At 66.0% G+C, this 226674-nt stretch carries 212 protein-coding genes, 1 tRNA gene and 1 pseudogene (2 of these 214 only partly in view); 113 read left to right on the top strand and 101 right to left on the bottom strand.

The features are described 5' to 3' along the window. Window positions 1-562 carry the 5' portion of an MOSC domain-containing protein gene (locus EDF56_RS13960; RefSeq protein ID WP_132388346.1) on the bottom strand. The gene continues 119 nt to the left of window position 1, outside the view, so the window shows 562 of its 681 coding nt (coding positions 1-562); it begins with the start codon at window positions 560-562; the stop codon falls past the left edge of the window. Between the two features lie 191 nt (window positions 563-753). Here EDF56_RS13960 and EDF56_RS13955 point away from each other — a divergent pair, with 191 nt between their 5' ends. Further along, window positions 754-1449: a DUF4136 domain-containing protein gene (locus tag EDF56_RS13955; RefSeq protein WP_132388344.1), complete on the top strand. Its 696-nt coding sequence runs from the start codon at window positions 754-756 to the stop codon at window positions 1447-1449. A gap of 134 nt (window positions 1450-1583) precedes the next feature. After that, window positions 1584-1751 carry a hypothetical protein gene (locus EDF56_RS13950; RefSeq protein ID WP_243652589.1) on the top strand — a complete coding sequence of 56 codons (168 nt, stop codon included), beginning with the start codon at window positions 1584-1586 and terminating at the stop codon, window positions 1749-1751. Between the two features lie 292 nt (window positions 1752-2043). Here the strand turns inward: EDF56_RS13950 and dut are convergent, their stop codons facing one another. Genes dut through EDF56_RS13925 form a run of 5 tightly spaced genes read right to left on the bottom strand, consistent with a single transcriptional unit; the run spans window position 2044 to window position 7705 of the window. Further along, window positions 2044-2514, bottom strand: a complete 471-nt coding sequence (gene dut, locus EDF56_RS13945; protein ID WP_132388340.1) for a dUTP diphosphatase — start codon at window positions 2512-2514, stop codon at window positions 2044-2046. Then, window positions 2498-4159: a bifunctional phosphopantothenoylcysteine decarboxylase/phosphopantothenate synthase gene (locus EDF56_RS13940; RefSeq protein ID WP_132388338.1), complete on the bottom strand. Its 1662-nt coding sequence runs from the start codon at window positions 4157-4159 to the stop codon at window positions 2498-2500. The genes dut and EDF56_RS13940 overlap by 17 nt, the downstream gene beginning before the upstream one ends. 42 nt (window positions 4160-4201) lie before the next feature. Next, entirely contained in the window at window positions 4202-5383 is a 1182-nt protein-coding gene (locus tag EDF56_RS13935; RefSeq protein ID WP_243652588.1) for a hypothetical protein, read from the bottom strand. 11 nt (window positions 5384-5394) lie between these two features. Next, entirely contained in the window at window positions 5395-6963 is a 1569-nt protein-coding gene (gene ubiB, locus EDF56_RS13930) for a 2-polyprenylphenol 6-hydroxylase (protein WP_132388336.1), read from the bottom strand. Between the two features lie 10 nt (window positions 6964-6973). Further along, window positions 6974-7705, bottom strand: a complete 732-nt coding sequence (locus tag EDF56_RS13925) for a class I SAM-dependent methyltransferase (RefSeq protein WP_132388334.1) — start codon at window positions 7703-7705, stop codon at window positions 6974-6976. A gap of 220 nt (window positions 7706-7925) precedes the next feature. Here EDF56_RS13925 and EDF56_RS26380 point away from each other — a divergent pair, with 220 nt between their 5' ends. After that, window positions 7926-8363, top strand: coding sequence for an NINE protein (locus EDF56_RS26380; protein WP_132388332.1), 438 nt, complete (start codon window positions 7926-7928; stop codon window positions 8361-8363). A gap of 30 nt (window positions 8364-8393) precedes the next feature. Here the strand turns inward: EDF56_RS26380 and EDF56_RS13915 are convergent, their stop codons facing one another. Further along, window positions 8394-9311 (bottom strand): DMT family transporter, encoded by a 918-nt coding sequence (locus EDF56_RS13915; RefSeq protein ID WP_132388330.1) that lies wholly within the window; start codon window positions 9309-9311, stop codon window positions 8394-8396. Between the two features lie 109 nt (window positions 9312-9420). Between EDF56_RS13915 and mutM the strand changes: the two genes are divergently transcribed. The 6 genes from mutM (at window position 9421) to EDF56_RS13885 (ending at window position 15858) form a co-directional block, all read left to right on the top strand. Beyond that, a complete protein-coding gene (gene mutM, locus EDF56_RS13910; RefSeq protein WP_132388623.1) occupies window positions 9421-10233 on the top strand; it encodes a bifunctional DNA-formamidopyrimidine glycosylase/DNA-(apurinic or apyrimidinic site) lyase in 813 nt (270 codons plus the stop codon). Window positions 10234-10379: 146 nt separating this feature from the next. After that, on the top strand, window positions 10380-10640 hold the full coding sequence (rpsT, locus tag EDF56_RS13905) for a 30S ribosomal protein S20 (protein ID WP_132388328.1): 261 nt from the start codon (window positions 10380-10382) through the stop codon (window positions 10638-10640). A 997-nt stretch (window positions 10641-11637) separates the two neighbouring features. Continuing rightward, a complete protein-coding gene (dnaA, locus tag EDF56_RS13900) occupies window positions 11638-13071 on the top strand; it encodes a chromosomal replication initiator protein DnaA (RefSeq protein ID WP_132388621.1) in 1434 nt (477 codons plus the stop codon). A gap of 564 nt (window positions 13072-13635) precedes the next feature. Next, on the top strand, window positions 13636-14538 hold the full coding sequence (locus EDF56_RS13895; protein WP_132388326.1) for a GGDEF domain-containing protein: 903 nt from the start codon (window positions 13636-13638) through the stop codon (window positions 14536-14538). Between the two features lie 107 nt (window positions 14539-14645). Continuing rightward, window positions 14646-15053, top strand: coding sequence for a DUF983 domain-containing protein (locus EDF56_RS13890; protein ID WP_132388324.1), 408 nt, complete (start codon window positions 14646-14648; stop codon window positions 15051-15053). A gap of 7 nt (window positions 15054-15060) precedes the next feature. After that, complete coding sequence (locus tag EDF56_RS13885; protein WP_207904699.1) at window positions 15061-15858, top strand: HesA/MoeB/ThiF family protein; 798 nt, start codon at window positions 15061-15063, stop codon at window positions 15856-15858. Here the strand turns inward: EDF56_RS13885 and EDF56_RS13880 are convergent. Next, window positions 15837-16199, bottom strand: a complete 363-nt coding sequence (locus tag EDF56_RS13880; protein ID WP_243652587.1) for a GFA family protein — start codon at window positions 16197-16199, stop codon at window positions 15837-15839. The two genes, EDF56_RS13885 and EDF56_RS13880, sit on opposite strands and share 22 nt — an antisense overlap. Further along, window positions 16196-16897 carry an NAD-dependent deacylase gene (locus EDF56_RS13875; protein WP_132388322.1) on the bottom strand — a complete coding sequence of 234 codons (702 nt, stop codon included), beginning with the start codon at window positions 16895-16897 and terminating at the stop codon, window positions 16196-16198. Before EDF56_RS13875 ends, EDF56_RS13880 begins: the two co-directional genes overlap by 4 nt. A gap of 147 nt (window positions 16898-17044) precedes the next feature. Between EDF56_RS13875 and dapB the strand changes: the two genes are divergently transcribed. From dapB to EDF56_RS13860, 3 genes are read left to right on the top strand one after another with little or no spacing between them, the layout of a single operon-like run. After that, window positions 17045-17770, top strand: coding sequence for a 4-hydroxy-tetrahydrodipicolinate reductase (gene dapB, locus EDF56_RS13870; RefSeq protein WP_132388320.1), 726 nt, complete (start codon window positions 17045-17047; stop codon window positions 17768-17770). Further along, window positions 17767-18426, top strand: a complete 660-nt coding sequence (gene nth, locus EDF56_RS13865) for an endonuclease III (RefSeq protein ID WP_132388318.1) — start codon at window positions 17767-17769, stop codon at window positions 18424-18426. Before dapB ends, nth begins: the two co-directional genes overlap by 4 nt. A 14-nt stretch (window positions 18427-18440) precedes the next feature. Continuing rightward, window positions 18441-18830, top strand: a complete 390-nt coding sequence (locus EDF56_RS13860) for a hypothetical protein (protein ID WP_132388316.1) — start codon at window positions 18441-18443, stop codon at window positions 18828-18830. A gap of 147 nt (window positions 18831-18977) precedes the next feature. Here EDF56_RS13860 and EDF56_RS13855 read toward each other — a convergent pair whose 3' ends face one another. After that, window positions 18978-20297 carry a dicarboxylate/amino acid:cation symporter gene (locus EDF56_RS13855; protein ID WP_132388314.1) on the bottom strand — a complete coding sequence of 440 codons (1320 nt, stop codon included), beginning with the start codon at window positions 20295-20297 and terminating at the stop codon, window positions 18978-18980. 104 nt (window positions 20298-20401) lie between these two features. After that, on the bottom strand, window positions 20402-21547 hold the full coding sequence (dapE, locus tag EDF56_RS13850) for a succinyl-diaminopimelate desuccinylase (RefSeq protein WP_132388312.1): 1146 nt from the start codon (window positions 21545-21547) through the stop codon (window positions 20402-20404). 68 nt (window positions 21548-21615) lie between these two features. Between dapE and EDF56_RS13845 the strand changes: the two genes are divergently transcribed. After that, window positions 21616-22080 (top strand): cupin domain-containing protein, encoded by a 465-nt coding sequence (locus EDF56_RS13845; protein WP_132388310.1) that lies wholly within the window; start codon window positions 21616-21618, stop codon window positions 22078-22080. 172 nt (window positions 22081-22252) lie between these two features. On the opposite strand, the gene EDF56_RS13840 is transcribed toward EDF56_RS13845, so the two are convergent. From EDF56_RS13840 to EDF56_RS13800, 9 genes are all read right to left on the bottom strand, one after another. Next, the gene (locus EDF56_RS13840) at window positions 22253-22915 is read right to left on the bottom strand and encodes a glutathione S-transferase family protein (RefSeq protein WP_132388308.1); all 663 of its coding nucleotides are present in this window, start codon (window positions 22913-22915) and stop codon (window positions 22253-22255) included. Window positions 22916-23178: 263 nt separating this feature from the next. Further along, window positions 23179-24180: an inorganic phosphate transporter gene (locus EDF56_RS13835; protein WP_132388306.1), complete on the bottom strand. Its 1002-nt coding sequence runs from the start codon at window positions 24178-24180 to the stop codon at window positions 23179-23181. A gap of 12 nt (window positions 24181-24192) precedes the next feature. Then, window positions 24193-25329: a DUF47 family protein gene (locus tag EDF56_RS13830; RefSeq protein ID WP_132388304.1), complete on the bottom strand. Its 1137-nt coding sequence runs from the start codon at window positions 25327-25329 to the stop codon at window positions 24193-24195. A 491-nt stretch (window positions 25330-25820) separates the two neighbouring features. After that, window positions 25821-26468 (bottom strand): ribosome biogenesis GTP-binding protein YihA/YsxC, encoded by a 648-nt coding sequence (gene yihA / locus EDF56_RS13825; protein WP_132388302.1) that lies wholly within the window; start codon window positions 26466-26468, stop codon window positions 25821-25823. Window positions 26469-26472: 4 nt separating this feature from the next. Beyond that, on the bottom strand, window positions 26473-28242 hold the full coding sequence (yidC, locus tag EDF56_RS13820; RefSeq protein ID WP_132388300.1) for a membrane protein insertase YidC: 1770 nt from the start codon (window positions 28240-28242) through the stop codon (window positions 26473-26475). A gap of 58 nt (window positions 28243-28300) precedes the next feature. After that, window positions 28301-28528, bottom strand: a complete 228-nt coding sequence (gene yidD / locus EDF56_RS13815; protein WP_132388615.1) for a membrane protein insertion efficiency factor YidD — start codon at window positions 28526-28528, stop codon at window positions 28301-28303. A 14-nt stretch (window positions 28529-28542) separates the two neighbouring features. Next, window positions 28543-28989 (bottom strand): ribonuclease P protein component, encoded by a 447-nt coding sequence (gene rnpA / locus EDF56_RS13810; protein ID WP_132388298.1) that lies wholly within the window; start codon window positions 28987-28989, stop codon window positions 28543-28545. A gap of 179 nt (window positions 28990-29168) precedes the next feature. Further along, window positions 29169-29303, bottom strand: a complete 135-nt coding sequence (rpmH, locus tag EDF56_RS13805) for a 50S ribosomal protein L34 (RefSeq protein ID WP_039388288.1) — start codon at window positions 29301-29303, stop codon at window positions 29169-29171. 117 nt (window positions 29304-29420) lie between these two features. Continuing rightward, window positions 29421-30197, bottom strand: coding sequence for an alpha/beta hydrolase (locus EDF56_RS13800; protein ID WP_132388296.1), 777 nt, complete (start codon window positions 30195-30197; stop codon window positions 29421-29423). Between the two features lie 184 nt (window positions 30198-30381). Here EDF56_RS13800 and EDF56_RS13795 point away from each other — a divergent pair, with 184 nt between their 5' ends. From EDF56_RS13795 to EDF56_RS13785, 3 genes are all read left to right on the top strand, one after another. Then, window positions 30382-31902: a YifB family Mg chelatase-like AAA ATPase gene (locus EDF56_RS13795; RefSeq protein WP_132388294.1), complete on the top strand. Its 1521-nt coding sequence runs from the start codon at window positions 30382-30384 to the stop codon at window positions 31900-31902. 39 nt (window positions 31903-31941) lie between these two features. Continuing rightward, the gene (locus EDF56_RS13790) at window positions 31942-32325 is read left to right on the top strand and encodes an NUDIX domain-containing protein (RefSeq protein ID WP_132388292.1); all 384 of its coding nucleotides are present in this window, start codon (window positions 31942-31944) and stop codon (window positions 32323-32325) included. 328 nt (window positions 32326-32653) lie between these two features. Next, window positions 32654-33544: an EamA family transporter gene (locus EDF56_RS13785; RefSeq protein ID WP_132388613.1), complete on the top strand. Its 891-nt coding sequence runs from the start codon at window positions 32654-32656 to the stop codon at window positions 33542-33544. A 10-nt stretch (window positions 33545-33554) separates the two neighbouring features. Here the strand turns inward: EDF56_RS13785 and EDF56_RS13780 are convergent, their stop codons facing one another. Continuing rightward, window positions 33555-34310 carry an alpha/beta fold hydrolase gene (locus tag EDF56_RS13780; protein ID WP_243652586.1) on the bottom strand — a complete coding sequence of 252 codons (756 nt, stop codon included), beginning with the start codon at window positions 34308-34310 and terminating at the stop codon, window positions 33555-33557. A 28-nt stretch (window positions 34311-34338) separates the two neighbouring features. Then, window positions 34339-34920: a DUF3617 domain-containing protein gene (locus EDF56_RS13775; protein ID WP_132388290.1), complete on the bottom strand. Its 582-nt coding sequence runs from the start codon at window positions 34918-34920 to the stop codon at window positions 34339-34341. Window positions 34921-35029: 109 nt separating this feature from the next. Between EDF56_RS13775 and uvrB the strand changes: the two genes are divergently transcribed. The 6 genes from uvrB to EDF56_RS13745 all read left to right on the top strand — a co-directional run bounded on the left by uvrB (window position 35030) and on the right by EDF56_RS13745 (window position 43023). Then, on the top strand, window positions 35030-37216 hold the full coding sequence (gene uvrB / locus EDF56_RS13770) for an excinuclease ABC subunit UvrB (protein WP_132388289.1): 2187 nt from the start codon (window positions 35030-35032) through the stop codon (window positions 37214-37216). A gap of 80 nt (window positions 37217-37296) precedes the next feature. Beyond that, complete coding sequence (locus EDF56_RS13765) at window positions 37297-37578, top strand: type II toxin-antitoxin system HicA family toxin (protein WP_243652585.1); 282 nt, start codon at window positions 37297-37299, stop codon at window positions 37576-37578. After that, window positions 37578-37799: a type II toxin-antitoxin system HicB family antitoxin gene (locus tag EDF56_RS13760; RefSeq protein WP_132388285.1), complete on the top strand. Its 222-nt coding sequence runs from the start codon at window positions 37578-37580 to the stop codon at window positions 37797-37799. The genes EDF56_RS13765 and EDF56_RS13760 overlap by 1 nt, the downstream gene beginning before the upstream one ends. A gap of 296 nt (window positions 37800-38095) precedes the next feature. Then, the gene (locus EDF56_RS13755; protein WP_243652584.1) at window positions 38096-39169 is read left to right on the top strand and encodes a helix-turn-helix transcriptional regulator; all 1074 of its coding nucleotides are present in this window, start codon (window positions 38096-38098) and stop codon (window positions 39167-39169) included. Window positions 39170-39345: 176 nt separating this feature from the next. Beyond that, entirely contained in the window at window positions 39346-40830 is a 1485-nt protein-coding gene (locus EDF56_RS13750) for an acetyl-CoA hydrolase/transferase family protein (protein ID WP_243652583.1), read from the top strand. Window positions 40831-41517: 687 nt separating this feature from the next. Further along, complete coding sequence (locus EDF56_RS13745) at window positions 41518-43023, top strand: peptidase S10 (RefSeq protein WP_132388281.1); 1506 nt, start codon at window positions 41518-41520, stop codon at window positions 43021-43023. A gap of 76 nt (window positions 43024-43099) precedes the next feature. Here the strand turns inward: EDF56_RS13745 and EDF56_RS13740 are convergent, their stop codons facing one another. The 5 genes from EDF56_RS13740 to tsaD form a co-directional block, all read right to left on the bottom strand. Then, window positions 43100-43732, bottom strand: coding sequence for a hypothetical protein (locus EDF56_RS13740; RefSeq protein ID WP_207904708.1), 633 nt, complete (start codon window positions 43730-43732; stop codon window positions 43100-43102). A 163-nt stretch (window positions 43733-43895) separates the two neighbouring features. Further along, a complete protein-coding gene (locus EDF56_RS13735) occupies window positions 43896-44615 on the bottom strand; it encodes an OmpA family protein (RefSeq protein ID WP_132388277.1) in 720 nt (239 codons plus the stop codon). A 61-nt stretch (window positions 44616-44676) separates the two neighbouring features. Beyond that, the gene (locus EDF56_RS13730) at window positions 44677-46194 is read right to left on the bottom strand and encodes a lipopolysaccharide biosynthesis protein (RefSeq protein WP_132388607.1); all 1518 of its coding nucleotides are present in this window, start codon (window positions 46192-46194) and stop codon (window positions 44677-44679) included. Window positions 46195-46202: 8 nt separating this feature from the next. After that, the gene (locus EDF56_RS13725) at window positions 46203-47228 is read right to left on the bottom strand and encodes an NAD(P)H-dependent glycerol-3-phosphate dehydrogenase (RefSeq protein ID WP_132388275.1); all 1026 of its coding nucleotides are present in this window, start codon (window positions 47226-47228) and stop codon (window positions 46203-46205) included. Next, the gene (tsaD, locus tag EDF56_RS13720) at window positions 47225-48259 is read right to left on the bottom strand and encodes a tRNA (adenosine(37)-N6)-threonylcarbamoyltransferase complex transferase subunit TsaD (RefSeq protein ID WP_132388273.1); all 1035 of its coding nucleotides are present in this window, start codon (window positions 48257-48259) and stop codon (window positions 47225-47227) included. Before tsaD ends, EDF56_RS13725 begins: the two co-directional genes overlap by 4 nt. 61 nt (window positions 48260-48320) lie before the next feature. Between tsaD and hemC the strand changes: the two genes are divergently transcribed. The 3 genes from hemC to EDF56_RS13705 are packed head-to-tail and all read left to right on the top strand — an operon-like array spanning window position 48321 to window position 50924. Continuing rightward, entirely contained in the window at window positions 48321-49274 is a 954-nt protein-coding gene (hemC, locus tag EDF56_RS13715; protein WP_132388271.1) for a hydroxymethylbilane synthase, read from the top strand. An 8-nt stretch (window positions 49275-49282) separates the two neighbouring features. Further along, the gene (locus EDF56_RS13710) at window positions 49283-49978 is read left to right on the top strand and encodes a uroporphyrinogen-III synthase (protein ID WP_132388269.1); all 696 of its coding nucleotides are present in this window, start codon (window positions 49283-49285) and stop codon (window positions 49976-49978) included. Between the two features lie 19 nt (window positions 49979-49997). Next, window positions 49998-50924, top strand: a complete 927-nt coding sequence (locus EDF56_RS13705; RefSeq protein ID WP_132388267.1) for a hypothetical protein — start codon at window positions 49998-50000, stop codon at window positions 50922-50924. A gap of 209 nt (window positions 50925-51133) precedes the next feature. On the opposite strand, the gene EDF56_RS13700 is transcribed toward EDF56_RS13705, so the two are convergent. Both EDF56_RS13700 and EDF56_RS13695 read right to left on the bottom strand, forming a co-directional pair. Next, window positions 51134-52378 carry a UbiH/UbiF/VisC/COQ6 family ubiquinone biosynthesis hydroxylase gene (locus tag EDF56_RS13700; RefSeq protein ID WP_132388265.1) on the bottom strand — a complete coding sequence of 415 codons (1245 nt, stop codon included), beginning with the start codon at window positions 52376-52378 and terminating at the stop codon, window positions 51134-51136. Continuing rightward, entirely contained in the window at window positions 52375-54057 is a 1683-nt protein-coding gene (locus EDF56_RS13695) for an alkaline phosphatase family protein (RefSeq protein ID WP_132388263.1), read from the bottom strand. Before EDF56_RS13695 ends, EDF56_RS13700 begins: the two co-directional genes overlap by 4 nt. Before the next feature lie 107 nt (window positions 54058-54164). On the opposite strand from EDF56_RS13695, the gene EDF56_RS13690 reads away from it, so the two are divergent. Further along, window positions 54165-56249, top strand: a complete 2085-nt coding sequence (locus tag EDF56_RS13690; RefSeq protein ID WP_132388261.1) for a protein-disulfide reductase DsbD domain-containing protein — start codon at window positions 54165-54167, stop codon at window positions 56247-56249. A gap of 59 nt (window positions 56250-56308) precedes the next feature. Next, the gene (locus EDF56_RS25940) at window positions 56309-56464 is read left to right on the top strand and encodes a hypothetical protein (protein ID WP_165912187.1); all 156 of its coding nucleotides are present in this window, start codon (window positions 56309-56311) and stop codon (window positions 56462-56464) included. 46 nt (window positions 56465-56510) lie between these two features. Here the strand turns inward: EDF56_RS25940 and EDF56_RS13685 are convergent, their stop codons facing one another. The 10 genes from EDF56_RS13685 to EDF56_RS13640 form a co-directional block, all read right to left on the bottom strand. Then, complete coding sequence (locus tag EDF56_RS13685; protein WP_132388259.1) at window positions 56511-58565, bottom strand: discoidin domain-containing protein; 2055 nt, start codon at window positions 58563-58565, stop codon at window positions 56511-56513. Between the two features lie 163 nt (window positions 58566-58728). Continuing rightward, window positions 58729-61560 carry a TonB-dependent receptor gene (locus tag EDF56_RS13680; RefSeq protein ID WP_132388257.1) on the bottom strand — a complete coding sequence of 944 codons (2832 nt, stop codon included), beginning with the start codon at window positions 61558-61560 and terminating at the stop codon, window positions 58729-58731. 491 nt (window positions 61561-62051) lie between these two features. Continuing rightward, window positions 62052-63470 carry a glycoside hydrolase family 43 protein gene (locus EDF56_RS13675; protein ID WP_132388255.1) on the bottom strand — a complete coding sequence of 473 codons (1419 nt, stop codon included), beginning with the start codon at window positions 63468-63470 and terminating at the stop codon, window positions 62052-62054. Window positions 63471-63575: 105 nt separating this feature from the next. Further along, entirely contained in the window at window positions 63576-64592 is a 1017-nt protein-coding gene (locus EDF56_RS13670) for an arabinan endo-1,5-alpha-L-arabinosidase (protein ID WP_132388253.1), read from the bottom strand. Between the two features lie 2 nt (window positions 64593-64594). After that, window positions 64595-65227, bottom strand: a complete 633-nt coding sequence (locus EDF56_RS13665) for a 2-dehydro-3-deoxy-6-phosphogalactonate aldolase (RefSeq protein WP_132388251.1) — start codon at window positions 65225-65227, stop codon at window positions 64595-64597. Continuing rightward, window positions 65224-66108, bottom strand: a complete 885-nt coding sequence (locus EDF56_RS13660) for a 2-dehydro-3-deoxygalactonokinase (RefSeq protein WP_132388249.1) — start codon at window positions 66106-66108, stop codon at window positions 65224-65226. Before EDF56_RS13660 ends, EDF56_RS13665 begins: the two co-directional genes overlap by 4 nt. Further along, the gene (locus EDF56_RS13655; protein ID WP_132388247.1) at window positions 66105-67682 is read right to left on the bottom strand and encodes an alpha-L-arabinofuranosidase C-terminal domain-containing protein; all 1578 of its coding nucleotides are present in this window, start codon (window positions 67680-67682) and stop codon (window positions 66105-66107) included. The genes EDF56_RS13660 and EDF56_RS13655 overlap by 4 nt, the downstream gene beginning before the upstream one ends. A gap of 22 nt (window positions 67683-67704) precedes the next feature. After that, a complete protein-coding gene (locus tag EDF56_RS13650; RefSeq protein ID WP_132388245.1) occupies window positions 67705-68631 on the bottom strand; it encodes a Gfo/Idh/MocA family oxidoreductase in 927 nt (308 codons plus the stop codon). Between the two features lie 3 nt (window positions 68632-68634). Continuing rightward, on the bottom strand, window positions 68635-69639 hold the full coding sequence (gene araD1, locus EDF56_RS13645) for an AraD1 family protein (protein ID WP_132388243.1): 1005 nt from the start codon (window positions 69637-69639) through the stop codon (window positions 68635-68637). Window positions 69640-69718: 79 nt separating this feature from the next. Then, on the bottom strand, window positions 69719-71245 hold the full coding sequence (locus tag EDF56_RS13640) for an aldehyde dehydrogenase (NADP(+)) (RefSeq protein ID WP_132388241.1): 1527 nt from the start codon (window positions 71243-71245) through the stop codon (window positions 69719-69721). 112 nt (window positions 71246-71357) lie between these two features. Between EDF56_RS13640 and EDF56_RS13635 the strand changes: the two genes are divergently transcribed. Further along, window positions 71358-72128: a FadR/GntR family transcriptional regulator gene (locus EDF56_RS13635; RefSeq protein ID WP_243652582.1), complete on the top strand. Its 771-nt coding sequence runs from the start codon at window positions 71358-71360 to the stop codon at window positions 72126-72128. A 252-nt stretch (window positions 72129-72380) separates the two neighbouring features. Here the strand turns inward: EDF56_RS13635 and EDF56_RS13630 are convergent, their stop codons facing one another. Beyond that, window positions 72381-73697 carry a sugar MFS transporter gene (locus EDF56_RS13630; RefSeq protein WP_132388239.1) on the bottom strand — a complete coding sequence of 439 codons (1317 nt, stop codon included), beginning with the start codon at window positions 73695-73697 and terminating at the stop codon, window positions 72381-72383. Window positions 73698-73880: 183 nt separating this feature from the next. Here EDF56_RS13630 and EDF56_RS13625 point away from each other — a divergent pair, with 183 nt between their 5' ends. The 3 genes from EDF56_RS13625 to EDF56_RS13615 all read left to right on the top strand — a co-directional run bounded on the left by EDF56_RS13625 (window position 73881) and on the right by EDF56_RS13615 (window position 77943). After that, entirely contained in the window at window positions 73881-75023 is a 1143-nt protein-coding gene (locus EDF56_RS13625) for an aldose epimerase family protein (RefSeq protein WP_132388603.1), read from the top strand. 21 nt (window positions 75024-75044) lie between these two features. Beyond that, window positions 75045-76841, top strand: coding sequence for an IlvD/Edd family dehydratase (locus tag EDF56_RS13620; RefSeq protein ID WP_132388237.1), 1797 nt, complete (start codon window positions 75045-75047; stop codon window positions 76839-76841). A 235-nt stretch (window positions 76842-77076) separates the two neighbouring features. After that, window positions 77077-77943 carry an SMP-30/gluconolactonase/LRE family protein gene (locus tag EDF56_RS13615; RefSeq protein WP_132388235.1) on the top strand — a complete coding sequence of 289 codons (867 nt, stop codon included), beginning with the start codon at window positions 77077-77079 and terminating at the stop codon, window positions 77941-77943. 302 nt (window positions 77944-78245) lie between these two features. On the opposite strand, the gene EDF56_RS13610 is transcribed toward EDF56_RS13615, so the two are convergent. The 8 genes and pseudogenes from EDF56_RS13610 to EDF56_RS13575 all read right to left on the bottom strand — a co-directional run bounded on the left by EDF56_RS13610 (window position 78246) and on the right by EDF56_RS13575 (window position 84413). Then, window positions 78246-79025: a sigma-70 family RNA polymerase sigma factor gene (locus tag EDF56_RS13610; protein WP_132388233.1), complete on the bottom strand. Its 780-nt coding sequence runs from the start codon at window positions 79023-79025 to the stop codon at window positions 78246-78248. Then, a pseudogene (locus EDF56_RS13605) lies at window positions 79022-80849 on the bottom strand (flagellar biosynthesis protein FlhA). Before EDF56_RS13605 ends, EDF56_RS13610 begins: the two are co-directional and overlap by 4 nt. A 77-nt stretch (window positions 80850-80926) precedes the next feature. Continuing rightward, complete coding sequence (locus EDF56_RS13600; RefSeq protein WP_243652581.1) at window positions 80927-81832, bottom strand: lytic transglycosylase domain-containing protein; 906 nt, start codon at window positions 81830-81832, stop codon at window positions 80927-80929. Window positions 81833-81902: 70 nt separating this feature from the next. Then, window positions 81903-82055 carry a hypothetical protein gene (locus EDF56_RS26375; protein ID WP_243652580.1) on the bottom strand — a complete coding sequence of 51 codons (153 nt, stop codon included), beginning with the start codon at window positions 82053-82055 and terminating at the stop codon, window positions 81903-81905. Window positions 82056-82274: 219 nt separating this feature from the next. Further along, on the bottom strand, window positions 82275-82598 hold the full coding sequence (locus EDF56_RS13590) for a flagellar biosynthesis anti-sigma factor FlgM (RefSeq protein ID WP_132388231.1): 324 nt from the start codon (window positions 82596-82598) through the stop codon (window positions 82275-82277). A gap of 101 nt (window positions 82599-82699) precedes the next feature. Next, a complete protein-coding gene (locus EDF56_RS13585; RefSeq protein WP_132388229.1) occupies window positions 82700-83200 on the bottom strand; it encodes a flagella basal body P-ring formation protein FlgA in 501 nt (166 codons plus the stop codon). Further along, on the bottom strand, window positions 83197-83700 hold the full coding sequence (locus EDF56_RS13580; RefSeq protein ID WP_207904696.1) for a hypothetical protein: 504 nt from the start codon (window positions 83698-83700) through the stop codon (window positions 83197-83199). Before EDF56_RS13580 ends, EDF56_RS13585 begins: the two co-directional genes overlap by 4 nt. Further along, entirely contained in the window at window positions 83697-84413 is a 717-nt protein-coding gene (locus EDF56_RS13575; RefSeq protein WP_243652579.1) for a MotA/TolQ/ExbB proton channel family protein, read from the bottom strand. The genes EDF56_RS13580 and EDF56_RS13575 overlap by 4 nt, the downstream gene beginning before the upstream one ends. 196 nt (window positions 84414-84609) lie before the next feature. Between EDF56_RS13575 and flgB the strand changes: the two genes are divergently transcribed. The 13 genes from flgB (at window position 84610) to EDF56_RS13510 (ending at window position 94554) form a co-directional block, all read left to right on the top strand. After that, the gene (gene flgB / locus EDF56_RS13570) at window positions 84610-84957 is read left to right on the top strand and encodes a flagellar basal body rod protein FlgB (RefSeq protein WP_132388227.1); all 348 of its coding nucleotides are present in this window, start codon (window positions 84610-84612) and stop codon (window positions 84955-84957) included. A 2-nt stretch (window positions 84958-84959) separates the two neighbouring features. After that, a complete protein-coding gene (flgC, locus tag EDF56_RS13565) occupies window positions 84960-85373 on the top strand; it encodes a flagellar basal body rod protein FlgC (RefSeq protein WP_132388225.1) in 414 nt (137 codons plus the stop codon). Then, window positions 85370-85720 carry a flagellar hook capping FlgD N-terminal domain-containing protein gene (locus tag EDF56_RS13560; protein ID WP_132388223.1) on the top strand — a complete coding sequence of 117 codons (351 nt, stop codon included), beginning with the start codon at window positions 85370-85372 and terminating at the stop codon, window positions 85718-85720. The genes flgC and EDF56_RS13560 overlap by 4 nt, the downstream gene beginning before the upstream one ends. Before the next feature lie 25 nt (window positions 85721-85745). Continuing rightward, window positions 85746-86558 (top strand): flagellar hook-basal body complex protein, encoded by an 813-nt coding sequence (locus tag EDF56_RS13555; protein WP_132388221.1) that lies wholly within the window; start codon window positions 85746-85748, stop codon window positions 86556-86558. 15 nt (window positions 86559-86573) lie between these two features. After that, window positions 86574-87332: a flagellar basal body rod protein FlgF gene (gene flgF / locus EDF56_RS13550; protein WP_132388219.1), complete on the top strand. Its 759-nt coding sequence runs from the start codon at window positions 86574-86576 to the stop codon at window positions 87330-87332. Window positions 87333-87345: 13 nt separating this feature from the next. Continuing rightward, window positions 87346-88134 (top strand): flagellar basal-body rod protein FlgG, encoded by a 789-nt coding sequence (gene flgG / locus EDF56_RS13545; RefSeq protein WP_132388217.1) that lies wholly within the window; start codon window positions 87346-87348, stop codon window positions 88132-88134. Window positions 88135-88306: 172 nt separating this feature from the next. Continuing rightward, window positions 88307-89014 carry a flagellar basal body L-ring protein FlgH gene (locus EDF56_RS13540; protein WP_132388215.1) on the top strand — a complete coding sequence of 236 codons (708 nt, stop codon included), beginning with the start codon at window positions 88307-88309 and terminating at the stop codon, window positions 89012-89014. Between the two features lie 2 nt (window positions 89015-89016). Then, window positions 89017-90162 carry a flagellar basal body P-ring protein FlgI gene (locus EDF56_RS13535; protein ID WP_132388213.1) on the top strand — a complete coding sequence of 382 codons (1146 nt, stop codon included), beginning with the start codon at window positions 89017-89019 and terminating at the stop codon, window positions 90160-90162. After that, entirely contained in the window at window positions 90159-90497 is a 339-nt protein-coding gene (locus EDF56_RS13530) for a rod-binding protein (RefSeq protein WP_132388211.1), read from the top strand. The genes EDF56_RS13535 and EDF56_RS13530 overlap by 4 nt, the downstream gene beginning before the upstream one ends. 3 nt (window positions 90498-90500) lie before the next feature. Continuing rightward, a complete protein-coding gene (flgK, locus tag EDF56_RS13525; RefSeq protein WP_132388209.1) occupies window positions 90501-91838 on the top strand; it encodes a flagellar hook-associated protein FlgK in 1338 nt (445 codons plus the stop codon). Window positions 91839-91858: 20 nt separating this feature from the next. Next, window positions 91859-92782, top strand: a complete 924-nt coding sequence (locus tag EDF56_RS13520) for a flagellar biosynthesis protein FlgL (RefSeq protein ID WP_132388207.1) — start codon at window positions 91859-91861, stop codon at window positions 92780-92782. Between the two features lie 73 nt (window positions 92783-92855). After that, on the top strand, window positions 92856-93719 hold the full coding sequence (motA, locus tag EDF56_RS13515) for a flagellar motor stator protein MotA (protein WP_132388205.1): 864 nt from the start codon (window positions 92856-92858) through the stop codon (window positions 93717-93719). 1 nt (window position 93720) lies between these two features. Then, window positions 93721-94554 carry a flagellar motor protein MotB gene (locus EDF56_RS13510; RefSeq protein WP_132388203.1) on the top strand — a complete coding sequence of 278 codons (834 nt, stop codon included), beginning with the start codon at window positions 93721-93723 and terminating at the stop codon, window positions 94552-94554. A gap of 7 nt (window positions 94555-94561) precedes the next feature. Here EDF56_RS13510 and EDF56_RS13505 read toward each other — a convergent pair whose 3' ends face one another. Together EDF56_RS13505 and EDF56_RS13500 are read right to left on the bottom strand one after the other, a co-directional pair. Next, the gene (locus EDF56_RS13505; RefSeq protein WP_207904695.1) at window positions 94562-95623 is read right to left on the bottom strand and encodes a class I SAM-dependent methyltransferase; all 1062 of its coding nucleotides are present in this window, start codon (window positions 95621-95623) and stop codon (window positions 94562-94564) included. Between the two features lie 173 nt (window positions 95624-95796). After that, window positions 95797-96621 (bottom strand): flagellin, encoded by an 825-nt coding sequence (locus tag EDF56_RS13500; RefSeq protein ID WP_132388199.1) that lies wholly within the window; start codon window positions 96619-96621, stop codon window positions 95797-95799. Between the two features lie 261 nt (window positions 96622-96882). Between EDF56_RS13500 and EDF56_RS13495 the strand changes: the two genes are divergently transcribed. The 19 genes from EDF56_RS13495 to EDF56_RS13405 all read left to right on the top strand — a co-directional run bounded on the left by EDF56_RS13495 (window position 96883) and on the right by EDF56_RS13405 (window position 113360). Beyond that, window positions 96883-98193 (top strand): sigma 54-interacting transcriptional regulator, encoded by a 1311-nt coding sequence (locus tag EDF56_RS13495; protein ID WP_243652578.1) that lies wholly within the window; start codon window positions 96883-96885, stop codon window positions 98191-98193. Beyond that, window positions 98193-98576 (top strand): flagellar hook-basal body complex protein FliE, encoded by a 384-nt coding sequence (fliE, locus tag EDF56_RS13490; protein ID WP_207904694.1) that lies wholly within the window; start codon window positions 98193-98195, stop codon window positions 98574-98576. The genes EDF56_RS13495 and fliE overlap by 1 nt, the downstream gene beginning before the upstream one ends. Window positions 98577-98582: 6 nt before the next feature. Next, window positions 98583-100334 (top strand): flagellar basal-body MS-ring/collar protein FliF, encoded by a 1752-nt coding sequence (gene fliF / locus EDF56_RS13485; RefSeq protein WP_132388197.1) that lies wholly within the window; start codon window positions 98583-98585, stop codon window positions 100332-100334. Further along, a complete protein-coding gene (fliG, locus tag EDF56_RS13480; RefSeq protein ID WP_132388195.1) occupies window positions 100334-101341 on the top strand; it encodes a flagellar motor switch protein FliG in 1008 nt (335 codons plus the stop codon). The genes fliF and fliG overlap by 1 nt, the downstream gene beginning before the upstream one ends. Beyond that, window positions 101334-102002 carry a FliH/SctL family protein gene (locus tag EDF56_RS13475; protein WP_132388193.1) on the top strand — a complete coding sequence of 223 codons (669 nt, stop codon included), beginning with the start codon at window positions 101334-101336 and terminating at the stop codon, window positions 102000-102002. The genes fliG and EDF56_RS13475 overlap by 8 nt, the downstream gene beginning before the upstream one ends. After that, on the top strand, window positions 101963-103333 hold the full coding sequence (locus tag EDF56_RS13470) for a FliI/YscN family ATPase (RefSeq protein WP_132388191.1): 1371 nt from the start codon (window positions 101963-101965) through the stop codon (window positions 103331-103333). The genes EDF56_RS13475 and EDF56_RS13470 overlap by 40 nt, the downstream gene beginning before the upstream one ends. Window positions 103334-103336: 3 nt before the next feature. After that, on the top strand, window positions 103337-103762 hold the full coding sequence (locus EDF56_RS13465) for a hypothetical protein (protein ID WP_132388189.1): 426 nt from the start codon (window positions 103337-103339) through the stop codon (window positions 103760-103762). 34 nt (window positions 103763-103796) lie between these two features. Continuing rightward, a complete protein-coding gene (locus EDF56_RS13460) occupies window positions 103797-105284 on the top strand; it encodes a hypothetical protein (RefSeq protein ID WP_132388187.1) in 1488 nt (495 codons plus the stop codon). Window positions 105285-105311: 27 nt separating this feature from the next. After that, window positions 105312-105923 (top strand): flagellar basal body-associated FliL family protein, encoded by a 612-nt coding sequence (locus EDF56_RS13455; protein ID WP_347812985.1) that lies wholly within the window; start codon window positions 105312-105314, stop codon window positions 105921-105923. Window positions 105924-105931: 8 nt separating this feature from the next. Further along, window positions 105932-106855 (top strand): FliM/FliN family flagellar motor C-terminal domain-containing protein, encoded by a 924-nt coding sequence (locus EDF56_RS13450; RefSeq protein ID WP_243652577.1) that lies wholly within the window; start codon window positions 105932-105934, stop codon window positions 106853-106855. A 70-nt stretch (window positions 106856-106925) separates the two neighbouring features. After that, the gene (gene fliN / locus EDF56_RS13445; RefSeq protein ID WP_132388186.1) at window positions 106926-107246 is read left to right on the top strand and encodes a flagellar motor switch protein FliN; all 321 of its coding nucleotides are present in this window, start codon (window positions 106926-106928) and stop codon (window positions 107244-107246) included. Between the two features lie 6 nt (window positions 107247-107252). After that, entirely contained in the window at window positions 107253-107534 is a 282-nt protein-coding gene (locus EDF56_RS13440; RefSeq protein WP_132388184.1) for a flagellar biosynthetic protein FliO, read from the top strand. Further along, the gene (fliP, locus tag EDF56_RS13435; protein ID WP_132388182.1) at window positions 107531-108298 is read left to right on the top strand and encodes a flagellar type III secretion system pore protein FliP; all 768 of its coding nucleotides are present in this window, start codon (window positions 107531-107533) and stop codon (window positions 108296-108298) included. Before EDF56_RS13440 ends, fliP begins: the two co-directional genes overlap by 4 nt. A 4-nt stretch (window positions 108299-108302) precedes the next feature. Further along, window positions 108303-108593, top strand: a complete 291-nt coding sequence (locus EDF56_RS13430) for a flagellar biosynthetic protein FliQ (protein WP_132388180.1) — start codon at window positions 108303-108305, stop codon at window positions 108591-108593. Then, window positions 108590-109372, top strand: a complete 783-nt coding sequence (fliR, locus tag EDF56_RS13425; RefSeq protein WP_132388178.1) for a flagellar biosynthetic protein FliR — start codon at window positions 108590-108592, stop codon at window positions 109370-109372. Before EDF56_RS13430 ends, fliR begins: the two co-directional genes overlap by 4 nt. A gap of 9 nt (window positions 109373-109381) precedes the next feature. Continuing rightward, entirely contained in the window at window positions 109382-110518 is a 1137-nt protein-coding gene (locus EDF56_RS13420) for a flagellar type III secretion system protein FlhB (protein ID WP_132388176.1), read from the top strand. A gap of 240 nt (window positions 110519-110758) precedes the next feature. Beyond that, a complete protein-coding gene (gene fliD / locus EDF56_RS13415) occupies window positions 110759-112213 on the top strand; it encodes a flagellar filament capping protein FliD (protein ID WP_132388174.1) in 1455 nt (484 codons plus the stop codon). 1 nt (window position 112214) lies between these two features. After that, the gene (locus tag EDF56_RS13410; protein WP_132388172.1) at window positions 112215-112586 is read left to right on the top strand and encodes a flagellar protein FliS; all 372 of its coding nucleotides are present in this window, start codon (window positions 112215-112217) and stop codon (window positions 112584-112586) included. 171 nt (window positions 112587-112757) lie between these two features. After that, the gene (locus EDF56_RS13405) at window positions 112758-113360 is read left to right on the top strand and encodes a LuxR C-terminal-related transcriptional regulator (RefSeq protein WP_132388170.1); all 603 of its coding nucleotides are present in this window, start codon (window positions 112758-112760) and stop codon (window positions 113358-113360) included. Between the two features lie 286 nt (window positions 113361-113646). On the opposite strand, the gene EDF56_RS13400 is transcribed toward EDF56_RS13405, so the two are convergent. Beyond that, on the bottom strand, window positions 113647-114084 hold the full coding sequence (locus EDF56_RS13400; protein ID WP_243652576.1) for a hypothetical protein: 438 nt from the start codon (window positions 114082-114084) through the stop codon (window positions 113647-113649). Between the two features lie 197 nt (window positions 114085-114281). Continuing rightward, window positions 114282-114998, bottom strand: coding sequence for an alpha/beta hydrolase (locus EDF56_RS13395; protein WP_132388166.1), 717 nt, complete (start codon window positions 114996-114998; stop codon window positions 114282-114284). A gap of 85 nt (window positions 114999-115083) precedes the next feature. Between EDF56_RS13395 and EDF56_RS13390 the strand changes: the two genes are divergently transcribed. After that, the gene (locus EDF56_RS13390) at window positions 115084-115644 is read left to right on the top strand and encodes a TetR/AcrR family transcriptional regulator (protein WP_165912186.1); all 561 of its coding nucleotides are present in this window, start codon (window positions 115084-115086) and stop codon (window positions 115642-115644) included. Window positions 115645-115865: 221 nt separating this feature from the next. On the opposite strand, the gene EDF56_RS13385 is transcribed toward EDF56_RS13390, so the two are convergent. From EDF56_RS13385 to EDF56_RS13365, 5 genes are all read right to left on the bottom strand, one after another. Then, on the bottom strand, window positions 115866-116786 hold the full coding sequence (locus tag EDF56_RS13385; RefSeq protein WP_132388162.1) for an SDR family NAD(P)-dependent oxidoreductase: 921 nt from the start codon (window positions 116784-116786) through the stop codon (window positions 115866-115868). Window positions 116787-116835: 49 nt separating this feature from the next. Then, the gene (locus EDF56_RS13380; RefSeq protein ID WP_132388160.1) at window positions 116836-118044 is read right to left on the bottom strand and encodes a CoA transferase; all 1209 of its coding nucleotides are present in this window, start codon (window positions 118042-118044) and stop codon (window positions 116836-116838) included. Further along, entirely contained in the window at window positions 118041-119066 is a 1026-nt protein-coding gene (locus tag EDF56_RS13375) for an alpha/beta hydrolase (protein WP_132388158.1), read from the bottom strand. The genes EDF56_RS13380 and EDF56_RS13375 overlap by 4 nt, the downstream gene beginning before the upstream one ends. A 110-nt stretch (window positions 119067-119176) precedes the next feature. Next, window positions 119177-120313, bottom strand: coding sequence for a MaoC family dehydratase N-terminal domain-containing protein (locus tag EDF56_RS13370; protein WP_132388156.1), 1137 nt, complete (start codon window positions 120311-120313; stop codon window positions 119177-119179). A gap of 32 nt (window positions 120314-120345) precedes the next feature. Continuing rightward, the gene (locus EDF56_RS13365; protein ID WP_132388154.1) at window positions 120346-121923 is read right to left on the bottom strand and encodes an AMP-binding protein; all 1578 of its coding nucleotides are present in this window, start codon (window positions 121921-121923) and stop codon (window positions 120346-120348) included. Between the two features lie 130 nt (window positions 121924-122053). Here EDF56_RS13365 and EDF56_RS13360 point away from each other — a divergent pair, with 130 nt between their 5' ends. Further along, window positions 122054-122842 (top strand): helix-turn-helix domain-containing protein, encoded by a 789-nt coding sequence (locus tag EDF56_RS13360; protein WP_132388152.1) that lies wholly within the window; start codon window positions 122054-122056, stop codon window positions 122840-122842. 52 nt (window positions 122843-122894) lie between these two features. Here EDF56_RS13360 and EDF56_RS13355 read toward each other — a convergent pair whose 3' ends face one another. Then, entirely contained in the window at window positions 122895-123668 is a 774-nt protein-coding gene (locus EDF56_RS13355; protein ID WP_132388150.1) for a DUF4019 domain-containing protein, read from the bottom strand. A gap of 276 nt (window positions 123669-123944) precedes the next feature. Between EDF56_RS13355 and EDF56_RS13350 the strand changes: the two genes are divergently transcribed. Further along, entirely contained in the window at window positions 123945-125012 is a 1068-nt protein-coding gene (locus EDF56_RS13350; RefSeq protein WP_132388148.1) for a hypothetical protein, read from the top strand. Window positions 125013-125106: 94 nt separating this feature from the next. Here the strand turns inward: EDF56_RS13350 and EDF56_RS13345 are convergent, their stop codons facing one another. The 5 genes from EDF56_RS13345 to EDF56_RS13325 all read right to left on the bottom strand — a co-directional run bounded on the left by EDF56_RS13345 (window position 125107) and on the right by EDF56_RS13325 (window position 129894). After that, the gene (locus EDF56_RS13345; protein WP_132388146.1) at window positions 125107-125559 is read right to left on the bottom strand and encodes a MaoC family dehydratase; all 453 of its coding nucleotides are present in this window, start codon (window positions 125557-125559) and stop codon (window positions 125107-125109) included. A 67-nt stretch (window positions 125560-125626) separates the two neighbouring features. Continuing rightward, the gene (locus tag EDF56_RS13340; RefSeq protein ID WP_132388144.1) at window positions 125627-126025 is read right to left on the bottom strand and encodes a hypothetical protein; all 399 of its coding nucleotides are present in this window, start codon (window positions 126023-126025) and stop codon (window positions 125627-125629) included. 106 nt (window positions 126026-126131) lie between these two features. Further along, window positions 126132-127976 carry an acetyl/propionyl/methylcrotonyl-CoA carboxylase subunit alpha gene (locus EDF56_RS13335; protein WP_132388142.1) on the bottom strand — a complete coding sequence of 615 codons (1845 nt, stop codon included), beginning with the start codon at window positions 127974-127976 and terminating at the stop codon, window positions 126132-126134. After that, window positions 127973-128287 carry a DUF3088 family protein gene (locus EDF56_RS13330; RefSeq protein ID WP_132388140.1) on the bottom strand — a complete coding sequence of 105 codons (315 nt, stop codon included), beginning with the start codon at window positions 128285-128287 and terminating at the stop codon, window positions 127973-127975. Before EDF56_RS13330 ends, EDF56_RS13335 begins: the two co-directional genes overlap by 4 nt. A 5-nt stretch (window positions 128288-128292) precedes the next feature. Then, complete coding sequence (locus tag EDF56_RS13325) at window positions 128293-129894, bottom strand: carboxyl transferase domain-containing protein (protein ID WP_132388138.1); 1602 nt, start codon at window positions 129892-129894, stop codon at window positions 128293-128295. A 134-nt stretch (window positions 129895-130028) separates the two neighbouring features. Between EDF56_RS13325 and EDF56_RS13320 the strand changes: the two genes are divergently transcribed. Beyond that, window positions 130029-130883, top strand: a complete 855-nt coding sequence (locus tag EDF56_RS13320; RefSeq protein WP_132388136.1) for a LysR family transcriptional regulator — start codon at window positions 130029-130031, stop codon at window positions 130881-130883. A gap of 189 nt (window positions 130884-131072) precedes the next feature. Here the strand turns inward: EDF56_RS13320 and EDF56_RS13315 are convergent, their stop codons facing one another. From EDF56_RS13315 to EDF56_RS13300, 4 genes are all read right to left on the bottom strand, one after another. Then, window positions 131073-132071: an LLM class flavin-dependent oxidoreductase gene (locus tag EDF56_RS13315; protein WP_132388134.1), complete on the bottom strand. Its 999-nt coding sequence runs from the start codon at window positions 132069-132071 to the stop codon at window positions 131073-131075. A gap of 90 nt (window positions 132072-132161) precedes the next feature. Next, window positions 132162-135632, bottom strand: coding sequence for an indolepyruvate ferredoxin oxidoreductase family protein (locus EDF56_RS13310; protein WP_132388132.1), 3471 nt, complete (start codon window positions 135630-135632; stop codon window positions 132162-132164). Window positions 135633-135825: 193 nt separating this feature from the next. Beyond that, window positions 135826-136575, bottom strand: a complete 750-nt coding sequence (locus EDF56_RS13305) for an SDR family NAD(P)-dependent oxidoreductase (RefSeq protein ID WP_132388130.1) — start codon at window positions 136573-136575, stop codon at window positions 135826-135828. 327 nt (window positions 136576-136902) lie between these two features. Next, a complete protein-coding gene (locus tag EDF56_RS13300) occupies window positions 136903-138357 on the bottom strand; it encodes an NAD-dependent succinate-semialdehyde dehydrogenase (protein WP_132388128.1) in 1455 nt (484 codons plus the stop codon). A 163-nt stretch (window positions 138358-138520) separates the two neighbouring features. On the opposite strand from EDF56_RS13300, the gene EDF56_RS13295 reads away from it, so the two are divergent. Genes EDF56_RS13295 through EDF56_RS13275 form a run of 5 tightly spaced genes read left to right on the top strand, consistent with a single transcriptional unit; the run spans window position 138521 to window position 144264 of the window. Then, window positions 138521-140023, top strand: coding sequence for an aldehyde dehydrogenase family protein (locus EDF56_RS13295; protein ID WP_279389714.1), 1503 nt, complete (start codon window positions 138521-138523; stop codon window positions 140021-140023). A gap of 12 nt (window positions 140024-140035) precedes the next feature. Next, window positions 140036-140848 (top strand): SDR family oxidoreductase, encoded by an 813-nt coding sequence (locus tag EDF56_RS13290; RefSeq protein WP_132388126.1) that lies wholly within the window; start codon window positions 140036-140038, stop codon window positions 140846-140848. A 2-nt stretch (window positions 140849-140850) separates the two neighbouring features. Further along, window positions 140851-142173, top strand: a complete 1323-nt coding sequence (locus EDF56_RS13285; RefSeq protein WP_132388124.1) for a cytochrome P450 — start codon at window positions 140851-140853, stop codon at window positions 142171-142173. Beyond that, window positions 142170-143204, top strand: coding sequence for an NADP-dependent oxidoreductase (locus tag EDF56_RS13280; RefSeq protein ID WP_132388122.1), 1035 nt, complete (start codon window positions 142170-142172; stop codon window positions 143202-143204). The genes EDF56_RS13285 and EDF56_RS13280 overlap by 4 nt, the downstream gene beginning before the upstream one ends. Before the next feature lie 31 nt (window positions 143205-143235). Then, on the top strand, window positions 143236-144264 hold the full coding sequence (locus tag EDF56_RS13275; protein WP_243652574.1) for a DUF2889 domain-containing protein: 1029 nt from the start codon (window positions 143236-143238) through the stop codon (window positions 144262-144264). A 116-nt stretch (window positions 144265-144380) separates the two neighbouring features. Here EDF56_RS13275 and ppa read toward each other — a convergent pair whose 3' ends face one another. Both ppa and EDF56_RS13265 read right to left on the bottom strand, forming a co-directional pair. Further along, a complete protein-coding gene (gene ppa, locus EDF56_RS13270) occupies window positions 144381-144926 on the bottom strand; it encodes an inorganic diphosphatase (RefSeq protein WP_132388120.1) in 546 nt (181 codons plus the stop codon). A gap of 289 nt (window positions 144927-145215) precedes the next feature. Then, complete coding sequence (locus tag EDF56_RS13265) at window positions 145216-147171, bottom strand: M61 family metallopeptidase (RefSeq protein ID WP_132388118.1); 1956 nt, start codon at window positions 147169-147171, stop codon at window positions 145216-145218. A gap of 335 nt (window positions 147172-147506) precedes the next feature. Between EDF56_RS13265 and hisS the strand changes: the two genes are divergently transcribed. The 9 genes from hisS to EDF56_RS13220 all read left to right on the top strand — a co-directional run bounded on the left by hisS (window position 147507) and on the right by EDF56_RS13220 (window position 157867). Continuing rightward, a complete protein-coding gene (gene hisS / locus EDF56_RS13260; RefSeq protein WP_132388116.1) occupies window positions 147507-148763 on the top strand; it encodes a histidine--tRNA ligase in 1257 nt (418 codons plus the stop codon). Window positions 148764-148941: 178 nt separating this feature from the next. Then, a complete protein-coding gene (gene prfA / locus EDF56_RS13255; protein WP_132388114.1) occupies window positions 148942-150012 on the top strand; it encodes a peptide chain release factor 1 in 1071 nt (356 codons plus the stop codon). Between the two features lie 147 nt (window positions 150013-150159). Then, the gene (prmC, locus tag EDF56_RS13250; protein ID WP_132388112.1) at window positions 150160-151020 is read left to right on the top strand and encodes a peptide chain release factor N(5)-glutamine methyltransferase; all 861 of its coding nucleotides are present in this window, start codon (window positions 150160-150162) and stop codon (window positions 151018-151020) included. 238 nt (window positions 151021-151258) lie between these two features. Next, a complete protein-coding gene (locus EDF56_RS13245; protein WP_132388110.1) occupies window positions 151259-152212 on the top strand; it encodes a DUF4167 domain-containing protein in 954 nt (317 codons plus the stop codon). Window positions 152213-152442: 230 nt separating this feature from the next. Then, window positions 152443-154065 (top strand): apolipoprotein N-acyltransferase, encoded by a 1623-nt coding sequence (gene lnt, locus EDF56_RS13240; protein WP_243652603.1) that lies wholly within the window; start codon window positions 152443-152445, stop codon window positions 154063-154065. A 41-nt stretch (window positions 154066-154106) separates the two neighbouring features. After that, window positions 154107-155324, top strand: a complete 1218-nt coding sequence (gene metK / locus EDF56_RS13235) for a methionine adenosyltransferase (RefSeq protein ID WP_132388108.1) — start codon at window positions 154107-154109, stop codon at window positions 155322-155324. A gap of 136 nt (window positions 155325-155460) precedes the next feature. Next, on the top strand, window positions 155461-156591 hold the full coding sequence (ispG, locus tag EDF56_RS13230; RefSeq protein WP_132388106.1) for a flavodoxin-dependent (E)-4-hydroxy-3-methylbut-2-enyl-diphosphate synthase: 1131 nt from the start codon (window positions 155461-155463) through the stop codon (window positions 156589-156591). Next, the gene (locus EDF56_RS13225; RefSeq protein WP_132388104.1) at window positions 156588-157325 is read left to right on the top strand and encodes a hypothetical protein; all 738 of its coding nucleotides are present in this window, start codon (window positions 156588-156590) and stop codon (window positions 157323-157325) included. The genes ispG and EDF56_RS13225 overlap by 4 nt, the downstream gene beginning before the upstream one ends. Before the next feature lie 23 nt (window positions 157326-157348). Then, entirely contained in the window at window positions 157349-157867 is a 519-nt protein-coding gene (locus EDF56_RS13220; RefSeq protein ID WP_132388102.1) for a TIGR02281 family clan AA aspartic protease, read from the top strand. A 205-nt stretch (window positions 157868-158072) separates the two neighbouring features. Here the strand turns inward: EDF56_RS13220 and EDF56_RS13215 are convergent, their stop codons facing one another. The 3 genes from EDF56_RS13215 to rpoB all read right to left on the bottom strand — a co-directional run bounded on the left by EDF56_RS13215 (window position 158073) and on the right by rpoB (window position 168951). Further along, window positions 158073-160253, bottom strand: a complete 2181-nt coding sequence (locus EDF56_RS13215) for an EAL domain-containing protein (RefSeq protein ID WP_132388100.1) — start codon at window positions 160251-160253, stop codon at window positions 158073-158075. Window positions 160254-160407: 154 nt separating this feature from the next. Then, window positions 160408-164712 (bottom strand): DNA-directed RNA polymerase subunit beta', encoded by a 4305-nt coding sequence (rpoC, locus tag EDF56_RS13210; RefSeq protein ID WP_132388098.1) that lies wholly within the window; start codon window positions 164710-164712, stop codon window positions 160408-160410. 81 nt (window positions 164713-164793) lie between these two features. Next, window positions 164794-168951, bottom strand: a complete 4158-nt coding sequence (gene rpoB / locus EDF56_RS13205; RefSeq protein ID WP_132388096.1) for a DNA-directed RNA polymerase subunit beta — start codon at window positions 168949-168951, stop codon at window positions 164794-164796. On the opposite strand from rpoB, the gene EDF56_RS13200 reads away from it, so the two are divergent. The 8 genes from EDF56_RS13200 to EDF56_RS13165 all read left to right on the top strand — a co-directional run bounded on the left by EDF56_RS13200 (window position 168950) and on the right by EDF56_RS13165 (window position 174239). Next, a complete protein-coding gene (locus EDF56_RS13200) occupies window positions 168950-169342 on the top strand; it encodes a hypothetical protein (RefSeq protein ID WP_132388094.1) in 393 nt (130 codons plus the stop codon). The two genes, rpoB and EDF56_RS13200, sit on opposite strands and share 2 nt — an antisense overlap. Before the next feature lie 736 nt (window positions 169343-170078). Then, window positions 170079-170273 (top strand): hypothetical protein, encoded by a 195-nt coding sequence (locus EDF56_RS13195; RefSeq protein WP_132388092.1) that lies wholly within the window; start codon window positions 170079-170081, stop codon window positions 170271-170273. A 25-nt stretch (window positions 170274-170298) separates the two neighbouring features. Then, entirely contained in the window at window positions 170299-170847 is a 549-nt protein-coding gene (locus EDF56_RS13190; RefSeq protein WP_243652573.1) for a DUF2975 domain-containing protein, read from the top strand. Beyond that, window positions 170847-171089, top strand: a complete 243-nt coding sequence (locus EDF56_RS13185; protein ID WP_132388090.1) for a helix-turn-helix transcriptional regulator — start codon at window positions 170847-170849, stop codon at window positions 171087-171089. The genes EDF56_RS13190 and EDF56_RS13185 overlap by 1 nt, the downstream gene beginning before the upstream one ends. 354 nt (window positions 171090-171443) lie before the next feature. After that, a complete protein-coding gene (gene rplJ, locus EDF56_RS13180; RefSeq protein ID WP_132388088.1) occupies window positions 171444-171956 on the top strand; it encodes a 50S ribosomal protein L10 in 513 nt (170 codons plus the stop codon). A 123-nt stretch (window positions 171957-172079) separates the two neighbouring features. After that, entirely contained in the window at window positions 172080-172454 is a 375-nt protein-coding gene (gene rplL, locus EDF56_RS13175) for a 50S ribosomal protein L7/L12 (RefSeq protein WP_132388086.1), read from the top strand. Between the two features lie 144 nt (window positions 172455-172598). Continuing rightward, complete coding sequence (locus EDF56_RS13170; RefSeq protein WP_132388084.1) at window positions 172599-173546, top strand: bifunctional helix-turn-helix transcriptional regulator/GNAT family N-acetyltransferase; 948 nt, start codon at window positions 172599-172601, stop codon at window positions 173544-173546. Window positions 173547-173630: 84 nt separating this feature from the next. Next, window positions 173631-174239 (top strand): hypothetical protein, encoded by a 609-nt coding sequence (locus tag EDF56_RS13165; protein WP_132388082.1) that lies wholly within the window; start codon window positions 173631-173633, stop codon window positions 174237-174239. A gap of 108 nt (window positions 174240-174347) precedes the next feature. Here EDF56_RS13165 and EDF56_RS13160 read toward each other — a convergent pair whose 3' ends face one another. Next, window positions 174348-174800: a cytochrome C gene (locus EDF56_RS13160; protein WP_132388080.1), complete on the bottom strand. Its 453-nt coding sequence runs from the start codon at window positions 174798-174800 to the stop codon at window positions 174348-174350. Between the two features lie 134 nt (window positions 174801-174934). Between EDF56_RS13160 and EDF56_RS13155 the strand changes: the two genes are divergently transcribed. The 4 genes from EDF56_RS13155 to bla all read left to right on the top strand — a co-directional run bounded on the left by EDF56_RS13155 (window position 174935) and on the right by bla (window position 179779). Beyond that, window positions 174935-176314: an MATE family efflux transporter gene (locus tag EDF56_RS13155; RefSeq protein WP_132388078.1), complete on the top strand. Its 1380-nt coding sequence runs from the start codon at window positions 174935-174937 to the stop codon at window positions 176312-176314. A 165-nt stretch (window positions 176315-176479) separates the two neighbouring features. After that, window positions 176480-176767, top strand: coding sequence for a co-chaperone GroES (gene groES, locus EDF56_RS13150; protein ID WP_086492655.1), 288 nt, complete (start codon window positions 176480-176482; stop codon window positions 176765-176767). Between the two features lie 46 nt (window positions 176768-176813). Continuing rightward, complete coding sequence (groL, locus tag EDF56_RS13145; RefSeq protein WP_132388076.1) at window positions 176814-178457, top strand: chaperonin GroEL; 1644 nt, start codon at window positions 176814-176816, stop codon at window positions 178455-178457. 284 nt (window positions 178458-178741) lie between these two features. Continuing rightward, window positions 178742-179779, top strand: coding sequence for a class A beta-lactamase (bla, locus tag EDF56_RS13140; protein ID WP_132388074.1), 1038 nt, complete (start codon window positions 178742-178744; stop codon window positions 179777-179779). A 96-nt stretch (window positions 179780-179875) separates the two neighbouring features. On the opposite strand, the gene EDF56_RS13135 is transcribed toward bla, so the two are convergent. Continuing rightward, window positions 179876-180202 (bottom strand): hypothetical protein, encoded by a 327-nt coding sequence (locus EDF56_RS13135; protein ID WP_132388072.1) that lies wholly within the window; start codon window positions 180200-180202, stop codon window positions 179876-179878. 244 nt (window positions 180203-180446) lie between these two features. On the opposite strand from EDF56_RS13135, the gene polA reads away from it, so the two are divergent. Further along, window positions 180447-183287 (top strand): DNA polymerase I, encoded by a 2841-nt coding sequence (gene polA / locus EDF56_RS13130; protein WP_132388070.1) that lies wholly within the window; start codon window positions 180447-180449, stop codon window positions 183285-183287. 266 nt (window positions 183288-183553) lie between these two features. Beyond that, the gene (locus EDF56_RS13125; protein ID WP_132388068.1) at window positions 183554-184693 is read left to right on the top strand and encodes a mechanosensitive ion channel domain-containing protein; all 1140 of its coding nucleotides are present in this window, start codon (window positions 183554-183556) and stop codon (window positions 184691-184693) included. 3 nt (window positions 184694-184696) lie between these two features. On the opposite strand, the gene EDF56_RS13120 is transcribed toward EDF56_RS13125, so the two are convergent. Continuing rightward, window positions 184697-185665 (bottom strand): sensor domain-containing diguanylate cyclase, encoded by a 969-nt coding sequence (locus EDF56_RS13120; RefSeq protein ID WP_132388066.1) that lies wholly within the window; start codon window positions 185663-185665, stop codon window positions 184697-184699. A 168-nt stretch (window positions 185666-185833) separates the two neighbouring features. Here EDF56_RS13120 and EDF56_RS13115 point away from each other — a divergent pair, with 168 nt between their 5' ends. Further along, window positions 185834-186637, top strand: a complete 804-nt coding sequence (locus tag EDF56_RS13115; protein ID WP_132388065.1) for a glutaminyl-peptide cyclotransferase — start codon at window positions 185834-185836, stop codon at window positions 186635-186637. A gap of 278 nt (window positions 186638-186915) precedes the next feature. On the opposite strand, the gene EDF56_RS13110 is transcribed toward EDF56_RS13115, so the two are convergent. The 3 genes from EDF56_RS13110 to EDF56_RS13100 all read right to left on the bottom strand — a co-directional run bounded on the left by EDF56_RS13110 (window position 186916) and on the right by EDF56_RS13100 (window position 191936). Continuing rightward, window positions 186916-189228 (bottom strand): CDC48 family AAA ATPase, encoded by a 2313-nt coding sequence (locus tag EDF56_RS13110; protein ID WP_132388063.1) that lies wholly within the window; start codon window positions 189226-189228, stop codon window positions 186916-186918. Window positions 189229-189887: 659 nt separating this feature from the next. Continuing rightward, window positions 189888-190670 (bottom strand): universal stress protein, encoded by a 783-nt coding sequence (locus EDF56_RS13105; protein ID WP_132388061.1) that lies wholly within the window; start codon window positions 190668-190670, stop codon window positions 189888-189890. A gap of 384 nt (window positions 190671-191054) precedes the next feature. After that, on the bottom strand, window positions 191055-191936 hold the full coding sequence (locus tag EDF56_RS13100) for a LysR family transcriptional regulator (protein ID WP_132388059.1): 882 nt from the start codon (window positions 191934-191936) through the stop codon (window positions 191055-191057). Between the two features lie 86 nt (window positions 191937-192022). Between EDF56_RS13100 and EDF56_RS13095 the strand changes: the two genes are divergently transcribed. The 4 genes from EDF56_RS13095 to EDF56_RS13080 all read left to right on the top strand — a co-directional run bounded on the left by EDF56_RS13095 (window position 192023) and on the right by EDF56_RS13080 (window position 194800). Beyond that, window positions 192023-192730, top strand: coding sequence for a CoA transferase subunit A (locus EDF56_RS13095; RefSeq protein ID WP_132388057.1), 708 nt, complete (start codon window positions 192023-192025; stop codon window positions 192728-192730). Further along, window positions 192730-193365, top strand: a complete 636-nt coding sequence (locus EDF56_RS13090) for a CoA transferase subunit B (RefSeq protein ID WP_132388055.1) — start codon at window positions 192730-192732, stop codon at window positions 193363-193365. Before EDF56_RS13095 ends, EDF56_RS13090 begins: the two co-directional genes overlap by 1 nt. Window positions 193366-193387: 22 nt before the next feature. After that, window positions 193388-194077, top strand: a complete 690-nt coding sequence (locus EDF56_RS13085) for a glutathione S-transferase family protein (protein WP_132388053.1) — start codon at window positions 193388-193390, stop codon at window positions 194075-194077. 177 nt (window positions 194078-194254) lie between these two features. Beyond that, a complete protein-coding gene (locus tag EDF56_RS13080) occupies window positions 194255-194800 on the top strand; it encodes a glutathione peroxidase (RefSeq protein WP_132388051.1) in 546 nt (181 codons plus the stop codon). A gap of 61 nt (window positions 194801-194861) precedes the next feature. On the opposite strand, the gene EDF56_RS13075 is transcribed toward EDF56_RS13080, so the two are convergent. The 10 genes from EDF56_RS13075 to EDF56_RS13030 form a co-directional block, all read right to left on the bottom strand. Beyond that, window positions 194862-195713, bottom strand: coding sequence for a sulfurtransferase (locus EDF56_RS13075; RefSeq protein WP_132388049.1), 852 nt, complete (start codon window positions 195711-195713; stop codon window positions 194862-194864). Between the two features lie 8 nt (window positions 195714-195721). Continuing rightward, on the bottom strand, window positions 195722-196249 hold the full coding sequence (locus tag EDF56_RS13070; RefSeq protein ID WP_243652572.1) for a GNAT family N-acetyltransferase: 528 nt from the start codon (window positions 196247-196249) through the stop codon (window positions 195722-195724). Then, window positions 196249-196716 carry a GNAT family N-acetyltransferase gene (locus EDF56_RS13065; protein ID WP_132388047.1) on the bottom strand — a complete coding sequence of 156 codons (468 nt, stop codon included), beginning with the start codon at window positions 196714-196716 and terminating at the stop codon, window positions 196249-196251. The genes EDF56_RS13070 and EDF56_RS13065 overlap by 1 nt, the downstream gene beginning before the upstream one ends. After that, window positions 196713-197648 (bottom strand): RDD family protein, encoded by a 936-nt coding sequence (locus EDF56_RS13060; RefSeq protein WP_132388045.1) that lies wholly within the window; start codon window positions 197646-197648, stop codon window positions 196713-196715. The genes EDF56_RS13065 and EDF56_RS13060 overlap by 4 nt, the downstream gene beginning before the upstream one ends. Continuing rightward, the gene (locus tag EDF56_RS13055; protein ID WP_132388043.1) at window positions 197645-198682 is read right to left on the bottom strand and encodes a stage II sporulation protein M; all 1038 of its coding nucleotides are present in this window, start codon (window positions 198680-198682) and stop codon (window positions 197645-197647) included. Before EDF56_RS13055 ends, EDF56_RS13060 begins: the two co-directional genes overlap by 4 nt. Continuing rightward, window positions 198679-200007: a DUF58 domain-containing protein gene (locus EDF56_RS13050; protein ID WP_132388041.1), complete on the bottom strand. Its 1329-nt coding sequence runs from the start codon at window positions 200005-200007 to the stop codon at window positions 198679-198681. The genes EDF56_RS13055 and EDF56_RS13050 overlap by 4 nt, the downstream gene beginning before the upstream one ends. A gap of 4 nt (window positions 200008-200011) precedes the next feature. Further along, on the bottom strand, window positions 200012-200998 hold the full coding sequence (locus tag EDF56_RS13045) for a MoxR family ATPase (protein ID WP_132388039.1): 987 nt from the start codon (window positions 200996-200998) through the stop codon (window positions 200012-200014). Continuing rightward, the gene (locus EDF56_RS13040) at window positions 200995-202320 is read right to left on the bottom strand and encodes a DUF4350 domain-containing protein (RefSeq protein ID WP_132388037.1); all 1326 of its coding nucleotides are present in this window, start codon (window positions 202318-202320) and stop codon (window positions 200995-200997) included. The genes EDF56_RS13045 and EDF56_RS13040 overlap by 4 nt, the downstream gene beginning before the upstream one ends. After that, window positions 202317-202958: a hypothetical protein gene (locus EDF56_RS13035; RefSeq protein ID WP_132388035.1), complete on the bottom strand. Its 642-nt coding sequence runs from the start codon at window positions 202956-202958 to the stop codon at window positions 202317-202319. The genes EDF56_RS13040 and EDF56_RS13035 overlap by 4 nt, the downstream gene beginning before the upstream one ends. A 129-nt stretch (window positions 202959-203087) precedes the next feature. Then, window positions 203088-203981, bottom strand: a complete 894-nt coding sequence (locus tag EDF56_RS13030) for a prephenate dehydratase (RefSeq protein ID WP_132388579.1) — start codon at window positions 203979-203981, stop codon at window positions 203088-203090. Between the two features lie 121 nt (window positions 203982-204102). Here EDF56_RS13030 and EDF56_RS13025 point away from each other — a divergent pair, with 121 nt between their 5' ends. Continuing rightward, entirely contained in the window at window positions 204103-204756 is a 654-nt protein-coding gene (locus tag EDF56_RS13025; protein WP_132388033.1) for a cytochrome c family protein, read from the top strand. Between the two features lie 90 nt (window positions 204757-204846). Here EDF56_RS13025 and EDF56_RS13020 read toward each other — a convergent pair whose 3' ends face one another. From EDF56_RS13020 to EDF56_RS13010, 3 genes are read right to left on the bottom strand one after another with little or no spacing between them, the layout of a single operon-like run. Continuing rightward, window positions 204847-205395, bottom strand: a complete 549-nt coding sequence (locus EDF56_RS13020) for an alpha/beta hydrolase (protein ID WP_132388031.1) — start codon at window positions 205393-205395, stop codon at window positions 204847-204849. Further along, window positions 205392-206063, bottom strand: a complete 672-nt coding sequence (locus tag EDF56_RS13015; RefSeq protein WP_132388029.1) for an RlmE family RNA methyltransferase — start codon at window positions 206061-206063, stop codon at window positions 205392-205394. Before EDF56_RS13015 ends, EDF56_RS13020 begins: the two co-directional genes overlap by 4 nt. Next, entirely contained in the window at window positions 206060-207490 is a 1431-nt protein-coding gene (locus EDF56_RS13010; protein ID WP_132388027.1) for a Ppx/GppA phosphatase family protein, read from the bottom strand. The genes EDF56_RS13015 and EDF56_RS13010 overlap by 4 nt, the downstream gene beginning before the upstream one ends. A 143-nt stretch (window positions 207491-207633) precedes the next feature. Between EDF56_RS13010 and EDF56_RS13005 the strand changes: the two genes are divergently transcribed. Together EDF56_RS13005 and EDF56_RS13000 are read left to right on the top strand one after the other, a co-directional pair. Beyond that, window positions 207634-207707, top strand: a tRNA-Gln gene (locus EDF56_RS13005). A gap of 352 nt (window positions 207708-208059) precedes the next feature. After that, complete coding sequence (locus EDF56_RS13000) at window positions 208060-208650, top strand: carboxymuconolactone decarboxylase family protein (RefSeq protein ID WP_132388025.1); 591 nt, start codon at window positions 208060-208062, stop codon at window positions 208648-208650. A 9-nt stretch (window positions 208651-208659) separates the two neighbouring features. On the opposite strand, the gene EDF56_RS12995 is transcribed toward EDF56_RS13000, so the two are convergent. The 3 genes from EDF56_RS12995 to EDF56_RS12985 all read right to left on the bottom strand — a co-directional run bounded on the left by EDF56_RS12995 (window position 208660) and on the right by EDF56_RS12985 (window position 213226). Further along, the gene (locus EDF56_RS12995; RefSeq protein ID WP_132388023.1) at window positions 208660-209931 is read right to left on the bottom strand and encodes an MFS transporter; all 1272 of its coding nucleotides are present in this window, start codon (window positions 209929-209931) and stop codon (window positions 208660-208662) included. Between the two features lie 179 nt (window positions 209932-210110). Further along, window positions 210111-211187, bottom strand: a complete 1077-nt coding sequence (locus EDF56_RS12990) for a PLP-dependent cysteine synthase family protein (protein ID WP_132388021.1) — start codon at window positions 211185-211187, stop codon at window positions 210111-210113. Next, window positions 211184-213226 carry a M3 family metallopeptidase gene (locus EDF56_RS12985; RefSeq protein ID WP_132388019.1) on the bottom strand — a complete coding sequence of 681 codons (2043 nt, stop codon included), beginning with the start codon at window positions 213224-213226 and terminating at the stop codon, window positions 211184-211186. Before EDF56_RS12985 ends, EDF56_RS12990 begins: the two co-directional genes overlap by 4 nt. A gap of 163 nt (window positions 213227-213389) precedes the next feature. On the opposite strand from EDF56_RS12985, the gene EDF56_RS12980 reads away from it, so the two are divergent. Beyond that, window positions 213390-213737: a hypothetical protein gene (locus EDF56_RS12980; RefSeq protein ID WP_243652571.1), complete on the top strand. Its 348-nt coding sequence runs from the start codon at window positions 213390-213392 to the stop codon at window positions 213735-213737. Here EDF56_RS12980 and EDF56_RS12975 read toward each other — a convergent pair. Next, window positions 213730-214788: an LD-carboxypeptidase gene (locus EDF56_RS12975; protein WP_132388015.1), complete on the bottom strand. Its 1059-nt coding sequence runs from the start codon at window positions 214786-214788 to the stop codon at window positions 213730-213732. The two genes, EDF56_RS12980 and EDF56_RS12975, sit on opposite strands and share 8 nt — an antisense overlap. 97 nt (window positions 214789-214885) lie before the next feature. Between EDF56_RS12975 and EDF56_RS12970 the strand changes: the two genes are divergently transcribed. Both EDF56_RS12970 and EDF56_RS12965 read left to right on the top strand, forming a co-directional pair. Then, window positions 214886-215761, top strand: a complete 876-nt coding sequence (locus tag EDF56_RS12970; RefSeq protein ID WP_132388013.1) for a TIGR00730 family Rossman fold protein — start codon at window positions 214886-214888, stop codon at window positions 215759-215761. Window positions 215762-215772: 11 nt separating this feature from the next. Further along, window positions 215773-216291 (top strand): GNAT family protein, encoded by a 519-nt coding sequence (locus EDF56_RS12965; protein ID WP_132388011.1) that lies wholly within the window; start codon window positions 215773-215775, stop codon window positions 216289-216291. On the opposite strand, the gene thiD is transcribed toward EDF56_RS12965, so the two are convergent. Next, window positions 216276-217025, bottom strand: coding sequence for a bifunctional hydroxymethylpyrimidine kinase/phosphomethylpyrimidine kinase (gene thiD, locus EDF56_RS12960; protein WP_132388009.1), 750 nt, complete (start codon window positions 217023-217025; stop codon window positions 216276-216278). The two genes, EDF56_RS12965 and thiD, sit on opposite strands and share 16 nt — an antisense overlap. An 11-nt stretch (window positions 217026-217036) precedes the next feature. Between thiD and EDF56_RS12955 the strand changes: the two genes are divergently transcribed. Then, the gene (locus tag EDF56_RS12955) at window positions 217037-217234 is read left to right on the top strand and encodes a hypothetical protein (RefSeq protein WP_132388007.1); all 198 of its coding nucleotides are present in this window, start codon (window positions 217037-217039) and stop codon (window positions 217232-217234) included. A gap of 180 nt (window positions 217235-217414) precedes the next feature. Here EDF56_RS12955 and EDF56_RS12950 read toward each other — a convergent pair whose 3' ends face one another. Both EDF56_RS12950 and glmM read right to left on the bottom strand, forming a co-directional pair. Beyond that, window positions 217415-217639 (bottom strand): DUF1272 domain-containing protein, encoded by a 225-nt coding sequence (locus EDF56_RS12950; RefSeq protein ID WP_132388005.1) that lies wholly within the window; start codon window positions 217637-217639, stop codon window positions 217415-217417. A gap of 36 nt (window positions 217640-217675) precedes the next feature. Then, window positions 217676-219016: a phosphoglucosamine mutase gene (gene glmM, locus EDF56_RS12945; protein ID WP_132388003.1), complete on the bottom strand. Its 1341-nt coding sequence runs from the start codon at window positions 219014-219016 to the stop codon at window positions 217676-217678. Window positions 219017-219149: 133 nt separating this feature from the next. Between glmM and EDF56_RS12940 the strand changes: the two genes are divergently transcribed. Further along, window positions 219150-220439: a cation:dicarboxylase symporter family transporter gene (locus EDF56_RS12940; protein ID WP_132388001.1), complete on the top strand. Its 1290-nt coding sequence runs from the start codon at window positions 219150-219152 to the stop codon at window positions 220437-220439. A 188-nt stretch (window positions 220440-220627) separates the two neighbouring features. Here the strand turns inward: EDF56_RS12940 and EDF56_RS12935 are convergent, their stop codons facing one another. Continuing rightward, window positions 220628-221236 (bottom strand): HNH endonuclease, encoded by a 609-nt coding sequence (locus EDF56_RS12935; RefSeq protein ID WP_132387999.1) that lies wholly within the window; start codon window positions 221234-221236, stop codon window positions 220628-220630. Window positions 221237-221478: 242 nt separating this feature from the next. Between EDF56_RS12935 and gluQRS the strand changes: the two genes are divergently transcribed. The 5 genes from gluQRS (at window position 221479) to EDF56_RS12910 (ending at window position 224515) form a co-directional block, all read left to right on the top strand. Continuing rightward, window positions 221479-222339 carry a tRNA glutamyl-Q(34) synthetase GluQRS gene (gluQRS, locus tag EDF56_RS12930; protein WP_132387997.1) on the top strand — a complete coding sequence of 287 codons (861 nt, stop codon included), beginning with the start codon at window positions 221479-221481 and terminating at the stop codon, window positions 222337-222339. Then, window positions 222336-222569 (top strand): HIG1 domain-containing protein, encoded by a 234-nt coding sequence (locus EDF56_RS12925; protein WP_132387995.1) that lies wholly within the window; start codon window positions 222336-222338, stop codon window positions 222567-222569. Before gluQRS ends, EDF56_RS12925 begins: the two co-directional genes overlap by 4 nt. Window positions 222570-222619: 50 nt before the next feature. Further along, window positions 222620-223189, top strand: a complete 570-nt coding sequence (locus EDF56_RS12920; RefSeq protein WP_132387993.1) for a cob(I)yrinic acid a,c-diamide adenosyltransferase — start codon at window positions 222620-222622, stop codon at window positions 223187-223189. 39 nt (window positions 223190-223228) lie between these two features. Further along, a complete protein-coding gene (locus EDF56_RS12915) occupies window positions 223229-224098 on the top strand; it encodes a 3-hydroxyacyl-CoA dehydrogenase NAD-binding domain-containing protein (RefSeq protein WP_132387991.1) in 870 nt (289 codons plus the stop codon). A gap of 96 nt (window positions 224099-224194) precedes the next feature. Beyond that, a complete protein-coding gene (locus tag EDF56_RS12910; protein ID WP_132387989.1) occupies window positions 224195-224515 on the top strand; it encodes a hypothetical protein in 321 nt (106 codons plus the stop codon). Between the two features lie 184 nt (window positions 224516-224699). On the opposite strand, the gene EDF56_RS12905 is transcribed toward EDF56_RS12910, so the two are convergent. Both EDF56_RS12905 and mutS read right to left on the bottom strand, forming a co-directional pair. Continuing rightward, window positions 224700-224921, bottom strand: coding sequence for a hypothetical protein (locus tag EDF56_RS12905; protein ID WP_243652570.1), 222 nt, complete (start codon window positions 224919-224921; stop codon window positions 224700-224702). Window positions 224922-224944: 23 nt separating this feature from the next. After that, on the bottom strand, window positions 224945-226674 hold the 3' portion of the coding sequence (mutS, locus tag EDF56_RS12900; RefSeq protein WP_132388577.1) for a DNA mismatch repair protein MutS. 853 nt of this gene lie beyond the right edge of the window; the window shows 1730 of its 2583 coding nt (coding positions 854-2583); the start codon falls outside the window, past its right edge; the stop codon is at window positions 224945-224947.

Raw genomic sequence — 226674 nt, 5'->3', positions numbered from 1 at the left:
GGCCGAAGACGCGCTGCACGCTCCATTCCGGCCAGGGCCGCGCCACCAGTTCCATCGCGTCTCCGGCAGCGACCGCGCCTTCCTCCACGACGCGGTAGTACCAACCCGCCCGGCGCGATTTCACCACGCCCAGATTGACCGCCGCGCCGTCGAAGCGGTGGTCCAGCTTCCAGCAGGGCTGCCGCCCCTGGCTCACTTCGACCAGCGCGGTGCCAAGGCGCCAGCGGTCGCCGATGCAGACGGCTTCCTCGGTCAGCCCGTCGGTGGCGATATTCTCGCCGAATGCGCCATAGTCGGCCAGCAGCGGATGCGCACCGATCGCCTGACGCCAGAAGGCATAGTGATCGTGCGGATAGTGGTGGATCGCCTTGTCCGGCCCGCCGTGGACAGTGAGGTCGGCCTGCTCATCGCCCTCCAGCCCGAGGCGGCGGACGCGCACCGGTCCCTGCACCGGGTGCTTGCCGATCGCGCTCGGTTCGTCCAAGTCCCGGAAAGGATGGACCCGGCCGCACTGAATCGAGCGAATCGGTACGGAAAGCGGCGTTTCTGCACTGGCGATCATCCGACGAGAATCCTACATCCAACGAACAAGCTCAAGCCATGACCGGCGGCTGAACGCGATGAGCGATCCATCACGAACTTGCCACCATTCAACCGCTATTCAGGGCATTGATATTAGGGCAGGATCGCAAGGAATCGCGGGCCGCGCTTGGGAAGGGCGTCTCGGGCCTTCGGGTTCATGGAGTGAAACCAATGACAGACCATCCCGGATCGCAGTTCGGCAGGTTGAGAATGGCGGCCGTTGCCGTGCTTCTCATCGCGCTGGCCGCCTGCGCCACCCCCTTCAAGGCCGATGTTTCGCGCTTCCACCAGTCGCAGCTTCCGGCACCGCAGGGTCAGACTTTCGTCGTCGTCGCCGAAGACCCCCGACTCGCCGGTGGGCTTGAGTTCGCGACTTACGCCGGCCTCGTGCGCGACCGTCTGGCCCGTCTGGGCTACACCCCGGTCGACGATGCCGCCAAGGCAACGCTGATCGTCCACTTCGACTACGGCATCGACAATGGCCGCGAGCGCGTGCGCTCGACTCCGGGCATGGGTGCCTGGGGTCCGTGGTACGGTCCCGGCTGGGGGCCGCGTTGGGGCGGCGCCTGGGGTGGTGCCTGGGGCCCTCGCTGGGGCGGCGCCTGGGGCGGACCGTGGCGTATGGGCTGGTACGATCCGTTCTTTGACGGCGGCATCGATTCGTACACCGTCTTCACCAGCGGCATTTCGCTGAAGATCGACCGTGCAGCGGACAACCTGCGCCTGTTCGAAGGCCGTGCAGAGGCCGTTTCGACCTCGAACCGCCTGCAATACCTCGTCCCCAATCTGGTCGAGGCGATGTTCACCAACTTCCCGGGCAATTCGGGCGAGACCACCCGGATCTCGGTCGCCCCGGAACACAAGTGACCTGACAGGGAGGCTCCCCCCGCAAGGTGGGAGACACCGAGGAACGGGCTCGTCGCAAACGACGGGCCCGTTCTTGCTTTCAGGGTATGCTGCGGGGGGATCCCCCGATATAGCGGCCCGGAATGAACACCTTCATGGCCATCATGTCGCAGCTCTTCTGGGGGGTGACCATCGGAGCGCTGACATCGGCCTTCTCGCTGCTGGCCAAGGGGCTGGCGAGCATCGGCGTCATCGGCAGTCTGGGCTGGTACGGTTTCAAGCGCCACCGCGAACGGCGGGCGCGGATCGAGCGCGAGGACTGAGCGGCGCTTGCCTCACGGGTCGTTGCCTATTGCCCTGCCCATAACGGGCTGCGCCGTAACAGACTGCGGGCTTTGTCTGAGACAACCTCATCCACAAACACGTCGTCGCCCCCGCGAAGGCGGGGGCCCCGCTGCCTTTCTGCTATGCCGCGAGAAAAAGAAGCGGGATCCCCGCCTTCGCGGGGATGACGGGGTTTGGATAAGGAGGTCAGCCTACTGCCGAGGCGGCAGTCACAATCACAACGGAGCGGTGAGGCTTATGCTGCTCACCGTAGCTGTGGGCATTCGGCAATCAGTTCCCCAGCGCGACGACACCGCCGGTCGAACCGAAGCCCCCCTCGCCGCGCACGGTCTCGTCGAGTTCTTCCACCTGCAGCCATGTCCCGCGCGTGACGGGGGCCAGCACCAGCTGCGCCACCCGGTCGCCCCGGCGGACGTCGAAGGCATCGGCGCCGTGGTTGATCAGGATCACCTTCAGCTCACCGCGATAGTCGGAATCGATCGTGCCCGGCGCATTGGGCACCGAGATGCCGTGCTTGAGCGCAAGGCCCGAGCGCGGGCGGACCTGGATCTCGAAGCCCGGCGGGATCGCCATGGCCAGCCCGGTGGCGACCGCATGGCGCGCGCCGGGGGCCAATGTCACGTCCTCGGCCGAAACCACGTCCATGCCCGCCGCGCCGTCGGTCGCGTAGACCGGCAGCGGCAGGCCCTCGCCATGCGGCAGGACCTTGATGGGAACAGGGACGTTATCTGGGAAGTGCATCTGCGAACCTTTCGACGAGGAGGCGCGCGACCTCCTCCTTGGGCATTTCGGGAAGAGAGATCACATCGTCGCCCCGGACGATATGAACGGTATTAGCGTCCCCGCCCATGACATCGCCCGAAACGTCGTTGGCGATGATCCAGTCCGCGCCCTTGCGCTTGCGCTTTTCCTTGGCGTAGCGGATCACGTCCTCGGTCTCGGCAGCGAAGCCGATCAGCAGCGGCGGCCGGTCCGGCCGCGCGGCAACGCTGGCGAGAATGTCGGGGTTTTCGGTGAGCAGCAGCGCCGGCGGCGCCGAGCCGCGCTTCTTCAGCTTGTCCTTGGCGACGTTGATCGTTCGCCAGTCGGCCACGGCGGCCACCATCACGGCAATGTCGGCAGGCAGCGCGCTCTTGACCGCATCGGCCATCTGCTGCGCGCTTTCCACGTCCACGCGGTCCACGCCCGGCGGGGTTTCGAGGTGCACCGGCCCCGCCACCAGCGTGACCCGCGCGCCGGCCTTGGCGGCGGCACCGGCAATGGCAAAGCCCTGCTTGCCCGAGGAGCGATTGGCGATGTAGCGCACCGGGTCGATCGGCTCCCAAGTCGGGCCCGCCGTCACCAGCACGTGGCGGCCCGAGAGCGGCCCGTCGGTTGGCTTCTCGAAAGGCGCTTCCGGCACGGAGCCGAAAGGCTGCGGCGCAGCGCCGAAGGGCGAAATGACGTGGTTGATCGCGTCGGGATCGGTCGGCGGGGCAGAGCGCGCGCCGCCTTTCTTGACGACCAGCAGCCCCGCCGCCGGATCGGCGACCGCGCCGCCGTCGGACAGCGAATGGGGCGAAAGCGGGTCGGACGCGAGCCCGTCGTTGTCGGACGCGCCGAAGCTGATCGCCTTCTTGGCCTTTTGCAGGCCGCGGCTGATCATCGAACCGGTGAGGCCGCCCAGCCCGAAGCTGTCGGCCGCGCTGTCCGGCGCCGTGTCGTTATCGGCATCCTCGGCGGTCGGTTCCGGCTCAGGCGCGGCGAACTGCGGCTGCCAGGGGAAGGGATTGCGCAAGTCCAGCCCCACTTCGGGCTGCGGCAGCGTCGGCACAGTGCCGGGCAGCGGCGCCACTTCCACGGGGCCAAGGCCGAGCGCCCAGGCAATGCGCTGCCAGATCGCGATGGGATCGGGCAGGCGGCCGGGGCCGAATTCGCCGCAGGCCATGGTGCCTTCGTCCGGCTCCATCACATCGACGCCCACTTCGCGCAGGATCTGCACGTTGCGGACCGTGGCGGCGTGCTGCCACATGCGCACGTTCATCGCCGGGACGGCCATGACCGGCTTGTCGGTCGCCAGCATCATCGTGGTGGCCAGATCGTCGGCAATGCCCGAGGCCATCTTGGCCATGAGGTCCGCCGTCGCCGGGCAGACCACCACCAGATCGGCCTCACGGCTCAGCTGGATATGGCCCATCTCGACCTCGTTCTTGAGGTCCCAGAGCGAAGTGTAGACCGGCCGCTCAGACAGGGCCGCCAGCGCCATCGGGGTGACGAACTTGGCGCCGGATTCGGTCAGCACGCAGGTGACCTCGCCGCCTTCCTTGCGGATCTGGCGGACGAGTTCACAGGCCTTGTAGGCCGCGATACCGCCGCCGATGACGAGGAGAATACGGGGACCACTCATGGTCCCGGCTTGTGCAACAGCGTTCATAACGGTGCAATCTGTTTAGGGGATCTTTACCGGAGATTTGGCCAGCCTTTCGGCTGAAACAAGCCCTGCCGCCGAGACGAGGCCCACCAGCGCGCGCGGCGCGAAGGCTATCCCGGCGAACATCGCGGGGGCAATCATCGCCCCCCAATAGAAGTTGTCCCAACGGCCGGCGGCCATGAACAGCACCCCGTACCCGGCGGCGAGTAGGAAGGCGAAGACGCCCTCGGCGCGGTTCCAGCCGAGCCAGCCGAACGTCATCAGCACTACCGCCGGTCCCGCCAGCCAGTGCGGCAGCCAGCGCAAGTTGCTCGACTGGATCACGTTGGAGAGCCAGCCCGACAGTCCGCGCATGACCAGCCAGGGCGCGCTGTGCGGATCGGTGGGCTGCACTTGCTGCGAGATCAGCGCAAGGTGCCAGGCAAGACCCGCGAGAAACAGCGCGATCAGCGCGCTCCACGCCGCCGCCTCGCGCCAGTTGCGCTGCCACAGCGCGGTCGCGGCCAGAAGCGCGACGAAAGGCAGCGCATGCTCGCGGATCGCCAGCGCCAACGCGGCGGCGGCAAAAGCGGCGTGCCAGCGTCCGCCCTCGCCGCGCGTGCCGATCCGGTGGAGGCCCAGCGCCAGCACGATGAGCCCGCCTGACCAAAGCTCGTGCAGCGGGAAATAGTGCCGGTTGAGCGCCAGCGAGGCGCCGACGAAGACCAGCGCCGTCGCAATCCGGCGCAACCGGGGCGCGACTCCTGCCTCGCCCAGCTTGCGCCACCAGACGATGACGATGCCGACCATCAGCGCAACGGCGGCCAGGATCTGCCCCGTCTCGCCCAGCCATGCATTCAGGTAGGCCAGCGTCGGCAGGCGCACCGCGATGGCGGGGTTCACCGGATAGTCGCGCGAACGCTGTTCGGGGACGATGAAGTGGTAATAGTTCTCGCCCTTGCGAATGCGCGCGATGGCGACTTCGTAGAGCGCGATATCCTCGTCGTACGGCTTTTTCGCGGCGCCGGGAGCCGCGGCGGTCGAAACCGGCCCTTCGACCGGCCCCTGCCACGGCGAACGGCTGCCCGACTTGGCGACCGGCACCAGCGCCGAGGCGACCAGCAGCACGGCCAGAAACGCCAGCGCCAGCCGCGCCGCCCAGACCGGCCATGTCGCAAAGAACGTGGGCGCCGGGGGCGAAATCGTCCCAGCCGTTTTCATGCGGCCGGGGCTCAGTGCCCCAGCAGAGTCCAGTACGTCAGCGCCCATGCAGCGACACCCCCAAGGATTGCCGCCAGACCATAGCCTGCCCAGTGGTTACTTTGAGGTTTACGCTCGCCGCCCGGAGACCAGATCAGGTCGACATCCGGCAGCGGCGCCTGCTCGGGCGCGCCGCCCTTGGGCGGGAACTTCTCCTCGATCCGCCGCACCAGCGCGGGCAGGCGGAACAGCGTGCCGAGATCCTCACGCAGGCGGTCGGCGATCATCGCCTCGGGCCCGAGTTCGTCGCGCAGCCAGCTCTTCACGAAAGGCGCCGAAACGTCCCACATGTTGATGTCCGGATCGAGCGCCGTCGCCAGCCCCTCGACCATGACCATGGTCTTTTGCAGCAGCAGCAGGTGCGGCTGCACGGCCATGTCGAAATCCCGGGTGATCGCGAAGAGCCCGTCGAGCATCTGGCCGACTGACAGTTCCGAAACCGGCTTGCCGCGCATCGGCTCGCCCACCGCGCGCAGCGCCGTCGCGAACTCTTCCACGGTGTGGTAGCTCGGCACGTATTGCGCTTCGAAATGGATTTCGGCCACGCGGCGGTAATTGCCGGTGGTGAGACCGTAGAGAATCTCCGCCAGCCACAACCGCGCCTGCCGGTTGATCCGGCCCATGATGCCGAAATCGATGGCGACGATGGTGCCGTCCGCCTCCACGAACAGGTTGCCCTGGTGCATGTCGGCATGAAAGAAGCCCGACGAGATCGCCTGGGTCAGGAACGTGATGACCAGCTTGTGCGCCAGCCGCGGCAAGTCATGCCCGGCGGCGCGCAGACCGTCGAGATCGCCCATCTTGGTGGCGCCGATCCACTCGACGGTGAGGACCTGCCCATTGGTGCGATCCCATTCGATCGCGGGCACGCGGTAGCCGTGGATGCCCTTCATCGCATCGGAAAGCTCAGAGGCCGAGGCCGCCTCGCGCCGCAAGTCCAGCTCGCGCAGGGTCCAGCGCTTGAGATTGGCCACCACCGCGCGCGGGCGCAGGCGCGCGGCTTCGCCGCCCAGCGCTTCCAGATGCGCGGCGGCCCATTCGTAAGTCTCGACATCGTGCGCGAACTGCTCGCGGATGCCGGGACGCAGCACTTTGACCGCCACTTCGCGGCCATCGGGCGTGACCGCGCGGTGGACTTGCGCGATCGAGGCGGCACCCACCGGGGTTTCCTCGATCGAGGCGAAGAGCTTTTCGAGCGGCACGCCGAAGCTGCCCTCGATCGCGTGCCGGATCTCGGAAAAGGCGACCGGCGGCAGGCTGTCCTGCAAGGTCAGCAGGTTGTGCGCGGGGCCCTCACCCACGAGGTCGGGGCGCGTCGCCAGCGCCTGCCCCAGCTTGATCGCGGCCGGGCCGATCTCCTGGAAAGCCCCGGCATAATCGGGCTCCACCGGCTGGCGCGTACCGAACCGGGCGATCCGGCACAGGCGCTTGACCTGCGCGGGGGCATTGCGATCATTCTCGATCCCGCGCAGCGCTCCGTGGCGCGCGAGAACGCGCCCCCACTTGAGCAGGCGCAGGATATGCGTTGCAGAACCCGTCACGATCTGGATCTCAGACCTTCCAGCCCGAATGGATCGCTACGAGGCCGCCCATGATCGGTTCGACCTTGGTGTGGCGAAAGCCGGCCGCGCGGATCATCTTCTCGAATTCCGGCATCGGCGGGAAGCGGCGGATCGATTCGATCAGGTAGCGGTAGGATTCGGCATCGCCGGCGATGGCCTGGCCGATCTTCGGCACCAGATGATGCGAATAGGCGTCGTAGGCCTCCTTGAAGCCCGGCCATTCGGTGGTCGAGAATTCGAGGCAGAAGAAACGCCCGCCGAACTTGAGCACGCGGTGCGCCTCGGCCAGCGCCTTGTCGATATGGGTGACGTTGCGGATGCCGAAGGCAATCGTATAGGCATCGAAGTGGCGCGCGGGGAACGAGAGTTCCTCGGCATTCTGGCGCGACCAGACGAGGCCATCGATTCCGCGCTCCATCGCGCGCTCGATGCCGACGTCCAGCATGTCCTGATTGATGTCGGAGACAGTGACCGAGGCGCCGTGCGCGGCCATGCGGAAGGCGATGTCGCCCGTGCCGCCCGCCATGTCGAGGATCTGCTCGTCCTCGCGCGGCTTCACGCGGCGCACGAACTTGTCCTTCCACAGGCGATGCATGCCTGCCGACATGGCATCGTTCATCACGTCGTACTTGCGTGCGACGCTGGAGAAGACAGCGCCGACGCGCTCCTGCTTCTCCTCGGTGGCCACATCCTCGTAGCCGAAGGAAACCGTTTCGCTCATGGCGCCGCTTTAGGCGTAAATGCCGTTTGCGCAAAGGGTGATGCTGGCCAGTGAACGGATCCTTTGCCCAATATAGTTTGCGGCGCGGCGAAAATTGAAATTGCACGTTATTTCAATAATTTCACCGGTGCTTTAAGAGTTGCAATGGCAGTCCTCCCTATCATTTCCGCACGAAGAATCAGTCACGCCGGTTCGCAATCGGAAAAAAGGGGACAGAAGAATGGAAACGGAAACCCGCGAAGACGCACTCTCAACCCGCGAAGGATTGAGTGAAACGGCCACGACGGAATGTCCATTCTGTGCGGAAACGGTCAAGGCAACCGCCAAGAAATGCCGTCATTGCGGCGAAACTCTGGATATTGCCTTGCGCCGCGCCGAAGAGGCCCTGCGCGCCAGCGAAAGGCAGGGCAATGTCTATATGAACGCGGCCGTTTCCACCGGAGGATACAGCCGTCCGGTGAAGAGCAAGGGTGCTGCCATCGTGCTCGCCCTGCTCCTGGGCGGCCTTGGGGCGCACAAGTTCTATCTCAACCGAACGGGCTTGGGCATCCTGTACCTCGTCTTCTGCTGGACACTGATCCCGGGCTGCATCGCTTTCGTGGAAGCCATTGTCTACGCCTGCACCAGCGACGAAGCCTTTCACTACAAATACGGCTGATGCAGCCGCTTACGGCAGCGGGCGCGGCGTTCATGCCGTCGCGTTCGCCCGTACCCGCCGCAGGGCGAGCGCGGAAAGCACGATACCTGCCAGAATCAGCGCCATGCCCGCGAAATGGTAGGGCATGAGCCTCTCGCCCAGCAGCAGCGCCGAGAGCAGCGCGCCGAACAGCGGCATCAGCGTGATCGCCTGCCCGGCACGGGCCGCGCCAAGCTCGGCCGTCGCGCGGTTATAGATGAAGTAGGCAATCGCCGAAGGAAACAAGCCGACATAGGCGAAGGCCGCCAGCACATGCGGGCTCCAGCGCACGGCCTGCCCGCTCGCCGCCTCCAGTGCCGCCAGCGGCGCCATGCCGATGGCGCCAAGCGCGAAAGTCAGGAACAGGAAGACCACCGGCGACACCGGCGGCCGCTTGCGCAGCAACACCGTGTAAAATGACCATGCCGCCACCGCGCAGAAGATCAGGCTATCGCCCGGCCCGAAACGCAACTGCATCAGCGCCGCCGGATCGCCCTTGAAGACGATGGCCATGACCCCCAGCGTCGAGACGACGACGCCCAGCACATGCAATTTCCCGGGCCGCCCGCCGAACAGCACCCGATCCAGCACCGTCACGGCCGCGGGGATCGAGGCTTGCAGTAGCAGGGCATTGGCGGCGGTCGTGTAATGCAGCCCCTTGTAGAGAAAGCCGTTGAAGCAGACGACGCCGAGCACGCCCAGCACCACAATCCACCGCCAGCCCGTCAAAACCGCGCGCCACTCGCGTCGCAGCGGCGCCAGCGCGAAAGGCAGCAGGACCATCAGCGCCAGCAGCCAGCGCCCGAAAGCCAGCGTGAACGGCGGCACATCCGCGCGCACTGCCCGGCCGACGATCGAGTTGCCCGCCCACAGCAGCATGACGAGGCCGAGCATGGCAAAGGCGCGAAAGTTCGAAGGCTTTTCTTCCATGACAGGCACTTAGCGGCCCATTCTTGGGGTGGCGAGGCTCGTAACGTTCGGAATGCCGAACCGTCACTCGCTTTTCATGGCGCGCGCGAAGCCCTATCTCCTCCCCACGATGCCAGAACTTCCCGAAGTCGAAACCACCGTGCGCGGCCTTACCCGCTATCTCGAAGGCGAGCGGATCGCGCGGGTCACGCTCAACCGCGCCGACTTGCGCCGCCCGTTCCCGCCCGATCTGGTCCAAGTCCTGACCGGCGCGCGCGTGACGACAATGGGCCGCCGCGCCAAGTACGGCCTCATCCATACCGACCGCGACCAGACCATGGTGTTCCACCTCGGCATGTCCGGCCGTTGGCGAATCGAGCCCGAGAAACCGGAAAAGCACGACCACCTCGTGATCGAGACCGGATCGGGCCATGTCCTGGCGCTCAATGACGCACGGAGATTCGGTTCGGTGGATCTCGTGCCCACGGCCGGGCTCGATTCGTGGGGCGCCTTTGCCGCACTGGGGCCGGAACCGCTGGGCGAAGGGCTGACGGCCGCGCATCTCAAGACGCAGCTGGCCGGACGAATCGCCCCGATCAAGCAGATGCTGCTCGACCAGCAGGTCGTCGCCGGCCTCGGCAATATCTATGTCTGCGAAGCGCTGTTCCGCGCGCGGATCCGGCCCGACAAGGAAGCCGGCCGCGTCACCCTGCCCGCGCTGAACCGGCTGGTCCCGGCGATTCGCGATGTGCTGTCCGAATCGATCGCGGCGGGCGGATCGACGATTCGCGACTATGCGCAGCCCAATGGCGAACTGGGCTATTTCGCCACTTCCTGGCAGGTCTATGGACGTGAGGGCGAAGCTTGCCTATGCGGGGCCCCGGTAAGGCGCTTCGTCCAAGGTGGACGCAGTACCTTTTGGTGTCCGAAATGCCAGAAATAGGCGGTTTCGGGCGCCTCACGCGGGTTGACGGAATGGCGCTACACCGCTAAGGGGCGCGCTTTCCGGCGAGTCCGCTCGCCAAAAGCAGATTCGTTAGGCATTGGGCCGGCATCACCAGCGTGGGGCGGCCAGACAGAGGAAATTCGATGGCCAATACGCCGCAAGCCCGCAAGCGCATCCGTCGCAACGATCGCCGTGCGGAGATCAATACCAACCGCATCAGCCGCATCCGTACTTTCGTGAAGAAGGTCGAAGCTGCGATTGCCGGTGGCGATAAGAGCGCCGCTTCGGCCGCTCTCAAGGAAGCCCAGCCCGAGCTGGCGCGTGGCGTTGCCCGCGGCGTGCTTCACAAGAACACCGCAGCGCGCAAGTTCTCGCGCCTGACCAAGGCCGTCTCGGCTCTCTGAGCCCGGCCTGACAGTCCGGGCCCCGATTAATTCGGGTGGCCCGGGACTGCTGCTTCGGCCCAAGCTTCTGTCCGGACACCCCGCACATCTTGCGGGTAACGGGCGGAAGCTTGGGCCGAAGGCGTTTATGGCGTCCTCGTTCCTGCCGGCCACCCCTTGCGGCCGGCGCCGCGTGAATCGTGCAGCGCGCGCATCCACCGGCCGCCATTCCGCACAAAAGGACTGCACTCAGCGCTTGCGCCCAACGGGTGCTCCTGCCTAACGGGGCGTAGCAAATGCTCCCGGCGCGAATCGCGTACTGAGGGGCTAACCACAACATCCATCGGGTAGACAGGATCGGAACGCAGGGCCTCAAAACCCCGCGCACTGCTCCGCGCCCTTCACAATCCGCACGGAGACCCCATTTCCGAATCGGCACATTGCGTCGAATCGGTCCTTCCGCCTTTGCCGAGGGGACGGGTGTTCCTGAGTCGAATTCCGATTCGGCACACAGGAGCCTCACCTAGTACTTTCGGCCGAGTACGGAACAGGAACGAAATCGGGACCTCGACACCCGGCCCGAAGCCCCGCTTCGGACCCCGCGGAGGGGCCTGTGCAACGAAATGACGGAAACCTTACGATTCGCATGTGCGCATATGGGAACCGTTTGATTTCATTCATGAAAATTCTTTCATGACGGAAATTGGGCACTCCGAGACGAGTCAACAGGCATAATTTTTTTTATTTGGGGAGGATCGTATTGCACCGCGACCAAACCCGTTTCTAAAAGGGTCCTCGGCCGTTGCGGAACCGGCCGGGGAACATCAACAGCGACGAAGCACCCGCTGCAAACATGCGTTTGCGGTTGGGGATTTTTTTACGCCTGGTGGCGTGTCCTTTCCGGTTGCGCGCGGCCCATTCGGGGCAGCAGCCAACAAGGGGGGTTGGTTTTATGTCAGATACAGCAGGTCAAGGCGCTAACGGCGTGAGCAAGAAATCGAAGGCGGTAAAATTGGTGATGGAAGAGGATCAGGAAGCCGTGAATCTGGCGGCCGACTGGGCGGACATCAGCCAGGGCTTGCGCAAAGACCTCGGTCAGCAAGCGCACAGCCAGTGGATCAAGCCGATTCAGCCCGGCAATTATTGCAAGGAAACGGGAACGCTCGATCTCTATCTGCCCACCGAGTTCTCGGCGAACTGGGTGGCGGATCGTTTCGCGGACCGTCTCTCGCTGGCATGGAAGATCGCTCGTCCCGACGTGCGCCACGTGCGCATCCTCGTGCACCCGGGTCGTCGCCAGCTTCCCGAGCTGCGTCTGGGCGGTGGCGGCCGTCCGTCGAGCGCACCGGCCAATGATTCGGCGCAAGGTTCCGCCGATCCGATCTCGGTCGCACTGTCCGGCGAAGCTTTCGCCGCGCTGGGTCAGGGTCCTGCCGGCATCGATGCCTCGCAAACGTTCCAGACGTTCGTGACCGGCCAGTCCAACGTATTGGCCTGCAATGCCGCGCAGCGCATGTCGGCCACCGAATCGCCGCAGTTCTCGCCGCTTTACCTCAAGGCCGCCACCGGCCAGGGCAAGACGCACCTGCTGCACGCGATCGGCCACGCCTATCTCCAGCACCACCCGCATGCCCGGATCTTCTACTGCTCGGCAGAGCGCTTCATGGTCGAATTCGTCCAGGCGCTGCGCCAGAACCAGATGATCGAGTTCAAGTCGCGCCTGCGCGGCTTTGACCTGCTGCTGGTGGACGATATCCAGTTCATCATCGGCAAGGCATCGGCGCAGGAAGAACTGCTCTACACGATCGATGCGCTGCTTCAGGAAGGCAAGCGCCTGGTCTTCGCCGCCGACCGCGCGCCGCAGGCGCTCGACGGTGTCGAGCCGCGCCTGCTCTCGCGCCTGTCGATGGGCCTTGTCGCCGACATCCAGCCGGCCGACATCGAACTGCGCCGCTCGATCCTCGAAAACCGCCTGCACCGCTTCGCCTCGGTGGACGTGCCGTCGGACGTGATCGAGTTCCTTGCCCGCACCATCAACCGCAACGTGCGTGAACTGGTCGGCGGCCTGAACAAGCTGATCGCCTATGCCCAGCTCACGGGTCAGGCGGTTTCGCTCCAGCTGGCCGAGGAACAGCTTACCGACATCCTCTCGGCCAACCGCCGCCGCATCACGATCGACGAGATCCAGCGCACGGTCTGCCAGTTCTACCGGATCGACCGGACCGAGATGAGCTCCAAGCGCCGCGCCCGCGCGGTCGTGCGTCCGCGCCAGGTGGCGATGTATCTCGCCAAAGTGCTGACGCCGCGCTCGTATCCCGAGATCGGCCGCAAGTTCGGCGGGCGTGACCACTCGACGGTGATCCACGCGGTCCGCCTGATCGAGGAACTGCGCACGCGCGATGCCGACATGGACGGCGACGTCCGCTCGCTGCTGCGCCAGCTCGAATCCTGAGGGTTTCCCCGGGGGGCACCCCCGGGAACCCGCAGTACCATCCGCACGTTTTGCCTGCAGGGTCGCACCTTACCGCGCGTGGGAACCAGATCGGTTCCCACGCGCGGCGTCGTTTTGGGGTGGTGGAATGGTGCCGGGTGAGCCGCCATATTCGTACCCTCGTCGCCCTCGCGAAGGTGGGGCCCCCGCTTTTTCCTGACCTCTCGCCCCGCACAACAAAAGCGGGATCCCCGCCTTTGCGGGGATGACGGGTGTAAGTTGGCAGGTGTCATTCCCCCGGCCGCCATTCATCCTGAGCTAGTCGAGGATGGCAGTCTCGCGCCTTGCCCGCAGGGGCTTCGACAAGCTCAGCCTGAGCGGGATCGGGGGACTGGCGGGTTCCAGCGCATGAGGACGTTTCCCCTCCCACTCCGCTCATCCTGAGCTTGTCGAAGGATGTCAGCCCCACGCTTCCTCCGTCAAACCGACAATCCGCCCCTGTCGTAAAATCTTAACCATTAGATAAGGGTCTTCGCATAGCCTTCGTCATGACCGGGCTTCCCGGCTGCACGAGAGGGGCATGCGATGCGCTTCTACCGGGCTACATCCTTCCTGTTCCCGCGCCGCTACGAATGGCGCCTGCTGTTGGCGTGTCTGGCCGCCGTGCTGGTGCCCATGCTGGCCGTTGTGGCTTTCGCGGCAGCGACCGGACGGTGGGATCACGTGCTGCTGGCCGTCACATTCTGCGCCACCGTGCTGGGCGCCGCACTCGGACTGAGCGCCATCCATGCCCTTGTCACGCCGCTGCGCGAGGCCGTTGCCCTGCTCGCTGCCGCTCAGCGCGGTGAGCGGCTGGCGGGTATCCCGCGCGGCGGCAACGACACCGTTGGCCTGCTGCTCCAAAGCGTCGCCACGGCCGCCGCAACCGCCACGATCCGCGCCGGGCAACCGCTCGACGCAGCGCGGCGCGACCGGCTTACCGGGCTGCGCAATCGCCACGAATTCCTCGATTCGGCGGAGCGCGTGCTGGCCGGACAGGGCAATGCCGTGCTGGCCTTGATCGACATCGACCATTTCGCCTCGCTCTCCGGACGGTTCGGCCCCACCGCCGGCGACGCACTGCTGCGCGCGGTGGCCGGACGGATCGACGCCGGGATGCGCCGCACCGACCTTGTGGCCCGCTGGAGCGCCGAGGCCTTCGCTGTGATTCTGCCCGATACCCAGCTCGACGAAGCGCGGCTGGTGATGGAGCGGCTGCGCGCCAGCATCGCGCTGGACAGCGCGCTGGCCCGGACTCTGGCGCAGACTTTAGCCACCCCCGAACACGACGGGACGGAAGGCGAAGCCATTTCGGTCACCTTCTCCTGCGCCCTCGCCCCGCTGCGCAGCTTCGCGCAGCTTGGCGAGGCTACGCACCGCGCCGAATCGACATTGAGTGCCGCCCATAGCGTCGGCAGCAATCGGGTACGGATCGCCGGCAACGGCTAATCCGCACCCCCTTACCTGATGCGGGGGCGTCCCTCCCCACCCCCCACCGAACGCCCCCGCATCTTCGTTTTTGCGCTTTGCCCGCACGGCCCCGATGCTGTAGGCGCATGGCCATGACGCTTCCCGCCTCCTACTGGCAGGCCGCGCTGCGCGGCATACGCTGCCGCTGCCCGCGCTGCGGCGAGGGCCGGCTGTTCCGCAAGTGGCTGAAACCGCTGGAACGCTGCCCGGCCTGCATGGCCGATCTGACACCCCAGCGCGCGGACGACTTTCCCGCCTATATCGCGATGCTGGTGACCGGCCACCTGATGGCCCCACTGATCATCGCACTGTCCAGCGACTTCCAGTTGGGCCCGGCGGCGATCTTCGCGATCGTGGTCCCGGTGGCACTGGTGATGATGCTGGGCATGCTCCAGCCCGCCAAGGGCGCGGTGATCGCCACCCAGTGGTGGTTCGGCATGCATGGCTTCGTGAAGGAGCGGCTGCCGGCGACACCCGGAACCACACAGGAATGATGCAGCAATGACTTTGGCACCCGATCGCCTTGCGCGTTTCGCGCGGCATATCGTGCTTCCCGAAGTCGGCGGCACGGGCCAGGTCGCGCTGGCCGATGCGCATGTGGTGCTCGTCGGCTGCGGCGGGATCGGCAGCCCAGCTCTCCAGTATCTCGCCGCAGCCGGGATAGGACGGCTGACGCTGATTGACGACGACACGGTGGACGTCAGCAATCTGCAACGTCAGACGATTTATACGCCATCGGATATCGGCAAGCCTAAGGCGGAAGCGGCAGCCGAATGGGTGCGGCGCTTTGATATTGGCCTTGAGGTTGTGCCGCATGTAACGCGTCTCGGGGAAGACAACGCGGCAGAGATTCTCTTCGGCGCGAGCGTGGTACTTGACGGGTGTGACAACTTCGCGACTCGCCTGCGTGTGTCAGACAGCTGTATTAAACTGGGCATTCCCCTCACGAGCGCGGCGGTTGGTCGCTTTCAGGGGCAGGTCGCCAACTTCGCCGGGCACCTGCCGGACCATGCCTGCTACCGCTGCTTCGTGGGCGATGCCTTCGATGCGCAGGACTGCGATACCTGCGCGGCCGACGGCGTGCTGGGCGCGATGGTCGGCATGGTCGGCACGTTCGCGGCGATGCATGCCATGCGCGTGGTCATGGCCGGCCACGCCGCGCTGGGCGATCCGCAATATGGCACGCTGCATCTGATCGACGGCTTGGCGCCTTCGATGCGGCCGCTCAGGATCGCCAAGGATCCCGGCTGCCACGCCTGCGGGGTTCAGGCCCCCGTTCAAGCCGATCTGCCGTCGTAAGCATAGACGGACAGGCTCTCCAGCAATTCGGGCGCGAACAGGCGCATGTTCACGCCCATCCGGTCCCGCGCCGCGTCCACGGCGCTCCAGTGCGTGGTGCAGCCGCAGTGGGGGCAGTGCCAGAAAGTCCGCACCCGATCGCCCGTTTGATAGCCGCTGAGCGGGCCGTCGATCCGCACGTTCGACGGACTGTGATAGGACCACAGCGTCCCCAGTCGGCGGCACACCGAGCAATTGCAATCGCAGACTTCGCGCGGCGTCTCGGCCAGTTCCAGCGTGACCGCGCCGCAATGGCAACTGCCGCGATGGGCCATCGGATTTCGAGTGGCGTCCGCGGTCATGGCCTGAGAATCTCTTCCACCCATGCCGGAACCACTTCGGTTGCCGGGCCGTGCCGCGCCTCGTCGAACCAGCCGGTGCCCTGGCTGGGCTCCAGATTGAGTTCGAGCGTCGCCGCGCCAAGGTCGCGCGCATTGCGTACGAAGCCCGCCGCCGGATAGACCGCGCCCGAGGTGCCGATCGAGACGAACAGGTCCGCCTCCCGCAAGGCGTCGTAGATCGCATCCATGTGGTAGGGCATCTCGCCGAACCAGACGACATCGGGGCGCAGCGCCGCCTTGCCGCATTCGGGGCAGGCCGGACGGTCGATCAGAGTGCCCGTCCAGCGCGAGCGCACGTCGCAGGCGGTGCACCAGGCATTGAGATGCTCACCGTGCATGTGGAGCACGCGCGAGGCGCCCGCCCGTTCGTGAAGATCGTCTATGTTCTGGGTGACGATCAGCAGATCGCCCTCCCACTCGCGGTCAAGCCGGGCCAGCGCGTGGTGCGCGGCATTGGGCGCCTTGGTCTGGATCGCCTCGCGCCGCATGTCGTAGAAGCGCAGCACGAGATCGGGATCGCGCTCGAAAGCCTCGGGCGTGGCCACGTCCTCGACACGGTGCTGCTCCCATAGCCCGCCGCCGTCCCGGAAGGTGTCGATGCCGCTTTCGGCCGACACACCCGCGCCGGTGAGGATGACGATATTGCGGAGTACCGACACGGCTTGCCTTTCCCGTCTCCCCGAACCGTCCGCCCCTGCTCGGGACAGGCTTGTTTCGGGGTTCATTGTGCGCCATTCGCTGCCCGGTGTTTGGGGCACGATGGATGCTGAAACAAGTTCGGCATGACGGCTCCTGGAGACAGTGACGTGGCACGAATCGGAATTATCGGCAGCGAAGGCCGCATGGGACGCGCGATTGCGGAGGCCATTGCGGCGGCGGGCGAGGAATTCGTCGGCGGCGTGGACCGCGACGGCGACGTGGCGGCACTGGCCGCGCATTCGGACGTGCTGATCGATTTCTCGAGCCCGGTCGCGCTGGAAGCCAACCTCGATGCGGCGGTCGATGCGGGCATTCCCATCGTCGTCGGCACCACCGGCCTTGAGGAACGCCACCACTGGCTGATCGATTCGGCCGCGCAGCACATTCCCGTGCTCCAGACCGGCAACACCTCGCTGGGCGTCACCCTGCTTGCCCACCTCGTGCGCGAAGCCGCCAGCAAGCTGGCCGAGGACTGGGATATCGAGATCGTCGAGACCCACCACCGCATGAAGGTGGACGCTCCCTCCGGCACCGCGCTGCTGCTGGGTGACGCCGCCGCCAAGGGCCGTGAGGTCAGCCTGTCGAACGCCGCCCGCGCCCGCGACGGCATCACCGGCAAGCGCGAGGCGGGCACCATCGGTTTCGCGGCCCTGCGCGGCGGCTCCGTGGCGGGCGACCACACCGTGCACTTCCTGGCCGATGGCGAGCGTCTCTCGTTCTCGCACCTTGCCGAGAACCGCACGATCTTCGCCAAGGGCGCGGTCAAGGCGGCGCAATGGCTGAAGGACAAGCACGCGGGCCGCTACACCATGCCCGAGGTGCTGGACCTTTGAACAAGGCCGCAATCTTCGAATTCTTCCGCCGTCTCGCCGAGCTTAACCCCTCGCCCGAGACGGAGCTGGAATTCGGCAACAATTACCAGTTGCTCGTCGCCGTGGTGCTCTCCGCGCAGTCGACCGACGTCGGCGTCAACAAGGCGACGCGGGCGCTGTTTCGCGAGGTGAAGAGCCCCGCGCAGATGGTCGAACTGGGCGAAGAGGGCCTGAAGGAGCACATCAAGACCATCGGCCTGTTCAATTCCAAAGCCAAGAACGTCATCGCGCTCTCGCAGATTCTCGTCGATCGTTATGACGGCGAAGTCCCCGAAGACCGCGACGCGCTGGTCGAACTGCCCGGCGTCGGGCGCAAGACCGCCAACGTGGTGATGAACTGCGCCTTCGGTGCGGAGACTTTCGCGGTCGACACCCATATCTTCCGCGTCGGCAACCGCACCGGCATTGCCAAGGGCAAGACTCCGCTGGCGGTGGAGAAGCAGCTCGAAAAGCGCGTGCCGCAGCCGTTCCGCGTGGGATCGCACCACTGGATGATCCTGCACGGCCGCTACATCTGCAAGGCGCGTACGCCGGAGTGCTGGCGCTGCCCGGTCGTTGACTTGTGCGATTACAAGGACAAGATCATGGAGAAGGGAGCCGCTCGCAAGGCTGCCTGATCAGGAGGATGTCCATGGTTCGCCGTAACGTCGCCTTCGCCCTCATGCCGCTCACGCTCATGGCCTGCACCAAGCAGGAACCCCAGACCCCGCCGCCGGTCAGCCCGGCCGCCGAAGTGGTCGGCCCCGCGCAGGACTGCCTGCCGCTCAGCCAGTTCTCCAACACCAATATCCGCGACGACTGGACCATCGACTTCATCGGCGCCGGCAACCGCGTCTGGCGCGTGACGCTGCCGAACCGCTGCCCGGGCCTGCGCTCGGCCGGAACCTTCACTTATTCGACGTCGCTGTCGCAGCTTTGCCGGCAGGACATCATCTTCCCGCTCAACCGCGTGGGCAGCGGATTCCAGCGCGGCGCGGGCTGCGGGCTGGCGCCGTTCACGCCGGTCCGGCTGATCCGCTAACCGTTCCGGTGTCCTCCCCTGCAAGGGGAGGTGGCAGCGCCCATCCCATATCGGGGCGCTGACGGAGGGGTGTCCACGCTGGCGGTGACACCCCTCCACCACCCTTCGGGCGGTTCCCCTCCCCTCGCAGGGGAGGAATTTAGGCCATCAGCTGTCGTACTGCTCGGGATCGATATTGAGCCCGTGGCGCCCTTCGGACGAGGTGCGCGTCGGTGCCCGGGGCATCGGCTCCTCGGGATCGACCAGCGGCTGAAGCATGCCTTCGCTGCGGGTAATTACCGCCGTGGCGACCGCGTTGCCGACGACATTGGTGGCTGAGCGGCCCATGTCGAGGAAGGTGTCGATGCCCAGCAGCAGCGCGATGCCTTCGACCGGCAGGCCGAACTGCGTGAGCGTGGCGGCAATCACCACGAGGCTGGCGCGCGGCACCCCGGCGATACCCTTCGAACTGACCATCAGCGTCAGCAGCATCAGGATCTGCGTGCCGATGGGCACATGGATGCCATAGGCCTGCGCGATGAAGATCGTCGCGAAGCTCATGTAGATCATCGAGCCGTCGAGGTTGAAGCTGTACCCCATCGGCAGGATGAAGCCCGAAATCCGGCGCGGCACGCCGAAACGGTCAAGCTGTTCGAACAGCTTGGGCAGGCTTGCCTCGGAAGACGCGGTCGAGAAGCTCAGCAGCAGCGGCTCGCGGATATAGCGGAACAGCGTGATGACCCGCCCGCGCAGGAACACCGCGCCCACCACGAACAGCAGCAGCCACAACAGCAGCATCGCGAAGTAGAACTCGCTGACCAGCACGCCGTACGTCACGACGATGCCAAGCCCGCGCGTGCCGATCACGCTGGCAAGCGCGCCGAACACCGCGAACGGCGCAAAGCGCATCACGTAGTCGGTGATCTGGAGCATCAGCTCGGACAGCGCCTCGCTGACCTTGACGATGATCGCGCCCTTCTCGCCAATGGCAGTGAGGCCGACGCCGACGAACAGAGAGAAGACGAGGATTTGCAGGATGTTGTTCTGCGCCATCGCGTCGACGGCGCTGCTCGGGAAGATTTCGAGGATGAAGTGGCGCAGCGTCAGCTCGCCCGTCTCCAGCTTGCCAAGGTCGGCCCGGGTCTCGAAGCCGACGCCGACGCCGGGCTTGAACAGGTTGACCAGCAGCAGGCCGAGCGCGAGCGAGATCAGGCTGGCCGAAATGAACCAGGCCAGCGCCTTGCCGCCGATACGGCCGAGCGCGGCGCTGTCACCCATGCCCGAGATACCGGTGACGATGGTGGCGAAGACCAGCGGCGCGATGATCATCTTGATCATCTTCAGGAACACATCGGGCAGCAGCTTGAAGTAATCAGCCCACTGATCGAGGCGCGGATCGCCCGCCGGCAGGGAAGCATGGAGCGCCCAGCCCACGGCGATGCCCAGCACCATGCCGATAATGATATAAAGCGTCAGGCGCCTGCCCATTCCCACCTCGCAATAAAATTGCTTGTGAGACTAACAGCGTAACCCGCCCGGTCAACGCCGGGCGCGCCCATATTCTTGATGTTTTACGCCGAAATCAGCGGGAGTCAGCGCGTTAGCGCGGCGTCCAGCACGCGCCGGTAGATGCGCACCAGCCCTTCGAGATCGGCAATCGCCACTGCCTCGTCGCGCTTGTGCATCGTCGCGTTGCACAGGCCGAACTCGATCACCGGCGAGAGGTCCTTGAGGAAGCGCGCATCGGACGTGCCGCCGCTGGTCGAAAGCTCCGGCTCCACGCCGGTCTCAGCGCGGATGGCCTCGGCCAGCAGGGTGGAGAACGGGCCGGGCGCGGTCAGGAACGCCTCGCCCGAGATCACCGGGCGGGAAGTGCCGCCGTGGCGCTCGGCAATCTCGGTCACGCGCGCGGACAGGCCCTCGCCGGTGTGCAGGTCGTTGAAGCGGATCGAGATGCGGGCCGAGGCCTTGGCCGGGATCACATTGGTGGCCGGGTTGCCGACGGTGAGATCGGTGACTTCGAGGTTGCTCGCCTGGAACCAGTCAGTCCCTTCGTCCAGCACGATGGCATCGAGTTCGGCCAGCATGGCGACCAGCTTGGTGATAGGGTTGTCGGCCAGATGCGGATAGGCGACGTGGCCCTGCACGCCTTCGACTTCGAGCCAGATGTTCACCGAACCGCGACGGCCGATCTTCATCATGTCGCCCAGCCGGTTGACCGAGGTGGGCTCGCCGACAAGGCAGAGGTCCGGGATCGCGCCGACCGCGCGCATATGGTCGATCAGCGCCAGCGTGCCGTAGCGCGCGGGGCCTTCCTCGTCGCCGGTGATGACGAAGCTGACCGTGCCCGCCTCGACCGGGAGATCCGCGACGGCGGCGACCATGGCGGCGATGGAGCCCTTCATGTCGACCGCGCCGCGACCATAGAGCAGATCGCCCCTGATCTCGGGTGCGAAGGCACCGCTGGCCCAGCCCTCGCCCGGCTGCACCACGTCAAGGTGACCGGCGAAGGCGAAGTGGCGCGAACCCTCGGGGCCCTTGCGGATGGCGAACAGGTTCTCGACCGGGCCGTCCGGCGCCTCGCCCGAGATGGCGCGGTGCACATGGAAACCGAGCGGCGTCAGTTGCGCTTCCAGGCAATCGAACACCGTGCCGGTGGCGGGTGTGACGCTGGGGCAGGCGATCAGCGCTTGGGCAAGCGCGACGACATCGGCGGTGGTCTGCACGGTCTCGGTCATGCCGGCGCCATTGCACAGGTCGGCGCGCAAGACCATAGCTTGGGGACAGGCTCGCGATGGAGGGACAGATGCCGAAGATCGATATCGACGCTATCGCACCGTCGAATGGCACCGGCTATCCAGCGCCATTCGACCAACCGGTGAAGGGCCGCTGGTGGCGGCGGCTGGCGCCGGCGGGCGGGCTTACCGAAATGGATGCGAGCCACGTGGTGATGAAACCCGGCGCGTGGTCCAGCCAGCGCCACTGGCATGACGACGAGGACGAGCTGCTGGTGATGCTCTCCGGCGAGGCCGTGTTGGTGGAGGATGACGGCCGCACGGTGCTGCGCCCGGGGGATGTCTGCGCCTGGCCCAAGGGCGTCGCGAACGGCCATCACCTGATCAACGAGAGCGACGCGGACTGTGTGTTCGTCGCCATCGGCGCGGGCAATCGCGATGGCTCGGGCGCCTATTCGGACATCGACATGAAGTTCGAAGGCGACGGGTATTTCCACAAGGACGGCACGCCGTATCCTACCGACGGGATCCGCTAGGCGCGCGTTCTCCTGAGTGCCGAGGGCATAATGCCCGACACTCACGAAGGCGGGGATCCCGCTTGTTTTTCGGCCCCCGCTACGGCTCAAGAAAAGCGGGGCCCCCCGCCTGCGCGGGGGCGACGAGTGTGTTTTGGGAACCGGAGTTGCTACCGGTCAATGGCGGCCGAGGTTACCTTATCGGCGCTTCGAATTGCTCGATCACCCATTCCTCGGTCTGGGCGGCGTTGATCCACTGCTGCATCCACTCGTGCTCCCAGACGGCCTCCATATAGGCCACCGCGAAGCCGGGCACGCCGATGCCATAGGTCAGGAACCGGCTGACGATGGGCGCGTAGAACACGTCGGCAGCGCTGAAGGTGCCGAACAGGAACGGCCCGCCCCGCCCGAACCGTGCGCGCGCCTCGGCCCAGAGCGTGAGGATGCGCACCACGTCGGCGCGCACGTCGTCATCCGGCACCATGCCTTCGACGCGCATGCGGATATTCATCGGACAAGCGCGGCGCAGTGCGAAGAAGCTGGAATGCATCTCCGCCACCATCGAGCGCGCCATGGCGCGGGCATCGTCGCCCTTGGGCCAGAAGCGGTCGCGCCCGACTTTGTCGGCAAGGTATTCGACGATCGCCAGACTGTCCCACACCACGGCGTCGCCGTCCCACAGGATCGGTACTTTGCCGTGGCTGGGTGCGAGGTCGTTGGAACTGCGCTGGGCGTCCCATTCGTCGCCATAGAGCGGGACGGTGATCTCCTCGAAATGGAGCCCCGACTGCTTGCAGGCCAGCCAGCCGCGCAGCGACCAGCTGGAGTAGTTCTTATTGCCGATAATCAGCTTCACTTACGCGGATTCCCCATAAGTCCAAGCCCGGGGACTATCGGTTCAGGCGCGACAAGTCGAGAATGAACGGCGTCGCAGAATGTAACTGCCGCCGAGTGCGCTCCCCCGAAATGCCTCAAATGGTTCGCGCGGAGGCGCGGAGACGCGGAGGAACTGGCGCTGCCAATCTGGCCTTGGATCAGATCGCAAAGAACGGGCGCATCGAAGGCAGCTACGCCGCTTTCAATTCTCCGCGCCTCCGCGCGAAACCCTTTTTGAGGGCCTCAGAACAACCGCGTGATCTCGTAGAACAGCGCACCGACAACCGCGCTGGCCGGGATCGTCACAAACCACGCCACGATCACGCGGCTGGCGACCGACCAGCGAACCGCGCTGGCGCGGCGGGCCGCGCCGGTGCCGACGACGGCGCCGGTGATCGCATGAGTGGTCGAAACCGGAATGCCCATGGCGCTCGCGCCGAACACCACGATGGCGCCCGCGGTCGAAGCGCAGAAACCCGAGTGGTGATTGAGCTTGGTGAGCTTGGAGCCCATCGTCTTGATGATCTTCCACCCGCCCGAAAGCGTGCCGAGCGAGATCGCCGTGTAGCAGCCGATCACCACCCATTCGGGGACGTGGAAGCCGCCCTCAAGGTGCCCGGTCGAGTAGAGCAGTACGGCGATGATGCCCATCGTCTTCTGCGCGTCGTTGCCGCCGTGGCTGATCGAGTAGGCGGCGGACGAGAACAGGTGGAGCGTCTTGAAGATGCCGTTGGACTGGCGCGGCGTCGTTCCCCGGAACAGCCACGAAGTCAGCAGCATCATCAGCATCGCGATCACGAAGCCCAGCAGCGGCGAGGCGATGATGGCGATCAGCGTCTTCACCGTGCCGTCTGCCTCGACCACACCCGGGCCCGCCGCGACGACGCCCGCGCCCAGCAGTCCGCCGATCAGCGCATGGCTGGACGACGAAGGGATGCCCTTGATCCAGGTCAGCACGTTCCAGAACATCGCGCCCACCAAGGCGCCGAACACCACGGATGGCGTCACCGCGTCCTTGTTGATGATGCCCTTGCCCACCGTCTCGGCGACATGGAGGCCCATGATCCAGTAGGCGGCGAAGTTGCCGAAAGCGGCGAACAGCACCGCCACCACCGGCGAGAGCAGGCGCGTGGCGACGACCGTGGCGATGGCGTTGGCAGCGTCGTGCAACCCGTTCAGGAAGTCGAACGCCAGCGCGAGCGCGACGAGGCCGATCAGCAGCGGCAGGGCAAGCGTGTGTTCCATCGAAAGGGCAGCTTAGGCGTGATCGATCACGAGACCATCGATCTCGTTCGCCACGTCCTCGAATCGGTCGACCACGCGCTCCAGCCGCTTGAACATCTCCTGGCGGACGATGAAGTGCAGCGCATCCTTGCCCGAATCCGCCTTGAACACGCGCTTGAGACCGGCGGCATGGATCTCGTCCGCATGGCCTTCCATGCGCACGAGGCGCTCTGTCAGTTCGTGCAGGCGGTGGCCGTTGTCGGCGATCTTGCGCAGCAGCGGCATGATTTCGGCGGTGAGGCGCGCGGCATCGACGATGATCGCGGCCATGTCGATCATCTCGGGCTCGAACTCGGTGACCTCATAGAGATTCACCGCGCTGGCCACTTGCTGCATCTCGTCGATGGCATCGTCCATCGTCGTGATCAGGCTGGTGATCGACGAACGATCGAACGGCGTCAGGAAGGTGCGGCGCACCGTCTGGAGCACTTCGCGGGTGATATTGTCCGCATCGTGTTCGCGCTCGCTGATCTCGCGAATGTGCTGCGCGCGGCCCGGGCCGCCCTGCGCCAGACGCGCAAGGGCATCGGCCCCGGCCACCAGCGTTGCGGCCTGCTGTTCGAACAGATCGAAGAAATTGCCCTGCTGCGGAAGCAGCTTCTGGAACCAGGCAAACATCGTATTGACCCCTGTCTTGTCGGCCATCCTGTCGGCCATCACGCTCAGGAGGCGTGCGGGACTGGCGGCGGCGCGGAACTCACGCGCGCCAAATGAACGGATCAGCGCGCGAAGGTCCTCTTCGTCGACCGCCTTAGCCGCCTCTGCCAGAGAGAACCAGCGGCGTTCGCGCTGATGTTGTTCGTCCCAGGTATCGAGTTCCTCGGTGACGGCGAACGGGAACACGTCCACGTCGGCCCAGACCGAGGCGCCCGAGGCGCGCTGCTTGCGATAGCGATAGGATCCCAGCGGGATCGGACAGGCCGCGCCGAGCACGCCGGCCTCTTCCTCCGCCTCTGCGGCGGCGGCGGCGTGGGGCAAGTAGCCCTTCATCAGCCCACCCTTGGGAATGACCCAACGGCGCGAACTGCGCGAGGTAATCAGCAGAATCTGGATCGGTGCGTCGACGGCGGGGCCGACGGTACGATAGGGAAGAACGGCGATCTGGCGCATGGCGAGTCTCCTTTCTTCTCTTGACGCGACCGCGTGCCCCCTAGGGGAAGCGAGCCGGTCACGCAATCGTCACATAGATGGATTTCCGGGATGGATCCGGTGTGCGCCGGGATCACGCCGGGCGGGAGCGGTCCGCAAACGCCGATGGTGACAGGTGAATGCGATAGTATGGTGACGGTGCAGCGCGATTGGTTACGGCGCAGGCCGCTGAGGGGAAACGGAAAGGTGGGGTGGAGGCCTGATGCTTTACGCCTGCCCCACGCCCCTCACTCCGAGCGCCTCGTCCCTAAGGCACCTTGATACCCGCGAAGCTCACGTGAAACCGCGCCATCACCCAAAACACCTCGTCGCCCCCGCGAAGGCGGGGGCCCCGCTTCCTTTTCGCCCCGCTCGCCAAGAACAAGCGGGGTCCCCGCCTTCGCGGGGACGACGGGAGGATGCGTCTGGAAGAGAAACCGAATGAAAACGGCCGGGCGCAAGGCCCGGCCCATTCAGATCAGCGAATCGGACAAAACCGCGCCGCGCAGCTCGGCAATGCCGAGGCCCTTTTCGGACGAGGTGATATGCACTTCGGGATAGGCGGCCGGGTGCTTGCGCGCTTCGGCCACGGTCTCGGCATAGACCTTATCCAGCTCGGTCGCCTTGATCTTGTCCGCCTTGGTGAGGACGATGCGGTAACCGACAGCAGCCTCGTCCAGCATCTTCATCATGTCGGCATCGACCGCCTTCACGCCGTGGCGCGAATCGACCAGCAACAGCGTGCGCTTCAGCTCCACGCGGCCGCGCAGATAGTCGCGGATCAGGCGGCGCCAGGTTTCAACCACCGAGGGCGGGGCCTTGGCGAAGCCATAGCCCGGCATGTCGACCAGCCGGAACTGGAGCGGCTCGCCCACGTCGAAGAAGTTCAGTTCCTGCGTACGGCCCGGCGTCACCGAAGTCCGCGCGATCGCCTTGCGGCCGGTCAGCGCATTCAGCAGCGAGGACTTGCCGACGTTCGAGCGGCCGCAGAACGCGATCTCGGGCACGTCCGGGTCCGGCAGGAACTTGAGCGCGGGCGCGCTCTTCAGGAACGTCACCGGTCCTGAAAAGAGCTTGCGCGCCTGCTCGACGATGTCTTCGTTTTCGGTTTCACCCGTCATCAAATCAGGCCTTCTTCTCGCGCTCGAGAGCACGCGCCTTGTCCTGGGCTTCCTTCTCCTGCTGCGCCTTGAGCTGCGGATGCATCACGTAGAGCAGCTTCTGCTGACCGATCGCGAGCAGGTTGGAGGTGATCCAGTAAACCAGCAGGCCCGAAGCGAACGGCGCCATGATGAACATCATGAACCAGGGCATCAGGGCGAAGACCTGCTGCTGCGCGGGGTCCATCTGCTGCGGGTTCAGCTTGAACTGCAGGTACATGGTGACGCCCAGCAGCAGTGCCAGAATGCCGATGCCAAGGAAGGCCGGGGGCGTGAAGGGCAGCAGGCCGAACAGGTTGACGATGTGCAGCGGATCGGGCGCCGAAAGGTCCTTGATCCACAGCACGAAGGGCTGGTGACGCATCTCGATCGCAAGGTTGAGCACCTTGTAGAGCGCGAAGAACACCGGAACCTGCAGGAACATGGGGAGGCAGCCGGCAAGCGGGTTTACCTTCTCCTCCTTGTACAGCTTCATGATCTCAAGCTGCTGCTTTTCCTTGTCGTCCTTGTAGCGCTCTTGCAGCGCCTTCATCTTCGGCTGGATCGCACGCATCGCGGCCATCGAGGCGAAGCCGCGCTGGGCAACCGGGAACATGATGCCGCGCACGATGGCGGTCAGCAGGATGATGGCGACGCCGAAGTTGCCGGTGATCGCGAAGAGCTTCACCAGAAGCCAGAAGATCGGCTTTTCGAACCAGCGGAACCAGCCCCAGTCGATCGCGAGGCCGAAGTTGGTGACGCCCTGCTGTTCATAGGCGTTGAGCACGGCGTGCTCCTTGGCGCCGGCGAACAGCTTGGTTTCGCGCGTCAGGGTCTGGCCGGGCTGGATCACGCTCTGCTCGAACACGGCATCGGCGCGGAAGATCTGGTTGCCGAGCGAACGGAACGAACCGGTCGCCTTGGCGCCGACGGGGATCACGGCCGACATCCAGTAGACGTCGGTGAAGCCGATCCAGTCGACATTGCCGGTCGGGCTCTGCGGGCCTGCCTTCAGCAGGTCGTCGTACTTGGGGCCGAACTCGACCGAGCCGTCGAACGCGCCGATACCGCCGGTGCGCAGCGTCCAGGCGTACTGGGCGGCGGTGCGGTTGGTGCGGTTGACGAAGGCGAAGGGCTGCACGGTAACGGCCGAGGCACCCTTGTTCATCACCTGCTGGTCGGCGGTGATCATGTAATTGTCGTCGACCTTGAAGGTCAGCGCGAAGACCTGGCCCTGGCCGTTGTCCCAGGTGAGCGTGACCGGCGTGGTCGGCGTCAGCTTGGCACCGGCGGGCGCGGTCCAGACAGTGGAGGCGCTCGGCGCGGGAACGCCCTGCCCCAGCCAGCCGAACTGCGCATAGTGCTGCGCCGGCGTGCCCGAGGGCGAGAACATGCGGACCGGGCCCGAATCCTTCTGCACTGTCTCACGGTGGCGATTGAGCACGAGGTCATCGAGCAGCGCGCCGTTGAGGTTGATCGAGCCCGAAACGCCCGGCGCCTGGATCGGCACGCGGCCGCCCGTGGTCAGCGCGGACTTCAGGTCCTGCCGTTCCAGCGCGACGTCGGTCGGGTCAAGCAGGCCGCCCTCACGGGTCGGCTTGATGCCGCTGGCGGGCGCGGGCGGTGCCGCCTGCTGCTCGGTCTGGACCGGGGGCTTGTTGGCGTTCGGATAGAAGTAACGGACGCCGGCTTCCCAGCCGAAGAGCACGAGCGCGGTCAGGACGACCGCCAGAATAATGTTGCGCTGCTTTTCCACCAAGGCTTTCCTGTCGTAATCCCGTCAGTGGCAGCGGCAGGCGCTGCCTCTATTCATCTCAGTCCGGCACCGGGTCGTAGCCGTGCCCACCCCAAGGCTGGCAGCGCAATAGACGCTTGAACGCCAGCCAGCCACCCTTAATCGCACCGTGCTTGCGGACCGCCACGATCGCATACTGCGAGCAGGACGGCGAGTAGCGGCAGGACGGCGGCAGGACCCGCGAAGGGCCGATCTGCCAGGCCCGGGCGATGCCGATCAGCAACAATCCGGGAACCCGGGCGAGCAAGGCGAACGCCTTGTTCACGTGGCCGATTTATCCGATTGCGGCGCTTTATTCGGGCCAGATTTGTCCGGCTTGCCGGAACGCTTGCCGCCCCGGTTCTTGCCGCGTGCATTTCTGGGCGGATCGCCCTTGCCCGCCTGCGCACGCCCCAATGCCGCCACCAGTTCGTCGCGCAGGAGCGCGAAATCGCGCTCCACGCCGTTCTCGCGGCCGATCAGGACATGGTCGGTGTCGGCAAGGCCATGCTCGGGCAGCAGCTCGCGCAGCAGCGCCCGGAAGCGCCGCTTCATGCGGTTGCGCACGACGGCATTGCCGATCTTCTTGGTAACCGTGATCCCGGCGCGCTGTCCCTGCCCGTCGTTGGGCCTGGCCAGCAGCACGAATCCCGGCCGCGCCACGCGCAGCCCCGCATTGGCGGCAACGAAGTCCGCCCGGCGGGTCATTATGGCGTAGGCAGCAGTCATGTCAGCCCGGCAGATAGGGAGCGGAGCGACGGACTGCAAATGCACCGACGGCGATCAGGCCGGGCACAAACAGCGGCGGCCCGTGCCGCCACCCGATTCCTCGCTCCGCACGGGGCATGCGACGAATCGGATGGCGGCACGGGCCGGTGCCGCATCCAGCCGTGAGGCCGGAAGTGGTCTTAGGCCGACAGCTTCTTGCGGCCGCGAGCGCGGCGCGCACGAAGCACCTTGCGGCCACCGACAGTCGCCGTGCGGGCGCGGAAGCCGTGACGGCGGGCGCGGACAAGGCGGCTGGGCTGGAAAGTGCGCTTCATGACGGTCCTCGAAAATTCGAATAAAAAGGGCCGTCCACACAGGATGACCACAGAACAGACGGCGCCGTTACTGGAGCGCTGGCGGCGAGTCAAGGATTCGCGAACGAACAAGGCGATTCATGCGCCCGGTCCCGTAACCTCGCGATCGAGCGGCACCCACCGCCCCATTTCGGCGGATCCGAACCACAACGCCGATTCGAAGGGCACCGAATTGGTCATGGCATAGAATGCCCGGGCTTCTCCGGCATCCATGCCCATCTGGCGATAATAGTCCAGATAGCGCCGGTTTTCGGGCGAATCCGCCGCATAGTCGCCGGCCTCATGCCCCGAATCGTCGATCCACGAATGGACCGCGAATTCCGCGCCGGGATCGGCGTAGCGATGCGCCCCGGCCAGAAACAGCTCGACCGCGCCGGAGCGCACGGAGCCGCCATCCGGGACATGTGTGGCGATTCCCCGGGCGCGAATCATCCGCCCGAGCCGCAAATTGGCCAGATCGTCCTCGGTGCCCGGGCACTCGATCATCTCAAGCTCGGCAATCACCGGCCAGTCCCGCAGCATCGCCGCGAACCGTTCGGGGCTACGCGAATCGGTCACGCCCACAAGCGCGGCATGGTGCGCATCGACCACCCGGAACGGACCGTAAGCGGCAATGCCCTTGGGAATCGGCGCAGGCGACGCCTGCTGCCAGCCGCTATCGACCAGTCGCTCACCACCGGCAGGGACGGATTCGACCGCGATGCCGCCCACCGGCTCCTGCACATAGCCGGGTTCTTCGAAGATCACCGTCTCATAGGCGATCGCCTGCCCCGCCTCCTGCGAAAACGCAGATGCGGGAGCCAGCGGCAGCAGGGCCAGCAGCGGAACAGACAAGGCAGCGGCGAAAATACGCATGCGATGAGACTGCGGCGCAAGTCATTACCCAAGCCGTGAGACTTGCGGTTAAAACGATGTAAGGATTGGCCTGAGTAGCGCTTTGCATATCGACAGCGCCTGTCAGCGATGTCACTCCCGACAAGTACTCAATTCGCCCGTCATTAATCCTGAGAGCCGGTACTCCCAAAACTAAGGGTCCTTCGTGGTCGCACTCGTTTCGACCGTCGCCTACCTGGGGTTGGAGGCGCGTTCGGTCGAAGTTCAATGCCAGGTGGCACCGGGAATGCCCGGATTCGCGCTGGTCGGCCTGCCGGACAAGGCAGTGGGCGAAAGCAGGCAGCGCGTCAGCGCGGCGCTGACCGCCATGGGCCTTGCGCTGCCGCCCAAGCGCATCACCATCAATCTCTCGCCCGCCGACCTGCCCAAGGAAGGCTCGCACTACGACCTGCCGATCGCGCTTTCCCTGCTGGCCGCGATGGGCGTGGTCGATGCCGAGCAACTCGCGGATTTCGTGGCCGTGGGCGAACTGGCGCTGGACGGGCGGGTAATCCCCTCCCCCGGCGTGCTGCTCGCCGCGCTTCACGCCAGCGAGCGCGGCCAGGGCCTGATCTGCCCCGCCGCGCAAGGGACCGAGGCCAGCTGGGTGAGCCAAGGGAAAGACGGCGTGCCCGTGGTCGCCACGCCCAACCTCATTAGCCTGCTCAACCATCTCAAGGGCACGCAAGTCCTCCCCCGGCCCGCGCCCGGTCAGGCCGCGCCGCCCGTGCCCGGGCCGGACCTCAAGCAAGTGAAGGGGCAGGAAGTGGCCCGCCGCGCGCTGGAAATCGCCGCCGCCGGATCGCACAATCTGCTGATGAGCGGGCCGCCGGGCGCCGGAAAGTCGCTGCTCGCCTCGTGCCTGCCCGGCATCCTGCCCGAGCTTACCGCTGCCGAGGCACTGGAAGTCTCGATGATCGCCTCTGTCGCGGGAACGCTGGAGGAGGGGCGGATCAGCCGCGCACGCCCGTTCCGCTCGCCGCACCACTCCGCCTCGATGGCGGCGCTTACCGGCGGCGGGCAGCGCGCGCGGCCGGGCGAAGTCTCGATGGCGCATCTTGGCGTGCTGTTCCTCGACGAATTGCCCGAATTCCAGCGCGCCGTGCTCGATTCGCTGCGCCAGCCGCTGGAAGCTGGAGAAATCTCGGTCGCGCGTGCCAATGCCCACGTCACGTATCCCGCCCGCGTCCAGCTTGTCGCGGCGATGAACCCCTGCCGCTGCGGGCATCTTGCCGATACGGCGCTGGCCTGCTCGCGCGCGCCGAAATGCGCTGCCGACTACCAGAGCAAGGTCTCCGGCCCGCTGCTCGACCGTATCGATCTCCATGTCGAAGTCGATCCCGTGCGCGCCGTGGACCTCGCCCTGCCGCCTCCGAAGGAAGGCAACGCCGAAGTCGCCGTCCGCGTCGCCCGCGCACGGCAGGTGCAGGGCGCACGGCTCGAAGGCACCGGCAGGCGCACCAATGCCGAACTCGACGGCGACTTGCTCGAAGCGCACGCCACGCCCGACGAGGCAGGTCGCAAGCTGCTGATGCAGGCGGCCGAGGCCATGCACCTCTCCGCCCGCGGTTATACCCGCATCCTGCGGGTGGCGCGCACGATCGCGGACCTTGCCGGAGCGGCGGAGGTAGGGCGGGTCCATGTGGCCGAAGCGCTCAGCTATCGCCGCCGGCCCCCGACGAATTAGGCCGGTTGAACCGCTTTTCCTGCCTGCTACGGCAGTTGAATGGAGCAAGGCGCACATCACACCATTCGCATTGCCGCGGCTTTGATCGACGATGAGGACGGAAGGCTTCTGCTGGTTCGCAAGACCGGCACAGCGTGGTTCATGCAAGCGGGAGGCAAAATAGAGGATGGCGAGAACGCGCTATCCGCTCTTCGGCGCGAGTTGCGCGAGGAGATTGGCCTGTCGGTAATCGACGGGGAAATTCGCCACCTCGGCTGCTTTTCGGCACCGGCAGCCAATGAAGCAGGCCATATCGTCGAGACTGAGGTTTTCCATATCCGCACCCGGCATACCCCCGAAACGCAATCGGAAATCGAAGAGGCGGTTTGGGTGGGTCATGCGGAAGCGGCAGTGATGCCGCTGGCTCCGCTCACCCGGGAGTAATTCTTCCGCTATCTCGCACACTTTGAGCGTCCGCCCGGGCATCCAGGAGAGGTGACGGCGCGCCTTTTCCTCCGGCAGATGATCGAGAGATGAGTGAGCGAAATTCGCTTGCCAACACCGTACCTCCGTCATCCTGAACTTGTTTCAGGATCCATCGCGCCAATCAGGCTGCGGTGTAGGTGGCGAAATGGATCCTGAAACAAGTTCAGGATGACGATGTGAGTGGGGTAGCGTCTGCTCACTGCCCGTCGCGCGCCGTCCCTATGCGACCGGAAGCGACTGACATCCCACACTTGCCCTTTTTGCCCCCCGCAGGCATCGCGCCATGATGACGCCGCGCCCTACAACCGACCGCACTGCCCTTTTCGCCGGCCTCTCCATCATCGTCGCGCAGACATCGATCAATCTCGGCGCAGCCTTTGCGAAGAGTCTGTTCCCACTCGCCGGGCCAGAGGGCGTGGCGGCCCTGCGCACGACGATCTCGGCAGTAATCCTGCTGGCCATCGCCCGGCCGTGGCGCGCGCGGATGACCGGGCGGCAGTTGCGGTGGTTGCTGCTCTACGGGCTGGTGCTCGGCGGCATGAACCTGATGATCTACTGGGCGATCCGGCGCATTCCCATCGGCATTGCCGTCGCCATCGAGATCTGCGGACCGCTCAGCCTGGTTCTGGCGACCTCGCGCTCGGTGAAGGACTTCCTGTGGCTAGCCCTGGCGCTCAGCGGCATGGCGCTGCTGATCCCGTGGGAGGGAAGCGCCCAAGCGCTCGACCCCATCGGCATCCTCTTCGCACTGGGCGCAGCGACCTGCTGGGCGCTCTACATCCTCTGCGGGCGGCGGGCATCCGAGGTCGGCGGTTCGACGGCGGTCTCGATCGGCATGATAGTCGCCTGTTTCGTCACCGTGCCCTTCGGCCTCGCCTCTGCGCCGGCGAGCCTGCCGCTGCATGCGCTGGCACTGGGCGCGGTGGTCGCCGTGCTGTCGAGCGCACTGCCTTATGTGCTGGAAATGCGGGCGATGGGGCAGCTTCCCAGCCGGATCGTCGGCCTGCTGAGCAGCATGGCCCCCGCATTGGGTGCGATCATCGGCTATCTGGTGCTGGATGAACGGCTGACGGGCCTTCAGTGGCTGGCCGTCGCGATGATGATCTCCGCCAGTGCAGGGTGCTCGCTGGCATCGCGGCCACCCGTGTCCCGGCCCCGCGACGACGTCATGGCCTGAGACAGCCCGCTTATTCCTCGACGTCGAGTTGGCGCAGCACTTCCGCGATCACGCGCGGATCGCTGGAAAAGCCAAGGTGCGAGCAGCGGATCGCCACCGCCCGGTCGCGTTCTCCCGGCCAGCCGCAGGCCGAGCGCGGGTGGATCACGCCATCGCGCGGGCTCCACAGCGCGATCGTCGGCACCGTGGGTTTGACCGTGAAATCGCAGTCAATCGGCGGCGCATTGACCGAATGGCCGGTCACCACCTGATAGGCGCGCCAGGCATTGTTGGCGCGCGGGTCGCCCGAGAAGGGCGTGCCCATGGTGATGACTTTCGACACGCAATCGGGCTCCCGCCGCGCGATCTCTCGCGAGAACAGGCCGCCCAGACTCCAGCCCACCAGCGCGACCGGCCGGCGATGCTGCCGGGCCAGAGCGCCCACGCGGCGCATCAGGAATGTGAAGTTCTGCGGATTGGGCCCAAGGTTGAGCCCCAGTCCCCAGTCGTAGACCTCGTGCCCCGCCTCGGCGAGTGCCTCCGCCATCGGCTTCATCCGGTTGGGATGGGCGCCGAAGCCCGGCAGCAGCATCACCGGCTGCGGATGCAGCGCCTTTTCCACGGTGGGCGCCTTCCACCCGCCCCGGCGCAGCGAGGCGAGTTCGGCAAGGAACAGCCGCAGCGATGGCCTGCGGACGCCTTCGGGATGCGGCTCACGCGCCAAGGCGGCGCGGCGCGCGATAGCGCTGCGCATCATGCCGATCTGTCGCGGGGCCGAACCGTTCACTTCTTTCCTTCGTTACTCACAGCCACCGCTATTTACAGTCACCGATGCGCTGGGTGGTGGTGTGCATCGCCATATTCATTTGCCCGTTTGGCCCCGGACCGCCGGACATGTCCATGACGACCGTCACGTCCGAACCTTCCGCAGTGACGGTTCCGGCCAGCTTCATGACGGCTCGCCCTTGATCGCCGGACTTGCAGTCCATTTGGGCATCGAGCTTGCCGCCATCAACCTCGAAGCGCGAATAGGTGCACTCCTTGCCCTTGCCGATCCCCTCGAACATGTCGCGGTAGCCCTTTTCGGCTTCGGCGGCGGTCAGGCAGAACGTGCTGACTTTGGTCTTGGCCATCATCGCCTTCATCTGCTCGGCCGCCTCGCTGGGCAGGCCGGGCACGTCCATGCGGGTGACCTGGACCGTCTGCTTGTACTGGCCCGGTGTCGGCCGCTGGAGCTGTGCCGCTTCCTGCTTCACATCGTCCATGGACTTCGCGCCGGGGGTCGGTTGCCGGGAGGCCTGCTCCTTCGAATCGTCAGTCTTCGAGCCGCAACCAGTCGTCGCCCCTACCAGAACCAGCCCCAGGAACGCCATCGAAACCGTCGCCATCCGCGCCATGTAACCGTTATCCCTTCGCGTCGTCCGAAGCCTTGAGGGGTATCACCGGCCGCCGCGCCCTGCCAATGACTCATTGCGGGGCCCGGCGACATACCCCATATGTTCTCCCATGGCAGAGCTGATCATCCGCCGGGGCCTTGAGGAACCGGATACCTCGGGCACTTTCGTCCCTCACAAACCGCAGCGTCCCGACAAGTCGATGCCGGGCAGGCCGTTCAAGGTCGTTTCGGAATACGAACCGAACGGAGACCAGCCGACGGCCATCGCCGACCTCGTCGCCACGGCGGGAGAGGGCGAGAAGACGCAAGTGCTGCTGGGCGTAACGGGCTCGGGCAAGACGTTCACGATGGCCAAGGTGATCGAGGAACTGCAGCGCCCGGCGCTGATCCTTGCCCCGAACAAGATCCTCGCCGCGCAGCTCTATGCCGAGATGAAAGACTTCTTCCCGGAGAACGCGGTCGAGTACTTCGTCTCGTACTACGATTATTACCAGCCTGAGGCCTACGTCGCCCGGTCTGACACCTACATCGAGAAGGAAAGCTCGGTGAACGAGGCGATCGACCGCATGCGCCACTCGGCGACGCGGGCATTGCTGGAGCGGGACGACGTGATCATCGTCGCCTCGGTCTCATGCCTCTACGGCATCGGCTCGGTCGAGACCTATTCGGCGATGATCTTCGACCTCAAGGTCGGCGAAACGCAGGACCAGCGCGAGATCATCCGCAAACTGGTCGCCCTCCAGTACAAGCGCAACGACGCGGCCTTCACGCGCGGCACCTTCCGCGTGCGCGGGGACAATCTGGAACTGTTCCCCTCCCACCTTGAGGACACCGCCTGGCGCATCTCGTTCTTCGGGGACGAGATCGAGGAGATCGCCGAGTTCGATCCGCTCACCGGCAAGAAGGGCTCCGCGCTCGAAAAGGTGCGGGTCTACGCGAACTCGCACTACGTCACGCCCGGCCCGACGATGAAGCAGGCGAGCGAGGCGATCCGTTTCGAACTGACCGAGCGTCTGAAGGAACTGGAAGCCGAAGGCCGCCTTCTGGAAGCGCAGCGGCTGGAGCAGCGCACCAATTTCGACCTTGAGATGATCGCCGCCACCGGAAGCTGCGCGGGAATCGAGAACTATTCGCGCTTCCTCACCGGCCGCCTGCCGGGCGAGCCGCCGCCGACTTTGTTCGAATACCTGCCGGACAATGCGCTGCTGTTCGTGGACGAAAGCCACCAGACGGTGCCGCAGATCGGTGCCATGTCGAAAGGCGACCACCGCCGCAAGATCACGCTGGCCGAGTATGGCTTCCGCCTGCCGAGCTGCATCGACAATCGCCCGCTGCGCTTCAACGAATGGGATGCGATGCGCCCGCAGACCATCGCCGTGTCCGCGACTCCCGGCCACTGGGAGATGGACGAATCGGGCGGCGTCTTCGCCGAGCAGGTGATCCGCCCCACCGGCCTGATCGACCCGCCGGTGGAAATCCGCCCGGTCGAGGATCAGGTGCAGGACTGCATCGTCGAGTGCAAAACCACGGCCGAGCGCGGCTATCGCACCCTCGTCACCACCCTCACCAAGCGCATGGCCGAGGATCTCACCGAGTTCATGCACGAGGCGGGCGTGCGCGTCCGCTACATGCACAGCGACGTCGAGACGCTGGAACGCATCGAACTGATCCGCGATCTTCGCATGGGCGTCTACGATGTGCTGGTAGGCATCAACCTGCTGCGCGAGGGCCTCGACATTCCCGAATGCGGGCTCGTCTGCATCCTCGATGCCGACAAGGAAGGCTTCCTGCGCAGCGAGACTTCCCTGATCCAGACTATCGGCCGCGCCGCGCGTAACGTGGATGGCCGCGTGATCCTCTATGCCGATCGCATGACCGGCAGCATGGAGCGCGCGATCGCGGAAACCGACCGCCGCCGTGCCAAGCAGGAAGAATACAACACCGAACACGGCATCACCCCGCAGACGATCAAGCGCCGCATCGCCGACATCGTGGCAGACACCGCCAGCCGCGACGGCGTGCTCGTCGACATCGATGCCGAGGGTGAGAACAACCTCGTCGGCCACAACTTGCGGGCCTATATCGAGGACCTCGAAAAGAAGATGCGCAACGCCGCCGCCGACCTCGAATTCGAGGAAGCCGGCCGCCTGCGCGACGAGATCCGCCGCCTCGAAGCCAGCGAACTCGGCATTCCGGACGACCACAAGAAAGCGCCCATCGTCGGCCGCAGCAACGAGGGCAAACCCGGCACGCGCAAGACGCGGTATGGGAAAGTACAGCGGAAATGGAGCAAATAGACGTAAACCATGGTCCAGACACTCCAATGCAGTCCGGATTTGGATTGAACTTCCATGCCCACTCAGTAATTTGACTGGTAATGCGCCTCAAACCGTTTGAGGCACCAATGATCAAACCAGCCAAACTTTATGCGGAACTTCTGGAAGCACAGGATCGAACAATCTCGTTCCGCGATTTCGAGAAGTTGCTCAGGGCATTTGGATTCACCCACAAACGGACCAAGGGAAGCCATCAAATCTGGATACACCCTGCCCTCAACCGTCCCTTCCCGGTTCAGCCGAGTGCCAAGGACGCCAAAGCCTATCAGGTTCGCGAGTTCCTTGAACTCGTCGAGCAGCACGCGTTATACATGATCGAGTGATGGAACCTCGTTACCACATCAACCTGTTCTGGTCCGATGAGGACTCCTGCTGGATCGCGGATGTTCCCGATCTCAAGCCTTGCTCCGCGCATGGCAAGAGCCGGGTCGAAGCCCTGGCGAACATCAACGATGCTATCGAAGGCTGGCTGGAAGTCGCCGCCGAGCAAGGCATGCCGATACCGGAGCCTCGTTACAGACCAGCCATTTACGCGACCGCCTGATCTTCGCGTCACTCCTGATAAACCCGTTTCCGTGATCGCCCGGCCAGAGCGCAGCGGGCCGATACAAGACGCCCGGACCCTGTAGGAACAGGGCCCGGGCATAGTCTCAGGATGGCATTTCGCCGATCCCTCGGGTCGCAGATCCGTTCTGGACGTAACGCCGCCTGCAGGCATACCACGTCCATGGTAAAGCCTCTGAGCACGAGTGCTCATTAACAGTACTTGTTAAGTACACGTCCAGCCGTCATGAAGGTCATGTGCACGGGAACAGGGAATCCCTCAGCGATGGCAAAGAGGTGACAGACCTCTTCGCGCGGGCACCCTTCGAACAGGGAGGGTGGGATACTGCACTCAAGGCTTTGCGCGACATTACGGGCTCTTCCCGTGCCCAGCTGCTCGCCTTGGGCCATCGCTTCCGGTCCTTCAACTGGGCAACGGACTGCCCTCCCGATTACGAGGAAGAGTTCATCGCTGCGGGCGGATTGCGGCGCGACGTAAACTATCGCGTGGCCGCCACGCGCGCGCCGATGGAGCTGACCTGGGAGGCGCATTATCAAGAGGTGCGCCAAAATGGGACAAACGAAGCCTATCTGGACCACGTCCGAAAGTATGACGCGGAATTCGGCGCGCAGATCGTGCTCAGCCAGCGGCCCGGTGTGTTCTTCGGCCTCGCCGTGCTGCACGGACATCGCGAGGGACTGACCACCGAGGCGCAGCGCGCGGTATTGCAAGCCGTCGCTCCCCACGTGCTTGCCGCGATCCGCATGCAGGATGCCATCGAGCATCAGGGCATCGATCTGCTGCGCGGCTCGCTGGAGGCGTTCCAGAGCCCGGCCATCCTGCTCGATTCGCTGGGCCGGGTCTGTGACGCGACCGAAACGGCGCGGGCATTGCTCGGGCCCGGCACATTGCAGGTCCGCGCCGGCACGCTGCATGCGTCGCGTCCCGATGTCGACCGGCTGCTCCAGAAGCGCATCGCCGCCGCGCTTGCCGGCGCAGCCGATGGCCCCGCCGACCTGTGGCTCCGCTCGGACACCGACCTCCTGCTCATCGATGTCCGCACCCTGCCCCGGCACGACTGGAGCTTCGGCTTCGCGCCAAGGGTGATCGTTACCTTGCGCGCGCCGCTCGGCCCCGCGCAGGCGCAGGGACGCACGATCGGAACCGCGCTGGGCCTGACCGCGGCCGAAGGCGAAGTGGTGGCACTGCTTGCCCATGGCCATTCGCGGCAGGAGGCAGCGAATCTGCGCGGCGTCAGTGTTCAGACGGTGATCGCCCAGTTGCGCACGATCTTCCAGAAGTGCGGCGTCAATCGTGAGGCCGAACTTGTCGCACTTGCGCGCGCCGTCATGGAAATGGGTCCGCGCTAGAAGCAGTTGCCCCGTCCATGTTACTTGTCATGCGCTGGCCGCAATCGCATCGGTAGACTTTGCACTGTACCTGCGCGCACGCAGGCGCGACTGGCTCCGCCCGGGAAAGTCAAATGCCCAAGTCATAGGTCCCAAGTCACAAGCGAGAGGTAGCCATGCGGATCGAATGTCCCGAAATGCGTTCACGGATCATGCCCGCCGAGGAGGCTGCCCGCCTCATCGATAGCGGAACCACCGTGGGGATGAGCGGCTTCACCGGATCGGGCTACCCCAAGGCCGTGCCGCTGGCGCTGGCGGCCCGGATCGAGGCCGAACATGCCGCCGGGCGCGCCTTCAAGGTCCGCATGTGGACGGGCGCCTCGACCGGCCCCGAACTCGACGGCGCGCTGGCCAAGGCGGACGGCATCGAATTCCGCCTGCCCTACAACTCCGACCCCATAGCCCGCGAACGCATCAACAAGGGCGAGATGAACTACTTCGACATGCACCTGAGCCAGGTGGCGCCGATGGCCTGGCAGGGCTTCCTTGGCCCGCTGGACACGGCCGTGATCGAAATCTCGGGCATCCGCGCCGACGGCAGCCTGATCCCCTCCTCCTCCGTGGGCAACAACAAGACCTGGCTCGACCGCGCCTCCAAGGTCATCCTCGAAGTGAACGCGTGGCAGAACGAGGCGCTGGAGGGCATGCATGACATCTATTACGGCACCGCCCTGCCGCCCAACCGCGTGCCGATCCCGCTGGTAAAGGCGGACGACCGCATCGGCTCTCCCTACCTGAAGGTTGATCCCGCCAAGGTTGTAGCCGTGGTCGAGACCGACCGGCCGGATCGCAATGCGCCGTTCAGCCCACCGGATGACAAGGCTCGCGCCATCGCCGGGCACATCCTCGAATTCCTCGGCCACGAAGTGAAGATGGGCCGCCTGCCCCGCGAACTGCTGCCGATCCAGTCCGGCGTGGGCAATATCGCCAATGCCGTGCTGACCGGCCTTGTCGATTCGCCGTTCGAGAACCTCACGTCCTACACCGAGGTAATTCAGGACGGCATGCTGGACCTGCTGGACTCGGGCAAGCTGCGCATGGCTTCGGCCACGGCCTTCTCGCTCAGCCCCGAGGCGGCGGCGCGCGTCAATGCCGATATGGCCCGGTACCGCGACAAGATGATCCTGCGCCCGCAGGAAATCTCCAACCATCCCGAGCTGATCCGCCGCCTGGGCTGCATCGCCATGAACGGATTGATCGAGGCCGATATCTACGGCGCGGTGAACTCCACGCACGTAATGGGCTCGCGCATCCAGAACGGCATCGGCGGATCGGGCGACTTCGCGCGCAATGCCTTCATCTCGATCTTCGTGACGCCCTCCACCGCGAAGGGGGGCAAGATCTCGGCCATCGTGCCGCAGGCGAGCCATGTCGATCACATCAACCAGGACGTGCAAGTGATTGTCACCGAGCAGGGCCTTGCGGATCTGCGCGGGCTCAGCCCCAAGGAGCGCGCCAAGGTCATCATCGGCAATTGCGCGCATCCGGACTATCGTCCGTTGCTGGAGGACTATTACGCCCGCGCGCTGAAGGGGTCTTACGGGCTCCAGTCACCCTCGCTGCCGGGCGAGGCGTTGTCCTGGCATCAGCGTTTCATCGATACGGGATCAATGCTGCCCTGATCGGTTGACGGTTGGCCGTTGCACCGTTTCCGCTCAGGCTGAGCTTGTCGAAGCCCCTTGCGGGCGTGGCGCGAGGTTGCCATCCTTCGACAAGCTCAGGATGAGCGGGGTGGGTGGAGAGAGCTTCACCGACCAACGGAGGCCCATCCTCCCGCCGTCCTTCCAGTCCCGCTCAGGCTGAGCCCGTCGAAGCCCCTTGCGGCGTAGCGCAACGCGGCCATCTTTCGACAAGCTCAGGATGAGCGGGAGTGGGTGGGGCAACCTCACCGGCCAGCCGAGGCCCCATCCTCCCGCCGTCCTCCCAGTCCCGCTCAGGCTGAGCCTGTCGAAGCCCCTTGCGGCGTAGCGCAACGCGGCCACCCTTCGACAAGCTCAGGATGAGCGGGAGTGGGTGGGAAAACCTCACCGGCCAGCAGAAGCTCCATCCTCCCGCCGTCCTCCCAGTCCCGCTCAGGCTGAGCCTGTCGAAGCCCCTTGCGGCGTGGCGCAACGCGGCCATCCTTCGACAAGCTTAGGACGAGCGGAATGGGCGGAATGGGCGGGGGAACCTCGCCGCCAGCGAAACCCACCGCCCGTGTCGCATTTTCGGCAAGGACTCACTTGCCGTATACTATTTGCCCGTTCTAAGCATCGCCCCCATCGGCGCCCCGGAAGCGGGCGCACTCAACCAAGGGGTCGTACTTCCCGATGCGCACCGTTTCCCTCGCCTGCCTGGCGCTTTCGCTCGCCTTGGCCGCAGGCCCCGCCGCCACTTACGCGGCCGACAAGCCTGCCCCCGAAGCCAAGGATGAGAAGAAGGACGACAGCCAGCTCGCCCCCTTCCCCGAAGCCAAGTCGATCAAGCAGTCGGCCGTGATCGGCGGCAAGACCGTCAATTACGTCGCCACCGTCGGCTCACTTCCGGTCAAGGACGAGAAGGGCAAGACCATCGGCGAGGTGGTCTACACCGCCTATACCGTACCCGGCGCCCCCACCACGCGCCCGGTGACGTTCGCCTTCAATGGCGGCCCCGGCGCGGCTTCGGTCTACCTGAACCTTGGCGCCATCGGTCCCAAGCGCGTGCAGTTCGGCGCGCAAGGTGACGCCCCGTCCGACTCGGCGGTGCTGCGCGACAATGCGAATTCGTGGCTGGACTTCACCGACCTCGTCTTCATCGACCCGATCGGCACCGGGTTCTCGCGCAGCCGCGTCGACGCCGAAGCGACGAAGAAGGCGTTCTACACCTCCGAGAACGACATCAAGTACCTCAGCCGCATCGTCTATGACTGGCTGAACACCAACGGACGCCTCACCAGCCGCAAGTACCTCGCCGGCGAAAGCTACGGCGGTTACCGCGTGCCGCGACTGGCCTACTACCTGCAGACGCAGATGGGCGTGGGCATCAACGGCATGACCATGGTCTCGCCCTATCTCGACCCGCCCGCCATCGGCGAGGACGATGCGCTTTCGCCGCTGCCGTGGATGATCAACCTGCCCGCGATGGCGGCCGGTCACCTTGAGCGCGAAGGCAAGCTCAGCGCCGAAACCATGGCGCCGATCGAGCAGTATCTGAAGACCGAGTTCGTGGCCGACTTCCTCGCCGGCCCGAAGGACAAGACCGCGACCGATCGCCTGTCGGCCAAGGTTGCCGAGATCACCGGCCTCGATCCGGCGCTTGTCCGCCGCATGGACGGCCGCGTCGACATCGGCACCTATCTGCGCGAGATTCGCCGCGATCAGGGTCTGGTCGGTTCGGTCTACGATTCGAACTTCACCGCCTATGACCCGTTCCCGGCCAGCGCGCGCGCGCAGTACGGCGATCCGCTGCTGACCACGCTGATCGCGCCCACCACTTCGGCCATGGTCGACTTCGTGACGCGTCAGGTCGGCTGGAAGGTCGATGCGCGCTACAACGCGCTGTCCAACGAAGTGAACGAGGCCTGGGACCGCGACAACAGCGACAACCCGGTGAAGGACCTGCGTCAGGCAATCTCGATCGACCCGAAGATGACCGTGGACATCGTTCACGGCTGGGACGACCTTTCGTGCCCCTACTTCGGATCGCGCCTGATCGTCTCGCAGATGCCCGAATTCGGCCGCGCCGACCGCGTACACCTGCACATGTACCCGGGCGGGCACATGTTCTACTCGCGCACCGACAGCGGCGCGGCGCTGCGCCGCGACATCATGGAAAGCTACCGCGCCGGGGCGTGATGGCACTTCCCTGATGCAATGAAAAAGGGCCGCGGAGAGATCCGCGGCCCTTTTTGTTTTACGTGGGACTGGCCGTTCAGAGCTTGCCGAACTTCGCCTCGTAGCTGCCGGTATCGCCGCTTGCGAGCATCTTGGCCTGCTCGACCCAGTTATCGCGGCGCGGACGGCCCGCGAAAGCGCCCAGCTTGCCGTCAAGGTCGTCAAGATCGGCGTCGGTCCAGCCGGCGATCTGCTCGAAGCGGGTAATCCCCAGCGTCGTCAGCAAGGTCTGCATCTTGGGGCCGAGACCCTTGATCTTGCGCAGATCGTCGGCCCCACCAGTCGCCGCAGGCGCGGGCGCGGCTTCCTGAGCCGGTGTCACCACAGGCTCAGGAGCCGGAACCGGTTCCGCCGGCTCGGCAGCGATGGTCTGCGGCGGCACCACGTTATCGACTTCCTCCTGCGCGGCAACGGCGATGACCTCGCCGATCCCGGCCATCGTCCCCGCCATCGCCGGCGGATCGATATGGATGGGCGCAGTGAAGCGCGCGGCAGGCGGGGCGTCGTCGATCAGGGCCTGGTTGCGCTGCGCCGGGGCAGCACCTTCGTCCAGCACGTCGGGCCGCCGGTCGCGCGGGGCCGGTTTCGAGGCTCTGGCAAAGAGCCAGAAGGCAACGACGATGCCGATCAACAGGGCGGCGATGAAGACCAGCGAGTTGGCCTCTATCATTTGCAGCACGAAACTATCCCTTCCGGTTCCACAGGAGCCAGCCGATGCCGAACCCAGCAAGGTAGGTCAGCAGCACCGAAACGGCCATTTCAAGCCATAGCGGCATGGGCGGCTCCTTTCATAGCATTTCCCACCGTAATTGCCTCCTGCGCGCGACGTGACATCAACCCGGTCCGGGCGTGTCGATTGGTGTCGGCTTGACGGGGGCAGAGGCGATTACGGAGAATTCGATGCGGCGATTGGCCGGATCGTGCGGATCCAGCCCCTCGATCGGCTGTTTGGCGCCGACGCCGGTGGCGCGCAATCCGTCGGCCGGAATGCCGCGCCCGATCAAGGCCCAGCGCACCGCTTCCGCCCGCGCGCGCGACAGCGCCACATTGGCTTCGGGAATGCCGCCCGCGTCGGTATGGCCGGTCACCGCGATGATACTGCCGACGCAGGGCCGCAGCGCCTGCGCCACTTCGTCGAGCAACCGCACGCTGCCCGGATCGATCTGCGCGCTCGCCTCGGTAAAGCGGATCGAGCGGGTGGCGAGAATGCCCTCGACGTCGTCCTGACAGCGCAGCTTGGCAACGGCGGTGTCCTGCCCCGCCCAACTGATCCCGCCAATGCCCGGCACATCGGAAACGGCGGCGGCGACGCGCGTGCGCGTGGCATCGTCCAGCCCCTGGCCACCCGAGAGGATCGGATGGCGCGTCAGCCAGCCGTAGCGGTCGCGGAAGGCGAGCGTGACGGCCTGCCCGCCCGCTTCGTCACGCACTTGCACGGCGCTGCGTTCAAGACCGCTCACGAAATCCGGCCCTACAACGCGCGTCGAGACGAAAGACAAGGCAAGGCTGAGCGCGGCGCCAGCGGCGACGATGGAGGCGCGGCGGGGGTTCATGCGTTTAACCTAGACGAACTGGTGCCGGTGCCGCGACAAAAATGCGCGTTTCGCGTATTTTTCAAACAGACGCAGGCTTGGTCTTGTGGAACAGCTTGCGGTCTTCGGGACCGAAGGCCTTCTTCCAGATCACCAGGAAATAGGAGCCGAGGATCGCGGGAATGCCGAAAGCCAGCTCGGCCCATTCGGGCAGGAACCGGGTGGCAAGGTAGCCGATCACCACCGCCGGGACGGCTGCCCAGACCAGCGCCCAGCGCCAGTTGTTGATCGACTGGCCAAGGAACTTCGCCAGCATGTGCGACTTGATGATCGAGGCGAAGCCCAGCGAAACCATCAGTGCCGCCGCCGCGCAGGCGGCCTGATAGAGCGAATTGTAGCCCCAGTGCTGCAAGAGCAGGATGCCCCCGAACGTCATGCCCGCCTGCAAGCCGATGGTCAGGACCGAGACGACAAGGTTGCGCAAGCGCGCGACGTAGATCAGCGCCGCCTCGCTGACGACGGCGGTGGCCGCCACCACTTCGGCGGCCAGCAGGAATGCCAGCGCCCCGGTTCCGCCCACGAACTCGCGGCCGACAAGGCCCATCACGCCTTCGCCGGGAAGTCCGAGCGCCAGCGCGATGCCCGCCTGCGCGGCAGTGATCCAGAAGCCCACCTGACAGACTTGCCGGGCAATCGCGGCATAGTCCTTTTCCTTCAGGTTGCGGGTGATGACCGGGCCCAGCACGGGCTCGAAGCTGGTCTTGAGCTTCTGCGGCAGGCTCGCCACCTGCTGCGCGGCGTAATAGACACCGACTGCCGAAGGCGGCGCCAGGAAGCCGAGCAGAAACAGGTCGACGCGGCGCGTGCCCCATTCGATGGTGTCGGCCAGCGCGATCGGCAGCGAGCGGATCGCCAGTTTGCGCATCTCGTGCGGGCGCGGGCGCCACTGACGCGGCACCCCATATTCGCGGATGAAGGGTATGAAAGCAGTGATCGCGGATGCGAAGATCGAGCCGATATAGGCAATCGAAAGCCCGCTGTCGGGCGCGAGCCAGATCATCGCGCCGGCCAGAATCGAGATCGTCCAGGGCTCGACAATCGCGCGCGCCCACACCGTGGGCGTCACCCGCAGGCGATAGGCCAGCGCGGCCAGCCAGATCTCGGTGAGCGTCAGCGGCGGGATGGCGATCACCATCAGCCGGTCGATCTGGGTATAGTGCCCGCCCGGGAACATCGGTGCCGGCACGAACCAGAAGAACAGCGCCGCGCAGACACTGGCGATCACCGCCAGAATCGTGCCGTCGGCAATCACGTTGGCCTGCCGGACCTCGCCCTCGGTGTTCGATAGGCGCAGCGCGAGCCCGCGCTTTTCGCCCATCGTGCAGATCATCGAGGTCAACTCGATCACCACCAGCGCCGAGGCGAAGCGCCCCAGCGCCGCCGGACCATAGACCGAGGCGCGGCCGGCGATGAACAGGAACGGGATCCGCGCGGCCAGGCGCAGGAAGAAGCCGAACAGGTTGGTGCGCCCGCCCTTGGCCAGCGCCGCGATATCGTCGCGCTCCCGTTCTTCCCGCAAGTTCTCGTCGCGGGCCGTCATGCCGTCGGTCAAAGAACCGGCTCCTGCTCGGCGCGCAGGGGACGGGCGAGGATGCCGCTGACCACTTCGGCGGCAGGAGCCATGCCTGCAAGCAGGCGGCTGACGGCTTCGGCGATCGGCATCTCGATACCGTCGCGGCGGGCGATATCGACCAGCACCGGCGCGGTCGCCGCGCCTTCGGCCACGGTGCTCTTGCCGGACAGCGCCTGCTCGGCGGTCTGGCCCTGCCCCAGCGCGAGGCCGAGCGAAAAGTTGCGACTGGACGTCGAGGAACAGGTCAGCACAAGGTCTCCAAGGCCGCAGAGGCCCGAAAGCGTTTCCGGGCGGCTTCCACGCGCCAGACCGAACCGCAGCATTTCCGCATAGCCGCGCGCGATCAGGGCCGCGCGGGCGTTCTGGCCGAGCTTGAGCCCGTCCACCACACCGCAGGCAATCGCCAGCACGTTCTTGATCGCGCCGCCAATCTCAGCCCCTATGACGTCGTCGGAGTAGTAAGGCCTCAGTGCCGGCCGCGCGAGCAGGGGCGAAAGCCGCTGCCACTGCGCCGCGCCGCCCGAGCAGGCGAGCGTGACGGCGGTGGGCAGCCCGGCGGCGACCTCATGCGCGAATGTGGGGCCGGAAAGCACGGCGATCTCGGCGCCGGGCACCGCTTCTGCGGCGACATCGGCCATGAGCCGCCCCGTCCCCGCCTCAATCCCCTTGGCGCAAAGCACCAGATCACGCGCGCCACCGGTGAAGCCCAGCGCGGGAAGCTGCGCCAGCACACCGCCCAAAAACTGCGCGGGAACGACGGCCAGCAGCACCGGCAAGGCCGCCAGTTCGGCCAGATCGGATGTCGCGCGAATGCTGGGCGCCAGCACGGCATTGGGAAGGTAGATATCGTTGCGGCGCGTCTCGTTGATACGCGCGGCGAGCTCGGGCTCGCGGGCCCAGAACAGCACCTCGCTGCCGTCTCCGGCGGCCGCTTGCGCCAGCGCGGTGCCCCAGGCTCCCGCGCCGATCACGCCGATGGCGGGTGCCCCGGACCCGCTCATGCCTTCACCCCCGCGCCGCGCACGGCGCCGGCCTCGGGATCGAGCGGCCAGCGCGGCCGGGCGGCGACGTCGAGCGGGTCGGACTGGCCCAGCGCGAAACGCTCGACCCCGGCCCATGCGATCATCGCCGCATTGTCCGTGCAGAGCGCCAGCGGCGGGGCCACGAAATCGAGGCGGTGCTCGGTGGCAAGCGCCTCCAGCGAGGCGCGGATCGCCTTGTTGGCGGCAACCCCGCCCGCGACCACCAGTGCATTGACCGGGCCGACGCTTGCCAGCGCGCGGCGCGTGCGGTCGATCAGGCAGTCTATCGCCGCCTGCTGGAAGGCAGCGGCAATATCGGCATCGGTGTAGAGGCCGGACTGCTTGGCGCGCATGACCGCGCTCTTGAGTCCGGCAAAGGAGAAGTGCGGTTCCGAGGATCCGACCAGCGGGCGCGGCAGCGGCACCCCGCGCGGATTGCCCTCGCGCGCCAGCCGCTCCATCGCCGGCCCGCCCGGATAGCCGAGCCCCAGCAACTTGGCCGACTTGTCGAAAGCTTCGCCCAGCGCGTCGTCGATGGTAGTGGCAAGGCGGCGGAACTTGCCCACGCCTTCCACCAGCAGGATCTGGCAATGGCCGCCGGACACCAGCAGCAGCATGTACGGATATTCAAGCGCGGCATCGGCAAGGCGCGGCGAGAGCGCGTGGCCTTCCAGATGATTGACGGCGATCAGCGGCTTGCCCGTCGCCATGGCCAGCGCCTTGGCGGTAACGAGGCCAACCATCACCCCGCCGATCAAACCGGGCCCGGCCGTGGCGGCAATGGCGTCGACATCGTCCAGCGACATTCCTGCATCGGCCAGGGTCGCCTCGATCAGCGGAGCCAGCCGCTCGGCATGCGCGCGCGCGGCGATTTCGGGCACGACACCGCCATAAGGCCGGTGTGCCTCGTCCTGCGAGGCGATGCGCTGCGCAAGAATGGTCCGGTCGCTGGTAACCAGCGCGGCCGCAGTCTCGTCGCACGAGCTTTCGATGCCCAAAATCGTGCTCATATTCGTATTACCCTGAACGGCCCTTCCACTGGCCGCCATTGGCGGGTAGCACAACCCGCCGATGACGACGCTCACCAAAACGCATGAACACCACTTCCGCCTCGGCACCCGCCGTTCGCCACTGGCGTTGGCGCAGGCCGAAGAAGCATGCGATCGGCTTGCCGCCGCGCATGGTATCGATGTTGCGCATATAGAGATCGTGGCCGTGACCGCCAGCGGCGATCGCATCCAGGACCGCGCGCTTGCCGAAATCGGTGGAAAGGCGCTCTGGACCAAGGAGCTGGATGCCTGGCTGGCCGCCGGTGAAATCGACTTCGCGGTCCATTCGGCCAAGGATGTCGAGACCATTCGGCCTGACATCTTCACCATCGGCGCGATCCTCCCGCGTGAGGATGTGCGCGACGTACTGATTGGCGCCGAATCGATTCGCGCGCTGCCGCAAGGCGCCGTCGTGGGCACCAGCGCCCCGCGCCGCGCCGCGCAGCTCCTCCATGCCCGGCCCGACTGCAAGGTGGTTACGTTTCGCGGCAATGTCGCCACGCGGCTGGCAAAGCTGGCGGCGGGCGAAGTCGATGCCACGTTCCTGGCCGCTGCCGGGCTAAGACGGCTGGGCGAGACGGGCACCGGCCATCCGCTCGACGAGAACGACTGGCTGCCCGCCCCCGCGCAGGCCGCGATCATGATCGAATGCCGCGCCGACGACGCCCGCACGCGCGCCCTGCTCGCAGGCGTGGACCACGCGCCCAGCCGCGCGGCGGTTGAGGCCGAGCGCGCGCTGCTGGCCGGGCTCGGCGGGAATTGCCACAGCCCCATCGCCGTGCTCACCCGCAGCGAGGGCGACATGCTGGCGATGCGCGCCGCGCTCTACAGCCCCGACGGGGCCGAGAAAGTGGAAGGCGAGGCCCGCTTCGCTCCCGGCGATCCCCGTGGACCTGCCGACTTGGCCGCCGATCTGCTGGCGCGTGCGGTCCCCGCCATTGCCGTGCATTTCGCCGGCACCGAAGCCGCCACCTGACCGAGACCGTGCTCCCCCTCATCATCATCCGGCCCGAGCCCGGTGCGCAGGCCACTTGCGAGGCCGCCCGCGCAATGGGGCTGGAAGCCCAGTCCTTCCCGCTATTCGCGGTACGCCCGCTCGACTGGCAGCCGCCGGCGCGCGAGACCGTCGATGCTGTGCTGCTGGGCAGCGCCAATGCCCTGCGCCACGGCGGCGCGGCGCTGGATCTCTATCGCGGATTGCCTGCCTATGCCGTGGGCGAGCGCACTGCCGAAGCCGCGCGCGAAGCCGGGCTGGACGTGATCCTGACCGGAAGCGCCGGATTGCAGGAGATGCTGGACCGCATCGATCCCGCCCATCGCCGCCTGCTGCGCCTTGCCGGGCGCGACCGGGTGAAACTCGACGTGCCGCCGCGCCTCTCGATCACCACGCGCGATGTCTACGCGAGCGAGGCGCTGCCGCTTCCCGCCGCCCTGTCCGCGATATTGCGGGGCCCGGCCGTGATATTGCTCCATTCCGGACAGGCGGCGGCGCATTTCGCGCAGGCCCTGGCCGGAGCCGGAATCGGCCGCGCGAAAATCCGCCTTGCCGCGCTCGCCCCGCGTATAGCGGCAGCGGCCGGAACCGGCTGGGCCGCACTGGCCACTGCCCCCAACCCCGACGACGCGGCGCTGCTGGCCTTGGCCCGAGACTTGTGCCAAGGCTTTACGCCGGGATCGTGATCTTACAGAAACGAGCGTGATGCAGGACCTGACCTCGCCCCCTACCCTGATGCCCGATCGGCCGCGTTCGCGCGCCGGAGCGCTGTTTGTCGCGCTGCTCGCCTTCGTACTGGGCGGGGCGCTGGCGCTGTGGGGCGCGCAGGAAGGCTATTTCGACCGTCTGCTGCCCGGGCATGAGGCCCATCAGGACGATAGGCCCGCGCCTGTCGTGGCGGCGCCTGCCCCGGTCGTGGGCCATGCCCCCTCGGCGCAGGATCTGGCCGCGATCAGCTCGGTGGAGGGCCGCCTCGCGCTTGTCGAGGATCGGCTTTCGCGGGTCGATTTCGAGACCAACGCTGCCTCCGGCAACGCCGCCCGGGCCGAGGGCCTGCTGATCGCCTTCGCCGCGCGCCGCATGATCGATCGGGGCGAACCGCTCAGCTACGTGGCCGACCAACTGCGCCTGCGCTTCACCAATGCGCAGCCGCGTGCAGTGGATACGGTGATCGAGTTTGCAAAGAACCCGGTCACGCTCGACGAACTGTCCGCCCGTCTCGAAGCGCTCTCGCCCGAGCTGAGCGAGAAGCAGACCGACCAAAGCCTGTGGCAGAAGGCGCGCAACGAACTGGCCAACCTGTTCACCGTGCACCGCGATTCCTCGACCCTGCTTTCGCCCACCGCGCGGGTGGATCGGGCGCGGCTGATGCTGACCGCGCGGCGCATTCCCAACGCCATCAGCGAAGTCCAGCGCCTGCCCAATGCGCAGGCCGCCGATACGTGGATCGCCGACGCGCGCCGCTATCAGGACGTGCAGGACGCGCTCGACCTGCTGGAAACCACCGCCATGCTGGAACCGCGCCGCTTGCAGGACTCGGCAGGCCATGCCGTCAGCCAGCAGAGCCCGCTGGCAGCTCCGGGCGAGGAGGCGAGCCCCACGCCGGATCCGGAACCGACCGGCGAGGAGTGAGGGTTTTCGGCCCTCAACGCTAACCGAATTAATCAGAACACTTCGTCGTCCCCGCGCAGGCGGGGACCCCGCTTGTTTTTTCTTGAGGCGTGGAGACAAGGAAGCGGGGCCCCCGCCTTCGCGGGGGCGACGGGGTTTTCAGCCGAAAGTCACGACGGTTCGCCGTCAAAAGTCGCGATGAGCCCCCGGATCCGGGCCAGCGCTCTCGCTCAACCCTGAAGCAATTCCGGCAGCTTGCCCGACATGCCTCGCGCCTCGTCCATGAAGAAGCGCTTGAGCGTGGGAATGCGCTGCACCGCCCCCATGCCGAGCCGTCGCACGGCGCTGGGCAGGCGGCCGGGAACGCCGAACAGGCGGGTGAGCCCATCGGTCACCGACATGACCATGAAGGCATCGAGGCTGCGCCACTTCTCATAGCGCTTGAGCAGCTGCATATCGCCCGGCTCCAACCCCAGACGCATGCCCTCGGTCAGCACTTCGACCAAGGCGCCCACGTCGCGCAGGCCTAGGTTGAGGCCCTGCCCGGCAATCGGGTGCATGCCATGCGCGGCATCGCCGATCACGGCAAGGCGCTCGTCGATCACATGGCCCGCGTGGTGGAAGCGCAGCGGATAGCTCATGCGCGGGGCCGAGAGCGAGATCTTGCCCAGCACACCGTGCATCCGGCTCTCCACCTCGTTCACGAACATGGCGTCGCTCATGGCGATGACGCCCGCTGCGTCCTTCTCCGCCACGGTCCAGACAAGCGCGCTGCGGTGGCGCCCTTCGGCATCGTCCAGCAGCGGCAGCAGCGCGAAAGGCCCGGCGGGATAGAAGATTTCCCAGGCGGTATTCTGATGCGGCTTCTCGTGGAATAGCCCGGTCACCATGGCGCGGTGCTTGTAGTCCCACTTGGCGAGCGCGAAGCCGGCCTCGTCACGCGTGGGCGACTGGCGGCCCTCGGCGGCGACCAGCAGGCTCGCCTTGAGCACGCGGCCATCGGACAGCTCGACCTCAACGCCATGCGGCCCACGGTCACGGCGAACCGCCTCGGTCTTCACGTGCCAGGCGATGTTCGACTGCCCTTTCGCCGCCTCGAACAGGGCGATGCGCAGATCGCGGTTGGCGAACATGCGGCCCAGCGAGCCTTCGTCCGGCTTCGGCGTGAAGTCGATCCGGCCGGGCTTCATCCCGTCGGTCACGGCAATCGAATCGATCGGGCAGCCAAGCCCTTCCAGCGCGGCGGCGAGGCCGATCTTGCCGAACAAGTTCCAGCTCGCGGTGGAGATCGCCGAGGCGCGACCGTCCGCGCCTTCGGCGGTCAGGTCCGCCGGATCGGCGCGGTCGATCACGTGGCTGGTGATCCCCGCCTTGGCGGCGGCGAGCGCCAGCGTCATGCCGACGAGACCGCCGCCGAGGATAATCAGGTCGCGGCGATCCACCGCAGTATCGAGCCTTGCTGCCGAGTCGTTCATCGACGGCAGCTATCGGCCTCCGACGCGTCGATGTCGAGACACCTTCCATCCCAGGTGCCGGCCGGCGCGGAAAGGCCTACGGTCGCCGCAAGGGTGGGCGCGATGTCCACCGTTTCGACCGGGGTCGGCTGCTCGAAGCCGGTCATGCCCTTGCGCCAGAACAGCATCGGCACGCGGCGGTCGTAATCCCAGACACTGCCGTGCGTGGCGACCTTGCCCGGCGATGCCTTGCCGGGGACGACGCCGCGCCGGGTCAGCATCTGCACCGGGCCCGAGCGGCCGGGCACGAACGAGGCGCGCACCCTCTGCTCGATCGTCCAGTCCTGCGGATTGCCCTTGGGCACCGGGATCTTCATCAGCTCGTCCTCGGTATAGACCGCCGCGATCTGCGGGTTGGCCTTGAGCCGGGCGACCAGCGCGACCGTGACTTTCGCCTTCTGCGCCTCATTCAGTTCGGCCGAAAGCCAGACGCTGCCCGATTCCCCCGCGCCGTAGAACAGCGGGCCCTTCGCGACCGAAATGCCGGTATCCTGCGTGACGGCGGCGGCCAGCGCCTTGGCGGTCAGCGCCGTATCGATCCGCACCGCATCGGGATTGCCGCGCAGTTGCTGGCGCTCGGGCGCGTCGAAACCGCCATGGTCGGCGGTGAGCACGACCTCATAGTCGATCCCGCGCGCGTCGAGCTGATCGAACAGGTAGCCCAGCGCCTGATCGAGCACGTTCATCTGCACGCACATCTCGACACCCTCGGTGCCATAGGCATGGCCGACCCGGTCGGTGGCCGAGAAGCTGACCGACAGCACGTCGGGCACCGCATCCTTGCCAAGGCCGAGTTCGTCCACCACGCGCACGGCCATCTCGGCCGTCGCCGTATCGACGCGCGGGCCGTTGACGAAGGCCTTGAAGTCCCCGGCGGCGAGGGGGAAGCGGTAGGTGCCGATCGTGAAGTCGCCGATCGGGGTGGCGCGGTCGACATTGCCGCACCAGCCGGGGACCGGCAGCGGGCCGTCACCAGCGGCCACGCGCTGGGTCAGGACGGCGTTCTCGGCCGCAGCGGCCTTGCCCGCGCGGCGCCCCGGGAACGTGGTGAAGCCGCTGTCGCCGATCCAGTAGACCGCATCGGTATCGTGTCCGCTCATCATCACGGCCGCGCGGTCCTTGGCGGAGACGGCAGCGTTGATGGTCCGGGGATTGGCGTGCTTCATCAGATCACCGAGCGTGGGCGCCAGCAAGTGCCCGGGGCTCACCGTCACCGCCTCGGGCGTGGACTTCGGATCGTTTTCATCCTCCACGCAGTAGACTTCCTTGGCCGCGCGCGCGATGCCGGGGACGAACCACGAATTCGCAGTGATCCCGGTGCGCGCGGGGTGGACGCCGGTCAGGATCGTCGAGTGGCCGGGGCACGTCTCGGTCGCCGCGTGCGACTGGAAGCCCTGCGCAAAGACCGCGCCTTGCAGCAGGCGCGCGAAGCCCTTCGTGTAGTGTTCACGGTACTGCGCGAAGAGATCGGCGGAGAACTGGTCCACCGCGATGGCCACGATCAGCTTCGGCGCCCCCTGCGGCACTTGCTCGGTGACGGCCGGCATGGCCGGAGCGGCGGGCGCCTCCTCCGCCAACGCCGGAACCGGAAGCGCAAGGGCTATCGCCATCGAAGCGAGCGAGGTGGAGAAGAGGCGCATGAGGGGTCTTCCTTGAAATCTGGAGGCGTTGGGCGCAGATGCTGGCAGGACCGGATCGCCCGAACCACACAAGCTCGGCCGCAACCCTCGGCAACTACGGGAGTTTCATGAAAACGCGCCGCTACCGCCTCTCCGTGACATTCCTGTGTCAATTGCTGGTACTGCTGCTCGTGCCCTTTGCGGCTCAAGCCCAATCCGGCGCCGCTCCCACCCATATTGCCGCCGAACTGGTTGCCGGCCCCACCGCCGCGCCGGGGGGCGAGACCACGATCGCCATCCACATGAAGCCCGAGGCAGGCTGGCACGGATACTGGTCGAACCCGGGCGATGCGGGTTTCGGCATGCAGCTCGACTGGACGCTGCCCGAAGGCGCGAAAGCAGGCGCGCCGCGCTATCCGGTGCCGCAGACACTCGTCGTCTCGGGCCTGATGAATCACGTTTTCGAGCATGACTATGCGCTTCTGGTGCCGGTCACTCTGCCCGCCAACGCCGCGCCGGGCAGCCGCCTGCCGATCCGGCTCGCCGCCCAGTGGCTGGCCTGCACCGAGCAGATCTGCGTGCCCGAACGCGCCGAACTCGCGGTGGAAGTGCCGGTGGGCGGCATCGGTGCAAAGACTGCCTCCGAGGATCCGCGCTTCACCGAATGGACGCGCCGCCTGCCCGCCCCGCTCGACGCCGCCGGCACTTTCGCCATCGATGCGAAGGCCGTGCGCATCGCCATTCCCCTGCCCGCGACCACGCCGCTGGAGGGACCGCATATCTTCGTCGGCGAGGACAAGCTGGTCGACTACGGCGCCGCCCAGACTTTCGCGTGGAACGGCAACCAGCTGATTGTCACTATCCCGCGCGCCAAACTCGATCCGCAGACCACCGGGACCCTGACCGGCGTGCTGCGCCTCAACGCGGCAGGCGACGGCATCGCCTTCACGGCAAAGCCCGGTTCCGTGCCCACGGGCGGCACACCGATTGGAGCCAGTTCGGAAGGCAGCGCCGCGCCTTCGCTGGCACCTCTGCCCCTGCTGCTGCTGGCGGCGCTGGCGGGCGGCCTGCTGCTCAACGTCATGCCCTGCGTCTTCCCGATCCTCAGCCTCAAGGCGCTGAGCCTTGCCCGCGCGGGCGAGAGCGAGAGCCATGCGCGGATCGAGGGACTGGCCTATACGGCGGGCGTCGTGCTCGCCTGCCTCGCGCTCGGCGGCGTCTTGCTGGCGCTGCGCGCGGGCGGTCAGGAAGTGGGCTGGGCCTTCCAGTTGCAGGAGCCTTTGGTGGTGGTCGCGCTGCTGCTGCTGGCGGCCACGATCACGGCCAACCTGCTGGGTCTGTTCGAACTGACCGTGCCGGGCTTCGTCTCGGGTGGATCGCCGTCCAGCTTCACAAGAGGCGCCTTCGTCACCGGCCTGCTCGCCGCTTTCGTGGCAACGCCCTGCACGGGGCCGTTCATGGCGAGCGCGATGGGCGCAGCTCTGCTGCTGCCGGTCCTGCCCGCCATGGCGCTGTTCGCCGCGCTCGGCCTTGGCATCGCGCTGCCGTTCCTGGCCGTGGCCTTCATCCCGGCGCTGAGGAAACGCATGCCGCGCCCCGGCAAGTGGATGGTGACGTTCCGCCGCTGGCTGGCGCTGCCGATGGGCCTTACGGCGCTGGCGCTGGCATGGCTGACGTGGAAAGTCGGCGGGCCGTGGTTCACGGGCCTTGCGCTGCTCGCCCTTGTGCTGGTCCTGGCGGCGCTCTTCGTGATGGGCCGGACCCAGCGCAAGGGCGGCTCCGCACGCCCCGCCGCCAGCGTTGCCGTGCTGGTCGCGGCCCTTGCCCTTATCGTGCTGCCGCAGCCTGCCCCGCCGTCCGCGTCGGTAAACTCGCTGCTCGATGTAAAGCCCTTCAGCGAGAAGGCGCTTGCCGAGGCCCGCGCCTCGGGCAAGCCCGTCTTCGTCTGGATGACGGCCGACTGGTGCCTCACCTGCAAGGTCAACGAGGAAGTCGCCATCGAGCGCGCCGATACCAAGGCCGCGTTCGACAAGGCGGGCGTCGTCGTGCTGCGGGGGGACTGGACGCGGCGCGATCCGGAGATCACCCGCTATCTCACCGCGCAAGGTGCCGCCGGCGTGCCGCTTTACATGTGGTATGGGCGGGACGGGAAGGCCGTGCAGCTTCCGCAAGTGCTGACGCCGGAACTGCTGGCGAACGCCGCCGGGGGCTGATCCGCAACGCCATCAGGCACGAGACCGGACATTATCGGGTCTCGTGCTTGAACATTCCCATGAACAGCACCGTGCACACCACGTGGACCGATGCCACCCCTGCCAGCCACTGGGGCATCACCAACGAAAGATCGACGAAGGAAGAGACCCCCGCGATCAGCGAAGCGAATGGATATCCGTGCGACATGAGGGATAGAGGCCTCAATCGCGGTTAATTCCGGATCGAAATCTGCGGTTTACCCGTTGGTAAGGTTAAATATTTCAGTCAGCGAAGGCTTTCAGCTCGGCGAGGCGAATGGCCTTTCCGTTCGCCGGGCTCATCGTCACGCGCAGGCGTTCCGCAGTGATCGGCGACCACGAAAGCCGGGTCACGCCGTTGGCAAGCGGCTTCGCAGCGGGCGCGGCGACCTGCTGCCACTTCCCGTTCGTCCACGCCTCCACCCGCACCTTGCGCGGAGCCGCGAACTTTGCGCCATCGGCGAAGAAGGCCAGTTCGGTACTGCCGAGCGTCACCGGCTTGCCGAAGTCCACCGCGTACCACTGGTCCGCCTTGCCCGCTGCCGAATCCCAGCCATTGGGCAGTTCGGGATAGAACCATGCGCGGCCGTCGATGGCATCGTGCAGGTTCTCCGCCTCGGTGCCGGACGACGCCGAAGCCATCGGATAGTTGCCGCGCACCAGCTGCACGGCGAGATCGGTCTCGCGCGCGATGGGCGCATTGGCCTTGCGGGCCAGCGGAACCTCGATGCGGCCGAGATCGTCGCGATGGGCGAGTTCGGTGCCGTCAACCGAGACCGTCAGGCCCTTGTGGCCATAGCGCTTGCCATCGGCGTCCCAGGTCACCGAAACCTCGTGCCCGTGATAGGGCACGCGCTCGATGTGGAACCAGCCCAGCGCCTGCGCGTCCGTCGCGGCGGGCAGCAGCGGGTTCACGTCCAGCACGTCATCCGCGCGCGGGCGGATGCCGACGAGGCCGGTCATGATCAGGTCCAGATAGCCCGAGTGGAAGTAGTGATGACTGCGATCCAGCCCAACGATGGGCTTGCCGGTCTCGGGATCGTAGTCCTCCTCGAGATCGAGCCTGCCGCCCTGATAATGCAGCTGCGTATATTGGCGCAGCATTCGCATATAGTCGCTGCGCGTGACCGGCCCGCGATCGTCGTAATGATCGAGCAGATTGGCCATCGCGGTCAGCACTTGCGTCGTCTGGTAGGGCCAGATCGGGCCGTTCCACTGGCACTCGCGCGCATCGCCCAGATAGCGATATTGGCGCATGTAGTACTCATAGCCCTTCTCGACCGTGCGCATGCCCGCCTTGCCGGCAAGGCCGTTCGGATCGAGCAGATGCGACCATGCCGAGGCGTACTTCGCGTCATCGGGAACGAGGTCGAACATCCACGGCAGATAACCGACCAGTTCGCGATTGCGGATCGGATCCCAGTATTTCGCGAATTCGTCGTTGACCTGATAGCGGTCGACGAAGTGGCCCAGCGAGGGGTTCCACAAGTCCTGTAGGACATGCGCGCGCAGGGCTTCGGCCCGCTCGGCATATTCCTTGGCCATTGCGGTGTCGCCCGCCATCTCCGCCATCTTCGAAAGCGCGCGGGCATTCGCGAACATGTAGCTGTTGATCGAGGGCCGGAAGGAATCCCCGCCCCGGAACCCGTCCTTGCCGCCCGAGGCATCGATCGAGGAGACGGTGTATTCGGTCGCATCGAGCAGCGGCTCGACGAAATAGAGCCCCTTGGAAAAGTCGAACTTCTCGTCCCACAGGCGGTAGATGTGCCGCATCGTCTTGAGATGCGCGAGCAGCGCCTGCCTGTCGCCATCGACGAGATAACGGCCCCAGACCGAGTCCGCCATGTAGTCGGTGAAGTGGCGGTCGTTGCCGCCTTCGTACATGAAGTTGACGTAGTCGTCGGTGAAGCGTCGGTCGTTCAGCCAGCGCCCTTCGGCGATGTGGAAGCCGCTGGCGTCGTTGAGGCTGGCGAAAGGCTCGCGCTGCCAGCCCACATCATCCGCGAATTCGGTGGTGATGTAGCCCTGCGCGCCAAGGTCGCGCTGGTGCGCGCGGAACAGGCCCCAGCGGTAGTAATAGACCGCATCGATCTTAGGATCGGCGCTTTCGAAGAAGGGAATGCGCTGCTGGTACCAGGCGGCGTCGTTACCGAAGCGGGCCTTGGCGATGGCGGCAATGTCCAGCTTTGCTGCCGCGTGTGCGGCAACGGCAACCGGAGGTCGATCGGCGGCTGGCGGACTGGCCGCCGTGGCAAGAAGCGCCGCGGTGGCAAGGACAGTCCGTAGATTTCCGCGCATCGTTACCCCTTCATGGTCCGGCGGGTTCATCGCCAGCGGGCGTCAGGCAGCAATTTTCTGGCAAAAACAAGAGCGGCCGGTCCCCGGAGTGATGTTGGGAGAGAAACCCCGGGAACCGGCCGCCCGTGGCAAACCGCGATGCCTCACGGCCTGCCCTTAGCGATTAGAACTTGAAGCGAACGCCGGCCGCGAACGTGCGATCGATCAGCAGCGTGCTGGAGTTCATCGTGACCGGACCGCCCGCAGTGTCGTACTTGTAGTAGTTCTGCTGCTTGGACTTGGTCAGGTTGGTGGCATCGAAGGTCAGGCCGATGTCCTTGGTGATGCTCCAGGTGATCTGCATGTCGAGGCTGTCCTCGGGCTTGCGCCACATGCCGATCGGGTTGGCGAATGCGCGGGCCTCGTTGTTGTTGAGGAAGCCCTTGCGCCACACGTACGACAGACGTGCACCGATCGGACCACGCTCGTAAGCCAGCGTCGCGTTGTACGAGAACTTGGACACTGCGAAGAACGCCGACTTGGTCAGCACGGTGTTACCCAGGCTGTCGGTTTCGGGGATCGTCTGTTCCGAATCCAGGATCGTCGCGCTGCCCTGGAAGCCAAGGCCGTTGAGGACGCTGGGCAGGTAGGTCGGGAAGTACGTCAAGCCGATTTCCACGCCCTTCAGCACGCCGTCCGATGCGTTGGTCGGGCGGGTAACCTGGAAGTAATCGGTGGCGGTGCTGCCGACGATCGTGTTGTTCGGAATGTACTCAAGCGTCGTGAGCGGAACGACCAGACCCTTGATCTCGCGGCGGAAGCCGGTGACGTAGAGCGCGCTGTTGCGTTCGAAGTACCATTCCAGCGCAAGGTCGTAGTTCTTCGACGTCGTCGCCCGCAGGTTCGCGTTACCCGCAGAGCCGGTACCGAAGCCCAGACCCGACAGGTCGCCCGTGAGCGAGACGTTCGGGTTGAGATCGCCGAACGCCGGACGGCGCAGCGTCTCGCCGTAGTTGAAACGCAGGCGCAGGGTCGGCGTGATCTCGTAGCGGGCAGTGAAGCTCGGCAGGAACTTCGCCTGACCGGTCGAAACGCCCGTCCGTGCATAGCCGTTGTAGCGATCGAAGTAGTCGTAGTCGGTATCGACGGTGACAAGGCGCACGCCGCCTTCGACCATCAGCGGGCGACCGAAGATGTCGATCTGCCCATCCGCCATCAGGTAAGCCGCCAGGGTGACTTCGTTGATGTCGAATACGCGGCCGAACGACATCTGGTCGGACAGCAGCAGGTTCGGGTTGGTCGACTGATACAACGAACGGATGGCGTCGGCATTCTTGTACAGCGCCGGACCGTTAGCCAGCACCCAGCTGGTCGGCACGTCGGCCTGACCATCGAAGAAGCCGCTGTTGGTGAAGCTGTAGCCGTCACCCAGCGAAGCCAGCGTACCGGCCGGTGCGCTTGCGCTCTGCTCACGCACGAAAGTGCTGGCGCTGCGGTTGTCGTAGCGGAAGCCCGCCTTGATGCGGCGCAGGAAGCCTTCGTCCCAGTCGTAGTGACCGTCGAGCTGGAAGGTCCAGGCGCTGCCGGTGCTCTTGTTGCCGTTGTCGAACAGATCGCCAAGCGTCCAGGCGCTGGGATCGGTCAGCATCTTGGAGTTTTCGAAGCTGTAGGAAGGGATGCCGCCGCCCGCGTTGAAATCGACGTTGATATCCATCAACGGGCGATTGGTGCGCATGGCGAAGAACGAGGTTTCGTTCTTGCTGTCCTGATACGTCAGGTCAGCCGTGATCTTGCCGCGCGCGCCGACGTCCCAGTCCGCGTTCAGGGCGTAAACGTAGCTATCGGTCCTGTTGGTCGAATAGTCGGCGCTGTTGAAGCCGGCCACGTCACCGACCTGGCGCGACTTGATGATATTCGTGCCGTCATAGAGTTGGAACGTCGACCCCGGATCGGTGCCGAGATCCTGCCACCAGTCGACGTAGCTGAACATCATCGAATTGAAAGTCGTGCCGCGGAAGCCCGAGTAATAGAATTCGGCGGTGTAGGTCGAACGGTCGTTCGGCGCCCACTGGAACGCTGCGTTGATCGACGGACGCTCACGCTTGCCATAAAGGTCGGTGCTGATCACGGCGTCGCGCGACAGGTAGTACGGCACATCGACGCCGTCGATGCTCAGCGTCGAACCCGGCGTGGTGGGCAGACCTGCGTTCAAGCCCGGCGTCCAGTAAGGGTTGTTCGGATCCGTGTTCGGGAAGATGCGCTGCAGCGGCGTGAGCCAGGTGCCCGAGGGCGGATTTTCGGTGGCGAACGGCACCAGCGCGCCGGCCTGCACGTTCATGTTGCGATACTTGGCGCGCGTGTAGCTGCCGTTGATCAGGAAGCCCATCTCGCCGATGCCGGTTTGCCAGCGGTCGCTGACCAACAGGGCCACGTTCGGATTGAACTTGTCCGCCAGCTCGCTGTAGACGCCGCGGGCGAGGCCCGAGATGGTGAAGCCGTCGAAGTCGAACGGACGGCGCGTGGCGACGTCGATCTGGCCGGCAAGGCCGAATTCGAGCTGGTCGGCCGAGCGGGTTTTGTAGACGTCGATCTGCTTGACGAGGTTCGCCGAAACGTCCTGCAGCGCGAACGAAGTACCCGCAGCGGTGAAGATGTTGCGGCCGTTCCAGGTGGTGACGGGATCGGACAGACCACGGATCGTGATCGTGGCGGTTTCGCCGCCTGCGCGGTCGGTCACCTGGATGCCGGTAACACGCTGCAGCGCCTCGACAACGTTGTTGTCGGGCAGCTTGCCCACGTCTTCGGCCACAACCGAGTCGACGATCTGGATGTTGTTCTTGCGGCTGTTGATGGCGCCGACGATCGAGGCGCGCACGCCGGTGACGACAATATCGTCAGCATTCGGCGCGGCATCATCAGCGGCGGCCTGCGGTGCTGCATCCTGTGCATGAGCGACGCTGGCGAGGCCGAGCGCGAGAATGGATGCCGTACAGAAAGCAAATGGCTTGAGCGCCATGGATCAACCCTCCCATGTGGGGCTGGCCCATACCATGCCCCTTCCGATTACTCAGACTAATTATTAGTCGGACTAATCAGGCGCAAGCATAAAAACGGTAGTGCTGCAAAAATGCTGAAACAACTGTGGCACAATGGCCGCAGGAGCCATCATCCGGCGAGACAGTGTACGGCTCCGGTCTCTGCGCCCGGAAAGGCGCAGAGACCGGTTGTCCGACTTTTAAAGGATCAATCGACCTTCCAGGCGCTCGCGGCGTCCTTGCCGGGGGCGAGGCGCAGGCCGTCCGGAGCGATTGCCAGCGACTTGGACGGATCGGTGGCCGAAACGAATCGCACGGCGCCGCCGCCGGCACTGGTCCGGCGGAACTTCTCGAGCCCGGTGCCGCGCGGGGCGATGGAAACCGAACCGTCCGCCGTGGCGACGAGGCAATGGTCGGCTCCGGTCTCTGCGCCCGGATGGGGGCAGAGACCGGTTGTCCGACTTTTAAAAGATCAATCGACCTTCCAGGCGCTCGCGGCGTCCTTGCCAGGGGCGAGGCGCAGGCCGTCCGGAGCGACTGCCAGCGACTTGGATGGATCAGTCACCGAGACGAATCGCACGGCGCCGCCGCCGGCACTGGTCCGGCGGAACTTCTCAGGCCCGGTGCCGCGCTGGGCGATGGAAACCGAACCGTCCGCCGTGGCGACGAGGCAATGGTCGCGCAGGAGAATCGGCGAGAGCGTCACCGTGCCTTCGCCCGCGTCTTCCACGCGGAACTGCGTCTGCGGCAGCGGCACTGCGGCGCTCGTCATGCGCGTGCCCTCATGTGCCATGTAGGTGCCCGGGCGGGCGACCGAGATGAAGCGATCGGGCATCGCGCCATTGCCCACCGGCACGCCGAAATCGGGATTGCCCGAGGCGTCGAAGTAGAGGCGCTGGACGCGGGTGTGGCGGTCCGGGTTGAACAGCGGGTCGCCCTGGATCGCCTCGTAATCGCGGCCGTGATAGACCAGCAGCGGGCGGCCTTGCTCGTCCACGGTGAAGCTGTTGTGGCCGGGGCCGTAGACCGAGGTCGCGGTGTTGGTGGTGAAGACCGGATGTTGCGACTTGGTCCAGAGGCTCGCGTCCATCAGGTTCGCTTCGGCGTCGATCGACAGCAGGCCAAGGCAGTAACGCGCATCGGTGGCGCTGGCCGAATAGGTCATGAACAGCTTGCCCGCGTGTTCGATCACGGCGGGCGCCTCGTTGACCTTGTAGCCCCGGATTTCCCAGTCGAGCGTCGGCACCGACAGGCGGGTCGGCGCGGCGGCCAGCGTCAGCGGGCCGGACATCGGCGCGATGTAGAGGTTAGAGTTGGTGTCGATCCCCGCCTCGCGCTGGGCCCAGGCGAAGTAGCGCGTGCCGCGATGGACGAAGCTGGTGGAATCGAGGTTGAAGCTGTCCGTGGGCAGCTGGAACTGGCCGGCGATCTTCCAGTTGCCGGTCATCGGATCGGGTCCGTCGCAGACGATAGCGAAGGTGCGGATGCGGAACACGTCCTCGCCGCCGCCGCTCGGCCCGGCCGCGAAGTACATGTACCAGCGGCCATCGATCAAGTGCAGCTCGGGCGCCCAGATGAAGCCGGACATCGGGCCGGAGGCTTCATGGCGCCACAGCACGCGTTCCTCGGCCGTCGAGAGACCGGCGACGGTCTTCGAACGGCGCAGCACCAGACGATCGTACTCGGGCACCGAGCCCGTCAGGTAGTAATAGCCGTCGTCGTGGCGGAAGACTTGCGCGTCGGCGCGCTGCCTGACCAGCGGATTGACGGGAACGGGCGCGCCGGTCGCGGCGGGGGCCGAGCCGAGCGCGTTCTTGCCGGCAGACGTGCAGGCCATCGGCAGCATCGCGGCCCCGGCAGCAAAGGCGCGGCGCGAAAGGGGAAAATTCATGGGGGTCCTCTTCCGTGATTTCGTTTCGTTGCGGTGTCCCGGTCGCACCCCCCGGGCGGGAAAAGGACACCCCGGCCCGAAAGCCGGGGTGTCAGCTGGTGGGTCTCAGTATTGCGCCACGGGCCAACCGTCGGCTCCCCAGACCAGCGGCGCGATGCGCAGCGTGGGGCGGCCCTGGTTGTCCTTGTCGTAGGCGTGGTAGGCGAGGTAGGTCGTGCCGTCCTTGTCGGTGAAGGCGCCCGCATGGCCGGGGCCGCGGAAGCGGTGCTTCTCCTCCAGATCGGCGCGCAGCAGGATCGTGCCGCCGCCCTGCATCATGTCGCTGCCGTCCTTGCCCTTGTAGGGCCCGGTGATCTTCTTCGAGCGCGAGATGACGGTGTAATAAGTGCTGTTCGCGCCCTTGCAGCAATAGTCATAGGACGCGATCAGGTAATACCATCCGCCGTGCGGGATGATGAACGGGGCCTCGATCGGGGCCGGGCCGCCGGCAGGGGCAGGACGGCGGGCGATCGAATAGGGCTCAGTGCCCGGGGCCACCTTGCCGGTCTTCGGATCGAGCGGGAACAGCTTGATTCCACTCCAGAAGCTGCCGAGCGTGAGCCACTGGCGACCCTGATCATCCTGCACAAAGTTCGGGTCGATGGCGTTGAAGTCATCGTCATGGGTGGACATGACGACCAGCCCCTGATCCTTCCAGCCATACCCCTTGGCCTTGGGATCGAGCGTCTTGCTGGTCGCAAGGCCGATGGCCGAGCGGTTCGAACCAAAAGTCGAGACCGAGTAATAGAGCCGGTATTCGCCGTTCACGTAGGAGATGTCCGGCGCCCAGATGCCTTCGGTGCCCGGAACCGCCTGCTTGGCCCAAGCCGGAATCTCCGCAAAGACGGAGCCTGCGTCCTTCCAGGCCTTCAGGTCCTTCGAGGTCTTGATACCGACATAGCGGCCCACGGTCGAGAAGACGTAGTAAGTGTCGCCCTCGCGGATGATGACCGGATCGTGGACCACGAGGTCCCCGGTCATCTGCGAGTTGAGCGTCGGTGCGCCATCGGTCTGTTGGGCGCCGACGCTGCCGGTCAGGCCCAGCGCAGCGAGACCCAGCAGGAACGAGAACTTGCGGATCATGCTCAGCCCCCGGCCGCGTTCCATGCGGCGATGATCTCGGCCGCCTTGGCGCCGACCGTCGCGGCATCGAAGCCGGGCTTGTAGAGGCTGCCGCCCACGCCAATGCCGTAGACGCCCGCCGCGCGGTATTCCGCGACATTGGCAGCGCCGACGCCGCCCACGGCCCAGACGCGGCTGTGCTTGGGCAGCACTTCGCGGATCGCCTTGATGTAGCTGCTGCCCAGCACCGAGCCGGGGAACAGCTTCAGGTCGCTGGCGCCTGCCGCCACGGCGGCGAAAGCCTCGGTCGGGGTCAGGAAGCCGGGGAGGACGTCCATGCCCAGTTCGATCGAACGCTTGATGACGCCCGGGTCGACATTGGGCGAAACCATGAAAGTGCCGCCGACGCCGGCCAGCGTCTCGGCAAGATCGGTGCCGATCACGGTGCCGCCGCCGATGGCCGCGCGGTCACCCAGCGCCTCTACCATGGCGCCGATAGAGCCGGCCGGATCGGGCGAGTTGAACGGCACTTCGATGATGCGCACGCCGGCTTCCACCAGCGCTTCGCCGATGGCGACCGCTTCATGGGTCTGGATGCCGCGCAGGATCGCAACAACGGGTGCATGGCCTGCGGCCAGAACGTCTTCGATCTTCATGCCTTCTGTCCTTTCGCGATGGCGAGCCCGGCGAGGACCGCCGCATCGCCATCGATCTTGCGCGAGGTGCAGCCACGGGCCGCCAGCGCGCGATCATAAAGCGCGGAAAGCGCCGGGTCGCCGATCAGCACTACCGAAATGCCGGTAGGCACTTGCGCGGCGACTTCGCCGCCGATCAGCAGACCGGAGATATAACCGCGCGACCAGTCTTTCGAGCGTCCATCGAGCATCCGCGCGGCGCGGGCTTCGAACAGGGCGCCGGTCAGCGGTTCTTCGCAGCGGTCGAGGCCACGGGCGAAGCCGTCGTCGAAACTGCCTTGTCCCGGCGTGTCCGGCCCGGTCAGCGTAGATTGACCGGCCAGCAGCGCGAACAGCTCGCCGGTCGGGTGGGTACGGAAGCCGACGATGGTGCCGTTCACCACCGAGACCCACTTGCAGTGGGTGCCCGGCAGCGCGATCAGATGCTCGCCCACGGCAAGTTCGGGGTGAAGCGCGAGGGCGCCGAAGACTTGCGCCTCCTCGCCCCGCATCACTTCGGGCACGCCCTCGGAATCCTTGCAGCTCAGCCCCGGCAGCACCGAGACCGGAACGCCGGCCACTTCGAGCCGGGTGCGCGAGGAGAGCCACTGGCCCGCATCCGCCGGGCAGGCCGCATAGCCTGCCGCGACGAGCGCACCCGGTGCGCCGGCCATGCCGCACAGCACGACTTCGGACAGCGCCCCTTCCGCCTTCCAGACGTCCAGCCTTTCAGCCAGCGCGCCCTCGGCATTGCCGGCGAGCGCGCCCGGCCCATCGAGCCGGGCGTCGACATCGGCACCATCCATGCGGAACAGCCGCAGGCGGGTAGTGCCCCAGTCACCAAGGACGTGCTTCACGCTCATTGCAGTTCGAGCACCACGACCGACTTGGCCGGCAGGGTGACGACAAGATTGCCGCCCTGCACGCTCGCGCCCGAGAACGCCTCGGGCTTCACCACGCTGGGTGCGTCGAAGGTGTTGTGTGCATTGATCGCCGAAGCCGTCAGGATCTTGCCGGTGACGGCGCCTGCCGAAACGCCGTCGAGCTTGATCGTCACGGTGTTCGACTGGTTCGGATCGAGGTTCGACAGACCCACGTGGATCTTGCCGTCCTTGCCCTTCACCGCCGAGCCGCTGACGGCGGGCATCGTGAACTCGTCCTTCGCATACCACGGCGACTTGATCTGGATCGGCAACACCGTCGCATCCTGCCACGGCTTGTACATGTCGAAGACCCAGTAAGTCGGCGTCAGCACCATCTTGCTGCCGTCGGTCAGGATCATCGCCTGCAGCACGTTCACCATCTGGGCGATGGCGGTCATGCGCACGCGGTCCGCATGCTTGGCGAAGATGTCCAGATGGACGGAGGCGATCAGCGCATCGCGCAGGGTGTTCTGCTGGCGCAGGAAGCCCGGATGCGTGCCCGGATCCTGAGCGTACCAGGCGCCCCATTCGTCGACCGCGAGGAAGACCTTCTTCGCCGGATCGTACTTGTCCATGATCGCCGAGTGCTTGGTGATCAGTTCGTCCATCCGGCGCGCTTCGTTGAGCGTATCGGCCCAGCCGCGCTCGTCGAAATTGACCGGATCGGCCTTGGGCGGCCAACCGCCTTCGGGCAGCGTGTAATAGTGGAGCGAGAGGCCGTCGACGTTACCGCCGGCGACGCGCATCATCGTCTCGGTCCAGTTGTAGTCGTCGACATTAGCGCCCGAGGCGACCTTGAGGATCTTGGTGCCGGCCGGCGCCTTCACGAAAGTCGCATAGCGGCGCGTCTCGTCGGCGGCGAATTCGGGGCGCATGTTGCCACCGCAACCCCACAGCTCGTTACCAACGCCGAAGTAGGCGACGTTCCACGGTTCCTTGTGGCCGTTGCGCGCGCGTTCGTCGGCCAGCGAGCCGGCGGGCGCGGTCATGTATTCGACCCATTCGGCCATTTCGCGCGGGGTGCCATCACCGACGTTGCCGGCGATATAGGCTTCCGCACCGACTTGGCGCAGCAGTTCGAAGAATTCGTGGGTGCCCACGGCGTTGGGCTCGGTCACGCCGCCCCAGTGGGTGTTGACCTTGACCGGGCGCTTGTTCGGCGCGCCGATACCTTCACGCCAGTGGTATTCGTCGGCGAAGCAGCCACCGGGCCAGCGGATCACCGGCACCTGCAGTTCACGCAGCGCGGTGACGACGTCGTTGCGGAAGCCGTTGGTGTTCGGAATCTTGCTGTTCTTGCCGACCCACAGGCCGCCGTAGATCCCGGTGCCAAGGTGCTCGGCGAACTGGGTGAACACTTCCTTGTGGTAAACCGGGCCGGGCGTGTCCGCTTCGATCGTCGCGGTGGTCGGCTGGCCGTTGGTATCGGCATGGGCCACCGTCGAGACCGTGCCTGCGAGCGCAGTGGCGCTCAGCAGGACGGCAGCGGTGGTGCGGCGAATCGCCTTCAACATTTCTTGTCCTCTCCCGGGAAAATCAGTCGTGGAATTCTTCGACGAGTTCGCGCTTGCCGCGCAGGAATGCGTCGGCGACGAGGCGCAGCGGCGCGATGTCCACATCGCTGCGGCCGCCACGGATCAGGTTGGCGAAGCGCGCGTAGAGGCCGGGATATTCCATGTCCTCATTGTGCTCGGTGCCGGTGGGCAGGGTGAGCACGGCGCCGCCATTGGCCAGCTTCAGCGTTCCCGCGTCGGTCTCGACAATGATGTCCCACGACTGTGGGCCGGTCTGGCGCCAGTCGAGGTCCATGTGGATTTCGGCCCCTGCGGTATCGCGGAACTCGATATCGGCGGCGATCGGCGCGGCGCGGTTGGCCGGCAGGCTGAGCGTGGCATCCTTCAGGAAGAACGGACGCGGCATGATGTGCGTGGCGATCGACAGGGCATTGATGCCCGGATCGAACACGCCAAGGCCGCCCGGCTCCCAGATCCAGTCCTGACCCGGATGCCAGACGCGCACGTCCTCGCGCCAGATGATCTTGGCGCTAAGGATGGTGCGCTCTGCCAGCCAGGCGCGGGCCGGGGCAACGCCGGCGGCGTAGCGCGAGTGCCACGATGCGAACAGCGTCGCGCCCACCTTCTCGGCGCGGCTTTCCAGCGCGGCCACTTCGGCCAGCGTGGCGCCCGGCGGCTTTTCGAGGAACACGTGCATGCCCTTCGACAGCGCCAGCGCAGCCAGATCGTAACGGACCTGCGGCGGGGTGCAGAGCGCCACCGCGTCGATGGCCGGGCCGTTCTCGATCAGGTCTTCAAGGCTGCTGAAGTGCGGGATGCCTTCAGGGCCGCGATGGTGCGGGCTGACCGTGGCGCCGAGGCTGAAGTTCGGGTTGCCTTCGATCGCGGGAATGTGCTGGTCGCGGGCGATCTTGCCCACGCCAACGATGGCAATGCGGATCGGATCCATGGCTCAGAGCGCCTTCACGGTCATGGTCGCGGCGGCCGGAGCGGCAGCGCGGGCGAGCGGGTTGGCGACCGGCAGGGTGAACGGCGCGGCCGAGATCTCGAACACATCGCCTTCCTGCGTCGTCACGCCGTCGCTGAACGAGAGCGTGGCGGTGCCGAAGAAGTGGACGTGCACGTCGCCGGCACGGCGGAACAGGTCGTACTTGAAGTGGTGATGCTCAAGGTTCGCGAACGTGTGCGACATGTTCGCCTCGCCCGAGAGGAAGGGCTTTTCCCAGATCGTTTCGCCATCGCGCACGATCTTGCTGGTGCCTTCGATCTTCTCCGGCGGGGTGCCGAGCAGCAGTTCCGGGCCAAGCGCGGCCTGACGCAGCTTCGAGTGCGCAAGCCAGAGGTAGTTGTGACGCTCAGTCACGTGGTCCGAGAACTCGTTGGCGAGCGCGAGGCCAAGGCGATAAACATTCCCGTCTTCGCCGACGAGATAGATGCCCGCCAGTTCGGGCTCTTCGCCGCCGTCCTTGGCGAACGCGGGCATGGTCAGCGCTTCGCCGGGGCCGACGAGCAGCTGGCCGTCGCCCTTGTAGAACCATTCCGGCTGCTGGCCTTCGGTGCCGGCAGCGGGCTTGCCGCCTTCGAGGCCTTCAAGGAACATGCGCATGGAATCGGTGACGTGCTCACCCGAGGCGGCGGCGGCGTGCATCTTGTTGCGGCCTTCGGCCGAGCCAAGGTGCGTCAGGCCGGTGCCGGTCATCAGCAGGTGTGCGGAATCGTCGTGGTCGATCGGGGCCAGCAGAGTGCCGGCCGCGAATTCGGCCGCGATGTCGACCGCTTCGCCCGCAGCGCAAGCCTTGGCGGCCTCGGCCAGCGTCACGCCTTCGGCGATGGCGCGCTGGGCGAGTTCGCGGGTGGTGGTGACGCCCTGAAGGAAGTGGGCGGCATCGCCCTCGGCAAGGATAACGGAGCGCACGCCGTCGGGCGCGCGATGCTGGAGCAGGCGAAGGTAAGTCATGGATCTCTCCCGGGGCGTCTTAGCCCGATCCGCGGCGCGCCTTCTTGGGGGAGCGCGCCGCGGGGATTGGGTGGGCTGATTAGAGGGTAAGCGTGCCGTCGATCAGGCGGGGGGCGCCGTCACCGTAGGCTGCGTCGCGCAGTTCTGCCGGAAGCAGGCCCTGAGCGAAGTTCTGGTAGCTGACCGGCCGCAGGAAGCGGTCGATCGCAAGGCTGCCGACCGACGTGGTGCGCGGGTCGGAGGTCGAGGGGAACGGGCCGCCGTGCACCATCGCGTGGCACACTTCGACGCCGGTGGGCCAACCGTTGACGAGGATGCGGCCGACCTTGCGCTCCAGCACCGGCAGCAGGCGCGAAGCGGCGGCTTCGTCGGCTTCGTCCATGTGCAGGGTGGCGGTCAGCTGGCCTTCAAGACCTTCGAGCAGGCTGGCGAGTTCGGCTTCGTCCTTGCAGCGCACGACGATCGACGCAGCGCCGAACACTTCGTGGCCGATGGCCTTGTCGGCGAGGAACTGTGCAGCCGTGGTCTGGAACAGGATCGCACCGCCGGTGGTCTTGCTGCCTTCTTCGCCCTTGGCGATGGTCTCGACGCCCGCATTGCCTTCAAGCGCTTCCACGCCCTTGGCATAAGCGGCGGCGATGCCGGTGGTCAGCATGGTCTGCGGCTTGGCTTCCGACACGCCGCCGGTGGCGGCGGCAACGAATGCGTCCAGACCTTCACCCTCGACGGCCAGGATCAGGCCGGGGTTGGTGCAGAACTGGCCGGCGCCCATCGTCAGCGAACCGACGAACGCGGTGCCCAGCGCTTCGCCGCGCGCCTTCAGCGCTTCGGGAAGCAGCAGGACCGGGTTGATGCTCGACATTTCGGCATAGACCGGGATCGGCACTTCGCGGGCCTGCGCCAGCTTGGCGAGGGCGAGACCGCCACCGCGCGAGCCGGTGAAGCCGACGGCAGCGATGCGCGGATCCTGAACCAGCGCGGCGCCGAGTTCGTTCGACGGACCGACGAGGTGCTGGAACACGCCTTCGGGAAGGCCGGCATCCTTGACCGCTTTGGCGATCGCGGCGGCAATCAGGCTGCCGGTGATCGGGTGGGCCGGGTGGCCCTTGACCACGACCGGGCAACCGGCGGCGAGCGCCGAAGCGGTGTCACCACCGGCGGTCGAGAAGGCGAGCGGGAAGTTCGATGCGCCGAACACGGCGACCGGGCCGACCGGGATCATGCGCAGGCGCAGGTCGGGACGGGGCAGCGGAGCGCGGTCCGGCAGGGCGGGATCGATGCGCAGCTGCTGCCACTGGCCCTTGCGGACGACATCGGCGAACATGCGCAGCTGGCCCATGGTACGGCCACGCTCGCCCTCACCGCGCGCACGCGGCAGACCGCTCTCGGCCATGTAGGCTTCGATCAGCGGCTCACCGATGGCGAGGATCTCGTCAGCGATTCGCCCCAGGAACGAAGCGCGGGTTTCACGGTCGGTCGCACGATAGGTATCGAAGGCCGCGGCGGCTGCGGCGCAGGCGGCAGCGACATCGGCAGTGCCGTTCACGGCCAGCGGTTCGCCCTGGGGCTCACCGGTTGCGGCCACGATGGAACGGAATTCGGTCATTTGGGGTCTCCCTATTTACTCCGACATATTCCGAGCGCACAGGAAACGCAATGTTTGTCGTTCCTTCACGCTGAAAGGGCTGTTAGGTTCCTTTCGGGAGGTGCCTGTAACAGTGTCAGAAGCCAATTTCGTGAACGATGAAGAAAGTGCAAGGCCGGCCGACGAGGCCCGGGGTCCGGGCCGCCGCCTGCACGGTGCAATCGCCCATAAACTGGGAACGGCCATCTTGTCCGGCAAATATGCGCCCGGGGATATTCTTTCTGGTGAAGTTGCCTTCGCCGAGGAGCTCCAGGTGTCGCGGAGTGCCTATCGGGAAGCCATTCAGGTGCTCACGGCGAAGGGTCTGGTCGCAAGCCGTCCCAAGGCCGGAACGCGGGTCCTGCCAAGGGATCGCTGGAACCTGCTGGACCCCGAAGTGCTGGGCTGGGCTTTCGCGGGGGAGCCGGACATCGAGTTCGTGCGCAGCCTGTTCGAGCTGCGCGCCATCGTCGAGCCCGCCGCTGCCCGCCTTGCCGCGCAGCGCCGTGACAAGAACGACCTCAAGGTGATGAAGGACGCGCTGGCGGCAATGCGCCGGCACACCCTCACCACCGAGGCCGGACGTGCGGCGGACCGCGATTTCCACAACGCGATTCTCCAGGCGACCCGCAACGACGCACTGCTGGTGCTCAGCGCCTCGATCGGGGCGGCGGTGAACTGGACCACCCAGTTCAAGCAGCGCGCCCGCGCTCTGCCCCGCAACCCGATTCCCGACCACGTGCGCGTCTACGACGCCATCGCGGCCGGAGACGCGGCTGGCGCGGCGGAAGCGATGAACGTGCTGGTCGATCTGGCGCTTGAGGATACGCGCAGCGCGATGGAGCTTCCGGTCGGAGGGGAGTGATTCTCTCCCTCACCATTCCGTCCCGATTCCACGCGCTCACAACATACACCCCGTCATCCCCGCGAAGGCGGGGATCCCGCTTCCCTTGGCGCATGACGCAAGGCAGCGGGGCCCCCGCCTTCGCGGGGGCGACGAAGTGATCGGCGTAAGGGGCGGTTTGGGACCGGAGCCAAGCCGGTCATTTACACCCAAAGCAAAAGGCCCCGGCGATCGCTCGCCGGGGCCTTTTCATTTATCGCTGAACGCGCCGCTTTATTCGGCAGGCTGCACAACCAGATCCGGTTCCGCATGCGTCGTCTTGCTACCCCACAGCGCATAGAACAGCACGTAGAGTTCGCAGACGGCGGTCAGCAGGAACGAGTTCTGCAAGCCGAAGGTGTCGGCAAGCCAGCCCTGAACGATCACCAGCGAGCCACCGGCAATCGCCATGACCAGCAGGCCCGAACCTTCCTCGGTCAGCGGACCAAGACCCTTGATGCCGAGCGTGAAGATGGTCGGGAACATGATCGAGTGGAACAGGCCCACGAGGATCAGCGACCACATGGCAACCGGGCCATGGGCGAAGACAGTGGTAATCATGACCAGGAACGCGCCAACCGAGAAGAAGGCAAGGACCTTCGAGGCGTCGAAGCGCTGCATGATCGCCGAACCGGCAAAACGGCCGACCATCATGCCGCCCCACAGGAAGGTCAGGTACTTGCCTGCCTGCTCATGGGTGAGATTGGCGATATCGGGCTGGCTGACGAAGTTCACGAAGAGATTGGCAACGCCGATCTCCGCGATCAGGTAGATGAAGATCGCCGGAACGCCGAACACGAGGTTGCGGTGGGCCCACAGCGAGAGGCTCTTGCGCTGGTCCTTGGCAACGCGCGAGTTCGCCGAGCCCATCGCGGGCAGCGGGAAGCGGGCGATGACGACGGCCAGAATCACCAGCACCACCGCGACAAGCGCGTAAGGCAGGATCACCGAGTGTGCGTCGGCAATGCGCTCGGCAGGGGTCAGCACAGTGCCGGCAACGGCCGTGCCGCTCTTCGAACGACCAAGGATCAGGTAGGCACCGAACATCGGCGCCAGCATGGTGCCCATCGAGTTCAGCGCCTGCACCAGATTGAGGCGCGACGAAGCGGTCTCGGGCTTGCCGACGACGGCGACATAGGGATTCGCTGCCACCTGAAGCAGGGTGATGCCGCTGGCGATCACGAAGAGCATGACCAGAGTCACGCCGTAGGACGGGATGCTGGCGGCCAGCATCATGCCCAGCGCGCCCGCCGCCATGATCAGCAGGCCGGTGACCAGCGACTTCTGGTAGCCGATCCGCTCGATCAGCTTGGCCGAGGGAATCGAGGCGAAGAAATAGGCGATGAACCACACCGATTCGATCAGCGTCGTCTGGGTGTAGTTGAGGTCGAACACGGCGCGCAGGTGCGGCAGCAGCGTGTTGTTGATGACCGTGATGAAGCCCCACATGAAGAACAGGCTGGCAAGCAGCGCAAGCGCGGGGCCGTAACGGACGCCCGCCTGCGGTGCATGAAGCACGGGGGCATCTCCAGATGAAACCACTGGGGGCATGTCTATCCTCTCATAACAGAACTGCCGGGTCCTGTGGCAAACCGGCTTGCGCTCTTTCTATTTGTCGGACTATATGCGCGGAACGTCGTCGTCAATGGGCCAAAGCACCGCCCAGGGCGCCGGAACACACCGAGATTCGTCCGTACATACAGAAACGAAATGGGAGCTAAGGGAATGAGGATTCTGCGCAAGGTATTTGTGACTTCCTCCGCGCTTTCTCTTGCTTGCGCCCTTCCGGGCGCGGCCTTCGCCGCCGATGCCTCGCAGGCTCCTGCCGGCACGCTTTCCAATGGCTCTGCCGTCACGGCGGTGACACTGAAGGCCGCCAACGGCATTTCGGCCACGATCCTCAGCTTCGGCGCCACGCTCTGGAAGCTGAACGCGCCCGATCGCGACGGCAAGGTTGCCGACGTGCTGCTGTCCTACGATGACCTTGCCAGCTTCGAGACGCACCCCAACTACTGGGGCGCGACCATCGGCCGCTATGGCAACCGCATCGCTAACGGCCAGTTCACGCTGGACGGCAAGACCTATCAGCTTCCGCAGAACGACCACGGCCAGTCGCTGCACGGCGGCGGCAAGGGCTTCGACGTCCAGAACTGGAAGGTCGAATCGGTCAAGTCCGGCCCGGTGGCGACCGCCGTGTTCTCGCTCGTCAGCCCTGACGGCGATGCCGGCTATCCCGGCACCGTGAAGGCCAAGGTGACCTACTCGCTGGACGAGCAGGGCAACCTCAAGATCGTGTTCGACGCCACGACCGACAAGCCGACCGTGCTCAACATGACCAACCACGCCATCTTCAACATGGCCGGTGAAGGCAGCCCGCGCGACGCGACCCAGGATCTCCTGACGATCCCGGCCAGCCACTACACGCCCGTCAGCGACAAGCTGATCCCGACCGGCGAACTGCGCGACGTTTCAGGCACCGTGTTCGACTTCCGCAAGGCCCGCCTTGTCGCCGAAGGCATCCGCGATGGCCGAGACGACCAGATCGTAAAGGGCCGCGGCTACGACCACAACTTCGCGCTCGACAAGGGCGTGACCAAGACCCCCGAACTGGCTGCCCGCCTCGAAGACCCGGTTTCGGGCCGCGTGCTGGAACTGCTCACCACCGAACCCGGCGTGCAGTTCTACTCCGGCAACTTCCTGGACGGCACCTTCATCGGCAAGAACGGCCACGTCTACCGCATGGGTGACGGCATCGCGCTGGAACCGCAGAAGTTCCCCGACGCTCCGAACCACCCCAATTTCGTCTCCACCCGCGTCGATCCCGGCAAGCCCTACCAGCATGTCATGATCTATCGCCTTTCCACGGCCTCGCGCTGATCGAACGAAACGAAACGCACCATGACCGACAAGACTCCCGCTAAGCTGCGCTCGCGCGCGTGGTTCGACAATCCCGACAACGTCGACATGACCTCGCTCTATCTGGAGCGGTACCTGAACTTCGGCCTCAGCCTTGAAGAGCTTCGCTCGGGCAAGCCGATCATCGGTATCGCCCAGACCGGCAGCGACCTGTCGCCCTGCAACCGCCACCACCTCGTGCTGGCCGAGCGCATCCGCGAAGGCATCCGCGAAGCCGGCGGCATCGCCATCGAATTCCCGGTCCACCCGATCCAGGAAACCGGCAAGCGCCCGACGGCGGGCCTCGACCGCAACCTTGCCTACCTCGGCCTGGTCGAAGCGATCTACGGCTACCCCCTTGACGGCGTGGTGCTGACCACCGGCTGCGACAAGACCACCCCGGCGCTGCTGATGGCAGCCGCTACCGTGAACATCCCGGCGATCGCGCTTTCGGTCGGCCCGATGCTCAACGGCTGGCACAAGGGCGAGCGTACCGGCTCGGGTACCATCGTGTGGAAGGGCCGCCAGATGATGGCGGCGGGCGAACTGGATGCGGACGGCTTCATCAAGCTCGTCGCTTCCTCGGCCCCGTCGACCGGCTACTGCAACACCATGGGCACGGCGACGACGATGAACTCGCTCGCCGAAGCGCTGGGCATGATGCTGCCGGGTTCGGCGGCGATCCCCGCGCCTTACCGTGACCGCCAGGAATGCGCCTACCACACCGGCAAGCGCATCGTCGACATGGTGCACGAGGATCTCAAGCCCTCGGACATCCTCACGCTCGACGCGTTCCATAACGCCATCGTCGTCAATGCCGCCATCGGCGGTTCGACCAATGCCCCGATCCACCTTGCCGCGATCGCCCGCCACATCGGCGTCGAACTGCCGCTGAAGGACTGGGAGACCTACGGTCACAAGATCCCGCTGCTGGTCAACCTCCAGCCCGCCGGCGAATACCTTGGCGAGGACTACTACCGCGCAGGCGGCGTGCCCGCCGTCGTCGCCCAGCTGATCGGCCAGGGGCTGATCAAGGAAGGCGCGATGACCGTCAATGGCAAGACCATGGGCGACAACTGCCGCGATGCCACCATCGAGGACGACCGCGTCATCAAGACCTTCGACCAGCCGCTGGTCGAAGAAGCGGGCTTCCTGGTCCTGTCGGGCAACCTGTTCGACGCCGCGATCATGAAGACCAGCGTGATCTCGGAAGAGTTCCGCAATCGCTACCTGTCGAACCCCAACGATCCGGAAGCCTTCGAAGGCCCGGCCGTGGTGTTCGACGGTCCGGAAGACTACCACCACCGCATCGACGATCCGGCCACCGGAATCACCCCCGACACGCTGATGTTCATGCGCGGCGCCGGCCCGATCGGTTATCCGGGCGCGGCCGAGGTCGTGAACATGCGTCCGCCCGCCTACCTCATCACCGAAGGCGTCAGCGCCCTGCCGTGCATCGGCGACGGCCGCCAGTCGGGCACCTCGGGCAGCCCCTCGATCCTCAACGCCAGCCCCGAAGCGGCGGCGATGGGTGGTCTGGCCCTGCTCGAAACTGGTGACCGCGTGCGCATGGACCTCAAGAAGGGCCGCGTCGACGTGCTGATCTCGGACGAGGAACTGGCCGCTCGCCGTGCGGCGCTGGAAGCCAAGGGCGGCTATGCCTACCCGGCTTCGCAGACCCCGTGGCAGGAGATCCAGCGTGCGGTCGTCGGCCAGCTCGACACCGGTGCGATCCTCGAAGGCGCGGAAAAGTACCAGCGTATCGCCCAGACCATGGGCCTTCCGCGCGATAATCACTGATCTGCATTACTGGGGTGTCCGGAACGATTTCCGGGCACCCCGCACTGCATTGCCCGGCCCCGAACTTCGCAGAATTTCAGGGCCAGGGCACGATTCCGGCTCACTCTCCCACCGGTCCCGGTCACCGAGTCTGCACGGCGTAAGCCGGGCTGGGGGCTGGTGGGGAAGTGGGCCGAAGTTGTATTCGAAACCCCGAAAATCACGACACTGACCGGCAATGGATGGGAGACCTGCGATGACGCTCTGGCGCAAGATCGAACGCGATGTCCGCGACACACTGGGCGAAGGCGCACTGTGGTGTGCACGCGACAATGCGTTCTACTGGGTCGACATCCTTGCCCCGGCCCTCAATCGCCTGAGCCTTTCGGACAACACGGTCACCCGCTGGGACATGCCCGCCCGCCTCGGCTGGGTTGCCGAGCGCGCGGAAGGCGGATTGATCGGCGGTTTTCAGGACGGCGTCGCCCATATCACGCTCGACCCGCTGACGATTTCCGAGCGTAACGATCCCGAGCCGCACCTGCCCGGCAACCGCATGAACGACGGCAAGGCCGACCGCCACGGCGCGATCTGGTGCGGCACGCTGGAAATGGCGGAAGAGAACGCGATCGGCACGCTCTATCGCCTCTCTTCCGAGGGCGAATGGCAGGTCATCGATTCGGGCTATACCGTGCCTAACGGTCCGGCCTTCTCGCCCTGCGGGCAGTGGCTCTACCATACCGATTCGGCGCTGCGGACGATCTATCGCTTCAAGCTCGACGCAAAGGGCGCCCCGGACAGCACCCATGACCGCGAGGAATTCATCCGCTTCTCGGAAGAGGACGGCTATCCGGACGGCATGACCACCGATGCCGAGGGTTTCCTCTGGGTCGCCCACTGGGACGGCGGCAAGATCACCCGCTTCGCGCCCGACGGCACGCGGGACCGCTCGATCGAGCTGCCTGCCCGGCGCATCACCAACATTGCCTTTGCCGGCAAGAACCTTGACCGCATGTTCGTGACTTCGGCGGCGAAGGGCCTGCCGGAATCGGAATTCGACGGCGCGCTGTTCGAAGTGGAATCGGGCGTGACGGGTAATCCGGCGGGTATCTATCTCGGCTGAGGCCGAACGAAGCCCTCCGAACCCAAGACAAACTGACCCAACACAACCTGACCCATAACACTCCGTCGTCCCCGCGCAGGCGGGGACCCCGCTTCCTTCTTGCTTGCGGCACGGAAGAACAAGCGGGACCCCCGCCTTCGCGGGGGCGACGAGGGAGGTCTGTGGTCTTGCCTTCTCGTAGTCCCCCCTTCGTCATTGCGAGCGTAGCGAAGCAATCCAGCGCGACGCAAACCGCCCATGGATTGCTTCGCTACGCTCGCAATGACGAACGATGTAAACAGGAGCGCAGGGCGTCCGGGCCGTCACAGAATATCCGCCACCCCCTCCAGACTTTCCCTGAGCTTCCCCAGCGCCTGCGCCTTCAACTGGTGCACGCGCGGGATGGAGACTTGCAGCACTTGCGCGATCTCGGCCAGGTTCAGTTCCTCCACGAAGTAGAGCTGCACCACCAGCCTCAGCCGCTCCGGCAGTTCGGCAATCGCCTCCACCACTGCCCCACGCAGTTCCTCGTCCGCGAGCAGTGTCAGACTGTCCGGCCGCTCATCCGCAAAAGCCATGTCGCGGTCCGAATAGGCCTCCTCGATCGAATCGAAACGCAGCGGCTGGCTGGAATCACGCAAGGCCGCGAGTTCGGCTTCATCCATCCCCATCGCCTCGGCCAGTTCATGGCCATGTGGCTCGCGGCCCAGTGTGCCGCGCAGATCGCGCTCCTTCTCGGCAAGCAGCCGCCGCCGCTCGCTCGCCCCGCGCGACATCGGCACGGTGCGCCGGATCAGGTCCACCATCGCCCCGCGCACGCGCATCTTGGCATAAGCGGCGAAGCCGTCCTCGGTCGGCCCCTGATGCTTCTGCGCGCATTCGGTGAGCGCCACGAGCCCGGACTGGATGAGATCCTCCACCTCGATACCCGGCCGGCCCGAGCCATGGACATGCCACGCCAGCCGCCGCACCATCGGCAGGAAGCGCCGCACCCGGTCCGCGACGTCGCCCTGATAGGCGCCCGCGATCCGGCCTCCCGCCGCGTTCTGGCCATAGGCGGCGTGAACGGTGCCCGATCCGAAGGCTCTCTGGTCCTGTTTCATGCGGCCATGCTTTCGGCTGGATCGTTGTCGGGATCGGGCAGCCCCGGCGCCGCGCGCTCGGGGCTTGCCGCGCCGACCACATCGATCACCTCGATCGGCTGGGTCGGCGGCAGTTCGGCGATGGAAAGGACAAGGCAGCCCGGCGCGCGCAGCCGCAGCAGTGCCGCCAGCGCCCGCCGCGCGCGCGGCTGCACCACGAGGGCGAGCGGAATGGCGCCGTTTCCGCGCGCAGCGGCCAGTGCCGCGATCCGCTCTCCGATCATCCGCGCGAGGTCCGGCTCGATCACCGGCTGCCCGGTGGAGGGATCGTGCATGCCCTGAATGATCGCGGTTTCGAGCCCTGCATCGAGCGTGAGCACCGGCAGCCGCTCGGTCGCCGGACAGACGCGCCCGACGATCAGCGCTCCCAGATCGGCGCGGACCAGATCGACCAGCTTGTCGTGCTCCAGCGTCTGCTGCACCGCGCGGCCAAGGCTGGCGAAAATCGGCAGCGGGTGGGAGATCGGGATGCCGTCCTCCAGCAGCGCCCGCAGCAGCCGTGTAAGCGCGGCGAGCGAGAGCGGCTGCGGATGCACCGTCTCCACCAGCCCCGCCGAATGGCGCTTGAGCGCGTCGACCAGCGTCTTGACCTCGTCCGGCCCGAGCAGGTCCTGCGGCCGTTCGGACAGCAACTGGTTGAGATGCGTGGCGATCACCGTGCCCGCGTCGACGGTCAGGAACCCCTCGGCGATGGCATGATCGCGCGAGGCGGGGTCGATCCACAGCGCCGGGCATCCGAAACTGGGATCGCGCGTCGCCTCGCCCCGCAGCGTGTGGTTCGCCCGCGCCTCTCCGGCGTCGATGGCCAGCACGCGGTCGGCCCGCACCACGGCGCCGCCCACGTTCACGCCGCCCAGCGTGACCCGGTACTCGTGCGGCGGCATGTCGAGCGCGTCACGCACGCGGAACTGCGGGATGATGAAGCCAAAGGACTGGCTGAGTTGCTTGCGCACGCCCGTCACGCGGCTGACCAGTGGCGATCCGCGCCGCTCGTCCACCAGTTGCACAAGGCCATAGCCCAGCTCGATCGTGACCAGCGTGTGGTCGGACACTTCCTCCAGATCGATGCGCGAAGGATCGGGCGGAACCGGGGCTTCCACTATCGGCACGGCGGCCATGGCCTGCCGCTTGCGCATCTTGTGCCAGATCCACAGCGCCAGCCCTGCTGCCGGCAGGAACACCGTCTGCGGCATCGCCGGGATCATGCCGATGGCGCCCAGCACCACCGCAACCGGCAGCCATGTCGCGGGCGAGGCGAACTGGCCGCCGATCTGGGCGGCAAGATCGCGCCCCTCGCCCAGTCGGTCGTCGGCGACGCGGGTGACGATCACGGCGGCGGGCCCGCGCTTCGTCGGCGGTGAGCAGTCCGGCGGCGAGATCGGCGTCGATGGCCATCTGCTTGCCGGGCAAGGCATCCAGCGTGAACCGGGCGGAGACTTCCGAAACGCGTCCCGCGCCCTTAGTCACCACCACCAGATTGATGATGATGAGGATCAGGAACACGAAGATGCCGACCGCGAAGTTGCCGCCGATCAGGAACTTGCCGAAGCTCTCGATTACTTTGCCGGCGGCTTCCTCGCCCTCGTGCCCGTGGACCAGCACCACGCGGGTGGAGGCGACATTGAGGGCAAGCCGCAGCAAGGTCGCGAACAGCAGGACCGAGGGGAAGGACGAGAAGTCCAGCGGACGCTGCGCGTTCATCGCCGCCATCAGCACTGCCAGCGACAGCGCGATGTTGAGCACGAAGGACACGTCGAGCACGAAAGCCGGAACCGGCACGATCATCAGCACGATAAGCGTGAGGATTCCCGCTGGCAGCGCCGCTGCCGCCGGATTGCCGAAGCGGGTCAGCAGGGTCCGGTTCACAGGCCGAGCCCCGCCAGCCGGGCATAGGCGGCGCGCACATTGGCTGGCGCGGCGGCTCCGGTAGCACCCAGCATGCTGTCGAGCGCCTGCGCCATCGAACCGCCGGTGGTTCCGGAGGGGGCTTGCGCCGCCCGGCGATGGAACTCGCGGGCGACAGGCCCCTGCGGCACGGAAGCCATGGCAGGTTCGGCCGCGACGGCGTCGTAGGCGATCCGGGGGCTGGCCGTGGCGGCCAGCGCGTCGAGCGAGAGCACGCCCGCCCCGCCGCTCATCGCCGTATCGACCTTGGCGCGCATCAGCGACATGACATCGCCAAGGCTCCGCGCACTGCTGCCCGAATAGAAGATCGTGGGATTGGCGGCGGCCGCACGCGGCAGCACCGAGGCGGCGCTGCGGGACGGATCGGCCGAAAGCGCCGAAAGGAATTGGCCCGCTCCGCCCACGCCGAGGAAATGGGCGAGATAGAGTTCGGTCGCATCAGGCTCGCGGCCCAGTTGCGCGGAGAGCCCGGCCTTGTTGTCGCTCGCCAGCTCGGCGGCCATCAGGGCCGAGGCGTTCGCGTCGTAGCGCAGCCCCATGACTTGCGCGCGCATGCCGGGGTCTGCCATTTGCCCCCCGGCGATAGCCTGCTGCACCCAGGCCATGCCGTGATCGGCGCCGTGCCGTCCAAGGGTCTGGAGCCAGGTGGCATCGGTGAACTGGAAAAGCCCGGTGGCGCTCGATGTCGCGGCGCGTGCGGTGGGATCGAGGCTCGATTCGAGCTTGGCTTGCGCGAGCAGGTAGCGGAAATCCACCCCCGTCGCTTGCGCGGCATGGGCGATGGCGGCCTGAACCCCTGCCCCGGTTCCGCTGCTTGCCGTCGCGCCCGCGCCACTGGCGCCCGCAACTTGTCCTTCGCTCAAAGTGTCGCTCCCGATCCGGATCGTTTCGGGAGAAGTTCAGCAAGAGCCGTGCCAGAAACTGGCCCGCGCCTCAGCCCCTGCGGGCGGCAAGGGCGTAATTCGACCCGGCGCGATAGAGGCGCGAACTGCCGGTCAGCACGTCAAGGCGCTTGGCGACATTGGCGGCTATGATGTTGCGAACCTGACGATTGACCTCGTTCAGGCGCTTCGCGGTTTCCAGCATGCCGCGGCACTCCTCGTCCAGTTCGGCAATCGAGGTGCCTTCGAGCGTGCCGCAGAGGCGGTCCTTGATCTGGGTCGCCCCGACGATCCCCTAGGTCCAGCCCGGCAAGCGCCTGCCGCTCGCCTTCGAGAACGGCAAGCATTTGCCGCAGCACGTCATGCAGTTCCGGGCGCGGTTCGGGTCCCGTGGTCGATCTGCCGGTCTGGCCGGTGCCTTGCGTCATTCTTGATGGCTCCTCAGCAGCACGCCGGCTGCAATCATGGCGTCGGCGATCTGCGTGGGGATCACCGGATATGTGCCGTTCTCCAGCGCCTTGCGGATCAGTTCCACGCGGTCGCTGTCGACCGGGATCTGCCCCGGATCGAGCGCCGCGGAGGCTTCGACCGCCGTGCTGGCGGCCGGCGCGGTGGACCGTGCCTCGCTCGATTCCGAACTGGCGACGACGCCGTTCGCGCCGGGCAATGTCTCACCGCCCGAGGTGCGGGCTAGCCTTGCACTGACGGCGCCGGTGGCGCCCGCAGGTCCCACTTCGATAGGTGGCATGATGCCGCTCCTTCCTGAATTCTGCCCTTGAGGACGGTGCGGCGCGAAAAGTTTTAAGGTCCCGGCAAGATTCCGGGAGGGAGGCAGCCGGATAGGCCCGATCAGGGCAGCGGCAGCGCCACGGTTCCGGGACTGACGATCTGGGCGCGCAGTTCCTGCGTGCGCGTCGATACCCCCGCGCCCGAGAGTGGCCGTACACGGATCCAGTCCCCCTCGGCCCCGCCTTCCAGCGCCATTCCGGGCTGGGTTACCGTGAAGCCTTCTCCCGAGACGGCGATGGCCACCGCGTCTCCGCGCTTGATGACGGGGGCCGCCGAAGCCGCTTCTGCCAGGGCCGCCGGGCGGCGAACCGGCACGAACAGCCGCCATCCCCCGGCATCGCCGCATTGGACCACCACGCTGTCCTGTCCCGTCCCGCGCCACGAAAGCGCAAGGCCGCTGAGGCAAGGGCTGAGCCGTAGCCTGCGGTCCACCGGAGTCAGCGCGCCTCCGATCTCGCCGGTACCGGCACCGGTGAAAGCCGCGACCTGACGGTCGATCGCATCGAGATCGGCAAACGAACCGGACGCGGCAGCGGCGAGAACAAGCAGGGCAAGGTTCATCTTGGCAAAGGTCCGTGGGTTGATGCTTGCCCGGATGGACGCAAACTTCGTGCCACGCTTTCGGACGGAGCTTGGAACGGAGCGGGTGGCGCGTCGAAAGCCAGCACCGCCCGCAGCGGTCCATCACCGGGTTCGACGACGATCCGCGCATGCTCAAGAGCCGGGTCGGGAGGGCCGCTGCGCAAGAGACGAGCGGCCGCTTCCAGCGCATCGGCCTGCCGGCCGGGCGCATAGGCGACCGTGATCGTCAGTTGCTGGCGCGGGTCGCGCGGCTGCTCGCCAAGCCAGCGGTCCAGCGGAGGAGCCCCCGGCGCATCGATGTAAACCGCCGTCGGCTCGGACCGGTCAGACGGCGCGACTTGCCGATGCGTAGGGGCGGGCCGATCGGATGGCCTCTGGTGCGCGGGCCGGTGCGTTACGGCGGCAGCCGTAATCATGAACAGGATCAGCGACAGATCCGCCAGCGATGTCTGCCAACTGGCGGCGGTGCGCGGGTTCATCGGGCGCCTTCCTCGTGCCGGTGCGGGCTGTGGTCCATCGCCGGGTGCGGCTCGCGCACGGCCGCCGCGCGGTGCGGCTTCAGGTTCGAGGGCAAGGCGTCCACCACTTGCCCCTCCAGCCAGTCCAGCACTTTCTGCCGCTCGTCCTCCTCCTCGGTCGCTCGGTGCGACACCATGCGGGCGAGCGGCGCGAACACCAGATTGCCCAGCAGCAGCCCATACAACGTGGTCAGCACCGCCAGCGAGATCACCCGCGTAAAATCGTCCATCGCCGCATCGCCGCCGGGCATCTGGGCCAGCGAGATCAGCGTCCCAGCAAGGCCGAACACCGGGGACAGGTCCGCCGCCTGATGGAGCCAGTGCACCGCGCGCTGGCTGACTGCGGTGCGGCGGTGCTGATGCGCGGCATGGGCGATGTTCAGCGCATCCAGCGAGCGACTGGCGATGAACAGGCTGGTCGCCTCGTCGAACTCCGGATCGCCCGAATCGAACGGCCGCGCGCGGATCACGCCGTCGCGCTGCATCTCCTGAATGTGGACGGCGAGCCCGGTCTTGGCCCGGGCCGCGCTGAAACGCCGCCGCAGCAGCCCGCGCAGCGCGGCGCCAGCGGCCCGCGTATCGGCAAGCCCGCAGCGCAGCACGGTGCCCAGCACCGTGCCGCCGACGACGATGACGGCACTGGTGCCGTCCAACAAGGTACGCGGATCGATCACGCGGTCCTTCTCCTCTTTACGGAAAGAACGGCGCGCGCGGCGGGCTTTCAGGCGGAGGCCGCGATTTGCGGATTTCCGGCAAGCGATTGCCGCCCGGACCTCACCGCCCCTGGCCGAACCCACCCAAACCGCGATTGGCACGCCCCTTGCTGTTCTCCCGGCAAGACAGCCTCACGTTCAATCGGAGCCAACCAAGATGTCGCAAGACCTGTTCGGGATTCATGCCGAGGCGCTGGAGCTTCGCTCCCGCCGCATGGGCCTGATCGCCTCGAACATCGCGAATGCCGCCACGCCCGGATACAAGGCGCGCGACATCGATTTCACCGCCGCGCTCAAGTCGGCCCAGCATGGCGGCGACATCGATGCCGCCGCCGACGACGCCACGCAGTACCGCGTGCCGGTCATGCCCTCGCTCGACGGCAATACCGTCGAGATGCAGAACGAGCAGGTCGCCTTCTCGGAAACCGCGGTGGGCTATTCGGCCACGCTCCAGTTCATCCACGCGCGTGTCGATACCGTCACCCGCGCGCTGAAGGGCGAATGACGATGTCGGGCAACCAGCCGCCGATGACGATGTTCACGCTCGCCCAGCGCGCCATGTCCGCGCAGCTCGTGCGGATGAACGCGGCGGCATCGAACCTTGCCAATGCCGGGTCGGTCTCGGGCAGCGAAAAGGCTTCCTACAAGCCGATCCGCCCGGTCTTTTCCGAGAATCTCGACAATGCCAGCGGCCTTGCCTCGGTCGATGTCCAGGGCATCCAGCGCGAGCAGGCCGCCGCCGTGCGCCAGCACGATCCGGGCCACCCGCTCGCCGATGCCAATGGCGACGTGTGGGTCGCCCCCGTCGACGAGAACGCCGAGATGGTCGAGATGCTCGATGCCTCTCGCCAGTACCAGAACCTGGTCGAGGCCCTCTCGACCGCCAAGCAGCTCATGCTCGACACCGTGAGGATGAAATGACCGTAACCAGCGTCAACTCCACCACCGCTTCGTCCGCCTCGACCGAGAAGGCGAAGACCTCGCTCTCCGATCTCGATCAGGGCGATTTCCTCAAGCTGATGCTCACCCAGATGCAGCAGCAGGACCCATTCAACCCGATGGATCAGACCCAGATGCTGGCCCAGATGGCGCAGTTCTCCACGCTCGCCTCGACGACGACGATGTCGGACACGCTGAGCACGATCTCGTCCAAGCTCGACACACTGGTGTCCGCCCAGACCGCTTCCCAGAACTCGCTCGCCGATCTGGTGGGCGCGGTGACGGGCACGTCCGACACCTCCGGAACCGACCAGACCACCACCGGCTGACCCCCTCTTCCCGCAGGAGACCCCGATGTCTTTCTACACCTCGATCACCGGGCTCAAGAACGCCCAGACCGATCTCAACGTCATCTCCAACAACATCGCCAATTCGGAAACCGACGGCTTCAAGAAGAGCAATGCCTCGTTCGCGGACATCGTCTCGGCCTCGGTCCTCAGCGATCCCAAGCTGACCGTGGGCATCGGCGCGCGCGTGTCCTCGATCAGCCAGGACTTCTCGCTCGGCCCGATCGAGCAGACCGGTTCGGGTCTGGATGTCGCGATCAACGGCGAGGGTTTCTTCACTGTCGTCTCGCCAACTTCGGGCGAGACTGAATATACCCGCGCCGGCTCGTTCTCGCCCGATGGCGACGGCTACATCAAGAACGCGCAGGACGCGCGGCTTCAGGTCTTCCCGGTAGACGCCACCGGCGCGATCAGCTCGACCACGTTGCAGGACGCCCAGATTCCCGCGACCAATGCCGCCGGTTCGGAATATGCGGGCGTCACGATCGGTTCGAACGGCCAAGTGGTGGCCACGTACGCGGACGGCACCAATACCACTGTCGGCGTGCTGGCGCTGGCCTCGTTCGTGGCACCCACCGGGCTCAAGCAGATGGGCGATGCCAGCTGGAAAGCCACCGGTGTCTCGGGCGCGGCGAGTTACGGCCAGCCCGGCGCGGGGCAGTACGGCTCGCTGCTGTCCGGTTCGATCGAACGATCCAACGTCGATCTGGCCGAGGAACTGGTTTCGCTGATTACCGCGCAGCGCGATTTCCAGGCCAATGCCAAGGCGATCGATACGGCGTCGCAGATCTCGCAGACGATCATCAACCTGCGGACCTGAAGCGACGGCTGAACCATGGACCGCCTGATCTACACCGCCGTCTCGGGCCTCAACGCCTCGCTCAACCGCGAGCGCGTGATCGCGAGCAACATGGCCAATGCCCAGACCACCGGCTTCAAGTCGGAGATCCTGCAAGCCCAGCCCACGACGCTCGAAGGCCCCCAGCTCGAAGTGCGCGCGCTTTCGAGCACCGGGGTCTCCGGCGCCTCGATGAAACAGGGCGAGATCAACCGCACCGGCAATCCGCTCGATGTCGCCATCGAGGGCGAGGCGCTGCTGGCCGTGCAGGCGAGCGACGGACAGGAAGTCTACACCCGCCGCGGAGACCTTTCGGTCACCGCGACCGGCGTCCTGCAAAACGGCGACGGACTGCCGGTGCTGGGAGACGGCGGCCCGATCACCCTGCCGCCGGACGGGACCGTCACCATCGCCGACGATGGCGGTGTCCTCGTTGCCGATCCCGCCACGCCCGACGAGCCGCCGCAGCGGGTGGACCGCCTGCGGCTGGTCAGCGCCACCGGCAGCACGATCGCCAAGGACCTTGCCGGCACCTTCCGCGTGGTCAGCCCGGACGGCAGGCCCGGCGGGGTGCTGCCGGTCGACGAGAACGCACAGGTGATTCCCGGGGCCCTCGAACAGTCCAACGTCAATGCATCGCAGGTACTCGTCGACATGATCTCGGCGCAGCGCCTGTTCGAAATGCGCACCAAGCTCGTCGAGACCGCAAGGCAGGTCGACGAGGGCGGTGTCAGGCTCATGCGCATCGACAGCTGAGGAAACGAAAACAATGCCCAGTTCCGCACTTCAGGTCGCCCGTACCGGGTTGGAAGCCCAGGACACGCGCATGCGCGTGATCGCCAACAACCTCGCCAACGTCTCGACCACGTCGTTCAAGCGCGACCGCGCCAATTTCGCCACGCTGGCCTATCAGGATGCCCGCGTGGCCGGGGCGCAATCGTCCAACGAGACGGTCTACGCCACCGGGCTCAACCTCGGGACCGGCGTGGCCATCCAGTCCACCTCGCGGATCGATACGCAGGGTTCGTTGCAGACGACGGGCAATGCCTACGACCTCGCGCTCGACGGGGACGGCTATTTCCAGATCAGCCTGCCCGGTGGCCAGCTTGCCTATACCCGCGCGGGCAATTTCACCCGGTCGTCCGAAGGTCAGCTGGTGACCACGCAAGGCTATATCGTCCAGCCGCCGATCACCGTGCCCGAAGGCGCCACCTCGATCACCGTTTCGCAGGACGGCACGGTTTCGGCGCAGCTTGCGGGCCAGTCCGACCCCTCGCAGCTCGGCCAGATCACCATCGCCAGCTTCACCAATCCGGCCGCGCTTCAGGCGGGCGCGGACAACTTCCTGCTCGAAACCGCCGCCAGCGGCCCCGTGCAGATGGGCGTGGCCGGGCAGGAAGGACGCGGGCAGATCCGGCAGGGCATGCTGGAGGCCTCCAACGTCAATGTGGTGGAGGAACTGGTCGACATGATCGAGACCCAGCGCGCCTACGAGATCAATTCGAAGATGATCTCGGCGGTGGACGAGATGTTGCGCAATGCCAATCAGACGTTGTGACGTGATGTTGCGTGCCGTGTTTCGCGGGCGGGGTGCGGGGTCCTTCGACAGGCTCAGGACGAGCGGAGGAGGGGTGGCTGTCGCAGAGCGGCGGACCATTGGGCGGCAATCCGCAGAGGAACAAACCGCAACGCGCCAATTCGCTTGGTGCCAAACCACACAACACCCGCTCATGCTGAGCTTGTCGAAGCATCTCAGCCACCCGCGCCTCCTCAAAGCAGCCACCATCGCCCTCCTGCTGGCCGCCCTCCCCACGAGCCCCGCGCTGGCCGAAAAGAAGCCGCCCAAGCCCTCCGGCTTCGAGCCGACCCTGCCCGCCCCGCTCCCCGAAACCGGCGTGCAGGCCACGGGCGGGATCTTCAGCGCCTCGCTCGGCTATGCGCCGCTGCACAGCGGCACCCGCGCCGCGCGGGTGGGCGATCCGGTGACGATCGTGCTGGTCGAGAGCACCACCGCCGCCAAGTCGGTCAGTTCCAAGAGCCAGAAGGGCGGCGGGGCCTCGATCACGCCGCCGACCAAGGGGCCATTGTCGTTCCTGAACCCCGATGCGCTTAAAGCCAGCTCGTCCTCGACGTTCAATGGACAGGGCGATGCCGCGCAGACCAGTTCGCTGCGCTCGACGCTGTCAGTCACTATCGCCGAGATCCGTCCCAACGGGACCGCGCTCGTCAGAGGAGAGAAGAAGATGCTGGTCAGCCAGGGCGACGAATGGATCCGCTTCTCGGGCATCGTGCGCCTCGCCGACATCGATGAGGACAACCAGATCGCCTCGACGCGCGTGGCCGATGCCAAGATCGAATATACCGGCAAGGGTTCGATCATGCGCTCCGGCCGGCAGGGCTGGCTGGGCCAGTTCTTCAACATGATCTCGCCGTTCTGACGATGGACAACCCGCATCCCCATCCCCCGCGCCGCACCGTGGAGATCATCCTTGGCGTGCTGCTGGCGGCCCTTATAGCGCTGATCGTGTTCCTGGCCCCGGCCTATGCCCATGCCGAGCGCGTACGCGACCTTGGCCAGTTCCAGGGCGTGCGCGAGAACCAGCTGACCGGCTACGGCATCGTCGTCGGCCTGCCCGGCACCGGGGACGACAATCTGGAATATACGACGCAGGCGATGAAAGGCGTCTCCGGCCGCATGGGCCTGACGCTGCCGCCCGGCGTGTCGCCCGGGCTGAAGAACGCGTCGGCCGTCATGGTCACGGCAGACCTGCCTGCCTTCGCCAAGCCCGGCCAGCGGATCGACGTGACTGTCTCCGCCATCGGCAAAGCCAAGTCGCTGCGCGGCGGGGCCCTCATCATGACCCCGCTCTACGGCGCGGACGGCCAGATCTATGCGATGGCGCAAGGCAATCTGGCGGTCGGCGGCCTCGGCATCACGGGCAAGGACGGATCGAACGTCACGGTCAACATCCCCACCGTCGGGCGCATCGCCGAAGGCGCCAGCGTGGAGCGCGCGGTCGCCACCGGGTTCGACAGCAACGCGGTGCTGCGCTGGAACCTGTTCGACGCCGATTTCCTCACCGCCGCGCGGGTGCGCGATGCGATCAACAACCGCCTGCCCGGCACTGCCACAGTCGAGGATGGCGTGACTCTGGCCCTCCATCTTCCCGCCGAGCCCGACACCCGCGCCAGCGTGATGGCGGCGATCGAGATGATCGAGGTGGACCCGGCCGAAACCCCGGCGCGCGTGGTGGTCAACAGCCGCACCGGCACCGTGGTCATCAACTCCGCCGTGCGCCTTGCCCCCGCCGCGATCAGCCACGGCAAGCTCACCGTGCGGGTGGAGGAACACCCGACCGTGGTCCAGCCCGCACCGTTCAGCCAGGGCCGTACCACGGTGGAGCAGCACTCCACGCTCTCGGTCGACGAGGACAAGCGCGCGGTCATGCTGTTCAAGGGCGGCGCCTCGCTGGCCCGCGTGGTCGATGCGCTGAACCTGCTGGGGGTCACGCCGTCCGATCTTGTCGCGATCCTCGAAGCGCTGAAGCAAGCGGGCGCGCTCAAGGCGGAAATGGTGGTGATATGAGCACGATAGACGCCGCCCTGCCCGGCCTGACCATCGCCCCCGGCGCCAGCGATAGGGAGAAGCTGAAGGCCACAGCCAAGCAGTTCGAATCGATGCTGGTGCGCCAGATGCTGGCCGCCGCGCGCAAGGCGGACTTTGGCGGCGATCAGATCTTCGGCGGTCAGGCGATGGATACCTTTCGCCAGATGCAGGACGAGCATTTCGCCGATGTCACCGCGCAAAGCGGCGTGCTGGGGCTGGCCTCCATTCTGGAAGAACAGATGAAACGGTTCCTTCCCGCCGAAACCGCTTCCGAACCGACATCTGCCGCCAGCCCGCAGAAGGGAGCCGCATAAGCCATGGCCGCGAACCTGATCTCCATCGCCAATTCCGGCGCCCGGGCCGCCAAGGCCGCGCTCGACGTGACCGCGCAGAACATCGCCAATGCCTCGTCCGACGGCTATGTGCGGCGCAGCGTCTCGCTGTCGGAACTGGCAGTCAATTCGGTCAGCTCCGCGCCGAACGCGATCAACCTCTCGGGCGTGCGCGTCTCGGGCATCGTCCGCAATGCCGACATGTTCCGCCAGTCCGAAGTGCGCCGCACCGGCGCCGACGCCGCGCGTGCCGATGCTGAAGTGCAGGGGCTGGAAAACGTCGAAAGCGCGGTCGAACAGACCGGCGTCTACGATTCGGTCGTCAGCTTCGAGGCCTCGCTCAAGGAATTGCTGTCCGATCCCACCGACGGATCTCTGCGCGCTTCCGCGCTGGAACAGGGCCGCACGCTGGCGCAGACGATGAACACCGCCGCCTCCAGCCTCGACGCCGCCGGGCAAGGCCTGCGGTTCGAGGCGCAGGACGGCGTCGATCAGGTCAACAGCCTTGCCGGGGAACTCGGCCGGGTGAACCTCAGGCTTGCCCGCGCCTCGGATTCGTCCAGCGACCAGACCAGCCTGCTAGATCAGCGCGATTCGCTGCTGGAGAAGATCAGCGGCTATGTGGACATCACCACCAGCTTCGCGGACGACGGCACCGTCGAAGTCCGTCTGGGCGGCACCTCCGGGCCCGATCTCGTGAACGGCGGCACCAATTCCACACTGGCGATGGCAACGGCGAGCGACGGCACGCTGACGTTCACGCTGGATGGGAATGCGGCCACGATTTCCTCGGGCGCAGTCGCGGGCAAGAACCAGGCGCTGTCTCAGCTTGCCGATGTCCACGCCCAGCTCGACGGGGTGGCGGGCGAAGTGATCTCCGCCATCAACGGCGCGCAGACTGCCGGGGTAGACCTCAACGGCACGGCGGGTCAGGCGATGTTTTCGGGCACCGATGCGGCCAGCATGTCGCTGGCACTGACCAGCGGCAGCCAGATCGCCACCGCCTCCGCCGGAGCGGGCGCCAACAGCCGCGATCCCTCGAACCTGGAAGCGATGCGCAGCGCGCTCGATACGGCGGACCCGGCCGGGGACATGGATTCGCTGCTGTTCGGCATTTCCAGCGCCGTCTCTGGCCGCACTGTCACCCGCGATGCACTCGAATCGATCGCCAGCAGCGCCAAAGTCGCACTGGAAGCGCAGGCCGGTGTCGATCTCGATCAGGAGGCGGTCAATCTCACCAGCTTCCAGCAGGCCTATCAGGCGAACGGCCGGGTCATGCAGGTCGCCTCCGACATCTTCGATTCCATCCTCTCGATCCGCTAGTTCGACCGGAGCACGCCCCCATGACGATCGTTTCGACCAGCACCAGCGCCTTCTTCGACAGGTCCCGGAGCGACATCAAGAACCTGCGCACGCAGGCGGAGAACTATCAGGCGCAGATGTCGAGCGGCGCCAAGTTCGACCGTTCCTCCGACGATCCGGTGGCGGCCTCGCGGCTGCGCGTGCTGTCGCGGCAGGAAGCGCTGTCGGGTGTCGACAAGACCAATGCCGATCGCGCCAATGCCGATCTCTCGCTGGCGGATTCGACGATGTCGGACATGTCCGATGCGCTGATGCAAGTGCAGGATCTCGCCACGCAGGCTTCCAGTTCTACCCTGACCGACGACCAGCGCGCTTCCATCGGAACCGCGCTGGACCAGATCTTCGGCAACCTGCTGGCGCTGGCCAATGCGCGCGATTCCAACGGCCATGCGCTGTTCGGGGGGGCGAGCGCGGGGGATGCCTATTCGCTCGATGCCTCGGGCAATGCCGTCTATGTCGGCTCTGCCAGTTCGGACACCCTGCCGCTGGGCGATGGGCAAAGCGTGACCCGTTCGATGACCGGGCCGGAATTCCTCAGCTTCAAGGACGCGAACGGCAATCAGACCGATCTGCTCGCCGTGGTGAAGGGTCTTTCCGATGCCCTGAAAGGCGGATCCACCGACCCGACCGGCGCCGCCTCCGCCGCGCTGACCGATCTCAAGACCGGGCTGGACACGCTGAGCACCGGCCAGACCGTGGTCGGCACCCGCCTGTCGTGGATCGAGGTGGTGGGCGATCGCCGCACGAATTTATCCGAACTGCGCTCCACCGAGGAATCGGACATTGGCGGCGCCGACCTCCCCACCACCATCGCCAATCTTCAGGAAACCCTGACCGTGCTGGAAGCCGCGCAATCGACTTTCGGCAAACTCGCCTCGCTCAGCCTGTTCAACGAGATCAGCTGATCCGTTCGGGCCCGGCCCGCCGAGGGCCACAGGTTTTCCTTTCGGCGCTTCCATCTGACGGGGGACGTTTACCATGTTCGCAGTGATCGGCGTCGTCATCCTGCTGGTGATGGTGTTCGGCGGTTTCGCGATCACCGGCGGTGCGCTCGGCCCGGTGATGGAGGCGATTCCGCACGAGATTCTCATCATCGGCGGCGCCGCGCTGGGGGCCATCGTCACCGGCAACTCGATGCACGAGATCAAGGCGCTCGGCAAAGCGATCGCCAAAGTGTTCAAGGGCGCGCGGCACAACAAGCAGGATCATATCGACGCGATCATCCTGACCGTGCGCCTGATGAAGATCCTGCGCTCCGAAGGGCCGGTGGCGCTGGAAAGTCACGTCAACGAGCCGAAGGATTCGACGCTCTTCGCGGAATTTCCCCGCCTGCTGGCCAACGAGGCGCTGGTCCACCTGATCTGCGACACGCTGACGCTGATCGTGGTCTCTTCCGGCACGCTCGAAGTCCACGCGGTGGAAGACGTGATGGACAATTCGATGAAGACCCACTTCCACGAACTGCACGAACCGCAGCACGCCTTGCAGGGCCTGGCCGATGCACTGCCCGCGCTCGGCATCGTCGCCGCCGTGCTCGGCGTGGTGAAGACCATGGGATCGATCGACAAGCCGCCCTCGATCCTGGGCGCGATGATCGGCTCGGCGCTGGTCGGCACGTTTCTGGGCGTGCTGCTCGCCTATGGAATCGTGGCGCCGATGGCGGGGCGGCTCAAGCAGATCGTCGAACAGGACGAGCAGATCTTCCACGCGGTGAAGCAGGTCATCATCGCCTCGCTCCATGGCTGGCCGCAGCCGCTGGTGGTCGAAAGCGCGCGTTCGGGGCTGGGCCATGCCTTCCGTCCCGGCCTGTCCGAACTGCTCGACGCGATGCGGGGCCGCTGACATGGCCACGCGGAAACTCAAGGAAGCGCCCCGGCCGATCATCGTCAAGAAAGTGACGGTGGTGGAAGGCGGCCATCACGGCGGCGCCTGGAAAGTCGCCTATGCGGACTTCGTGACCGCCATGATGGCATTCTTCCTGCTGCTGTGGATCGTCGGCGCCACCACCGAGAAACAGCGCAAGGGCATTGCCGACTACTTTTCGCCCACGCTGGTCAAGACGCGGCAGGGCAGCGCCGGTTCGGCCAATGGCCTGCTGGGCGGATCGTCGCTGACCGAGAAGGACAACCTGCCCCATGCCGGTGGCAGCGGCACCAAGACGATTACGATCCCCCGCGATTCGACCGGCGGCAACCGCGAGGGCGGCACGCCCGCCAAACGCGCCTCGCTCGCCAAGCAGGCCCTGACCCGCAAGCTGCAATCAACGGCGGAACTGCGCAAGCTCGCCAAGCAGATCCGTATGGTCGACACCACCGAGGGTATCCGCATCGACATGGTGGACGATGCCGACTTCTCGATGTTCCGCCTTGGTACCACGATCCTGACGCCGCCCGCCGTCGAACTGCTGAAGGCGATTTCCGAGGCCATCGGCACCGATGGCGGTCCGCTGACGATCCGGGGCCATACCGATGCCGTGCCCTATCGTGACGGGGTGCCGGGCAACAACTGGTCGCTCTCCGCCGGGCGCGCGGAAGCGACGCGTCAGCAGCTGATCCATGACGGCACTCCGGATGACCGCTTCAAGCGCATCGAAGGCGTGGCCGACAAGGAATTGCTGATCCCGCAAGACCCGCACGACCCGCGCAATCGCCGGATCTCGATCACCATCGCGAATTAGGCGGCCATCAGGCCGCCTCCAGCACCATGTTGAACGGCCCTTCCGCCGCGCGGCGCACGCTGGTGAAACCGGCCTCGCGCATGATCGCGGAGAGCCTGCCCTCGCCCGCCTGCGCGCCAAGCCCCTCGCCCACTTCCTGATCCAGCGAGGTCGGCACACAGATCATCGTCGAGGCATTGTAATAGAGCCGCCCGACCGGGTTCATGTTCTGCTCCGGCGCGTCGCCCGCGATCGGTTCCACCACCATCCAGTGGCCGCCGGGCGCGAGAATCTCGCGCATATGCGCGGCGCATCCGCGCGGGTCGCCCATGTCGTGCAGGCAATCGTACATGGTCACGAGGTCGAAACCGTTCTCGCCGATCGCCTTGGCCGGCGCGCATTCGAAGCGCACGCGATCCCCGAGTCCGTGCTCGCTTGCGTGTCGGCGGGCCTCATCGATAGAGGGTTCGTGGAAGTCGTAGCCGACGAACTCGCTGGCCGGGTACGCTTCGGCCATGAGCATCGTCGAAAAACCGACACCGCAGCCGACATCCGCGACTTTGGCGCCGCTGCGCAGCCGTGCCTCGATACCGTCGAGCGCGGGGATCCAGTTCTGGACGATGTTGTTGACGTAGCCGGGCCGGAAAAAAGCCCCGGTGGCGCAGAACAGGCAGCCCGCATGGTCGCCCCAGCGCACGCCGCTGCCGTCGCGGAAGCATTGCTCGACCCGGGGCTCGGCCTCGATCATCGCTGCCACCAGTTCGAAGGCGCCGGGCAGATAGACCGGGCTGTCGGGGACCACGAAGACCATCGCCTGTTCGGGCGAGAGGCTGAACCTGTCGCTGGCGGGATCGTAGTCGACATAGCCGTTGGCCGCCTGCGCCAGCGCCCATTCACGCACGTAGCGCGGGTGGAGGCCGCCAGCCCGCGCCGCCAGTTCCCCGGCATCGGCGGGCGCCGCTGCCAGCGCCTGAAACAGGCCCAGTCGCAAGCCGATCCTGACCGTGGGAACGCTCATCGCCCCGCCCAGGTCGCCGAGCATCTTGCCGATGAAGGCATGCAGCTTCGCTTCGTCGATTTGCTGTGACACGTGCTCCTCCTCGCGCATCTTGCGCGTTCGGTTCGCCCCGTGAGCCTGAGATTACCACGTAGGCCGACACGCTGCGAATCGAGAGAAGGCACGCCAAAACGGGCCCGGCGGCTGGGGAAAGCCCGCCGGGCCCGAAAGGGCCGGCCCGAAGGCCGACCGATCGGCAGGACCGCTCAGCGCAGTAGCGAGAGGACGTTCTGCTGGCTCTGGTTGGCCTGCGCGATCATGGCTGTGGAGGCCTGACTGAGGATCTGGGCCTTGGCCATCGCCGTGGTTTCGCTGGAATAATCGGCATCCTCGATCCGCGAACGCGCGTCGGAAAGGTTCGTCACGTTATTGGTCAGGTTGTTCACCGCCGATTGGAGCCGGTTCTGCCCGGCGCCGAGGGAGGCGCGAGTCGAGTTCACGTCGGCCAGCGCAAGGTCGACGTTATCGATGGTGGTCTGCGCCGCGGTCGAGGTCGAAACGTCCAGTGCCGAGGCCGTCAGGTTGGTGCCGTCGATCGCGTTCGAGGTCAGCGTGACCTTCTCCCCCGAGTTCGATCCGGTCTGGATGTCGAACGTCACGTCCGAACCCGAAGTGGTGGAGAACAGCGTGTTGCCGTTGAACTTGGTCTGCGTCAGCGCGTCGCTGATCTGGTTGGTCAGCGCGGTGACTTCGGTCTGCATCGCATCGCGATCGCTGTCCTGATAGGTGCCCGACGACGACTGGACGGCCAGTTCGCGAACGCGCTGGAGCATGTTGGTCACTTCGTCCAGGCTGCCTTCGGCGGTCTGCGCCAGCGAGATGCCGTCGTTGGCGTTGCGGATGCCCTGGCTCATGCCGCGCACTTGCGAGGTCATCGACGTGGCAATGGCCAGACCGGCCGCATCGTCCTTGGCGGAGTTGATTCGCTTGCCGGTCGACAGGCGCTCCATCGCGGTGCCGAGCATCTCGTTCGCCGAATTGGAGGCGTTCGCGGCCCGAATTGCGCTGATATTGGTATTGATAACTGACATGTACTTGCTCCCGTTGGGGATCCCGAGGTCCGAACGGCGGAAAACCGGTGCATCCGGCCCGACCGTCGAGAGCTAGACCGGCAAGAGCCCGGCAAAATTAAGCCGCATCCTTGCCGTCCGCCTGCCGCAAGCCCTCGGAACGGACGCGCGAAACGGTCCAAACTAGGGGCCGCTACGTGGACTTAAATTTTCGAAGGATTCGCCGTTTGGGCCGCATACCCCGGGTTGGAAGAAGATTAATTCCACGGGGAAAATCGAGACATGGTCGAAGGCTATTTCGACGCGCAATTGGAACGCCGGCACGGCCCCCTGGTCGGCCGCGCGATGGCCATCGCCGGATCGCTGCTCGGGCTCGACACGGTCGAACTGCGCGATTCGGCGGACCCGGCGCTGGGCGCAAGTCGTCCGCGAACGGCGCCGCGCGTCGTGCGCCTTGCTCGCGCGAACGTGCCGGCCCTGTCGCGCACGCCCTGCGGCGGAGTGGCAGTGACATATGCCGATCCGGTGAGCGAAGGCTCGCTCGCCATGGTGCTGGCCGCGATGGCCGGGCCAGACGCGCCGATCGCCGCAGACCCGGCCAGCCTTTCGGTCTTCGCACTGGCCCACCGGCTGGCCGCGAGCGACATCCCGGTCCTCATCAACGGCCCCACCGGCACCGGCAAGGAAGTGCTCAGCCGCTTCATCCATGCCCGCTCGGCCCGCCGTAGCGGCCCGTTCATCGCGGTGAATTGCGCCGCCATGCCCGAGACGATGCTGGAAGCGTTGCTGTTCGGCCATCAGAAGGGCGCCTTCACCGGCGCCACGCAGGCCAGCGAAGGCTTCATGCGCGCCGCCGACGGCGGCACCCTGCTACTGGACGAAATCGCCGAATTGCCTCTCACGCTACAGGCCAAGCTGCTGCGCGCCTTGCAGGAGCAAGAAGTGGTGCCGATCGGATCGACCCGGCCGATCAAGGTGGACATCCGGGTGATCGCCTGCGCCAACCGCGACTTGCCCACCGAAGTGGCCGAAGGCCGGTTCCGCGCCGACCTCTATTACCGGCTCAACGTCTTCCCGCTGGCGCTCGATTCGCTGCGCGAGCGGCCTGACGACATTGCCCCGCTGGCCTTCGCCATGGCCCTGCGCCATGCGCCCGATCCGGCGCGCGTGCCGTGCCTGAGCGACAGCGCCTTGGCCATGCTCAAGCTCCACGCCTGGCCGGGGAACGTGCGCGAGTTGGAGAACGTGATCCGCCGCGCGCTGCTGCTGGCCCACGGCAGGCCGACGATCACGCCCGAGCATGTCGTGTTCGACAGCCCGGCGCGGCTGATCGCGCCGATAGTGCCGGGCATAAGCCATGCCGCGCCCGACGCCCATGACGCGGACGGCCCGCGCCGCCTCTCCAGCATCGTGCAGATCTCCGAAGCACGCGCCATCGTCGAAACGCTGGAAGCCTGCGGCGGCAGCCGGGTGCAGGCCGCGCGCGAGCTGGGTATTTCCGAACGCACCTTGCGCTACCGCCTCGCCTCGCTGCGGGAGGCCGGGATCGAAATCGGCCGCCACGCCTCGGGCCACGCGGCCGGAGCACGCTGATGAGTGCGATTTCCAGCATCGTCGGGCCGTCCTCAAGCCCCGGCGGCATCCAGCAGATCATGGCCATGCGCCAGCAGATCATCGACCGCAGCGACCTGCTGAAGCAGATCCACGCGACGCAGGCGGCCACGCCCAGCGACACCGCAAACGTGCAGGCCCCCGCGCAAGGCTTCGCAACCACGCTCAAGACCGCGCTCGACAGCGTCAATTCGGTCCAGAACAATGCCGAGGACGTGACCGACGCCTACCAGAAGGGCGAAGTGACCGACGTCGCCAAAGTGATGCTCGCGCGGCAGGAGGCCGGGGTCGCTTTCGAGGCCACGCTGCAAGTCCGCAACAAGCTGCTGTCCGCCTATCAGGACATCATGCGGATGGGACTCTGATAGACCATGGCCGAACCATTTGCCGCCATGCCGGAAGGGACCGGCGCCAGCCAGCTTCCCGCCCCGCGCTCGCTTTTCGCGCCATTCGCCGATCCGCAGGGTGGACCCGTGCTCACCCGCATCGGATCGTTCACCGCCCAACCGGCGGTCCGCCGCTTCCTGCCGGTCTTCGTCGGCCTTGCCGCGATTGGCGGCGCGCTGTTGGCGTGGGATGCCCTAGGGCCATCGCCGCAGCGCGTGCTCTATGCCCAGCTCGACGATGCGGACCGCGCCGGGGTGGCCGCCGCGCTCGAACAGGCGGGCATTTCCTACCACATCGACAATTCCTCTGGCGCGCTGACGGTTGGCGAGGGGGACTATTATCGCGCCCGCATGCTGGTCGCCGCCGATGGCGCGCTGGCGACGCCCGAAACCGGCGACCAGATGCTGGACAAGCTGCCGATGGGCGCCAGCCGCACGCTGGAAGGTGAACGCCTGCGCGCCGCGCGTGAGCATGATCTCCAGCTCACCATCGCCGAGATCGACGGCGTCGACGGCGCCCGCGTCCACATTGCCGAGGGGGAGAAGTCCGTCTTCGTGCGCGACAATGTGCCGCCCTCGGCCTCGGTGATGATCCGCCTCAAGCCCGGCCGCCAGCTTTCCGAAAGTCAGGTGGGGGCCATCGTCAATCTCGTTGCCGCCTCGGTGCCCGGCCTCTCGCCCGATGCCGTGCGCGTGGTCGACCAGCACGGCCGCCTGCTCTCGCAGCAGGGCGGCGCGGATACCGACCGGCTCGACCTGCAATCGCGCATGGAGGCCAAGCTGCGCGAGCAGGTGGGCCAATTGCTGAGCCCGATGCTGGGCGAGAGCAATTTCACCAGTCAGGCCCAGGTCGAACTCGATATGGCCGACGTGACGCAGGCGCGCGAGAGCTACGACAAGGACGGCGTCATCCGCAGCGAGACGCAGGAACAATCGCAATCGACCGGCGCAGGTCCCGCCACCGGCATCCCCGGCGCGCTGTCCAATTCGCCGCCGCCGCCGACGCAGGCACGCCCCGGCGCGCCGCAGGGGACGCCCTCTCCCGCCGCCTCGGGCACGCCGCCGACCAATGGTGAAACGTCGTCCAGCCGGAACTACGAACTGGGCCGTCAGGTCTCGGTATCGAACTCGCGCCCGGGCGGGATCAAGCGGCTATCCGTGGCGGTCGCGGTCAGCGCCGCCGCGCTCAAGGGCGCGAAAGCGCAGGGCATTCAGGACATCCAGTCTCTGGTGAGTGCTGCCGTCGGTGCCGACCCGCAGCGCGGCGATCAGGTCAAGGTCGTGATCCGCGACTTCGAGCCCGCCGGCGTCGACACCCTGCCGTTCTACGAAGCGCCGTGGTTCGCCATGGTGGTCCGCAACGGCGCGGCGGTGCTGGCCGTGTTGCTGGTGCTGCTGATCGGCGTCAGGCCACTGGTCCAGGCACTACGCGGCGAGCGGACACCACCCGCCAAGCGCGGCAAGTCCAAGGCCGTGGCGCAGATCATGGGCCCGGGCGAGGACGACGAGACGGCCGATGGCGGGCACTTCCTCGGCGGCCCGGCCTCCCGGCTGACCGGCGCACGGGCCGATGCGGAAACCATCGACATGGATATCGACGTCAGCCGGTCGGACTTGCTCTCGCGGCAGGTCGATCTTGCCCAGCGGCTCGTCGCCGAAAAGCCTGACAGCGCCGTGGCCGCCCTGCGCCAGATGATCAACGACCCCGTCGACGAAGGCCAGACGAAGGCAGCCTGATGAGCGAAACCGCACCCCTGCAACCTGCCGACAATGCGGCGGTGATGATGATGCTCCTCAACGAGGACCAGACCTCGCGCATCCTTGCCGAATTCGAGCCGGACGAGCTGCGCAAGCTGGGCGAGAAGATGTGCGCGCTGGGCGAGATCGGGCCCGAACTGATCGCCGAGGCCATCGCCGGCTTTGTCGAGAAGACCGAGACGCTGGGCATCGCCGCCCATGACCGGGTCGGTCAGGTCCGCACGATGATCACCCGGGCCATCGGCGAAGTGAAGGCCGAGAACCTGATGAGCCGCATTCAGCCCGAGGCTCCGCGCCATTCCAGCATCGAACTGGCACGCTGGCTCACCGCTGCCTCGCTGGTGCCACTGGTGCGCGACGAGCATCCCCAGGCCATTGCCGTGCTGCTGGTCCAGCTCGATCCGGAGATCGCCGCGGCCGTGCTCCATGCGCTGCCGGAAGCCGTTCAGCCGGAGATCGTCCATCGCATCGCCACGCTGGGGCCGGTGACGGTGCAGGCGATCCAGATGCTGGAAGACCTTCTCGCGCGCCGCATCGCCGATTTCCACGGCCAGCGCCCGTTCGAAGTGGGCGGCATCCGCGAGGCTGCGGGCATCGTCAACGGCGTCAGCAAAGTCGTCGAAAAACGCGTCATGGGCGACCTCACTCGCCGCGACAAAGTGCTGGCGCGCCAGATCGAGGACGAGATGTTCAAGTTCGAGCACCTCTTCGTGCTCGATCCCAAGGCCATGGGCACGCTGCTGCGCGATGTCCCCAGCGATGCGCTGATCGATGCACTGAAGGGGATTACCGAGGACGAGCGCGAGGTGTTCTTCCGCGCCATGTCCACACGCGCGGCGGACGGCGTGAAGGACGAGATCGCCGCGCGCGGACGCACCAAGCTTGCCGACGTGGTCGCGGCGCAGAAGGAAGTCGTGACCATCGCCCGCAGGCTGGCGGCCGAGGGGGCCATCATCTTCGGTTCGGGCGACGACGAATATGTCTGATCTGGGCTTCTCGCTGGGCCGCTTCAGCCGGGAAAAGCCGGAACAAGACGAGCGGTCTCAACCCTCCTCGTGGCTGTTCGAAGCGCTTTCGCAGCCTGCGAAGTTCCGCCCGGATGTCCGTTTTGGCGGCCCTGCTCTCGAAGCGGATCCGCAAGACAATCCCCCGCCGCCGGTTCCCGAACCCGAAGCGCCCGATCCGCTTACCGAGGCTTTCGCACGCGGTTACGCCAAAGGCAGCCGACAGGCTTCCGAGGATGCCGCGCAGCGAGCCGCCGCCGATGCCGCCGCGCGCGAGCGGCTCTCGCTCTCGTTCGCGCGGATCGACGATCGGCTGGAAGAGGAACTGCGCCTGCGCCTGCGCGACACCGTGGCCGCGCTGTGCGAGGCTGCCATTGCCCCGCTCGCGCTGGATCCCGCCGCGCTCGGCCGCCGCATCGAAGTGGCCGTCTCGATGCTGTCGCGGGCCGACGACGACCGGGTGGTCCACCTCAACCCCCGCGATTTCGAACTCGTCTCCCCACGCCTGCACAGCGAATGGAAAATCCGGCCCGACCGCACGCTCGAACGCGGCACGGTGCGGATCGAGACCGGCTCCGGCGGGGTCGAGGACGGCCCGGCAACATGGCGCCGCGCGATTGCCGAGGCCTTGCAGCAGTGCTGAAGCTCTACGAATCGATCCTGGGAGACCTTGTCACCGGACCGATCGACCTTGCCCCGCGCCGCTACGGTCTGGTCGCCGCCTGCGATGGCGGGCTGCTCGAAGTGAGCGGGCTGTCGGTTCCGGTCGGTGCGATCTGCCGGATCTCGCATGGGCCGCAGACTTCGCTCGCCGCCGAAGTGATCGGATTCCGCAACGGCCGGACAATGATGATGTTGCTGGGCGACACCATCCTGCTGCGCCCCGGCGCGCGGGTCTGGGCCGAAGGGCGGCCCGGCCTGCTGCCGGTGGGCGAACCTTTCCTCGGCCGCGCGGTGGATGGCGAGGCACTGCACATCGATGGCGGTTTTCCGATCCACAGCCGCAAGGAATGGCCCTCCGGAGGGGTGCGCGCCTCGGCGCTCGACCGCAGCCCGGTCCGCCAGCCGTTCGATACCGGCGTGCGCGCGCTCAATGCGCTGACCACGTTCGGGGTGGGCCAGAGGATCGGGGTGATGGCCGGGTCCGGCGTCGGCAAGTCGGTGCTGATCGACATGATCGCGCGCGGCGCCGCCGAGACACAGGGCGCGGACGTGGTCGTCGTCGGCCTGATCGGCGAGCGCGCCCGCGAAGTTTCCGACTTCGTGGAGCGTCACATGCGGGCCGGGATGAAGGACCGCACCATCGTCGTCGCCGTCCCGGCCGATCATGCCCCCAACTTGCGACTGCGCGGGGCGATGCTGGCGACATCGATGGCCGAGCACTTCCGCGCGAAAGGCAAGCGCGTACTGCTCATCATGGACAGCCTCACCCGCGTCGCCCACGCCGCGCGCGAAATCGGGCTGCTGCTGGGCGAGCCCGGCGCCGCGCGGGGCTATCCGCCCTCCGCGCTGGCGACGATCACCAAGCTGGTCGAGCGCGCGGGCAATTCGGCGGCCACCGGCGGATCGATCACCGGGCTCTACACGGTGCTGGCCGACGGCGACAATCAGGACGACCCGGTGGTGGACACCGCGCGCTCGATCCTGGACGGGCATATCGTGCTCTCGCGCGATCTGGCGCAGCGCGGGCAGTATCCGGCGGTGGACATCGCCGCCTCGCTCAGCCGGGTGATGAACGATATCGTCGCGCCCGAACACCAGCAGTTCGCGCGCCAGTTCCGGGCACTTTCGGCCAGTTACGAAGCGAACCGCGACCTCGTGCTGATGGGCGCCTATCGCGCCGGAGCCGACCCGCAGCTCGACCGTGCGATTGCCATGCATCAGGCGCTGACCACGTTCCTGAGCCAGCCCGCGCGGGAGGTGGTCGACATGGCCGCCAGCACCGCGCAGCTGGCGCAATTGCTGGCGGACTGAGCCATGAATGCCGACCGCCAGCGTCTCGTCCGGCTGCGGCGCCTCGAAAAGATCCGCGCCATCGCCAAGCAGAACGCCGTGCTGGAAGCGGCCCAAGCGGAAAGTACGCTTTCGCAGCTGAAATCGCTCTCCGACCGGACGCGCCAACTGGCGGCGGACTATGCCAGCCGCCGCGAGATGACCGATGGCGCGGCGCTCCATCAGGTCGGCAATTTCATCAGCGGGTTGCAGGCGATCAGCCGCAGCACAGAGGGCGATGCCCAGCGTGCGCAATCGATTGCTGATGCCAAGCAGATCCTGCTCGCCGCCGCCGAACGCCGCCGCGCCGCCATTGAGGAACGCGCGACCTTGCAGGAACGGATGATCGCCAAGGCCAGCCAGACCCCCGCGCTCTCGGGCCGCCGGACATCTGGCACGGGACTTGAATAGCGATCACCATGATCGATCCGGGAACTTCGCAGACATGACCCCGCTCTCCGCTTCGACGCCCAAGGGCGCCCCGGCGACGACGGCCGGTTCTCCTACCGGTTCAACGCCCAGCGGCACCGAAAACGCCGGATTCGCGGCCATTCTGGATGGCGCTGCAGGCAGGGTGCCGATTGCCGTGAAAGCCATTTCGGCCGAGGTGGATGCGGCAGTGGTCCCCACCCCCGGCAAGACGACCGGCAAAGCCCTGCCGGACATTGCCGCAGCGGCACTGGCACAAAGCGCCGAAGCAGCTCCGGCCAAAGCGGACAACCGCGATACGCCATCGGACCCGACTGTCGATGCGGACGATGCGAAAGACATCGACCCGGCAGAGGCACTGCTGGCCATACTGGCCGTATTGTCTCCGATCCCGGCCAAACCGGCACCCCAGCCGGCAGCCGCGCAGTCGCCTGCCGCGTTCGTCGCCGCCAAGCCCGTTGGGGTCGGTCCGTCAGCACCGGCGACGACGGTCGCTCTGATGGCGGATGTTGGCGCACCCAAGGCAGCCTTGCCCGACACTGCCGGCGCCGCCGTTCTGACGACACCGCAAGCCGCTGCGTCCACGGCTTTCGCGCAAGTGCAACTCGCACCAATCGAAACCACATCCGCAGACAATCCAAAGAACGGGGCCGCCCCGCCTCACCCCGTCCTCGCCGCACTCTCTGCGCAAGCTCCGACGCCTCCGACCCCGACGTCGCCCACGGAGCCGACCCAGCCTGCAACCGCGTCGCCGTCCACCGCTCCCGTGGATGCCGGGGGAGCTACGGTCCAGCCGACAGTTGCCGACCGGCCCGCGCAGATGCCGGCTGCCTCCACCGCAGTCGCGCAGACCGACGAGCGTGCCACCCTGCCTGCCGACCGACAGCCAGCACCTCCCTCCCTCCACGACGCATCGGCTGGCGAAATCGGCCAGCCGCTGGCGCCATCGCAGGTGCCCCTCGCCCACGCGAGCGCACCCGTTCCGGCGGCAACCGGCGCGATTTCTCGTGACACAGCGCCTGCACCGCAGGACTTCGCCACGCTGGTGAGCCGTATTGCCGAAGCGCGCGAGGCGGCGGGGTCGCAAGTGGTGCGCACGGCGGTCAGCCACACCGAGTTCGGCTCGGTCTCGCTGCAATTCCGTCCGGAGAGCAGCGGCCTCACCGTGACCATGGCCAGCGCCGACCCGGCGTTCGGAGCCGCCGTCCACGCAGGCGTCGCCGCATCGCTGGCGGGCGGCGCCGGCGGTGATCGAGGTGATCAGGGCGGCGATGCGCGGCAAGCGTGGCAGCAGTCCGGCAACGGCACGCAGACGCAGACCGGCTCAGGCACCTTCCAGCAGGACCAACGGCAGGCTTCCGCCCAGACCGGCAACACCTCCACGGGCAGGCAAGACGGCGAACGTCGCCATGCCCCGCCCGCACCCAGCGGCACCGAATTGACGGGACGCGACGACCGTCCGGCCCGCGCGCCGCGCACCGACCGTGGCGGCATCTACGCCTGATCCGGCAGCATTCAGGGGACACCGACAGTGAGCGACAAGGGAGCATCCAAGGACGGCGCCGTTGAAGGCGGGACCGAGAAGAAGGCCAAGGGCAAGCTCGGCCTGATCCTTATCGGCGTGGGCATGCTCGCCCTGGGCGGCGGCGGTGCCGCTTTCGCCCTCGTCGCCTCCGGCATGGTCGGCAGCCATGCCGAAAAGAAGGAGGACAACCTGCCCAGGCTGGTGCGCAAGGGAGAAGCCGATCCTTACATGCCCAAGCAGGACGACAGCGCCGCGAAGGACAGCGGCGCCGAGGAAGTCGATGGCGACGGCGGCGATCAGTACCGCACCGCCTACTACACCTTTTCCGACGATTTCACCTCGAACCTCAAGGGATCGGACTCGCTGATCCAGCTCAGCCTTGCTTGCTCCACACGCTACGACGGGCGCGTGCTGCAGTGGCTCAAGAAGCATGAGCTGGCGATCCGTTCGGGGCTGCTCGCGATCCTGGCCGATACGCCCGAGAACGACGTCTACACGCTCGACGGCAAGGCCCGCCTCCAGAAGCGGATGACCGACGCGATCAACCGCGTGCTGATCCAGAAGGAAGGCTTCGGCGGCGTCGAGAACGTCTACTTCCGCAACTTCATCATCCAGTGAGCGCGGCCATGGCATCCTCTCCCACGGCGGACGCTGCCGGGCAACGCATGAAGGCCCGGCACTCGGCCGATCTTCTGGGCAAAGTGCCCGGCCTTGCCGAACTGGTTCCGACGCTTTCGCTGATCGGCGAGCGGCTGGCCCGTGCCCTTGCCGGTGCTCTTGCGCACTTGTCCGGTGGCGAGCCGCCGCTGGTGCGCGTGGGCATGCCGATGGACGGCACGCTCACCTCACTGCAAGCCGATCTGGAGGGCCCTGCCATGCACACGCTGCTGGTGCTCGGTCCCACCGGCCTTCCGCTGCTGGCGACGTTCGAGGCGCATTCGATGTTGCGGATCGTCGATCGCGCCTTCGGCGGACGCGGCGAAGCGCCTGAGACGATCCCGGAGACTCTGCCGCTCTCGGCACTGCTGCTGATCGAACGCATCGAAGCCAGCCTTTCCGAGGCGCTGGGGGCGGCCCTAAACGGCGGTGGTGGCGGTGACGGCAATAGCGAGGAGCACCGCATCCGCGCGCTGCGCCGGGATAACAGCCTGCGCCAGCTCGATCCCTTCCCGATGACCGCGGACCTGCTCACGCTGGCGCTGGAGATTGCGGAACCGGGGGTTGCGCCGTGGTCGCTCCAACTGGCCTTTCCCGTCACCACCCTTGCCGCCGCGACCACCCCACCGCGCCGACCCGTCGTGCGCCGCCACCGGCAGGCCCGGCCCGATCCCACCACCGAGCCATTCGCATCGGTCCCTATCGAGGTGACGGCCGTGCTCGTGAACATGCCCATCGCGATGTCGCGCCTCTCCACCTTGCGCCCGGGCGACGTTCTGCCCGTCGCCATCGCCCGCAGCATCCCGTTGCAGGTCGATGGCCGGACGATTGCCTCCGGGGCGGTGGGCGAACTCGACGACCGGGTCGCGGTCCAGATCGCGCACGCTTTTTGAAGTCACGCGTTTCCATCGGTTTTCTGACGAGGGTTTCGACCATGCCTCCTGCATCCGGAATACGGCTCCCATGAGCATCCATCCCCGCAGCCTTGAATTCCTGCGCGATGTCGACGTGCGCCTGTCGGTCGAACTGGGGCGCACCCAGATGAAGCTGCGCGACGTGCTTTCGCTGGGGCCGGAGAGCCTTGTCGTGCTCGACCGCATGACCGACGAATTGCTCGACGTGCTGGTCAACGGCAAGCCCATCGCCCGGGGTGAGGTCGTGTCGCACAATGGCCGCTTCGGGCTCAGGATCGTCGAGATGACCGGCGATGACCACGCATCGGCGCCGGGTTCCGCCACGCTGCCTGAGGCCGGGGCAAGCGCAGAACCCGGCGTGCAGGGGTGAGCGGCGATGGGCTGGTATCTGCTCAAGCTGGTCCTGCTGCTGCCGCTGATCGCGGCCCTGATCTGGGGATGCCTGTGGCTTGCGCGGAGGATGCAGGAGCGCGTCGGCGGGCCCGCTGCCGGGCGTTCGGTGCGGATTGTCGAAACGCTGATGCTGTCGCCCACGATGAAGCTGGCGGTGATCGAGTTTCATGGGCGGGAGATCCTCGTCTCCGCCTCGCGGCAGGGGCTGACGCGGCTTGCGGAGGCTCCTGCGCGGGATCGGGCCATCGAGGAAGCGGCGCCATGAAGCGCGCCCTCTCCCTGACGGCGGCCTTTAGCGCAGCCCTGCTGCCGCTGGTGGTCCATGCCCAGTCCGCCATCCCCGGCGCGCTGGACCGGGCTTTTGGTTCCATAGGCGGCACGGGCTCGGGGCCGGGAGGGCCGGGCATGAGCATGTCGCTCCAGCTCCTGCTCATCATGGGGCTGCTGACGATCCTGCCCAGTCTGGTGCTGATGATGACCAGCTTCACGCGGATTCTGGTGGTTCTCGCGATCCTGCGGCAAGCCATCGGACTTCAGCAATCGCCGCCCAATCAGGTGCTGATCGGCCTTGCGCTGTTCCTTTCGCTTTTCGTCATGTCGCCCACGCTGGAGCGCGTGAACGCCAGCGCCATCGCCCCTTACGCGGCGGACAAGATCAATGCCCAGCAGGCGATCGAGGCAGGCGGGCGCGAATTCCACGCCTTCATGATCCGCCAGACCCGCGAGCGCGACCTCACCATGTTCGCGGACATGGCAAAAGCCCCGCGCTTCGCCAATACGGCCGACGTACCATTCTCCATACTGCTGCCCGCCTTCGTCACCAGCGAGCTGAAAACCGCGTTCCAGATCGGCTTCATGCTGTTCCTGCCGTTCCTGGTGATCGACCTCGTCGTCTCCTCGGTCCTGATGAGCCTTGGCATGATGATGATGAGCCCGATGGTCGTCTCTCTCCCCTTCAAGCTGCTTCTGTTCGTGATGGTGGATGGCTGGGCGCTGCTGATGGGCTCGCTCGCCGCGAGTTTCGGATAGGGCCATGGAAGACATCGGCGCCCTGCTCGAACTGGCGGACAAGATGCTGTGGGTGACCGCGCTGGTCGCCGCGCCGGTGCTGATCGCCTCGCTCGCGGTCGGGCTGGTGGTGGGCGTGATTCAGGCGGCGACTTCGGTGAACGAACAGACGCTGACGTTCGTGCCCAAGCTGGCAGTGACCGCGCTGGTGCTGGTGGTGCTCGGCAGTTCGATGATGACGCTGATCGGCGATTTCACGCAGGAGGTCTTCGCCGAGATCGCCCGGACCGGACAGGCCGAGCAGGTGGCGCCATGATCGGGCTCGATTTCGGTTTCGGCCCGGTCGAACACGAATTCTGGCGGCTGCTCTTCGTGATGACGCGGATCGGCGCCGCGCTGCTGGCCGCGCCGATGTTCGGAATTGCCGGAGTGCCGCCGCAAGCCCGGGTGATCGTGGCCGGCGCCATCGCGGTGATGGTCTGCGCGTGGACCCAGGTGCAGGCCCCGCCCGCGCTGTTCTCGCTGATGGGGATGCTCGCGGTCAGCGGAGAAGTCTGCATCGGTCTTGCGCTCGGCTTCGCGCTGCAACTGGCCTTTGCCGCGCCGATCCTGGCCGCCGAAGTGGTGGGCGGATCGATGGGCATGAACATGGCGGTCTCGGTCGATCCCAATTCGGGCGCGCAATCGCCCGCGCTCGGCCAGTATTTTACCGTGGTGCTGACGCTGATGTTCCTGGCGCTGGGCGCGCACCTGCAATGGTTTGCGCTGCTGGTGGAAAGCTACCGGACGTTCCCGCCGGGCCAGACATGGCTAGGCCCGCAGCGGTTCGCGCTGGTCGCCTCCTTCGCCTCGCGCACATTCGCCACCGGCGCGGCGATAGCTCTGCCCGGCTGTCTGGTCCTGCTGGTGGTGCAAGTGGCGACGGGCGTTCTCAGCCGCTCGGCCCCCGCGCTCAATCTTTTCGCGCTGGGCCTGCCGGCGGGCGTGCTGGGCGGGATCGCCGCCCTGCTGGCCAGCGCGCCGGTCCTGACCGATCTCGTCACCCGTCTCTCTGCCGACGCCATCGAGCAGGCCGCCGCCGTGATGCACCCCTGAGGCCATGGCATGAGCGAGCAGGAAGGCGAAAAGAGCTTCGCCCCCACCGCCAAACGCCGGAAAGACGCTGCCGAGAAGGGCGATGTCATCCGCTCGCGCGAGATGGCGACGGCGGCGGGCGTGGCAATGGGCGGCGCATGGCTGGCACTCGCCGGGCCATGGGTGCTGGACCGGCTGCTGCGCGCGCTGGCCACCGGGTTCACCTGGCGCCGCGCCGATATCGACGACTTCACGCCGGGCCAGCGCCTGCTGCAAGTTCTGGTCGAGCTGCTGCCGCCGATCCTGGTGCTCGGGATCGGCGTGATCCTCGTCTCCCTCGTTTCGCAGCTCGGCTTTGGCGAGGGGCGCTGGCTGGGCAGCAATGTCCTGCCCAAGGGGTCGCGGATCGATCCGCTCTCCGGCCTCAAGCGGATGTTCGGGCCGACCGGGTGGATCGAGATGGGCAAGGGCGTCGCCAAAGTCGTCCTGCTGCTGACGATCGCCTGGGTCTGGGCCCGGGGAGGGATCGCCATGCTCGTGCAAATGGGCGGCGGAGACCTTCTGGGGCAAGTCACCGCCGCATGGAGCGGCATCACCCACTTGCTGTTCTGGCTGGCGGGCGGGCTGTTCCTGATCGCGATGTTCGACCTGCCGGTGCAGATGGTACGCCGCCTGATGCGCCTGAAGATGACGCTTCAGGAAGTGCGGGACGAAAACAAGGATGCCGAAGGCGCGCCCGAGAAGAAGGCCGCGATCAAGGAGCGCCAGCGCAAGATCGCGATGGGCGGCCTGATCCCGGCGATGAAGGAAGCGCAGTTCGTCATCACCAATCCCACGCATTTCTCGGTCGCACTGGCCTACGATCCCGCCAAGGCGCCCGCCCCGGTGGTTCTGGCCAAGGGACGCGGCGACAAGGCCATGGCGATGCGCGAACTGGCCGCCGAATATGCGGTGCCGATGCTCGCCTATCCCACGCTCGCCCGCTCGGTGTTCTACACCACGCGCGAGAAGCAGATGATCCGGGAAGAGCACTATGTCGCCGTCGCCGCGATCCTGGCGTTCGTGCTCTCGCTCAAACGCGGGGAGCGCCGCGCGGCACCCGAAGTGGCGGTGCCCGTCACGCTCCGCTTCGATGCCGACGGGCGGTTGGAGGGACCGGGGACATAAGGGAGTCCAGCCGCGCCGTCCGGGCATCACCTCCCGCCCCCTTTCGTCATTGCGAGCGCAGCGAAGCAATCCAGGGGCGCATCCAGCCGCTCTGGATTGCCGCGTCGGCTTCGCCTCCTCACAATGACGAAAGGGCAGGGGAGACCGCGGCACCCCGCGACGAACCACGCCAGCGCAAATGGATCAGCCCGGCTTGCCGACGGCCCTTAAATATCCGCCGTCCCTGCCGTCCTGCGCTGCATGGCTACCACCACGTCCACCACCTCGACGACGAGCGCGGCCTCGTCCTTGGCTACAACCTCGCTGGTGACGGCGCTGGGCGGCGGCAGCGGCGTCGACATGGCAGCCCTGGCCAACAACCTTGCCATCGCCCAGTTCGCCACCCGCACAGACCAGCTGACGACGAAAGCCGACAAGCTCAACACCCAGATTTCCACCGCCTCCAACATCAAGTCGATGCTGCTGGCGATCGACACCTCACTGGGCACACTGGTCCGCAGCGGCGATCTGGCGCGCACGCCGAATGTCGCCAACAGCGCGGTGGCAACCGGCGGGCTGACCGGATCCACCACGCCCACCGGGACCTATTCGCTGGAAGTCACCAAGCTCGCCTCGGCCCAGCAGATCGCCAGCAAGGCTTATGCCGCCAAGACCGACCTTGTCGGTGCGGGCACGCTGACGCTGCGCTTCGGCACCGTCTCGGGCAGCAGCTTCAGCGAGGATACCACCCACGCGGCGGTCAACATCACTGTCGACAGCGATGACACGCTGGCGGACGTCGCCACCAAGATCAACGCCGCCAATTCGGGCGTCACGGCCTATGTCGCGCAGACGGTGGACGGCGCCCAGCTCGTGCTCAAGGGCGCGGAGGGGGCGAAGAACGCCTTCACGCTGCAAGCCACCGAGAATGCCGACGCGCCGGGCCTCTCCAACCTTGCATGGACCCCGGGCTCGACCACCGGCACGGTGCTGGCGACCGCCGGCGATGCCTCGCTCAAGGTCGACGGCCTGTCGATCACGTCCGCATCCAACACGTTGACCGACGTGATCCCCGGCGTGAAGCTCACCCTCACCGGCACCAACACCGGAGCGCCCACCACGGTCAGCTTTGCCGATCCCACCACCTCGATCGCCTCGTCCATGCAGGACCTGGTCGATGCGCTGAACGAAGTGGTGGGCGCGCTCAACACGGCGACGGCGGTGGGCGGCGATCTCGCCAATGACAGCGGCGCCCGGTCGCTCAAGCGCGCGCTCTCGGGGCTGGGCAGTGCCACGATCATGCCGAATGCCACGGGGATGGCGAAAACCCTTGCCGACCTCGGGCTGAAGACCCAGCGCGACGGCACGTTCACGCTCGACAACGACCGGCTGACCGCGACCATCGCCGCCGATCCCGACGGCGTCGCCGCGATGTTCACCAACGGCATCAACGGCGTGTTCGGCACGCTCGACAAGATCTACCGCACGGCCAGTTCCAGCACGGACACCAGCTCGCTGGGCGGATCGATCTCCCGCTACACCAAGCAACTGGCGCAAGTGGCCTCGGACCAGAGCGACCTGGCCGACCAGCAGGAGGCGCTGCGGGCGCGGCTCGCCTCGCAATTCACCGTTTCCGAGACGCGCATCAGCGTCTCCAAATCGACCCTAAGCATGCTGCAAGGCCAGATCGCCCAGTGGAACAAGTCGAGCGACTGAGATGCTGCGCCAACAGAACCCCAACGATGCCTATCGCCGCGTCGACTTCGACGCCCGCGTCAACGGCGCCAAACCGGCCGATCTGGTCCACTTGTGTTACGAACATCTGGTCGCCGCGCTCGGCACGGCGATCCACGCCGAACGCATCGGCGACAATGCGCTGAGAAGCCGCTCGCTCACGCGTGCGCTGACGGCGATAACCGCGCTGCAACTGGGCATCTCGGGGGAGAGCAGCATGGCGGCCGCGCTCAATCAGCTTTACGAGGCGGCGCGGCGCACGGTGCTCGATTCCGCGATCAGCTTCGATTCGCGCCAGATCGGGACACTGCGCAAGGATTTCGAGGAAATCGGGCGCGCTCTGCAAGGCGAATAGGGGCACTTCCGCAGGAGGTACTTCCGTTTCGGTTGCTGCTTTGCGACTGATTGCATGGGTTCTTTTCCGCAAACCACCCCGAGTGCCACGATTTCGGATCAGGTCTCCGGCCGCTTTTTCACCGACCTGAGATATCTCCCTTAAGGCAGATGCCGAATAAGGAGGATACCCATGGAGCGGATTTCGAACCTCATCCTCATCGACAACGACATGCGGCGCCGCGCCGCGATCAGCCACGCCTTGTCCAGCGGCAACATTCACGTCGAACCGTTCGAGAACATTTCCGAACTTTCCAGCACCTGGCCGCGATCCGGTGTCATCCTGATCCATGACGAAGCCGGTGCGATCGACGATCTGATCGAATCGATGGCCCAGCATGGCGAATGGTTCCCGATCATCGCCTTCAGCGAAGCCCCTTCCGCCAACCGCATCGTGGAGGCCATTCTCGACGGCGCGATCGACTATATTGCCTGGCCGATCTCCGCCGCCGAACTCAACGACACGCTCTCCCGCGCCATCGAACGCGCGGAAAGCGTGGGCAATGCCAAGCTTCGCGAAGTCATGGCCCGCGCCCGCGTCGAACGCCTCACCCGCCGCGAACGCGAGGTGTTGGGCGGTGTTGCCAGCGGCCTGTCGAACCGCCTGATCGGAGAAAAGCTCTCGATCAGCCCGCGCACGGTGGAAATCCACCGCGCCAACATGCTCAACAAGCTGGGTGCCAACCACACCTCGGACGCGATCCGCATCGCCATCGAGGCGGCGCTGGTCAATTGACAACGCAATGGTTCGGATGATCCCGGATTTGACCTTAGCGCCGCAGGCACGAAGGTTTAGCGGGAACCGTGCCATTCACGATCTGCCGGCAGCCACTCGATCACCTTGCCGGCATTCGGTCCCGCAGCCCGGTCAAGCAAGTCCCGGGCATGGCGGCACGGTCACAATCCCCTCCTGACCGGAGCCGTCGCGGAACCCTTGATAAGCTAACTGGCGGGGGATCCGGTCTTCGTGCGACCTACCGGATACCCCGTCCCGTTTAATGCGGTGCCGTTTCCTGCTTGTCTCAGTGCAGCCTTGCACCATTCGGCAAAGTGAGCGGCGCTGACATCCCGTCATCGCGCTCAAGACCCGAAAGGATCATCGAGACATAGGCGGCCAGCAGCGCCAGCCCGAACGTGGCGCCTTCGGAGATCACTTCCTCGGACCCATCCGGCAGGACCAGCGTTGCCAGGCACGATCCCGCGCTCCCGCGAGAGACCATGCAATTGACGTCGGGCCCGACGATGGCGAACACCGCGCTCTCGGCGGCTCCGCACGAGAGCATCGCCTCGATCGTGGTGGGCTCGAACGTCGCGCCGCTCTGCCCGTCCGGATCGTGCAGCAGCAACACGGCCTCGCGAATGCGGTCGTGCTCCTCCGCGGACGCGCTGCCGGCGCAATCGTGCAGAAAATCGCGCAGGCGCGCGATCCAGACGTGGGTGTCGGAAACTGGTTCGGTCAAGGAACTCGCCATCGTTGCAGCCCGTTCAAGCGGATGCAGCCAAAATCCCAGAGTGGCACCGGCTGTCAATCCGCACAAACAACGTGGGTTCTCACCCCGTATCACCTTGCTACAGCGTCACCGCATTTGGTGAAGCATGGATTCACGAACGCGATCGGCCGTTTTTGACCGCAAGTATCTCCTTAACCGAGCAATTTTCAGATCCGGGCGATGGCGTCCAGCCGCTCGGCGACCCAGTCGGGCTCGGTGAGCATGAGATCGTGACCGGTGTCGATATCCCACACACGCCCCTCAGAACGCTCGGTCAGCAGCGGCATATCGCGTCCGGGGATGGTTGATGTGCAGATCAGGTGGCTCTCGGGAATCGCCCGCATGGCCGATTCGCCAGTGAAAGCGATCTTCTGCGCAAAGCATTTCCACGGCTGCCGCGTCAGCCGCGCATCGGTCCAGGCGCCCAGTTCCGGGTCTGTCACGCCAAAGAAAGCGGCGAAGCCCGGCATGGGCTCAAGCACCACGTCCACCCCATCCACTTGCCGCATCGTCTGGCGCGCCTGATCGATCATTTCAAAGGCATGTTCGTGCAGCGATTCCCCGTCGACCGGATAAGCGGCATCCAGATAGACACGGTGCCCCACCCGCCCCGGCTGGCGATCCGCCGCGCCGGTGATGACCATGCCGCCATAGCTGTGGCCAACCAGGATCGCGTCGGTCAGATCCTCGAACTCCAGCAACTGGGCCACGTCGTCGATATGGGTGTCGAGGTCGATCGCCGGGCTCAGCAGATGCTTGCGATCGCCAAGGCCGCTGAGCGAGGGCGTGTGCACTTCATGCCCCATGGCACGCAGCCGCTGCGCCACCGGCTTGTAACACCAGCCACCGTGACCGCCGCCGTGAACGAGAACGAAAGTCGCCATCTCAGCCTTCTCCGCAGTTATGTTATCGACTGATAACTTCGGTTGCTCTTGCCCTTCTGTCAATCCCGGCGATAGCCTGCGGGCGATGGAAGCACCTTCTCCCCGCAATGGCGCCAGAAACGCAGAAGCCACGCGTGCGCGCATTCTCGATGCGGCCAAGCACTTGTTCTCGACCAGCGGCTATTCGCATACCGGCATCCGCGAAATCGCCGCGCGCGCCGGGATCAGTTCGCCGCTGCTGCTGCGCTATTACGGATCGAAAGCGGGGCTGTTCGAGGCGGCACTGGATCAGGCCATGGCGGTCGAGCCGCTGCTGGCCGTCGCGCCCGAAGACTTCGCCCGGCACATCACGACGGAATTGCTGGGAAGTGCGGAATCGGTGCAGCCGATGCTGATGATCGCCATGGCCTCCGGCGCGCCGGAAGCGGCCGAGATCGCCGCGCAGGTCTTCGCGCGGCGCTGCATCGCGCCCATGGCGGAGGCGATTGGCGGCGAGAGCGGCGCCGTGAAGGCGCTCGAAATCTCGATCCTGTCGATCGGCTTCGTGTTCTTCTTGCGCCACTTGCCGCTGACCGGCTTCGGCGAAAGCGAGCGCGCGCAAGTGGCGGACTGGTTTACCCGCTGCCTGCAGGACTTGCGCGGCTAGTCACTGTCGGCAAGGCACCCCAAAACCTGAAAAGTCGGACTATGTTCAGACTTTCTGGATTTTGCCCCCCACACCGCTCAGGCTGAGCTTGTCGAAGCCCGCAGCACCACGCCGCAGGGGGCTTCGACAAGCTCAGCCTGAGCGGGTGGAGAGCGTTTCCAGGCTGACTGCTGCGGTAGGTTTTCACAACCATCGAACCCGTGAATTCGCTCCCTGCCCCCTCAGGCCACCGTTTCGCGCCGGATCATCGCAAAACCATAAAGCAAATGTTCCAACTGCCCATCGGGCACTGGCGGGAAGGCCAGCGCCTCACCGCCGTTACGGATGGCATCGATCTGCTCGGCCACTTGCTCAAGCGACCAGTCCGGCCGGAACGCGCCCTCGTTCTCCATCACCTTGGCCCGCGCCAGACGGCCGCCCATGGCGACGAACATCTCGCCCGAAGCCTCGCAGCTTTCATGGCAGAGATAGCCGACCATCGGCGCCACCTGTTCCGGTTCCATCGGCGGGAACTGGCTGGTGTCGATCCCTTCGGACATGCGGGTGACGGCAGCGGGCACGATCAGGTTGGACTTCACGTTATTGTGCTGCCCCTCGATCGCGGCGGTGTTGGACAGGCCCATGAAACCCGCCTTGCACATCGCATAAGTCACATTGTCCGACTTGCCGTAGAGCCCGTTGATCGAACTGGTCAGCACGATGCGCCCGAAGCCCTGCGCCATCATGTGCGGAAACGCCTCGCGCACGACGTGATAGGCGCCCTTCAGGTGGACATCGAGGACGCTGGTGAAATCCTCGTACGCGAGTTCGGACAGGCTGCCGCGCCGCACGTTCCCGGCCGAGTGGATCAGGATATCAATCCGCCCAAAGGCATCGAGCGCGGACTGGATGATCGCCTTGCCGCCTTCCGGCGTGGCGACGCTGTCGGTGTTGGCGACAGCCTCCCCGCCCGCCGCGCGGATTTCAGCGGCAAGCGCCTCGGCCGGGCCTTCGTCGGTGGCATCGCCCGCCATCGAGACGCCGGGATCGTTGACGACGATCTTGCAGCCCCGGCTCGCCAGCAGCAGTGCGTGCGCCCGACCGAGCCCACGCCCGCCGCCGGTGATCACGGCGACACGATTTTCGAAGCGCAGGTCGGCCATCTGGAAATCCTCTCAGGTTCTTTCCGCCAGCCTTGCCTGAAGCGTGGGCTCAGGCAACCACTCCGGCGCGGCGAAGCTGCGCAATTCGCTCCGGCGAAAGATCGAGCACGTCCTCCAGAATGGAATCGGTGTGCTCGCCCAGCACCGGCGGCGCCGTCGGCACCGCCTGCTGCGCATCGGTAAAGCGGATCGGGCGATTGACGATGGGGATCGGCCCCAGCGTCTTGTGCTGCGTTTCCACCACCATTTCGCGCTCGACCGCCTGCGGCTGCGCCAGCGCTTCGGACACGCCCAGGATCGGCGCGTGCGGCACTTCGTGCGCGGTGAAGATCGCCACCAGTTCGTCCACGCTGTGGCGTTCGGTAAAGGCGCTGACGATCGCGTTGACCTCCGCCCGTGCATCGCGGCGCTTTTCCAGCGTGTCGTAACGCGGGTCTTCGGTCAGTTCCGGCCGCTCGATGGAGCGGCAGATGCGGCTCCAGAATCCCGGCGTCAGGCAGGCAACGACAATGGAGCCTTCGCGCGCCGGGAAGATGCCATAAGGCACGAGGTTGGGATGCTGCGATCCCACACGGCTGGGGTCGGTACCGTTGAAGAAGGCGAGCTGCGCGATGTAGCCCAGCATGCCGATCAGCCCGTCCATCAGGCTGACGTCGATATGCCGCCCTACGCCGGTCCGCTCGCGCTCGTAAAGGGCGGAGAGGATGCCGATGGGCCCGTTGATGCCACCGACCAGATCGCCCAGCGGAATGCCCAGCTTGGTCGGCAGCCCGTCCGGCTCTCCGTTCATGGAGAGCGCGCCGGACATGGCCTGAAGCACGATGTCGAAGCTGGGCCGGTCCTTCAGCGGTCCGGTCTGGCCATAGCCCGAGATCGAGCAGTAGATCAGGCGCGGGTTGATCGCCTTCATCGCCTCGTAACCAAGGCCGAGCCGGTCCATCACACCGGGGCGGTAGTTCTCCACCAGCACGTCGCACTTGGCCGCCAGATCGCGGACCAGCGCCAGCCCGTCCTCGCTCTTGAGGTCGACGACGATGGATTTCTTGCCGCGATTGACGGCGAGATAATAGTGGCTCTCCCCATCGCGCGTGGGCGGGAACGTGCGCGTCTCGTCGCCAGTGCCCGGTGGTTCGATCTTGAACACTTCGGCGCCCATGTCGGCCAGCGCAAGGCTGGCGGCGGGGCCCGCCAGCACCCGCGTGAAGTCGATCACGCGCACACCGGCGAGCGGGCCGCCCCAAGGTTCGTCAGCACTCATCGGGACAGGTTCTCTCGGAAGAAGGAAAGGATTGCCGCCACGGCATCGCGCCCTTCGGGCATGTGGAGGCCGTAGTGGAAGCAGTGGCCCATGCCCTCGCCGACGATCAGCGTCGAACGGATACCGGCCTTGAGCAACTGCGAATTGGTGAAGATCGCCGGGCTGAGATCCATGGCGCGGGTGCCGGTGATGATCAGCGTGGGCGGAAAGGTCGCCAGCACGTCGAGATGATAGCCCGGCCAGGCACTGGGATCGCGCGGATCGCAGCCGTCGAAATAGCCGCGCGTGATGTCGATGGGCGTGCTGCCGTCCGCAGGGGGCGGTGGGAAAGAGCCGTCGATATAGCCTGCGACATAGGCGGACTCCCCGGCCCCGAACGGCACGCCGCCCGCGCCGAAAATGCCGACCGCGCCCGCTTGCGGCAGTCCGTGCGCGGGAAGCCAGGCGGCGGCCTGGGCGGTCAACGCGCCGCCTGCCGAACCGCCGTAAATGCCGATCCGCTCGGGCGCATAGTCCGCCAGAAGCGCGGCATAGACCGCCGCGACATCTTCCACGCCTGCCGGATGGCGATGCTCGGGCGCCATGCGATAGTTGACGCTGATCACGCGGAACCTGCCGAGTGCGGCGATCGGGATCGCCTCCAGCAACGCGATCCCGTCCCATCCCACGGTGAAGGCGCCGCCGTGGAGGTTGATGAGCACGCGCTCGGGATCGTGGCTGCCGTCGGCGGGAGTGACATCGAGCACTTCCACGCCGCCGACGGTCTTGGTGACGATCTCGACCGCGAAGTTCTCGCGTAGCCGGGCCACGCCCGCCGCCGAATAGGCATTGATCTGCTCGCGCCGGGCGGCGATGTCCGGTTCCTGCTTGCCGGCGGCATCGAAGACCGGCGCGGTCGCGCGGGAACGCTGGAACGCGGCGGCTTCTTCGCTGAGCAGGCTGGAGACGGGCAAGGTGAAAGCCGGAACCCGCACGTCGCCATTGGTTTCGAACTGCGGCGCGGCCGCCTCATCCTGTGCCATTGCCTGCTCTCCCGTTTTTCTCGCGGCCCGTCATACGACACGGCCCGAACCTTCTGCAAAGGTCCGGGCCGAAATCGCCATGCCGCTATCGGCGGCAATGCCTCTCGCGATCAGCCCTTGCTGGGCAGTTCCGCAACGGCCGTGCCGAAGGCCGAGAGTTCGCCGCGATGGGTGGTCGCCTTCTGCGACACTTCGACGAACTTCTTGCCGCCTTCCTCGAACTTGCGCGTCACTTCGCCGGTGATGATGATGGCATCACCGTCCGGGTTGTGGCGGCGGATCTGGCAGTCCGACTTGGTGAGGAAGCCGTCGTCACCGATCCAGTTGGTCATGTGGTGCGTCAGCCACGAGCAACGCTCCGGACCGTAGTCGTAAGCGCCCGGGGCGCCCACTTCGAGAGCGAAGGCTTCGTCCCAGTGCACGCGCTCGGGGCAGTCCGGCACGTTGAAGCGGTTGCGGATGCCCAGACCCGGGTGGGCCTTCTGCATCTTGTAGGCCAGCTTGTTGGCGCGGATGTAGAGGCCGCCCCAGCCCTGCGCGTAGCAGATGAAGCCGGTGACAGTCATCGGGCCCTTCATCATCGGCGGCAGCTTGTCGCCGACGTTCACGTCCTCGAAGTAACGCGGGGTGGCGCCGCGGATCTCTTCCTGGTCGTAGATATCGTAGAATTCGTCGAGCTGTTCCTGGGTGAAGGGCTCAACGCGGCCACGCGCTTCGGTGTACTTGGTGCCGCGCTCGCGCGCTTCGTCACGGTCGGTGCGGAACACCCACGAATCCGCGCCGGCAACCTGCTCACCGTGCTGGTTGAAGAAGTCGACGTGGTAGATCTGCTGGAACGAACGACCGGCGAACTTGGTCTGATGCTCGACCAGATCCTTGAGGTAAGCGACGGTGGTGATGGTGTCGTTGCGCAGCACCGGCTTCTGCCAGGTCCAGTCCGCACCCGCCCACATGGCGTGCACGCCCGAAAGACCACCGCAGTAGCCCGAGACGATGCGGCTGGTGGTGAACAGGAACGAAGGCAGCGCGACGATCGAGCCGTACTTCGTGTTCTTCGCGTATTCCGGATCGCACCACAGCGGATTGTCGTCGCCGATGCCGTGGGCATAGTGGCGGATCGCGTCGCGGGTGGCTTCGTAGTTCCACGGCTCGACGGTGTTCTCGATCTTCACGCCGATGCGGGCGCGCAAATCGTCGAGGCCGGCCTCGGTGATCTTGGGGAACTTGGATTCTGCTGTGGTTGCCATTTCGGTACTCTCCTGAATTCCTGAGATAAGTTTTAGCCGACCGCTTCAGCAGCTTTCGCCGCCTCGCGATCGCGCAGCATCTTGCGGTGGACCTTGCCGGCCGGGTTCTTGGGCAGTTCGTCGACGAACTCGACGATGCGCGGGAATTCGTGCTGGGCGAGCTTCTCGCGGGTGAAGTCCTGAAGCTCCTTGACGAAGGCATCGTCGCCGGCGCGATTGGCGACGACGAAAGCCTTCACCACTTGCCCGCGCTTCTCGTCCGGCACGCCGATCACGCCGCATTCGAGCACGTTCTCATGCCGCAGCATGGTGTTCTCAATCTCGACCGCGGACATCGTCCAGCCCGCCGAGATGATCACGTCATCGGCGCGGCCGCAGTGGTAGAAATAGCCGTCCTCGTCGATCTTCGCGCGGTCCTTGGTGGTCATCCAAGCGCCGCCGCGCCAGAGCATCAGTTCACCGATCTCGCCGGGGGCGGTGGGCGTGCCGTCGGGCCGCTGCACTTCCAGCTTCTGCCCCGGAACCGCCTTGCCGAGCGAACCGGGCTTCACCGTGAAGTCCTGCGCACCGGGGTAGTTCACCAGCACCACGCCAATCTCGGTCGTCCCGTACATCGAGCAGACCGGAACCTTGAAGGCGCCGTCGATGAATTCCAGCGTCGCCGGATCGATCGGCTCCCCGGTGTAGGACAGCTTGCGGAAGTGGAACTTGAAATCCCCCGCCGCGCCGCTGTTCTTCATCATCCGATAGTGCGTCGCCGCCGCCGACATGTTGGTGATGCCGTAATCGTCGAGCGCCTTCATCAGCCGCACCGGATCGAAGCGCCCGGCGAAAGTGCCGGTGGTGACGCCGAGACCGAGCGGCGCCAGCGTGCCGTGCCACAGGCCATGGCCCCATGCGGGCGAGGACGGGCAGAAGAACTCGTCGCCCGGCCGGATGCCGGTGCCATAGAGCGCCGCGAACATCAGCGTGACGAGCGCCTTGTGCGTATGCTTCACCGCCTCCGGCAGCTCGCGCGTGGTACCGCTGGTGTACTGGAACACAGCGAGGTCGCCCGCCTTGGTCTTCGGCTCATAGGTGGCCGGATACTTCGCGATCTCGTCCAGCAGACCATCGTCCGCGACGATCACGCGCAGCCCGTTTTCCGCCGTCACCGCCCCGCGTGCGAGGTCTGCCTTCTCGGCATTGGTGATGAGGATCGCAGGCTTGCAGTCGTCGATGCGCAGCTTCAGCGCGTCCGGCCCGAACAGCGTGAACAGCGGCACCGAGATGGCGCCGGTCTGCATCGCGCCAAACAGGCAGACGTAGAACGGCAGCGAGGGTTCCAGCATGAAGGCAATGCGCTCCCCCGGCTGCACACCCTCGGCGTCGAGCCAGTGCGCAAACTGCGCGGCCCCGGCGGAGATCAGGTCGAAGCTCAGAATTTCATCGCGGCCATCGGCATGGGCGATGCGTACCGCCGCGCGGCCCGAGCCATCGGCGTGACGCGTGATGCATTCATGCGCGATGTTGAGCACATCGCGGTCGCCGTCGAACAGCTCCCACAGCGCGGCCGACGAGGCGTGCGCCTGCGCATCGGCATAGCTCGAAAGGTCGGTCAACTTCGCCATCGCTCATCCCACTCCGCGCCGGACGCATCGCTTCTGCGACTCACATCTCGGCCGTTTGTTCTTGTGTTCAACAAATGTGATGAAGCAGGCTTGTTTTGTAAATATTGAATGTTATTCTGTATATTGAACGATGAGCAGATCAGACCCTCTCGAAGACGCTGTGCGCGCCAGCAAGGCCCCCGCCATTGCCCGGGCGGCAGCGGTGCTGCGCCTGCTGGGCAAACGCGGATCGCCGATGGGGGTGCAGGCCATCGCCCGCGAACTGGGCCTCGTGCCCAGCACCTGCCTCTATGTTTTAAGGGCGTTAGTGGCCGAGGAATTCGTGGCTTTCGATCCCGACACCAAGCGCTACGCGCTCGACGCCGGCGTGCTCACCCTCGCCCGGGGATGGTTGAAGCGCGACCAGTTCAACGACCTTGCGCAAGGTCCACTCGACCGCATCTCGCGCGACTTCGGGCTGACCACATTGGGCGTGCAGGTCTTCGGGCTCGATCACATCATCGTCACGGCGATGGCGCAATCGGGCGAGGCATTCCAACTCTCCACACAGGTCGGCAGCCGCTTCCCCGCACTCGTCTCCGCCACCGGCCGCTGCATTGCCGCTTTCGGTGTGGAGGACCTCGAAACCCTGCACCCCCGCTTCGAAACGCTGCGCTGGGACGACGCTCCGTCATGGCCGGAATGGTGCGCGCAAGTCACCGAGGCGCGGCTGACCGGCATCGCTGTGGACGACGGCCACTACATCGCCGGCGTCACCGTAATCGCCGCGCCGGTGTGGAAAGGCGGTCGCGGCAGCGGCGCGCCTTCCCACGCACTGGTGGCCATCGGCATCGGCGCAACGCTGCGCGGCGAGATGGACCGGGTGAAGCAGGCGCTGGTCGGCGCGGCCCGCTCGCTCAGCGAGCATCTGGCCGGCTAGGGTCGATCCGAGGAGGAAACCCCGACGGCCATCCTTCGGACGCTCGCTCCGCCTACTCGATGGTCACGCCTGCCACGCGCCACACGCCATTTTCGCGCGCCAGCGAAACCGTCTCCACCGCATCCGCCTTCTTGGCGTAGCTGGTGCGGAACTTCACGACTTCGTACCCGTAAGGCGGCGCGGGCAGGTCTTCCTGACTAAGCAGCGTGCGCGAAATCGCCGCCCCCAGTGGTATGCGCACCCTTTCGGAGGTCTCCGCCCATACTTGCAGGGTGTTCAGCTTCTGGAATGCGGAGCCGGTCCCCTTGTAGCTATCCTCCCAGCGCCCCTGATCCACCAGCGTCAACCACTGGCGTGCCGCATCGACGACCTCCTGATTGACCGCGTTGGTCGGTGTTGGCGATGGCGGTGTGGCGACTTGCGTGAGGCTGGCGAGCGCCAGAAGGCCAAGGGCAAAGGTCATGAACAGAACTCCGATGCTGATCCGGGGATGGCGATGAAACCACCCGGCGCCGCCGGTCGGCGCCTCTGCCTGATCCGCCCGGAGCGCCGCCGCGTCTCCCCCGATTCCCGCGTCCACAAACAATTCGGGGTTCGGAGAACAAGCGTCTTCACCTTCCACTTCCAGCAGCAGGCGCGCCGCTTCCCGGCTGCTGGACACGGCCATCTTGCGCCGCGCATCGCGCAGCCGCTCGTTGATGGTATGGACCGAAAGGTCGAGGCTGCGGGCAATCGACTTGGCATCGTGCCCACGCACGATCAGGCGAAGCGTCTGCTTCTCCTTCTCGGTAAGGCCCCAGGAAGCGTGTTGCACCGGCATGTTCATACCTCCCGAGGCCTATGTAAGCCGCGCGGTCTCCACCACCCCCAAAAATATGTACTTGGATCGGGGTGACGGTTTTCTGCCGTTCCGGCGCTCCGACCGACGCGCTGCCGGAACAGGCTCCGGAATAGGGTGGCCCTGAGGGCAAACCCCCTCGGCATTAAGGTTTTTCCCTAGATCCACGACAGGGAACTCCCAATGGGTCTTGGCCCGAATCCCCTCTATCAGCAGGAAGGCAAACGCCGGAGATGATGCGCGATGGAAGACGGCGCGAGACGGTTGAAGTTCTCTTTCGTCCTGCCGCTGCTCATCCTGTCGGCGACGGGCTGTACGTCCATCGGCGCGCAGCGCATGGGGATCGATCGGTCCGACTATTCCATGCGGCTGCTGCAGAACAACAAGGAACAATTGCTGCTCAACATCGTGGCGATCCGTTACGGCGATGCCCCCGCGTTTCTTGAGGTCAATTCCGTCATCAGCCAATATACGCGCGAAGGCTCCGTCCATGCCGATTTCGGCATTCATCCCGCACCCGACGATGCAGACGGAACTGCGGGAGCCAATGTTCTGCTGCGGGAAACGCCAACGATCACTTATGCGCCGCTGTCGGGCGAGCGCTTTTCGCGCAGCATGCTCTCGCCCATTCCTCCGGCCTCTTTGCTGGCGATGATGGAGGCGGGGTGGTCCGCCGAATATCTGCTCCGGCTTTCGGCCCGATCGATCAACGGCGTTCGCTCGGGCAGTCACGATCCTTTGTTTGCCGGCGGCGCTGACCCTCAATTTCCGCTGATCGTCAAAGCCATCGGCCGCTTGCAGCGGAGTGGCGGAATTGCCCTTCATATCGAGCGCGACGAAAAATCGCATTTCACGGCAAGGGCGGTCCTGTCACGATCACCTTCGGACGTTGATCGCGCGGACCTCGAATTCATCAAGCGTGCACTCAATTTGCCGGGCGATGCCAAGGAACTGGCGATCCGCTTCGGAGCTGCCCAGCCGGCACCCGGCCAGCTTGCGATCGGTTCACGGTCAATGTTCGAGATATTGACCGAAATGGCGCAAGGCGTCGAACTGCCGGTCAAGGATAGAGACGGCAGGGTTACGGACGGGCAAACTGGTGTTGCCGGAGCCGATGCGGCCGGGGAGCCCCCACTTGTCCGCATCCATTGCGGCCCCGATCGCCCTGCCGATCCGCATGTCGCGATCCGCTATCGCGGCAGCTGGTTCTGGATCGACGGCACGGACAGCGAATCCAAGCGCATGTTCCTGATCACGCAGATCCTGCTCTCGCTCAACGATTCCAGTACCGCGAACAACAATGCCCCGCTCGTGACCATCCCGACCGGTTGACCAAGGCGAGGATCAAGCGCGAAGCTTACCACATTCCGCGGTCCGGAGGCGGTTCTTCCTCTGGACCGCCCCGCCTGTGGCAACCGAATTGGAGTTACGCGTCCCGCTTCTTGAGGAGGACGGTGCGCAGCATTGAGAGCGCAGTCTCACCGCGTTGGTTGGTCAGTTCGTGCTTGAACACGACGATGCCCTGCGTGGGGCGCGACTTGCTCTCGCGCATTTCGACCACTTCGGAATGACAGGTCAGCGTGTCGCCGATGAAGGTCGGCTTGGGCGTCACCACCTTGTCGAAGCCGAGGTTCGCGACGAGCGTGCCCACAGTCGTGTCCGCGATCGAAAGACCGACGGCGAGGCTGAAAGTGAAAGTCGAATTGACGAGGATCTGGCCGAACTCGCTCTGCTTGGCGAATTCCGCGTCCAGATGGAGCGGCTGCATGTTATGCGTCATCGCCGAGAACATCAGGTTGTCGGTCTCGGTAACGGTGCGGCCCGGCTGATGGGTTATCCTGTCACCCACGGTCCATTCGTCGAAAAAGCGGCCCGGCAAAATCCTGTCTCCCTTTGTAAAATGTCCGTCCGGGCGCGGATCACCGCGTCCGGCCGGACAGCCTGTATCAACGCGCCATTATGCGGATCTGCGGGCGAGTGCCTTGCGGGACCCGCTGGAAGGACGCGGTCACGCGGTCTATCCGGCGCGGACCGCCGGTCAGTGTGGTCACCCGCGTACAGGAATTCGCCCGGATGGTGGCGTTCACGCGGATGTTCTGCTGCCGGCCGTTATCAAGGCGCACCGTGTAGCTCGTCATACGGATCGGCGCGGCGCGCGTGCAGAGCTGGACCTGCCGGAAAGCGTTGCGGCTGCCGACGGTGAACGTGCTGTGGGTGGTCCCGGGATTGACCGTCCGGGTGCCGAGCGTGGTCCAGTGCGACGGCGGCGCGGCCTCCGCCGGGGCAAGCGCGACAAGCGGAGTGACGGCGACTGCGCCAAGGGCAAGAAGATACGAAAGCTTCAAGGGAATTCTCCTCGTATCGAATCCGTCGGACAAGGACGGACAGGAAAGGGCTAAGCCCATCCCGCCGAACTTAAAATGACAATTCGTGCAGGCCGCGATCCTCGCCTCAATCTTCGTGCGGTTCGACGCGCGCCAGCAGGGCTTCCACCTGAATCTGTGCCCCCCCGACGACGTTGAGTTCCGCCACCACGCCATCGAAGGGCGCGGCCAGCGTGTGCTCCATCTTCATCGCTTCCAGCGTCAGCAGCTTCTGCCCCTTGGTGACGGACTGCCCCTGCGTGACGTCCACCGCGATGACCTTGCCCGGCATCGGCGCAAGGATCGCCCCCGAACCGTCCGCCGCGCCATGGACGCCGTCCCGCCGCCAGGGAGTGAGCAGCCAGGCCTGCCCCTGTTCGGTGACGAGCACGCCGTCATCCGGCTCCTCGCTGCCTTCACCGGTAAGTTCGATCTCGACCTTCTCGCCGTCGAGCGAGAACCATGCCGCACGCGCAGGCGCCGCATTGAGGCGGAAGCCCGCCATCGGCACGGCCGATACCAACGAGTTCGCAGCAGCCTGAAGCACTTCGTCCGAAGGCACGGGCGCTTCCGCCATGCTCTCGCCATCGCGGCCGATCAGGCCGGTATCGACCTTGCCCGCTGCGAAGTCGGGATGCTGCAAGGCCTTGACGAGGAACGAGGCATTGGTCCGCACCGGCCAGACGGCGCTGTCCTCCAGCATCTCGCCCAGCCGCTCGCGCGCTTCGTCGCGGTCCTCACCCCAGGCGATGACCTTGGCAATCATCGGGTCGTAAAAGGGCGAGACTTCGGCACCTTCGTAAACGCCGGTGTCGATGCGGCCACCCTCAGCCTCACCGAATTCCAGCAGTTCGAGCTTGCCGATGCTGGGCAGGAAGCCCTTGGCCGGGTCCTCGGCATAGAGGCGGGCTTCCATCGCCCAGCCGTCGATGGTGAGGTCTTCCTGCGACAGCGGCAGCGGTTCCCCGCTCGCCACGCGCAGCTGCCATTCGACCAGATCGACCCCGGTGATCTCCTCGGTCACCGGATGCTCGACCTGAAGGCGCGTGTTCATTTCCATGAACCAGATGCGGTCTGCGGAGAGCTTGCCCGAACCGTCCGCGATGAACTCGATCGTGCCGGCGCCCTGATAGTCCACGGCCTTGGCCGCCCGCACCGCCGCTGCACAGAGCGCCTCGCGAGTGGCCGCGTCCATGCCGGGCGCGGGGGCTTCCTCGATCACCTTCTGGTGGCGGCGCTGGAGCGAGCAATCACGCTCGAACAAGTGGACGACATTGCCGTGGCTGTCGCCGAAGACCTGCACTTCGATGTGCCGGGGCGAAGCGATGTACTTCTCGATCAGCACGTGGTCGTTGCCGAACGAGGACGCCGCCTCGCGCTTGCATGAGGCCAGCGCGTCGACGAAAGCCTCGGGCGCCTCGACCAGCCGCATGCCCTTGCCGCCGCCGCCCGCGACGGCCTTGATGAGCACCGGATAGCCGATCTTGGCGGCCTCGGCGGCGAGCAAGGCAGGCTCCTGGTTCTCGCCCATGTAGCCCGGCGTCACCGGTACCCCGGCCTCTGCCATCAGCTTCTTGGCCGCGTCCTTCAGGCCCATCGCCGTGATCGAGGACGGCTTCGGGCCGACCCAGACCAGCCCGGCATCCATCACCGCCTGCGCAAATTCGGCATTCTCGGACAGGAAGCCATAGCCCGGATGAATCGCCTCGGCGCCGGTCTGCTTCGCGGCGGCAATGATCTTTTCGCCCACGAGGTAGCTTTCGCGCGCCGCAGACGGGCCGATGTGCACGGCCTCATCCGCCTCGCGAACATGCAGCGCATCGGCATCGGCGTCGGAATAGACCGCGACGGTGCGAATGCCGAGTTCCCGCGCGGTGCGGATAACGCGGCAGGCGATCTCGCCGCGATTGGCGATCAGCAGCGACTGGATCATGGGTGACGCTCCGGGAAACCGTGACGGGTATGCAGCGCCGCAAGGACGCCTTCGATATCATTGGCGAAGCCGCCCTCGGCAAAGGCGAGCGCGGGAAGGTTCTGGTTTTCCTCGCCCAGCGCGGCGACCACGGCCGCACGCGGGCGCGGCCAGCCGACGCGCACGACCTCGATCTGGCCTGCGCGCTCGGGGAACAGCGCCAGCAGGCCCTCCACCGTCACGCAATCCTTGCAGTAGAAGCGGCGCTCGCCGCCGAATGCGGGATCGGCATAGTCGGTATCGAGTACGAAGAGAGTATCCATATCGGCCATCGCCATCACATCCTGAACACGCCGAACTGCGGACGATCGGGGATCGGCGCCTCAAGGCACGCAGCAAGCGCCAGCCCCAGCACATCGCGGGTCTGCGCGGGGTCGATCACGCCATCGTCCCACAGGCGGGCGGTGGCATAGTAAGGATTGCCCTCGTCCTCGTACTTCTGGCGGATCGGAGCCTTGAAGGCCTCGGCCTCCTCGGACGACCACTTCGCAGCGTCGCGGTGGACAGTGGCGAGCACCGAGGCCGCCTGCTCGCCGCCCATCACCGAGATGCGCGCATTGGGCCAAGTGAACAGGAAGCGCGGGTCATAGGCGCGCCCGCACATGCCGTAATTGCCCGCACCGAAGGACCCACCGATCAGCACCGTGATCTTCGGCACCGTGGCGGTGGCAACGGCGGTGACGAGCTTGGCGCCGTGCTTGGCGATGCCCTCGGCCTCGTACTTGCCGCCGACCATGAAGCCCGAGATGTTCTGGAGGAACAGCAGCGGAATCTTGCGCTGGCAGGCCAGCTCGATGAAGTGCGCGCCCTTCTGCGCGGACTCCGAGAACAGCACGCCGTTGTTGGCAAGGATCGCCACTGGCATGCCGTGGATATGCGCGAAACCGCAGACGAGCGTGGTGCCGTAGAGCGCCTTGAACTCGTGGAACTCGCTGCCGTCGACGATACGGGCGATCACCTCGTGCACATCGTAAGGCGCGCGCACGTCCTCGGGCACGACGGCGTAGAGTTCCTCTGCAGCGTACTTCGGCGGACGCGGTGCGCGCAGCGGCTGGTCGTGATGATGCAGCGGGCCGAGATGGCTGACGATATCGCGCACGATGGTCAGCGCATGCTCGTCATTATCGGCAAGATGGTCGGTCACACCCGACTTGCGGCTGTGGAGATCGCCGCCGCCAAGGTCCTCGGCGGAGATCACTTCACCCGTCGCTGCCTGCACCAGCGGCGGCCCGGCGAGGAAGATCGTGCCCTGCTCCTTCACGATAATCGATTCGTCACTCATCGCCGGAACATAGGCACCACCCGCCGTGCAGCTTCCCATGACGCAGGCGATCTGCGGGATGCCTTTCGAGGACATCTGCGCCTGGTTGAAGAAGATGCGGCCGAAGTGATCGCGGTCCGGAAAAACCTCGGCCTGATGCGGCAGGTTGGCGCCGCCGCTGTCGACAAGGTAGATGCACGGCAGGTTGTTTTCCTGCGCGATCTCCTGCGCGCGAACGTGCTTCTTCACGGTGATCGGGTAATAGGTACCACCTTTCACGGTGGCATCGTTACAGACGATCATGCACTGGCGGCCGGAGACGGTGCCGATGGCGGTAATCAGGCCCGCGCCGGGAATATCGTCCTCGTAAAGCCCCTCGGCGGCGAGTTGCCCCAGCTCCAGCAGCGGCGAGCCGGGATCGAGCAACCGCTCCACGCGCTCGCGCGGCAGCAGCTTGCCGCGTGCGACATGGCGTTCGCGCGACTTCTCGTTCCCGCCGAGCGCGGCTGCCGCGACTTTCTCGCGCAGCTCCGCCACGAGTGCCCGATTGTGCCGGTCGCGCGCCTGCGCTTCGGGGCTCTCGAGATTCAGGCTGGTATGGAGCACCGGCGCGCTCATGCCACGATCTCCGGTTGCGCTGCGCTTGCCATCGGGCTCTCTTCCCATGCTGGATTGATTTACCCCGCCTATCTAGACCGGCCGGCAAGCGAGCGGAAATTGAAATTTTTCGCCCTTCGTTATAGATACTGTCTATGATTGACCAATATCTGCTGCGCTATTTCCTCGCCGTGGCGGAAACCGGCAATTTCAGCCGCGCAGCGCGGGCGGTCAGCGTTACCCAGCCCACACTTTCGGCCGGTATCGCCAAGCTGGAACGCGAACTGGGCGCGCGCCTGTTCGACAGGGATCGCCAGCGCGTTGCCCTGACCCCGGCGGGCAGCCGCTTCCTCGTCCGCGCCCGCCGCATCGCCGCCGAATACGAACACGCGCTGGTCGAACTGGCCGAGCCCGCCGAACCGAGCCTGCTGCGCGTGGGCGTGCTCAACACCATCCCCACCCGCACGATAGGCCGCGCCTTGGCCCAATACGACGGCAGCGAAGCGCTCGAACTGCTAGACGGCAGCGAGCGCGATCTGGTCGAACGGCTGGAGCGTGGGCGGATCGACGTGGCATTGACCGTCGTTCGCCCCCACCACGCCCGCTACCAACCCGAAGTGCTCGCCCGCGAACGTTACATGATGGTCTTGCCGCCCGATCACCCGCTGGCCGGGGAGAGCGAAGTCCTCGCCGAACAGCTCGCGCAGGACCGCATGGCCCTGCGCCGCCACTGCGAGGCGCTGCCCGAGATAAACCGCTTCTTCACCCAGCGCGGCGTCCGTCCGCGCTTCGTGCTCAAGACCACCAGCGACGAGCGCGTTCTCTCGGTGATCCGGAGCGGCGCTGGGGTGGGGATGATGCCGGAGGGGTTCGCCGACGGTTCGGTACGGTTCGTGCCGGTGCGGGATTTCGAACTCACGCGCGAAGTGGGATTGCTGCACGCCGGAAGCGCAAGGCGGAGCGCTCTTCTAGAGATTTTGCGGGGGATCTATCGGGAAGAAAAGAAATAAGCAGGGGAGCATAGCCCCCCTGCACCCCCAACACCGTCTAGGTCACGGGGGCCAACTGCGTTGTGCGCCCACGGCTGCGTCGGGAGACGTATTGGCTGCGCCGCAAGGAGCGCGCTACGGATAGGCCGGGCGCAACGAAGACGCTCTGCGGGTCTGGGGGATCATCCCCCAGAATCCCTTCTTTTCTGCTTAAATCTCCGCCTTCAATCGCGGCATGGTCGCTTCCAGCAGCTTGAGGCTCTTCCACCCTTCTTCCGGCGAAAGTCCGCCCAACAAGGGCTGGAAGCCGACATGGCCGACGCCGCCCATGCTGCGCACTTTCTCGACCAGCTGGTCCGGCGTCCATGCGGCGAACATGCCCGCCTGACGCAGCACGGCCGGATCGGTCAGCCCCTTGAATGGCGAGTTCGAACCATCGCCCTCCTGTTCGGCCCACTTGGCATATTCGGTGATGACGTGGACCGCGTGCGGCGCAATCGCTTCCCAGCCGGCGTCCGGATCCTCGCAAAGATGGACCGCCAGCGGCATCCCCGGCGTAGGACGGAAATAAGTGCGCGGCGCGTGGCCGAGCCGTTCGCATTCGGCGAGGTACAGATCGATAAGTTCGGGCTTCATCGGCCCGAAACCGACACCGAATTTCGCCGCGCGCTTGGCCGAAGCGGGCACGCCGCCGCCGACCATGATGATATCCTCCGGCGCCTGCACGGTGAGCGGGCGGACATAGATCGGGCGGCCGTCAAACTCGAATTTCTCGCCTTTCAGGGCGCGCAGGATGATCTCCAGCCCTTCGTCCATCAGCCGTGCGCGGTCCTTCAGGGACTTGCGGAACATGGCGAACTCGAACGGTACATAGCCGGCACCGAAGATGACATTGAGCCGCCCGTTGGACATCTGGTCCACCACTGCGATCTGCTCGGCCAGTTCGAGCGGATCGTGCAGCGGCAAGACCACCGCGCCGAGCATGAAGCGGATGCGGCTCGTCACCGCCGCCATGCCGCCCGCCAGCGTGAAGGGCTGCGGCAAGTAACCGTCGTCGGAGCCGTGATGCTGCATCAGCCCGATCTGGTCCGCGCCGATCCGGTCGACGAAGGCGGCCATCTCGATTGCTGCGCGGTAGAGTTCATGCGTCGGTGCCGCCCAGTCAGGCGAGCGCATGTCAAACGAGACATTGATGCGGATGTTCTTCATGGGCCGACTTCCCTCCAACAGCGACGGGCCCGGTCGTGCGGCAATCGCGTTCGGGCGGCAATTTCGGGGCGGCAGATACCGCCCCGGCGGTCACGCCGGTTCGAGTTCGGCCGTGATCGCGCTGGGTTCGAGCCGGAGTGAAAGTTCGGCCACTCGCTCCCTATAGGCGGCGACTCCGACCTCCTTCACCGCGCCGTACCCGGCAATCAGCGCGGGAGCGGCGGCGATTTCGACGGCAAGGTCCATCGTATCGGGCTCAATCTTCGCCGCGATCCGCCGCGCGAGATCCCGATATTCACCGATCAGCGCGCGTTCCATGCGGCGTTCGGCGGTGTAGCCGAACGGGTCGAACCATGTCCCGCGCAGCCCCTTGGCCCTTGCGATCAGCGAGAATGCCGGGAAAATCCAGCTTCCGAACGCGATCTTGCGCGGGCGACCGGTCTTGCGGTCCTTGCGGAACGCCAGCAACGGCGGAGCAAGGTGGATCTTGAGGCGCGGCGTGCCCTCGAACGTGTCGGACAGCCCCGCCCGGAAGGCCGGTGCGCTGTAGAGGCGAGCGACTTCGTACTCGTCCTTGTACGCCAGGAGACGGCCGAGCTGCCGCGCGATTTCGCGCAGCAAAGGCTCCCCGCCGGCCACCCCGCGTGCCTTCAACACGCCCGCAATCTCGTCGAGAAACGCGCGGTAGTCCGCAGCATAGGCAGGGTTCTGCCACTCCGTCAGCAGGTGCTCGTAACTCTCGACAATGGCTGCAAAATCGCGCGGCGCCTCGGGTGCGGAAGGTGCAGCATCGGCCAACGCGAAAAGGTCTTCCCCGCCCGCCGCCGCCAGCCGCCCGAGCGACAGCGCAGCCAGGTTCGCGCGCACCGCCACCCCGTTCAATCGCACCGCCTCTTCCAACGAGGACAGCGCGACCGGCAGCAGTCCCTTCTGCACCGCGAAGCCCAGCATCATCAGGTTAGTGAAAATCGAATCGCCGAGCAGCCGCGTCGCCAGCGATCCCGCGCGCAGCGAGGCAATCCCCGCCGGATCGACGCGCTTGCCGATCGCGCGAAGGAAGCGGCTGGCGGTCAGATCGAGGCCCGGGTTGCGCTGGAATTCGCCAGTGGGCACCACGTCCTCGTTCGCCAGAACCTGCGTATCCTGCCGCGCCAGCGCCAGTACTTCGGGCGAGGATGCCACCACCAGATCGCAGGCGATCACAAGGTCCGCCATGCCCGCGCCCAACCGCGCCGAAGGGATCGCGCCGGCGTCCGCGCCGATGCGGATATGGCTCGCCACCGCGCCGCCTTTCTGCGCCATGCCGGTCTGGTCGAGCACTTTGGCGGCCTTGCCCTCCATCTGCGCCGCCATCGCCAGCACCGCGCCCACCGTGAGCACGCCGGTCCCGCCGATCCCCGCCACCAGCATCGCAGAGGCCCCTCGCGACAGGTCGGCCACCGCCGGTTCGGGGAGCGCCGCCACCATGCGGGCGAGTTCCGCGTCATCCATGCCGCGCTTGCGCAGCGCCGCGCCGGAGACTTCCACGAAGCTGGGGCAAAAGCCCTTGATGCAGGACATATCCTTGTTGCAGCTGGACTGGTCGATCATGCGCTTGCGGCCGAATTCGGTTTCGATCGGCACGATCGACAGGCAGTTAGACTGCACCGAGCAATCGCCGCAGCCCTCGCAGACCGCCGGATTGATCCAGAGCCGCTTGTCGGGATCGGGGTAAGCGCCTTTCTTGCGGCGGCGGCGCTTCTCGTTGGCGCAGGTCTGTTCGTAGACGATGGCGCTCGTGCCGGTCACTTCGCGCAGCTCGCGCTGCACCGCGTCCAGTTCGTCCCGGTGCAGCACGCGGGTTCCACTCGGCAGGTCGGACGCGGCAAAGCGCGCGGGGTCTTCGCTCACCAGTACGACCGGGTGCACGCCTTCCACCACCAGTTCGCGCACGATCTGCTCGGGCGTGAGCGCACCTTCCGCAGGCTGACCGCCGGTCATGGCGACGGCATCGTTGTAGAGGATCTTGAACGTCACCCGGCTCTTGGCCGCCACCGCCGCGCGGATCGTCAGCAGGCCGGAATGCGTATAAGTCCCGTCGCCCAGGTTCTGGAACATGTGCGGCGTATCGACGAAATGCTGCGCGCCGATCCAGGGCATCCCTTCCTGCCCCATGCTCACCGTCTGCATCGTGTTGCGTTCGGGCATGTAGTGGGCAAGGCCGTGGCACCCGGTGGCGCCCATCGCGGCCGAGCCTTCCGGCACCACGGTCGAGGTATTGTGCGGACAGCCGGAGCAGAAATAGGCGGGCCGGATGGCAGTGCGATCCAGCGCCTTCGCGGAGTCCTCCCGCTCGCGCAGCATGGCATCGCGCGCCGCAAGATCATCACGCAGCATGCCCAGCGCCGCCATGCGCGAAACCAGCGCGCGGCGCACCGTCGCGGCATCCAGCACGCCCACTTCGGACAGCAGCTTTGCCCCGTCCGGCGCGGTCTTGCCCGAAAGCGCCGGGGCATTGGCGCGGCCATAGAACAGGCGCGCGATCTGGTCCTCGATAACCGGGCGCTTTTCCTCGACCACCATGAGTTCGGCGCTGCCGCCGCAGGCCCGGTGCAGGAATCCGGCATCGAGCGGCCAGACGAGGCCGAGCTTGACCACGCGCAGGCCCAGCGCCCGGCATGCCGCCTCATCCAGTCCGAGATCGGCCAGCGCCTGACAGAGATCGAGCCATGCCTTGCCCGCGCTCACCACGGTCAGCCGCCGGTTCGGCGCTTCGTGGCTCACCCGGTCGATGGGGTTGAGGCCGGTGAACAGCGGCACGATCGGCAGGCGCCGCTCGATCACCGCCGCCTCCTGTTCGAGCGCCGACATGGCGATGCGCAAGTTCGGCGAAGCGCCTGCGGGTATTTCCGGCAGGGCTATCGGGAAGGTGTGGCCCGGCAGGGTGACGGTCGTGGTCAGGTCCAGCGTGTCGGTCACGGCCTTCACCGCCACATAGAGCCCGCTGGCGCGCGACAGGGCCCAGGCGAACTGGCCGTAGGACAGGATCTCGTCGGTCGTGGCCGGGTAGAGCACCGGGACCATCGCCGTCATCAGCACGTGTTCGGACTGGTGGGCGGTCAGCGAGGACTTGGCCGCGTGGTCATCCCCGCAGAGCAGCAGCGCGCCGCCTTTCGGGTGGGTGCCTTCGAAATTCGCCGCCTTGATCGCCTCTCCCGCACGCTCGACGCCCACGCCCTTCGCGTACCAGAGCGCGAAGACGCCATCGACGTTCGGCTTGCCGTACCAGTCGAGCTGCTGGGTGCCGCGCACGGACGTGGCGGCGAGTTCTTCGTTGAGGCCGGGCTCGAAACGGATGGCGTGCCGGGTGAGCAGCTTTTCGCTCGCCCACAACTGCGCATCCAGCGTGGTGATGGGGGAGCCGCGATAGCCGGTGACATAGCCCGCCGTGTTCAGCCCGGCCGAGCGATCCCGCCGCGACTGGTCCAGCAGCAGGCGCACGACGCCTTGCAGGGCGGAGAGCATGACTTGCCCTTCGCCTTGCGTGTATTTGTCTTCCAGCGTGACGACCGTCTTGGTCACTCGGATCCCCGGTTTTCCTGTCCTTCCAGCGGCCTTTCAGATGGCGGGCGGAGGCGCAAGCGGGGAGCGCGGGGAGCGCCGTGGGGGTCAATTGGGGGTGCGGGTGGGTCCGCTTTCGGACTTCGGGAAGGCGAAGCTTCCGAAATTATGGAAGGGTGGCAGCGCCATGCACTGCCACCCTTCGATGCAGAATTCAGGTGACGACGCGGCCGCCGTTGACGCCGATGGTCTGGCCGGTGACGTACTGGCTGCGCTCGTCGCAGAGCCAGGCGCAGGCGTTGGCGATATCGTCGGGCTCGCCCATGCGGCGGACCGGGATGGTCTGTAGCAGCACTTCGGTCGGGATCTGGAAGCGCTCGCGGTTGGCTTCGGACATGATCGTGCCCATCACCGAACCCGGCGGAATGTTGTTCACGGTGATGCCGTAGGGCCCGAATTCCTGCGCCATCGAGCGGGTCATGGTCACCACCGCGCCCTTCGAGGACGAATAGGGGATCATGTTCACCGCGCCGGTCTGCGCGCTGGAGGACGAGATGTTGACGATGCGGCCCCAGCCCGCGTTCTTCATGTCGGGCAGGCATTCCTGCGTCATGATGAACAGGCCGCGCACGTTGACGGCGTAGATGAAGTCCCAGCGGTCCTCGGTCAGTTCCTCGAACGGGGTAAAGTCGGTGACGCCCGCGTTGTTGACGAGAATCGAGATCGGGCCCAGCGCTTCGCGCACTTGCTCGATCGCGGCCTTGGCCGAGGCGCGGTTGGACACGTCTGCGCCCACGGCGATGGCAGTGCCGCCAGCTTCGCGAATGGCCTTGACGGTATCGGCGCAGCGCTCGGCATCGAGGTCGAGCACGCCTACGGCCACCCCTTCCTTCGCCAGCCGCCTTGCGCAGGCGGCGCCGATTCCGGCGGCGGCGCCGGTGACGATGGCAACCTTGTAGGACATCATGTTCTCCCGTTCTCTTCTGGGTCTTGGCGCCTCGCACGCCTTGCAGGCCTCTAGGGCTAGACGGAAAAGAGGCTTGTCGGGAAGAGCAAGTTTGAACGGGCGTTCAAAACTTCGCAGTGGCGGCGTTGTGGGGCATATCGTGCATCTGCCAACTGCCATTCGTCGTCCCCGCGAAGGCGGGGGCCCGCTTTTTAGTTCACGCGGAGGCGCAGAGAGATTGCGCGGTGATTCACCGTCTCTCTGTGTCTCTGCGTGCCGAAAAGAACAAGCGGGATCCCCGCCTGCGCGGGGATGACGGGAGTTTTTGGTGTAAGAGTGGGTGCCTTACGCCGCCGGCTTGATCCCCATGCAGAGGTACTTCACCTCCATGTAGTCATCGAGGCCATAGTGCGATCCCTCGCGGCCGAGGCCCGACTGCTTGACGCCGCCGAACGGCGCCACTTCGGTCGAGATCAGCCCGGTGTTGATGCCCACCATACCCGCCTCCAGCGCCTCGGCCACGCGCCAGACGCGGCTGATGTCGCGGGCGTAGAAGTAGCTGGCAAGGCCGAACTCGGTATCGTTGGCCATGCGGATGGCGTCGGCCTCGTCGGTGAAGCGGATCACGCCGGCGAGCGGGCCGAAAGTCTCTTCCTTCGCCAGCTTCATGTCCGGCTTCACGCCCGCAACCACGGTGGGGTTGAAGAACGAACCGCCGCGTTCGTTGCGCTGGCCGCCTGCGAGTACCTTGGCGCCGCCCGCAATGGCGTCCTCAAGGTGTTCTTCCACCTTCTCGACCGCCTTGACGTCGATCAGCGGGCCGACTTCGGTACCCGCATCCATGCCGTAGCCGACCTTCATGGCCGAAACGCGCTTGGCCAGCTTCTCCACGAACTCGTCATAGACGCCGTCCTGCACGTAGAAGCGGTTGGTGCAGACGCACGTCTGGCCGCCGTTGCGGAACTTGGAGATCATCGCGCCGTCGATCGCGGCATCGACATCGGCATCGTCGAACACGAGGAACGGCGCATTGCCGCCCAGTTCCATCGAGGTCTTCTTGATCGTCTCCGCACATTCGCGCAGCAAGTCGCGGCCGATCTCGGTGGAGCCGGTGAAGGTCAGCTTGGCAACCTTGGGGCTGGCCGTCAGCGCCGAGCCGATCTGCCCGGCGCTGCCGGTCACGACATTGACGACGCCCGCCGGAATGCCCGCCAGTTCGCACAGATGCGCGATGGCGAGCGCGGAATAGGGCGTGGCCGAAGCGGGCTTGATAACGATCGTGCATCCCGCCGCCAGTGCCGGGCCCAGCTTGCGGGTGATCATCGCATTGGGGAAGTTCCAGGGCGTGATCGCAGCAACGACGCCGACACCCTGCTTGATGACGACGATGCGGCGGTCGGCGGCATGGCCGGGGATGGTATCGCCATAGGCGCGCTTGGCCTCTTCGCCGAACCACTCGATGAAGCTGGCGCCATAGGCGATCTCGCCGCGCCCTTCGGCCAGTGGCTTGCCCTGTTCGCGGGTGAGCAGTTCGCCAAGGTCGTCCTGATGCTGGATCATCAGTTCGAACAGCTTGCGCATCAGTTTGGCACGCTCACCGGCGGTCTTGGCGCGCCAGGCGGGGAGCGCCTTTTCGGCCGCGTCGATGGCGCGGTTGGTCTCGCTTGCGCCCATCTTCGGCACAGTGCCGAGCACGGCGCCGCTGCCGGGATCGGTGACTTCGAACGTGGCACCGCTATCGGCATCGCACCACTGGCCGTCGATGTAGCACTGCTGACGGAGGAAATCGGTGAAAGCCATGGTCTTGCGGTTCCTCGCTCGTTTCGTGCGCGCCACATTCCTGAGGCCGCGGGCTGATGCGGGAGATAGGCAGCCCCGGATAGCGAGGCAACCGCAAGCGGACGATCCGGTTCCAGCCAGCGCCCTCGCGATTGACGCGCCTTCTCCGCTTCGATAGTCTCGTTTGCGAAAACAAATTCGCAAATACGAATTATCTGGGAGAGAGCCGCTGACTCACGCAGGCTTCATCGATGGCGCATTCGTTGCCGGGAACGGCGGGGCGTTCGACGTGCTCGATCCGTCCGACGAGAGCCATGTCGCGCAGGTTATCGGGCTTTCGCCGGATCAGGTGGAGAGCGCGATTGCCGCCGCGCGGCGGGCTTTCGATTCGGGCGCATGGTCGGGCCTCACCATGCAGGAACGCGGCGCGGCGATGATGCGCTTTGCCGACTCCATGGCCGCCCGCGCCGACCGGTTGAAGGAACTGGCCGTGCGCGAAGCGGGCTGTCCGGTTTCCTCCACGGTCATGGGCGCGCAAGTCGCCTCGCCGCTGCGCATGGCGCGCGAGATCGTCGACCTGTTCCTCCGCCTGCCCGAGGTCGAGGACAATCCGCTGCCCCTGCACGAGCGGGTGAACGCCCATTTCGCGGTGCAGAGCGTGACGCGCTGGTCGCCGATCGGGGTGGTGACGGCGATATCGGCCTACAATGTGCCGTTCTATACCGCGCTCTGGAAAGTCGTGCCCGCGCTGATGGCGGGCAATACGGTGATCCTGCGGCCCAATCCGCTGACGCCGCTGTCTTCTTTGGTCTTTGCCGAGGCGGCCGAGGAAGCGGGCCTGCCGAAGGGCGTGTTCAACCTTGTCATCGAGCAGGGCGTGGACGGCGCGCAGGCCCTGACCAGCGATCCCCGTGTGGACATGGTGAGCTTTACCGGTTCCTCCACCGTGGGCGTCGAAGTCGCGAAGCAGGCGGCGACCACGCTCAAGCGGCTGGTGCTCGAACTGGGCGGCAAGTCGGCGCAGATTTACCTGCCGGATTCGGTGGACCGCGCGGCCATGGCGGCGATGAGCGTCTGCACCTCGCACGCCGGGCAGGGCTGCGTACTGGGCACCCGCGTCTTCGTGCCGCAGGAGAGCAAGGCCGAAGTGCTGGAGGCGATGGCGAAATTGCTGTCCGGCGTGAAGATCGGCCCGGCGCGCGATCCGGCGAGCCAGCTTGGCCCCGTCATCAGTGCCGGTCAGCGCGCACGGTGCGAGCATTTCGTTGCCGCTGCCGTCGCCGGGGGCGGCCGCGTGGTCTGCGGCGGCAAGCGGCCGGAGGGGCTGGAAAAGGGCTATTTCTTCGAGCCGACCGTGCTCGACTTGCCGGACAACACCAATCCCGCCGCGCAGGAGGAAATCTTCGGGCCGGTGGTTTCGGTGATCGGCTACCGCGACCTCGATCACGCCGTGGAAATGGCCAATGACAGCCGCTTCGGCCTGTCCGGTTGGATCCACGGCAAGGACAAGGTCAAGGCGCTGGAAGTGGGCCGGAAAATCCGCAGCGGGACGGTCAACGTCAATGGCGCGCTGATGTCCAGCCATGCCAGCAGCGGCGGCATCAAGATGAGCGGCCTCGGCCGCGAGCGCGGCGTCGAAGGACTGCGCGAATTCCAGATCATGACCACGCTGAACATCGGCGGGTAAGGGAGGACCAGCATGCAGGGACTGCTCGAAGGCAAAGTCGCACTGATTACCGGGGCCGGATCAGGCGTCGGCCGCGCCGCCTGCCTGCTCTTTGCCGAACACGGCGCCAAAGTGATCGCGGCGGACGTGAATGCTGACAACGCGTCGGAAACGGCAGCGATGGTCCGCGCGCAGAATGGCGAGGCCATTGCCGTGGAATGCGACGTGGCCGATCCTGCCTCGGTCGATCATGCCGTCGCGGCGGCGGTCGAGGCCTTCGGGCGGCTCGATTGCCTCTATAACAATGCCGGAATCACCATCAGCCCGGTCCCCGGCAAGGGCCTGCGCAGCCTGATCGAGTGCGAGGGCGAGGATATGCGCCGCGTCTCCGAGGTCAACGTGATGGGCGTGGTGCACGGGTGCCAGTCGGCGATCCGGCAGTTCGAAAGGCAGGCCAAGGACGGACAAGGCGGCGGGGCCATCGTCTCCACCGCTTCGGTCGCCGGGCTGATCGGCTATGGCGGCGTGTTCTATGGGGCCACCAAGGGCGCGGTGGTGCAGCTTACCCGCGCGCTTGCCATCGAAGTGGCGGACAAGGGCATTCGCGTGAACGCGGTCTGCCCGGCGGGCATGCTCACCCACTATGCCGGAATGGACCCCGACAGCGAGCACCGCGACCGCATCCTCGAAGGCATGGGCCGCGTCCACCCGCTCGGCCGCGCCATCGATCCGCGCGACACCGCTTCGGCGGCGCTGTTCCTCTGTTCCGATCTCGCAAGCAACGTGACCGGCGTGAACCTTCCCGTGGACGGGGGGCTCTCGGCCGGTCGCAAGGTAGGAGGCTGACCATGGCGACCTGTCCCTATTCGGGTAACGATTCCCGCTCCAACGCGCTCGCATCGCTGCTGTCGGACAATCCGCGCTATGCGGAGATGTTCGATGTCGACAAAGTGGACGCCAATTCCGGTGTCGACCCGACGCGCGACTATACCGAGGACATGAACCGCCTGCGCGAGGCGGGCGCGGTGCACAAGGGCACCTTGCGCGAATTGCTGGGCGTGCCGGAAATGGTCTCGATGCTCGGCCCGCCGCGCGAGAACATGACGTTCTTCTCCTACCGCGCCTGCGAGATCGGCTTCCGCGAGAACCAGCTCTATTCGTCCGAGGGCTATAACGAGAGCGCCGGGGTGCGGACGATCGGCACCACCATCCTCTCGATGGTCGGCAAGCCGCACAAGCGCCTGCGCTCCGCCGCGCAGCCGCTGTTCAAGCGGCCCAAGGTGCTGGATTGGTGGAACAAGCGCTGGATCGAGGAGACGGTCGACGTCCTGCTCGACCAGATCAAGGATCGCGAGACCACCGACCTCAACACCGATCTCTGCGCGCGCCTGCCGATGGCCACCGTCACCCGCGCCATCGGGCTGGAAGGCGAGGACGTGATCGAGTTCCGCTACCAGCTCAACCGCGCCACGTTCGGCGCGCGCAACCTGCCGCCCGAGGAAGCGGCGGAGGCGCGCGCCTGGGTCGATGGCACGCTGCGCCGCCTGATCGCGGAGAACCACCGCGAGCCCGGCGATAACCTGATCGCCGGCCTGATCGCCTGCGAGATCACGCACGAGGACGGCTCCAAGCGCCCGCTCACCGAAGATGAGCTGTTCGGCTACTGCAAGCTCGCCATCTTCGCGGGCGGCGGCACCACCTGGCGGCAACTGGGCATCACCATCGATGCGCTGATGACGCACCGCCACTTCTGGGAAGCTTGCAAGCAGGATCGCAGCCTGATCGACCTTGCGGTGGAAGAGGGCCTGCGCTGGCGTGCCACCGATCCGGTGTTCATGCGCCTTTGCATGGAGGATACCGAGATGGAAGGCGTGAAAGTCCCCGCCGGCACCCGCATCCACTTGTGCCTCGGCGCCGCGAACCACGATCCGGCGGTGTTCGACAAGCCGGAGGAATACGACATCTTCCGCCGCAAGGAGCACCACATGGGCTTCGGCTTCGGCCCGCATCGGTGCCTCGGCATGGATGTCGCCCGGCAGGAGATGGTGGTGGCGATCAACGGCCTGCTCGACCGCTTCCCGAACATGACGCTCGACCCGGCCAAGCCGAAGCCCGAATATCGCGGCCTCGACCATCGCGGCATGTCGGCGGTTACGGTGAAACTCAGGTGAGCGGCACCATGAAGCAGGTCGTGCTGGCACGCTATGCGCAAGGCAACCCGAAGCCTTCGGACTTCCGCGTGGAAGCGGCGCCGATTCCCGTGCCGGGCGAGGGTGAGGTGCTGCTGCGGACGCTCTGGCTGGGTCTCGACCCGCTGATCCGCTTCGCCATCGACGAAAAGCGCCTTTCCGGCGTGACGCAGGTCCATCCCGGCGAGGTCATGTACGGCCCGACGGTCAGCGAAGTCGTCGCCTCCAACCACCCCGGCTATGCGGTGGGGGATGTGGTGGAGGATCGTACCGGATGGCGCGAATATGCCCTCGTCGCGCCGGACAAGGCCGATTGGCGCGGGCCGCCAAGAAAGCTCGATCCCGCGCAGGCACCCGTCTCCACCGCGCTGGGCGCGCTTGGGATGCCGGGGCAGACCGCCCATGCCTGCGTGATCGGCATCGGCCGCGTCGCGGCGGGCGAGACGGTGGTGATCTCGGCCGCAGCGGGCGCGGTGGGCAGCCTTGCCGGGCAGATCGCCAAGATACGCGGCGCGCGCGTGATCGGTATCGCCGGCGGGCCGGACAAGTGCCGGGGGCTGATCGACCTCGGCTTCGATGCCGCTGCCGACTACAAGGCACCCGACTTCGCCGAGCAACTCGCCAAGGCACTGTCCGAAGGCGCCGACGTCTTCATCGACAATGTCGGCGGCGACGTGATGCTGGCCGTCCTTCCCCACCTCAAGCGCGGCGCGCGGATGCCGGTCTGCGGTTTCATCGCCTATTACGGCATGGGACTCGAAGGCCCGGGGCCTGACCGTCTGCCCGGATTTTTCCGCACGATCATGTCCAAGGGTCTGGAGATCAAGGGCTTCGGCGGCTTCCTCGTCGGCGGCCAGCAGGCGCTGGACGATATCGCCGGCTGGATCGCCGAGGGGCGCATCCGCTGCCCGGAATCGGTGGTCGAGGGGCTGGATTCCGCGCCTGAAGCCTTCGCCGGGGTGTTTTCTGGCAACAACCATCTAGGCAAGCTGCTGGTGAAGGTGTCAGGCTGATCGGCGAAAACAAAAATCGCAGGATGCCACCATGACCACGTCGATTCCTTCCGCGTCCTATCCGCCGCCTCCGCGCCAAACAGCGAACCCGGCGCCGGTGCGCCCCGCGAACTCGCTGCGCCGCACGTCCAGCATCGATGTGGCCTGGCCCGATGGCCCCGAAGGCGAGCGCCTTTTCGTCGGCCGCGCACGCGATTACCTGACCGGCCCGGACGGCAGCGGCCATACGCTGGCCACCGGCGAATTCTCGCTGCGGATGACCGAGGACAAGACGATCACCCGGATCGCCGCAGACCCGGCCCCGGCGACGATCGGCCAACTCGTCGGCGCGCGCGCCGGAGGCCATCTGCGCATGGCCCTGCGCGAAATCATGCCCGAACTGATCGCGCAGGCCGATCCGCTCTATCTCGTGCTGGACGACCTTTCCGGTACTGCGCTCGTCTCCTCGTTCGCATGGGGGCAATGGTACCCCGAACGCATGGACCTGCTGCGCGAGCGGCTGGGCGCGGAAGACGGCGCCTCCGCGCTGGCCCAGCGTGCCAATGTCTGCTGGGGCCTTCAGGAGGGCAACAGCGGTGTTTCCGGCACCGCCGCGCTGGACAAAGTGGCCGATGCGGACGCGGGAAATCTTCGCAACGCCGCCGATCCCGAGGGCTGGCACCAGTTCCTTGAACACGAAGGCCCCGGCTTCCGCCGCGCCCGCCGCATCGATGTGACGCGCGACGGCGGCCTGATCCGCATCGCCTCGGCCTTTCAGGACAGCGCCAAGCTGCGCGAGGGCGGCCGCGTCGCCATCCACGAATACAACCTTGCCGCGACCGTCGATGCGGAGACGCTGGAAGTGCTGAGCCTCGCCCCCGAGGCGCGCATCCTGCCGTTCCGCGAATGCCCCGGTGCGGTCCACAATGTCGCGCGTCTGGTCGGCCGCAACCTCGGGCAAGTGCGCGAGGATGTGCTGGAAATGCTGCGCGGTCCGGAAGGCTGCACGCACCTCAACGACGCCCTGCGCGCGCTGGCCGATGTCCCGAGGCTGGTGGAAGAACTGCGCCAACCGGCCTGACGTTCGGGTATCCTCCCCTCATGGCGGGAGGAATTCAGTCCGACCCCGAAACGGAAAAGGGCCGACGGATCACTCCGCCGGCCCTTCCTTCACATGGGGTGTGAACTTGTAGTGGCTCAGGCCTTGGCAGCCTTGTCCGCCTCGTAGCGCTCGATCGCCTCGACAACGATCTGGCGGGCTTCGTCAGCGCCGCCCCAGGTACCGACGCGCACCCACTTCTCGGCCTCAAGGTCCTTGTAGTGCGTGAAGAAGTGCTCGATCTGGCTGAACACGATCGGCGGAAGATCGCCCTTTTCCTGCACGTCCGAGTAATACGGGAAGGTCTTGTCGTCGGGCACGCAGACGAGCTTTTCGTCGCCGCCGTGCTCGTCTTCCAGGTTCAGCACCGCGATCGGGCGCACGCGCACGACCGAGCCGGGCACGAAGGGCGAGCGGGCAACGACCAGCGCGTCGAGCGGGTCACCGTCGGGCGAAAGGGTGTGCGGAACGAAGCCGTAGTTGGCGGGGTAACGCATCGGCGTGTGCAGGATGCGGTCCACGAAGAGCGCGCCCGAATCCTTGTCGAATTCGTACTTCACCGGCTCACCGCCAACGGGAACCTCGATGATGACGTTCAGGCTCTCCGGCGGATTCTTGCCGACAGGGATCATGTCGATGCGCATGTTGGTCCTTTTCAACGGGCACGATTTGAGCGGCGCTACTGAGCGTGCGCCGCCTTGAACTTTGACGGCGGGGCTTAGCGGGACGGTTAATGCATCGCAACCGCCTATTCGCACTTGCGGCGCAAGGATCGCGGAACCGCTGCCGTGACAAAACATGACCGGATCCGTGCGCGGATGTGACAACATCGGCCGCCCGGCCGCGCGTTTCCGCCACCTGCACACAAACGAAACGGGGCCGGACCATGGCCCGACCCCGCTCCGAATAGTCGCCGGCCTGAGCCGGTTTTACTTATTTCGTGCGCGGCGCCAGCAGGCGGTCAAGCCCATTGGCCTTGCCCGGCGTGGTGCTTTCCAGCCAGGGCCAGCGCAGGCCGCCGTGGTAATCGAGCGAGACGGTCTGGAACGCATCGCCGCGCTTCACCAGCAGGCTGATCGGCTCCTTGGCGGTCTTGGCGGCAGTGATCGCGTCCTTGATCCCGTCGGCGCTATAGGCCCTGCCGTTCACTGCAACGACCTTCACGCCGCCCACCAGACCGGCATTGTAGCCAAGGCTGTCCCACACCGTGGCGGTAACAGTGCCTTCGTTGTCGAGCGACACGCCCAGCGAGTAGCTGAGGTCCAGCGACTTGCGCGAATCGCCGAGGCCCTTTTCGTAGGCGTTCTGGGTGTCCTTCCAGACCAGCTTGTAGCCGGCCATCTCGATGCCCTTGGTGGGCGCCGGCTGGTTGGTGGCGTAGATGCGGGTCTTGAGGAAGCTGGCCCAATCGTAGGGATAGATGCCGTTCAGCGTCTTCACGACATCGTCGAAGTTGTAGGTCAGCTCGCCCCAGTCGCCGTCGCGCACGCCGAAGAAGGCTTTGGCGAAATCGTCGAGGCCCTTGGCGCCCTTGGTGCCCTGGCGGATGATCTGGTCCGCTTCGAGCCAGGTCAGCGCGCCTTCGACATAATAGTCCTCGGTGCGGGTGATCGAGGTATAGGGCAGCGGGCGGCGCTCGTTGATGATCGGTGCGTGGGTGGTGTCTTCCACCGAACGCCAGCCGCGACCCGGCGTCGCCTCGGCATAGCGGGCAACGGCGCCGGCCAGCGTGTCGAGCGTGGTCTGCTTGGTCTGCACGCCCGAACGCGCGGCGAGGATGTAGCCCCAGAACTGCGTCTGGCCTTCGTAGACCCAGAGCAGCGTGTTCTGCATCGGCTGCTGGAAGTCCGGCGTCCACAAGTCGGCCGGGCGGCGGTACTTGCCGTTCCAGCTATGCGTGAATTCGTGCGGGATCACGTTGCGATCCCAGTCCATCTTGTCCCAATCGACCCAGACGCGCGGTTCCATCTGGTTCTCGCTCGAACGGTGGTGTTCGAGGCCGATGCCGCCCATGCGGTCGGTCAGTGCCAGCAGGAAGTCATAGTGGTCGAAGTGGCGGGCGCCGAACGTGAACAGCGCCTGCGAGACGAGGTTGCGATAAGTCTGCATGTTCTCGGGCTTGATGCCGAGCAGCTTGGACTCATCCGCCACCACGTTCATGCTCACGCCGTGGCCGAGATCCCAGCTCTGCGCATACTTGCCGGCGAAGATAGGCGAATCGACAAGGCGTTCGTAATCGATCGGGCTCCAGGTGACGGTGTCGCCCTGCTGGGCCTTGCCGTCGAGCGCGGTGTAGACGGTCCAGCCCGCCGGGAACTTCACGGTCGGCTTGAAGGTGATCCCGCGCGTATAATAACCGGCCGGATAGAGGCTCATCTTCTCCCACTGAAGATTGAGCATCTCCTGCGTCATCGTGATGCGGCCTTCCTTGGCCTGCACCGGCGAGGTGTGGACGAACTTCACCGTCACCATCTGGGTGCCGGCCGGCAGGTCGAGATGGAAGGCGTTCACCGCCACGGTGTCCCGCTGCCACGTGATTTCCTTGCCGTCGGCAAAGAAGTGGATGTCCGCCAGCAGCGCGAAGGGGCCGGTGGGCGAGTGATTGCCGGGCAGCCAGCTCGGCTGGATCAGGATCAGGTTCCGCGTGCCAGGGGCGACCGGGACCTGCTGCGTCACCTTATAGACGCCGCGCACGGTGTCGCTGGCATCGATGTCGAGCGTGATCGTCCCGGCATAGGGCTTGTCCTGCGCCGCCGGCAGCGGATCGGGCAGCGCGGGCGCGGTCGGAGTCGTGCGCGTGGCAGACTCCTGCGCCGAAGCTTGCGCCAGCGCCGGGGTGGAGACGGAAAGGAGGGCGAAGAGCGTGACGACCGCGGTACGATATTTCATTTCGCCATTCTTTGCGGCTGTTGCGGGATTTGGCAACCATCCAATTCACTCATGCGTTCCGGTCCAGCAGGTGCGGTAATTTTCGGTCCTTCGACAAGCTCAGGATGAGCGGCATCCATTCGAGGGGATGGGAAACTGCGCCCCGCTCATCCTGAGCTTGTCGAAGGATGCCACGACGCAACGGTCGCGTGAGGACGCGACTCCCCTCCGTCAGCCCTGCGGGCTGCCACCTCCCCGTGCCGGGGAGGACAGAGCCCGCCTATTTCCACGCCCAATCCCCCGCTTGCACCGCAGCCACTTTCCCCGCCGCCGCAATCGGGCTAAGCGCGCGCGTTATGAGCAGCACATCGACCAAGACGCCTCAGGCGATCCGCGGAACCCAGGACATCTTCGGCGCAGACGCCGAGGCTTTCGCGCATGTCGTCGAGACGTTCGAGCGCATTCGCAAGCTCTACCGCTTCCGCCGCGCGGAAATGCCGGTGTTCGAGGATACCGCCGTGTTCTCCCGCTCGATCGGCGAGACCACCGACGTCGTGTCCAAGGAAATGTACTCGTTCGAGGATCGCGGCGGTGACCCGCTCACGCTGCGCCCCGAATTCACCGCCGGAATCGCGCGCGCCTATCTGACCAACGGCTGGAAGCAATTCGCCCCGGTCAAGATCGCCACGCACGGCCCGCTGTTCCGCTACGAGCGCCCGCAGAAGGGCCGCTATCGCCAGTTCCACCAGATCGACGCCGAACTGATCGGCGCGGCCGAACCGACCGCCGACGTGGAACTGCTGGTGCTTGCCGACCAGCTCCTCAAGGAACTGGGGATTTCGGAGGGCGTGACGCTCCAGCTCAACACGCTGGGCGATGCGGCCAGCCGCGACAGCTGGCGTGCGGCGCTGATTGAATACTTCCGCGCCCACAAGGCCGATCTGTCCGAGGATTCGCAGGATCGCCTCGAACGCAATCCGCTACGCATCCTCGATTCCAAGGACCCGCGCGACAAGGTCTTCGTGGCTGACGCCCCGCGTATCGACGACTTCCTCTCGGCCGAGGCGCAGGACTTCTTCGCCGCGGTGACGCAGGGCCTCGACGCGGCGGGCGTTGCCTACGAACGGGCACCCGCACTTGTGCGCGGGCTCGACTACTATCGCCACACGGCGTTCGAATTCGTCACCAGCCGCCTCGGCGCGCAGGGCACCGTGCTCGGCGGCGGCCGCTATGACGGGCTGATGGAAAGCCTCGGCGGTCCGGCGACCCCGGCCGTCGGCTGGGCAGCGGGGATCGAGCGTCTGGCGATGCTGGTCGCCGATGCGGGCACGCTGGCCGAGACGCCGCTGACCGTGGTGCTGGCGGTCGAGGACGATGCCGCACTCGCCTATGCACAGAAGGTCATCACCGCGCTGCGTTTCCAGGGCCTCGATGCCGAGATGATCGCCACCGGCAGCCCGCGCAAGCGCTTCGACAAGGCCGTGAAGATGGGCGCGAAAGTGCTCATCTCGTTCGGCACGAAGGACGGCCAGCCGGTCGCCAACTTGCGCGCCGCCGAGCCGACCGCCGAATATCTCGCGGTCGAGCAGGTTCTCCAGTCGGTCCACCCGTGATTTCGGCTGACCTCCTCTCGACTGACGCAACACACACCGAAGCGATATACAATGCCGTCGCCCCCGCGCATGCGGGGGCCCCGCTTCCTTTTCGCCACGCCGCCAGAACAAGCGGGATCCCCGCGTTCATCGGGATGACGGATAAAGTGCGGACCGAAATCGGCGTGGGAGCCACCTGATGTCCATTTCCGACGCCCGCCTCGGCCAGCTCGGCGCCCGTTTCGCCGAACTGGAGGCGCGCCTTGCGTCCGGCACATTGGAAGGCGACGCCTTCGTTGCCGCCAGCCGCGACTATGCGGAACTGGAACCGGTGGCCCGCATCGCTGCCGAAATCGTGTCGATGCGCGGCGAGCTGGAAGCGCTCCAGACCCTCGAAGACCCCGATCCGGACATGCGCGCCATGGCCGAGGAGGAGGTCTACCGCCTCAAGGCCGAGCTGCCCGAAGTCGAGCGCAAGCTCGCCATCGCCATGCTCCCGCGTGACACGGCCGACGTGCGCCCGGCCATGCTCGAAATCCGCGCCGGCACCGGCGGCGACGAGGCCGCGCTGTTCGCCGCCGACCTCTATCGCATGTACGAGCGCTATGCCGCCGAACAGGGCTGGCGGGTCGAGATGATCAGCGTCAACGCCAGCGACATCGGCGGCTTCAAGGAAGTGGTCGCCAATGTCTCGGGCTCGGGCGTCTTTGCCAAGCTCAAGTTCGAATCGGGCGTCCACCGCGTTCAGCGCGTGCCGGTCACCGAATCGGGCGGGCGCATCCACACCTCGGCCGCGACCGTCGCGGTGCTGCCCGAGCCGACTGAGGTCGATGTCCAGATCGAGGACAAGGACCTCAAGATCGACATCTACCGCGCTTCGGGCGCGGGCGGCCAGCACGTCAACACCACCGATTCGGCGGTGCGCATCACCCACCTGCCGTCGGGGCTGGTCGTGATCTGTCAGGACGAGCGCAGCCAGCACAAGAACAAGGCCAAGGCCATGCAGGTCCTGCGCGCGCGTCTCTACGAGAAGATGCGCGACGAGGCACAGGGTGCCGAGGCCGAGGCGCGCAAGGCCATGGTGGGATCGGGCGACCGTTCGGAGCGCATCCGCACCTACAATTTCCCGCAAGGCCGCGTGACCGACCACCGCATCAACCTGACGCTCCATCGCTTGCCCGAGGTCCTCGAAGGTCCGGGTCTGGGCGAACTGGTCGACGCGCTGATCGCCGAGGACGAGGCCAAGCGCCTTGCGGCCATGGATGCTTGACCGGGCTGGGGTTGTGCCGGGCCCTTCGACAAGCTCAGGGCGAGCGGGACTGGGTGCAATATGGCTCTCTTTCGCGCTCGCTCCCTCTTCCCCGCTCGCTCCTTGCCCCAATCACCCCTTCCCCGCTCATCCTGAGCTTGTCGAAGGATGATTGAGCCGCCCCCCGCCCTCGGCCCCACCGTCGGCGAAGCCATCCGCGAGGCCGCGGACCGCCTCGCGTCAACCAGCGACACCGCCCGGCTCGACGCCGAAGTGCTGATGGCCCACGCACTGGGCACCACGCGCTCCTCCATGCTGCTCTCCCGCATGCGCGATCCCGCGCCCGAAGGCTTCGCGGCGCTGGTGGACCGCCGCGCCGAGCACGAGCCGGTCGCCTACATCACCGGCTCTCAGGAATTCTTCGGCCTGCCCTTCACGGTAGGCCCGGACGTGCTGATCCCGCGCAGCGATTCGGAAGTTCTGGTAGAGGCCGCGCTTGCCGCCCGGCCCGATGCCCGGACCGTGCTCGACTGCGGCACGGGATCGGGCGCACTCTTGCTGGCGGTGCTCGCCAATCTGCCCGAGGCACGCGGGGTGGGCATAGACAGCTCGCCGGGCGCGCTTGCGGTCGCGGCGGGCAATGCCGAGGCGCTGGGACTTGCCGAACGCGCCCGCATGGCCCTGGCCGACTGGCACGTCCCCGGCTGGGACCACGCACTGGGCGGTCCGTTCGACCTGATCCTTGCCAACCCGCCCTATGTCGAGACCACCGTGGAACTCGATCGCTCGGTCGCCGCCTTTGAGCCGGCCAGCGCGCTCTATTCGGGTGAACACGGGCTGGACGACTATCGAATCCTGGTGCCCCAGCTGGTCCGCCTGCTCGCCCCGCGCGGCATCGCGCTGGTCGAGATCGGCTATCAACAGGCCGAGTCGGTCGCGGCGATCGGGCGCGAAGCCGATCTTTCCAGTCGTTTGCACCGCGACCTCGGAAATCGCCCTCGCGTGCTGGAGTTTTCAACAGGCGCGTGAGATTCCGCTTGGAATCCGGCGCCGGAATGCCTAAGGATTGAGGCGAAGCGGCACATGGATGGAATTTCCCATGCGGACGCTTCATCTCCATCATTTGCATGACAGTCGCGGCAGCAACGCTGCACGGCACGGCAGAGGTGGAAGTCACGGCACGCGGGGGCGCTCCGTGATCTTGTGACGTACGGCAGTTCGGCCCGATGGGATCCGGCCGATACCCAGGGTTTTGAGGAAATAATCCTTGAATAATAATCGTGGTAATAACCGTCGGCGCGGCCGCGGTAACAATCGCCCGCAGGGCGGTCAGCAAACGAACCGGATCGACAGCAGGGCACGCGGCAACGCGCCGCAGCTGCTGGAGAAGTACAGGAAGCTCGCCCACGATTCCCACCTCAACGGTGATCGTGTGACGGAGGAGTACTACCTTCAGTTCGCGGATCACTATTTCCGCGTGCTGGCCGACCAGAAACAGCGTCAGGACGACGCACGCCAACCCCGTCGTGACGATCGCACGCCCGATTATTCGGACGAGTACGGCGACGATTACGGCGATTTCGAATCGACCGCCGAGCGCAGCTATCAGCAGGACCGCCAACCGCGCCCTGAGCGGCAGGAACGTCAGGATCGCCCCGAACGGCAGGACCGTCCGGAGCGTCAGGATCGGCCCGAACGTCAGGAGCGTCAGGAACGCCCCGAGCGCCAGGACCGTCCCGAACGTCAGGACCGCCCTGAGCGTCAGGAACGTGCGCCGCGTGTCGAGGCTCCGGCCGAAGACAGCATCGAAACCGCCGGCAACGAAGGCGAGAGCGAAGGCGAACGTTCGGTCTACGAACCGGCCGAAAACCCCTTCGTTCGCGACATTCGCGGCGAACCCCGTGGCAATCGCGGTCTGAAGCAGCGCAAGCCGCGCCGCGACCGCCGCGAGGACGGTGAAGCCGCCGAAGCGGACGGCAATGCCGCCCCCGTGGAAGCTGCCCCGCAAGCTGCTGCCGAGCTCGCGCTCGATCCTTCCACGCTGCCCCCCGCCATCTCGGCCAAGGCCAGCAAGAAGGCCCAGCCGAGCACGGACGAAGCCCCCGAAGCCGATGCCGAAGCCGCCAAGGCCGAGGAAAAGCCCCGCCGCCGCCGCACCCGCAAGGCCACGCCGCCTGCGGATGAGGCTGGCGACAGCACGCTTGAGGCCGTGAACTCCTAAGTTCCGCGTCTTTTGCCGCCAACAGAAACGGCCCGGGTTCCGCCAAGGTGGATCCCGGGCCGTTTCTGTTCGGGCGATGGCCGCGCAAGTCCGTATGCGGAGATCGCTTGCGCCGCGCGGCAAGTACCGTACATAGCCTCGCCCAAGGAACTCCTTCGCCGCGAGGCCCAGCCGTGAAATCCGTACCGGCCGAATCCGGCCGCCCCATCCTGGCCCGGCACCCGCGCCTTGTGAGCAAACTGGCGACCGGCCCTGCCGCCATTCTGGCCGGCGCCATCGCCGCCTGCGGATTCCAGCCGCTGGCGCTATGGCCGCTCACCCTGCTGGGGATCGCCATTCTGATCGAGCTGGTGGCCTGCGCACCTAGCTGGAAACGCGCCTTCTTCATCGGCTGGTGCTTCGGGCTGGGCCACTTCACGCTCGGCAACAACTGGATCGCAACCGCCTTCACCTATCAGGCCGCGATGCCCGCATGGCTGGGCATGATCGCGGTTTTCCTGCTCTCGCTCTACCTCGCGCTCTTCCCGGCGCTGGCGGCGGCGGGCAGCTGGCTGGTGCTGAAGCTGGACCGGGACAAAGCCGGGGCAAAAGGCGCCTCGGGGGCTTTCGCGGTGCTGGGACTGGCCTTCGCGGGCAGCTGGATCGTCGCCGAATGGCTGCGGGCGTGGCTCTTCACCGGCTTCGCCTGGAACCCGCTGGGCGTGGCGCTGCTGGGTGGTTTCGACACGCGGGGGCTGGCCCTGATAACCCCGTGGACGGGCACCTACGGGCTCTCCGGCGTGCTGGTGCTGCTGGCCGCCCTGCCCGGCCTGCTGGTCCGGCTCGCGCTAGGCGGACGGGGCGTCCTGCGATGGGCGTGGGTCCTGCCCGTGCTGGCGGTCTATGCCCCGCTGACGATGCTGATGACCCGGCCGGACCCGTGGGCCGCGCGCGCGGAAGGCGCGATTCGCTTCACCCTGATCCAGCCCGATATCCGGCAGGAATTCATCGAAGATCCCCGCAATTTCGAGAACAATTTCGACACCATGGCCCGCCTCTCGCTGCCCCGGCGGCCGGGCGAGAAGCGCGTGGTGTTCTGGCCCGAATCGGGCCTGGGCGACTATATTCGCGACGGCTATCCGTCCTATCTCTACCGCATCTACACGTATGCAGGTGACCCGGTGCTCGCGCGCCGCCGCATCGGCCGGGTGATCGGCCCTTACGGTCTGCTGCTGACCGGCGCCGTGGACCTCGTCATCAAGGACGACGAGGAAGTGGCCGCGCGCAATTCGGTCTCGGCCATCGACGGGCACGGCAACCTCATCGCCTCCTATTCCAAGGCGCACCTCGTGCCTTACGGCGAATATCTTGCGCTGCGCTGGCTGCTGGAACCGCTGGGCGCCACCCGCCTCGTGCCCGGCGCGCTGGACTTCTGGCCCGGCCCGGGCCCGCGCACGATCGACTTCGGTGACTGGGGCAAGGCCGGGATTCAGATCTGCTACGAGATCATCTTCAGCGGCCAGATCGTCGATCCGCGCGTGCGGCCGGACTATATCTTCAACCCTTCCACCGATGGCTGGTTCGGCCGCTGGGGCCCTCCGCAGCACCTTGCGCAGGCGCGTTTGCGCGCGATCGAGGAAGGCCTGCCGATCATGCGGTCCACCACCACCGGCGTCAGCGCGGTGATCGACGCGGACGGGCTGGTCCGCGCCTACGTGCCCTGGCATCAGGCCGGCCGGATCGACGGACTGATCCCGCCCGCCCACGAAGCCACGCCTTTTGCGCGCTGGGGCAATCGCTTGCCGCTGGCGCTTGCCGCAGTTCTGTTGGCGATTGCGGTTTCGGGCATTGCGCTCCGCCGCCGGGGAGGCTAGACCCGGGGGGACATAAAGATTTCTTTATATGTGGTGTCCAGATGCGCAATAGCTACGTCTTTACTTCCGAGAGCGTTTCCGAAGGTCATCCCGACAAGGTTTCGGACCAGATTTCCGACGCTATCGTCGATCTTTTCCTCTCCAAGGATCCCGAAGCGCGCGTCGCGTGCGAAACGCTCACCACCACCCAGCGCGTCGTGCTGGCGGGTGAAGTGCGCGGCAAGGGCATGATCGATACCGACGGCCACTGGGAAGATGGCGCACAGGAAGAGATTCAGACCGTCGTCCGCGAAACCGTGAAGCGCATCGGCTACGAACAGGCCGGCTTCCACTGGCAGGACCTCGTCTTCGAAAACCACCTGCACCCGCAGAGCGCGGACATCGCGCAGGGCGTCGATTCGACCGGTAACAAGGACGAAGGCGCGGGCGACCAGGGCATCATGTTCGGTTTCGCCTGCGACGAAACGCCGGACCTCATGCCGGCCACGCTCGACTACAGCCACAAGATCCTTGAGCGCCTTGCTGCCGACCGTCACTCGGGCGCCGCACCGTTCCTGGAGCCCGACGCCAAGAGCCAGGTCACCCTGCGCTTCGAAAACGGCGTGCCCGTGGAAGCGACCGCTGTCGTCGTTTCGACCCAGCACAAGCCCGGCTACCACGAAGGTGCCCAGGACGCCGAACTCAAGGCCTATGTGAAGAAGGTCGTGGCCGAGATCCTGCCCAAGGGCTTCGTGACCGACGAAACCGCCTTCCACATCAACCCGACCGGCAAGTTCGAAATCGGCGGCCCTGACGGCGACGCCGGTCTCACCGGCCGCAAGATCATCGTCGACACCTACGGCGGCGCTTCGCCCCACGGCGGCGGCGCATTCTCGGGCAAGGACCCGACCAAGGTCGACCGTTCGGCCGCTTACGTCACCCGCTACCTCGCCAAGAACGTGGTTGCAGCCGGTCTGGCCAAGCGCTGCACGATCCAGGTGTCCTACGCCATCGGCGTGTCGGCCCCGCTTTCGCTCTATGTCGACACCCACGGCACCGGTTCGGTTGCCGATGCCGATCTGGAAGTGGCGATCGCCAAGGTCGCGGCAGACAAGCTGGGCGGCCTGACCCCGCGCGGCATCCGCGTCGGCCTCGGCCTCAACAAGCCGATCTACGGCCCGACCGCCGCTTACGGCCACTTCGGCCGCAAGCCCGAGGGCGACCTGTTCCCCTGGGAGCGCACCGATCTGGCCGATGCGCTGAAGGCCGCTCTGGCCTGAGCGCACGCCACGGCGTGAAGAATGGAAAGGGGGCGAGACCGCGTGGTCTCGCCCCCTTCTTCGTTTTGCGCCGCATAGATCCGGGCCGACCGTAATCGCGCTTCAAACCGTCACCGTGAACGACTATAGAAGCGCCATGTCATCCGTACGTCCCTGGCGCGACATCGAGCGCCGCAAGAGCCGCCAGATCATGGTCGGCAATGTCCCCGTCGGCGGCGATGCACCGATCACGGTGCAAACCATGACCAATACGCTCACGTCCGACGCCAAGGCGACGATCGACCAGATCCGCCGGTGCGAGGATGCCGGGGCGGACCTGATTCGCGTCTCCTGCCCCGATGTGGAAAGCACGGCGGCGATGCGCGAGATCGTGCGCGAGGCCCGCGTGCCGCTGATCGCGGACATCCATTTCCACTACAAACGCGCGCTGGAAGCGGCTGACGCGGGCGCGGCCTGCCTGCGCATCAACCCCGGCAACATCGGCTCGTCCGAACGCGTGGCCGAAGTGGTGCGCGCGGCCAAGGCCAACGGCTGCGCGATCCGCATCGGTGTGAATGCCGGCAGCCTCGAAAAGGACCTGCTGGAAAAGTACGGCGAGCCCTGCCCCGAAGCGCTCGTTGAATCCGCGCTCGACCATATCAAGCTGCTGCAAGACCACGATTTCCACGAATACAAGGTCGCCGTGAAGGCCAGCGACGTGTTCCTGGCCGTCGCCGCCTATCAGGGGCTGGCAGACGCGGTGGACTGCCCGCTGCACCTTGGCATCACCGAAGCGGGCGGCCTCATCGGCGGCGCCGTCAAATCCTCGATCGGCATGGGCATGCTGCTGTGGTCGGGCATCGGTGACACCTTGCGCGTCTCGCTCTCGGCCGAGCCGGAAGAGGAAGTGCGCGTCGGCTTCGAGATGCTGAAGGCGCTCGGTCTGCGCACGCGCGGCGTGCGCGTCGTCTCCTGCCCCAGCTGCGCCCGTCAGGGCTTCGACGTGATCCGCACGGTCGAGGCGCTGGAAGACCGCCTGCAACACATCAAGACGCCGCTCTCGCTCTCCGTGCTCGGCTGCGTCGTCAACGGCCCGGGTGAAGCGCGCGAGACCGACATCGGCCTGACCGGCGGCGGCAACGGCAAGCACATGGTCTACCTTTCGGGCGTGACCGACCACGTCGTCCAGTCCGAGGACATGCTGGACCACATCGTCAAGCTGGTCGAAGCCAAGGCGGCCGAGATCGAGGCGGCGAACGCGGCTGGGGAAGCTCAGGCCGCCGAATGAACCGCCTGAGCCGTGAGCTTGCCAGTATCGGCGTAACGCTGCGCGATTCGCTGCGTCTGTGGCGCCTGGCGCCGCTGGTGCCGCTGATCGCGGTGCTGCCCGAATTCGCGCAACACGCGGTGGAAATCCGGCTCGGCATGTTCGCCAGCCAGGATGCCTTCGCCAGCCTCGCGCTCGATCCGATGCGCACGAATTTCGGCGTGCTGAAGATCGCGGCTCTGGTCCTGGCGGTGCTGGTCGGCGCCCGGTTCTGGGCGAACCGCAGTGCCGGGACACGCGGCTGGAGCCTCGCCGAGATCGGCTGGAAGCAGGTTCTGCTCGGGCTGTTCGTGCAGGTCGCGGTTTCGCTGCCCGGCATGTTCGGCCAGCGGCTGTCACCCGTAACGGAAGCGACGCTTGGCATGGCGCTGACGCTCGCCAGCCTGCCCGCGCTCGTGCTGATGGTGGGCGGGCTGCTGGGTGACCGCGAAACCGGCCTTCTTGGCATTTACCGCAGCGGCTGGGCCAAGGCGCTGCGCATACTGCTCCACATCGGTCCGGTCTGGCTGCTGCTCCAGACGCTGCATCGCGCGGACCATATTGCCGCGCTGGATCGGCCTCAATGGCTGGTCTGGGGGCTGATGGCATGGGACGCCCTGCTGGTCGGCCAGATGGCCGCACTGGTCGCGACGGGCCTGCATCACGGCTATGCCGCCGATGACGAGGGCGACGAGGCCGGCTTTACCGCCGCTTAAGCCTTCGCGCCTAGCCTTGGCCCATGCGCATGGGCCCTATCTTCCTTCTGGCCGGCACGGTCGCCTTCGTCGGCTGGATCGCGCCCGGTCTCAAGGCGGGTGGAAGCGATCATGCGAAAGTCGCTACCCGCCACGATGACAGTTCGGCCAAGAAGGCGTGGCTTGCCGGCGAAACCGTGCTTTCCCGCGCCCCCGACGGGCATTTCTATGCCGACGCCGATGTCGAGCAGCGCCGCACCCACTTCCTTGTCGATACCGGCGCCACCATCGTCGCGCTGACCGGCAACGACGCGCGCGCCATCGGGCTCGACTGGAACGACAGCGATCTGATGCCCATCGGCCGCGGCGCCAACGGGACGGTCTACGGCGTGCCGGTCAGCATCGGGCGCATGGAACTGGGTGGGCTGGAAGCGCACGACGTGCAGGCCGCAATCGTGCCCTCGGGGCTGGATGTCTCGCTGCTCGGCCAGTCGTTCCTCTCCCACGTCGGCAACGTCAGGATCGAGGGCGAGCATATGACGCTCGGCGCCAGTGGCGGCTAGATAGCCCCGCCGAATCCCGCAAGGCCGAACCAGACGACGAAGCCGGCCATGGCCGTGACCGAGACGAACGCGGCACGGGCGACTTTCGAAACAGGGGTGTCCATAGAGTACTGCCTTGCGGGAACGGGGGGTCGCAACTTATCGCCCGCCTTTCCACAAGAGGCCATGTCGCCCGTCGGCAGGCGTCGGCGCCCGGTCGAGAAGCTTACAGCGTTCCCTGTATCGCTTTGCGGCCCACTGTCGAGGTGAAGGCCGGGATCGAAATCCGGCCGTCGCGCGGGGCAATCGGCGTGCGGGTGGTGGTCACTTCGAAGTCCGCTGGCAGCCCGGCGTTGATAAGGTCGTAGGGCGAGATCCGCGTGCGCGTGCAAAGGCCGCCGTTGCCATCACTTACCAGCGACTTTTCGAAAGCGACGCCGATCTGCTCCCCCATCGCACGGCGCACGGTCGCCACTTCAAGCTGGCCCTCGCCGAAATAGACCACGAACCGCGTGCCCAGCGGCACGTCTTCCACACCCTCGATCAGCGCGCCGGTGGAGGAAATATTGCGCAGGACCACCGGGTAATAGTGATCCTCGTGAATCGCACCGATCCAGCGGAACATCGAAATCCGCTCGTCTCGCTGACGGGCCGGGCCGCTGGGGGCGATGCCCCAGTGGGGCTGTCCGGCAGCCATGAGGAAGGCCTCGGCCGGGATCGCTTGCGAGTAGATGAAGCCCTGAATGTGGCTGACGCCGAGTTCGCGCAGCATGGCCAGTTGGTCCAGCGTCTCGATGCCTTCCGCCGTGGTTTCCATGCCGATGGCCTTGGCCATGGCGACGATGGCGGCGATCAGCGCCTCGTTGCGCGCGCCCGCTTCGGCTGTGCCGCGCACGAAGCTCTGGTCGATCTTGATCTTGTCGAACGGCGCGGTCCGCAAGTAGCCGAGCGAGGAATAGCCGGTGCCGAAATCGTCCAGCGCAAGCCTTACGCCCAGTGCTTTCAGCGCCCGAAACCGCGCATCCGTATCGGCGCCCTCGGCCAGGAACACGCCCTCGGTGATTTCCAGTTCGAGCCGCTCCGGCGCCAGCCCGGATGCCGCCAGCGCATTGGCGACGATGCCGGGAAAACCGGGATCGGTGAACTGATGGGGCGAGACATTGACCGCCACCCGCAGATCGCCCGGCCAGTCCACGGCATCGCGGCAGGCGGTGCGCAGCGCCCATTCGCCGATCTGGCAGATCATCGTCGATTCCTCGGCGATGGGGATGAACTGCGAGGGGCTGATGACGCCCTTCTGCGGGTGGTTCCAACGCATCAGCGCCTCGGCGCCGGTCACGACATCGGTGCCCGCCGCGACTATGGGCTGGTAGTGGAGTTCCAGCTCTCCCTTTGCCAGCGCATCGTGGAGATGCTCCTCCAGCATCCGGCGATCCTCGGCCGCGGTCAGCAACTCGCGCGAGAAGAAGCGGAAACGGCCGCGCCCGCCATGTTTGGCCGCGTAGAGCGCGAGATCAGCATTACGCACCAGTTCGTCCACATCGCGCCCGTCGAACGGGGCGATGGCGATGCCCACCGACGCGCCGATGATGCAGCGGTTGCCCTCCACCGAGTAGGGCTGCGAGAGCATGGCGATGATTCGCTCGGCCAGCGCGCCGAGATCGCCCCGGTCCTCGACATCGGGGACGAGGATCTGGAATTCGTCGCCGCCGAGGCGGCAGATCCGCTCGGCATCGCCGACGATGGTGGTCAGCCGTTCGGCGACCTGGCGCAGCAGGGCGTCGCCGCTCGAATGGCCGAGGGTGTCGTTGACCTGCTTGAAGCGGTCGAGATCGATCAGCAGCGTCGCGCAGGGCCGTTCCTGCGCCTTGTAGGCGCGCAAGGTGCGATCGAGCATGCGCGCCATCTCGCGGCGGTTGAGCAGGCCCGTCAGCGGATCGTGCATCGCCTCGCGCGAGTTCTCCTCGGCAATGCGGCGCTCGTCGGTGATTTCGGAGCAGAGGCCGCAGAAGCCGTCGAAACGGCCGCCTTCGTCGGTCTGCGCCTCGCCCGAAAGCAGCCACCAGCGCCGCTGCGCGCCCTCGCCCGTGCAGACTGCCAGTTTCTCGAACCGCGAGCGGCGGGACAGCGCGAAACGCAGGCTGCGGCCCGAACCGGCGCCATCGTCGAAGGTCTGGAAGATGTCGGCCAGCGGGCTGCCGATCACGGCGATCGCGGCGGGCAAGCGGGCCAGCGCCTTGTCCGAAAGATAGCGGATGCGGCCCTCGGCGTCGGAGGCCCAGAGGCCAAGGCCATCGATCCCTTCGACCGCCCGGCAGAAATTGCGCGCATCCTCGGCGCCGATCGCATTCGCGGCCTCTCCGGCTTCGCGCCCCTTCTTTTCCGTACGTCCGAAATTCCAGGCCATGCTTGGCGCCCTGCTAGTATCTCAGGACATTCCCTTAGCGGCGCGAGGGTTACTTTCGCGTAACCATGCCAAATGCCGCGCTAGCGCCAAGCAAAAGGCCCCGCCGGATCGCTCCGGCGGGGCCTTTCATGTGCCTGTCAGCAGGTGGGAAAGCTTATGCTTCCTCGCCGCCTTCGGTCTGCTCGTCCGACTGGATCAGGTAATCACCCGCATCCGCGTCGAGACCGTGGGTCTCCCCCTCGACCACGGCCAGCGGATCGTTGCCGATCGCCGCTTCCGGGCCCTGGGCCAGTTCGGCCGCATGCTCTTCCGCCGCCGAATTGGCAGCGATGAGCGATTCCTGCATGCGACGGTAAGACGCGCGCAGGGCGGCGTCGCGGCTGGTGGCCGCCACGCGCATACGGTTCATGCCCGCACCGGTACCCGCCGGGATCAGGCGGCCCACGATCACGTTCTCCTTGAGACCGATCAGCGTGTCCTTCTTGCCTTCAACCGCCGCCTGCGTGAGCACGCGGGTGGTTTCCTGGAACGAAGCGGCCGAGATGAACGAACGGGTCTGCAGCGAGGCCTTGGTGATGCCGAGAAGGATCGGCTTGCCTTCCGCGGGCATCTTGCCCTCGGGAAGCTTGCTGTTGATCTCGAACATTTCCTCGTAGTCGACTTCTTCGCCCGGCAGCAGCGTGGTGTCGCCGCCGTTCGTGATCTCGACCTTCTGCAGCATCTGACGAACGATCGTTTCGATGTGCTTGTCGTTGATCTTCACGCCCTGGAGTCGATAGACTTCCTGGATTTCCGCGACGAGGTATTCTGCCAGAGCCTCGACGCCGAGGACTTCCAGAATGTCGTGCGGATCGGGCGAGCCCGAAATCAGGTTGTCGCCCTTCTTGACGAAGTCGCCTTCCTGCACGTCGATCACGCGGCTCTTCGGGATCAGGTACTCAACCGGATCACCCTCTTCCGGGATGATCGCGATCTTGCGCTTGGCCTTGTAGTCACGCACGAACTCGATGCGGCCGGAGACCTTGGCGATGATCGAGTTGTCCTTCGGCTTGCGGGCCTCGAACAGTTCGGCAACGCGCGGCAGACCGCCGGTGATGTCGCGGGTCTTGGCGGCTTCGCGCGAAGCACGGGCGATGATGTCGCCGGCTTCGACGGTCTGGCCGTCCTCGACCGAGAGCGTGGTACCCGGCGCCATCATGTAGCGCGCGGTTTCGCCCGAACCCTCGTCGAGAAGGGTGATGCGCGGACGCAGATCTTCCTTCTTCTTCGCGGTGCGCGACGAACGGTCTTCCGTCACGACGCGGCTGGTCATGCCGGTCGCATCGTCGACCTGCTCGGTCAGCGTGCGGGTATCGATCAGGTCCTGATACTTCACGGTACCCGACGATTCGGTGATGATCGGCAGCGAGAACGGATCCCACTCGGCCAGACGTTCGCCTTCCTTGACGCTTGCGCCGCTCGTGTGGAGCAGCACGGTACCGTAAGGCACGCGGTGGATTGCGCGCTCACGACCCTCGCTGTCGAACAGCACGACTTCACCGTTACGGGCGAGCGACAGGCGGCGACCGCGCTTGTCGACGATCGTCGGGATGTCGCGATACTCGACCTTACCGTCGCAGATCGATTCCAGGTGGCTGGTTTCGTTGAGCTGCGCGGCACCGCCGATGTGGAAGGTACGCATGGTGAGCTGCGTGCCCGGTTCACCGATCGACTGCGCGGCGATGACGCCGACAGCTTCACCGATGTTGACCGGGGTACCACGGGCAAGGTCACGACCGTAGCACTTGCCGCACACGCCCTGCTGGGCTTCGCAGACCAGCGGCGAACGGATGCGGGCAGCCTGAAGGCCGGTCAGTTCGATCGCAGCCACGGCAGCTTCGTCGAGAAGCTGACCCTTGGCGGCAACCACATTGCCGTCCTTGTCGACGATGTCCTCGGCCAGGGTACGGCCCAGGATACGCTCGGCGAGCGAGGCGATGGTGGAACCGCCCTGCACGATCGAACGCATTTCCAGCGCACGCTCGGTACCGCAATCCTCGATCACGACGACGCAGTCCTGCGACACGTCGACCAGACGGCGGGTCAGGTAACCCGAGTTTGCCGTCTTGAGCGCGGTGTCGGCCAGACCCTTACGGGCGCCGTGGGTCGAGTTGAAGTATTCAAGAACGGTCAGACCTTCCTTGAAGTTCGAGATGATCGGCGTTTCGATGATCTCGCCCGACGGCTTGGCCATAAGGCCGCGCATACCGCCAAGCTGCTTCATCTGCGCCGGGCTACCACGCGCACCGGAGTGGCTCATCATGTAGATCGAGTTGATCTGGGCCATGCGGCCCGTCTCGGGATCGATCGGCTGCGCCTTCAGCTCTTCCATCATGGCGTTCGCCACCTGGTCGCCGCAACGGCTCCAGGCGTCGATCACCTTGTTGTACTTTTCCTGCTGGGTGATGAGGCCGTCCTGGTACTGCTGCTCGTAGTCGGCAACCAGTTCCTTGGTCTCGTTCACCAGGGCTTCCTTCGAATCCGGGATGATCATGTCATCCTTGCCGAAGGAAATGCCGGCCTTGAACGCGTTGCGGAAGCCGAGCGACATGATCGCGTCAGCAAACAGCACCGTCTCCTTCTGGCCGGTGTGGCGGTAGACCTGATCGATGACGTCGCCGATTTCCTTCTTGGTGAGAAGGCGGTTGACGACATCGAAGGGCACCGTGTGCGACTTCGGCAGGCATTCGCCCAGCAGCATGCGGCCCGGAGTGGTCTCGAAGCGCTTCATGTACTGCTCGCCGTTCTCGTCGGTCTGCGGCACGCGGGCCTCAATCTTCGAGTGCAGCGTGACGGCGCCGGTGAACAGTGCCTGGTGCACTTCGGCCATGTCCGCGAACTTCATGCCCTCGCCCGGCTCGCCGATGCGGTCCATCGACAGGTAGTACAGGCCGAGAACCATGTCCTGCGAAGGCACGATGATCGGCTTGCCGTTTGCCGGCGAGAGGATGTTGTTGGTCGACATCATCAGCACGCGCGCTTCCAGCTGGGCTTCCAGCGAGAGCGGCACGTGGACGGCCATCTGGTCACCGTCGAAGTCGGCGTTGAAGGCCGAACAGACGAGCGGGTGCAGCTGGATCGCCTTGCCTTCGATCAGCACGGGCTCGAACGCCTGAATGCCGAGGCGGTGAAGCGTCGGTGCGCGGTTCAGCATGACCGGGTGCTCGCGAATGACTTCGTCGAGGATGTCCCAGACTTCCTTGCGCTCCTTCTCGACCCACTTCTTGGCCTGCTTCAGGGTCATGGAAAGACCCTTGGCGTCCAGACGGGCGTAGATGAACGGCTTGAACAGCTCGAGCGCCATCTTCTTGGGCAGGCCGCACTGGTGCAGCTTGAGTTCCGGACCGGTCACGATGACCGAACGGCCCGAATAGTCGACGCGCTTACCCAGAAGGTTCTGACGGAAGCGGCCCTGCTTGCCCTTCAGCATGTCGGACAGCGACTTCAGCGGACGCTTGTTGGCGCCGGTGATGACGCGGCCACGGCGGCCGTTGTCGAACAGGGCGTCGACAGCTTCCTGAAGCATGCGCTTTTCGTTGCGGACGATGATATCCGGCGCGCGCAGCTCGATCAGGCGCTTCAGGCGGTTGTTGCGGTTGATGACGCGGCGATAGAGGTCGTTGAGGTCCGACGTCGCGAAGCGGCCGCCGTCCAGCGGCACCAGCGGGCGCAGCTCTGGCGGGATGACCGGAACGACGTCAAGGATCATCCACTCCGGACGGTTGCCCGAATCGATGAACGATTCCACGACCTTGAGGCGCTTGATGATCTTCTTGGGCTTGAGTTCCGACTTGGTCGTCTCAAGTTCCTGGAGAAGGTCCGCACGCTCCTGTTCGAGGTCGAGGTTGATGAGCATGTGCTTCACCGCCTCGGCGCCGATGCCGGCCGAGAACGAATCCTCGCCGTACTCGTCCTGCGCGTCGAGCATCTCGTCTTCGGTGAGGAGCTGGTACTTCTCGAGCGGGGTCAGGCCCGGTTCGATGACGATGTAGCTCTCGAAGTACAGGACGCGCTCAAGCAGCTTGAGCTGCATGTCGAGCAGCAGGCCGATGCGCGAAGGCAGCGACTTCAGGAACCAGATGTGCGCGACCGGTGCGGCCAGCTCGATGTGGCCCATGCGCTCGCGGCGCACCTTGGTTACGGTGACTTCGACGCCGCACTTTTCGCAGACGACGCCCTTGTACTTCATGCGCTTGTACTTGCCGCAAAGGCATTCGTAGTCCTTCACGGGACCGAAGATGCGGGCGCAGAAGAGGCCGTCACGCTCAGGCTTGAACGTACGGTAGTTGATGGTTTCCGGCTTCTTGATCTCGCCGAAGGACCAGGAGCGGATACGCTCGGGGCTCGCGAGACCGATCTGAATCTGATCGAAGGTCTCGGGCTTCGCCATCTGGTTGGTGAACTTGGTCAGGTCGTTCATGGTTCAATCCCTCTTGGGGTGAATTCTTCGTGCGGGCGGAAGGCAGGAAGGGCGGAGCGCGGCGGCTCCGCCCGGATCCCGTTATTCCGCCGCCAGCGCGACGCCGTCGTCGTCCTCGTTGTCGTCGTGGCTCTTCAGCTCGACGTTGAGGCCCAGCGAGCGCATTTCCTTGACGAGAACGTTGAAGCTCTCCGGAATGCCGGCCTCGAAGGTGTCGTCGCCCTTGACGATCGCTTCGTAGACCTTGGTACGGCCGACCACGTCGTCCGACTTCACCGTCAGCATTTCCTGCAGGGTGTAGGCGGCGCCGTAGGCCTGGAGGGCCCAGACCTCCATTTCACCGAAGCGCTGGCCGCCGAACTGCGCCTTACCGCCCAGCGGCTGCTGGGTGACGAGCGAGTAGGGGCCGATCGAACGCGCGTGGATCTTGTCGTCGACAAGGTGGTGCAGCTTGAGCACGTACTTGCAGCCGACGGTCACCTTGCGGTCGAAGCGGTCGCCGGTGCGGCCATCGAACAGGTTGACCTGACCCGACTCGTCGAGACCGGCGAGACGCAGCATGTCGGTGACGTCCTTCTCGACCGCGCCGTCGAACACCGGCGAACCCATCGGCACGCCCTTGCGGACGGACTGGGCGAACTCGACGATCTGTTCGTCGTCGCGGGCGTCGATATCGGCGGTGTAGTTGTCGCCGTAGATCTCCTTGAGCAGCTCGCGAACGGCTTCCGGCGGCTGGCCGGCAACCGGGTTCGGGTTGGCTGCACGCCAGTCGTCCAGAGCCGCGCCGATACGCGCGCCCAGGCCGCGAGCGGCCCAGCCCAGGTGCGTTTCGAAGATCTGGCCGACGTTCATGCGCGAAGGCACGCCGAGCGGGTTCATCACGAAGTCGACCGGGGTACCGTCTTCGAGGAAGGGCATGTCTTCCAGCGGCAGGATGCGGCTGATGATACCCTTGTTACCGTGACGGCCGGCCATCTTGTCGCCCGGCTGAAGCTTGCGCTTCACGGCCACGAAGACCTTGACCATCTTGAGCACGCCGGGCGCGAGTTCGTCACCGCGTTCCAGCTTCTCCTTGCGGTCCTCGAACTTCTCCTGGATCGCCTTGACGGTGAGGTCGTACTGGGTCTTCACCGCTTCGAGCTGCGATTGCATGTGGTCGTCCGCAACCGCGAACTTCCACCAGTCGTGACGCTCGACCTCGTCCAGCACTTCGTCGGTGATCTCGACGCCCTTCTTGAGGCCCTTGGGCGCCGAAGCGGCGACCTGGCCGAGGAGCATGTCCTTCAGACGGTTGTAGGTGGCGCGGTTGAGGATGGCGCGTTCGTCCTCACGGTCCTTGGCGAGGCGTTCGATTTCCTCGTTCTGGATCGCGCGGGTACGGTCATCGACTTCGATACCGTGACGGTTGAACACGCGTACGTCGACGATCGTGCCCGAAACGCCCGGCGGCAGACGCAGCGAGGTGTCGCGGACGTCCGAGGCCTTTTCACCGAAGATGGCGCGGAGGAGCTTTTCTTCCGGCGTCATCGGGCTTTCGCCCTTCGGGGTGATCTTGCCGACCAGGATGTCGCCCGGGTGCACTTCGGCGCCGATGTAGACGATGCCCGCTTCGTCGAGGTTGCGCAGGGCTTCCTCGCCGACGTTCGGGATGTCGCGGGTGATGTCTTCCGGCCCCAACTTGGTGTCGCGGGCCATCACTTCGAACTCGTCGATGTGGATCGACGTGAACACGTCGTCCTTCACGATGCGCTCGGAGATCAGGATGGAGTCTTCGTAGTTGTAACCGTTCCAGGGCATGAACGCGACGAGCACGTTGCGGCCCAGAGCCAGTTCGCCGAACTCGGTCGACGGGCCGTCGGCGATGGTATCGCCGGCCTGCACGACTTCGCCCACCTTCACCAGCGGACGCTGGTTGATGCAGGTCGACTGGTTCGAACGCTCGAACTTCTGCAGACGGTAGATGTCGACGCCCGACTTGCCGGGTTCGATATCGCCCGAGGCGCGGATAACGATACGGGTCGCGTCCACCTGGTCGACGATACCGGCGCGCAGCGCCGAGATCGCGGCGCCCGAGTCACGCGCAACCGTCTCTTCCATGCCGGTGCCGACGAACGGAGCGTCCGCCTTCACGAGCGGCACGGCCTGACGCTGCATGTTCGAGCCCATGAGTGCGCGGTTGGCGTCGTCGTTTTCCAGGAACGGAATGAGCGAGGCGGCCACCGAGACGAGCTGCTTGGGCGAAACGTCCATCAGCGTGATCTGGTCGCGCGGGCTCATCACGAATTCGCCGTTCTGGCGAGCCGAGACGAGTTCCTCGACGAACGAACCATCGGCATTCAGCTCTGCCGACGCCTGCGCGACGGTGTGCTTCTGCTCTTCCATCGCCGAAAGGTAGACGACGTCCTTGGTCACGTGACCGTCGTTCACCTTGCGGTACGGCGTTTCGATGAAGCCGTACTTGTTGACGCGGGCGAAGGTCGACAGCGAGTTGATCAGACCGATGTTCGGGCCTTCCGGCGTTTCAATCGGGCAGATACGGCCATAGTGGGTCGGGTGAACGTCGCGGACTTCGAAGCCGGCGCGCTCACGGGTAAGACCACCCGGCCCAAGTGCCGAAACGCGGCGCTTGTGGGTGACTTCCGACAGCGGGTTGGTCTGGTCCATGAACTGCGAGAGCTGCGAGGAACCGAAGAACTCGCGAACGGCGGCCACGGCGGGCTTGGCGTTGATGAGGTCGTTCGGCATCACGGTCGACACGTCGACCGAGCTCATGCGCTCCTTCACGGCGCGCTCCATGCGGAGCAGGCCGACGCGGTACTGGTTTTCGAGCAGCTCGCCCACCGAACGCACACGGCGGTTGCCGAGGTTGTCGATGTCGTCGATTTCGCCCTTGCCGTCCTTGAGGTTCACCAGTTCCTTGACCACGGCGAGGATGTCCTCGACGCGCAGGGTGGTCACGGTGTCCTCGGCATCGAGGCCAAGACGCATGTTCATCTTGACGCGGCCCACGGCCGACAGGTCGTAGCGGTCGGCGTCGAAGAACAGGCCGTCGAACAGCGCTTCGGCGGTTTCCTTCGTCGGCGGTTCGCCCGGACGCATGACCTTGTAGATCGCTTCCAGACCCATGTCGCGGTTCTCGGCCTTGTCGGCCTTGAGCGTGTTGCGGATCCAGGGACCGGTGTTGATGTCGTCGATGTCGAGCAGGTCGATCTGGTCGATGCCCGCGCGGTCGAGCGCTTCAAGGTTTTCCGGCGAAACTTCGTCGCCCGCCTCGATGTAGATGCGGCCGGTCGACTCGTCGATCAGGTCCTTGGCCGAATAGCGGCCGAAGATTTCCTCGGTCGGGATCAGCAGTTCTTCCAGACCGTCCTTCTGCGCCTTGTTGGCAGCGCGCGGGGAGATCTTGGTGCCGGCCGGGAACACGACTTCGCCCGACTTGGCGTCGACGATGTCGAACGCCGGCTTGGCGCCGCGCCATGCTTCGGACTGGTAAGGCAACTGCCAGCCGCCCGAACCGCGCTTCCAGGTTACGGTCTCGTAGAAGTAATCGAGGATTGCTTCGTTATCGAGGCCCAGGCCGAACAGCAGCGAGGTGACCGGCAGCTTGCGCTTGCGGTCGATACGGACGTTGACGATGTCCTTGGCGTCGAACTCGAAGTCCAGCCACGAACCGCGGTACGGGATCACGCGGGCCGCGAAGAGGTACTTGCCCGAGGAGTGCGTCTTGCCGCGGTCGTGGTCGAACAGGACGCCCGGCGAACGGTGCATCTGCGAGACGATCACGCGCTCGGTGCCGTTGATGAAGAAGGTGCCGTTCTCGGTCATGAGCGGCATGTCGCCCATGTAGACGTCCTGCTCCTTGATATCGAGGACCGAACGGGTCTCGGTCTCGGCGTCCACTTCGAACACGATCAGGCGCAGCGTGACCTTCATCGGGGCCGCATACGTGATGCCGCGCTGGCGGCACTCGGTCACGTCGTACTTCGGCTCTTCCAGCTCGTAGTGGACGAAGTCGAGTTCGCTGGTGCCGGCGAAGTCGCGGATCGGGAAGACCGAACGCAGGGTCTTCTCCAGGCCCGAGATGTAACCGGTCGCGGGGTTCGAGCGCAGGAACTGCTCGTAGCTCTCGCGCTGCACCTCGATGAGGTTGGGCATCTGGACGACTTCGTGGATGTCGCCAAAGATCTTGCGGATGCGCTTCTTTGCAGAGCGGCGCATATCGACGGGCTTGGTGGCCATGATCTGGTCTTTTGCCTCTTCGCTTCGGGACCGATTCGCGATGAGCGGCCCCTTGAAAATTCTCGTCTGCGAGGACGTATCCCTGCCGGTGAAGCAGGGCATCCAAAACGCCAAAAGGCCGCCCGGCACGCGCGGAATTCCTTGGAGGAACGCCAGTTGCGGCCAGCAGCCTTATGCATCGGATGATATCCCGACCGCCTCCTTCTTGGGCTACCCCCGCGCATGGGCAGCCTTGCTCGAAGCGACCGAGCGAGGGGCGGATATAGGCGCGGGGGTGCGGGATGTCAATTTGACGAGCCGCGCATTTCTGCGAGGTCTGATCAGGAACGCCGCGACTCGATTCGCCGCACAATCGCCGCCGTCCATCCTTGAAAAGCGCCTGTCCCGGTAACTTTTTCGCCTCCCAGCGCATTGAAGCTGCATGGGACGCTTGACCATCTCGATCGCAGACCGCGCACTGGGCCCGATGCTCGCCGCCGCCGCGTTTGCCGCCATGCCGGCCGCAGCCGCAACGCCGCAGGATATGGCGACGAAGAGCATGGAAACAAGCGAAGCCCCCCGCGTGCCCACCGCCTCGCGGTCCGGCACCGCTGCCGACGGCACTTTGGCGCGCGGCGACATCCCAGCACCCAGCCTGGCAACTTCGGTACCCGAAACCCCTTCCCGTCTTGGCGCGAAAGGCGGACTGGGGCTGCTCGCCGCGCTGATCATATCGCTCACCGGCGGTCTGACCATGCTCCGCCGGGATCCGAAATCTCGGGGCCGCAAGACCACGCCCCCTCGCCTTTCCCCCGCAAGCACCAGCAATAGCTGGGCATCCCCTTCGGCGCGCATACCCTCAGGCAGACGACCGGGCCCTCACCCTCCACCCCCTCAAGGCAACAGGGGCCCAAATAGCAGATCGATGCCTGGAGCCGGAACGCCGTAACCCCTGCACGGCAGACCGGAACCATATGCGGGGCGACTCATCCGGGTCGCCCCGCTTTTTTTGCGCGCGCCACACGCCTCGAAATGCAGCGACTTTCCGATAGACGATCAGCGTCATATTGTTTTTCGATATTATCGATTGACGATAAGCCCGAATCAATTTATTGAATATCGATATCGAGCATATCGGAGAACGAACAATGACCCAGTCCCAGATGCAAAAGGCCTCCCGCCCCCTCGCCGTGGCGCTGGCTATTGTCTTCACCGGCGCCTTCTGGCTGCCCACCCTCTCCAACCCGGCCGAAGCCGCCGCCCGCGAACCCATGACTGTCGCCAGCCCGGCTGCAACGCCGGCCACCACTATCGTCGTCGCCGTCGCACCGGCGCTGATGTAATCCGGACGCCGGGAAGGACACGAACATGACTTCGCCAATCACCCGGATCGCCCGCGACCCGCTGCTCGCCATCGCCAAGGGACTGCTGTGGTTCCTGATGGCGAGCATGGCCCTGGCCATCGCCGCCTGCCTTGTCGCAATCCCGGCCATGCTGATCTTCCGGGGCCAGATTTCAGCCGAACTCGCCAAAGATATGCCTCTTCTCCTGCCCCAGTTCTTCTGGGTGGTCAGCGGCGTGCTGGTGTTTGCCGCGATCCTGTGCGGCACGCTTTTCCGGATCTTCCAACTGCTGAAGCGCATCGTCGGCACTGTCGGAGATGGCGATCCGTTCGTGCCCGACAATGCCCGGCGGCTGACGCAGATGGCGTGGCTCAGCCTGGTCGTGCAGCTCATCGGCTTGCCGCTTTCGGGCCTTGGCGCCCTGATCAACAAGCTGGGCGAAGGCCACACCCGGATCGATACGCTGGGCGGCATCTCCGGCAATGGCCTGCTGCTGATGCTGATCCTGTTCATCCTCGCCCGCGTCTTCCGAAAGGGCGCCGAGATGCGCGCCGAACTGGAAGGCACCGTGTGATGGACGAAGACGCGGAAGCTCTCGAAGGAGGCCGGATCGTGGTCAAGCTGGACGACATTCTCTACGCCCGCCGCATGACGCTGACGGAACTGGCCGAGCGTATCGGCATCACCCTCGCCAACCTTTCGATCCTCAAGACCGGCAAGGCCAAGGCGATCCGCTTCTCCACGCTGGAAGCGATCTGCCGGGAACTGGACTGCCAGCCGGGCGACTTGCTGGGATACGATGCCCCCGCCGGTTGATGAAGCCCCGTCAATTTCGGCGTCACTTTCACTGACACCACTGTTAGCAATACTTGACTCCGGGGGCGCTTTCATCCAAAGGCGCCCCCGAACCGTATGGGTTTCGGCCCATCGTTCATCCGTCCGAGACAGTTGGTGCCCTCGATTTGCGAGGGCTTAATTTCCAGCCTAGACGGGGAACAGGATTATTTCCGGCCCCTCACTCCTTTGGAGACGTGGTGCCAACTTCGTGTTTCGGCACGAAACTCCTTCCCCATCGAAACGGACTCGCCCGAAGTGCTTTCGCGCTTCGGACAAACGTAGCCGGCCGCAAGGAACGCAAGTTCCACGCGGTCACATGTGAAGGAGTAAGGCATGGATCGTTCGCAGAAAGCCGATTCGGTCGCCCAGCTCAACGCGGTCTTCAATGAGGTCGGCGTGGTGGTCATCACCCGCAACCTCGGCATGACGGTGGCCCAGTCCACCGCCCTGCGCGGCAAGATCCGTGACGCGGGCGCGACCTACAAGGTTGCAAAGAACAGTCTTGCCAAGCTTGCCATCGTGGACACCGACTATGTCGGTATCGACGACTTCCTGACCGGCCCGACGGCCATCGCCACTTCGGTGGACCCCGTCGCTGCCGCCAAGGCTGTCGTCGACTTCGCCAAGACGACCGACAAGATCGAGATCGTCGGCGGCTCGATGGGTTCGCAGGTTCTGAACGCTGCTGGCGTCAAGGCTCTCGCCTCGATGCCCTCGCTCGACGAACTGCGCGCCAAGCTCATCGGCCTCGTTCAGGCTCCGGCGACGAAGATCGCCCAGCTGCAGACCGCTCCGGCGGCCAAGCTGGCTCGCGTTTTCGCTGCCTACGCCGACAAGGCTGCTTGAGCTCAAGCCCCAAGCGATTTCTCGTAAATCGCGAGGGGCCAAGCCTAAGCAATTCTATTCGTTACGATTTATCCCGGCGGACCGCATCCAGCACCCCGGGACCACAGATCAGGAGTTATTATCATGGCCGATATCGCCAAGCTTGTTGAAGAACTGTCGAAGCTGACCGTCCTCGAGGCCGCTGACCTCGCCAAGGCTCTCGAAGAAGCATGGGGCGTTTCCGCCGCTGCCGCTGTTGCCGTGGCTGCTGCCCCGGCTGGCGACGCTGGCGCCGCTGTCGAAGAGAAGACCGAATTCGACGTCATCCTCACCGGCGACGGTGGCAAGAAGATCCAGGTCATCAAGGAAGTCCGCGCCATCACCGGTCTGGGCCTCGCTGAAGCCAAGGCTCTCGTTGAAGGCGCTCCCAAGGCCGTCAAGGAAGGCGTCAACAAGGCTGAAGCCGAAGACATCAAGAAGAAGATCGAAGAAGCTGGCGGCACCGTCGAGGTCAAGTAAGCTTCTTCTCGGTTCTTCCGAGCAGATCTACGGGAAGGGCGGCTCCGCAAGGAGCCGCCCTTTTCCTTTGCCCGCTTCCCGAAGGCCCTTGACCTTCCGCCGCCATATCCATAACACGATATATAACGTGGTATGGAGATTCGTATGAGCGACGTCATCGCCGATCTTGGCGGGGTTTATCTCGGCAGCCGCCTCAAGCGCCTGGCCGAACGGCTCCAAGGCGATGCCGCCCGCATCATCGAGGACGCCGGCATCGGCGCGCAGCCCGGCCACATGCCGCTGCTCACCGCGCTCGACCGTGAGGCGATGACCGTCGGCCAGCTTGCCGAAGCGGTCGGCTACAGCCAGCCCGGCGTGACGCGCGCGATCGGGCAGCTTACCGAACTGGGTCTGGTCGAGGCCAATCCCGGCGCGGACTTGCGCCAGCGCCTGCTGTCGCTGACGCAGCAGGGCGAAGCCACCATGGCCCGCGTGCGCATGCATGTCTGGCCCGGGGTCGGCCGCGCGGTAGACGAAATGTGCGGCGGCCGGACTGCCGATCTGCTGGACCACATCGCCCGCATCGAGACGGCGCTCAGCGAATCCTCGATGGTCGAACGCCATGCCCGACTGGGGCAGCCGATGCTGACGATCCGCGAATACTCCGACGATCTGGCCGGCGCCTTCCACGACATCAATGCCGAGTGGATCGAGACGATGTTCAGCCTTGAGCCGACTGACCGCGAAGTGCTGGAAAACCCGCGCGAACGCATCGTCGATCCCGGCGGCACGATCCTCTTCGTCGAAGCCGAGGGGCTTGGCGTGGTCGGCACTTGCGCGCTTCAGAAAACCGGCGAGACATCTTTCGAACTGACCAAGATGGGCGTGCGCGCAGCGGCGCGCGGGCTGAAAGCGGGCGAATTCCTGCTCCAGGCCACGATCGAGCGCGCGCGCAAAATGGGCGCCGATCCGCTCTACCTGCTGACCAACAAGCGCTGCGAGGCAGCAATCCATCTCTATGAGAAGCTGGGTTTCCGCCACGACGCCGGGATCATGGCGCGCTACGGCGCCCGCTACGCGCGGTGCGATGTCGCCATGCTGCATCCGGCCTGACTGCCGGTAATCTGACGTTCAGCTTCGCGGGGGCAGCTTGTCCTCGCTGACAAATGGGACGAGCGACGAAGGAGGTTTCTTCCCATGCGAATGCCTTCCAAAACCTGTCTTTTCGGCGCTGCCGCACTCACTCTGTTGGGCGCCGGAGTCGCCGAAGCCGCAACCGCGAAGCTGCACACCATGAACGTCAACGCCCCCGACGGTTCGGTGGTGCAGGTCCAGTATTCCGGCGATGTCGCGCCCAAGGTCGAAGTCGTTCCCGCTGACGCGGTGCAGGCGGCCCAGATGCCCGTCATGGTCGATCCCTTCGCCCAGATGGAGCGTATCTCCGCGATGATGGACGCGCGCATGAACGCGATGATGCAGCAGGCGGCATCGATGCAGGCGCACGCCGCGCAGATGCAGCAGCAAGCAGTCGCGAATGGCACGGCCCAGCAAGGCGTGCCCGGCTTCACCATGGTCGGCGACATGCCCAAGGGCGCGTACGTGACCTATTACTCGTCGACCACGGACGCCAAGGGCTGCACCCGCTCGGTCTCCTACAGCTCGGACGGTTCGGGTACGGAGCCGAAGATGACACAGGCCGCATCGGATTCGTGCGAGGCGGTTACGCCATCCAACAAGGCGATCCCCGCCAAGGCCGAAAAGCCGGTGGAACAGCCGAAGCAGGCCCTGCCCGGCCAGACCATCTGACCCCTCTTTTCCCGGTCTTCACCAGCCCCCATCCCCCTATGACGACCGGATGAAAGGGCGGCGCCGCTCAATGAAAGCGGCGCCGCCCTTTTTCATGTCAGACCCTTTTCATTTCAGCGTTTCGAGATAGTCGATGATCTCTTTGCGCCGCGCCGCATCGGGCACCATGACGACCATCTTGGTGCCCGGCACCATTTTCATCGGCCCTTGCAGCCAGGCGTCGAGCGACTGGCGATCCCAGGTAATGCCCGATTCCTTGAGCGCCGGGCTGAACGGAAAGCCCTGAACCTCGCCCGCCTTGCTGCCGACGATACCGTGGAGCGTCGGGCCGACGCCGTTCACACCCGCCGTTACCGAGTGGCACGAGCGGCAGATCCCGAATGCGGCCGGCGCCGTATCCGCAGCAGTGGTTGCCACGGTGGCCGCCGTAGTCGCAGGCGTGGGCGAGGCAACCGACGTATCGGCGCCCTGCTCCGATCCAGAACCCGATTCCGACCCCGAACCGCCGCAGGCGGCCAGCAAGGCAAGCGGCACGGCGACGAACATCGACTTCACATGCATGGATATCTCCCGGTTGGCGCGACCCTCTCTGGCGCTCTGGCGACAGGAAGTGACTGATCTGACGCCAGTCCGCAATATTCTCTTGCCGACAAATCCGCTTTCGCTCCCGCGCCCCAGGGCCTATCGGCCTGACCATGGCGACGCGTGACCTTCCTTCGACCTTTCGTGCCGAACTGGCCGCGACCTTGCGCCTTGCCGGACCGCTGGCGCTCGCCAACCTGTTGCAGATGGCGGTTTTCGCCACCGACGTGATGTTCGTGGCGCGGCTGGGCCAGCAGTCGCTTGCCGCCGCCAGCCTTGCCGTGGCCATCGTCGCGCTGCTGCTGATGGGGCTCAACGGGGTGACCGGCGCGGTCGCCCCGCTGATCGCCGCCGAGATCGGCCGCCGCCGCCACTCCGTGCGCGAAGTCCGCCGGTCGACGCGCATGGCCTTGTGGTTGGCAGTGATCCTGGGGGCCTGCGGCATCGGAGTCTGTCTGTTCGGCGGGGCCTTCATGCACCTGACCGGGCAGGATCCGGACGTGGTCGGCCTTGCCGGGCACTTCATCCGCGTGCTCTCGATCGCAATCGTGCCCATGGCGCTCTCGAACGTCCTGCGCACATTCGTCTCGGCGCTCGGTCGCCCGATCTTTGCCACCGCGATCACGGCATTGTCGATCCTCGTGAACGTACTGGGCAATTACACGCTGGTCTTCGGGCACTTCGGCCTTCCCGCGCTCGGCCTTACCGGCTCCGCGCTGTCCAGCACCATGACCGCCTGCGTGAGCACGCTGGTCTATGCCGTTGCCATTTCGCGCGATCGGCGGCTCCGGCGCTTCCACGTGTTCGGCCGCTGGTGGCGGCCCGAGCCCGAGCGTATGCGCCAGATCCTCGCGCTCGGCTTGCCGATAGCCGGAACCGTGATCGCCGAGGGCGGGCTGTTCAGCGGAGCGGCGTTCCTGATGGGCCGCATCGGCGAGGCGCAGCTTGCCGCGCACACTGTGGCGCTCCAGATCGCCGCCTTCGCGTTTCAGGTGCCCTTCGGCGTCGGCCAGGCAGCGACGATCCGCGTCGGCTATCACTACGGCGCGGGCGACAAGGGCGGCGTCGGCCGGGCCGGAAGCGCCGCGATCGCCATCGCCATGGCCTTCATGATCGTCTCGGCCTCCACCATGCTGCTGATGCCGCGCCTGATCCTCTCCGCCTATGTCGATGTGACCGCGCCCGAGAATGCCGTGCTGGTCCACTTCGCGCTCGAATTCCTGTTCGTGGCCGCGATATTCCAGCTTACCGACGGGTTGCAGGCTGTCGTGGCCGGCGCGCTGCGCGGCATTCAGGATACCCGCGTGCCGATGATGATCGCCCTGTTCGGCTATTGGGCGGCAGGCTTCGCAACGTCGGTGGCGCTCGGGCTGTTCACCCCGCTGGAAGGCGTGGGCGTGTGGATCGGCCTTGCCGTGGGACTCACCGCGGCGGCGCTGCTGTTGCTGGTGCGCTGGCACGGGCGCGAGAAGTTCCATCTCTCGCCGCTGTAACGCGCTCGTCTCATCCCGAGTCTAAACCGGCTTGAAAAATTTTGGCGGGTCATCGCTTGACGGCGCCCCGGCCCCGAACCATATCCCCGGCATTGGCACTCCCTGCAAGAGAGTGCCAATTCAGTTTTTATGCCTATTCTGGTTCGTAGGATAAGGGAGAATCCCATGACTTTCCGCCCGCTGCACGACCGTGTTCTCGTGCGCCGCGTCGAAGCCGAGGAAAAGACGGCTGGCGGCATCATCATCCCCGACAGCGCCAAGGAAAAGCCGGCTGAAGGCGAAATCGTCGCCGTCGGCACCGGCGCCCGCGCCGAAAACGGCACCATCACTCCGCTTGACGTCAAGGTTGGCGACCGCGTGCTGTTCGGCAAGTGGTCGGGCACCGAAGTCAAGGTTGGCGGTGAAGACCTGCTGATCATGAAGGAATCGGACATCCTCGGCGTTATCGGCTGAGCATCCTGATTTCCGAATTTTCCAGATTTTCTAAAAGGAATTCAAAATGGCAGCCAAGGACGTAAAGTTCGGCCGCGACGCGCGTGAACGCATTCTGTCGGGCGTCGACACCCTCGCCAACGCCGTCAAGGTGACCCTGGGCCCCAAGGGCCGCAACGTCGTGATCGAGAAGAGCTTCGGCGCCCCCCGCATCACCAAGGACGGTGTTTCGGTCGCCAAGGAAATCGAACTCAAGGACAAGTTCGAGAACATGGGCGCCCAGATGCTGCGCGAAGTGGCCTCGAAGGCCAACGACGCAGCCGGTGACGGCACCACCACCGCCACCGTTCTTGCCCAGGCGATCGTTCGCGAAGGCATGAAGTCGGTTGCCGCCGGCATGAACCCGATGGACCTGAAGCGCGGTATCGATCTCGCCGTCACCAAGGTTGTCGAGAACATCAAGGGGCGTTCGAAGGCCGTTGCCGGTTCCTCGGAAATCGCCCAGGTCGGCATCATCTCGGCCAACGGTGACACCGAAGTCGGCGAGAAGATCGCCGAAGCCATGGAAAAGGTCGGCAAGGAAGGCGTCATCACCGTCGAAGAGGCCAAGGGTCTCGAATTCGAACTCGATGTCGTCGAAGGCATGCAGTTCGATCGCGGCTACCTGTCGCCCTACTTCGTCACCAACCCCGAGAAGATGACGGTCGAGCTCGAAAACCCGTACATCCTCATCCACGAGAAGAAGCTGTCGTCGCTCCAGGCGCTGCTTCCGATCCTGGAAGCCGTGGTGCAGTCGGGCCGTCCGCTCCTCATCATCGCCGAGGACATCGAGGGTGAAGCCCTTGCCACGCTCGTCGTCAACAAGCTGCGTGGCGGCCTGAAGATCGCTGCCGTCAAGGCTCCGGGCTTCGGCGATCGCCGCAAGGCCATGCTGGGCGACATCTCCACGCTGACCGCTGGCGAGATGATCTCGGAAGACCTCGGCATCAAGCTTGAGAGCGTCACGCTCGGCATGCTCGGCCAGGCCAAGAAGGTCACCATCGACAAGGACAACACGGTCATCGTCGACGGCGCCGGTGCGGCTGACGACATCAAGGGCCGCGTCGAGCAGATCCGTGCCCAGATCGAAGTCACCACCAGCGACTACGACCGCGAGAAGCTCCAGGAGCGTCTGGCCAAGCTTGCTGGCGGCGTGGCCGTCATCAAGGTCGGCGGTGCGACCGAAGTCGAAGTGAAGGAGCGCAAGGACCGCGTCGACGACGCTCTCCACGCGACCCGCGCTGCCGTTGAAGAAGGCATCGTCCCCGGTGGCGGTACCGCGCTGCTCTACGCAACGCGCGCCCTCGAAGGCCTGACCGGCGTCAACGAAGACCAGACCCGTGGTGTGGACATCGTCCGCAAGGCGATCACCGCACCGCTGAAGCAGATCGCTGAAAACGCGGGCCACGACGGCGCCGTTGTCGCCGGCAAGCTGCTTGACGGTTCGGACGAATCGCTGGGCTTCAACGCCGCGACCGACGTGTACGAAAACCTCGTTGCCGCCGGCGTCATCGACCCGACCAAGGTCGTGCGCACCGCGCTTCAGGATGCGGCTTCGGTCGCCGGCCTGCTGATCACCACCGAAGCGGCGATCAGCGAAAAGGCTGACGACAAGCCCGCCATGCCGGCAATGCCCGACATGGGCGGCATGGGCGGCATGGGCGGCTTCTAAGCCAACCACGTCACCAACGCGAATTGGGGCCGGAGAGAGCAATCTCTCCGGCCCTTTTTCGTTTTTTGCTGGATGCGCCCGTCACATCCGTGACGAGCTTGCGGCACCGAAAAATACCCCGTGAGCATTTTCAAACCGAGTCCGAATCCGTCGCGAAAACGACAGGATCGATCCGGTTCCCGCAATTGCCCGTATGCTGCATGCAATTCGTCGCGCGGCGCTGGCGTTTTATCGAATTCGGATTAACTCTAGGGGACGTGAGAAAAGGTAAGGGTGGGTTCTGCATGAACGGGGCAGACAAGCTCCTTGCGCGGTGTTTTGCGGGCACGCAGCGCTTCGTCAGGGTCGCAAGCATCATCGCCGCAGGCGCAGTGTCGTTCGCACCTGCCCATGCGGGCAACGTCAACGATGTGCAGGAATCGTTCGACTCGGTGTTCGGCACCGAAGTCCGGGCGCCGCGATCGTTCTCCAGTGATTTCGAAAGACGGCTCGCATCCGTTGCCGAAGGCTCGCAGGGCCGTATCGGCGTCGCCGCCGTGGACCTTTCGACCGGCCGGTCGGTGGACGTGCTGGGCAGTCAGCGCTTTCCGATGGCCAGCACCGCCAAGGTCGCCATCGCCGCGACGTTCCTGGAAGGCGTCGACAAGGGCAAATGGAGCCTTTCCAGCGAATATCCGCTGATGATCCCGGTCGCTTCGGCGCCGTTCTCCAGCTCGGTCGCCCCGGTTCGTCCCGGCGCCTACATGTCGGCGCGCCAGCTTCTCGAACTGATGATCACCCGGTCCAACAACTACGCGACCGATGCGCTGCTCAAGGTCGTCGGCGGCCCGTCTGCCGTCAATGCCTGGGTCCGCCGCGCCGGGATCGACGACTGGCACCTCGATCATGACATCGCCACGATGGTCCGCGACGATGGCGCGATCAATCCCGCCAAAGTGGTCGACAAGCGTGACAGCGCCACCCCGCTCGCCATGGTCCAGCTGCTGACCGGCATCTACCAGGGCAAGTGGCTGACCCCCGAAAGCCGCGACGTGCTGATGGGCGCGATGGGCCGCTGCCTCACCGGCCGCAACCGCATCCGCGCCGGATTGCCCAGCGGCGTGAACGTCTCGCACAAGACCGGTTCGCTCAGCAACACGTCCAGCGACGTGGGCATTATCGAGACTGCTGACGGGCGCGCCTATGCCGTGGCCATCTACGTCACCGGTCAAGGCAACCGCCCCGCGCGCGAGGCCCGGATCGCCAGCATCACGCGCACGATCTACGAAGGCTACCTCGCCGACGCCGGAAGCTACAGCCGCACGGCCTCCGCCCAGCGCTGATCCGCAGGCTCCAAAAACGAAAAGCCCCGCCGGAGACGATCCGGCGGGGCTTTTCGTTTGGGAAGGCCCGAACCGAAGCCCGGGCCCTGTTCAGCCTCAGTGCTGCGGAGCGGAAGAGTCGTGCGGCTCGTTCTCGGCATTGGTGACGTCGCTGGCGGCAGCGGCGGCATCGGCGGCGGTATCGTCCACGGTCTTTTCGGCGGACTTTGCCGCTTCGCTGGCCGCATCCTTGGTATCGTCGGCAGCCCGCGCGGCCTTGTCGCCGGCAACGCCCACTGCATCGCCCATGTCGTCGGCGGCCTGCGACACGTCTTCGGCGGCCGAAGTCACGGTGTCCGAAGCGTTCTCCTGCGTCTTCTGCGAGCAGGCGGCGAGCGAAAGTGCAGCGGCGGCGGCAGTCACGGCGATCAGGGTCTTGCGCATGTTTTCAGTCTTCCCTCTTTGCTGAAGTCGAATCCGGGTGCCACTCGCGGGGGTCGCGTGGCCGGCCGCTCCCATCAGGTCGCGCAGAATTAGGCCCCCACAAGCCGCGATTCAAGCATTCGCAGCGAAACCGAGAGATCGGCGGAAGGTTCCCGGGGGAAATCACGTCCCCACGAAATGCAGGCCCCCGAGGAAATGCACTGGCCTGCTGACGGCCCGCCCCGGCGCTGCTACGGGTTGCGCCATGGATTCCAAGCAGCATCTCTATCTCGTCGACGGCTCGGCCTACATATTCCGCGCCTATCACCGCCTGCCACCCCTGACGAACCCGGAAGGGACGCCGGTGGGCGCGGTCTACGGCTATACGACGATGCTGTGGAAGCTGGCGGACGACCTCAACAAGGCCGACGGACCGACTCACCTTGCGGTGATCCTCGATGCCGGCAGCCACTCGTTCCGCAACGATATCTACGATGATTACAAGGCCAACCGCCCGCCGCCGCCCGAGGATCTGGTCCCGCAGTTCCCGCTGATCCGCGACGCCACGCGGGCCTTCTCGCTGCCCTGCATCGAGGAACCGGGCTTCGAAGCGGACGATCTCATCGCCTCCTACGCCCGCGCCGCCACGGCGCAAGGCTGGGACGTGACGATCGTGTCTTCGGACAAGGACCTGATGCAGCTCGTCGGCAAATGCGGCATCGGCGGCGGCTGCGTCGATATGCTGGACACGATGAAGAACCAGCGGATCGATATCCCGGAAGTGGTCGAAAAGTTCGGCGTCCCGCCCGAAAAGGTGGGTGACGTGCTGGCGCTGATGGGCGACTCGGTCGATAACGTGCCGGGCGTCTACGGCGTCGGCCCCAAGACCGCGAGCAAGCTGATCCAGGACTATGGCGACCTCGAATCCGCGCTCGCTGCCGCGCCTTCGATGAAGAAGTCGAAGTTGCAGGAGCGCCTGATCGAGCAGGCCGAGATGGCGCGCCTGTCCAAGGTGCTCGTCACGCTCAAGGAAGACTGCACGCTGCCGATGGCGCTGGAGGACTTCAAGCTCGACGCCATTCCGCCCGCGCCGCTGGCCGAATTCCTCGGCAAGCATGGCTTCACCAGCCTGCTCAAACGGCTCGACCTTGGCAACGGCAGCCCCGAGCGGGCCACCCAGTTGCATCCCGCCAAGCCCGCGACCGCAGGCAGCGGCCCCTCCGAAGGCGCCGCGCGCCAGTCGCTGCCGGAATGGCCGGCGGTGGACTACGCCGCCTACGAATGCGTGCAGACGGTCGAGGCGCTGGAGCGCTGGGTTTCCCGCGCCCATGCCGCGCACGTGGTTGCCGTCGATACCGAAACCTCGATGCTCGATTCGATGCAGGCGGACCTTGCCGGGATCAGCCTTGCGCTCGGGCCGAACGATGCCTGTTACATCCCGCTCGGCCACGGCGGCACCGACATGTTCGCGGAAAAGCCGGAGCAGGTGCCGTTGGCCACGGCGCTGGCGCTGCTCAAGCCCATGCTGGAAAGCGACGCCGTCCTCAAGGTCGGCCAGAACATCAAGTACGACCTCAACGTCCTCGCCCGCCACGGGATCGAGGTTGCACCAGTGGACGACACGATGATCGAGAGCTTCTGCCTCGACGCGGGCCGTTCGATCGAGGGTATCGGCGGCGGCCACGGCATGGACGAGCTGGCCGAGCGCCATCTTTCGCACAAGACCATGCTGTTCAAGGACGTCTGCGGCACCGGCAAGAAGGCGATCCCCTTCGGCGAAGTCCCGCTGGATCGCGCCACGCCTTACGCGGCCGAGGATGCCGACGTCACCTGGCGGCTCCACGCCCTGCTCGCCCCGCGCCTGTCGGAGGAAGGCGGCACGCGCATCTATCAGCGCGTCGACCGTCCGCTGATCCCCGTCGTCGCCCAGATGGAGCGCCACGGCATCAAGGTGGACCGCGAGAAGCTGGCCGGTCTCTCCAGCCAGTTCGCCGAGGCTATCGGCACGCTGGAGGCCGATATCTATGCCAAGGTCGGCCAGGAATTCACCATCGGCAGCCCCAAGCAGCTGGGCGATATCCTGTTCGACAAGCTCGGCTACAAGGGCGGGCGCAAGGGCAAGTCCGGCCAGTACTCGACCGACCAGTCGATCCTCGAAGGCCTCGCCGCGCAAGGTGCCGAAGTCGCGACCAAAGTGCTCGAATGGCGCCAGCTTTCCAAGCTGCGCTCGACTTATACCGAGGCGCTGCAAGCCGCGATCAACCCGAAGACTGGCCGCGTGCATACCAGCTACAGCCTTGTCGGCGCGCAGACCGGGCGCCTTTCGTCGACCGATCCCAATCTCCAGAACATTCCGGTGCGCACCGAACTCGGCCGCCAGATCCGTGACTGCTTCGTGGCCGAGCCGGGCCATGTCCTGCTCTCCGCCGACTATTCGCAGATCGAGCTGCGCCTTGCCGCGCACATGGCCGACGTGCCGAGCCTCAAGGAAGCCTTCGCCAATGGCGAGGACATCCACGCGCGCACTGCGATGGAAATGTTCGGCACGGTGGACCGCGACACGCGCGGGCGCGCCAAGACCATCAACTTCGCGATCCTCTACGGCATCTCGCGCTGGGGGCTTGCGGGCCGTCTCGGCACCGAGGCGGACGAGGCGCAGGCGATGATCGACCGCTATTTCGAGCGCTTCCCGGGCATCCAGCGCTACATCCACGAGACGCTCGAATCCGTGCGCGGCAAGGGCTATTCGGAAACGCTGTTCGGCCGCAAGACGTGGTTCCCGCGCATCGGTTCGAAGCATCAGGCCGAACGTCAGGGCTCCGAGCGCGCGGCGATCAACGCCCCGATCCAGGGCACCAGCGCCGACATCATCAAGCGTGCCATGGCCCGCATGAACTCGGCGCTCGCCGAAGCGGGCCTCGGCCATGTCCGCATGCTGCTGCAAGTGCACGACGAACTGGTGTTCGAACTGCCCGAGGCGGATGTCGAAGCGGCCTCGGCCGTGATCCGGCACGTGATGGCGAGCGCGGCGGAACCGGCCGTAAAGCTCGATGTCCCGCTTGGCGTGGAAGTGGGCTCCGGCCTGAGCTGGGGCGCGGCGCACTAAGCCCAAGACAAGGGGCCAGCCAGCCGTCCGGAAGCTGGCCCCGACTTACCTTCCCGCCCAAAAAACACTCGCGCCAAAAACACTTCGTCGCCACCGCGAAGGCGGGGGCCCCGCTTCCTTCTCGCCACGTCTCAAGAACAAGCGGGGTCCCCGCCTTCGCGGGGACGACGGAGGTGTTAGGGTGAAACGCTCCGCCAGCCGGGCCAAAACCCCGACGAGACGAAGGATTAGAGGAAACTGTTGCATTGCAGCACGGTTTCCCTCTCATGACAGAGCTGATCGATCGCTACGTCGGTGCCCTGCCTGACTGGGCGGCACAAATCCTCATCGCCGTGATTGCCGGTGCCATCGGCGCGGCCATCGCACTGGCCGCGCACTTCGTGCTGTTCCGCATCCTCGGACGGATCGTCCGGGCCAGTATCAGCCAGTCCGACGACATCCTCGTCGCCCGCCTTGCCCGGCCGACGCGCTGGGCTTTCGTGGTCATGGGCGTGGTGCTGGCGGCGCGGCAGACCCCGGCCCTCAGCGCGTTCTGGGAGCGGGTCGCGGGCTTCGTCATGCCGCTGCTGGTGGGCTGGATCGCCATCGCCATCCTCCACTCGCTGGTCGAGGCGATGACGCTGCGCGCGGATATCACGGTGGAGGACAACCGCAGCGCCCGGCGGCGGCGGACGCGGCTCGCGATCCTCAGCCGCATCGCGACATTCGCCATCGTCTTCCTGACAGTGTCGCTGATGCTGTTCTCGATTCCGGGCGTGATGAAGATAGGCGCCACGCTGATGGCCTCGGCAGGGCTGGCCGCACTGGCAGTCGGCGCCGCCGCGCAGCCAGCGCTAAAGGCACTGATCGGCGGCTTCCAGATGGCGCTGACCGAGCCGATCTCGATTGACGATGTCGTCGTTCTCGACGGCGAATGGGGCCGCATCGAGGAGATCCGAACGACCTATGTGGTGGTCAATCTCTGGGACCAGCGCCGCCTCGTGGTGCCGACCACGCGTTTTCTGGAGGACACTTTCCAGAACTGGACCAAGACCACCTCGCAGCTTCTCGGCACCGTCATGATCTACCTCGATCCGGGAATCGACGTGGCGCCGCTGCGCGAGGAATATAGCCGCGCCGTCACCGCCCACCGCCTCTTTGACGGGCGCGCGCAAGTGCTGCAAGTGACCGACCACAAGGCCGAGGCCATGGAAGTGCGCCTGCTGATGAGTGCGCGTGACGGATCGACGCTGTTCGACCTGCGCTGCGCGATGCGCGAGCATATGCTCGACTGGATCCGCCGCGAGATGCCCGAGGCGCTGGTCCGCCGCCGCACCTTGCAGGTGGCGCCGGTGGAACTTGCCCCCGGCCCCGCGCTGGCCGAAGCGGTGGCCGAGTTCGGCGACCGTCGGGCCAGCTCCAGTTGAAGCCTAGAGCCGCGTCGCCATGACGCGGTTACGGCCATCCTGCTTGGCCAGGTAAAGCATGTCGTCCACCGCGCGGATGAAGTCGCGCGGGTGATCGGTGTCGGTGGGGACAATCGTGCCCGCACCGATGCTGACGGTGACGCAGTCGCTGCACTCCGATCCCGCGTGGGGCACCTTGAGCCCGGCAATGGCGCTGCGGCAGCGTTCGGCAAGGGCCTTGGCCTCTTCCCAATCGGTTTCCGGCAGGAGCAGCACGAACTCTTCGCCGCCGAAACGGGCCACCACGTCGCGCGGGCGGCCACCGGCCTGCTTGAGCGCTTCGGCCACTTCCACCAGACATTCGTCTCCGGCGACGTGGCCATAGTTGTCGTTGAACTGCTTGAAGTGGTCGAGATCGAGCAAGACCAGCGAAAGCGGCTGGCCGGCTCGGCAGGCCGCCTTCCACTCGGTGTCGAGGTGCAGATCGAACATGCGCCGGTTGGACACGCCGGTAAGGGCATCCTCGAAGGACAGCGTCTCCAGCCGCTTGTGCATGTCGACCAGTTCCTGCTCGGTCTTCTTGCGTTCGGAAATGTCGAACATGAAGCCGATCAGGCTGTCCACCTCGCCGTTTTCCTTGCGCACGACATGAACGACATCGCGGATCCAGACATAGCCGTTGTCCTTGGTCAGCGCGCGATAGTCGGCCTCGTGATCGACGCCCGCCATCGATTGCGAGACGCAGAATTCCACCACCGTCTCGCGGTCCTCGGGATGCATGCGCGCCACCCAGTCGTCGATGGTTTTCCAACTATCGCGCTGCCAGCCGAGCAGCGGTTCGATCTGCGGGCCGATATAGGCGAACGTCATGGTCGCCCAGTCGATCCGCCACGGAATCGCCAGTGTCGATTCGAGCAGGGTCTTGTAGACGGCGGGATCGCTGGCGAAGGCATCAGCCTCGGCACTTGCCTCATTGGCGGCGGACAGGGTCATGACGGAAATCCTCACGCCGTGGTTAACAGTATATGCCCGAATTGCCCTGAGATTATGCCTCCCTCCGTTGCCAGATGGTTAATCGAAAGCGCAGCCGGTCGCACTTTGTGACGTCAAACCACGCTCGGGGGCTTGCGGGGCGCAAACGAGTACGGCAGTCGCTGGCGCATGGTCCGTTCCGCAGCCGTCGCCCACGCCCGCAAGGTTCCCGGTTTTCTCGTCGTCCTGGCCGTGCTGACCGGGCCGGCGGCGACCACGCCCGCCCATGCGGAACCGGTGCCGACTTGCAGCTACCGCGTGGACGCCACCTTCCCGCACGATCCGGGCGCCTTTACCGAGGGGCTCTTCTATTCCAACGGGCTGCTCTACGAGAGCACCGGGCGCGAGGGCGCCTCGCGGATCGTCGTGCGCACGCTGGAGGATGCCACCCCGATCACGCAGGCGGCGATCGATCCCTCGCTGTTCGGCGAGGGCATCATCGATTGGAAGGACCAGATCATCAGCCTGACCTGGCGCGGCGGGCAGGGTTTCCGGTGGGACCGCAAGACGCTGAAGCCGGTCGGTTCCTTCAGCTACGAAGGTGAAGGCTGGGGCATGACGCGCAATGGCAATATCATCTACCAGAGCGACGGATCGTCCAGCCTGCGCCTGCGCGATCCCGCCACCATGCGCCAGACCGGCACTCTGGCCGTCACCGCCGATGGCCAGCCGGTCGACAACCTCAACGAACTCGAATGGATCGACGGCGAGATCTGGGCGAACGTCTGGATGACCGACCGCATCGCCCGCATCGATCCGGCAACCGGCCATATCAAGGCCTGGGTGGACTTTTCCGGCCTGCGCCGGGGCGACGGCGCGTTCGGCATGGATTCGGTCCTCAACGGTATCGCCTGGGACGCGAAGAAGAAGCGCATTTTCGTGACGGGCAAGAACTGGAACGGGATCTACCAGATCACGCAAGTCTGTCCCTGAGCCGGTGGCCAGCGTGACGCTGATCTAAATAATCACCGTCGCCCCCGCGTAGGCGGGGGCCCCGCTTTTCTTGAGTTCACGCGGAGACGCGGAGACGCAGAGAGACCGTGCAGCAATCCGCCGTTCTCTCTGCGTCTCCGCGTCTCCGCGTGCTGAAAAAAAAGAACAAGCGGGATCCCCGCCTTCGCGGGGATGACGGGAAATGTTGAGATTAAGGGAAGTGTTGGGATTAAGAGTACAGGGTGAGCAGGGGGCGGTCGTCACCCCCTGCCCGCTCATCACTCGCCGTGCTTTTTCGGCCGGGTCGGCTCCACCATCCCCGGCGTAATGAAGCCAAGCGGAGCAACTTCCATCGCCCGCTTCTTCAATTCGCCCTTCATACGCGAATATTCGTCCTCCATCTCCTCGGTCACGGTGGCGCGGCTATCGTCGAGCGCATCCTCGAAGTCGGCCTTGGTCACCGCTTCCACGTCGGCCCCGCGCTTGCGGATGGCGATCAGACCGGCGCGGCGCACCACGTCCTCCAGATCGGCACCGGTAAAGCGCTGGGTCCGCGCGGCGATGTCCTTGAGCGAGACATCGTCCGCCAGCGGCATTTTCGCGGTGTGGATGCCAAGGATATGCACGCGTCCGGCCTCGTCCGGCGTGCCGACATAGACCAGTTCGTCGAAACGGCCGGGCCGCAGCAGCGCCGGGTCGACCAGCGTCGGCCGGTTGGTGGCGCCGATGAGCACCACCGATTGCAGCTCCTCCATCCCGTCCATCTCGGCAAGGATGGTGTTCACCACACGGCCGGTCACTTGCGGCTCACCCATCGAACCACTGCCGCGCGCGGGCACGAGGCTGTCGATCTCGTCGATGAAGATGACGCAGGGCGCTACCTGCCGCGCGCGGGCGAAGAGCCGGGCGATCTGCTGCTCGCTTTCGCCATACCACTTCGACAGCAGGTCCGAGGACTTGATCGAAATGAAGTTCGCCTCGGCCTCCTTGGCCACGGCCTTGGCGAGCAGCGTCTTGCCGGTGCCCGGAGGTCCAAAGAGCAGGAAGCCCTTGGCCGGACGGATGCCCAGCTTGCGGAACGCTTCCGGGTTCTTCAGCGGCAGTTCGACGCCTTCCTGAAGCTTGAGCTGCGCCTCGTCGAGCCCGCCGATGTCGGACCAGCCGATGTTCGGCACCTGCACCATCACCTCGCGCATGGCCGAAGGCTGGACACGCCGCAGCGCTTCCACGAAGTCCTCGCGCGTGACCTGCAGGCTTTCCAGCAGGTCGGACGGGATCGTCCGCGCCTCAAGGTCGAGCTGGGGCATGATCCGGCGTACCGCCTCGATCGCCGCCTCGCGCGCGAGCGCGGCAATATCGGCGCCGACGAAGCCGTGCGTGGTGCGGGCCAGTTCCTTCAGGTCCACCTGATCGCCCAGCGGCATGCCGCGCGTGTGGATGCCCAGGATCTCGCGACGGCCGCTCTCGTCCGGCACGCCGATCACGATCTCGCGGTCGAACCGGCCGGGCCGGCGCAGTGCCTCATCAATGGCATCGGGCCGGTTGGTGGCGGCGATGACGACGACGTGGGCACGGCTGTTCAGCCCGTCCATCAGCGTGAGCAGTTGCGCGACAAGGCGCTTCTCCGCCTCGCCGTGGACCTGGTCGCGCTTGGGGGCGATGGAGTCGATCTCGTCGATGAAGATGATCGCGGGCGCGGCCTTGGCCGCCGCGTCGAACACCTCGCGCAGCGCCTTCTCGCTGTCGCCATAGCCGGAACCCATGATTTCCGGCCCGTTGATCGAGAAGAAGTTGGCCTCGCTCTCGTTGGCGACCGCCTGCGCGAGACGCGTCTTGCCCGTCCCCGGCGGGCCGTGCAGCAGCACGCCCTTGGGCGGCGCCACGCCCAGGCGGGTGAACAACTCGGGATAGCGCAGCGGCAGCTCCACCATCTCGCGCAATTGGCGGATGGTATCGCTCATGCCGCCAACGTCATCGTAATTGACGTCGCCGCGCGCCGCTTCGGCTTCCTCGAACAGTTCGCGCAGTTCGACTTCGGTGTGCTCGTCGATATGGACGATGCCGCGCGGCGTGGTCGAGACGACATTGAGGCGGATCTGCGTCAGCGCGAAAGCCGGCGCATTGAACATGCGGCGCAGTTCGGGGGGAATGTCTGCAACCTGCTGCTGGCCGGTGGTGGCGACGATGTCCCCCTGCACCATGCTGCGGCCGAAGAAGTTGCGCTTGAGCGCGGCGGACGGCCCCTGAAGGCGCATGTCTTTCTGCGCAGGCGCGAAGACCACGCGCTGTGCGGCGCGCGATTCCGCCTTGCGAACAGTAACATGGTCGCCCGAGCCGACTTCCGCATTGACGCGCTGGAGACCGTCGAGGCGGATCACCTGAAGCTCTTCGTCCTCGGGATAGGCCAGGACAGCGCGTGCCACGGTGACGGCCTTGCCGGAGATTTCCAGCACATCGCCTTCCATCGCGCCGATCGCCGAAAGCGCCCCGCGCGACAGCCGGGCGATGCCCTGACCGCTTTCCTCCTGCCGGGCCGCCGCGACTTGCAGCTTGACCACGCGTTCGTCCACCTGAGTTGGGGCTTCCGCCATGAGATTCCTTTCCGGCTCCCGATGCCGATGGGGGGCGCCCGCCTTGCGGGACAGGCGCGATGGGAACGTGATCAAGGAACTAGGTATGCGTCTGTCGGATTTCAAACGGGTCAGACACCGGAATGCCGCGCGGAAAACCCGGAGGCGACGGGAAGCGCATCCATTTCGCCCATCTTCGATGGACAAAAAAAGGCCCGGACGTTGCCGACCGGGCCGTGGAAGTTTTGGGAGAGGATGCCTGAAAGGCAAGTTCTGTATGACTCCCCGACGTCGATTGTGCAAGTGCGAAAGCCCGAAACCGATGTTGCAAATCACGCAATCGCTGTTGCAAACCATCGAACTACACCGCGTAATACCCATAAAATGACGTAATTACCGTGAGTTGCAAAGTGAATCGGGGTTCAACGTTGATGCAGGCGCGATCGGCCGGGCGATGGATCGGGCCACTGCTGCGCCCATTTTCTGCTGCGCCGCGATATCTCCTCACCCAGGTTAGCAAATTGCGCGAAGTCGGCGCGCCCGTTTCAGGCGGTCGAACCGATTTGGGGGTAATCTTGCCGGACAGGAGCGCGCGCACCCTTTAACGACGCGATAAAAATGGCCGGCCCCGTAGTGACGGAGCCGGCCATGGGTGAATTTGCCGTGAGATTTGCGGGCGATCAGTGCGCGAAAAGCAGGGCCGGCGCCTCGGCATTGGACAGGAAGTAGGCGGTCACTCCGCCGAACAGGAACTCGCGCATGCGGCTCTTGCCATAGGCGCCCATGACCAGCAGTTCGGCGTGGGCCTGTCGCACGGCCACGGCCAGCGTCTCCTCGGTCGAGCCGCGCCGTTCGAGTTCTTCGAGTTCCGCGTGAATGCCGCTGCGCGACAGATAGCGCAGCGCGTCGGTGGCAGGAAAGCCGCCGGGCTTTTCCGTCACCGTCACGACTTTCACAAGCTGGCAACTCGCCAACAGCGGGATCGATGCCTTGAGCGCGGCGGCCGATTGCTCGCCGCCGTCCCAGGCGATCACCGCGCGGCGGATCGGCAGGCTCAAGCCGCCCTCATCCGGCAGCGCAAGGACCGGAGCCCGCGCAGAGAGCGCCACGTCGCCAACGATCCCGCTCGACCGCGAGAGCACCACCAGATCGACCAGCCGCGCCGCCGAAGACAGTGCCGGCACCGGATCGTCCTCGCTGCGCACCACTTCGAACGGCACGTCGCCGCGTGCAAGCCGCGCCTCGATCGCTTCGGCTGCGGCGTCATCGTCGGCCCGGGCCTTGTCCAGCGCCTCGCTGATGACATAGCTGCCGCCCATCGGATCCATCGCGATATAACGCGAGACCGGAGTGTCCACGAGGACGGTGACATGACCGCCAAGCAGCCGCGCCAGTTCGAGTGCGGTATCGACGCGCGCGTCGCTTGCGGGCTTGCGGTCGGCGTTCACGAGTATCGAGCGCATGGCATTCCTCCGTGTATCGGATCCACCCTAGGGTCAGGACCTATCAATCACGCCTGCGAGGCACTGGAATGGCGAACATATCGGACCGAAGCGACTGCCGGGCGGGCTGGTTGCCCGTCCAAAGTCGCTTTGGTTCGAGATGGAAGCCATTCCAGTGTCCCGAAGGGATTTGATCAAAATGGCCCAGCGCAGCGTCAGGAAGCCTTGAAATATGGACATATTCCTGCGTCTTCCTTCCTCGCGCTGAGCCATTTTGCTTCAAACCTTGCAGGCGTGATTGATAGGTCCTGACCCTAGTCCGCAGGTATGCAGCCACCATGATCCAGATCAAAGCCCCAATTGCCCCCGCGCAATTTCCCGCATCCGCCTGAGGGCATGACGTTTTCAGAGATCAGCGCTATCGATAGTGAGCCGCGCCGCCCGTTCGAACAGGTCCAGCACCACGGCCTCCCGCTCGCGCGTGCGGATCGCTGCTTCGAAGTGGATGCGCCGCGCGGGGCGAGGCAGGATTTCAACCAACGTGCCCGCGCCAAGTTCCCCCCGCACCATGATTTCGGGCAGGACTGCCGCGCCCTGACCGCAGGCGACGATCTCGATCAGCTTGCGCACATTGTTGCAGGTGTTGAACGAGCGCGGCACCGGCCCACCGGTTTCGAAAGCGGCCATCGTTACCGCATGGAGCGGCGAATGGTCGGGCAGCGACCACACCGGCAAGGGCTGCGCGAAGCCGCCGGCGGCGGCTACGGCTGGGCTCGCCGCCCAGACCAGTTCAACCGCGCCGATCGGCGCGGTGCGGATCCCGGGGCTGGCCACGGGACCGGCGAGAAACACGATGTCGCGCGTGCCCGCCAGCAATTGCTGGAGCAGGCGCGCGGTCAGGTCGAGTTCGATCTCCATGGTGACGCCTGGCCGCTCGCGCTCGATGGCGGCGATGAAGCCGGGAAGGCAACTGGCGGCGGCGATCTCACCCGAGCCGATCCGCACGCTGCCGGTCGCGCCCGCGAAGTCACTGGCTTCGAGCAGGGCCTGTTCGAGCCCCTGCCGCAGCGGTTCCGCTGCCTCGACCAGCCGCCGCCCCCGCGCGGTCAGCACCATGCGCCGCCCGTCGCGCTGGAACAGCGGTACGCCGAGTTGTTCCTCGATCTCCCGCACCCGGGCCGAGATGGCAGGCTGCGTGGTATTGAGTCTTTGTGCCGCACCTGCGAACGTGCCGAGCCGATCGATCCACATCAGCGTTTCGAGGTGGAAGAGGGCAATCCGTTTCATAATGCCTGATTATCGAATCCGATAAAAAACAATCGCTATTCGTAATGGGATTGGCTGTCTAGGTTCGCTCCAAACGGGAGAACAGCATGAACAAGATCTACCCCAGCGCCTCTGCCGCGCTGGACGGACTGCTGAAGGACGGCCTGCTGATCGCCGCCGGTGGCTTCGGCCTTTGCGGCATCCCCGAACGCCTGCTCGACGCAGTACGCGATTCGGGCGTGAAGGACCTGACTTTCGCCTCCAACAACGCCGGCATCGACAACGAGGGCATCGGCAAGCTGCTGCGCACCAAGCAGGTCTCGAAGATGATCTCGTCCTACGTGGGCGAGAACAAGGAGTTCGAGCGCCAGTTCCTCTCGGGCGAACTGGAAGTCGAATTCTGCCCGCAAGGCACCTTGGCGGAGCGCATGCGCGCGGGCGGCGCGGGCATTCCCGGCTTCTATACCAAGACCGGCGTCGGCACCCAGATTGCCGAGGGCAAGGAAGTGAAGACCTTCCGGGGCGAGGAATACATCCTTGAGGAAGGCATCTTCGCGGACCTGTCGCTCGTGAAGGCGTGGAAGGCGGACGAGACCGGCAACGTCGTGTTCCGCAAGACCGCGCGCAACTTCAACGTGCCCGCCGCCACCTGCGGCAAGGTCTGCGTCGTCGAAGTGGAAGAGATCGTTCCCACCGGCTCGCTCGATCCGGACGGCATTCACCTGCCCGGTGTCTTCGTCCAGCGCCTCGTGCTCGGCGCGCCTTACGACAAGAAGATCGAATTCACGACCACCCGCGAGAGGGAGACCGCCTGATGTCCTGGAGCAGAGACGAAATGGCCGCCCGTGCGGCGCAGGAGCTTCAGGACGGGTTCTACGTGAACCTTGGCATCGGCATCCCGACGCTGGTGGCCAACCATGTGCCTTCGGGCATGACGGTGACGCTCCAGTCAGAGAACGGCATGCTCGGCATCGGGCCGTTCCCCTATCCCGATGAAGTCGACGCCGATCTCATCAACGCCGGAAAGCAGACCGTCAGCGAACTGCCGCAATCGGCCTATTTCGACAGCGCCACCAGCTTCGGCATGATCCGCGGCGGGCACATCGATCTGGCCGTGTTGGGCGCGATGGAAATTGCCGAGAACGGCGACATCGCCAACTGGATGATCCCCGGCAAGATGATCAAGGGCATGGGCGGCGCGATGGATCTCGTGGCCGGCGTGAAGAAGATCATCGTCGTGATGGAGCACAATGCCAAGAACGGCGATCCCAAGTTCATCCCGACCTGCACCCTGCCACTTACGGGCAAAAACGTGGTCGACATGATCGTCACCGACCTTGCCGTATTCCAGCGGCCCGACCACCAGAGCCCGTTCAAGCTGATCGAACTCGCTCCGGGCGTGACGGCCGATGAAGTCGCCGCTAAGACCACGGCGCACTACATAACCTGACGCCCGCAAAGGAGAGTTCCGGATGGCTTACACACTGATCACCGCCAATCGGAACTACTCCAGCTGGTCGCTACGGCCATGGGTGCTGATGAAGGCGCTCGGTCTCGATTTCACCGATCGGATCGAGCCCTTCACCGCCGCCAATTACGAAGCCTTCCGCAGCTTCTCGCCCACCGGGCAAGTCCCCGCGCTGCTCGACGGCGAGCGGACGGTGTGGGATTCGCTGGGCATCACGCTCTATCTGGCAGACCGCCACGCCGGTATCTGGCCGACCGACGAAGCGGCGCGGGCCTTCGCGCAATGTGCCGTCGTCGAAATGCACGGCGGCTTCTCGGCCCTGCGCAACGATTGCACGATGAACGTCGGCGTGCGCGTGCGTCCCAAGACGATGCGCCCGGCGCTGGTGCGTGACGTCGCCCGCCTGCGCGAGATTTTCAGCGAGGGCCTGTCGCGCTTCGGCGGCCCCTGGCTGGCGGGCGAAAGCTTCACTGCGCTGGACGCTTTCTTCGCGCCCGTGGCCTATCGCATCCGCACGTATGGCCTTGATGTCGGCACGTGCCAAACCTGGGTCGATACCGTGCTCGATCACCCGGCGATGAAGCAGTGGGAAGCCGAAGCGCTCGCCGAAACATGGCGCGAGGAAGGGCACGAAGCCGAACTGGCCGAGTGCGGCGACATCATCGCCGACTATCGATCCGCTGCTGGGGCCTGATCGCAACGGGGGTCGGCGCGCTTCGCCGGGGCGATCCCCTTTCCTATGCCCATGATCTCGAATGGATTTCGGCCTTGCCCGTATGGCCTGGGCGGATGCGGCGTCTTGCCCGCGTCATCGAGCTGGCGCAGTCTCCCGCACCGAACCACCCGATCGATTCCAAGGGAGAGTCCCCGCATGACCGAGATCGCTACCATCCCGCTGACCCGCATCGACGGCAGCACCGATACTCTTGCCAAGCACGAGGGCAATGTCCTCCTCGTGGTCAATGTCGCCTCCAAGTGCGGGCTCACGCCGCAGTACGAGGGCCTCGAAAAGCTCTACGAAGAGTACAAGGGCAAGGGCTTCGAAGTGCTCGGCTTCCCCGCCAACGACTTCGGCGCGCAGGAGCCCGGCACGAACGAGGAAATCGTCGAATTCTGCCAGGTGAACTACGGCGTCTCGTTCCCGCTGTTCACCAAGGCGGACGTTACCGGCGAAGCCAAGCAGCCGCTCTATGCCGCGCTGACCGATGCCATCCCGACCAAGCAGGGCGATGTCGAGTCCATGAAGGAGCGCTTCAAGGGTTACGGCATGACGCCCAACGACGATCCCGAAGTGCTGTGGAACTTCGAAAAGTTCCTGATCGCGCGCGATGGTTCGGTGGTCGGTCGTTTCGCGCCGGGCACGGCGCCGCAGGATCCACTGCTGGTGGACGCGATTCAGGCCGAATTGGCGAAGTAAGCCACTACCGCTTCATATTGGCGCCGTCCCTGCGAATGCAGGGGCGGCGCTTTCGCGTGGATCAGTCCGCGCCGGTCGCCACCGGGCGTGTGGGATCGGCAATCCACTCGCTCCACGAACCCGGGTAGAGTTGGGCTCCAGCAAGCCCCGCATGCGCCATGGCGAGCGCGTTGTGGCACGCGGTCACGCCCGAGCCGCAGGACAGGATCGCCGGCTTTCCGCCCAGCAACGCGGCGAATTCGCTCGCCAGCTCATCCGCCGCGCGGAAGCGTCCATCCGGGCCGAGATTGTCACGAAAGAAGCGATTGCGGGCACCGGGAACATGCCCTGCCACCGGATCGAGCGGATTGGGATCGCCCCGGAAACGCGACGGATCACGGGCGTCGAGCACTTGCGCGGCCCCGACCTCGATATTGGCCTGCACATCGTCGGCACTCAAGGGCGCGGCCACCAGCGGATCACCCGTGACAAAGTCTCCCAGCCTCGCAGGGGCAGGCTCTCCGCTCTCCAGCGGCAGTCCCGCCGCGGTCCAGGCCTGCTTGCCGCCATCGAGCACGGCAATCGGAGCGTGGCCCATCCAGCGCAGCAGCCACCACGCCCGCGCCGCCCAGGCGCCGCCGTTTGAATCGCAGGCGACCACCTGCTGCCCCTGCCGCAGCCCCACCGAACGCAGATAGGCCGCAAAAGCCACGCGCGAAGGGAGCGGATGGCGACCGTTCCGCCCGTCCGGAGGAGAGGCAAGGTCATCGTCGAGATGAGCATAACGCGCGCCCGGCAAATGCCCGGCGCGATAGGCCTCGCGGCCCTTGTCGGGCATGCCCAGTTCGAATTCGCAATCGAGGATCAGCACGTCCTCGCCAGCGGCGAGCAGCGCGTGAAGATCGGCAACCGCGATCAGCGTTTCATAAGCCATGGCGTAGCTTAGCCGAGCAGGCGGGCGAAAAGGAACTCCTCGTCGCGCTGTTCACCGACCATGAAATGGATGTCGGCCACTTTGGCAAAGCCGTAGCGGCCATAGAACTTCTGCGCACCGTCGTTGCCGCTCCAGACCGAGAGCTGGATTTCGTCCGCGCCATGATCCCGCGCCGTGTCGAGCGCCCAGTCCATCAACCGCGCACCGATGCCCCGGCCGGTCACGTCCGGGTCGGTATAGAGCTGCTTGAGTTCGATCACCCGCGCGCCGCGCGCATGCTCGGCCCAACCACAAGTCATGACCAGCTTGCAGAAGCCAAGCAATTGCCCGTCCGCCTCGGCCAGCATCACCCGCATCGCCGGATCGGCGATTTCCTTGGCGATCTTGGCCTCGCTATGCGATTCGGCCAGGAAGTTCGACAGGTCTTCCGGGCGGTACATGTCCCCGAACTTGACGATGAAGCTGCGGGCACCGAGTTCGGCCAATGCGGCGGCGTCGGCCGGAGTGGCGAGGCGCAGGTTCAAAGTGGCGTCCATCACAGTTCTTTCGTCATGCAGATCGAGAAATCGTCGGAAACATAGTCCCCGAATGGCGGGCATTCGCTGAAGCCATGCGCGCGGTAAAGGCCCTGCGCGGGGTGGAACGGTTCGGGCCTGCCGGTCTCCAGGCTGACGCGGGTGTAGCCGCGTGCGCGGGCCTCTTCCAGCAAGTACCGCAGGAGCGCCTTGCCCACGCCCTTGCTCCGATATTCGGGCGCCGCGCGCATCGACTTCAGCTCGCCGTGCCCCGCATCGAGGTGCTTGATCGCGCCGCATCCGGCCAGCCGCTCACCATCCCAAGCCGAGAAGAACGTCACGTCCTTCTGCCGCAGGCGCTCGGCGGGCATGGCGTGGACGCTCTCAGGCGGGGACCACTTGTGCATCTCATCAAGGTGGAACTGGAGCAGGTCCAGCACCGCCCGACCCGTCAGGTCATCCTCGACGATGGTCAATGCGAGCGTCAACGCGGATCCCCGGAATGCTTGTCGGCCTTGCGGCGGCCCATGCGCATGCCCGCTTCGAGCCGGGCACGCAACTGGGTGTAATAGGCTTCCAGGAAGGCGTGCTCGTCATTCCAGCCATCGTTGCGGCCGATCTTGTGGGCGATCGTCTGGTAGACGCTTTCCGTCGCCGGAGCCCGCTTCTCGCGCAGCACGCGTTCCAGCGCCTGAAGCTCGTATTCGCCGTAGACCGCGAGTTCCGCCTCGGAAAAGCGATAGTCGCGTTGCGGCGCGGCGCCGAAGTCTTCGTCCCGGTATGTCTCGGTGCCGACCGACAGCGCCGCCTCCAGCTTGCGGCGCGGGCGTTCGACCACCCACGATCCGGCAATCACGTCGCCCGCGCGCAAGCTGTCGCGGTTGAAGAGCGGGAACAGCAGGAAGATCGCAAACCAACCCGCCGCCGCCAGCCAGCCGAGACCGCTGGCAACCCCGGCCATGGCAATGAATACGATCGGCAGAAACAGCTCGACATCGCGCAACAGGTTGCGCGCGATCACCATTTCTGCCGTGAGCCGTCCGCCGTCGCGCGCGGCGATGCGGATACCGGCCAGCCGCTTGCCCGGCGTCGCGCCGCGGGGGCCCAGCTCGAAGAACAGGAAATAGGCATTGCGCAGCAGGAACATGGCAATGATCCACAGGACCGCCAGAAACTGCATGGCATGGCCCGCTGCGGTGTTCTCGCTGACCGCGTGGTCGACTTTCTCCAACCCGCCGGCGACCGATGCGAGGATCAGCGACATCCCGATAATTACCAGGATGATGACGATGAAATCGAGGATCAGCGCCCCCAGTCGCGAGCCCCGGCTGGCGACGGTGATCGGCAGCGTGATCCCTTCCGGCGTCACCAGCAGACGATCGCGCGACGAACCGCGATGGCGCGAGGGCGAGCGGCTCATGCCCGGCGCACTCCGGCATGATTGCCGCGGAATGCGAAGAAATAGGCGCACCACAGGGTCAGCATGAAGCCGCCGATGACGAAGCGCCCGAACGTCTGGTCCACCAATTGCCGCGCGAAGCCTTCCAGCAGTGCGGCAACCATCAGCATCAGCACCACCCCGGTCATGACCACGGCCGCGCGGCGGCCTGCCTCGGATGCCGCCTGAAGCACCGGGCGGTTGCCGGGAAAGGCGATCGAGCGGCCCACGTGGAGCCCGGCCGCGCCCGCCAGCAGGATCGCGAACAGCTCGGTCGTCCCGTGCACGGCCAGCCAGCCGATGAAATCCACCAGCAGGCCCTGCCCATGGAACAGCCAGAGCATCGCGCCCAGCGAAGCGGTGTTCTGCACCAGCAGGAGCAGAGTCGGCACGCCCAGCGCAAAGCCGAACGCGAAGGCCATGATCGAGACTTGGGCATTGTTGCTGAACAGGCCGGCGGCAAAGACGCTCATGCCCGATTGTCCGGAGTTCCCGAAGATCGCCCCGTGCAGCACCTCACGCGTGGCGCCGGGCACGCGGTTGCCCGCCATTCCGGGCGAGACCATCGCAAAATACCATTCGGTATCGTGCGCGACCAGCAGCCAGCCGACCACCGTGCCTGCCACCATGACGGCAAACGCGACCAGCACATCGACCCAGATCGACCGCACTGCCGCGCTCAAGCCGCCGCCCAGGAAGCCGCGCAGCCAGTCCCACAGGGACGAGCGCGGACCGTAGACCACGAACCAGGCCCGCTGCACCAGCGCTTCGAGATAGGCGAGCGTCGCCGCGTCGAGCGAGGTTTCGCGCGCGATCGACAGGCTGGAGGCGACCGTGCGGTAGAGCCCGGGCAGTGCCAGCAGATCCTCGTCGGAAAGGCGGCGCAACCGCCCCTTCTCCATCCGCGTGACGATGGCCTCAAGCCGCTGCCAGTCAGCCTCCCGCTCCAGCCGGAAGCGGTCCGAGCGCAGCGCCGCGCGGGCGATTGCGGTGGCTTCGGTCGATGGGGCGTTCATCCGATGGATCCTGCGCGCTTGATGGCGAGATAGGCGTCGATCAGCCGGGTGCCGATACTGGCATGGGAAGCCTCGATCACCTCGACTCCGAGCTGGCGCAACTGCCGCGTTACCAGCGCGCGCTGCCGCAGCAGCAGATCGGCCGAGACCGCCATCGACAGCGTCTCCATGTCATCGGGTGCGGCGGCCGAAATGCCCTCCAGCTCCTCGTCGGCGATGGTGACGAACAGCACGAGATGGCGCGCGACCAGCCGCCCGATCGATTCGATCATGAGCTGCGCGCTCGTCGGGTCGGTGAATTCGGAAAAGACCACGATCAGCGAGCGGCGCTCCAGCCGCGCGGCGAGTGTCGCCAGCGCCAGCGTGAAGTTGGGCTCTTCCGAGCGGTATTCGAGCCCGGCAGCGGCGCGTTGGAGGCGGTGGAAATCGCGCGAGGCGGCGATGAACGGCGTGGAGACTTCGGGCTTCGAGGCAAAGCCGAACAGCGCCACCCGGTCCCCGCCCTTCAGCGCGACGTAGCCGGTAGCCAGCGCCGCCGAAACGGCGCGGTCGAGGCGGGGCATCCCGTCCACCGGCTCGCACATCGACTGGCCGCAGTCGAACGCGAAGACGATCTGGTTGTTGCGCTCGACCTCGTATTCCTTGGCATAGAGGTGGACGTGGCGCGCCGACGATTTCCAGTCGATCCGGCGGCGGTCCATGCCCGGCTCATATTCGGCGAGCGCTTCGAACTGCGTGCCCTCGCCCCGGATGCGTCGCGCGAGCACCCCGAACTGCGCGTCCTTCAGCAGGATCTGCAAGGCCGGCGAGCGCACGGCGGAAACATTGGGCCAGACCCGGATCTCCTCGTCGAGATCCCCCGCCAACTGCCGCGCGCCAAGCCCGAGCGGGCCTGTCCAGCGCAGCCAGCTGCGGCTGACCTTGCCGGTGCCCCGGCGCGAGGGGCGGAACGCCAGATCCCCGCGCCAGCCCGCTTCGCTCCGCGCCAAGGCGAACGTCGCGCGCCCGCCGACAACCAGCCGGGGATCGCAGGCGAGCGCGACATCGACGCGCGAGGCACGGCCGCCCCGCAACACGACCTCCGCCGCCAGCGAGGCCTCTGCCCCCACTTCGACATCGCCCGGCACGGTCACGCGGAACTGCTCGGCCCGTCCGGCCAGCAGCGCATCGACGAAGACCAGCGCGAAGACCGCGAGCCCGACGATCGGCGCCGCGATCCATGCCTCCGGCCGCGTGGCACCGATCACCAGCGCGACCGGCGCCGCCAGCGCCAGCAGCGCGGCGGCGCGCACGGTCGGAACCATGGGGGCGAAACGCAGGCTCATTGGGTCAGCGCGGTGCCTCAGTCTGTTCGACGAGGTAGGCGACGAGCGCCTCGACCTGCTTGCCCTCGATCTCGGCCGCCGGGCTCAGCAGCAGGCGGTGGCGCAGCACGCTGGGCGCCAGCGCCTTGACGTCATCGGGCACCACGTAGTCGCGCCCGTCGAGCGCGGCACGGGCACGGGCCGCGCCGGCCAGCAACACCGCCGCGCGCGGAGAGGCCCCGCCGGCAAGGTCCGGGCTTTCGCGCGTGGCGCGGACGAGGCGCACGACATAATCGGTCACGCTCTCGGCCAGCTTCACGTGCGACACCGTGCGCGAAGCAGCGTCGAGCAGGGCCCGGTTCGCCACTGCCGACACGCCGCATTCGGCCGGGGTGGGCGCGCCACGATTTTCGCCGAAGCGCGCGACGATCCGCCGCTCTTCCTCAAGGCTGGGATAGGCGACGTCGAGCTTGAACAGGAAGCGGTCGAGCTGCGCTTCGGGCAGCGGGTAGACGCCCTGGCTCTCGATCGGGTTCTGCGTCGCCACCACCATGAACTGCGCGGGCAGTGCATGCGCGGTACCGTCGAGCGTCACGCGGCGCTCCTGCATCGCTTCGAGCAGCGCGGCCTGGGTCTTGGGCGGGGTGCGGTTGATCTCATCCGCCAGCAGCAGGTCGCAGAAGATCGGGCCGCGCGTCAGCGTGAACTGGCTGGTCTGGAAGTTGAACAGGTTCGAGCCGAGGATGTCGCCCGGCATCAGGTCCGGCGTGAACTGGATGCGCCCGAAATCGAGCCCCAGCGCGGCCGCGAAGCATTGCGAAAGGAACGTCTTGGCCGTGCCCGGAGGCCCTTCGAGCAGCACGTGGCCGCGCGCCAGCAGCGCGATCAGCATATGCTCCACAACCTCGCGCTGACCGACCACCGCCTTGGCGATCTCCTCGCGAATGTCGGCCGCGAGCGCGGCGACCTGCGCAAGGTCGCCCTCGAAACCAAGGGTCTGGGCATCGGTCATCGGGTCAGCATCCTTTCAAGCGCGTGAAGGTCGCGCGCAGCCTTGACGAGGTCTTGCGGACGCCGGGCCTGCCTCAGGCGCGCGGCGATCGCGGAAAAGGGTTCGGCGGCCGGATCGCGCGAGGCCAGCGCGCGGTCGATCGCGGCATCGGCGTCCGGTCCGTCAAGCGTGCGCGGCAGCGCCAACGCCCGGACCAGCCGCTCGCGGGCATGGTCCGCATAGGGCCGCGCGATCAGGTGCAGGCGCCCGGTGCGGCGCACTAAACCCGCCGCATTGGCGACCAGCGCGCGCTTGCCGAATGCAATGGCCCGGCCCTCCGCAAGTGGTGGTCCAAACCGCAGGAAGGCGCGCCAGCCGAGCACCAGCGCGGCCAGCAGCAGGCACAGCGTCGCCGCCAGGAACGGCGGCGTGAACGCCAGCGTCAGCAGGTTCTGAGCATTGCCGAAGCCATTCAGTGTAAGATCGAAGGTGATCGTATCGCCCGGCCGCGCCCCGCTCGCCGCCACCAGCGCGTCAATCAGCCGCGCCGAATTCTGGTCGGCCATGCCCCAGTTGTTGACGAGATCGGGGTCGAAAACCATCATGATCGGCTGGAGACGATCCTGCGGATCCACATCGTCCGGAGCAACTCCCGCGACCTGCTCCAGCACCGGATAGTGGCCGCCGTCCGCCATGAACCCGGCAAGGATATTCCCATTGCCATCGCGCACCAGCGGCACCAGATCGCGGCCCTTGCCCCACAGCACGGGCTGGCGACCGGGCAAGGCGCCCTGAACGCCCATTCCGCTCCAGCGCACGCGCGCACCGTGCGGATCGGTCGGGTTCAGGCCGACGGTAAGGTCGTCGAGGAAGCCCCTCCATTCGGGCGGCCTCGGCCCGGCGAGATTGACCCAGCCCGTCTTCGCGCCCTTCTGCTGCTGTTCGCGCGATGCGGCGAAAGCGAACCACTTGGGCGAGATCACCAACGTCGGGCCAACGTAGCGCCGCCGCGAGACGATCTTGTCGATCTCCTTGCCATCGGCAAAAGGCGGCGGCGTCAGCACCAGCAGGCCCGGCTTGTCCAGCGCCCCCTCGTTGCGGGAGCGGCGCACCGCATAGCCGCGCCGTTCGAGGTATGTGGCCATCGCCGCATAGCCGTTGAGGCCGCGTCCTTCGGCATGGGCCTGCCCGTCATTGGTCTCGCCGAAACCGGTGCCGGTACCGATCATCCACAGCAACGCAACGAAGAGAGCGCAGCCGAGCAAGACCACGGCCAGCACCGACCAGCGCGAGAACGGATTGGCGCCCACCGCGACGGTTCCGGACGGGAGATCGCCGTTCATACCGTGAACCTGATCTGGGCGAATTCGGCATAGGCCCCGCGCGCGGCGGCCCAGTCCTGCGCGTTGAGGTCACGCAGTGCAAAGCGGCTGCGCTCGACGCGCTGCGCGATCGTGGCGAAAGCGTTGCGCCCGGTTTCGGGCAAGGCGGGCAGCGTCGCGATCTCGCGCGCGGTGCTGGCCGGATGGAGCCATTCGGGCCGGGTCGCGCGGATCTGCTGGACGCTGCGGCGAAGCAGGAGATGCGTCGCCTCCGCAAACCGGCCCTCGGCGGCCAGCCGGTCGGCATCGCCGAGCAGGGCCATGGCCTCGTCCCGGTCGGGCAGCCAGGCTTCCGCCGGATCCTCCGCGCTTTTGGCCGGGCGCTGCAACAGTGGGCCCAGCAAGCGCCACAGCACGAACAGCACCAGCAGAACGGCAAGGCCGATCAGGACATATTGGAAGACCGGCCACGATATGCCGAGCAGCCGGCCGATCGGTCCGAGCAGGGCTTCAAGCCATTCACCCAGCACACGCAGCCATCCGGGCATGTGCACGGGCGGCGCGGGGACCTTCGGCAGCGGCGCGTACTGGATATCGGCCGCGCCCCGCACGGCTTCCCAGTCGCTCGCCGCGTCCCGGGATGCGGTCGCACCCGCCATTTGAGCCCCACCATCTGCCACGGCGGGGATGCTTGGCACGGCCCGCATGCGCAGGCAAGGCGCACCGCATTAACGTTCTGTCCGGGCGGCGGTTTTCCCCGGATGGAAGAGGACGTTCGCCGCCCCCCGTCAACCGCGGGGGCGAGCCTGGCGATAGGTACCCAGCGGGCGCACGTACTTGCAGTGGAACGCCAGTTCCTTCAGCGCCGAATCGACGCGCGGATCGCCCGGAGCGCCTTCGATATCGGCGTAGAACGTCGTCGCGGCGAAGCTCGCGCCGATCTGGTAGCTTTCCAGCTTCGTCATGTTGACGCCGTTGGTCGCAAACCCGCCCAGCGCCTTGTAGAGCGCGGCGGCAATGTTCTTCACCTCGAAGATGAACGTGGTCATCGCCTTCTCGCCCTGAAGCGCGAAAGGATCGAGCGGCTCACGGGCAAGCACGACGAAGCGCGTGGTGTTGTCCGCCGCGTCCTCGACATTCTCCTCGATGATCTTGAGATCGTAGAGTTCGGCCGCCAGTTTCGGCGCGATGGCGCTCGCGGCAGGATCGCCCTGCTCGCGCACGAAAGCCGCCGCGCCGGCGGTATCGGCGTAAGACATCGGCACGATGCCGCGCTCGCGCAGATAGCGGCGCGACTGGCCAAGGCCTTGCGGATGACTGTAGGCCACCGAGAACGGCCCGTCGCCCAGCGCCATCAGCGCATGCTCGATCGACATGAAATGCTCGCCGACGATCGACAGGCCGCTCTCGGGCAGCAGGAAGTGAATATCGGCCACGCGCCCGTGCTGCGAGTTCTCGATCGGAATGATCGCGCGCTCCGCCTGGCCTTCCTTCACCGCATCCAGCGCATCTTCGAACGAAAAGCACGGCAGCGGCAGGCAGCCGGAATCGTACTCGAGCGCGGCGCGGTGCGAATTGCATCCGGGCGCCCCCTGAAGCGCCATCGCCCGGGCGGGATCGACAGCGGCAGCCTCCACCATCCGTGAAACGAGGTCGAATGCGGGTTTGGGATAGGAATTCATAGTGCTGGCGCGATTAGTCGGCATTGGCCTCAACCGCAATGGCTCTTGCGCTAACTTGCGGGCAACATTAGAGCCTCCAAGCTAAGAGGATCATCATAACAATACCCGGGGCAATCAGGACATGGACGATCGTTTCAACACAATTGTCGGTTGGACGCTGTTCGCCGGCATCGTCGGTCTGGGTCTTGCCAGCGTCAGCTCGCATTACTTTCGCGCGGACAAGCCACATCGTCCCGAGACCATGGGTTATGCCATCGAAGGCGTCGAAGAGACTACCGAAGGTGCTGCGGAAGTTCCGATCGAGACGCTGCTGGCCAAGGCCGATCCCGCCAAGGGTCAGGCGACTTTCGCCAAGTGCCAGTCCTGCCACACGATCACTCCGGGCGGCGCCAACGGCATCGGCCCCAACCTCCACGGCGTTGTCGGTGAGGACATCGGCAAGGGTGTGGGCGGCTTTGCCTTCTCCGACGCGCTCACGGGCGTGGGCGGCAAGTGGGACTTCGACAAGCTGAACCAGTGGCTCAAGAGCCCGAAAGCCTTCGCTCCCGGCACCAAGATGACTTTCGCGGGCCTCCCCAAGGGTGAAGACCGCGCCAATGTCATCGCTTACCTGAATTCGCAGGGTTCGAACCTGCCGCTTCCGACTGCGGCGCCTGCGGCTGCTGCAGCCGACGCCAAGGCTCCGGCAGATGCCAAGGCCGCGGCAGATGCCAAGGCTCCGGCAGGCGCTGCGCCTGCTCCCGCCGCAAAGGCGAGCGCGGCACCCGCCAAGTAAGCATTTTCGCTTTACCCAATCCGGCTTCGGTCGGCAGAAAACGGCCCGCAGGCGTCACCGAGTCGCGCTGCGGGCCGTTTTCGTTTCTGCTCAGATTTGGGTGACGGGAAGGCTCTGCACAAAGCCGTCCAGCTGCGCGCGGCCCCAGGACCAGTCGCCCAGCCCGCTCGCACCGTTGATGTGGCTGAGCGCACCGGCTTCGATCAGCGGGCATTCCCACTGCCGCGAACGCAGGCGCGCATGACCTATCGGGCCATAGGGATCGTCTGTGCTGGCAACGATCAACGCCGGAAATCGCAGAGGCGATGTCGGTGGTTCGGCGAACCCGCGCGCCTCGGCCGGGAAAGCGCTGCCGTCGGGATCCGGGACCGCCACCAGCAAGGCCCCGCGCACGGGCAGCGCCGAACGCGCGCTCCAATGCGCAACCAGCAGGCAGGCCAGACTGTGCGCGATCAGGATCGGCGGCTCTTCTGCCGCCGCCACGGCGCGGTCGAGCGCGGCGATCCAGTCGTCCAGTTCGGGCTCGTCCCAGCTCGATGGCGCGAACCGGCTCATCGCCGGATCGCTCTGTTCCCACAATGTCTGCCAGTGCGCCGAACCGGAGCCGCCGATGCCCGGCAGCACGACATAAGTGCTCATGCTTCTTCGCGCCCCTTGAAACCCTTCGCGATCACGTACCACTCGGAGGAACCCTTTCGGCTGGCAGGTGGCTTGGCGTGCTTCACGCTGGCGAAGCGCCGCTTCAGAATGCCGAGCAGTTCGGTGTCGGTCCCGCCCGCGAAGACCTTGGCGACGAACGTGCCGCCGGGCGCGAGATACTGGATCGCGAAATCTGCCGCCGTTTCGACAAGGCCCATCGTCCGCAAGTGGTCGGTCTGCTTGTGGCCCACCGTATTGGCGGCCATGTCGGACAGCACGAGGTCGGGCGGCCCGTCCAGAGCGCCTTCCAGCGCGGCAGGGGCCTCATCCGACATGAAGTCCATCTCGAAGATCGTCACGCCCTCGATCGGGTCGGTAGGCAGCAGGTCGATGCCGACGATCTTGGTCTTCGGGCTCTTGAGGCGCAGGACCTGGCTCCAGCCGCCCGGCGCAATGCCCAGGTCGACCGCGCGGTTGACGCCTTTGAACAGGTCGAACTTTTCGTCCAGCTCGATCAGCTTGTAGGCCGCGCGGCTGCGATAGCCGTCGGCCTTGGCCTGCTTCACGTAAGGGTCGTTGATCTGGCGCGTGAGCCAGCGCGCAGAGCTGGTCGTGCGTTTCTTGCCAGTGCGAAGCCGCTCGTTGGGGTCGCGTCCGGAACGGCTCATGGCCGGCTCTCCAATGGTTGTACGTCGGCTGCGGCGATCAGGCTGCGGCCGGTAGAGTGCGAGGCGATCAGGCTCCGCAGAATGCCCTCACGAATGCCGCGGTCGGCGACACCCAGACGGGCAGCGGGCCAGAGGTCGAGAATCGCCTCAAGAATGGCGCAGCCCGCGACCACAAGGTCTGCGCGCTCACGCCCGATGCAGTTGAGTTCGCGCCGCTCCGCGAGCGACATCGATGAGAGACGCGTGCTGATATCGCGCATCGATTCGGCGGGCACGATCAGCCCGTCGACCATGCGGCGATCGTACTGCGGCAGTTCGAGGTGCAGGCTGGCCAGCGTCGTCACCGTGCCGCTGGTGCCCAGCAGACGCAGCGGGCCGGTCTGCGCGGCGCTTTCCCGCGCGGGCGAAACCCGCTTGGCGAAAGCGGCGAAACTGTCCGCGACAAGGCCGTGCATGTGGCGGTAGCGGGCCAGCCGATCTTCCAGCGTCGTGCCTTCCGGCCCGCAGCTTTCGGTGAGCGAGACAACGCCCCAGGGCACCGACTGCCAGTCGAGGATGCGCGGCACCGTGCCCGTGCTCTCGATCAGCACGAGTTCGGTGGAGCCGCCGCCGATATCGAAGATCATCGCCGGGCCCAGCCCCGCTTCCAGCAGCACGTGGCAGCCGAGCACGGCCAGCCGCGCTTCTTCCCGCGCACTGATGATGTCGAGCGCGATGCCGGTTTCCTTGCGCACGCGCTCGATGAACTCCGGCCCGTTGACGGCGCGGCGACAGGCCTCGGTCGCCACCGAGCGGGCAAGGTAGACGTTGCGCCGCATCAGCTTGTCCGCACAGACGCGCAGCGCCGCCAGCGTGCGTTCCATCGCCTCGTCGGACAGGCGGCCGGACTGGGCCAGCCCCTCGCCCAGACGGACGACGCGGCTGAAGGCATCGATCACCGTGAAGTTCTCGCCCGAAGGCCGGGCGATCAGCAGGCGGCAGTTGTTGGTGCCAAGGTCGATCGCCGCATAGGATTGGCGCCCGCCCGGACGCGGCATGGTCGAGGGCCCGGCAGTGACGCGCGCCTCAGACCTGCGCGCTTCAGCAGCAGGAACCTCGAAATGCGATTCGGGGATCTGTACTTCCGGAGCGCGTGCCTCTGCCGGCCGCGATTTCGCGCGCGCCGAATTGCGTCGCACCGCCTTGCGCGACTTGCCGGTTTTCCGGGCCGTACGTGGCTGGTCACGGCGAGGCGGCGCCGCCGATCCGTTAGATGATTCTTCGCGCGGCGCTCCGCCTGCCGCGACGGCGCCGCCATCCTTGGCCTGCACCTTCGCTTTGGCCGTGCCTGGACCGGACGGGCGCGATTTGCCCCTCCTTGCCTTGCGCCGCCTTCCTGGGCGGCCCGACACGTCGACTCTTGCTGCCGGCGGATCGTGCTCCGCCATGATTTCAAATCTCGTTCAATAAATCTGCCGCCATGCGTGGCGGATACCTGCCCTGATGCTAACGCCCCCACGACAAAGGAGCAAGGGCAGTAAAAAAGGGTGTTGACCCGAATCACGACCGCTACTAGAGGGGCGCCTCCCGATGCCCCGTCGTCTAATGGTAAGACTACGGATTCTGATTCCGTCTATCGAGGTTCGAATCCTCGCGGGGCATCCAATTCTCCATACATCGCTGGAATAGCAGGGCATTGTGCCCTCACGCGCGAAGGCGCGGACCGCGCTGGCTGCGGGCATTTGCACGCCTTGCGCCTGCCACGGGGCGATATGGGGGCTTTCTTTCGACCCGAATAGAAATGCTGCGGCGGACGAACGCCGTTACCGTGCCGCGCGTGCGCAAAGGGCCAGCGCGGCCCTCATCATCACCGAATCGGCAATACCTTTGAAAGTGGCTCCGCGCTTCCTTGCGCCCCGTCGCCGAAACGCGGTCCGGCACAAGAAACGCCGGCGCGATTGGCTCCCCGGTTTGGCGATGCCATCCTCTGCCGCCGCCACGCAGAGGGACACGAACCATGCACCAGCCCGATCCCGCACCGCGCATTCCGCCCTTGGAGCCCGAACGCTTCACCGAGGAAACTGACCAGTTCTTCAACCGCTGGACCGGCGGCTTCTTCAAGAATGCGGATCGCAACCCGGTGCTGATGACCTTTGCGCACCATCCGCAGCTTGGCGACCTGTTCTCGCAGTTCAACGTCCACTTGCTCTCCACCAGCACCCTGCCGGTCAAGGAGCGCCAGATCGCGATCATGCGCACGGCATGGCTGTGCAAGGCGCGCTACATGTGGTCGAGCCATCTCAACACCAGCATGCTCTGCGGCCTCTCGCCCGAGATGTTCCGGCCGCTGCAAGTTGGCGCCGACGATCCCTATTTCACGGAATTCGAATGCTCGGTGATCCGCGCCACCGAGGATCTGGTGGAACGCCACGAGGTTTCGCCCGAAAACTGGGCGGCCCTGCGCGAAGAGTGGGACGAGCGGCAGATGCTCGACTTCCTCTTCACCGTGGGCGCCTATGTGGCGCTGGCCGGCGTGATGCGCTCCACTGGCGTGCAGCGCGATGACAACCTGCGGGCGCTCGCCGCCGAATATGGCGCGCCGGATTAGCGCGCCCTATTAGCCCGCGAAATTGGCCTCGGTATGGCGCGGCACCCAGAGCAGACCGACAAGGCTGAGCACGGCCGCTACCGAGATATAGAGCCCGACGAACAGCACGCCGCCCTTGTCCACCAGCCCCTGCGCGATGGCCGGCGCGAAGCCGCCGCCCAGGATGCCGCCGACGTTGAAGGCGATCGACGAGCCGGTATAGCGCACCCGCGCGTCGAACAACTGCGGCAGCAGCGAGGCCAGCGGCCCGTAGACGAAGCCCATCGTGAACAGGCCGAGCGACAGGAAGGCGGCGATGGCGGTGAGCGATCCCGCCGCGAACATCGGCCCCATCAGCAGGCCCACGACGATGGAGCCCGCGCTGCCGGCGATCAGCACTCCGCGTGAGGACCAGCGATCCGCTGCATAGCCGGCCAGCACGATGCCCACCGCCATGAACAGGATCGCGAAAAGCTGCACGCCAAGGAAGGCCTGCCGCCCATAGCCGAGCGTCTTGGTGCCGTAGCCCAGCGCAAAGGCGGTGGTCAGGTAGTAGATCGCGAAGCAGGCCACGACGGCGAAAGTACCCGCCAGCGTCTGGCGCATGTGGGTCCGGAACAGTTCTACGATGGGGATCGACTTGGGCCGCTCGCCGTGCATCGCCGCGAACGACGGTGTCTCGGCAAGGCGGAAGCGGATCCACAGGCCAAGGCCGACCAGCACCGAACTGAGCAGGAAGGGAATCCGCCAGCCCCAGCGCACGAAATCGCCTTCGGACAGCGTCATGCTGAGAACAAGAAACAGCCCGTTGGCGGCGATAAAGCCGACCGGCGCGCCCAACTGCGGGAACATGCCGAAGCGCGCGCGCCAGCCGGGCGGTGCGTTCTCTACCGCTAGCAGCGCCGCGCCGCCCCATTCGCCGCCCAGCCCCAGCCCCTGCGCGAAACGCATCAGGCAGAGCAGGAACGGCGCGACCCATCCGGCACTCTCGTAGGTCGGCAACAGTCCGATGGCGACGGTGGCACTGCCCATCAGCAGCAGCGAGGCGACCAGTGTGGACTTGCGGCCGATCCGGTCCCCGAAATGGCCGAACAGCGTCGCGCCCACGGGACGGGCGACGAAGGCCACGCCGAAGCTGGCATAGGCCGCGAATTGCTGGGCCGACGGGGAATCGGATGGGAAGAACAGCGGCCCGAACACCAGTGCGGCGGCCGTGGCGTAGACGTAGAAGTCGTAGAATTCGACCGCCGTGCCGACGAGGCTGGCAGTGAGGATGCGGGCATTGCGGCGATATTCGTTCACTGGCCCGCTCCCCGGCCCAAACACCGGCCTGCGCGCGTTTCACGATATGCCGTCACTGCCTGCCCTTTTCGAAAATTGCGAATCGGCGTGGACTTACGGCAATCCGCGCGCGAGTACACTGCCCCCGCGCGCATTTTTCGGGGAGCGCGGCCGGTCTGCGCTCCCGGTCGGCATGGCCCTTAGGCCGCGCCGAGGAACCGGGCGATGCGTGCTTCTGCCGGGCGCCAGTCCAGCCCGCGTTCGGCCAGCCAGCCGTCATCGTAATAGGTGCAGCCATAGCGCGCGCCGCCGTCGCAGAGCAGCGTGACGATGCTTCCCTGCTCCCCGGCGGCATGCATCTCCTCGGCAATCGCCGCACAGGCCCAGAGATTGGTGCCGGTGGACCCGCCGACGCGCCGCCCCAGCCGGGCCGAGAGCGCGCGCATGGCGCCAATGCTCTCCCCGTCCGGAACCGCGATCATGCGGTCGACCACGCCCGGCACGAAGCTCGGCTCCACGCGCGGACGGCCGATGCCCTCGATCAGCGCCGCGCAGCCTTCGGGCAGCGTGGTCTCGGCCCGGTCGGCGAAGTGGCGGTGGAAGACGGAATGCTCGGGATCGGCCACGCAAAGCCGCGTGGCATGGCGGCGATAGCGCAGGAACCGGCCGATCGTGGCCGACGTGCCGCCGGTGCCCGCACCGCAGACGACCCAGGTGGGCTCCGGATGCTCTTCCTCCGCCATCTGGTGGAAGATGCTCTCCGCGATGTTGTTGTTGCCGCGCCAGTCGGTCGCCCGCTCGGCATAAGTGAACTGGTCGAGGTAATGCCCGCCGGTCCGCCGCGCGAGGTCGTGGGCCACCTGATAGACCGTGCGCGGATCGTCCACCGCATGGATCTCGCCGCCGTGGAAGCGGATCTCGTCCAGCTTGGGCTGCGCGGTGGTGGCCGGCACCACGGCGATGAAGCGCAGGCCCAGCATGCGCGCGAAATAGGCCTCGCTCACCGCTGTCGAGCCCGAGCTGGCCTCGATCACGCAAGTATCCGGCCCGATCCACTCGTTGCACAGCGCATAGAGGAACAGCGAGCGCGCCAGCCGGTGCTTCAGGCTGCCGGTGGGGTGCGAGCTTTCGTCCTTGAGATAGAGCGTGATGCCCGGATAGCGCGGCAGGTCCAGCCGGATCAGGTGCGTATCGGCGGACCGGTTGTAGTCCGCCTCGATACGTCGCACCGCCTCGCGCAGCCAGAGGCGCCGGTCGCTCGCACCGATGGCGTTCATCCCAGCAGGCCGCGCCGTTCCAGCAAGGCCGTGACTTCGGCGTCGCGCCCCCGGAACGCGCGATAGCTCTCGGCCGCCGGGCGCGTGGCGCCGCGCGCCAGCACTTCGTCGCGGAAGGCATCGCCCGTGGCGCGGTCCACCACGCCCGCCTCGACGAACTTGCGGAAGCCGTCGGCAGCGAGCACTTCGGCCCAGAGATAGCTGTAATAGCCAGAGGCATAGCCGCCCGAGAAGACGTGGGTGAAGGCATGCGGGAAACGATGCCATTCGGGCGGATGGACCACGGCCACTTCCTCACGCACCGCCCCGATCACTTCCATCGGATCGCTGCCCATGGTGCCGAGGTGGAGCAGGAGGTCGAACAGGCCGAATTCGATCTGGCGCAGCACGAACAGGCCGGACTGGAAGCGGCGCGCAGCCAGCATCTTCTCGAAGAGATCGACGGGAAGCGGCTCGCCGGTGCGGTAATGGCCGGACATGCCGGTCAGCACTTCACGGTCCCAGGCGAAGTCTTCCATCAGCTGGCTCGGCAGCTCGATCGCGTCCCATTCGAAACCGCTGGTGCCTGCCACGTTCGGGCGGTTCACGCGGGTGAACAGGTGGTGGAGGCAGTGCCCGGTCTCATGCAGCAGCGTCTCCACCTCGCTATGCGCGAGCAGGGAAGGCGTATCGCCGCCCTTCGGCGCGAAATTGCAGGTGAGGTAGGCGACCGGCACGCGGCCAGCGTTGCTGCCGGAGGCTCCGGCGGAGAGACGCGGGCGGGCCTGCGCCATCCACGCGCCGCCCTGCTTGCCCGCCCTCGCATGAAGATCGAGGTAGACACCGGCAATCACCGTGCCGTCATCGTCGGCAACGTCGTAGTAGCGTGCATCGGCATGCCAGAGCGCCACGTCGGTCCGCTCGACCAAGGTGATGCCGAAGAGGCGGCCGAGCAGCACCTGCCAGCCGGCCAGCACGCGCTCGACCGGGAAGTAGGCGCGCACCGCCTGCTCGTCGACCGCGAAGCGCGACAGGCGCATGCGGTTGGCAACGTGGGTCAGGTCCCACGGCTGGAGATCGTCGATGCCAAGCTCCTGCGCCGCGAAAGCACGCGCATCGGCCAGATCGCGCTCGGCGCCGGGGCGTGCACGCGATGCCAGATCGCGCAGGAAGTGCAGCACTTCCCCCGCATTGGGGGCCATCTTGGTGGCGAGCGACCATTCGACCGGATCGGCAAAGCCCAGCAGGCCCGCAGCCTCACGCCGCAGTTCGAGGATACGGGCGATGCGCTGGGTATTATCGAACTTTCCGGCATCGGGGCCCTGATCCGACGCGCGGGTGCCGAAAGCGGCATAGACGCGCTCGCGCAGGCCCCGATTCTCGGCAAAAGTCAGCACCGCATTGACGCTCGGCCACTGGAGCGTGACCACCCAGCCCCCGTCCAGCCCCTTGGCCTCGGCGTTCGCGGCGAACATCGCCATGGCCGCTTCGGGGATGCCCGCGAGCACTTCGGCATCGGTGACATGTTCGGACCAGGCGTCGGTGGCGTCGAGCACGGCGGCGGAGAACTCCGTCGACAGCCCGGCCAGCTCGACCGAGATCTCGGCAAAACGCGCGCGCGGCGCGGCATCCAGAGCCACGCCCGAAAGGCGGAAGCTGCGCAGCATATGCTCGACCGCAGCGCGATCCGCGGCGGAGCGCTTCGCGAATTCGGGAGCTGCCTCCAGCGCGGCGATCACTTCGTAGAGGTCGTGATCCTGGAACACCGCCGTCATGGTCTCGACGATGCGCTGCTGCCCGGCGGCATGCGCCTCGCGCAGTTCGGGCGTATTGGCCACCGACTTGAGGTGCGAAACCGCCGACCACAGTGCCTCGATGGCGACATCGGCTTGTTCGAGCGGCAGCCATGCCGCGTCGAAGTCCTTCGGCTTTTCCGCGATGATCCGGTCCACGACCGCGCGCATGTCCGCCAACGCAAGGTCGAGCGCCTCGCCGATCGCGGCAGGAGTGAGCGCCGCATAGTCGGGCAGCGGCAGGGGATCGAGCAGGGAACGGGTCATCGGCGGGGTCCGGATGCTGGGGGATGTGTCACCAGCACTAGCCGCTGGCGCGCCGGGGTTAAAGCCCTGCGGAATACCCTTAGCCGGGCGGAAAGGCCCGCTAAGGGAAGCGCGTCTATCTTTTCTGCGAAGACAGACGGTTAGCCGGTCCAGGATGGTGCACATGGATAGATACGATACGGCCCCCGTCATCCGGGATCGCCGCGAGCCGGTCGAGATGATGGCGAAGTTCCGGAGCGCCTTCACGAGCTGTACCGTCGTGCTCAAGGACCTCACCCGCTTCGGCGCCCGGATCGAGGGCATCGATGCGCTGGAGATCGACGAGGCCATCAACCTCGGCCTGCCCGGATGCCGCCCGGCGATGGCCTTTGTCGCGTGGAGCGGGCGGCACGGGACCGGGCTGGAATTCGCGGAGCCGCTGGACGCGCGGGTCTATGCGGACCTTGTCACGCGGCACGGACTCGGCCGCCAGCATGATCCGCTGATCGCGCCTCCTCGGCCCATCAACTGACGGCCGGTTCCAGCAGACGCATCGTCCCGGCATCGGCGTCGATCTCCACCGGCAGACCAACCGGCACACTCGCCTGCGCGGCGATGTGGCCGATCTGCAAGCCTTGGAAAGCGGGCACTTTCAAGCCGCCGAACTGGCGGTCCAGCACTTCGTATATCGTGAAGTTGGAGAAGCCGCCGTCCGGGTTGGTGCAATTGGTGCATTGCCCAAAGACCACGCCCGCCACTTTGTCGAACACGCCCGCCAGCGCGAGCTGGGTGAGCATGCGGTCGATCCGGTATTCCGATTCGTTGGTGTCTTCCAGGAACAGCACGGCACCAGTGAAATCGGGCAGGTAAGGCGTACCGACCAGCCCCGAAAGCACACTGAGATTGCCACCGAGCAGCCGCCCGCGCGCGGTGCCGCCGTGGAACGTGCGCAAGTCCTTGCCGCGCCCGGACAGGTTCACCCCCGCCCCTTCGGGCACTTGCCACGTCGGCGTCGCCGCTTCGAACGCGAGCGCGTGGAAATTCGCCCATGCGGCGGGCGGCCACGATGCACTGGCATTGGGCCCGTGAATGCTGGCCACGCCGGTCCGAGCGGCGAATGCGAGGTGGAGCGCGGTGTTGTCGCTGAAGCCGACGAACAGCTTCGGGTTCCTCGCGATCTTCGCATAGTCGAGCAGCGGCAGGATCCGCGCACAGCCCCAGCCGCCGCGCACCGCCATCACGCCGCGCACGTCCGGGTCGGCGAACATGGCCATGAGATCGTCGGCCCGCGTGCGGTCGGAGCCGGCCAGATAGCCCTCCCGCTCCAGCATGTGCGGCGCGGGCTTGGGCACCAGGCCCATCGCGCGGACCGTCGTCATGACTTCATCCAGCCCGAAACGGTCACCAATGAACCCGGCGGGTGCCACCAGCCCGAGCGTGTCGCCCGCGCGCAGGCGCGGCGGCTTCACCAGCCGGGGCGCAATGGGGGCCGAAAGCACCGGAAAGACCGGCAGGGCCGCCGCTACCGCCGCAATGCCGATACCGGCAAGCGCCCCACGGCGCGTAAGGATCGAATTCGTCATGGAATCGAAACTAGGCGCGCGCATCTCTTGCGCGCAACCACAAGCGTCCTAGATATTTGTGCTTTCTCACGCCGCGTCCTGCGGCCATGGTACCCCGATGAACGATACTGAAGACGCCAAAGTCACCAAGCGCCGGTTCTACAAGGCCGAGCAGGAAGCCTCTTTCGCCGATGCGCAGGAAGGCACGCTGCAAACGCAGAACCCCTCCTACCGCCTTGCCTTCCAGGACACCGAATTCCTCCTGCGCGACGAACTGCGCCCGGTGCGTTTCCAGCTTGAGCTGCTCAAGCCCGAGATGCTGCTGGAAGAGGCCAACATCGGCTCCACGCTGGTGATGTACGGCTCCGCCCGCATCCCCTCACCCGAACAGTGCGAAGCCGTGCTCGCCCGCGCCACCACCGACGAGGAAAAGGTGGTTGCCGACCGCCTTGTCGCCAAGGCCAAGTATTACGAGGAAGCGCGCAAGCTTGCCCGCATCGCCAGCAAGTGTGCGGTCGTGGAAAAGGGCATGCGCCAGTTCGTGGTCTGCTCGGGCGGCGGCCCCTCGATCATGGAAGCGGCCAATCGCGGCGCTTATGAAGTGGGCGCGGAGACGCTGGCGCTCAACATCGTGCTGCCGCACGAGCAGGCGCCCAATCCCTATGTGACGCCGCGCCTCTCGTTCCAGTTCCACTATTTTGCACTGCGCAAGATGCACTTCCTGCTGCGCGCCCGCGCGGTGGCGGTGTTCCCGGGCGGCTTCGGCACGTTCGACGAGTTCTTCGAACTGCTGACGCTGGTGCAGACCGGCAAGATGAAGCCGATGCCGATCCTGCTCTACGGCCGCGAATTCTGGGAGCGCGTCATCAATTTCGAGGCGCTGGCCGAGGAAGGCGTGATCAACAAGGCCGATCTCAAGCTGTTCCACTGGTGCGAAACCGCCGAGGAAGGCTGGGACGTCGTACGCCAGTTCTACGATCTCGAATGCGGCTGAGGTAAGGCGAGATGGCGCAGCTTCGCACCGAAAGGCTGCTGCTGCGCCCCGCGCTGCCGACCGACGCCGAAGCGCTCCACGCCATCTTCGTGCAGCCGGCGGCGATGGCCTACTGGTCGCGGCCGCCGCACAAGGACCTGGCCGAGACCCGCGAATGGCTGGACGGCATGATCGCCATTCCCGAGGGCGCGGGCGAGGACTTCATCGTCACGCTGAATGACCGCGTGATCGGCAAGGCCGGACTTTGGCGCTTTCCGGAGATCGGCTTCATCCTCGATCCCGCGTTTTGGGGCCAGGGATTGGCCCGCGAGGCGCTGGAAGCCGTGATCGCCCGCGCTTTCGCCGTGCACCGGCTGCCGCAAGTCCACGCGGATGTGGACCCGCGCAATGACCGCTGTCTTGCCCTGCTGTCACGGCTGGGCTTTCGCGAAACGGGACGCGCCGCGCGCACCTGGCAAGTCGGCGGCGTCTGGTGTGACAGCGTCTACTTGCGGCTCGACGCTGCCGATTGGTCTCAGCGCACGGCCTGATGGCCCAGCGGACCATGCCCGGCACCGAAGCCGGGCGCGGCCAGCAGCGCGGCACGCACGAACGCGCGGGCCTGTTCCACGGCCGAAACCAGACTCTCGCCCCGGCCCATGAATGTCGCGATAGCGCTGGAGAAGGTGCAGCCGGTGCCGTGGGTGTGCCGCGTCTCGATACGCGGCGCGTTCCACGACAGCGGCGCCTCGCCCGGCAGGACCAGCCGGTCTTCGACCACCGGTCCCTCGGCATCGCCGCCCTTGGCGATATAGGCGACTCCGCGCGCCGCCAGCCCCGCATCGCCGCCCAGCGCGGCCAGTTCGGGCACATTGGGGGTGGTCAGTGTGGCCAGTGCCATCAGCCGCTCGAAGGCGGCGATCGTCGCGGCGTCCGCCAGCACCGAGCCGCTGGTGGCGATCATGACGGGATCGAAAATCACCGGCACGTCCAGCGCTTCCAGCCGCTCGGCAACAATATGCGCGATCTCCGGGCTGCCGAGCATGCCGATCTTCACGGCATCGACGCCGATGTCGCTGACGCAGGCATCGATCTGCGCTGCGACCATCTCCGGCGCGAGCGCCACGACGTCCGTGACGCCGCAAGTATTCTGCGCAGTGATCGCGGTGATCGCGGTCATGGCGTAGCCGCCAAGCACGCTGATGGTCTTGATATCGGCCTGAATTCCCGCGCCGCCCGAGGAATCGGAACCGGCGATGGAGAGGATGCGGGGCGGTGTGGTCATGGGTTGGGCTGATGACAGCAGCGGCGGGCTTCGACAAGCGCCGTGCTGTTTTGGATTCGCGCAAAGGCGCAAAGGCGCAAAGAGGTCATCCTGCGCCGCAGGCTCCCTTTCTCATTTCCATCGAGGCTATGAATGAAGGAAGCGCGGCTTCGCCGCAGGCACGACCTCTTCGCGCCTTTGCGCCTTTGCGCGAATCCATTCCTTCCTAAAGCGCCACTTCGGCGCGTGAGCGCTATTTCTAGGTTCGCGCGGAGGCGCGGAGACGCGGAGAAAGTTTGCGGCGCCGCAGGCTCTCCATTCCATCGTTGGCGGTTGTTGCTGCCGATGGAATGGAGAGCCTGTGGTGCAACCAAAACTCCTCCGCGTCTCCGCGCCTCCGCGCGAACCATTTATCCCTTGAAGCGCCGTTCCTTCGACGGCGGCGCGGAATCGAAGTGCTGCTTCGCCCGCGTAGGCCGGTCGACCAGTTCGCCGCCGCAATTGGGGCAGATGTCGTCCAGCGCTTCGGCGCATTCGACGCAGTACGTGCATTCGAAGCTGCAAATGAAAGCGCCGGGTGCCTCGGCAGGCAGATCGGCACCGCAGCGTTCGCAATCGGGGCGCATTTCAAGCATTCAAAATCTCCCGCTCACCCTGAGCCTGTCGAAGGGTCAGGCAGCAGCCTCTTCCACGGCAGCGCAGATCGAGGCGACGGCCGCCTCGACCTCGCCGGCATTGTCACCCTCTGCCATCACGCGGATCACCGGCTCGGTACCGGAGGCGCGGATCACGAGGCGGCCCTTGCCGTTCAAGGCGGCCTCGGCCTCGGCAATCACGGCCTTCACACGGTCCGCCTCAAGCGGCTTGCCGCCCGCGAAGCGGACATTGCGCAGCAGTTGCGGCACCGGATCGAAGAGGTGCAGCACCTCGCTCGCCGGCTTGCCCGACTGGACCAGCGCAGCCAGCACCTGAAGCGCCGCCACGGTACCATCGCCGGTAGTCGCGTGGTCGAGCAGGATCATGTGGCCCGACTGCTCGCCGCCGACATTGAAGCCGCCCGCGCGCATGCGTTCCAGCACATGGCGGTCGCCCACCTTGGTGCGCTCCAGCGTCAGGCCCTGCCCGTTCAGATAGCGTTCGAGGCCGAGGTTCGACATCACCGTCGCCACCACGCCGCCGCCGCGCAGCGCGCCGCGCGCGGCAAGCTGGGTGCCGATCAGCGCCATGATCTGGTCACCGTCGACGGTCTTGCCCTTCTCGTCGACCACGATCAGACGGTCGGCATCGCCATCGAGCGCAATGCCGATGTCCGCGCCCGAGGACACCACGGTTTCCTGCAAGGCCTCGACATGAGTGGAGCCGCACTTGGCGTTGATGTTCTTGCCGTTGGGCGTGACGCCAATCGACACGACTTCCGCGCCGAGTTCCCAGAAGGCGGAAGGCGCCACCTGATAGGCCGCGCCATTGGCGCAATCGACGGCAATCTTCAGCCCATCCAGACGTACTGCTTCGGGCAGCGAGCGCTTCACGGCGTGGATATAGCGCCCCCGAGCGTCATCGATGCGGCGGGCCCGGCCGATTTCCTCGGACGCGGCAAGCGCGATGTCCTGCGCCAGCATCGCCTCGATCGCCAGCTCATCCTCGTCGGAGAGCTTGAAGCCGTCGGGGCCGAACAGCTTGATGCCGTTGTCCTCGTAAGGGTTGTGACTGGCGGAGATCATCACGCCCACGTCGGCGCGCAACTCGCGGGTCAGCAGGGCGACGGCCGGAGTCGGCATCGGGCCCAGCAGCACGACGTCCATGCCCACGCTGGTGAAGCCCGCGACCATCGCGTTTTCCAGCATGTAGCCCGACAGGCGCGTGTCCTTGCCGATCACCACGCGGTGCCGGTGGCTGCCGCGCAGGAAGCGGGTGCCGGCCGCCTGGCCGACTTTCATGGCGATGGCGGCGGTCATAGCGCCTTGATTGGTGCGGCCGCGAATGCCGTCTGTGCCGAAGAACTGTCTGCTCATGACCTGCCCTCTTGGAGACCATTTCGTGAATGGCCGATGACGCGCGCTCTTACCCAAGCCTTCGGCAAATTGCCATGCGCCACTGCGCTCAGTATGGAGAAGAAGACCAAGGTCGCAATTCCCCAGGAGCCCGATGAATACCCCCAGCCCGATGGCCATCGAAAGTAGTGCCTCCCGCATTCCCGAAATCCGGGTTCCCGGCACGCTCACCCTGATCGGCCTCGTCGTGGGGCTGGTGCTGGGGCTTGTTCTTGCCGGCAGCCCGAAGGCGGTGCCGGTGCTGCAAGTGGTCGGGCCGATCGGTTCGCTCTGGCTTCAGGGCTTGCAGATGACGATCCTGCCGCTGGTCGCCGGCCTGCTGTTCACCGGCATTGTCGAGACCATTGCCGTCGCGCAGGCCGGGGCCATGGCGCGGCGCACGCTGGGCACCATTGTCGGCTTCCTTGCCTTCAGCGCCGTGCTGGGCGCGGTGGCCATGCCGTTGCTGCTGAAATTCTTCCCGATTCCCGCCGGCGTCCAGTTCGCCCATGCCGACGATCCAGGCAAAGTGCCGGGCATCGCCGACTTCCTCTCCTCGCTGATGCCCGAGAACGTGATCTCCGCCGCCGCGGCCGACGCCATGCTGCCGGTGATCGTGTTCGTCGCGCTCTTCGCCATTGCCTCCACCCGTCTTGCCGACGAGCCGCGCCGCCTGCTCGCCGTGCTGTTCGAGGGCGTGGCCGGCGCGATGATGGTGGTGATCGGCTGGGTTCTCACGCTTGCCCCCATCGGCGTATTCGCACTGGGCTTCGGCCTTGGCGTGCGCAGCGGCGGCGCGGCACTGGGCGCGCTGGCGCATTATATCGTGCTGGTCACGGCGGTCGGTACCGTGGTGATGATCGCGGGCTATGTGATTGCCGTTTTCGGCGGACGCCGCCCCCTGCCCGCCTTTGCCGCCGCGATCCTGCCGGCGCAGATCGTCGCCATCTCCACCCAGTCCTCGATCGCGACGCTGCCGGCGATGCTGGCCTCCAGCCGCAAGCTTGGCGTTTCGGGCACGACTGCCGAGTTCGTCCTGCCGCTGGCCGTCACCCTGTTCCGCGCGACAGGCCCGGCGATGAACATGGCGGTCGCGGTCTATGCCGCGAAGCTGGCCGGGATCGAGCTGACCACCGGCGCGCTGATCGCGGGCACATTGGTGGCGTTCGCGACGACGTTCGGCGCGGTTTCGCTGCCGGGCACGATCAGCTTCGTCTCCTCGATCGGCCCCATCGCGGCAGCCATGGGCGTACCCCTCTGGCCGCTGGGCGTGCTGGTGGCGGTGGAAGTCCTGCCTGACCTCATGCGCACGGTGGGCAATGTGACGATGGACGTGGCGCTGACCGCCTCGGTCGACGGCGGCACCCGGGCCGAGGCCGAAAGCGTGCCCGAAACGCTGCACTGAGGGAACCGGGGGCCCGACTGGCACAGGATGCCGCGAAAGCCCACCCCACCTCGTCATGCTGAACTTGTTTCAGCATCCATTTTTCCGGCCAGAGCAGAGCTTGAGCGGCGCGATAGATGCTGAAACAAGTTCAGCATAACGAGGTGAGTTAAGGAAAATGGCGCCCTAGCCCCACAAGAGCGCCGCCCTCAAGCCTCCAGCTCGATGTCCCAATAGAGCCAGTCCCGCCACGTCTCGTGCAGGTAGTTGGGCGGAAACGCCCGGCCGCGTTCGAGGAGTTGCCAGCTCGTCGGCCGGATCGGCGCCACCAGCGGCGGCATATGCGCCTGCTTGGGGGTGCGCCCGCCCTTCTTGAGATTGCAGGGCGCGCAGGCGGTGAGGATGTTTTCCCAGCTCGTGCGCCCGCCAAGCCGGCGCGGCACCACATGGTCGAACGTCAGCTGGTGGGGGGAGCCGCAGTACTGGCAGCTGAACCTGTCGCGCAGGAACAGATTGAAACGTGTGAAGGCGGGAAACTCCGAAGGCTTCACATATTGGCGAAGCGCGATCACCGAGGGGATCTGCATCGACCAGCTCGGGCTGTGGACCACCCGGTCGTAGCTGGAGATGATGTCCACCCTTTCCAACACGATCGCCTTGATCGCGGTCTGCCAGGGCCAGAGGCTGAGAGGGTAGTAGGAAAGCGGCGTGTAGTCCGCATTGAGCACTAGAGCAGGGCAGTCTGAAAGACTTCGGGAGGGATCATCCTCCGCGCTGCGGAACCGGGCCGCGCGCTCTATCAGCTCCGACTTGAGCATGGCCTCCTGTCGCAGGCCCTGATTGCGGTTTCATGGCAACGCATGTGTTTCTTTGCAGCATTTACGCGAGTCGGCGTCAAGCCGAGACCGGGGTGGCCCCATACAACAATCCACAGCTTGCGCACAATGATTCCACAAGCTGTCCACGTGATGCACACAGGCCACGCACATCTTCTCCCGAAGTTATGCACAAAGTTACGGGGCCTTGCGGCAAGCGGTCCAACCGGTAGGAGCAGAGGGAGATGATCCGCACCCGCTTTGCCCCCAGCCCCAACGGCCCACTTCACCTCGGCCACGCCTATGCGGCGGTGGTGGCGCATGACATTGCCCGCGCACGGGGCGGCGAATTCCTGCTGCGGATCGAGGATATCGACGGCGAACGCAGCCGCCCGGAATTCACCGAGGAATTCTTCCGCGATCTCGAATGGCTTGGCCTTGGCTGGGACGGGGAGGCAGGTTTCCAGTCCCGGCGGCTGGCGACTTATGCCGAAGCGGGCGAGCGCCTGAAAGCCATGGGCCTGCTCTACCCCTGCCGCTGCACGCGCGCCGAGATCGCCGCCGCTGCCACTGCGATGGGCCCCGACGGCCCGGTCTATCCCGGCACTTGCCGTCACCGTCTTGGCACGTCCGAAAGCGTCGATCCCGAAGGCGCGGCCTGGCGGCTTGACGTCACCCGCGCGCTGGACCTGACCGGCGCGCTCACCTGGACCGACGAACTGGCCGGTCCGCAGACCGCCACGCCGGAGGTCTTCGGCGACGTGGTACTGCTCAGGAAAGACCTTCCCGCCAGCTACCACCTTGCCGCCACGCTCGACGATGCGGCGGATGGCATCACGCTCGTCACGCGGGGGATGGACCTGTTTCCGGCCAGCCACGTCCACCGCCTGCTGCAAGCCCTGCTCGGCCTGCCGATGCCAGTCTGGCACCATCACCCGCTGCTGCTGGAGCCGGACGGACGCAAGCTGGCCAAGCGGCGCGGGTCGCCCTCGCTCGGCGATCGGCGGCGCGCGGGCGAGGACGGCAAGGCTATCGCCGAGGCGCTTCGCCGGCACCGCTTCCCGGCTGGCATTTCGCTTTCCTCGGGCGTAGACCATAGCCCATGACCTATATTCTCGTCCCCATCATCGTCCTGCTGGTGATCATGGTCGTCGTCAGCCTCGTGCGCGGCATCGCCGCTTTCATGCAGAGCACGAAGGAAGACCTGAACCGCGATCCGGGCGCCACGGGGCCGACTGCCAACCAGCTTCTCCAGAACAAGATGATGTTCAACCGCATCAAGTATCAGGCCGCCGCCGTGGTGGTCTGCGCTATCCTGATCGCGATGGCGCGCTAAGGCTTTTGCCGCCAAAATCCGCCAACGGCGGATTTTCAAAGGACTCCACCTTGGTAAAGCTCAACAAGATCTACACCCGCACGGGTGACGATGGCACCACGGGCCTCGTCGACGGCTCGCGCCTGCCCAAGTACGCAGCCCGCATGGAAGCGATCGGCAAGGTGGACGAGGCGAACTGCGCAATCGGCCTTGCCATCTGCGCGCTGACCGGCACGCCGCACGCCGCGATCCTCACCCGCATCCAGAACGACCTGTTCGATCTCGGCGCCGATCTCGCCACCCCCGGCGACGATTTCACGCCGGGCGAGATGACCCTGCGCATCGTGCCCGCGCAAGTGACATGGCTGGAAAGCGAGATCGACGCGATCAACGCCCACCTCCAGCCGCTCAAAAGCTTCATCCTGCCCGGCGGCAGCGAGGCCGCCGCGCGCGTCCACATCGCCCGCGCCTCCGCCCGCAGCGCGGAGCGGGCCGCCGTCGCCATGGCGGCAGAAGTGCCGGCCAATCCGGCCGCGCTGGCCTACATCAACCGCCTCAGCGACTATCTCTTCGTGCTCGCCCGGGCGGTGAATGCGAACGGGGCCGACGACGTGCTTTGGGTACCCGGCCAGAACCGCTAGGCATCTGCTCCGTAACGAGACCAGCAGAGGAGTTTGGCAGTGCGGAAAGTCGGAATCATCGGTGCGGGCATCATGGGTTCGGGCATCGCCCAGACCGTGGCGAGCAAGGGCATGGACGTGGTCCTGTCCGATATTGCGATCGACATTGCCGAGAAGGGCAAGGCCGGCATTGCCAAGGGCCTCGCCAAGCTGGTGGCCAAGGAAAAGATCGCCCAGGCCGACGTCGACGCGCTGCTTCCCCGCATCTCCACGGCGGGAGACTATTCGACGATGGGCGATTGCGACCTCATCATCGAAGCCGCCACCGAGCGCGAGGACATCAAGCTCAAGATCTTCGGCGCCGTGGGCGAAGTGCTGGGCGCCAATGCCATCCTCGCCTCGAACACCAGCTCGATCCCGATCACCCGCATGGCCGCCAGTTCGCCCGACGCGGCGCGGTTCTGCGGGCTGCACTTCTTCAACCCGGTGCCGGTGATGGGCCTTGTGGAAGTAATCCCCGGCCTCGCGACATCTCCGGAAACCACCGCGCGGATGAAGGCCTTCGGCGAAGCGCTGGGCAAGACCGTGGTGCTGGCCGGCGATGCCCCGGGCTTCGTGGTCAACCGCATTCTCTGCCCGCTGCTCAACGAGGCGATCTTCGTACTGGGCGAGGGGCTGGCTTCGGTCGAGGATATCGACGCCGGCATGCGGCTTGGCGCCAATCATCCGATGGGGCCGCTGACTCTGGCCGATTTCGTGGGTCTCGACACGCTCTATGAGATCATGAAGGTGTTCCTGGCGACCACCGGCGATCCCAAGTACCGCCCCGCTCCCCTGCTGCAAAAGTACGTCGAAGCCGGCTGGTACGGCCGCAAGTCCGGCCGGGGCTTCTACGATTATTCGGGCGAAACGCCGGTTCCGACGCGCTGAGAGGGAAACGCGACGGAAGTCTCTTTTCCGTCGCGTCCTTCCAATACCGGAACCCGGGCGTTCCCCTAGCCGTTAACCCGGCAAAGGAGACACGCCATGATCGAACGTCCCGACGATTCCGCGCCCGAAAACTTCAATCCCGAGCAGGATGACGAGGAAGCGCAGGCCCAGTCCGTTGCCGAAGAGGCGCAGGACCGCGCGACCGGCGTGTTCGGCCTCGAAGACAGCGAGAAAGTGAAGGGCGGCATCGACGACGAGGACGATGTCGAGGATCTGGTCGATCACATGAACCAGATGGATTCGAGCGGCGTGATCGACATGTCCGCCTATCGCGGCGAAGAAACGATGGACGACCTTGAAAACCGCTATGGCCGCGAAGGCGTGGCCGATGAGGATTTCGAGGACGACGATAGCTGAGAGACCCGCTCCCTGCTTGGCTCCATACGCAACACTCCACCAAACACCGTCGTCCCCGCGAAGGCGGGGACCCCGCTTTTCTGGCGACGTGGCAAAAGGAAGCGGGGCCCCCGCCTTCGCGGGGGCGACGAGAGTTCGTGTTGGAGCGGCTGCTTATGCTGCGAACCGGTGGGCCGCCGAGGCGCTAGTTGGCCGCCGGATCTTTCGCCCACGGGTTCTTGTGGCCTGCCTCATGCCCCGCAACATGCCCCGCCACTTGCTGGGCCAATTGCGTGGCGGAATCGTCCTTCCCGCCATCGTCATCGGACGACGGGATCGAGCAATAGGCCGTCAGCAACATGCTGGCGGACCAGAACACGGCCTGCCAGCGGCTCTTGAAGACGTTCCTGATCTTGGGTCCGAACATCACCGCAACCTAGCGCGGCTTGGTTAAGACTCCGTACCCGCCTCGCGCTTCAGGTCGTAGAGAATCTCCAGCGCATCACGGGGCGAAAGCGCATCGACATCCATCTCGCGCAGCTTGTCGCGCAGGACGTCGCACTCTTCCTCGCGGGCTTCCTGCGCGGCGGCGAACAGCGGCAGATCCCCGAGCCCCGCCGCCAGGCCGCCAGTCTCCGCACGGCCCTTTTCCAGCTTTTCCAGAACCGACTTGGCGCGGCTGATGACCTTGGGTGGCACCCCGGCCAGCCGCGCGACGGCAAGGCCGTAGCTGCGGTCCGCCGGCCCCTCAGCCAATTCGTGGAGCAGCACCAGATCACCCTTCCACTCACGCGCGCGGACGTGGTGAAGCGACAGCGCCTCGCAGGTTTCCCCCAGCCGCGCCATCTCGTGATAGTGCGTGGCGAAGAGGCAGCGGCAGCGATTGGTCTCGTGGACCGCTTCGGCCACCGCCCAAGCCAGCGCAAGGCCGTCGTAAGTCGAGGTGCCGCGCCCCACTTCGTCGAGGATGACGAAGCTGCGATCGGTCGCCTGCGCGAGGATGGCCGCGGTTTCCACCATCTCGACCATGAAGGTCGAACGGCCGCGCGCAAGGTTGTCCGAAGCGCCGACGCGGCTGAACAGCCGATCCACCATGCCGATCCGCGCCGACTTGGCGGGCACGAAACCGCCCGCCTGCGCTAGCAGCACGATCAGCGCGTTCTGGCGCAGGAAGGTCGACTTACCGCCCATATTGGGGCCGCCGATCAGCCAGAGCCGGTCATGGCTGGCGAGGCGGCAATCATTGGCGACGAAACGCTCGCCCTGAACCTTCAGCGCGGCCTCGACCACCGGATGGCGGCCGCCTTCGATATCGAGCGAAAGGCCATCGACCACTTCGGGCCGGGTCCAGCCACCCTCGGCCGCACGCTCGGCCTGCCCGGCGGCGACGTCGAAACGGGCGAGCGCGGCGGCGGTGCGGGCGATCTCGTGGCGAGCGGCCACGGCTTCGGCCACCAGTCCCTCGAAATGCGCTTCCTCTGCGGCGAGCGCATGGGCACCTGCTTCGGTAATGCGGCTGGCCTCTTCATGCAGCGCCAGCGCGTTGAAGCGCATCGCCCCGGCCATGGTCTGGCGGTGCGAGAAGCCGCTGTCGGGCTCCAGCAGCTTGTCGGCATGGCGCTGCGGCACTTCGATGAAGTAGCCGAGCACGTTGTTGTGCTTGATCTTCAGCGCGGAAACGCCGGTTTCCTCGCGGTACTTCGCTTCCAGCGCGGCAATCGCGCGGCGGGCATTGCCGGACGTGACACGCAGTTCGTCCAGTCCGGCATCGTAGCCGCTGGCGATATAGCCGCCCTGCCCGCGCTCGGTCGGCGGGGTTTCCACCAGCGCCTGCGCGAAGTGATCGACGAGCGCGGCATGTCCGCCCAGTTCGGGCATCAACCGGTCGAGCAGCACCGGCAGGTCATCCATCTGCGCCAGCCGTTCACCGATGCGGCGCGCACCCGAAAGGCCGTCGCGAAGCTGACCGAGGTCGCGCGGAGAACCGCGCCCCGCCACCACGCGACCCAGCGCGCGCCCGACATCGGGCAGCGCCCGCAGCGCCGCGCGCATATCCTCGCGCAGCAGGTGATCGTCGTGGAGCCATTCGACCAGTTCGAGCCGCTCGGCAATCGCATGGCGATCCATCAGCGGCGCCGAGAGGTCCTCTGCCAACTGCCGCGCACCGGCACCGGTGACGC

The organism is Novosphingobium sp. PhB165, assembly GCF_004341845.1.
Classification (GTDB): domain Bacteria; phylum Pseudomonadota; class Alphaproteobacteria; order Sphingomonadales; family Sphingomonadaceae; genus Novosphingobium.
The sequence above is the reverse complement of the archived record's forward strand: the minus strand, read 5'-3'. Positions and strand labels throughout refer to the sequence as shown.

Excerpts from the sequence above, each read along its gene's own strand:
- EDF56_RS13955 (WP_132388344.1), top strand. The coding sequence starts at position 754 with ATGACAGACCATCCCGGATCGCAGTTCGGCAGGTTGAGAATGGCGGCC.
- EDF56_RS13950 (WP_243652589.1), top strand. The coding sequence starts at position 1,584 with ATGGCCATCATGTCGCAGCTCTTCTGGGGGGTGACCATCGGAGCGCTG.
- dut (WP_132388340.1), bottom strand. The coding sequence starts at position 2,514 with ATGCACTTCCCAGATAACGTCCCTGTTCCCATCAAGGTCCTGCCGCAT.
- EDF56_RS13940 (WP_132388338.1), bottom strand. The coding sequence starts at position 4,159 with ATGAGTGGTCCCCGTATTCTCCTCGTCATCGGCGGCGGTATCGCGGCC.
- EDF56_RS13935 (WP_243652588.1), bottom strand. The coding sequence starts at position 5,383 with ATGAAAACGGCTGGGACGATTTCGCCCCCGGCGCCCACGTTCTTTGCG.
- EDF56_RS13925 (WP_132388334.1), bottom strand. The coding sequence starts at position 7,705 with ATGAGCGAAACGGTTTCCTTCGGCTACGAGGATGTGGCCACCGAGGAG.
- EDF56_RS26380 (WP_132388332.1), top strand. The coding sequence starts at position 7,926 with ATGGAAACGGAAACCCGCGAAGACGCACTCTCAACCCGCGAAGGATTG.
- EDF56_RS13915 (WP_132388330.1), bottom strand. The coding sequence starts at position 9,311 with ATGGAAGAAAAGCCTTCGAACTTTCGCGCCTTTGCCATGCTCGGCCTC.
- mutM (WP_132388623.1), top strand. The coding sequence starts at position 9,421 with ATGCCAGAACTTCCCGAAGTCGAAACCACCGTGCGCGGCCTTACCCGC.
- rpsT (WP_132388328.1), top strand. The coding sequence starts at position 10,380 with ATGGCCAATACGCCGCAAGCCCGCAAGCGCATCCGTCGCAACGATCGC.
- dnaA (WP_132388621.1), top strand. The coding sequence starts at position 11,638 with ATGGAAGAGGATCAGGAAGCCGTGAATCTGGCGGCCGACTGGGCGGAC.
- EDF56_RS13895 (WP_132388326.1), top strand. The coding sequence starts at position 13,636 with ATGCGCTTCTACCGGGCTACATCCTTCCTGTTCCCGCGCCGCTACGAA.
- EDF56_RS13890 (WP_132388324.1), top strand. The coding sequence starts at position 14,646 with ATGGCCATGACGCTTCCCGCCTCCTACTGGCAGGCCGCGCTGCGCGGC.
- EDF56_RS13885 (WP_207904699.1), top strand. The coding sequence starts at position 15,061 with ATGACTTTGGCACCCGATCGCCTTGCGCGTTTCGCGCGGCATATCGTG.
- EDF56_RS13880 (WP_243652587.1), bottom strand. The coding sequence starts at position 16,199 with ATGACCGCGGACGCCACTCGAAATCCGATGGCCCATCGCGGCAGTTGC.
- EDF56_RS13860 (WP_132388316.1), top strand. The coding sequence starts at position 18,441 with ATGGTTCGCCGTAACGTCGCCTTCGCCCTCATGCCGCTCACGCTCATG.
- EDF56_RS13855 (WP_132388314.1), bottom strand. The coding sequence starts at position 20,297 with ATGGGCAGGCGCCTGACGCTTTATATCATTATCGGCATGGTGCTGGGC.
- dapE (WP_132388312.1), bottom strand. The coding sequence starts at position 21,547 with ATGACCGAGACCGTGCAGACCACCGCCGATGTCGTCGCGCTTGCCCAA.
- EDF56_RS13845 (WP_132388310.1), top strand. The coding sequence starts at position 21,616 with ATGCCGAAGATCGATATCGACGCTATCGCACCGTCGAATGGCACCGGC.
- EDF56_RS13835 (WP_132388306.1), bottom strand. The coding sequence starts at position 24,180 with ATGGAACACACGCTTGCCCTGCCGCTGCTGATCGGCCTCGTCGCGCTC.
- EDF56_RS13830 (WP_132388304.1), bottom strand. The coding sequence starts at position 25,329 with ATGCGCCAGATCGCCGTTCTTCCCTATCGTACCGTCGGCCCCGCCGTC.
- yihA (WP_132388302.1), bottom strand. The coding sequence starts at position 26,468 with ATGACGGGTGAAACCGAAAACGAAGACATCGTCGAGCAGGCGCGCAAG.
- rnpA (WP_132388298.1), bottom strand. The coding sequence starts at position 28,989 with ATGACTGCTGCCTACGCCATAATGACCCGCCGGGCGGACTTCGTTGCC.
- rpmH (WP_039388288.1), bottom strand. The coding sequence starts at position 29,303 with ATGAAGCGCACTTTCCAGCCCAGCCGCCTTGTCCGCGCCCGCCGTCAC.
- EDF56_RS13800 (WP_132388296.1), bottom strand. The coding sequence starts at position 30,197 with ATGCGTATTTTCGCCGCTGCCTTGTCTGTTCCGCTGCTGGCCCTGCTG.
- EDF56_RS13790 (WP_132388292.1), top strand. The coding sequence starts at position 31,942 with ATGGAGCAAGGCGCACATCACACCATTCGCATTGCCGCGGCTTTGATC.
- EDF56_RS13785 (WP_132388613.1), top strand. The coding sequence starts at position 32,654 with ATGACGCCGCGCCCTACAACCGACCGCACTGCCCTTTTCGCCGGCCTC.
- EDF56_RS13775 (WP_132388290.1), bottom strand. The coding sequence starts at position 34,920 with ATGGCGCGGATGGCGACGGTTTCGATGGCGTTCCTGGGGCTGGTTCTG.
- uvrB (WP_132388289.1), top strand. The coding sequence starts at position 35,030 with ATGGCAGAGCTGATCATCCGCCGGGGCCTTGAGGAACCGGATACCTCG.
- EDF56_RS13765 (WP_243652585.1), top strand. The coding sequence starts at position 37,297 with ATGCGCCTCAAACCGTTTGAGGCACCAATGATCAAACCAGCCAAACTT.
- EDF56_RS13760 (WP_132388285.1), top strand. The coding sequence starts at position 37,578 with ATGGAACCTCGTTACCACATCAACCTGTTCTGGTCCGATGAGGACTCC.
- EDF56_RS13750 (WP_243652583.1), top strand. The coding sequence starts at position 39,346 with ATGCGTTCACGGATCATGCCCGCCGAGGAGGCTGCCCGCCTCATCGAT.
- EDF56_RS13745 (WP_132388281.1), top strand. The coding sequence starts at position 41,518 with ATGCGCACCGTTTCCCTCGCCTGCCTGGCGCTTTCGCTCGCCTTGGCC.
- EDF56_RS13740 (WP_207904708.1), bottom strand. The coding sequence starts at position 43,732 with ATGATAGAGGCCAACTCGCTGGTCTTCATCGCCGCCCTGTTGATCGGC.
- EDF56_RS13735 (WP_132388277.1), bottom strand. The coding sequence starts at position 44,615 with ATGAACCCCCGCCGCGCCTCCATCGTCGCCGCTGGCGCCGCGCTCAGC.
- EDF56_RS13730 (WP_132388607.1), bottom strand. The coding sequence starts at position 46,194 with ATGACGGCCCGCGACGAGAACTTGCGGGAAGAACGGGAGCGCGACGAT.
- EDF56_RS13725 (WP_132388275.1), bottom strand. The coding sequence starts at position 47,228 with ATGAGCGGGTCCGGGGCACCCGCCATCGGCGTGATCGGCGCGGGAGCC.
- tsaD (WP_132388273.1), bottom strand. The coding sequence starts at position 48,259 with ATGAGCACGATTTTGGGCATCGAAAGCTCGTGCGACGAGACTGCGGCC.
- hemC (WP_132388271.1), top strand. The coding sequence starts at position 48,321 with ATGACGACGCTCACCAAAACGCATGAACACCACTTCCGCCTCGGCACC.
- EDF56_RS13705 (WP_132388267.1), top strand. The coding sequence starts at position 49,998 with ATGCAGGACCTGACCTCGCCCCCTACCCTGATGCCCGATCGGCCGCGT.
- EDF56_RS13700 (WP_132388265.1), bottom strand. The coding sequence starts at position 52,378 with ATGAACGACTCGGCAGCAAGGCTCGATACTGCGGTGGATCGCCGCGAC.
- EDF56_RS13695 (WP_132388263.1), bottom strand. The coding sequence starts at position 54,057 with ATGCGCCTCTTCTCCACCTCGCTCGCTTCGATGGCGATAGCCCTTGCG.
- EDF56_RS13690 (WP_132388261.1), top strand. The coding sequence starts at position 54,165 with ATGAAAACGCGCCGCTACCGCCTCTCCGTGACATTCCTGTGTCAATTG.
- EDF56_RS25940 (WP_165912187.1), top strand. The coding sequence starts at position 56,309 with ATGAACAGCACCGTGCACACCACGTGGACCGATGCCACCCCTGCCAGC.
- EDF56_RS13685 (WP_132388259.1), bottom strand. The coding sequence starts at position 58,565 with ATGCGCGGAAATCTACGGACTGTCCTTGCCACCGCGGCGCTTCTTGCC.
- EDF56_RS13680 (WP_132388257.1), bottom strand. The coding sequence starts at position 61,560 with ATGGCGCTCAAGCCATTTGCTTTCTGTACGGCATCCATTCTCGCGCTC.
- EDF56_RS13675 (WP_132388255.1), bottom strand. The coding sequence starts at position 63,470 with ATGAATTTTCCCCTTTCGCGCCGCGCCTTTGCTGCCGGGGCCGCGATG.
- EDF56_RS13670 (WP_132388253.1), bottom strand. The coding sequence starts at position 64,592 with ATGATCCGCAAGTTCTCGTTCCTGCTGGGTCTCGCTGCGCTGGGCCTG.
- EDF56_RS13665 (WP_132388251.1), bottom strand. The coding sequence starts at position 65,227 with ATGAAGATCGAAGACGTTCTGGCCGCAGGCCATGCACCCGTTGTTGCG.
- EDF56_RS13660 (WP_132388249.1), bottom strand. The coding sequence starts at position 66,108 with ATGAGCGTGAAGCACGTCCTTGGTGACTGGGGCACTACCCGCCTGCGG.
- EDF56_RS13655 (WP_132388247.1), bottom strand. The coding sequence starts at position 67,682 with ATGTTGAAGGCGATTCGCCGCACCACCGCTGCCGTCCTGCTGAGCGCC.
- EDF56_RS13650 (WP_132388245.1), bottom strand. The coding sequence starts at position 68,631 with ATGGATCCGATCCGCATTGCCATCGTTGGCGTGGGCAAGATCGCCCGC.
- araD1 (WP_132388243.1), bottom strand. The coding sequence starts at position 69,639 with ATGACTTACCTTCGCCTGCTCCAGCATCGCGCGCCCGACGGCGTGCGC.
- EDF56_RS13640 (WP_132388241.1), bottom strand. The coding sequence starts at position 71,245 with ATGACCGAATTCCGTTCCATCGTGGCCGCAACCGGTGAGCCCCAGGGC.
- EDF56_RS13630 (WP_132388239.1), bottom strand. The coding sequence starts at position 73,697 with ATGCCCCCAGTGGTTTCATCTGGAGATGCCCCCGTGCTTCATGCACCG.
- EDF56_RS13620 (WP_132388237.1), top strand. The coding sequence starts at position 75,045 with ATGACCGACAAGACTCCCGCTAAGCTGCGCTCGCGCGCGTGGTTCGAC.
- EDF56_RS13615 (WP_132388235.1), top strand. The coding sequence starts at position 77,077 with ATGACGCTCTGGCGCAAGATCGAACGCGATGTCCGCGACACACTGGGC.
- EDF56_RS13610 (WP_132388233.1), bottom strand. The coding sequence starts at position 79,025 with ATGAAACAGGACCAGAGAGCCTTCGGATCGGGCACCGTTCACGCCGCC.
- EDF56_RS26375 (WP_243652580.1), bottom strand. The coding sequence starts at position 82,055 with ATGCTGGAAACCGCGAAGCGCCTGAACGAGGTCAATCGTCAGGTTCGC.
- EDF56_RS13590 (WP_132388231.1), bottom strand. The coding sequence starts at position 82,598 with ATGCCACCTATCGAAGTGGGACCTGCGGGCGCCACCGGCGCCGTCAGT.
- EDF56_RS13585 (WP_132388229.1), bottom strand. The coding sequence starts at position 83,200 with ATGAACCTTGCCCTGCTTGTTCTCGCCGCTGCCGCGTCCGGTTCGTTT.
- EDF56_RS13580 (WP_207904696.1), bottom strand. The coding sequence starts at position 83,700 with ATGAACCCGCGCACCGCCGCCAGTTGGCAGACATCGCTGGCGGATCTG.
- flgB (WP_132388227.1), top strand. The coding sequence starts at position 84,610 with ATGTCGCAAGACCTGTTCGGGATTCATGCCGAGGCGCTGGAGCTTCGC.
- flgC (WP_132388225.1), top strand. The coding sequence starts at position 84,960 with ATGTCGGGCAACCAGCCGCCGATGACGATGTTCACGCTCGCCCAGCGC.
- EDF56_RS13560 (WP_132388223.1), top strand. The coding sequence starts at position 85,370 with ATGACCGTAACCAGCGTCAACTCCACCACCGCTTCGTCCGCCTCGACC.
- EDF56_RS13555 (WP_132388221.1), top strand. The coding sequence starts at position 85,746 with ATGTCTTTCTACACCTCGATCACCGGGCTCAAGAACGCCCAGACCGAT.
- flgF (WP_132388219.1), top strand. The coding sequence starts at position 86,574 with ATGGACCGCCTGATCTACACCGCCGTCTCGGGCCTCAACGCCTCGCTC.
- flgG (WP_132388217.1), top strand. The coding sequence starts at position 87,346 with ATGCCCAGTTCCGCACTTCAGGTCGCCCGTACCGGGTTGGAAGCCCAG.
- EDF56_RS13540 (WP_132388215.1), top strand. The coding sequence starts at position 88,307 with ATGCTGAGCTTGTCGAAGCATCTCAGCCACCCGCGCCTCCTCAAAGCA.
- EDF56_RS13535 (WP_132388213.1), top strand. The coding sequence starts at position 89,017 with ATGGACAACCCGCATCCCCATCCCCCGCGCCGCACCGTGGAGATCATC.
- EDF56_RS13530 (WP_132388211.1), top strand. The coding sequence starts at position 90,159 with ATGAGCACGATAGACGCCGCCCTGCCCGGCCTGACCATCGCCCCCGGC.
- flgK (WP_132388209.1), top strand. The coding sequence starts at position 90,501 with ATGGCCGCGAACCTGATCTCCATCGCCAATTCCGGCGCCCGGGCCGCC.
- EDF56_RS13520 (WP_132388207.1), top strand. The coding sequence starts at position 91,859 with ATGACGATCGTTTCGACCAGCACCAGCGCCTTCTTCGACAGGTCCCGG.
- motA (WP_132388205.1), top strand. The coding sequence starts at position 92,856 with ATGTTCGCAGTGATCGGCGTCGTCATCCTGCTGGTGATGGTGTTCGGC.
- EDF56_RS13510 (WP_132388203.1), top strand. The coding sequence starts at position 93,721 with ATGGCCACGCGGAAACTCAAGGAAGCGCCCCGGCCGATCATCGTCAAG.
- EDF56_RS13500 (WP_132388199.1), bottom strand. The coding sequence starts at position 96,621 with ATGTCAGTTATCAATACCAATATCAGCGCAATTCGGGCCGCGAACGCC.
- EDF56_RS13495 (WP_243652578.1), top strand. The coding sequence starts at position 96,883 with ATGGTCGAAGGCTATTTCGACGCGCAATTGGAACGCCGGCACGGCCCC.
- fliE (WP_207904694.1), top strand. The coding sequence starts at position 98,193 with ATGAGTGCGATTTCCAGCATCGTCGGGCCGTCCTCAAGCCCCGGCGGC.
- fliF (WP_132388197.1), top strand. The coding sequence starts at position 98,583 with ATGGCCGAACCATTTGCCGCCATGCCGGAAGGGACCGGCGCCAGCCAG.
- fliG (WP_132388195.1), top strand. The coding sequence starts at position 100,334 with ATGAGCGAAACCGCACCCCTGCAACCTGCCGACAATGCGGCGGTGATG.
- EDF56_RS13475 (WP_132388193.1), top strand. The coding sequence starts at position 101,334 with ATGTCTGATCTGGGCTTCTCGCTGGGCCGCTTCAGCCGGGAAAAGCCG.
- EDF56_RS13470 (WP_132388191.1), top strand. The coding sequence starts at position 101,963 with ATGGCGCCGCGCGATTGCCGAGGCCTTGCAGCAGTGCTGAAGCTCTAC.
- EDF56_RS13465 (WP_132388189.1), top strand. The coding sequence starts at position 103,337 with ATGAATGCCGACCGCCAGCGTCTCGTCCGGCTGCGGCGCCTCGAAAAG.
- EDF56_RS13460 (WP_132388187.1), top strand. The coding sequence starts at position 103,797 with ATGACCCCGCTCTCCGCTTCGACGCCCAAGGGCGCCCCGGCGACGACG.
- EDF56_RS13450 (WP_243652577.1), top strand. The coding sequence starts at position 105,932 with ATGGCATCCTCTCCCACGGCGGACGCTGCCGGGCAACGCATGAAGGCC.
- fliN (WP_132388186.1), top strand. The coding sequence starts at position 106,926 with ATGAGCATCCATCCCCGCAGCCTTGAATTCCTGCGCGATGTCGACGTG.
- EDF56_RS13440 (WP_132388184.1), top strand. The coding sequence starts at position 107,253 with ATGGGCTGGTATCTGCTCAAGCTGGTCCTGCTGCTGCCGCTGATCGCG.
- fliP (WP_132388182.1), top strand. The coding sequence starts at position 107,531 with ATGAAGCGCGCCCTCTCCCTGACGGCGGCCTTTAGCGCAGCCCTGCTG.
- EDF56_RS13430 (WP_132388180.1), top strand. The coding sequence starts at position 108,303 with ATGGAAGACATCGGCGCCCTGCTCGAACTGGCGGACAAGATGCTGTGG.
- fliR (WP_132388178.1), top strand. The coding sequence starts at position 108,590 with ATGATCGGGCTCGATTTCGGTTTCGGCCCGGTCGAACACGAATTCTGG.
- EDF56_RS13420 (WP_132388176.1), top strand. The coding sequence starts at position 109,382 with ATGAGCGAGCAGGAAGGCGAAAAGAGCTTCGCCCCCACCGCCAAACGC.
- fliD (WP_132388174.1), top strand. The coding sequence starts at position 110,759 with ATGGCTACCACCACGTCCACCACCTCGACGACGAGCGCGGCCTCGTCC.
- EDF56_RS13410 (WP_132388172.1), top strand. The coding sequence starts at position 112,215 with ATGCTGCGCCAACAGAACCCCAACGATGCCTATCGCCGCGTCGACTTC.
- EDF56_RS13405 (WP_132388170.1), top strand. The coding sequence starts at position 112,758 with ATGGAGCGGATTTCGAACCTCATCCTCATCGACAACGACATGCGGCGC.
- EDF56_RS13395 (WP_132388166.1), bottom strand. The coding sequence starts at position 114,998 with ATGGCGACTTTCGTTCTCGTTCACGGCGGCGGTCACGGTGGCTGGTGT.
- EDF56_RS13390 (WP_165912186.1), top strand. The coding sequence starts at position 115,084 with ATGGAAGCACCTTCTCCCCGCAATGGCGCCAGAAACGCAGAAGCCACG.
- EDF56_RS13385 (WP_132388162.1), bottom strand. The coding sequence starts at position 116,786 with ATGGCCGACCTGCGCTTCGAAAATCGTGTCGCCGTGATCACCGGCGGC.
- EDF56_RS13380 (WP_132388160.1), bottom strand. The coding sequence starts at position 118,044 with ATGAGTGCTGACGAACCTTGGGGCGGCCCGCTCGCCGGTGTGCGCGTG.
- EDF56_RS13375 (WP_132388158.1), bottom strand. The coding sequence starts at position 119,066 with ATGGCACAGGATGAGGCGGCCGCGCCGCAGTTCGAAACCAATGGCGAC.
- EDF56_RS13370 (WP_132388156.1), bottom strand. The coding sequence starts at position 120,313 with ATGGCAACCACAGCAGAATCCAAGTTCCCCAAGATCACCGAGGCCGGC.
- EDF56_RS13365 (WP_132388154.1), bottom strand. The coding sequence starts at position 121,923 with ATGGCGAAGTTGACCGACCTTTCGAGCTATGCCGATGCGCAGGCGCAC.
- EDF56_RS13360 (WP_132388152.1), top strand. The coding sequence starts at position 122,054 with ATGAGCAGATCAGACCCTCTCGAAGACGCTGTGCGCGCCAGCAAGGCC.
- EDF56_RS13355 (WP_132388150.1), bottom strand. The coding sequence starts at position 123,668 with ATGAACATGCCGGTGCAACACGCTTCCTGGGGCCTTACCGAGAAGGAG.
- EDF56_RS13335 (WP_132388142.1), bottom strand. The coding sequence starts at position 127,976 with ATGATCCAGTCGCTGCTGATCGCCAATCGCGGCGAGATCGCCTGCCGC.
- EDF56_RS13330 (WP_132388140.1), bottom strand. The coding sequence starts at position 128,287 with ATGGCCGATATGGATACTCTCTTCGTACTCGATACCGACTATGCCGAT.
- EDF56_RS13325 (WP_132388138.1), bottom strand. The coding sequence starts at position 129,894 with ATGAGCGCGCCGGTGCTCCATACCAGCCTGAATCTCGAGAGCCCCGAA.
- EDF56_RS13320 (WP_132388136.1), top strand. The coding sequence starts at position 130,029 with ATGATTGACCAATATCTGCTGCGCTATTTCCTCGCCGTGGCGGAAACC.
- EDF56_RS13315 (WP_132388134.1), bottom strand. The coding sequence starts at position 132,071 with ATGAAGAACATCCGCATCAATGTCTCGTTTGACATGCGCTCGCCTGAC.
- EDF56_RS13305 (WP_132388130.1), bottom strand. The coding sequence starts at position 136,575 with ATGTCCTACAAGGTTGCCATCGTCACCGGCGCCGCCGCCGGAATCGGC.
- EDF56_RS13300 (WP_132388128.1), bottom strand. The coding sequence starts at position 138,357 with ATGGCTTTCACCGATTTCCTCCGTCAGCAGTGCTACATCGACGGCCAG.
- EDF56_RS13290 (WP_132388126.1), top strand. The coding sequence starts at position 140,036 with ATGCAGGGACTGCTCGAAGGCAAAGTCGCACTGATTACCGGGGCCGGA.
- EDF56_RS13285 (WP_132388124.1), top strand. The coding sequence starts at position 140,851 with ATGGCGACCTGTCCCTATTCGGGTAACGATTCCCGCTCCAACGCGCTC.
- EDF56_RS13275 (WP_243652574.1), top strand. The coding sequence starts at position 143,236 with ATGACCACGTCGATTCCTTCCGCGTCCTATCCGCCGCCTCCGCGCCAA.
- ppa (WP_132388120.1), bottom strand. The coding sequence starts at position 144,926 with ATGCGCATCGACATGATCCCTGTCGGCAAGAATCCGCCGGAGAGCCTG.
- EDF56_RS13265 (WP_132388118.1), bottom strand. The coding sequence starts at position 147,171 with ATGAAATATCGTACCGCGGTCGTCACGCTCTTCGCCCTCCTTTCCGTC.
- hisS (WP_132388116.1), top strand. The coding sequence starts at position 147,507 with ATGAGCAGCACATCGACCAAGACGCCTCAGGCGATCCGCGGAACCCAG.
- prfA (WP_132388114.1), top strand. The coding sequence starts at position 148,942 with ATGTCCATTTCCGACGCCCGCCTCGGCCAGCTCGGCGCCCGTTTCGCC.
- prmC (WP_132388112.1), top strand. The coding sequence starts at position 150,160 with ATGATTGAGCCGCCCCCCGCCCTCGGCCCCACCGTCGGCGAAGCCATC.
- metK (WP_132388108.1), top strand. The coding sequence starts at position 154,107 with ATGCGCAATAGCTACGTCTTTACTTCCGAGAGCGTTTCCGAAGGTCAT.
- ispG (WP_132388106.1), top strand. The coding sequence starts at position 155,461 with ATGTCATCCGTACGTCCCTGGCGCGACATCGAGCGCCGCAAGAGCCGC.
- EDF56_RS13225 (WP_132388104.1), top strand. The coding sequence starts at position 156,588 with ATGAACCGCCTGAGCCGTGAGCTTGCCAGTATCGGCGTAACGCTGCGC.
- EDF56_RS13220 (WP_132388102.1), top strand. The coding sequence starts at position 157,349 with ATGCGCATGGGCCCTATCTTCCTTCTGGCCGGCACGGTCGCCTTCGTC.
- EDF56_RS13215 (WP_132388100.1), bottom strand. The coding sequence starts at position 160,253 with ATGGCCTGGAATTTCGGACGTACGGAAAAGAAGGGGCGCGAAGCCGGA.
- rpoC (WP_132388098.1), bottom strand. The coding sequence starts at position 164,712 with ATGAACGACCTGACCAAGTTCACCAACCAGATGGCGAAGCCCGAGACC.
- EDF56_RS13200 (WP_132388094.1), top strand. The coding sequence starts at position 168,950 with ATGATCTGGTCTTTTGCCTCTTCGCTTCGGGACCGATTCGCGATGAGC.
- rpoB (WP_132388096.1), bottom strand. The coding sequence starts at position 168,951 with ATGGCCACCAAGCCCGTCGATATGCGCCGCTCTGCAAAGAAGCGCATC.
- EDF56_RS13195 (WP_132388092.1), top strand. The coding sequence starts at position 170,079 with ATGACCCAGTCCCAGATGCAAAAGGCCTCCCGCCCCCTCGCCGTGGCG.
- EDF56_RS13190 (WP_243652573.1), top strand. The coding sequence starts at position 170,299 with ATGACTTCGCCAATCACCCGGATCGCCCGCGACCCGCTGCTCGCCATC.
- EDF56_RS13185 (WP_132388090.1), top strand. The coding sequence starts at position 170,847 with ATGGACGAAGACGCGGAAGCTCTCGAAGGAGGCCGGATCGTGGTCAAG.
- rplJ (WP_132388088.1), top strand. The coding sequence starts at position 171,444 with ATGGATCGTTCGCAGAAAGCCGATTCGGTCGCCCAGCTCAACGCGGTC.
- rplL (WP_132388086.1), top strand. The coding sequence starts at position 172,080 with ATGGCCGATATCGCCAAGCTTGTTGAAGAACTGTCGAAGCTGACCGTC.
- EDF56_RS13170 (WP_132388084.1), top strand. The coding sequence starts at position 172,599 with ATGAGCGACGTCATCGCCGATCTTGGCGGGGTTTATCTCGGCAGCCGC.
- EDF56_RS13165 (WP_132388082.1), top strand. The coding sequence starts at position 173,631 with ATGCGAATGCCTTCCAAAACCTGTCTTTTCGGCGCTGCCGCACTCACT.
- EDF56_RS13160 (WP_132388080.1), bottom strand. The coding sequence starts at position 174,800 with ATGCATGTGAAGTCGATGTTCGTCGCCGTGCCGCTTGCCTTGCTGGCC.
- EDF56_RS13155 (WP_132388078.1), top strand. The coding sequence starts at position 174,935 with ATGGCGACGCGTGACCTTCCTTCGACCTTTCGTGCCGAACTGGCCGCG.
- groES (WP_086492655.1), top strand. The coding sequence starts at position 176,480 with ATGACTTTCCGCCCGCTGCACGACCGTGTTCTCGTGCGCCGCGTCGAA.
- groL (WP_132388076.1), top strand. The coding sequence starts at position 176,814 with ATGGCAGCCAAGGACGTAAAGTTCGGCCGCGACGCGCGTGAACGCATT.
- bla (WP_132388074.1), top strand. The coding sequence starts at position 178,742 with ATGAACGGGGCAGACAAGCTCCTTGCGCGGTGTTTTGCGGGCACGCAG.
- EDF56_RS13135 (WP_132388072.1), bottom strand. The coding sequence starts at position 180,202 with ATGCGCAAGACCCTGATCGCCGTGACTGCCGCCGCCGCTGCACTTTCG.
- polA (WP_132388070.1), top strand. The coding sequence starts at position 180,447 with ATGGATTCCAAGCAGCATCTCTATCTCGTCGACGGCTCGGCCTACATA.
- EDF56_RS13125 (WP_132388068.1), top strand. The coding sequence starts at position 183,554 with ATGACAGAGCTGATCGATCGCTACGTCGGTGCCCTGCCTGACTGGGCG.
- EDF56_RS13120 (WP_132388066.1), bottom strand. The coding sequence starts at position 185,665 with ATGACCCTGTCCGCCGCCAATGAGGCAAGTGCCGAGGCTGATGCCTTC.
- EDF56_RS13115 (WP_132388065.1), top strand. The coding sequence starts at position 185,834 with ATGGTCCGTTCCGCAGCCGTCGCCCACGCCCGCAAGGTTCCCGGTTTT.
- EDF56_RS13110 (WP_132388063.1), bottom strand. The coding sequence starts at position 189,228 with ATGGCGGAAGCCCCAACTCAGGTGGACGAACGCGTGGTCAAGCTGCAA.
- EDF56_RS13105 (WP_132388061.1), bottom strand. The coding sequence starts at position 190,670 with ATGCGCTCGATACTCGTGAACGCCGACCGCAAGCCCGCAAGCGACGCG.
- EDF56_RS13100 (WP_132388059.1), bottom strand. The coding sequence starts at position 191,936 with ATGAAACGGATTGCCCTCTTCCACCTCGAAACGCTGATGTGGATCGAT.
- EDF56_RS13095 (WP_132388057.1), top strand. The coding sequence starts at position 192,023 with ATGAACAAGATCTACCCCAGCGCCTCTGCCGCGCTGGACGGACTGCTG.
- EDF56_RS13090 (WP_132388055.1), top strand. The coding sequence starts at position 192,730 with ATGTCCTGGAGCAGAGACGAAATGGCCGCCCGTGCGGCGCAGGAGCTT.
- EDF56_RS13085 (WP_132388053.1), top strand. The coding sequence starts at position 193,388 with ATGGCTTACACACTGATCACCGCCAATCGGAACTACTCCAGCTGGTCG.
- EDF56_RS13080 (WP_132388051.1), top strand. The coding sequence starts at position 194,255 with ATGACCGAGATCGCTACCATCCCGCTGACCCGCATCGACGGCAGCACC.
- EDF56_RS13075 (WP_132388049.1), bottom strand. The coding sequence starts at position 195,713 with ATGGCTTATGAAACGCTGATCGCGGTTGCCGATCTTCACGCGCTGCTC.
- EDF56_RS13070 (WP_243652572.1), bottom strand. The coding sequence starts at position 196,249 with ATGGACGCCACTTTGAACCTGCGCCTCGCCACTCCGGCCGACGCCGCC.
- EDF56_RS13060 (WP_132388045.1), bottom strand. The coding sequence starts at position 197,648 with ATGAGCCGCTCGCCCTCGCGCCATCGCGGTTCGTCGCGCGATCGTCTG.
- EDF56_RS13055 (WP_132388043.1), bottom strand. The coding sequence starts at position 198,682 with ATGAACGCCCCATCGACCGAAGCCACCGCAATCGCCCGCGCGGCGCTG.
- EDF56_RS13050 (WP_132388041.1), bottom strand. The coding sequence starts at position 200,007 with ATGAGCCTGCGTTTCGCCCCCATGGTTCCGACCGTGCGCGCCGCCGCG.
- EDF56_RS13045 (WP_132388039.1), bottom strand. The coding sequence starts at position 200,998 with ATGACCGATGCCCAGACCCTTGGTTTCGAGGGCGACCTTGCGCAGGTC.
- EDF56_RS13040 (WP_132388037.1), bottom strand. The coding sequence starts at position 202,320 with ATGAACGGCGATCTCCCGTCCGGAACCGTCGCGGTGGGCGCCAATCCG.
- EDF56_RS13035 (WP_132388035.1), bottom strand. The coding sequence starts at position 202,958 with ATGGCGGGTGCGACCGCATCCCGGGACGCGGCGAGCGACTGGGAAGCC.
- EDF56_RS13030 (WP_132388579.1), bottom strand. The coding sequence starts at position 203,981 with ATGAATTCCTATCCCAAACCCGCATTCGACCTCGTTTCACGGATGGTG.
- EDF56_RS13025 (WP_132388033.1), top strand. The coding sequence starts at position 204,103 with ATGGACGATCGTTTCAACACAATTGTCGGTTGGACGCTGTTCGCCGGC.
- EDF56_RS13020 (WP_132388031.1), bottom strand. The coding sequence starts at position 205,395 with ATGAGCACTTATGTCGTGCTGCCGGGCATCGGCGGCTCCGGTTCGGCG.
- EDF56_RS13015 (WP_132388029.1), bottom strand. The coding sequence starts at position 206,063 with ATGAGCCGTTCCGGACGCGACCCCAACGAGCGGCTTCGCACTGGCAAG.
- EDF56_RS13010 (WP_132388027.1), bottom strand. The coding sequence starts at position 207,490 with ATGGCGGAGCACGATCCGCCGGCAGCAAGAGTCGACGTGTCGGGCCGC.
- EDF56_RS13000 (WP_132388025.1), top strand. The coding sequence starts at position 208,060 with ATGCACCAGCCCGATCCCGCACCGCGCATTCCGCCCTTGGAGCCCGAA.
- EDF56_RS12990 (WP_132388021.1), bottom strand. The coding sequence starts at position 211,187 with ATGAACGCCATCGGTGCGAGCGACCGGCGCCTCTGGCTGCGCGAGGCG.
- EDF56_RS12985 (WP_132388019.1), bottom strand. The coding sequence starts at position 213,226 with ATGACCCGTTCCCTGCTCGATCCCCTGCCGCTGCCCGACTATGCGGCG.
- EDF56_RS12980 (WP_243652571.1), top strand. The coding sequence starts at position 213,390 with ATGGATAGATACGATACGGCCCCCGTCATCCGGGATCGCCGCGAGCCG.
- EDF56_RS12975 (WP_132388015.1), bottom strand. The coding sequence starts at position 214,788 with ATGACGAATTCGATCCTTACGCGCCGTGGGGCGCTTGCCGGTATCGGC.
- EDF56_RS12970 (WP_132388013.1), top strand. The coding sequence starts at position 214,886 with ATGAACGATACTGAAGACGCCAAAGTCACCAAGCGCCGGTTCTACAAG.
- EDF56_RS12965 (WP_132388011.1), top strand. The coding sequence starts at position 215,773 with ATGGCGCAGCTTCGCACCGAAAGGCTGCTGCTGCGCCCCGCGCTGCCG.
- thiD (WP_132388009.1), bottom strand. The coding sequence starts at position 217,025 with ATGACCACACCGCCCCGCATCCTCTCCATCGCCGGTTCCGATTCCTCG.
- EDF56_RS12955 (WP_132388007.1), top strand. The coding sequence starts at position 217,037 with ATGACAGCAGCGGCGGGCTTCGACAAGCGCCGTGCTGTTTTGGATTCG.
- EDF56_RS12950 (WP_132388005.1), bottom strand. The coding sequence starts at position 217,639 with ATGCTTGAAATGCGCCCCGATTGCGAACGCTGCGGTGCCGATCTGCCT.
- glmM (WP_132388003.1), bottom strand. The coding sequence starts at position 219,016 with ATGAGCAGACAGTTCTTCGGCACAGACGGCATTCGCGGCCGCACCAAT.
- EDF56_RS12940 (WP_132388001.1), top strand. The coding sequence starts at position 219,150 with ATGAATACCCCCAGCCCGATGGCCATCGAAAGTAGTGCCTCCCGCATT.
- EDF56_RS12935 (WP_132387999.1), bottom strand. The coding sequence starts at position 221,236 with ATGCTCAAGTCGGAGCTGATAGAGCGCGCGGCCCGGTTCCGCAGCGCG.
- gluQRS (WP_132387997.1), top strand. The coding sequence starts at position 221,479 with ATGATCCGCACCCGCTTTGCCCCCAGCCCCAACGGCCCACTTCACCTC.
- EDF56_RS12925 (WP_132387995.1), top strand. The coding sequence starts at position 222,336 with ATGACCTATATTCTCGTCCCCATCATCGTCCTGCTGGTGATCATGGTC.
- EDF56_RS12910 (WP_132387989.1), top strand. The coding sequence starts at position 224,195 with ATGATCGAACGTCCCGACGATTCCGCGCCCGAAAACTTCAATCCCGAG.
- EDF56_RS12905 (WP_243652570.1), bottom strand. The coding sequence starts at position 224,921 with ATGTTCGGACCCAAGATCAGGAACGTCTTCAAGAGCCGCTGGCAGGCC.